The following is a 230,686-nucleotide window of genomic DNA, read 5'->3' as shown; positions in this document are numbered from 1 at the left end:
GTTAATGAGTTCTGGTGCTCAGGTATCTGCCTTCAAACTGTCGCTACATTCGTGCCATATGATGTGTTTTAGAACGGTGCTTGCTCCTAACATACTGATTATTTTGATGTTTTTTATTTGTATGTTCCTGGTCTTGGTGCCTTCGTGCAGTTATTTTTTGCCAAGGTCCTGTGACATGGTTTATGGCGGGTATGGATGCACTTCGTGTCATTGTCTTATAACCGTTAAATAACCCTACATTCTGTAGTGCACGGTGTTTTAAGCCTTTTGGTTCGATTTGTTACTAATAATGGTCACAAACATACAGCGATGTAGGTATAATCTTTCTCATCTGCACGACTCATACCTTTTGAGCCCGCTCGGGCATTGATCCATTTGTGAGGTCCCTTAGATGCATTCGAAGCTAACCTTCGCCGCATTGGTTTCCGCCATGACCCTGGCGGTTTTCAGCCTGTCCGGCTGTAAAGAATCCTCTGCACCACCAGCTAAGCCGACCCCGCAAGTTGGTGTTGTGACCCTGAAAGCTGAACCATACACCCTAACCACTGAGCTGCCGGGACGGACCAGTGCCTTCCGTATTGCTGAGGTGCGTCCCCAAGTTAGTGGCATTATCCAGAAGCGCCTTTTTAAGGAAGGCAGCGATGTGAAAGCGGGGCAGCAGCTGTATCAAATCGACCCTGCTACTTATGAGGCTACTTATAAGAGTGCTCAGGCTGCGTTGATCTCCGCCAGTGCCTTGTCTGACCGTTACAAACTGTTGGTTGTGGATAAGGCCGTTAGCAAACAGGCCTTTGATGAGGCTCGAGCTGCAAGCTTGCAGGCTCAGGCTAACCTAGAGCAGGCGCAGATCAACTTGCGCTATACCAAAGTGTTCGCGCCTATTACTGGGCGTATCGGCCGTTCTGTCGTGACCGAGGGTGCGCTGGTTAATAATGGCCAGGCAGATGCCTTGGCGATCATCCAGCAACTAGATCCCATCTATGTGGATGTTACCCAGTCGACCAAAGAGCTGCTGCAGCTGCGCAAGGATTTGGCTGAGGGGCGTTTGGGCTCGGCCGCTGATGGTGCCGCAAAGGTACGCCTGAGACTGGAAGACGGCAGCGTCTTTGCTCAGGAAGGCAAGCTTGAGTTCTCTGATGTGACCGTTGATGAGAGCACGGGCTCTGTCACGCTTCGTGCAGTGTTCCCGAATCCGGATCATCTGCTGTTGCCCGGTATGTTCGTACATGCCGAACTGATTGCTGGTGTTAAACAGCAGGCTATTTTGGCTCCTCAGCAAGGCATCACCCGCAATGCAAAAGGCGAAGCAACAGCTTTGGTGGTTAACGATAAAAATGTCGTTGAAGCGAGAGCTATTGAGGCAGAGCGTACCGCTGGCAACAACTGGCTGGTTATTTCGGGCCTCAATGAAGGGGACCGTCTGATCACCGAGGGCTTGCAGTTCGTGCAGCCTGGTGTCGAAGTTAACGCAACGCCAGCAGGCAATCTCAGCGCCAATCAGGCTGAGTCGCAGACTGAAAAGCGCTGAGTGGGGATTAACTGATGTCTAAGTTTTTTATTGACCGCCCCATTTTTGCCTGGGTAATTGCCCTGGTGATCATGCTGGCAGGTGGCTTGTCGATCCTCAAACTGCCGATTAACCAGTATCCGAGCATTGCGCCGCCAGCAATCAGTATTGCTGTGCGTTATCCCGGCGCATCTGCACAAACTGTGCAGGACACCGTGGTGCAGGTTATTGAGCAGCAAATGAACGGTATCGACGGGCTGCGCTATATCAGCTCATCGAGTAACTCCGACGGTAGCATGGAAATCATTGTTACCTTCGAACCAGAGGTGAACCCGGATATTGCACAGGTTCAGGTGCAGAATAAGCTGCAGCTGGCTACTCCACTGCTGCCACAGGAAGTGCAGCAACAGGGGATTCGGGTTACCAAGTCGGTTAAGAACTTCCTGATGGTAATCGGCCTGGTTTCCAAGGACGGCAGCTTGGATAAGAACGACTTGGCCGACTACATCGTTTCCAATATTCAGGATCCGTTGTCTCGCACCAAGGGTGTTGGCGACTTCCAGGTGTTTGGTTCGCAATACGCCATGCGCATCTGGCTCGACCCACAAAAGTTGAACAACTTTTCCCTGACTCCGGTGGATGTAAGTGCGGCTATTCAGGCGCAGAACGTGCAGGTTTCATCCGGTCAGTTGGGTGGGCTTCCTGCTTTGCCAGGGCAGCAACTCACAGCCACTATTATTGGCAAAACCCGCCTGCAAACACCTGAGGCGTTCCGCAACATCTTGCTCAAAGTTAATCCGGACGGCTCCCAGGTTCGTTTGGGGGATGTCGCTTCTGTCGAGTTGGGGGGCGAAAACTACAGTATTAGCGCGGAGTATAACGGCAAGCCCGCGACGGGAATTGCGGTCAAGCTGGCGACCGGGGCCAATGCCCTGGAAACTGCTAAAGCCGTACGTCAGACCATCGCTGAGTTGGAGCCATTCTTCCCGCCTGGTATGGAAGTGGTATACCCATATGACACCACACCGGTCATTTCTGAGTCGATTAGCGGTGTAGTACACACGCTGTTCGAAGCGATTGTCCTGGTGTTCCTGGTGATGTATCTGTTCTTGCAGAACTTCCGCGCCACCATTATTCCGACCTTGGCTGTTCCTGTAGTTCTGCTGGGGACGTTCGGTATTTTGGCCGCCTTCGGCTTCAGCATTAACACCCTGACCATGTTCGCCATGATCTTGGCCATCGGCCTCCTGGTGGATGATGCCATTGTAGTGGTGGAAAACGTCGAACGGGTGATGAGCGAAGAGGGGCTATCTCCGCTTGAGGCAACGAAAAAGTCCATGGGACAGATTCAGGGTGCACTGGTGGGGATCGGCTTGGTTTTGTCAGCGGTGTTTATTCCGATGGCATTCTTCCCAGGGTCAACGGGGGTTATTTACCAGCAGTTCTCGGTAACGATTGTTTCGGCCATGGCACTTTCTGTACTGGTCGCTCTGATCTTTACTCCGGCGCTTTGTGCAACGTTGCTCAAGCCTATCCCGAAAGGTCAGCACCATGAGAAACGTGGGTTCTTTGGGTGGTTTAACCGCACGTTCCAGAGTGGTGTAGACCGCTATGAAAGTGGTGTTAAAAGTGTCCTGCGCCGCAAGATTCCGTATGTCCTGATGTATCTGGTCATCGTGGGGATTATGGCTTGGATGTTCACCAAGATCCCGACTGCGTTCCTGCCTGATGAAGACCAGGGGGTACTGTTTGCTCAAGTGCAAACGCCAGCGGGCTCGACTGCAGAGCGTACCTATCAAGTTGTCGAGGAGATGCGTGAATACCTGCTGAGTGAGGAATCTGAAACAGTGAATTCTGTGTTCAGTGTCACCGGCTTTAACTTTGCCGGTCGTGGCCAAAGTTCCGCGATGGCCTTTATCGGCCTTAAGCCTTGGGCCCAGCGCGGAAGTGAGGAAACTAACGTTTTCTCCTTGGCTGAGCGTGCACAAAAACGCTTCTTCAGTTATCGCGATGCGATGGTGTTTGCATTTGCTCCGCCAGCGGTGATGGAGCTGGGTAACGCCACGGGTTTCAACTTCTTCATTCAAGATCGTGCTGGCATTGGTAGTGAAGCACTGACGGCAGCCCGTAATCAGTTTTTGGGTATGGCAGCTCAGAGCCCAGTACTGGCGCAGGTGCGTCCAAACGGTCTGAACGATGAGCCTCAGTATCAACTCGTGATTAACGACGAGAAGGCGCGTGCACAGGGTGTTTCGTTGTCTGATATCAACCAAACCCTTTCTGTCGCTTGGGGTAGTGGTTATATCAACGACTTTATTGACCGTGGCCGGGTGAAGAAGGTTTACGTGCAGGGTGTAGCTGAGTCACGTATGAACCCTGAAGACCTGAATAAGTGGTATGTGCGCAACGATCAGGGAAAAATGGTGCCGTTCAGCTCCTTTGTCAGCGGCGAGTGGGTTTACGGTTCTCCTAAGCTGGCTCGTTACAACGGTGTGCCTGCTGCGGAAATTCTGGGTGCTGCTGCTCCAGGCTACAGTACGGGTGAGGCCATGGCTGAGGTTGAGCGTCTTGCTGCGCAGCTGCCGCCGGGCGTTGGCATCGCTTGGACGGGCCTGTCCTACGAAGAGCGTATGGCGGGTGATCAGGCCATGGCTTTGTATGTCCTGTCATTGCTAGTGGTCTTCCTCTGCCTTGCGGCGCTTTATGAGAGTTGGTCAATTCCGTTCTCGGTACTGCTGGTCGTACCGCTGGGTGTGATCGGTGCTTTGTTGGCCACCTATGGTCGCGGTTTGTCCAACGACGTTTACTTCCAGATTGGCCTGTTGACGACCATCGGCCTGTCAGCGCGTAACGCGATTCTGATTGTTGAGTTCGCTAAGTCGCTGCATGAGCAGGGCATGAGCCTGATTGATGCGGCAGCAGAAGCCTGCCGTATGCGTCTGCGGCCGATTGTGATGACCTCGCTGGCCTTCATTCTCGGAGTAGTACCGCTGGCGATCTCTGTCGGTGCAGGTTCGGGCAGCAAGCACGCCATTGGTACAGGTGTAATCGGTGGCATGCTCAGCGCACTCGTGCTTGCGATCTTCTGGGTGCCGCTGTTCTATGTGTTGGTTTGCTCAATCTTTGAGAAGAAGCCGTCAGCCGATGACAGCAACAAGGAGGTTAACCAGTGAAAGCGTCTCTATTGTCTTTGGCTGTGGCAGTGAGCCTGCTCAGTGGTTGCAGCCTGATTCCAGATTATGAGCGTCCTGCTACACCTGTGGCTCAGGCTTGGCCTGCTGGGCCGGCTGCTCAGGCTGCGGCTGGCAGCGATGCCGCTGAGGTACTGGAGTGGAACAGCTTCTTCCGTGATCCAGCCTTGCGCCAGTTGCTGCAAGTGGCCTTGGATAACAACCGCGATCTGCGAGTTGCTGCGTTGAATGTGGATGCATACCGTGCGCTGTACCGTATTCAGCGTTCTGAGTTGTTTCCAAGTGTTGGTATCAATGGCAGTGGCACGCGTCAGCGTACGCCGGGTGATATCAACCAGACCGGTGAGGCTCAGATTAGCGGTCAGTATGGCGTTACTGCGGGCATTAGCGCGTGGGAGCTGGACTTCTTCGGGCGGCTGCGCAGCCTTAATGAGCAAGCCCTGCAGCAGTACTTTGTAACCGAGCAGGCAGCGCGCAGTGCGCAGATTAGCCTGATTGCGAGTGTAGCCACTGCGTATCTGCAATGGCAGGCCGACCAGTCGCTGTTACAGGTCACTCAAGACACGCTTAAAACCTTTGAAGACAGCTATGCCCTGACTCAGCGGAGTTTTGATGTGGGCGTGGCCGATGCCATGGCCTTGAGTCAGGCGCGTACCGCTGTGGACAGCGCGCGGGTCAGTCTCACCCAGTATCAGCGCTTAGTTGAATTGGATCGCAACGCTCTTGTGCAGCTGATTGGTAGCGAGCTGCCGTCTGACCTGCCTAAAGGGCTGTCACTGGATGCGGAATTATTGAGTTCTGTACCGGCAGGTTTGCCGTCAGATCTGCTGCAACGTCGCCCGGATGTGCTGTCTGCGGAGTTCCAGCTTAAGGCCGCTAACGCCAATATTGGTGCGGCCCGGGCTGCGTTCTTCCCCAGCATCACGCTGACTGCCAATGCAGGTACAACCAGTAGCGAGCTGTCTGGACTGTTTGACGCCGGTTCTGGATCGTGGTTGTTCCAGCCACAAATCAACTTGCCGATCTTCAACGCAGGTCGTCTGCGCGCGAATCTGGAATACGCCAAGCTGCAAGAGCAAATTCAGGTGGCGCAATACGAGAAGTCCGTGCAAGTGGCCTTTCGGGAAGTGGCTGATAGTCTTGCCTCACGCACCATCTATGAGCAGCAGTTGAATGCTCAGCGTGAGTTGCTTAAGTCCAGTGAGACTTACTACAACCTTGCTGACCGTCGTTACCAAGCGGGTGTAGACAGCTACCTGACGCTGCTTGATGCGCAGCGCCAGTTGTTTAACGCACGTCAGACACTGGTGACCAGTCGCCTTGCGCAGCTCTCCAGTGAAGTGGATCTGTATAAGGCCCTTGGGGGCGGTTGGAGCGAGAAGGATCAGGCCCCGCAAGGCTGACGCGTCCGAGAAGAGCCTTAAGTTTTTAGCGCGTTTCTCAGAAAACAACCGATACCAGTGTGCTGGTATCGGTTTTTTTGTGCCTGCTGTCTTGCTGTAAGGGCTTGAGTTGGCTTTATGCTGCGGCGTAAAGCAGATGTTCCAACATGATCGCCGCACCAATGCCGATCAGTACCAAGCCGCCAATAATCTCAGCGCGCTTGCCAACAACGTCACCCAAAATACGGCCAAGCATGATGCCAATGGTGACCATTGTTGTCGTCGCGATCCCGATTGCGGCGGCGGCAAGCCAGATATTCACGTCAACAAAGGCCAGACTGATCCCTACTGCCAGAGCGTCAATGCTCGTTGCTACCGCAGTCAGGGCCAGCAGCCAGAAGGAGTGTTGATCCGGTTTCTGTGTGTGCTTGGTGTTTTCCCCCGACAGCCCGTTGCAAATCATGTGCACGCCTAGACCAAGCAAGAGGATAAAGGCGATCCAATGATCCCACTGTTCGACGTAAGCACTGGCAGCTTGGCCCAGTAGCCATCCTATGATCGGAGTAATGGCTTCGATCACACCAAAGATGATGCCGGTGCGTAAGGCAATCACGATATTGGGTTTATTCAGGGCTGAGCCTTTGCCGATTGCAGCAGCGAAGGCATCAGTGGACATCGCCAGAGCGACAAGAATTAACGACAGTGGACTCATATGCGCATACCAGTCGGGCATCAGACAACGACAACCCTCTGCGTGCCCGACTCTAGGCGCAGAGATGTCGTTGGTCTCGCCACTCCGTCCGGATGCCTTGGCCACGGCGATTTGCCGAGAATGTTGACCAAGGCGCCTTCAATGAATGAAGGCAGGCTACTCCCCAAAGAGAGCGTGCATGCTAGCAGTGAAGAAAATCCCTGTTGTGAAAAAAGCGTTAACAGATGGGACTTACCTTTACCGTTTGTCCGGATACAACGTGCAACATTGCTCTAGCTTTGAGGGGAATATGCAAGCTGTTGACTCCAACGTTGGAGTAGGCAGTGGCCCGGCCATCTGGCCATAAGCGCTGATGTGCGAACCTTAATAAAGTCTTAATGCCTAATACCTGGCAACACATGGAAACGCGCATGCGAGTGTTGTGAAAAGACTCGTGAACTGCACACAAGGAGGTTGCAGAGTGCGTGCGTTATTAGTTGAGGATGACAAGACGTTAGGTGAGGGCATTAGGGTGGCACTGCGTAGCGAGTGTTACACCCTGGGCTGGTTTACATCCGGGATGGATGCTGAGCACGCTTTACGTTCTGAACAATTCGACCTGATACTGCTTGATTTGGGCTTGCCAAGGCTCGGCGGTCTGGAGCTGCTGAGCAACATTAGGCAGCAGGTAGACACAAATGTCCCCGTATTGGTGCTGACTGCGCAGGATGAGGTCAGTGACCGCATACAGGCACTGGATGCTGGTGCGGATGACTATCTAATTAAACCTTTCGACATTGACGAGCTCAAGGCGCGTATTCGTGCCTTGTTAAGGCGTAGTCAGGGGCGCGCGCGTCCATTACTGGAACACGCTGGCATCAGCCTAGAATTAGCCTGTCAGGAGGTGCGCTACCACGGCCAAGTGGTCTCGATGACGTCTATGGAGTTCCGTCTGTTGTACCACCTGTTGGCTAGGCCTGGCGTCGTTGTAACCCGCGAGCGTCTGTGCAATACCCTTTACGGTTGGAAGGAGGTCGCTCAAGGCAACACGCTAGAGGTTTTGATACATAACCTGCGTAAAAAGCTCTATAGCAGCCTGATTCGCACTGTACGTGGAGTGGGTTATCTGGTGGAGCGCAGTTCATGAGCTCTATCAGGGCCCGCATTCTGATACCGACGCTTGCCTTGGTTGTTGCAGGCGGGCTGTTGGTGGCTGGTTTGACCCTGTGGGGGAGCCAGCAGCGAATTGGCAGTGTCTACGATGCACAGCTGATTCAGGGCGCTCGATTGCTACAGGGTATGCTGCCATTGCAGGATCAGGAGGGGTTCGATTGGCAACTTTTCTCCTCTGAGTTGGACGCAGCGCTGAATTACGCAGAAAAAGGCCTGGCCAGACACCCGTATGAAGTCCATTTGGAGTTTCAGATATGGGCCGATGACGGTCGCTTACTGGTTAGCTCAGCTGAAGCGCCGCAATTGGATATACCTCTTGAGTCAGGCATACAAAGCTTTATCTTAGATACTCAGGAGTGGCGTGGCGCGCTGCTTGAAGCCAGTACTCTGGGGCAGAGGGTCTGGGTTGGGGAGCGTTATGACCTGAGGGGCAGCCTGATTAGCAGAATGTTGCAGCAGGCCTTTCTGCCGACAATGATCGGTTTGCCAGTTCTGGTGATTATTCTTAGTCTGATTCTCAGTTGGGGGCTAAAACCACTGCGTGAGTTTGCCTATCAGTTGCGCTCCCGCCCAGTTAACAGCTTGCATCCACTTATGTCAGAGATGCTTCCATCAGAGCTCGAGCCTATGCGTTTAGCGCTAAATCGGCAGATGGAAATACTTCAAGGTTTGCTCGAGCGCGAGCGGCGCTTCATCACCAATGCAGCTCATGAGTTGCGAACCCCCTTGGCAATACTAGAGATTCACGCACGAAATGCTCGAGATGCGGGCTGCCAAGAGGAGCGTGAGGCTGCTTTAGAACACATACAACATGGGCTGGCTCGGACCACACGAATCACCAGCCAGTTGTTGACCATTGCTCGTCTAGAGCCTCGTGATCACATTAGTGAGTTGGTTAATTTGACCGCTCTGGTGCGTGAGGAGTTGGCCGAACTGGCGCCGCTGGCTCTTAAGCGCAACATTGAGTTGGTCTTAGAAAATTGCAGTGATATTCACCTGAATGGGGATCCCACTGCGTTAGTGGTCATGCTGCAAAATCTGGTGGGCAACGCGTTAGCCTTTGCTCCGGACAACAGCGAAGTGTGTGTTCGGCTCAGTCAATCCAGTTATGGCTCCGTCTTGTTGGAGGTGCTCGATCAAGGCCCGGGCGTGCCCGAAGACAATCTGGAAAAACTGGGTGAGCGCTTTTATAGCAGTGGTAACCCAGTTGGAGCGGGTTTAGGGCTCTCAATCGTTGAAATGATCTGTCGAAAAATGAAAGGGCACATCCAGCTTTCTAACAGGCGCGAAGGTGGCTTTAGTGCTGGAGTTTGGCTACCAGGACAAGATTAATACACCGTTAACAATGAGGCGCGTGAAGTGCCCGCACTGTGCCAAAATTGTTTATTAAGTCTTGATGGTAATGAGAGTCATGATGACGGCCGCCGAATCCTCCTTAATCCGCGAAACGTTTCCCGTAGGTCCGTTGCAGTGCAACTGCACCATTATTGGTGATCCGATTACCAAGAAAGCCATTGTGGTTGATCCCGGTGGCAATCCCGATTTGATAATGGCCAGGCTCGATGCGCATGGGCTGAAGGTGGTGAGCATTATTCATACTCACGCGCATCTGGATCATTTTCTGGCGTCCGGTCAGATGAAAGAGAAGACAGGCGCCACTTTGCACCTGCATAAGGATGATCAGTTCCTCTGGGAAAATCTGGAAATGCAGTGCCGCATGTTTGGAGTGCCCTATACCCCCGTTCCTGCACCTGATCAGTGGTTGGCCGATGACGAAGAGCTGGCATGCGGTTGTGGTGTGGCGTTGCACACGCCTGGTCATACGCCGGGTTCTATGAGTTTTTGGTTTCCCCAGGCCAAGCTGCTGATTGCCGGCGACACCTTGTTCAAGCGCAGTATTGGTCGGACCGATTTGTGGGGGGGCGATTACGCAACTATCGAGCGCTCTATTAAGAAGCGACTGTATACCCTCGATGAGGATGCAACCGTTGTAACAGGTCACGGCAGCGATACGCGTTTGGGCGACGAAATGCGGGATAATCCCTTCGTTCGAGCCTAAGCTTTATTAGGACTTTGTACAGGGTACGTTAGGGAACTTCGTGTGTGCTTTTTACTCTCAGCATGCGCGAACCCGGGTTGCTTATTAAGGAAACATCCATGAAATTGTTGAAGAATCTGGCCGTTACAGTTGTCGGTGTAAGCATTCTTGCAGGTTGTACTACTAATCCGTACACGGGTGAGAGTGAGGCGAGTAAAGCGGGAATGTATGGTGGTGCCGGAGCGGTTGCCGGTGCGCTGATTGGTGCCGCTACCTCCAGCAAGAAAGATCGCGGTAAAGGCGCTCTGATTGGTGCCGCTGTTGGTGGCGCGGCTGCTGGTGGTTATGGCTACTATGTCGACACTCAAGAAGCCAAGCTGCGTCAGACACTGCAAGGTACCGGGGTTCAGGTTCAGCGTATAGGCGATGACCTTAAACTGATCATGCCAGGCAACATTACTTTCGCCAGCAGCTCTGCGGATATCTCCGGCAGCTTCTACCCAACACTGAATTCGCTGGTGCAGGTGTTTAAAGAGTTCAACAAAAACGGTGTGAACATCGTTGGTCACACTGACAGTACGGGTTCACAGCAGCTCAATCAGGATCTGTCTAACCGACGTGCTCAGAGTGTCGCCGCTTATCTGACCGCTAATGGTGTGGATGCTTCGCGCATTTCGGCCTACGGTGCAGGTTCAAGCCAGCCGATCGCCACTAATGATACTCAGGCAGGTCGTGCGCAGAACCGTCGTGTCGAGATCAACCTGCGTCCGCTGTAATATGTGGTCCAATAAAAAACGCGCTACCGGTGACGGAGCGCGTTTTTTATTGGGCGAAGCAAAAGCCTGTGATGAGGCATCAGTTCTGGGTGTTGTGCTTCATGCGCTCCAGTTGGGCGTCTTTGTCTTGCCATAGTTGATTGACCCATTGCTGGAACTGCACGCGATAGGCATCGTCCTGGTCGTAGTTGCGGCCTATAAAAGCCTGCGGAATTGGCATCTCCTCAAAATTAACCACCACTTTGTTAACCCGTCCGCATAGCAAGTCCCAGAACCCAGGGTTACCTTGCGGGTAGTAAATGGTCACGTTGACCAAACTGTGCAGGTGCTCACCCATTGCATCCAGTACAAAGGCGATACCACCGGCTTTGGGCTTGAGCAGGTGCTTGAACGGTGATTGCTGTTGCGCGTGCTTGGCCGGAGTCAGGCGGGTACCCTCAAGGAAGTTGAAAACCGCAACGGGGTTGGTTTTGTAGCGCTCGCAGGCTTTGCGGGTGGTGGCTAAATCTTGACCGCGTTTTTCCGGATGCTTGGCCAGGTATTCTTTGCTGAAGCGTTTCATGAAGGGGAACTCCAGCGCCCACCAGCACAGGCCAATGACGGGCACCCAGATTAGCTCCTGTTTAAGGAAAAACTTGAGCAATGGCAGGCGCCGGTTGAGTAGGTATTGCAGGGCCAGAATATCCACCCAACTCTGGTGGTTGCTGGTTACAAGGTAGGAGTGGTTTTTATCAAAGCCTTGCAGGCCGCTGACTTCCCATTTTGTCTTACCGACCAAGTCCATCCAGAACTTGTTCACGCTGATCCAAAATTCAGCAATGCCATGCATGACGAAGCGCAACAGGCGTTGTACTGCGGGAATTGGGATAAGCAGTTTTAATAGTGCGACTGCGAAAAGCGGCCAGCAGCAGATCAAGGTGTTCAGGGCGAGCATCAGGCTGGCGATTAGACCTCGCAGCGGGGCAGGCAGAAAGTGCAGCATGGGAACGGTGTTTCCGGTAATTGAGGGCGTATGCCACTGAAAAGGCTCTTGGGCGAGCAAGATGCGCGCACTGATGCCGTGAACAGGGTAACGATTGTGCACTGAACTGCAAGTATTGATTTGTATGCTGAATTAAAGATTTTCGCGTTATTTCAAATCAAATAAGCATCAAGGCCGCCTTTCGGCGGCCATGATATTCAGCGAGAAAGACTGGCCGCCTGAATGGCTGTAAGGGCAATGGTGAACACGATGTCATCCACCAGGGCGCCGCGGGACAAGTCGTTGACCGGCTTGCGCAGGCCTTGCAGCATCGGCCCCACACTGACGCAATCAGCGCTGCGTTGCACGGCTTTGTAAGTGGTGTTGCCGGTATTCAGGTCTGGGAAAATGAATACCGTAGCGCGTCCGGCAACCTGGCTGTTTGGCGCTTTTTGCCGTCCGACGCTTTCGATGGCTGCCGCGTCGTACTGCAGTGGGCCATCCAGCAGCAACTGCGGGGCGCTGGCTTGGGCAAGGCGGGTGGCCTCACGGACTTTCTCGACTTCCTCTCCGCTGCCTGAGCTGCCGGTGGAGTAGCTGATCATCGCAACGCGCGGGTTAATTCCAAAGGCCTCGGCTGAGGCTGCGCTTTGCAGCGCGATTTCCGCCAGCTCCGGCGCGGAAGGGTCTGGGTTTACAGCGCAGTCGCCATAAACCAGAACCTGATCCGGCAGCAGCATGAAGAATACCGAGGACACCAAGTTGTAGCCTGGTGCTGTCTTGATCAGTTGCAGGGCCGGGCGGATCGTATTGGCGGTGGTGTTGATGGCGCCGGATACCAGGCCATCTACTTCATCCAGCGCGAGCATCATGGTGCCCAGTACAACGCTGTCTTCCAGTTGCGCAGCGGCGACAGGAGCTGTCAGACCCTTGTTTTTGCGCAGTTCAACCATCGGCTCGACGTAGCGTCCGCGGATTAGCTCTGGATCAAGAATCTCCAGCCCTTCCGGCAGCGTGATGCCGTGGCTGCGGGCAACCGCCTGGACATCTTCCGGCTTGGCCAGCAAAACACAGCGGGCGATGCCCCGTGCTGTACAGATGGCTGCGGCTTGCACAGTGCGCGGCTCGCTGCCTTCTGGCAGGACAATACGTTTGTTGGCCGCTTTGGCGCGCTGCACCAGTTGATAGCGGAAAGCGGGCGGAGACAGCTGCAGTTCCCGAGGCGTACCGCAGCGAGCCAGCAACCAGTCTTGATCTAAGTGGCTGGCAACAAAGTCGGCGACGCGCTCGGCACGATCTTTATCATCAACCGGAATCTCTTTGTTCAGCCGGTTCAGGTTGGTGGCCGTATCGTAGGAGCCCGTGCTTACGGTCATGACGGGCAGGCCACTGTTCAGAGCGCCCTGACAGAGTTCGAGAATGCGTGGATCTGGGGCGAAGTCACTGCACAGCAGCAGGCCCGCCAGCGGTGTGCCATTCATGGCGGCCAGACTGGCGGCGAGGATGATGTCGTCGCGATCACCTGGCGTCACCACGAGCGTACCGGGCTTAAGCAGCTGTACGGTGTTCGCCACTGCTCGAGCGCACAGGACAATATTCATCACCCGGCGCTGCTCATAATCGCCAGCATTGAGTACACGTGCGCCGAGCAGATCCGCGATATCGCGGGTGCGGGCGGCGTTGAGGTCATCGCGCCATGGGATGCAACCAAGCAGACGGAAGTCGTCGGTCTTCAGCAGGGGGGAGTGCTCGGTTAACTGTTCGGCAAAGGCCTCAAGGCCTTTATCACTGCGTACTTTGTTAAGAATGACGCCAAGGACTTTGGGGTCTTTGGGGCCGCCAAACATCTGTGCCTGAATCTCGATACGGTCAGACAGTTCGTTGATGCTCTCCTGCTCCGGCGACGACACCAGAATCACCTCGGCATCCAGGCTCTTGGCTAGGTGGAAGTTGACCCGGGCGGCATAACTGGCCTGGCGGGTCGGCACCATGCCTTCAACGATAACCACGTCTTTGTCGGCAGCGGCTTGCTGATAGAGGCTGATGATTTCTTCCAGCAGCTCGTCCAGCTCGCCGTCTCCCAGCATGTGCTCGACTTGAGACAGCGGCAGAGGTTTGGGGGAGTTCAACCCATGTGTGCGGGCAATCAGTTCACTGGAGCGCTCAGGCCCTTGGTCACCCGGATGAGGCTGGGCGATTGGCTTGAAAAAACCCACCTTGAGGCCCGCGCGCTCAAGCGCGCCAACCAGACCCAGGCTGATGGATGTCAGGCCGACACCGAAACCGGTGGGGGCGATAAAAAAGGTGTGCATAGGTGCTCCGATATTACAGGCGGACGGCGATCAGCGGTTAAGCAGTTCTAGTGTGTCGAGGGCAATCTGCCGTTCTTCATTGGTCGGGATTACCAGAATGCGAGGATGTCCGGCAGCATTGATGGCACCAGTCTGGCCACCGACCATTTCACTGTTGAGTGTTTCATCCAAAGACAGGTTGAGCAGTTTCAATGACTCAACGGTTTTACTGCGAATCAGGGCAGAGTTCTCACCAATGCCGCCGGTGAAAACAATGCCATCCAAGCGTGGTAGCGCGCAGCTCATGGCTGCCAGTGACTTCGCTAAACGATAGCAGAAGACTTCAATCGCTAAGGTTGCGCCTGCATGACCTTCGCTACGTGCCTGTTCAAGCGTGCGCATGTCGTTGGACAGGCCAGACAAACCAAGCAAGCCGCTCTCGTTATTGAGCAGGGTGTCGATCTTTTCCAGGCTCCACTTCAGGTTGCGCGCCAAGTGGCTATGCAGGTTCGGATCAACATCGCCGCTGCGGGTACCCATGACCAAGCCTTCAAGGGGCGTCAGCCCCATGCTGGTGTCGCGGCTTTCACCGTTAACGATTGCACACGTGGAGCTACCGTTACCCAGATGTGCGACCAGCCAGCAGCTGTCATCTACTGGCAGACCGCTGAGTTCGGCAGCACGTACGCTGACATAACGGTGGCTGGTGCCGTGGAAACCGTAACGGCGTACGGCGTGCTCGGTGTAAAGGTGTTCGGGCAAGGCGTAACGGTAGGCGTGTTCCGGTAGCGATTGGTGGAATGCTGTATCAAATACGGCCACCTGCGGCAGGTTAGGGAACAGGCGCATGGTCGCTTCAATGCCCAATGCGTTGGCCGGATTATGTAGCGGAGCCAGAGGGGAGAGGGCGCGAATACCCTCAAGGCTGGCTGGGGTGAGCAAGCAGGCGGACGTGAAGTGCTCTCCACCATGCACCACGCGGTGGCCGATGCCGTGCAGCTGACCATTGGTGGCACTCTCTACCAGAGGCAGGATCTTCGCCAGCGCCGCACGGTGGTCCGCCCCCGGCAAAATCAGGTTTTCTTTTTGATCATCGAGGCGCCAGCGGATTTGTGCGTCCGGGCTGCCCAGCCGCTCAGCAAGGCCGCTCAGGCGTGTGTTTGTGTGGTCCTCATTGATCAGTGCGAATTTGATCGATGAGCTGCCACAGTTGATTACTAGAATATTGCGTGCGGGCATCTACGGCTCCTTGTTCCGCTCTTTTGACGCTATTACTGAATCGATATCTTCGGAAGGTATGCCACCGGCGTGCAAGGCTTTTGCGCACCAGCCACACTCAAAAATCTCGCCTAGGCGGAGGTTACGCTGAGTTTCATCCAACACCCACTCGCGGTTCTGCCATGGCGGCTGATGGCGCAGATGCTGGGTGTGGCCGCAGGACAATACTGCCACCCAATAGCCTTCCTCATCCTGACGAAAATCAACCAGCCTTACTGCCATGGCATTTTGTCCGTCCATCTGCGGGCTGTTAGCTTTCACTCGAAGCCTTGGGTAAACTTGCACATTCTCTTTTCCTCAAAATAAGGTCCCGCCCCTATGTTGATCGCCGCCAATAAGGCCGTCTCCATCGACTATACCCTGACTAACGATGCCGGTGAGGTGATCGACAGCTCCGAGGGTGCAGCGCCTCTGGTTTACCTGCACGGTGCCAGCAACATCATCCGTGGTCTGGAAAAGGCTCTGGAAGGCAAGCAGGCTGGCGACGAACTGACTGTGGCCGTTGAGCCGGAAGAAGCTTACGGTGAGTTCAGCCCGGAGCTGGTTGCTACCCTGAATCGTTCAATGTTTGAAGGCGTGGATGAGCTGGAAGTCGGTATGCAATTCCACGCGTCCGCTCCGGACGGCGGCATGCAGATCGTGACTATTCGTGAGCTGGATGGCGACGACGTTATCGTTGACGGCAACCACCCGCTGGCAGGTCAGCGTCTGCACTTCAAGGTCAAGGTTGTAAACGTGCGTGATGCCAGCGACGAAGAAGTTGCCCATGGCCATATCCATGGCGAAGGTGGTCATCACCACTAAGTTTGGCGCTATTGCCCGGTCAAAATTCGACTTGTGGTTGTAACGAATGCTGGCCGGACTGCTAAGCTGATACGCATAAAGGGCGCCTTTCCGAGGCGCCTTTTTTATCCACCGTATGAACCTGCGTCATTTCAAGGAGATAGCAATGAGTGCCTTTCACGACCTCAGCCTTCGCGCATTGGACGGTCAGGAGTTGCCACTGGCACCTTACAAGGATCAGTTGGTTCTGGTGGTTAATGTCGCCTCTAAGTGTGGGCTGACACCTCAGTATGCAGCGTTGGAAAAGCTCTACCAGCAGTACAAGTCCCGCGGCTTTACTGTGCTTGGCCTGCCATGCAACCAGTTCGCCGGACAAGAACCGGACAGCGAAGAAGCGATTCGTGAGTTTTGTACGCTGAATTACGGCGTGACCTTTCCTTTGGGCAGCAAGCTCGACGTGAATGGCCCGGATCGTCATCCACTGTACCGCCTGCTTGCAGGGGAGGGGGCTGAGTTCCCCGGAGACATTACCTGGAATTTTGAGAAGTTTCTGGTGGGGCATGACGGGCGCGTGCTGGCACGTTTCTCCCCTCGCACATCACCGGATGATCCTTCAATCATCCAGGCCATCGAAAAAGCACTGGGCTGAGGCCATTTCTGCCAACGCTGCGGACTAAGCTTCCTAAGGCTTGTCCGCTTCAGTGCAACACGGCTTAATCAGGGTGATATGTCGAGGATGTCCTGATGAGCTCGTTCACTTCACCTACCGCTGTATTCCCTGCCACCGCGACCGAATTCAGAGCACTGGTCGAAAGCCGTCGCTCGGTGCGCCGCTTCAAAACTGACCCCGTGCCTGATGAAGTCATACGCGACTGCCTTGAAATGGCAGTGCTCGCACCTAACTCGTGTAACTTACAACCTTGGAATTTTCAGGTGGTGCGTGATCCGGCGCTGCTGGAGAAGCTGCATGGCGTGTGCATGTATCAGCATGCGGCTAAAGCGCCTCTGATTATTGCCGTATTGGCCCGGCCGGATACTTGGAAGAAAGCCTGCGAAGACATTATCAACCTGTGGCCTGAGCCACAGGTGCCAGCGGCTGTCGAGCAGTTTTACCGCAAGACTGCACCGTTTCAGTACGACCAAGGCCCTTTGGGGCTTAAGGGTTTTTTCAAGCGTCAGTTATTACGTGTGGCCGGCTTGCGTAAACCTTTGATGCGAACCCCCAACAGTTATACCCAGATGCGTGTTTGGGCGGTGAAGTCTACGGCGCTGGCTGCTCAGAATCTAATGCTGGCCTTCCACAGTCATGGGTATTCCACCTGCCCGCTGGAGGGCTTTGATGAGGTGCGCCTGCGTAAGACGTTGGCCATTCCGAAAAAGGCGGTACCGATTATGTTGCTCGCAGTAGGGCGTGAGGATGAGCGTGGTGTCTACAACCCGCGCTTGCGCTTCCCGTTAGAGCAGCACGTAACTTGGCTGTAGTTGGCAAGCTGGGACGTTTAAAGCGTCCCGGCTTTTTTCCAGGCCAGATAGCTGTTGACCAGCTGCGGCCCCAGTTCATTGGGGCGGGCTTCAAGCACCGGCACCCGGTTAGCAATAAGGCGTTCGTGTAACTCGGCGCGTGCGTTCAGATAGTTGACCGTGCCGCAGTAGTCCAGCGCCGCATCGAAATTGTCGACCGGTGCCTGCCTCAGCGTGTCCAGCACCTCTTCGCGCAGGCTGGCGACCAGCACGCGGTGCTGCTGGCTTAAGCGTTTTACCGCTGTTAGCAGGTCCTGATCATCTTCATCACGCAGGTTACTGACCAGCACGACCAATGCGCGTCGGCGCTGACGTTTAAGCAGATTGTTGATAGCACCGCTGAAATCAGCAGGCTGTTGCGTGCTCTCAAGGTCATACAGTCCATTCAGCAATACATTCAGCTGAGTCTGACCTTTGGCTGGAGGGAGGAAGCGTTGTTGCTGTGTGGCAAAGGTGGCCAGGCCGACAGCATCGCCTTGGCGCAGGGCTATATAGCTCAACAGCAAGCATGCGTTTAAGGCGTGATCGAAATGGGACAGCTCGCCGTCATGGCTGCGCATGCGTCGGCCACAATCGAGTAGGAAGATGATCTGTTGATCACGCTCATCCTGATACTCACGGGCAATGGGAGTGCGCTTGCGGGCAGTGGCCTTCCAGTCTATCTGGCGTAGCGTGTCGCCATCGCGGAATTCACGTAGCTGGTGGAACTCCATCCCCAAGCCACGTCGCTGATGCTGACGAATGCCCAATTGGTTTACCCAGTCCTCAACGGCCATCAGGCGTGCGCCGTGCAGGCGGGCGAAGTCCGGGTAAACGCGGGTTTCACCGCTGATGGGCAGGTAGCGGCGGGCATGCCATAAGCGCAGCGGGCTGGGCAGGCTGATCTCGCAACAGGGAATCTGGAAGCGCCCTCGTCGCAGCGGACGCACACGGTAGTGGGTTTGCGTGTGTTCGCCGGGACGTAGCTCTACCTTCAGCGGCAAATGTTGGTGGTCCATACCGGCAGGGAGATGATCGAATATATCCAGCAGGGTCATCCGGTCGAAATCGTGCCGCACAAGCAGGGATACTTCACTCCAGCGTCCCAGCGGCAGATTGCCGGGTAACTGTCGTTCAATACGCGGTGAAGGCTGGCGGCGCAGGCGTAAGGCATCCACCAAGGCTGTGGCGACCAGCAGGATTAGCAGTCCCCAGTAGAGACTGTCGAATGATGCAGGCAGCTTCAGCCCTACCGCACTGGCAATACCCAACAGACAGCCTATGCCCAGCAGGACGGCCAGGCAAATGAGCAGTGTGCGGGAGGGCTTCATAGTGGAGTGCCTTTGTTGTCACCGATCATAAGCGCGGAGCCGGAACCTGATTGATCAGTTGTTGCAGCACTTGATCGATGCTTAGCCCTTCAATATCCAGCTCTGGTGAGAGGCGCACGCGGTGGCGCAGTACGGCCAGGGCGCAGCCTTTGATGTCTTCCGGCAGGACGAAGTCGCCGCCGCGTAGCAAGGCCCGGGCACGGCCACAACGGACCAGAGCAATCGAGGCGCGAGGCCCTGCGCCTAGCGTCAGCCCCGGCCAGGTGCGGGTGGCGCGGGCCAAACGCACAGCGTAATCGAGGACCTGATCATCAATTGGCAGGTCGCTGGCTATTTTTTGCAGCGCTTGTACGTCACGGGCGTGCAGTAAGGTGCGCAGCGGTGTGACTTCGAGCATGTCGGCTTTGCTGGATCGGGCGACCTGGCGGACCATGTCCAACTCTTCCGGTTGCTGTGGATAATCCATAAGCAGTTTCAGCATGAAACGGTCGAGTTCAGCTTCAGGCAGCGGGTAGGTACCTTCCTGCTCAATCGGGTTTTGCGTGGCCAGGACCATAAAGGGCAGTGGAACATTGAGGGCGCGGCCTTCCAGGGTGACCTGACGCTCCTGCATAACTTCAAGCAGCGCTGCCTGGGTTTTGGCTGGGGCGCGGTTGATCTCGTCGGCCAGCAGCAGGTTGGTGAACACCGGGCCTTTACGCAGCTTGAACTGCTCGCTTTGCAGGTCGTATACGGCGTGGCCGGTTACGTCGCTGGGCATCAGGTCCGGGGTGAACTGAATGCGTGCAAACTCGCCGCCGAAGCAGCGAGCCAGGGAGCGAACCAGCAAGGTTTTGCCCAAGCCGGGAACCCCTTCGATCAGCACGTGTCCACCTGCGATCAACGCACTGAGCACACCCTCGATCACGTCGTTCTGGCCGATCAGCGCCTTTTGCAGCTCGCTGCGCAGGGCCTGGGCCAATTGGCTGGCACGCTGGCGTTGGGAAGCTAGGGTGCTGGCGCTGGGGGCAGTTGAGGCTTGCTCCGGCTGTGGGCTGGCGTCTTCTGGGCTTTCCGGCTGTTGTGGCTGTTGTTCGCTCATAGGGCATTCCTGAGTGTTTGCAGGTTGGCGACCTGGCGGGTGAAATCGGCGGCGCTCAGCTTTTGTGCAGTCAATGGTCGCATGGCTTGGCTGATGGCGCTGGTGGGTTGGCGGCTGAGACGGCTAAGTACCTGCCATTGTTCGGCAACAGGGAGCCGCTCGAAGCCTGGGTGCCGTTGCCGGGCTCGGCGCTGAATGTCCTGTTGCAGCGTTTGCAGTAGGGCAGTTTGGCCGTTGTGGCGGAGCAAGAAGTTCGCACTGGCACGCAGGTGTTCCTGCAACTGGCGGCGGTTACGGCTGGCCGGTTGCTGAATCGGGCCGTGGCGCATGCCTAGGTACCATAGGCTGCCAATGAGCAACAGTGCCAGTGCTACCAAGGCCTGCGGGAAGTGGCGCAGTAGCAAAGTGAACAGATTGTCGCGATCCGCGCGATAAACCAAGGTGACTTGGCTGTCCTGTGTCATGTACCAGAGCAGCCAGGCGTTGTCGTATTCACCAATGCGGTCGTTCTGCCAGATCCATGAATCGGTGAGTACTGTAATCAAGCCGTCGCCGTGGTAGGTCTGGATCATATGGGTTGCCGATTCGCTGTTGGCCCAGGCGTGCGCACGGTTGGGGGCGTCGTACAGGTGGAAGCGGGTGTCGAAGTTAATATAGGCCGGAGCCTTTTCGTTCTGAAGGAACAGCTGGGTCAATTCGGGGTAACTGACCGCTGCGTTCTCTTCATTTTCAGGGGATTGCGATTGTTCCTCGATGGCAGGGGGCGCAGGATCGGACGAAGCCTTTTCACCTTCGGTGGGCGCTTCGGTACTTTCTTCGTCATCCAGCGTTTCGCTTTCGTATTGCTGTATGCCGAGGCTGTCCAGCAGCAAGTCGCCGCTTTTCTCTTCGTCCTCATCCCACAGGCGTTCGGCCACGAAAAGCAGGTGCCCGCCTTTGGCTGCCCAGTCCAGTGCGCGTTTCGTCTGGCTGGGTGTCATGTTGCTGCGATCACCCAGCAGCAACAGCGTCTGGCCTTGGCTGGGCAGGGTTTTGAGAATCTCCAAGTTATCAGCCTGCGTAACCTGTAAGCCGCGTTCCTGTAGGAAGCGCTCGGCAGCCAGATACGGGTTGGCCAGTGCTTCAGGTGCGGGGCCATGCTCAACGGTTTCTTCATACGGGCTGAGCTGACTGCCGAGGTATCCGGCCAGCAGAACGAGCACGGCCAGGACAATGAGCAGGCTGATGCGCAGGCTACGGCTCATGCCTGTACCTCTTGCTTAAACAGCTGTCGCCAGGCAGTACAAAGATCGTGTTTTAGCTCGGCAGGGGGAAGGCGATGCCCGTAGGCAAGATTCTGCCAGTGCCCAGTCAGGCTTTGGCTGAACTGGCCTAGCTGGTCTTGGCCAATCCTTTCCACCAGATGCAGGACTTCGCTCTCGGTGTGAGAGGGTTCGAGGGGTAGGCGATACTCGTGCACTAAGCGGCTGAGCAGACCGCGATAGAGCAGGCTCAAAGCTGCACGAGGCTGTTCATCCCATAGCCGTTCGGCCTCAGCGGCAATATCCTCAGGCAGGTTCTGCGGCGCCAAATCCAGCCCGAATAGTTGTTGGGGGGCTTGGACTGGCTGTTTTTGGGGCAAACCCAAGCGTCCAGTGAAGGTTGCCAGCCATTCGCGGTAGCGCCAGATCAACCAGCCTATGAGACCGAACATGAGCGCCCAGAGTAGAGCTTCGAACAATTCGGCCACTGCATTGATGTGTTGCCAGAATTTCATTAGCTCGAAGAAGCCTTTGAGCAGCTCACTCAGCGTGCCTTGTTCATCATCGCCGCCGCTACTTTGCTCGTCCCCTAGGCGCCAGCGTGTGACTTGTTCCCGGTGCTGGAAGGGCGGGTTGGTGAGCAGGTTATTGACGCTGTCCTGCGCGGCTTGGCTGGTTAGTGGCTGATTCAGCAAGCGATCGCTAAGCGGGCCGTTCGGGTCTTGATCGGGCACAGGGCAGCTGGTTTCCGCTTCGGCAGCACTATTTTCAGTGGCCAACGCGCTGTCCGGGGAGAGTTGAAACAGCATGCAGCAGCTCAGAAGCAGGGCCGCTGCGACACCACGCAAGCGCTGGGCCAACTGACGGAATACCAGCTCGATGTCCCAGGCTTCCAGTTCCGTGCGACGGTTCAGATACAGAGTAAAGCCGCAGGCTACATACACCGGCCCCCAGATAACCAAGCCCAGGGCATACACAAAGTTAGACAGGTGCTCCAGCCACAGCCACTCTTGCGCGCCGCTGTCGATCAGTTGGGCCCACTGCCAGTTGGTTTCCATTTGCCCCGGCATGAGCATGTAGAACAGGCTGATGCCGCCTATCCACAGGGCAGACTCAAGATGCACACCAATAATGGTCAGCCAACTGGCCGGGCGGGTATTGCGTTGTTGCAGAATGACCAGGCGACGTTTGCGCTCATCTCCAGCAAGACCTTCTAACTGCATAACTGGCAGATCGAAACTGCGTGTCAGGCTGAAGCGGTGCAAGGTCAAGGATGCCAGTAGTTGTGGCCTCAGCAGGCCGGGCAGGGCCTTGATTGCCTGTCTCAGTGTGGGGATTGCACCAAACAGTGCGTTGGACAGGATAAACAACGGCAGGCGTTCGTAAGCCGGTTTCAACCACCAGAACAGCAGCACAGCTACCGTCGGGTAATCCCAGAACAGCAGGCACAACAGCGCGAACAGAGGTAGGGTGACCAGCGCCCAACTCAGCATCAGCAGTCCGGCATGTTTGCGCGCTAGCAGTACGCCGAGGTCAATGGCTTCCCATGTGTTGCGAGGGCGAATCACCACGCTGGCGTCACTTGGGCGCATGTTCACCTCGCCCGGACAACAGCAAGTAAGACAACACCACAATCCACAGTGCAGCCCCTACCCAGTATTTGAGCGTGGGTGTGGCTAGGGTCATGGAGGACCAGTAGGCTTCGATAAAGGCGGCGATCAACAGGAAGAGGGCAGCGCCACCCAATAGCTTGACTCCGTCGATGGCGGCCAGGCGTAAGGCTTCACCCCGAGGCAGACGGCCGGGAACCAGCAACACCCAACCGAGTTTGAGCCCGCCGGCTCCGGCCAGGGCGATGGCTGTCAGTTCAAAGGCGCCGTGGCCGATCACAAATGACCAGAAGGTTTCGCCAAAGCCAATCTGCGTCAGGTGTCCCGCTACCGAACCAATCACTACGCCGTTAAACAACAGATAGAAAAGTGTGCCTAGGCCAAACAGCAGGCCGCTGGCAAAGGTCTGAAAGGCGATGCCGATGTTGTTCATGATGTAGAAGCCAAACATCACCCAGTCTTCGCTAGAACCTCGCTCGCTGAAACGGCCGATGCGCCGGGCTTCCGGGTCATACATCTTTTCCATCTCAGCGACTTGCTCAGTAGGCAGTACGCTGTAGACAAGCTCCGGCACGCTGTATACCAGTGTTCCCATCAGCAGCAGGCTGCCGAAGAACATCAAGGTCGCCGCAGTCACATAACGCCATTGCGCTCTAACCAGCTGTGGAAAACCAGACAGGATAAAACTCAGGAATTGCCCCGCCAAAGGGCTGCGATGCCGGTAGAACTGTTGATGCCCACGCATTGCTAGATGTTGCAGGCGGTCGATCAGGTGGCTGCTATAGCCTCGATCTTGTGCGACTGCTAGCTGCTGGCATAAGCGTCTGTACCCGGCGGCAAAGCGGCTAGTCTGTTCTGGCAGCGCTTTGCCTTTTTCCAGCATGTCCAGCAGTTCGCTGAAGCTTCGCCAGTCTTGTTCATGGACTTGCTCAAACAGGCTCTGTTTCATGTTGGCCCCATCAAACCGCGGGCAATTCCATGGATCTGCGATTCGGCTAACTCGGGCGGTACACGCAGTGGATCGGCCAGTATTTCTGCCAGCTCCTGGCGGCGGCTGGCCGATAGGTCATCTGCGCGTTCGGAAAATCCAATCAGCGCTCGCTGCTCATTAAGGCTCATGGCAAACGGAGCCGCTAAGGCTTGCGCGCCGCTCAACTGGCGCGATTGGGGTGGGCTGTCCTGGTAGACCACCAGTGTGCCGGCTGCAATGTCTCCCAGGCGTTTGAATGCCGGGTGGTTCAGGCAGCTAAGCAAGCCAAATGCATAGGCGAAGGGCAGCATGTCTACGGTGCGCAGCAGGTTGCGCGTCAGCGATGCCTGCCAGCCGATGGGGGTGCCGTCGTCATGAATTACACGCAGGCCAAGTAGTTTCTTACCAGGCGTACGCCCCTGATTGAGCACCTCAAACAGCACCATGTACCACCAGTGCACAACAAACAGAAGGATGCTGGACAGGCCAATACCAAATTGACCAAGCATGGCCAGCAGGGTGAACAGTACTGCGAGGATGACGGCGCGAATCAGAAAGTCGATGGCAAAAGCCAAGGCTCTGGGCACAGCACCAGCAGGGCGTAGCACCAGATCAATGCCCTCAGGTGTTTCCACCTGATAACGGGTATCCAGTAAAGCGGACTGTGCGGTATTTGACCCAGAAGATAACGTCGGCGACATCGGCTGATTACGAAGAGTAAAGCCCGATGCTAGCTAGCTGCAGATCGTGAAGCAACCTGTCTTGGCAATTGCTTAAGAGTCCTCTGAGATTCATCGCTGCGCAAAATCGGTAAAAAGCTCACCCCGTTAGGCTGGCAAAGGGCTGCTAGCACAGGCAGCTCCGGCATCGGGTGTTAGACTGCGTATGCCTCCACCTCAGGACTTTTACCGTGACTGCAAGCCTTTTCTGGTACGACTACGAAACCACAGGAATTGACCCGCGCCGCGACCGGCCGCTTCAAGTAGCGGGCATTCGCACGGATGAAGACCTCAATGAGATTGGCGAGCCGCTGAATATTTATTGCCGATTAAGTGACGATATTTTGCCTCATCCTGCTGCCTGCCTAGTGACCGGTATCACCCCGCAGGTACTCGAGCAAAAAGGGCTGGCTGAGGCTGAGTTCATGACCCGCGTGCATGCTGAACTGGCTGCGCCCGGCACGTGTGGCGTGGGTTACAACAGCCTGCGTTTCGATGATGAAGTTACTCGTTACAGCCTGTATCGAAATTTTTTCGATCCCTACGCGCGGGAGTGGCAAGGAGGAAATAGTCGTTGGGATTTGATTGATCTGGTGCGCACGGCTTATGCATTACGCCCGGAGGGCATCAACTGGCCGCAGGATAACGGTCAGGTGAGCCTGAAGTTGGAACGCCTTACAGTCGCCAATGGGATTGAACATGGGCAGGCGCACGACGCGCTGTCTGATGTACGGGCAACCATTGCCTTGGCGCGCCTGCTGAAAAATACGCAGCCCAAGCTCTACAACTATTTCTATCAGCTGCGCAGTAAGCAGCGGGTGATGGATCAGATCCGTCTGCTCCAACCGTTCGTGCACATCAGTGGTCGGTTTGCTGGCGCTCGTCATTATTTATCCCTGGCGCTGCCGCTGGCGTGGCATCCGCGTAATCGCAATGCATTGATTGTTTGTGATCTACAGTCCGATATCTCTCCCTTGCTGGAGGAGTCGGCAGAAACGTTGCGTACACGCCTTTATACGCGACGTGACGACCTAGCCTCTGGGCAGCTGCCAGTGCCGCTTAAGCTGCTGCATATCAACCGCTGCCCTGTGGTTGCCCCGATGAATGTTCTGCGGGCCCAGGATATAGAGCGTTTGCAGCTGGATGTTGCGCTGTGTGAAAGCAGGGCAGAGCAGTTGCGTGAGCGAGCAGCAGATTGGAAGGGGAAGCTGGTTGAGGTTTACGCCGAAGAGAGTTTCGCTGGTAGCGCTGACCCAGAACAACAACTCTATGATGGATTCATTGGCGATAGGGATCGGCGCTTGTGCGAGCAAGTTCGTAATTGCGATCCACAGCATTTGGCCGGCGAGTCATGGATGTTTGATGATGCGCGCTTGCCTGAGTTGTTGTTCCGATATCGCTGTAGGAACTTTCCGGAGACTTTGTCGGAGGTGGAGAAACAGCAATGGAGTCAATTCTGCCGCATGCGTTTGAGTCTGCCCGAATATGGTGCGCCTAACACGCTTGAGCAGTTCCTACAGTCTGCGAATGAGCTGTCCGATAATTTGTCCGCAGAGCAAAATGTTGTTATGGATGTTTGGGTCAAATACGTCAAGAAGATGCGGAGTTCTTATGGCTTAGAATATGTAGGGGAATAGGCTGATTACTTAATCAGTTGGATACATTTAATACGGTTAAAGTTTCACCACTCCCTACTATTCGTCAGATTTATCCGAGCATAAAAAAACGCCAGCAAGCTGGCGTTTTTTTATGGAGCAAAGCGCTGCACAGCAGCTGGGGCTTAGCCCAGCAGGGTTGCCCAGCCTTCCACAACGTCACCGCCCCACTTGGCTTTCCACTCTTTCAGAGTTTTGTGGTTGCCGCCTTTGGTTTCGATGACTTCACCGTTGTGTGGGTTTTTGTATTGCTTAACTTTACGAGCACGCTTGCTTGGGGCCGCTTTAGCGCCACGAGCAGCTTTGCTCGATTTAGCTTCTGGGTCGAACATAGCAATGATATCGCGCAGGGATTTCTGATATTCGCCCATCAGCGCGCGCAGTTTGCCTTCGAACTCAAGCTCTTTTTTCAGCTTGTCGTCTTGGGACAGATTCTTCAGGCGCTCCTGGAGTTCCTTAATGGCTTCTTCAGTGGCGCGATATTCGTTGATCAGAGACATTCGGTATTACCTGTGCTAGCGATTGGTTTCTAAGTGACTCTTATAATAGTCATGCACTTTTGACAAGTAAACCATTTTGCTCGGGTTTTCTTTTATCTAATTATTATTGTTATTACGCTTGTCCTACAAAAATTTAAATAATTGTGTCGGAAGAGGCTTAGCGATCAGATTATGTAGTTGACGAATGGTTGGACTACTTGGAGTTGTACGGCTCTACATTGCGCATTCGGTCGTTGCTCTGAGTCATGATGGCTGTTGTTTTTTTGCGTAATGACTAAAATGGCCAACTTTTTCCAAGCGGTGGAGCTGTAAATGCGTACGTTTCGATTGGTGATTGCTTGTCCTGATCGGGTAGGGATCGTGGCCAAGGTCAGTAACTTCCTAGCCACTTACAACGGTTGGATCACTGAAGCGAGTCATCACTCGGATACGGAGAGTGGCTGGTTTTTCATGCGTCATGAGATCCGGGCTGACTCTCTGCCATTCGATCTTGACGGCTTCCGTCAAGCGTTTGCACCTATTGCTCGCGAGTTTTCCATGGAGTGGCGAGTAACCGACTCTGATGTGAAGAAGCGCGTGGTGCTTATGTGCAGCCGCGAGTCCCATTGTTTGGCCGACCTGTTGCACCGCTGGCATAGTGGTGAGCTGGATTGTGATATTCCCTGTGTGATCTCAAACCATAATGACCTGCGCAGCATGGTCGAGTGGCATGGCATTCCTTATTACCATGTCCCGGTCGATCCTAAAGACAAACAGCCGGCCTTTGATGAAGTTGAGCGTTTAGTTAAGGAGCATTCGGCTGATGTTGTGGTACTTGCCCGCTATATGCAGATCTTGCCGCCGCGACTGTGCGCAGAGTTCTCCCAGCGCGTGATTAACATTCACCACAGCTTCTTGCCTTCTTTCGTTGGTGCCAAGCCCTATCACCAAGCGTCCACCCGTGGTGTGAAGCTGATTGGCGCAACCTCCCACTATGTGACTGAGGAGCTGGATGCTGGGCCGATCATTGAGCAGGATGTGGTGCGCGTCAGCCATCGCGATAGCATTGAGGAAATGGTGCGCCGTGGTAAGGATGTGGAAAAAATGGTGCTGTCCCGAGGCTTGCGTTATCACCTCGAAGACCGCGTCCTTGTGCACGACAACAAGACTGTGGTTTTCAACTAAGCTCAAGGCAGTCTCTGGCTGATTGGGAGGGCGTCGATATGAACGAGCCACTCAAGCGTGCTACATCAAGCCCTCCGCCGGTTTTGGGGGAGGGTTGTACCCAGCGGTACGATCCAGCAGCAATGACTCCGGATACAGGCTGCGATTTTGCCGAAGCTGCCGCGCTCTGGAAGGAGCTGGAGGATGGGCAGGATAAGCCTGCAAATAAAGACGATGAACACTAATCAAAGGGCGCTTTCAGCGCCCTTTGTGCGTTCCGGGTCAGATACGGAAGCCGTCTACCAAGTTCTTGAGGCGTGTGGCCAGTTGTTCTAGGTCGGCGCAGGCCCGTAACGTGGCGTGGAGGTTTTCAACTCCTTCCTGATTCAGGGTATTGATTTCAGTAATGTCCATATTTAGCGATTCGATGACCGATGTTTGTTCTTCAGTAGCGGTAGCAACAGATTGGTTCATGCTGTCGATCTCGCTAATTCTGTCTGTGACACTGGCCAGTCGCTGGCCTGCCTGGTTGGCTATTTCCACGCTCTGATCGCTGTGCTGCTGACTTTCCGTCATGGTTGTGACGGATTCTCGTGAGCCGATCTGCAGCTCTTCAATCATTGTTTCGATCTCTTGAGCGGACTCCTGTGTGCGGTGTGCCAGGTTTCGTACCTCATCAGCTACTACAGCAAAGCCCCGACCGGCTTCCCCTGCGCGTGCGGCTTCAATGGCCGCATTGAGTGCGAGCAAATTGGTTTGTTGCGAGATGCTTTTGATGACCTCAAGGATCTGGCCAATATTCACGGTTTTACTGTTGAGCGTTTCGATGTTGTCGCACGATATCCTGATCTTGGCGGAGAGCTGGGTCATGGCCTCAATGGTGCCTTCGACCACCTGGCGACCGTCCTCAGCCAAATGTCGGGCGTCACTGGCCTGTGTGGAGGCGTCTGCGGCATTGCGGGCGATTTCCTGTGCTGCGGCCCCCAATTGGTTGATGGCGGCGGCAACGCTGTTGGTGCGGCTGGCCTGTTCGTCAGAGTTGAGCATCGAGGCGTTTGAAGCCCCTAATACGAGCTGGGCCGACTCATTGACTTCTCGTGTGGCTGCAGACACTTGCTTAATTGAATGATGGATGCGCTCAACAAATTGATTGAAGGCGTTGCCGAGCTGGCCGAATTCGTCTCTGGTGTTCACCTTCAGGCGTTTGGTCAGGTCTCCTTCACCTTGGGCGATGTCTTCCATGGCTTTGCCCATGAGCCGCAGTGGCTGCATAAGCACATTCATAAGCATCCCCAGCAGCGCAATGATAGATATCACGGCAATGATCATGGCAATCACCGCTGAGGTGCGGAATTGAGTGAGCATTGAGTAGGCATCCTCTTTGTCAATCGACAGGCCCACGTACCAGTCTACCGACGGCAGTCCCTTAACTTGGCTGAACGTCATGATGCGGGTGCTACCATCGACCTCGACCTCACTGAAGCTGGCATTGATTGCAGGTGGGTTTTGCGGGTGAAGCTCCTTGAGGTTTTTCATATCCTTCGAAGGATCTGGGTGGACCAATACCTTGCCATCTGCACTGACCAGAAAGGCAAAGCCCATTCCGTCGAAGTCCAGTGAGTTGATAGTTTCGACTAAGGTGTCGAGGCTCAAATCGCCGCCAACAACTCCCGAACTGCCCGCTGGAGAGGCGATGGTAAGGGTGAGGTCATTGTTCGCTGCGTCCTGATAGGGTTCCGTTAATGTCACACCGCGGGCTGTAACGGCATCTTTGTACCAAGGGCGCTCTCTGGGGTCGTAACCGTCACCCATGTCCTCATCCGGCTGCATAACGAAGCGGCCATTTGCATAGCCCATGTAAATGTAGGTGAATGTATTGGCTAAGGTTTTTTGAGCGAGCAGGCCACGTACATAACCCTCGTCCGTGGTGTTGGAGATGGACTGAGCTGTGTTGTCGACAAGAAGAATGCGGCCCGACAACCAGTTTGAAATGTTGGTTGCGGTTAGGTCGCCCATTTCTCTCAGGTAGTTCTCCAAGTCTGTGCGTATAGCATTTCGTTGCAGGTAATCGTTGTAGAGGGTAAACAAGGAGAACGCGCTGATCACAACCAGTGAAGCGGCAAGCAAAATTTTGTGGCTGAACTTCAAAGCAATGCTCATATTGATGCGTCCAGTATGTGAGATCAGTAGTTATAAGGCTGAAGGCTTATTGCTATTACCTTAGTGTAGGCTTGAACTATTGGCTCAATGCAGTAGCAATTTTTATTACGGAGATTAAGGAATGGCTGATACCGGGCAGTTTTTCGTTGGAGCGGATCTCCAGGGGCTGCAAGTCGGGCAGGCATTGCGCTTGGCGAACCGTCACGGCTTGATTGCAGGTGCAACAGGTACCGGGAAAACCGTGACCTTGCAAAGATTGATTGAGACATTCAGCGATGCTGGAGTGGCGGTGTTTGCCGCAGACGTTAAAGGCGATCTGTGCGGCTTAGGGGCAGTTGGGGCGCCTCAGGGGAAAGTGGCTGAGCGCATTGCTGCTATGCCTTGGCTTAATCATGAGCCTAAGGCCTACCCGGTAACGCTGTGGGACGTGGATGGCAAGAGCGGCCACCCGCTGCGAACGACCTTGAGTGAAATGGGCCCTTTGCTATTGGGGGCATTACTTGAGTTGACGGACAGCCAGCAGGCGGCTCTTTATGCTGCCTTCAAAGTTGCAGATCGTGAAGGATTGTTGCTGCTGGACCTCAAGGACCTCAAAGCGCTGCTGTCGCATTTGAAGAGCAACCCCGAGGTGCTCGGTGAAGACAGTGCGCTGTTTAATCCCACTTCCGCCCAGGCATTGCTGCGCAAGTTGTCCGGTCTTGAACAACAAGGTGCCGATGATTTGTTCGGTGAGCCGGCGCTGCAACTTGAAGACCTTTTGCACCCTGACCGGGACGGCCGTGGCCGGGTTCACCTGTTGGACGCCAGTCGCTTAGTCCATGAGGCGCCGAAGGTGTATGCGACGTTCCTGTTATGGCTGTTGGCTGAGCTGTTCGAGCAGTTGCCTGAACGCGGCGACGCCGATAAGCCATTGCTGGCGTTGTTCTTTGATGAAGCTCACCTGCTGTTCGCCGATACCCCCAAAGCGCTTCAGGAGCGATTGGAGCAAGTGGTACGCCTGATTCGTTCTAAAGGCGTTGGGGTGTATTTTGTGACCCAATCCCCGAGTGATCTACCGGATGCCGTGCTGGCTCAGCTAGGGCTGCGTATTCAGCATGGATTACGCGCCTTCACAGCTAAAGAACAGAAGGCCTTGCGTGCGGTGGCCGATGGTTTCCGGCCGAATCCGGAGATCGACACGCTGGCCACGCTGACTGAGCTGGGTATAGGTGAGGCATTGGTGGGGACTTTGGAGTTAAAGGGAACCCCTGCGATGGTCCAGCGAGTGGCAATTGCGCCGCCGCAATCCCGGATAGGTCCTCTGAGCGAAAGTGAGAGAGCGGAGCTGATCCGTCAGTCTCCGTTGCTTGGCCGTTACGACAAACCGATTGATCGTGAGTCAGCCTATGAGATTTTGACCGCGCGTGCTGCCCAGCGAGTGCCGGAGGAAGCTCCGCAAACTGGCAAACCAGCGGGCAAGGCTAAGAAAGACGACCCTGGTTTGGGTGGCATGGCCGGTGAGCTGTTGGGTGATCTTGCCAGTAACGTCATGAAAACAGCTGTACGTCAGGCTGCCAACCAGATTGGGCGGCAATTGGTACGAGGGCTGTTGGGCTCGTTGCTGGGCAAGGGGCGCTAACAGTAACCAAGCTGTAGGTTACGTTATCAGCTATAAGCCTGAAGCCGTGTCTGAAGCGGCTTCAGTGCGATCCTTCAGCTCTTTCTCTATTTTCTCGATTTCTTTTGCAAACGCCTGGTCAAGCAAGTTCGAGCGTTTGCGCCAAGGTTTACGCTCTGGATCAGGCTGAGCGGCGTATGTTACGACCTCCCCACCGTATATATCTTTGAAGCGCTGTGCCTGTCGCTCAAGTTCTGCGCGCAGTTCATCTTTTGTCACGATATTACCCATTAAAATCAAAACGGCATGTTACTGAAAACTGTCCGTATCTATTTGAGCCAAGTGTTTTTACTTACGACCCAGCGGTAATTAAAACCCAAGGGCATCATTCTCTGAACTCTAAATTTTCCATTAGATGGGCCGGTCGCGTGTTAGCGATCGACAAGTTCGGAGAGTTGGTTTTTAAACCTAAGAAGAGTCTCAGTTCCAGCTGTCAGAACAACTGGTCAGCTCTGGTGGCTGACTGAAGCGTTTAAATTATGGTAGATCGTGCGCTGGAAGTCCAGCATGTCACTTTGCTTCTTCCAATGCATAGCGTTTCAGAATTTGTGCAACCTCTCCTGACTGCTTCAAGCGCTTTAGTCCGTCATTAAATGCAGTAAATATCTCTGGAGTGACCTTTTTCCGTGAGAACCCAATCGCATAGGAGGTGGAGGCCATGTAGCCGGCATTGCGCAACGCGTAGAGTCGATCATGATCGATTAAGTGACGAGCTACATCATTATTCAATACCACGATACCTTTTTTGCCAAAGCGCCCTGCGCTGAGCATCAGCAACAATCTCTGGTTGTTGGTGATCAGGCTGATATCAATATCGTCTACGTCTTTAAGGGTTTCTTCGAGTATGTATGACGTGCCGGATGGCCCGTATACCCCGATTTTGGCCCCTTTTAAATCATCGGGTTTCGTGAATATGAAGTCATTCTCGCGGCGGGTGTAAAAGTTATAGTGACTGACGGCGATCATTGGCGTTAAGTAAAATGAAGCCCTTCGTGCCGGGGAGTCAATGAGGGTGAATATACCGTCAACTTCACCATCCTCTGCAAGTTGAAGTGCCCGCCGCCAGGGAAATACTTCTATAGAGCAACTCCACTTTAAATGCTGGCAGACCAGCATGACTATTTCGGGAAAGGCACCACTTGCCATAGCCCCCCGAGAGTAACTGAAGGGGGGGAATTCTTCGGTGACAAAGTTTACCTCTGCTGCTAGTGAGTAGTTCACGCAACCCATGAGACCCAATGCATAAATCAGGTTTCGCAACACGAGGCGTTCCTTGTCTTATATGCCCAGTATCAGAGTTTAATAGGTGAATTTGATGGTGTGTATGGGCTATTATTTTTAGTCAAGCGACTCAAGATTTTCTAGTGCATTGCTTACTTTCCTATAACAGGTATAGCAGCATTCTTGAACGCGTTGACGTACTGCTGCCGCATAACTTGCGCGGGGATAAATGATTATCCGAAGCGGCCTTTCTAGAATAGTGTTTTCAAGTCTTAGGTAGACATTGCGAGGGCTCGCTGAGTAGGGGCTTGGGGTTTACCCGGTGAGCCCCTCTCCAAGGTATTAGTCAGTTGCCTAATGCTTTGCAGCTCGGTTCATAGTTTTGTTGGCAGGCGCTCTGGAACAAGCGTCTTGCCTGGCCAGGGTCCTGTGTAACGCCCTGATCTCCGCGTTGGTACAGCGTACCGAGAATATGCTGTGCCATGGGATTGCCGCCTGCAGCTGATTGGTTGAGGTACTTCAGCATCTGTGCAGGATTACTGAGCGTTTGATCATTGCGACCCGTGTACAGGTAGGCGAGGCTGACAGCAGACATTGCATGGCCTTTATCCGCTGCTTGTTTCCACCAATATTCGGCTTGTTTCAGATCTTTTTTTGGTTGGGCGTTGAAATATTGATTGCCCAGTTGAAATTGGCTTTCGAGGTCGCCTCGGGATGCCTGTTGCTGTAGTTGCGCTAAATTGGCATTCACGGTTGCCGCAGACGATGAGGGCGAATCATTTCCGGCTGTCGGTTGCTCGGTTGAAGGTGTGCTGGCGCAGGCACTCAGTAAGGCTGCTGAAATGAGTAAAAGAGGCACGGCCAACGAGCGCATAAGAGGTCTCCTATTACCAATAATTCGCATTGTTAAACTGACAGACTGTAGATGGATTGAGAAGTTGCGGGAGCATTTCGCCGGATATGACGGAATCCGTATCAGTATGTCGCATGGGGCATTTATCTCCACCCTAAGAGCTGCGATTCTTGTTAACTCATATTTATTCAGGGTGTCTCGAATTCATGCAAATCAGCGCAGATTTTGACAGTGGAAACATTGCGGTTATAGACACCAGTAACCCTGAAAACGTGTTGCTGGCTATTCGTCCAGATACTAAAAGTGGTCATTTTCAGTGGTTCCATTTCAAGGTGGATGAGCTTGAGGAAGGCAAGCATTACGGCTTCAGCCTGACCAATGCCAGCCAGTCCTCTTATCCGAATGCCTGGGATGGCTACAACGTTGTGGCTTCTTATGACCAGCGCAGCTGGTTCAGGGTGCCCAGTCAATTTGCCGAGGGCGCACTTAACTTTGAGTTAGACGTGCAGGCCTCCAAAGTCTGGTTTGCTTATTTCGAGCCTTATAGCAGAGCCCGCCATGACTGTCTGATTGAGGATGCACGCACGTTAGCCGGAGCAGAATTGGTTGCAACGGGTAAGAGTATTGAAGGCCGGGATATTCCTTTATTGAGGATCAAGCGCCATTCGCAGGCGTCGCGGAAAATTTGGATCATCGCTCAACAGCACCCCGGTGAGCACATGGCCGAATGGTTTATGGAGGGGGTGATCGAGCGCCTGCAATCCAACGGCGACGAAGAAATGGAGACGCTGCTCGATCAAGCTGAGCTGTACCTGGTGCCCAACGTAAACCCGGATGGTGCCTTCCACGGTCACCTGCGTACCAATATGGCCGGGCGCGACCTTAACCGTGCGTGGCAATCCGCGACGGAAGCCGAAACGCCAGAGGTGTACTTCATTCAGCAACAGATGCGTGAGATCGGTGTGGATATGTTCCTCGATATCCACGGTGATGAGGAAATTGCCCATGTGTTCACTGCGGGCTGCTCCGGCAACCCGACCTTTACACCGCGTTTAGCCGCGTTGGAGGAGGAGTTCGGGCGTCGTCTGATTGAACACGGTGCCGAGTTTCAGACGTTGTTTGGTTATGCGCCACAACAGTTCGGCGAGGCCAATACCAGCCTTGCAGCTAACTCGGTGGGGATGGAGTTTGATTGCCTGTCGCTGACCATCGAAATGCCGTTCAAGGATCACGATGACCGGCCTAATCCGCAGACAGGCTGGAGCAGCGCACGCTCGAAGCAGCTGGGTAAAGATGTGCTAAGTGTCGCCTCGGCGATGGTTGATCACCTGCGCGACTGATAGCTGAACCGTTCGCGCCGCCAGTGTGGTCGGCGCGAACGGGACTGGCTTAGCCGCGGTAGTAGCGCTGCGGCACGAACGGTGTCTTGGCGACTTTCATGGCGACGCGTTTGCCCCGCACGATGGCCCAGACTTCCGTATCAACGGCACTGTGGCTGTTGCTGACGTAGCCCATGGCCACCGGTGCACCCAAAGTAGGACCAAAGCCCCCGCTGGTGACTTTGCCGATCACCTTGCCCTCAGCGTCGACGATTTCCGAACTCTCGCGTACTGGCACGCGCTCTTGCGGCAGCAAGCCAACACGCTTGCTTGGCACGCCGTCCTGCTGTTGTTCGAAAACGCGTTTGGCGCCGGGGAAGCCGCCAGCGCGTGCACCGTCTGCACGGCGTGGCTTGGAGATTGCCCACAGCAGGCTGGCTTCGATCGGTGTGGTTTCAGTGCTCATGTCGTGCCCATACAGGCACAGGCCTGCTTCCAGGCGCAGGGAGTCGCGGGCACCCAGACCAATCGGTTGTACTTCCGGTTCAGCCAGGAGGCTGCGGGCGAGGGTTTCTGCTTGCTGGTTGGGTACGGAAATCTCGTAGCCGTCTTCGCCGGTGTAACCGGAGCGGCTTACATAGCAATCCACGCCGAGCAGACGCACCTGGGTGAACTGCATAAAGGTCATCTTGGTCACTTCCGGCGCCAGGCGGGCTAGCACTTCAGCGGCTTTGGGACCTTGCAGAGCGAGTAGGGCACGGCTCTCGAAGAAGTCGATGATTTCGCATTGATCGCCGATGTGCTTCTGCAGGTGGGCCAAGTCCTGGTCTTTGCAGGCGGCGTTGACCACCAGGAACAGGGTGTCGTTGCCCAGATTGGCCACCATCAGGTCATCCAGAATGCCGCCATTGGTGTCGGTGAACATGGCGTAGCGCTGCATGCCGACTGGCAGGTCAATGATGTCTACCGGCACCAGGTGCTCCAGTGCTTCGGCCGCTTTCGGCCCACGCAGCATGATCTGGCCCATGTGCGATACGTCAAACAGGCCGGCTTGCTCGCGGGTGTGCAGGTGTTCTTTAAGTACGCCGAGCGGGTATTGCACCGGCATGTCGTAACCGGCGAAGGGCACCATGCGTGCGCCCAGTTCAAGGTGCAGGGCATGTAGCGGGGTTTTTGCCAGAGTTGCGCTGGTCATGGGTTGGCTCCAGTACATTGGATTGAAGGGCGACCACAGTCGCTTTTAATTCAGGACAGCACGCTTGATCAGCATTCGATGATGTTCACGGCCAGGCCGCCGCGTGCGGTTTCCTTGTATTTGTTGTTCATGTCGGCACCGGTTTGGCGCATGGTGCGGATGACTTTATCCAGCGAAACAAAATGCTGGCCATCGCCGCGCAAGGCCATGCGTGCAGCATTGATGGCCTTGATTGAGCCCATGGCGTTGCGTTCGATGCAGGGCACTTGAACCAGCCCGCCGATGGGGTCGCATGTCAGGCCGAGGTTGTGTTCCATGCCGATTTCGGCGGCGTTTTCCACTTGCTCAACGCTGCCGCCCAGCACTTCACACAGCGCTCCGGCGGCCATGGAACAGGCCACGCCGACTTCGCCTTGGCAGCCGACTTCTGCACCAGAAATTGAGGCGTTCTCTTTGTAGAGAATGCCAATGGCGGCGGCTGTGAGTAGAAAACGCACAACGCCATCGTCATTGGCACCGGGGATAAAGCGCGTGTAGTAATGCAGCACCGCCGGGACGATGCCCGCTGCGCCGTTGGTCGGAGCAGTGACTACACGGCCGCCGCTGGCGTTTTCCTCATTGACTGCCAGTGCGTACAGGTTGACCCAGTCCAGCACGCTCAAAGCATCGCGCAGGCTGGCTTCAGGGTTCTTGCTGAGTTGGCGGTGAAGCGCCGGGGCACGGCGTTTCACTTTGAGCCCGCCGGGCATGATGCCTTCGTTCTGGCAGCCTGCGCTGACGCAATCCTGCATCACCTGCCAGATATGCAGCAGGCCAGTGCGGGTTTCCTCTTCACTGCGCCAGGCAGCTTCATTGGCGAGCATCACCTGACTGATGGAAAGCTGCTGCTGGTGGCAATGCTCCATCAGCTGCTTGGCCGTGGTGAAGGGGAATTTTAGGGGCGTCTGATCGGCGACGATACGGTCAGCTCCGGCGGCTTCATCGTCCACCACAAAACCGCCACCTACCGAGTAGTACTCGCGGCTGCGGATTTGCAGGCCGGCCTCATCGAAGGCCCGGAAGATCATGCCGTTGGGATGGTAGGGCAGGGGCCTACGAATCAACGACAGGTGTTCTTTTTCCACAAAGCGGATGGTCTTCTCGCCCAGCAGCTTCAGCGTCTTGTTGGCGCGGATATCTGCCAGTCGCGCATCAATCGTGCGGGTATCAATGCTGTCCGGGTGGTCGCCTTCGAGGCCGAGCAAAACCGCTTTGTCGCTGCCGTGGCCTTTGCCCGTCGCTCCGAGTGAGCCATACAGCTCGGCACGGATGCTGTGGGTACTGGCCAGCAGGTTTTCACGCTGTAGCCCTTCAACAAACCGCGCCGCAGCCCGCATCGGGCCAACGGTGTGGGAGCTGGATGGGCCGATGCCGATCTTGAACAGATCAAACACACTGAGTGACATGCAATTCTCCGCCTGCGAGTCTAAGTCGTCCTTGTGGGTAACATCATCGGGCGCAGCGGTTAGCGGCGCCCGATGCAACTGCCTGCTTACTCAGCGTAGACCGGGAAAACCTTGCAAAGGTCTGCCACTTGCCCACGAACGCGCTCAACGACTTCCGGATTTTCGATTTCATCGAGAATGTCGCAGATCCAACCGGCCAGCTCGCGGCATTCACCTTCCTTGAAACCACGGGTGGTGACGGCTGGAGTGCCGATGCGGATGCCGGAAGTTACAAAAGGCGATTGTGGATCGTTCGGTACGGCGTTCTTGTTCACGGTGATGTGGGCGTTGCCCAGTGCGGCATCGGCCGCTTTACCGGTCAGGCCTTGCTTGACCAGGCTGATCAGCATCAGGTGGTTATCGGTGCCGCCGGAGACGACATCGTAGCCACGGCCGACAAATACCTCCGCCATGGCGCGGGCGTTGTTGATCACTTGTTGCTGATAAGTTTTGAACGAAGGCTCCAGCGCTTCTTTAAAGCACACGGCTTTACCGGCGATCACGTGCATCAGCGGGCCGCCCTGAGCGCCGGGGAATACGGCTGAGTTGAGCTTCTTCTCAATCTCCTCGTTGGCCTTGGCGAGGATCAGACCGCCGCGTGGGCCACGCAGGGTTTTGTGCGTTGTGGTGGTGACCACATCGGCGAACGGAATCGGGTTCGGGTACAGGCCTGCTGCGACCAGACCAGCCACGTGGGCCATATCGACAAACAGCAGTGCGCCGACTTTGTCCGCAATCGCGCGGAAGCGGGCAAAGTCGAGGGTGCGCGAGTAGGCGGAGAAACCGGCGACGATCATTTTCGGCTTGTGCTCAACCGCCAGACGCTCGACTTCGTCGTAGTCGATCAGGCCTTGCTCGTCGATGCCGTACTGCACGGCGTTGTACAGCTTGCCGGAGGAGGACACTTTGGCGCCGTGGGTCAGGTGCCCGCCATGGGCCAGGCTCATGCCCAGAATTGTGTCACCGGCATTCAGCAGGGCCAGATATACCGCGCTGTTAGCGGAAGAGCCGGAATGCGGTTGGACGTTGGCGTAGTCTGCGCCGAACAGCTGCTTGGCGCGCTCAATGGCTAACTGCTCGACTTTATCTACATGCTCGCAACCACCGTAATAGCGTTTGCCCGGATAGCCTTCGGCGTATTTGTTGGTGAGACCGCTGCCTTGCGCCTGCATGACGCGCTGGCTGCAATAGTTTTCCGATGCGATCAGCTCGATATGGTCTTCCTGACGCTGTTCTTCTGCATTAATCGCCGCGAGTAGGGCGTCGTCGTAACCTTGCAGTTGATCGTGTTTGCTGAACATAGATGCGGCCTCACGTGAATTTTTTGTAGGTGCTAATAACCCTGCCCGGTGGGCACTGCGGGTTTGAAACGTGAAACAAACTGCGGCCCGCGGATGCACGGGCCGCAGGTGTTATCAGTCCTGATACGCCTCGATAGGCGGGCAGGCACAGACCAGATTGCGGTCGCCGTACACGTTGTCGACACGGCCTACCGGTGGCCAGTATTTGGCCTCAATCAGGCTGGCAAGCGGGTACACGGCTTGCTCACGGCTGTAGCTGTGGGTCCACTCGCCAACCAGCTCCTGCGCGGTATGCGGCGCGTTCTTGAGCGGGTTGTCGTTGGCATCCAGGGTGCCGTTTTCCACCGCGCGGATTTCGTTGCGGATGGCGATCATGGCGTCGCAGAAGCGGTCCAGTTCTTCTTTGGATTCGCTTTCGGTCGGCTCAATCATCAGCGTGCCCGCCACTGGGAATGACATGGTCGGCGCGTGGAAGCCGAAGTCGATCAGGCGCTTGGCCACGTCGTCTACGCTGATGCCGCTTGAGTCTTTAACTGGGCGGATGTCGAGGATGCACTCGTGGGCCACCAAACCATTGCTGCCGGTGTAGAGCACGGGGAAGTGCTCTTCCAGACGACGGGCGATGTAGTTGGCGTTGAGGATGGCCATCTGCGACGCGCGCTTGAGGCCTTCGCCGCCCATCATGGTGATGTACATCCAGGTGATAGGCAGGATACTGGCGCTGCCAAACGGTGCTGCACTGACCGCACCTTCTTTGCGCTGCATGTTGTTGTGACCCGGCAGGAATGGGATCAGGTGCTCTTTCACGCCAATCGGGCCAACGCCTGGGCCGCCACCGCCGTGGGGGATGCAGAAGGTTTTGTGCAGGTTCAAGTGAGATACGTCGCCACCGAACTTGCCCGGTGCGCACAGGCCGACCATGGCGTTCATGTTGGCACCGTCGATGTACACCTGGCCGCCGTTGTCGTGGATGATCTGGCTGATCTCGCGGATGCCTTCCTCAAACACGCCGTGGGTGGACGGGTAGGTGATCATCAGCGCCGCCAGACGCTCGCGGTGCTCTTCAGCCTTGGCCTTGAGGTCAGCGATGTCGACGTTGCCGTTGCTGTCGCACGCGGTTACCACAACACGCATACCGGCCATGCTGGCGGTTGCCGGGTTGGTACCGTGGGCCGATTGCGGGATCAGGCAGATGTCGCGCTGATCATCGCCGCGGCTCAGGTGATAGGCGCGGATGGCCAGCAGACCCGCGTACTCACCTTGGGAGCCCGCGTTTGGCTGCAGGGATACGCCGTCATAACCGGTTGCCGCGCAGAGCATGGCTTCCAGTTCGCTGGTCAGTTGGCTGTAGCCTTCACTCTGCTCAGCTGGTGCGAACGGGTGCAGGTTGCCGAATTCAGGCCAGGTGATCGGCAGCATTTCACTGGCGGCGTTGAGCTTCATGGTGCAGGAGCCCAGCGGAATCATGCTGCGATCCAGCGCCAGGTCTTTGTCGGCCAGTTTGCGCAGGTAGCGCATCAGTTCGGTTTCGCTGTGGTAGCGGTTGAATACCGGGTGCTCAAGAATGGCCGACTGACGCTTTAGGCCTTGCGGCAACTGGCTGCTGATGCCAGTGGTCAGCTCATCAAATTTAGGAGCGGTCTTGCCATCGGCAAACAGATTGAGCAGCGCTTCAACTGCGGCTTGATCGGTGGTTTCATCGAGAGACAGGCCCAGGCGCTGATCGTCGATTTCACGCAGGTTGATCCCGGCAGCGCGGGCTTTGGCATGTAGCGCAGCAGTCTGAGCACCGGTAGCGACAGTCAGCGTATCGAAGAAGTGAGTTTGCTCGACACTGTAACCCAGCGCTTTCAGGCCTTTGGCCAGAATGGCAGTCAGTGCGTGGGTGCGCTCGGCAATCTCAATCAGGCCTTTCGGGCCGTGGTAAACCGCGTACATGCTGGCGATGTTGGCCAGCAGCACCTGAGCGGTACAGATGTTACTGGTGGCCTTCTCGCGGCGGATGTGCTGTTCGCGGGTTTGCATGGCCAGACGCAGAGCAGGCTTGCCGAAACGGTCAATGGACATGCCGACCAGACGGCCCGGCATATCGCGTTTGAACGCATCGCGGGTGGCGAAGTAGGCGGCGTGCGGGCCACCAAAGCCCAGCGGCACACCAAAGCGCTGGGCGCTGCCCAAGGCTACGTCGGCACCAAACTCGCCCGGCGGGGTGAGCAGGGTCAGGGCCAGCAGGTCGGCGGCCACCGCTACCAGTGCATTCACTGCGTGGAAGCGTTCAACCAACTCGCGGTAATCGAAGATGTCGCCATTGCTGGCCGGGTATTGCAGCAGCGCGCCGAAGAATTCAGCCGGGTCGCTAATACTGGCTTCATCGCCCACAACCACTTCAATACCCAGCGGTTCGGCGCGGGTGCGCAGCACGTCGAGGGTTTGTGGATGGCAATGCACGGAAGCGAAGAAGCGATTGCTGCCTTTGTTTTTCGACAGGCGCTTACAGAAGGTCATGGCTTCCGCTGCGGCGGTGGCTTCGTCCAACAGTGAGGCGTTGGCGATTTCCATGCCGGTCAGGTCGCTGATCAGGGTCTGGAAGTTCAGCAGGGCTTCAAGGCGACCCTGAGAAATTTCAGGCTGATAAGGCGTGTAAGCGGTGTACCAAGCCGGGTTTTCCAGCAAATTGCGCAGGATCGGGCTGGGCGTCAGGGTGCCGTAGTAACCCTGGCCGATGTAGGTCTTGAACTGCTTGTTCTTGCTGGCGATGGTTTTGATTTTCGCCAGTGCATCAGCCTCAGAAAGCCCAGGCAGCGAGCCGAGTACGCTGCTGCCTTTGATGCTGTCTGGGATGACTTTGTCGGTCAGGCCATCCAGGCTGTCGAAGCCCAGCAGCTCCAACATGGCGGCGATATCAGCTTCGCGTGGGCCAATATGGCGGGCGACAAATTCGTTCTGGGTATTCAGCTTGGTCATCGCAGGGTCTCAGCCGTTGGATTTGATCAGGTTTTGGTAACCGGCTTCGTCAAGCAGGTCATTGATCGCAGCTGGGTTAGATGGGCGGAAGCGGAAGAACCAGCCTTTACCCAGTGAGTCTTCATTGACCAACTCCGGGCTGCCTTCCAGCTCACTGTTGATCTCAACCACTTCGCCATCCAGCGGCATGGTGATGTTGCTGGCCGCCTTAACCGACTCCAGCACGGCAACTTCATCGCCTTGAGAGTAGCTCTGCACTTCAGGCAGTTGGACGAAAACCACGTCACCCAGAGCGTCTTGCGCGAAATCAGTGATGCCAACGGTGATCAGACCATCGGCGTCTTGACGCAGCCATTCGTGCTCAACGGTAAAACGCAACTCGCTCATGGAAACTCCTTGAAGTGTTGTCGCTGATTTCAGCGATGCCCCTGGGGCGGTGTGTGTCGCCTGCATTCGTGAGCAGGACGGGTCAAAATCCATGGGCTATGTGCAAGTGCAGTGCCATAAGGCTGAAAGCCATAGTTTTAGGGGCTTAGCGAGCGTTTCTAGGCAATGAGAGGGGGGAGAGGCTGTATTGAATTCAATACATCTTTAGCCGGCCAGTCAGCTGGGACTGTTGTTGATGGGCGTTTTAGTCGTGATTAGGCAGATTCGGGTCGCTTGGGGTGTTGTGTATTTAAATCAATACGGTGTATTTGTTTTGTTACATGGCGGCCTTAATGAAGAGCCGGAGCTGATTTCAACGATTGCAGACGCTGAGTCAGCTCCAGTCGCTGGGAGGCGTTTTCACACAACAGCAGAGCATTCTGCACGTCGAACTTTTCCGCGTGAGGGCATTCCAGGATTCTGTAGATGTCAGCTCGGGCCAAGTAATCATTGAGTGATGGCTGGCCAAGCAGCAAGACCCGCTCAGCATCGTGCAGAGCCGCCATCGGTTCATCATTATTCAGGTGCAGTTGGCGGAGATTGCGTGATAGACGCTGAATGATTTGCTGAGGCGTGCTGGTCCGCATGTGGTTGGCACTGAGTTCAACTTGAGCGTTGAAATGGCGTTGCAGCAGCTCGCGGCATTCGCGGGTATACAGGCGCCGCCCGCTGCAGGGGTCCAAAAGGTGGTCTGCTCCAGGCACCCGAAGCAGGAAATGGCCGGGAAATGAGACGCCTTGCAATGGAATATCCAGTCGCCTTGCCAGCTCGATTGCCAATAGGGCAAGGGATAGCGGCTGACCACGTCGCCGTTGCACGACGCGGTGCATCAGCGCTGCTTGCGGGCGGATGGGGTATTCGTCGTCTTCATGGAAGTCCAGTTCACTTAAACGGCGCAACAGAGGCTGGGCCAGCTCCTGAGCTGGAGCATTGGGTAATGCATGGCTGACCTGGAGTTGCAGGAGGTTGAGCTGTTTAAGGACTTCGGCGGGAATAACATCTGGGTGATGTTCGGCTGCCACCCACAGCGCAGCCTCAAATAAGGCAGGAGTTGGTCGTTCCAGGCAGGCGAGGCAAGCAGCGCGAGGGTCCATGGCATTCTCCCGGTGTTCCGGGTTTTGTAGCCAAGGTTGGAGCCTTCGTCCAGTGGTTTTTATTGGATGGGTAAATCCGTGTGCTGGGCCGTGATTAAGAAATGCTCCAATGCCAGACATTGAAGCATTTCGTGCCTGACTTACGCTTCGGCCTCTGCGGTAGAACCCAGCTCGGCCAGCGCATCTGGCTGGTTTTTGAAGGCTCTGGCGAAAATGTCGCGGTTTTTGGCCATGTAAATGCCCAGTTCTTCACCTTGTTCCTCACTGAGGGAGGGGACTGCTTTTTGCAGCACATCGGTGAGCAACTCAGCCAGTTCGAGCATCTTGTCATAGCGGTCGGCTTCGGCTTTATCCATAAACAAACGCTCCAGATCCCGGCTGCTGCGGTACACCACTTCGACGGCCATTCATCACCTCTACGCCTTTATGCTAATGGTTGAAATACTGGTTATTCATACAGTTTTGCGAAGGATAAAGCACGCGTAACCATTTGAATAGTAGTAAAGGAATCCGGGAACTGGCCGGTATGGGAAATGCTGAGGCTATCTATCTGCCGAAAGTGGTTATGACAGGCGTAAAAATCGAGTCATAACGCAGGCGCGGCGAGTTGCCGCATGCGTGAAGAGTTCTTAGTAAGGTCGTGCAATCCGTTGCACAATCAGGCCGTCCTGCTCCTCAGGCAGTGATGATGGGTAAGAACTTGCAGTATTTGGATCTAACCGGGGGGCAGAGAATGAAGTGGGCTGAACGCGCCCGTGAGGCGATGCATCACAGTGCAAACTCACTGGGTAATTTGATGGTTGAGGGCTTTCACCTTCTGGGGCTATTTGTAATCGGCGCAGCCACTGTTTGGTCTGCACTGTTTACCTTCATCGGCATGGTGGACAAAGGTTCCGCCAGCATCGACGACATCCTGCTGCTGTTTATCTACCTCGAAATGGGCGCGATGATCGGCATCTACTTCAAAACTAACCACCTGCCAATCCGCTTTCTGCTTTACATCGCTATTACGGCGCTGACCCGCTACCTGATCGGTGATGTATCCCACCACAACAAGCCAGACTTGGGGCTTGTGTATATCTGCGCCGGAATTTTGATTTTGTCGCTCTCGGTGCTGGTGGTGCGTTATGCGTCCTACAGATTCCCGTCGAAGCGACCGCTGGATGTAAATGGCGGGGATTTGATTGATAAGAACTGACGATACATGAAAGGCGCGAAAGCGCCTTTTAGTTATGGATATGTTTATCTCTCGCTGGGCCATTAGGCTATTTACTTCTGCAAGTCTCATATTTCAGGAACTTCCTACAGTTGTATAGGGTTTTCCTTCAATGACTTTTAGTCGCATCTCTATAGGATTTGCTCTTCGGGTATGTCGGCAATTGAGCTGACTGAGCACTGATTATCTTCTCTGCTGCCCAGCTGTCCTGCGTTGTACTTCTTACCGGAGTGTTCGAGACGATTATGCGGTCAATCTCGAGTCTCCGAGGCTTTCAGTTGCTATTGATTACGCATGTGGCGCTAGCCATTGGATGCGCAGGCATGACTAGTGTGTGGTGTTGCAGCTAAAAGTTATTGGCTCAATGTATATGGGTGTGAATTAAAACGCCACTCAACATGCACTTAAGGAATAAGTCGGCGCTATGTCGTCGAGCATAAGGAATTACTTCTGCATGAGTAAAGCTTCTACTCGCCATAAAGTTATTGGTCGGCGCTATTCACGTTTCTCGCTTGTTCCCAGCTTTTTAGCTAATGCGCTATGGATGGTATTACCAGTTCATGCTGCTACTCACGGCCCACTTTATATAAATAACGGCTCCAGTATTTTATTGGGTGAGGAGGATGTCGTAAGGGCTTCTGGAAGCAGCAAAGCTGTTTGGGTCAGTGGATCAGGCAGTTCGGCAACTATTAATGGAAGCCACATCGAGGCACTGGGCAGTGGTGGCGGTGTGCATGCTTCTGGTGGTGGACAAATAACCCTGAGGGATGCAGTAGTATTTGCAGATGGTAATACTCTTTACGCGACGGGTGTCGGCAGCGTTATTGATGCCACCAATATCAGGATTGGGCTGGGAGGCTATGGCATAGGTTCAGCTGGCTTGCAGGCACATAACGGCGGTGTCATTCGGTATGGCCAAGGTGATGCTACGCAGGCTGAGTCGATATACACCTTTAGTTCATATGGTGCTGGTAGTGAACTTCATATAACCGATTTAACGCTTTCCACAGAGAAAGAAGGACGCTTTCGCGCAGGCTTGGGCGGATTTTTGACCGTGCGTGATAGCCAGCTATCCATGGCGCCTACCAGCATTCTTTCTGGTTTTAATGTTTCTGACGCTGGCAGTCGTGCCGAAATTTATAACTCAAGTTTGGAGGGAGGTTGGTTTGACGTCAGCAACGCGGGCAGTCTGCACCTTGAAAATGTAACTGCTAATTCTGAGGGCGGCAGCTTACGCGTGATGGGGAACCGCCTGCAGAGGCAGTATAGCGCTGCAGAAATTGTTGGTGGACGTTTCACTACGTTTGGTGGCTATGGCATCAATCTCAATACTTGGGCCAAAGTCGTTGCTCGTGATGCAGTTTTTAATGTGCGTGATGGCTACTCAGGGGTCTGGATGGCTGAGGAGTCGTATTTGCAGCTGTCAGACAGTGCGATCAATACATGGAATCATAATCTCGGGCATGGTGTTGATATCTTCGGTGGCCAGGCAAATATTCAGCGTTCGGAGATTACTACCTATGGCGACTACGTGTATGGCTTACGCCTAACCAGCTCAACAGCGGGTCTTAGTCGTGTAACGGCAAGTGAAAGTAATATCCGGGTCATGGGAGATGGTGGTGGTGGTCTTTTCCTTGGGGGATATGCTGTCAGAGCTCACCTTGAGGACGTCACAATCCAGTCGGATGGTGATAACAGCTTCGGCATTGTGCAAATGAACACTGGCAGAATTGATCATGCTTCTGGTCTGAATATCTTAATGAGTGGCGAGGGGGCTGGAGCGTATCGTTCTTACCTGACTGAGTTTGGTAACTATTGGAACCTAGCAACATTCAACGACAGCACTATTGAAACACTCAGTGGGCCAGCGTTCTGGCAGCAGGGTAGCAACCACGCTTTGGTTGTTAATGGAAGTGATGTCACTGCGGCTAAAGGTAAAGGTCTGATGCTGCGGGTGAGCGACACTGTATTTACTGATGGCCGCACTGTTGCAACAGGGCGTATTGATTTTACCTCTGACGCCAGTGTTTTGCGTGGTGATGTGGCAGTGGACAGTGCCACTGCCTTTTTGGACATGCAATTAAAAAACGGAACTGTATTCAGTGGCTCGCTGCTCAATAATTCCGGGTATCAGGTATCACAACTTGCGCTGGATAGCAGCAGTCGGTGGAATGTACTAGCTAACTCCAGTATGGGCACATTTAACCATGCTGGTACCGTTGTTTTTGAGGCGCCTGTTGGTGGCGTTTTCAAAACCGTTACGGTTTCCGGTGATTATGTCGGTCAAGGTGGACATTGGCTGTTCAATCGCGCGCTCGGTGATGATGCCTCATTGGGCGATCAATTGATCATTCAGGGCAACAGTAGCGGGACTGCCACTGTAGGTGTCCTAAATGCAGGCGGTGCAGGTGCCCAGACCAGTGAGGGGATCCGTCTGATTAGCGTAGCTGGGCGGTCTGAAGCAGAGTTTACGCTGCAAGGTCGCGCCGTTGCGGGTTTGTACGATTATTTCCTGTTCAAGGGCGGTGTAAGCACGCCGAATGACGGCAACTGGTATCTGCGTTCGGAGCTGAATCAGAGCGAGGAGCCGGAGCCAGAGCCAAAGCCAGAGCCAGAGCCAGAGCCAAAGCCAAAGCCAAAGCCAGAGCCAAAGCCAAAGCCAAAGCCAAAGCCAGAGCCGCAACCTGGGCCCACCCCCTCCAAGCCCCAGGTTGAACGGCCCGAGCCAGCGGTGTATGTGGCCAACCAGCGCGCGGCCCGAAGCATGTTTCAGCACGGTTTGTATGATCGCGCAGGCGATCCGGCAGCTAAGGCTGGCAGTGATGGCCAGACAATTGTGTGGATGCATGCACGCGACAGTCAGCCGAATAAGCGTGAGGACAGTCAGCAGGTTCACGTTGAGGGCGATGCCTCCAGCATGCTGCTGGGGATTGGCCGACGCCTTGCCACGGACACTGGCGGCGAGTTACAGGCCGGGGTGATGCTGGGCCAAGGGCGCGCTAGCAATCGCAGCCGCTCGCAGGTGACGGGTTATGCCGCGCGTGGCGAGGTCGAAGGGCGCAGCGTGGGGCTTTATGGTACCTGGTTGCAGGATGCGAAAATGGAGGGCGGTGTTTATGTGGATGGTTGGCTGCAATATGGCCGTTTCCACAACAGCGTCCGAGGTGATGGGTTGCCCGAGGAAAACTATAAATCGCACAGCTGGACTGCCTCTGCCGAAGCCGGTTATACCCTGCCGTTAAGTCGTAACGAACAGCGTGGTGTTTACGTCGAGCCGCAGCTACAGGTGATATACAGCGAGTATGACGCTGATCGTGTTGTGGAGAGCAACGGCACCGTTGTCAGGGACGAGAGTGATGAGGCTATCACTACTCGTTTGGGCGTGCGTTTATACAGTCGTGAAACATCTTCTGGCCAGCATCCGGTAAATCCGTATGTGGCGGTAAATTGGTGGTTGGGTGGTAATAAAGCCGCTATCAGTGTGGATGGAGAGAGTCTGCGCCGTAACACACCGCGTGACATGATCGAAACCAAGGCGGGTGTGCAGGTGAACCTGTCGTCTGGCTGGCGCGGGTGGGGTGAGATCAACAGCCAGGCCGCTGATGGGATTGATTTCAGCGAAGTGGGCGCACAGGTTGGTGTTTCATATAACTGGTAAGTCGTAGCACCCTCACCATCAGTTTTTGAGCTGATGGTGAGCGACTCGATTAGTCTTCCAGCGGCGCAAACAACGCCTGCAAATCCTCTTCACTCAGCTGCAACTGGCTTTGGCTACCGCCCGCCAGCACACCTTTGGCCAGGTTGGCTTTGGCATATTGCAGCTGCTGGATTTTCTCTTCTACGCTGCCTCGGGCAATCATTTTGTAGACGAACACGGGTTTGTCCTGGCCGATGCGGTAGGCGCGGTCGCTGGCCTGGGCTTCGGCGGCGGGGTTCCACCACGGATCGAAGTGGATCACGGTGTCGGCGGCGGTAAGGTTAAGGCCTGCACCGCCGGCTTTCAGGCTGATCAGGAAGATCGGTAGCTCGCCCGCCTGAAAGCGTTCAACCGGGGTGCGGCGGTCCTGAGTATCACCGGTGAGTTTGGCGTAAGGGATTTGCCGGGCCTGGAGTTCGGCTTCGATCAGCGCGAGCATGCGGGTGAACTGGGAGAACAGCAGCACTTTGCGGCCCTCAGCGAACAGTTCTTGCAGCATGTCGAGCAAGCCGCTGAGTTTGCCGGAGTCGGCGCTGGTCAGCGTACTTTCTTCATCCAGCAGGCGCAGGTCGCAGCAGGCCTGCCGCAGGCGCAGCAAGGCTTCGAGGATGACGATCTGGCTACGGGCCAAACCTTGGCGGGCCACTTCGGCACGAACCTTCTGGTCCATGGCCAGGCGCAAGGTTTCGTAGCGGTCGCGCTGGGCGGCGGTCAGCTCAACCCATTGGATAATCTCGGTTTTCGGCGGCAGTTCGCTGGCTACCTGTTCTTTGGTGCGCCGCAAAATAAACGGTTTGATGCGTCCGGTCAGGTGCGCAAGGCGTTGCTCGTTGCCGTTTTTCTCAATCGGAACGCGGTAGTCCTGATTGAAGCTTTTGTAATCGCCCAACCAACCCGGCATAAGGAAGTTAAACAGTGACCACAATTCGCCCAAGTGGTTTTCCAGCGGCGTACCCGTCAGGCACAGGCGTTGATCTGCCTGCAACTGGCTGGCGGCGCTGGCGGCCTTGCTGCGCGGGTTTTTGATGTTTTGCGCTTCATCGAGAATCAGCAGGCGGTAGCGATAGGCACCCAACGCTTTCAGATCGCGGGGCAGCAAGGCGTAGGTAGTAAGGATGATCTGATGCTCGGGGATCAGTTTGAACTGGCTGCGGCGCTTGGCGCCATGCAAGGCCAGTACTTTGAGCTGAGGTGTGAAGCGTGCCGCTTCATCCTGCCAGTTGGGAATCAGGCTGGTGGGCATCACGATCAGTGCGGGATGCTGTAAGCGACCGGCTTGGTGTTCGCAGAGGATATGCCCGAGGGTTTGCAGGGTTTTGCCCAAGCCCATGTCATCAGCCAGCAACCCACCGACATTCAGCTCGGCCAGCCCCTGCATCCAGGCCAACCCTTGCAACTGGTAGGAACGTAATTCGGCCTGCAGGTCTTTTGGTGTTTGCTGCTCTTTACCTTCCAGCGCTTGCAGGCGTGAGGCAAAGTCGCGGAGTTCACTGCCGCCTTGCCATGAAAAACTCGGGCCGGTTTGCAGATGGTTGAGTTTGCTGGCATCAAGTTTGGACATGCGGATGCGCTGGGACGATTCGCCCGGCTCACGCACAAACAGTTCACCCAGCGTGGCCAGCAGAGGCTTCAGACGGGCCAGCGGCAGGGCGACGCGCTTGTGGTTGGGCAAGCTGACCAGCAGTAGTTCGTCGTCATTGCGCTTGTTTAGCGCTTCGCCGTTGAGCAGCCAGGGCGTACGGCGGATGGCTTGCAGCAATACAGGCAGCAGGCTGATGCGCTCGCCTTCGACCTCAATACCCAGTTCCAGATCGAACCAGCTTTGCTCCGGGTCTTCATCGACCTGCGCGTACCAGTCATCAATCTGCGCCAGGTTGAACTGGAAGTCCGGCTGCATGTTGACCTGCCAGCCTTCCAGGCGCAGTTGCGGCAGTTGCTCGCGGACAAAATGCAGCCAGGCGGTTTCGTTCAGATGCTCATAAGCTTCGCCAGCGCTTTCCGGCAGGGCATCACTTTGGCGCAGGGCGACTTGCAGGCCGGTCTGTTCCAGACGCTTGCGCAGCAGGGCTTCAGCGCTCAAGTCGCGGGTAATGCGCAGGTGGTGTTCAGGCGTCAGCCGTACCAGCAGCTCTTTGTTCTGCTTACCGGTGGCCAGATGACCGTCATAATCAAAGGCCAGCGCGGCACGATGCTGGGTTTGTTCCAGCATGCGGCCTTTGCGAGCGTCGAAGTGCACACGGACTAAACTGCCAAGGCTGAGCACGGCTTTGGGTTGCAGGTTGTCGAGACGTTCTTCGTGGATTTTCGTCTCGTTGACAATCAGCGAGGACAGGTCTTCACCACGTTCCTGCAAGGCTTGCAGGGTCAGCAGGGCGCTGGCCACGTGTTTACAGTTGGCGCGCACTGGGCAGCTGCACTTGCCGTTCACGTTCCAGCCGCGTTCGGTCGGCTGCAGGACGATGCGTTGTTGATAGGCATTGACCGCCGAACCCCAGCAGTTGGCCTGTAAGGTACTTTCCTTAATGCTGAGTAAGCGGCTTCGCCCCTGAGTCGCGTATTGCTGGCCCCGGGTGAAATCCCCTTCATCAAATTCTGCGCGCCAGTCCTCCTCGCGCAGGTGCAGGATATCGAGCGCCATCAATTGAAACTGATCCGACAAATAAGTGAACGCAAAATCAAAAAGCCTTTCCTCAAGACAGCCGGTGATTTTTACACAGACTCACGGGCAATAGCAGGTGGTGCTAATACCACTTGGCAGTAAACCGAGCTGGTTTATAGATAAGGAGAGGTCAGTTCAATGCAGGCCATTTGCTCGCGGATGAAAGGTCATGTCCTGTTTAGGGGCGAAAAGCACTGCGATACTGCCCCGGCGTTGCGCCATGGGCCTGACGGAAACGGTTGTTGAAGTGACTCGGGCTGGCAAAACCGCAGGCCTGAGCGATGGCGCTTAGGGGCTGGTCGGTATGTTGCAGCAGGGACTGGGCGTGACGCAGGCGCTGGGCCAGCACATAACGGTGCGGTGGCAGGCCAAAACTTTTCTGAAACATGCGGGCGAAGTGGTATTCGGACAGCGCGCAGAGTTGCGCCAGCTCACCCAGGGTGATCGGGCTGGCCAGATTGACCTGAATGTAGTCCACAACGTGGCGTCTAAGAGTGGGAGCAAGGCCACCTTTAAGCTGCACGCCCTGACGCCGTTCAACTTGTGAAAAGACAGTGTGCTGGATCAGCTCATGAGCCAGGCTGCTGGTGAGCAGGCGTTCGCCGGGCTCGTTCCAGTCGAGCTGACACAACTGGCGGAAGCGCTGCGCTTGCTGCGGGTCATCCACATAGGTGCCTTCGCGCATGTGCAGCTCACGGGGTTCTCGATCCAGCAGGCGCATGGCGGCCAGAGCGAACTGTTCCTGACTGATATACAGGTGCGCCAGTTGCACTTCACCATTGATCACCCACGCCGACTGATGCCCGGCCGGGAGGATGCACAGCTTGTCCGGTGCGCCCTTGCTGTGCGGTGCATCCCGGCGGAATGTGCGGGTGCCGCCACTTAGGTAGCAGGACAAGGTGTGGTGAGTCGGAGCGTGATAATTCTGGGCATCGTGACGGTTCTGCCAGATAGCCGCAGCCAGCCCGTCACCCAGCTCGGCACTGCGTTGCAGGCTGGCATGAGGCGAGTTGTTGAGGCTCTGAAATACCTGTAGATGCTCAAGTTGGGACATAGCTCCTCCTTCCGCTAATCATCCTACGCTTGGCTTGAGCGGCTGCCAGCCCCTTGCAGAACAAAAGCGCAAGTTTGTGCAATTGGCCTCGCAGCAGGATGGATTCAGCGCGATTCGTACCAGACCTTGCTGCGGTTGATTTGTTGCACCAGCCAGAGCATCACCGGTACTTCGATCAGAACACCGACCACTGTGGCCAGCGCCGCGCCTGAGTTGAAACCGTACAGAACGATCGCCACCGCTACAGCCAGCTCAAAGAAGTTGGAGGCGCCGATCATGGCTGCGGGGCCTGCGATATCGTGACGTACTTTCAGCGTGCGGCACATCCAGTAGCCCAGCGCGGCGATAAACAGTGTCTGCAACAGAATCGGCACGGACAGCAGGGCGATGATCAGAGGCTGTTCAACGATGTTCCGGCCCTGGAAAGAGAACAGCAGAAGCAGTGTAGCCAGCAGAGCAATGATAGAGGCTGGAGCTAGGCGTTTGAGGGCGTTGTTGAACGCCTCCTCACCACGACGCAGCAACCGGGCGCGTAGCCATTGGGCAATGATCAGCGGAATGATGATGTACATCACCACCGACAACAGCAGAGTGGCCCACGGCACCGGAATCGCCGAAACGCCCAGCAGCAGGGCGACGATGGGGGCAAAGGCAAACACCATTACCAGGTCATTAATCGCCACCTGGCTCAGGGTGAAGTTAGCGTTGCCGCTGCACAGGTTGCTCCACACAAACACCATCGCCGTGCAGGGCGCCGCGCCCAGCAGAATCAGGCCCGCCACATAGCTGTCGATCTGATCAGCAGGCAGCCAGTCGGCAAACACATGACGCAAAAACAGCCAGGCCAGAAACGCCATGGTGAAGGGTTTGATCAGCCAGTTCACGGTCAGGGTGACGGCCATGCCAGCGCGTTGCTGGTAGATCTCGTTGAGCCCGCGGAAGTCAATTTTCATCAGCATGGGGATGATCATCACCCAGATCAGCACGCCGACCGGCAGATTCACGTGAGCCACTTCAAGGCTGCCAATAGTCTGTGCAGCGCTAGGCGCGTAGAGGCCGAGCAGGGTACCGACGACCATACACAGTAATACCCAAACTGACAGATAACGCTCAAAGCGCCCTAACGGCGCTGATGAAGAGGAAGCGGTTGGTTCAGACATGATCAAATACCGGTGAGTTGAATATATGGTTTTCAAGATATATGGAAATCTGTATATTCGGCAAATCGAATTTATCGGTAGGTGTGGAAATGCAAACGGAAGCCATTGATCCGCTGACCTTGTTTAAGTGCCTGGCAGATGAAACCCGCGTGCGCATGGCGCTGTTGATCGCTGCTGAAGGCGAGTTATGCGTCTGCGAGCTGATGGCGGCGCTGGATGACAGTCAGCCGAAAATCTCCCGCCATCTGGCCCAACTGCGCAACTGTGGTCTGCTGCAAGACCGCCGCAGCGGCCAGTGGGTCTATTACCGCCTTCACCCGGAGCTGCCCGAGTGGGCCGTACAGGTGCTGAACACCACGTTGCAGGCCAATCAGCAATGGCTGGCAGATAACAGCGACAAGCTGAAAAACATGCGCAACAGGCCGGAACGCCTGGGTGCATGCGGTTAATTCATTTACTTCTTGAGAGTTGAAAGAGTCATGGACGTACTTTTCCTGTGCACCGCCAACAGCTGCCGCAGCATTCTGTCTGAGGCCATCTTCAACCAACTGGCACCCGCAGGTTTTCGTGGCCACAGTGCGGGCAGCTTCCCTAAGGGTGAAGTGCACCCGCTGGCGATTGAAGCCTTACAGCGTGCTGGTGTGCCGGTGACGGGCCTCAGCAGCAAAGGCACGGATGCGCATGAAGCGCTGAACCCGGCCATCGTCATCACCGTTTGTGACAAAGCTGCCGGAGAAGCCTGCCCGGTGTACTTCGGTGCCGCGCAAAAGGCGCATTGGGGCCTGTCTGACCCGTCCGATGTGGAAGGTACCCCGGAGCAAATCGAGGCTGCATTTGATCAATGCGTCGCCATCATTCGCCGCCGCGTGCAGGCGTTCTTTGACGCACAGCCCACTACCTTGAGCCGTGAGGCCCTGCACGCTGAGCTGAGCCGTATCGCTAGCCTTTGATTTTGGAGTTTTTATGCCTGCCGACCTGCCCAATATTGATCCCGAGCTGCTGAAAATCCCGGCAATCAGCGGTGAGAAACCGCGCATCCTGCTGCTGTACGGTTCCACCCGCGAGCGCTCCTATAGCCGCTTGCTCACAGAAGAGGCGGCGCGCTTGCTGCAAGCCTTTGGTGCCGAGACCTACATCTTCAATCCCAGCGGCTTGCCGCTGCCGGATGATGCGCCGGAGGATCACCCCAAAGTGCAGGAGCTGCGAGAGAAGGTGCTGTGGGCAGAAGGCATGGTCTGGTGCTCGCCCGAGCGCCACGGTGCAATGACCGGCGTGTTCAAGTCCCAGATCGACTGGATTCCCCTGACCATGGGCGCAATTCGTCCGACTCAGGGCAAAACCCTGGCGCTGATGCAGGTGTGCGGCGGCTCGCAGTCGTTCAATGCGGTCAACCAGATGCGCGTACTGGGGCGCTGGATGCGCATGTTCACCATCCCCAATCAATCCTCCGTGGCCAAGGCGTTTCTGGAGTTCGACGAAGCGGGGCGGATGAAGCCGTCTTCTTACTACGACCGTGTGGTGGACGTGATGGAAGAACTGGTGCGCTTCACCCTGCTACTGCGGGATAAGCCGGAGCTGGTGGATCGCTATTCCGAGCGTAAGGAGACGGCGGAGGAGCTTTCACGCAGAGTGAATCAACAGTCGATTTAAAAAGCGCAAGGTTATGCAATCGCTTTGAGTGGGATGTGCGGCAGACTACTCGCATCTGTGAGGAGTCTGTTGATGAACATTTCGCTCTACCTGTTGACCGTACTGATCTGGGGCACCACCTGGATTGCCCTGAAAATGCAGCTGGGCGATGTGGCGATTACCGCTTCCATCGCCTACCGCTTCGGCTTGGCAGCGCTGGTGCTGTTCGCCTTCCTGCTGCTCACTGGCCGCCTGCAACGTCTTGACCGACGCGGGCAGACCCTGTGTCTGCTGCAAGGGCTGGCGCTGTTCTGCCTCAATTTCATTTGCTTCTACAACGCCAGCCGCTGGATTCCAAGTGGACTGATTGCGGTGATCTTCTCCATGGCCACGCTGTGGAATTCGCTGAATTCGTGGTTGTTCTTCAAGCAGAAAATCTCCGCCAATGTGCTGATCGGTGGCGGCTTCGGTTTGCTCGGGCTGGGCTTTCTGTTCTGGCCGGAGCTGGCCGGTCATGAAGCCAGTCGCGAAAGCCTGTTGGGCATCGGTTTAGCCATGCTCGGCACCTTATGTTTCTCCGCAGGGAATATGCTCTCCAGCCTGCAACAGAAAGCCGGTTTCAGGCCGTTGACCACCAATGCCTGGAGCATGCTCTACGGCGCACTGATGCTGGTGGCGCTGTGTGTGGTGATGGGCACACCGTTCGGTTTTGAATGGACGACGCGTTATGTCGGCAGCCTGCTGTTCCTCGCCATCCCCGGCTCGGTGATTGGTTTTACCGCTTACCTGACGCTAGTCGGGCGCATGGGGCCGGAGCGGGCGGCTTATTGCACTGTATTGTTCCCGGTGGTGGCGCTGAATATCTCAGTGTTTGCGGAGGGTTATCAGTGGACGACGGCGGCGTTGTTCGGGCTGGCGCTGGTGATGGTGGGGAATGTGTTGGTGTTTCGGAAGCCTAGGCCGAAGGCTGAGGTGGAAGTGGCGTGAGGTGAGATTGAAGCTGCGCCAATTGGTAAAGCAGTTGGCGTTGGTCTCGTAGGTGACGTTTGGCTTTTAAAAGGGTTTCGCCCTTCTCGGGCGAGTTTCTTTTGTCAGTTACCGGTTGGCCGGCCCATAAAATGAAACCAAAAAATCTTGCCCCGTCATTCGGCCCTGCGCTTCGCTCCGGGGGCGTGCCCGGAAGGGGCATTTTGCGGTGTTTTTACGAGTTGTGTTCCCGGCTTATTTCCGTATGAATGTTCGTGTGATTGGCGGCTAGTCTGCTTTGCTGGCTACCCACTATTGAGTTATCTGACGGGACAGGATGTCAGATCAATGACAAAGGATGCATCTCATGCTCTTAGTGTTGCCCAAAGGTACTCTGATGGAGTTGTGTGTTCAGGCCAGTAAAGATGGTATAGCGTTGGATGAGCTTCAGAGTATCTGCACGTGTTTCAATGTTAGTCGTGCACAAGCATTGAATGAAATATCGTGGTTTGTAGCTGAAAGTTATCTGGCTCAGTCTTTCGGCTATGAATTCTGTAGCGATGTTATGAATGGCGTTTTTACCGCTATCACTGATCTGGGGATGCTAGAGGCGACTCTCCAGCCTGCATTTTCTATATATCAAGCTTTTGATGACGGGGAGTGGAGGCGAAGCGAGGACTTACCGGAAACAGATCCTACGGAGAAGTACACAAGACCCTCAGTCCGAAGGATTGTTAGCGGCATAAATGAGGATTAATACAAGCGCTAGACTCTTTTTATTACGTGGCCACTAAGCCTTTTGGGCCCCGTTATGGTCACCCATCAGAAGGAGCCATTTTTAGTGTTCTTGCGGATAGTGGAACACTGATTTTTCGCAGCATAATGTTCGTGCCATTGGTGGGTAATCTGCTTCGCAGACTTACGCCACCCTACGGTTCGTGGGCTTTTGTAGGGTGGTGTAAGGCCGAAGGCTTACCCACCTATGTGTCAGTTGCATCCATGCAGCTCCAGAGTCTTCACGGTTGTGTGAGCCCCACCCAAGCCCCCATCAGAAGGCCAAACGCAGGTGCTGTGTAGGGGAGTGAGCCGCATGGATGCGGCGAGAGTCGTAAAGGGCCATGGATGGCCCTTGTACGACGGCCCCTGGAGCAGTGCCGGAGTGCGGGAAGTTTCGCGTAGCGAAACCCGGATGCTGGGGTGCATTTCTTTTGCTTACTTTTCTTTTGTGCGGTGTGCACGCAAAGAAAAGTGAGGCGACCGTAAGGGGCGCAACCCAAACGGACAGGCAACACGATGCTTCGGGATCTCGCCTGAGCAAGAGGAACCTACATTCAGAACAACCCCAACTGCCCCCCAACCAACGTCCCGAAATCATCATCCACAAACGGCAATATCGCATCCGCCACCGGCTGTAGTTGCTTGCTGAGGTAATGCTCGTAATCCATCGGCGCGCTGAGGGCTTCCAGGGGTTGGGGGCCGCTGGTGGTGATGACGTAGTTGATCCAGCCGCCGTTCTGGTATTGCAATGGGCGGCCGTGGGCGGCGTTGTGTTCGTCGGCGAGGCGGGCGGCGCGGACTTGTGGGGGGACGTTGCGTTCGTAGTCGCTGAGCTGGCGGCGCAGGCGTTTGCGGTAGACCAGCAAGTGGTCAAACTCGCCGGAAAGCGTGCGTTCAACGTAGTCGCGCACGTAGGCCTGATAGGGCTGACGCAGGAAGATTTTTTCGTACAGTTCACGCTGGAATTGTTGTGCCAGCGGCGACCAGTCGCTGCGTACGGTTTCCAGGCCCTTGAAGACTATATCGTGGCTGCCGTCTGCGCGTGTCACTAAGCCTGCATAGCGCTTTTTGCTGCCTTCATCCGCGCCGCGAATGGTGGGCATGAGGAAGCGTGTGTAATGGCTTTCGTACTGCAGCTCCAGGGCGCTGGTGAGGCCGAATTCTTTAAGCAGATGATCCTTCCACCATTGGTTGACCTTGGCCACCAGTGCGCGGCCGATGCGGGCAGCGTCTTCTTCGTTGTGGGGGCGTTTGAGCCAGACGAAGGTGGAGTCGGTGTCGCCGTAGATCACTGTATAACCTTCGGCCTCTATCAGCTCGCGGGTGCGGCCCATGATCTGGTGGCCGCGCAGGGTGATGGAGGAGGCCAGGCGCGTATCAAAGAATCGGCAGCCGCTGGAACCCAGCACACCGTAGAAGGCGTTCATGATGATTTTCAGGGCTTGCGAGAGTGGGGCGTTTTTCTCCCGTTTTGCCGCCTCGCGGCCTTGCCATACGCGCTCAACAATCGACGGCAGCGCATGTTGGGTGCGGGAGAAACGGCCGCCGCGAAAGCCTTCCACCGAGTGTGCATCATCCGGCTGGCGCAGGCCTTCGATTAGCCCCACAGGGTCGATCAGGAAGGTGCGGATAATCGACGGATACAGGCTTTTGTAATCCAGCACCAACACCGATTCATACAGGCCCGGTTGTGAGTCCATCACAAAGCCGCCGGGGCTGGTGTGGGGGGCTTTATCGCGCAGGTTTGGCGCAACAAAGCCCAGGCGGTGCATCAGCGGCATGTACAGGTGCTCGAATGCTGCCACCGAGCCGCCCATACGGTCGGCGGGCAGGCCGGTGACGGTGGCGCGCTCGAGCAGGAAGTTGAGGATGTCGGTCTTGGCGAAAATCTCTGTGACCAGCTCGCAGTCGCGCAGGTTGTAGCGGGCCAGCGCCGGTTTGTCCTCGGCGAACATGCGGTTGATTTCGTCCATGCGCTGGTAGGGTGTGGAGATGTCTTTGCCGGTGCCGAGCAGGGTTTGCGCGACGTTTTCCAGGCTGAATGAAGGGAACGACCAAGTGGCCGAGCGCAGCGCTTCGATGCCGTCGATGATCAGCCGCCCGGCCACGTTGGCGAAGTAGTGGTTATTGCCGCTGCCGTGCTCCCGCCACTGTATTTCGCTGCCATCGCGCCCAAGCAGCAAGGGTACGCCGAGTTCGCGGGAGTGTTTGTGCAGCACGCGGAAGTCGAACTGAACCACGTTCCAGCCAATGATGGCGTCCGGGTCGTGGGTTTGTATCCAGTGATTCAGGCGTTGCAGCAGCTCGGCGCGGGTGGCGCAGAACTCCAGAGCAAAATCCACCGGCGCATCGTCTTCTTTGGCGCGACCCAGCATGTATACCTGACGCTGGCCGCAGCCGTGGATGCCGATGGAATACAGCTCGTCAAACTCGCTGGTTTCGATATCCAGCGAGGCCAGTTTGAGGGCAGGGCGATAGTCTTGTGTGGGTTTGATCTGGGCGTTGAGCAGTACGCCGCTGGCATCGGCTTGGCCGCCAAACAGCACCGGTGCGTTGATAAAACGCTCCATCAGGTAGCGCTCGGGTGGGCGCACGTCGGCTTCGTAGATATCCACACCGGCGCGGATCAGCTGCTTTTCCAGATCAATTAGCTGATGGTGTTGCTGGCAGTAGAGGCCCACAACCGGGCGGTGGCGAAAATCTTTCAGGCTAAGCGGGCGCAGCTCAGCGCCTTTTTCTTTGCTGATCACCGCCAGCGCTTTGTCCTGCTGTTCGGCGGGTATAAACGCAACGGAGGTTTGCTGCGGAATGCGGATGCGTCGCGGGCCATCGTCGGTGGCCAGCCAGAACTCCACCTGCGTCCCGTCCGGCGTGTCGCGCCAGTGTCGGGTCAGAAGAAAGCCCTGTTGTAAGTCCACCGCAATTACCTCGAACGAATAAGGCGCTGATTCTACGTGTCTCTGGTCTGTATGCCTATACAGTGTGTCGGCTGGCGGTATTTCATCCAGGCGGGCACAGACAAATGTGCAATTAAGGGTAAAATGCGCGGTTCGATTTCCCTGACAGATTAGTCCGCCATGTCCTTGCCCAAGCACCACCTCGAATTGTTGAGCCCGGCCCGTGATGCCGCCATTGCCAAGGAGGCCATTCTGCACGGCGCCGATGCCGTTTATATCGGTGGCCCCAGCTTTGGTGCGCGGCATAACGCGAGCAATAGCCTGGCCGACATTGCGGATCTGGTGGAGTTTGCGCACCTGTTCCATGCGCGGGTGTTTGTCACCATCAACACCATTCTGCATGACGATGAAGTGGAGCCTGCGCGTCAACTGATCTGGCAGCTTTATGAAGCCGGTGTGGATGCGGTGATTGTGCAGGATATGGGTGTGATGGAAATGGACCTGCCGCCCATTGAAATTCACGCCAGTACCCAGTGCGATATCCGCACGCTGGATAAGGCCAAGTTCCTCGACAATGCAGGGTTCTCCCAGCTGGTGCTGGCCCGGGAGTTGAACCTGCAACAGGTGCGTGAGATTTGCGAGAACGTTGATTCCGCCATCGAGTTCTTTATCCACGGTGCGCTGTGTGTGGCGTTCTCTGGCCAGTGCAACATCTCCCATGCGCAGACCGGGCGCAGCGCCAACCGTGGTGACTGCTCGCAAGCCTGCCGCTTGCCGTACACACTGAAGGACGATCAGGGCCGCGTGGTGGCCTACGACAAGCATTTGCTGTCGATGAAGGACAACAACCAGACCGCCAACCTGATTCATCTGGTGGATGCCGGTGTGCGTTCCTTCAAGATCGAGGGGCGCTACAAAGACATGAGCTACGTGAAGAACATCACTGCTCATTACCGTCAGGAACTGGATGCCATTCTTGAGCAGCGTCCACACCTGGCCCGCGCCTCCAGCGGCCGCACTGAACACTTCTTCAAGCCGGATGCGGAAAAGACGTTTCACCGTGGCAGCACCGACTATTTCGTCACTGAGCGCAAGATTGATATCGGCGCCTTCGATTCGCCGACCTTCACCGGTTTGCCAGTGGGGCAGGTGGAAAAGGTCAACAAGCGCGATTTGATCGCCGTGACTGACACGCCGTTGTCCAACGGTGATGGCCTTAACGTGTTGGTTAAGCGTGAGGTGGTGGGCTTCCGCGCCAATATCGCCGAGCTGAAAGAGCAGTTTGAAGAAGAGGGCCAACCGCGTTACCGCTACCGCGTAGAGCCGAATGAAATGCCGGAGGCCATGTTCCGTCTGCGTCCGCTGCATACGCTTAACCGCAACCTCGACCACAACTGGCAGCAGGCGCTGTTGAAGACCTCTGCTGAGCGCCGCGTTGCGGTGAACTGGTTGGCCCGTTGCAGTGCGGATCAGTTGCAACTCACCGTGACCAGTGAAGACAACGTGAGCGCTACGGTGACGCTCACTGGTCCGTTTGCTGCGGCTAAAGATGCCGAGCAAGCCCGCGAGCAGTTGACTGACACCCTGGGCAAACTGGGTACCACCATTTACTTCGCTACGAATGTGCAGGTGGAGTCGGAAGCGGTGCCGTTTATCCCCGGTTCACAGCTGAAATCCTTGCGCCGTGAAGCAATTGAGGCGCTGACTCAGGCCCGTGTAGCGGCGCATCCACGCGGTTTCCGTAAGCCTGTCAGCGTGCCGCCGCCGGTGTACCCAGAGTCGCACCTGACCTTCCTTGCCAACGTCTACAACGAGAAGGCCCGCGCCTTCTATCACCGTTACGGCGTGCAGTTGATTGATGCGGCTTACGAGGCCCACGAAGAAGCGGGCGAAGTGCCGGTGATGATCACCAAGCACTGCCTGCGTTTCTCCTTCAACCTGTGCCCGAAACAGGCCAAGGGCGTGACCGGTGTGCGCACCAAGGTCGCACCGATGCAACTGATCCATCAGGACGAAGTGCTGACCCTGAAGTTCGACTGCAAACCCTGTGAAATGCACATCATCGGCAAGATGAAAGGGCACATCCTCAATCAGCCGCAGCCCGGCAGCCTGCAAAGCACGGGCGGTGCGGTGGGTTACATCACCCCTGAAGACCTGCTTAAGACTATTAAGCGCAAGTAAGTCGCTGGTAGGGCGGAACCGCGCAGCGTTTCCGCCGTTGCGGTGGTGGCGGTGCCAGCGAACCCCGGATTACGCCTGCGGCTAATCCAGGCTACGACGAAGTTTCTCTGGATTTAAGCGTGCACCTCGTAGGGCGGAACCGCGCAGCGTTTCCGCTGTTGCGGTGGTGGCTGTGCTTGCGAAACCCGGATTACGCCTGCGGCTAATCCAGGCTACGACGAGGTTTCTCTGGATTTAAGCGTGCACCTCGTAGGGCGGAACCGCGCAGCGTTTCCGCCCTACGAGGTGGCGGTGCCAGCGAACCCCGGATTACGCCTGCGGCTAATCCAGGCTACGACGAAGTTTCTCTGGATTTAAGCGTGTAGCTTGTAGGGCGGAACCGCGTAGCGTTTCCGCCGTTACGGTGGTGGCGGTGCCAGCGAACCCCGAATTACGCCTGTGGCTAATCCAGGCTACGGATTTGTGTCTGCTCAGATTCTTTCGTCATTGGGGGCTTGTAGGGTCATCCGACAAAGGGAGACTTGACGATTGAGTGACGAAGCGTTTTCATTGAAACCGTTTTCATTAACGCCCAGCCAAGCTCAAACAAAAAAGGAATTGGGGTGAATAAGGATCTTTTACCTACTCGCGCCCGCGTCACGATCAGTGAAGTGGCCAAAGCCGCCGGAGTCTCCAAGGCTACGGTATCGCGCTTTATGGGCGAAGACCGGCAACTGCTGGCTGAGGCTACCGCTCAGCGCATTGAGGCGGTTGTTGAGCGTTTGGGTTACCGCCCCAACCGTATGGCCAGCGCTCTGAAACGCGGGCGTACCGGTCTGATTGGCCTGCTCTTGGCCGATATCCGCAATCCCTATTCCGTTGCCGTGATGCATGGCGTCGAAACCGCTTGCCGCCAGCAAGGCTACAGCCTGGTGGTGTGCAACACCGCCTGTGACGATGACCTTGAGAAGGCTCAGCTGCAGGCTTTGCAGTCCTACAACATTGACGGGCTGATCGTGCATACCCTCGGCCATCAGGCGCGTGAGCTGGCGAGTTTGGCCCGTGAGTTGCCCATGGTGCTGGTTGACCGGCAAGTAACCGAATTGCAGGTGGACATGGTCGGTTTGGATAACCGCAAGACTATCGAGCAGGCACTGGATCATCTGCAAGGCAACGGCTATAGCGACATTTTGGCGGTGACTGAACCGCTGGATGGCACCAGTTCACGGCATGAGCGGGTAGAGGCCTTTATGGCTTCAGCAGCTCGCCGTGATGGTCTGCGCGGTCAGGTGCTGGAAACCGGAGATGACCTCGCGCAACGCATTCATACGTTTATGGCCGCAAGTGGGCACGGCCCTAAGGCGTTGCTGGCCTGTAATGGTGTTGCTTCCCTGCAAGTGATGCAGGTTCTGCACGGTCGCTCAGAGCCGTTGTTTGAAGACGTTGGCTTGTTGGCCATCGACGAATTGGACTGGTATCCGCTGGTGGGCAGCGGGATCAGCGCGTTGGCTCAGCCCACCGAAGAGATTGGCGCAGCCGCCTTTAATTGCCTGCTGGAGCGCCTGCAAGGCAGTACTCAACCGCCACGACGGCTGGACTTACCTGCCCACCTTATTCCCCGGGGCTCGACCCGACTTCGCGCTTAATAGCGCGTGTCAATTCGAGTTGTTTTTTACCTCAAAATGAAACCGGTTTCATTTGCTAACAAGGACGTCAATCATGCAGTCACATCCAGTCTCCATCAGCCTTTCCAGCTTTGGCGCTGATGCCGTCCTGGAGCGCGGTCAGGTCGTTTATATCCCCCTGGTTGCGGTGTCTGGAGCCAGCCGCGTGGAGTGGCGTGAAGAGCTGTTCAGCCGCAAGCCAGAGGCTGCGATGCTCAGCAGCCTGGCCGATGCTTATGGCTTGCAGCAGCTGTACTCCTGCCCGCTGGAGCTGTGGCGTGAAGATGGTCAACTGGAGCCGCAAGTGATGGAACGCATGCAGCTGGCCAGGGACATGGGCGCAGTGGCGTTGAAGGTGTCACTTGGGCACTGGCGGGCGGAATGTGATCTTCAGGCGTTAAAGCCACTGCTGGAGCAGGGCCCAGAGTTGTATGTAGAGAACGATCAGACCCCGCAGGGCGGCAGTCTTGAGCGGCTGCTGGGCTTCTTTGAGGCGGCGCAACAGCAGGGTGTTGCACCGGGCATGACCTTTGATATCGGTAACTGGCAGTGGCAGGGCGAGTCCCCTGAGCACGCCGCCCAACGCTTGGGCCGCTGGGTGCGCTATGTGCACTGCAAGGCGGTTAAACGCCGCGAGGATGGTCGCCTGGTGGCGATACCTCCGCAAGAGCGTGATCTTGACCAATGGCGTGAGCTGCTGCGGCATTTTCAAACGCGTGTGCCGCTGGCCATTGAATACCCACTGGCGGGTACCAACCTGCCCGCTATAACCCGCCAGCAAGTTACACAACTGGCAGAACTGAATAAGCAGGTGAGCCATGTTTAAACATGATGTGCTGTGTTTTGGTGAAACCATGGCCATGTTTGCGGCTGAGTATCCGGGACCTCTGGCTTATGTTGAGCGCTTCGGTAAGCGTATTGCAGGTGCTGACAGCAATGTCGCCATTGGCTTGCGCAGGCTGGGGCTTAAGGTCAACTGGCTGAGTCGCGTTGGTAATGACTCGCTGGGGCAGTTTGTGGTCGACACGCTGCGCAGTGAAGGACTTGACTGCTCCAAGGTCGAAGTCGACCCAGAATACCCCACTGGCTGGCAGCTCAAGCAACGCTGTGATGATGGCAGCGATCCGCAGGTGGAGTATTTCCGCCGTGGCTCAGCGGCCAGTCGTATGTCGCCTGCGCTGATCAGCCCGGAACTGTTGCAGGTGCGTCATCTGCATGCCACAGGCATTCCGCCTGCGCTGTCGGCCAGTTGCCAGGAACTGTCCCATCAATTGGTGGATGCGATGCGCGCAGCTGGGCGCACGATTTCATTTGATCCTAACCTGCGGCCGTCGCTGTGGCCGGATGAGGCCACGATGGTGGAGGCGATCAACTCACTTGCCTTCAAGGCGGACTGGCTGCTGCCAGGGCTGGAGGAAGGGCGCTTGCTCACTGGTTTTGAGTCACCGCAAGAGATTGCCGAATTTTACCTGGAGCGCGGTGTGAAGAAGGTGGCCATCAAACTCGGGCCAGAGGGCGCTTACTGGCAGGACGCATTGGGCCGTCACGGTGTTGTGCCAGGGCATCCGGTTGCGCAGGTGGTGGATACCGTCGGAGCTGGTGATGCTTTTGCTGTGGGTGTTATCAGCGCGCTGCTGCAGGGTCTGCCTCTGGAGTATGCCGTGGACCGTGGTAACTGGTGCGGCTGCCGTGCCGTGCAGAGCCGCGGGGATATGGAAGGGCTGCCACAGCGGGCAGAGTTGATTAGCTATGAAACGCAGTTGCAACGCTCAATCTAAATAGCCGGTTTGACCGGTCCTGATGGAACAACAAGAAAAATGCCAGGAGAGCTCTGATGCAAAACTCATCACTCGCCGCACGCCGTTGGTGGTACATCCTGCCAATCGTTTTTATCACCTACAGCTTGGCCTATTTGGATCGGGCTAACTATGGCTTTGCCGCTGCCTCGGGCATGGCTGAAGACCTTAATATCACCCCCGGCTTATCGTCTCTGCTGGGTGCGTTGTTCTTCCTCGGTTACTTCTTCTTTCAGGTGCCTGGGGCTATTTACGCCGAAAAGCGCAGTGTCAAAACCCTGATCTTCTGGAGCCTGATTTTGTGGGGCAGCCTGGCCACACTGACCGGCGTGGTGCATCAGGTTTATTGGCTGGTCATCATTCGATTTCTGCTGGGTGTAGTCGAGGCTGCGGTAATGCCCGCCATGCTGATCTACCTGTGCCATTGGTTTACCCGTGCCGAGCGCTCGCGGGCCAACACCTTTTTGCTGCTGGGCAACCCGGTGACGATCCTGTGGATGTCGGTGGTGTCGGGTTATCTGATCGAGCAGTTCAACTGGCGCTGGATGTTCATCATCGAAGGGGCACCGGCCATTCTCTGGGCTTTCATCTGGTGGCGCCTGGCGGATGATCGTCCGGCCCAGGCCAAGTGGCTAAACAGCGACGAAAAGCAGGCGCTGGAGAATGCGTTGGCCGCTGAGCAGCAAGGCATCAAGCCGGTGAAGAATTACCGCGAGGCATTCCGCTCACCAACGGTGATCATTCTGTCGTTGCAGTACTTCTGCTGGAGCATCGGCGTATACGGTTTTGTGCTGTGGCTGCCGTCGATTCTCAAGGATGCGGCGGGGCTGGATATCGTTACCGCTGGCTGGTTGTCCGCTCTGCCGTATCTCTGCGCAGTGCTGGCGATGTTGGGAGTGTCTTGGGCATCGGACAAAATTCAGAAGCGTAAGCGTTTTGTCTGGCCGCCCTTGCTGATCGCAGCGTTAGCCTTTTACGGTTCCTATGCGCTGGGCAGTGATCACTTCTGGTGGTCCTATGCGCTATTGGTGGTGGCCGGTGCATGCATGTACGCCCCGTATGGGCCGTTCTTTGCAATCGTGCCTGAGTTGCTGCCGAGCAACGTATCAGGCGGTGCCATGGCGCTGATTAACAGCATGGGCGCCTTGGGCTCGTTCTCTGGCTCATGGCTGGTGGGCTACCTCAACGGAGCCACCGGAGGGCCGGGAGCGTCCTATTTGTTTATGTGCGGGGCGTTGCTGCTGGCGGTGGCATTGACCGCCATGCTCAATCCGCTACAGCCGACGCGCCAGCCGCGTTTGGCGACTAACCACTAGGGATGTGTGATGAAGAAGTCAGTCGTTCTTTATAAGCGCCTTTCAGATGTGTTGATGGCGCGCTTGCAGGAGCAGGTCGATGTAACCCTGATAGATGATCCGGCGGGCGTGGGTAAAGCGGCGCTGCACGCAGCCCTGCCTACTGCCCACGGTTTGTTGGGGGCCAGCATGCGGCTGGATGACAGCCTGCTGGCGCTGGCGCCGCAGCTGGAAGTGGTATCCAGCGTGTCGGTCGGGGTGGATAACTACGACATAGAGGCCTTTAACCGGCGTGGTGTGATGCTGACCAATACACCGGACGTGCTCACAGAAACCACCGCCGACACGGGCTTTGCCTTGATTCTGGCCTGCGCTCGCCGGGTCGTGGAGCTGGATGGCTGGATACGTGCCGGCCACTGGAAAGCTTCTATCGGGCCAGCCCACTTTGGCTGCGATGTACAGGGCAAGACCTTGGGCATTATCGGCATGGGCCGCGTCGGTGAAGCGTTGGCCCGACGTGCAGCGGCGGGCTTCGGCATGCAGGTGCTCTATCACAGCCGCAACCCGCGCCCGGAAGTCGAACAGCGTTATGGGGCGGGCTACCGCAGTTTGCGGGCGCTGTTGGCGGAGTCGGATTTCGTCTGCCTGACCGTGCCGCTCAGTGCGGCTACGGAGAACCTGATAGGCGCTGCTGAGCTGGCGTTGATGAAGCCCTCAGCCATTCTGGTGAATATCGCCCGTGGTCGGGTTGTGGATGAAGCGGCGCTGGTCGATGCACTCAAGCACAAACGCATTCGCGGCGCCGGGCTTGATGTGATGGTTAAAGAGCCATTGCCGATGGATTCACCGCTGTTGCAGCTGGAGAACCTAGTGCTGACTCCGCACATCGGCTCAGCCACAGAGGAAACCCGCGAAGCCATGGCTCGCTGTGCCGTGGACAATTTGTTGGCTGCACTGGCAGGGCAGCGCCCGGCCAATCTGGTCAATCCATAAGGCTGACACGCCATAACGGCTCGTCGTTAGCCACTGCGCTGTTTCCTGAGAGATTTGTTCAGGAACAGCCGTCCATAACACCGGTCTATCCCGAGAGCCCCCTGGAAAAATGGGGCCATACTGCATTGACCTGATGAAGCTTGTTGCAAGGAGAGGCACCTGCCATGTCCAAGGAGACATCCGATAACACGTATCCGGCGCGCCGAGAGTTTTTGCGTCATTCCCTGGGGCTGATCCCTGTGGCGGCGCTTGCCACGACTGGGGTTGCTTCTGCCATTTTGGCTCAACCTGAATCTGCAGTTGCAGCCCCTGCCAAAGCACAGGCGTATACACCGAGTTATTTCACAGCCGAAGAATTGGCATTTGTGACTGCCGCTGTGGCACGCCTGATTCCAACGGACAACATGGGGCCCGGTGCGGCAGACAGCGGTGTGCCGGAGTTTATCGACCGCCAGCTCAACACCCGCTATGGCAGTGGTGGGCTGTGGTACATGCAGGGGCCTTTCCAACCCGATGCACCGAAGGAGCTGGGCTATCAGCTGAAACTCAGCCCGCAAGAGGTGTATCGCCTGGGAATTGAGGAGGCCAATGCCTATTGCCAGAAACAGTGGGGCAAAGCGTTTGCCGAGTTGGATCAAGTCAAGCAAGAGCAGGCATTGCAGGACTTTGACAGCGGCAAGGCAGCGTTCGAGTCCGTACCCGCTACGACCTTCTTCGCGATGTTGTGGAGCAACACGTGTGAGGGCTTTTTTAGTGATCCGATCCATGGCGGTAATCAGGGGCTGGCAGGCTGGAAGCTGATTGGCTTCCCCGGGGCCCGAGCTGATTTTATGGATTGGGTTGAGCGTGATGAGCGTTATGCCTTCCCGCCTGTTTCCATCAGCGGCGAGCGAGGTTGAGTCATGCGCGTAGCGAAAAAAGTGGATGTGGTTATCGTCGGTTTCGGCTGGGCGGGCGCCATTATGGCCAAGGAACTGACCGAGGCCGGATTGCAGGTGCTGGCGCTGGAGCGAGGCCCTGCACGGGACACCTATCCTGATGGCGTTTATCCACAGACCATGGATGAGCTGACCTATAACTCGCGCAAGAAACTGTTTATGGACATCTCCTGCGAGACCGTCACCCTGCGCCATACCCGCAACGACGTGGCAGTGCCGTATCGTCAATTCGGCGCCTTCTTGCCCGGCACCGGTACGGGAGGCGCAGGCCTACACTGGTCGGGTGTTCACTTCCGTGTTGATCCGATGGAACTGCGTATGCGCAGCCATTACGAAGAGCGTTATGGCAAGAATTTCATTCCGGAGAACATGACCATTCAGGATTTCGGCGTCAGCTATGAAGAGCTGGAGCCGTACTTCGACTTTGCCGAAAAGGTCTTCGGCACCTCCGGTACTGCTTGGTCGATCAAGGGGGAAGTGGTTGGGCGTGACAAGGGCGGCAACCCGTTTGCAGCCGACCGCAGTGATGACTTCCCGCTGGTGGCGCAGAAGAACACCGTCTCCGCACAGCTGTTCGCCAAGGCTGCCACTGAGCTGGGCTATCACCCGTATAACCTGCCCTCGGCCAACACCTCTGGGCCGTACACCAACCCCTACGGCGCGCAGATGGGGCCGTGTAACTTCTGCGGTTATTGCAGCGGCTATGCCTGCTATATGTACTCCAAGGCATCGCCCAACGTGAACATCCTGCCCGCGCTGCGCCAGGCCTCTAACTTCGAGCTGCGCAATAACGCCCATGTGCTGAAGGTCAATCTGGACGACTCGAAGACACAAGCCACCGGCGTGACCTATGTCGACAGTCAGGGACACAAGATCGAGCAGCCGGCTGATCTGGTGATTCTGGCCGCGTTTCAGTTCAACAACGTGCGTCTGATGCTGCTGTCCGGCATCGGTAAGCCGTACGATCCAGTGACCAATGAAGGCGTGGTAGGGCGCAATTTCGCCTACCAGAACATGTCCACCGTGACCGCCTTCTTCAAACCGGACGCGCACTACACCAACCCCTTTATCGGTGCCGGTGGTAACGGTATCGGTATGGATGATTTCAACGCTGATAACTTCGACCACGGCCCCCACGGCTTTGTCGGCGGCTCGCCGTTCTGGGTCAACCAGGCTGGGACCAAGCCCATCGCCGGCCTCAAAGTTCCGCCGGGTACACCGAAATGGGGCAGCGCCTGGAAAGCAGCCGTGGCCGAGAGTTACACCCACACCTTGTCGATGGATGCCCATGGTGCGCATCAGTCCTACCGCGACAATTACCTCGACCTCGACCCGCAATACACCGACAACTACGGCTTGCCGTTGCTGCGCATGACCTTCGACTGGCAGGACAATGACGTGAAGATGAACCGCTTCATGCTTGAGCGCCTGCAAAAGGTTGCAGAAACCATGGGCCCGAAAGCCATCAGTGTGTCGAGTAAGGTCAACGGCGCGCATTTCGATGCCAACAGCTACCAGACCACCCACCTCAATGGTGGCGCGATCATGGGCACCGACCCGAAAACCAGTGCGCTCAACCGTTACCTGCAAAGCTGGGATGTGCATAACGTCTTTGTGCCAGGTGCTTCTGCGTTTCCGCAGGGCTTGGGTTACAACCCAACGGGTTTGCTGGCTGCACTGACCTATTGGTCGGCGCGGGCGATCCGTGAGCAGTACCTGAAGAACCCCGGCCCACTGGTGCAAGCATAAGGAGCGTGCGCATGAAAACGACGTTGATTGCAGCCTTCGGCCTGCTCGCCAGTGGTTGTCTGTACGCCGCTGAAGGGGCGGATGCTGACTTGATCAAACAGGGCGAATACCTGGCCCGTGCCGGTGACTGTGTGGCCTGTCATACAGCTAAGGATGGCAAGTCATTCGCCGGTGGCCTGCCCATGGAAACCCCCATCGGGATTCTCTATTCCACCAATATCACGCCCCACAGCACCGGTATCGGTGAATACAGCTACGAGGACTTTGAGCGGGCAGTGCGGCAGGGCATTGCCAAGGACGGGACCACCCTGTATCCGGCCATGCCTTACCCGTCCTATGCGCGAGTGACAGATGCCGATATGAAGGCGATGTATGCCTACTTTATGCAGGGCGTAGAACCCGTTCAGCAAAAGAACAAGGCGAGCGACATCCCCTGGCCACTGAGCATGCGTTGGCCGCTGGCGATCTGGCGTGGGTTGTTTGCCCCGGAGGTCAAGGCCACAGAGGCAGCAGGGACAGACACAGTGATTGAGCGCGGAGCCTATCTGGTCGAAGGGCTGGGACACTGCGGCGCCTGCCACACGCCACGAGCGCTGACCATGCAGGAGAAGGCCCTGAGCGATGCGGACGGTGATGAGTTCCTGTCCGGCAGTGCGCCGTTGGAAGGCTGGATCGCCAAGAGCCTGCGCGGCGATCACAAGGACGGCCTCGGCAGTTGGAGTGAAGAGCAACTGGTGGCCTTTATGAAGACCGGTCGTAGCGACACGAGCGCTGTGTTCGGGGGCATGAGCGATGTGGTTGTGCACAGCCTGCAATACCTGACGGACGCTGACCTGACCGCGATTGCTCGTTACCTGAAAAGCCTGCCTGCGGTGAACGATGATGACCAACCGTTCAAAGAGGACGCTAAAGTCGCTACCGCGTTATGGGCAGGGGATGACAGCAAAACCGGCGCGGCACTGTATGTAGACAGCTGCGCAGCCTGTCACCGCACCGATGGTAAGGGCTATCAGCGTGTCTTCCCGGCGCTGGCTGGCAACCCGGTGGTGCAGAGTGAAGATGCCACGTCGCTGATCCATATTGTGCTGGATGGCGCGACTTTGCCTGCAACCCACACAGCACCGTCGACCTTCACCATGCCGCCGTTTGCCTGGCGCATGACCGACCAGCAGGTGGCTGATGTGGTCAGCTTTATTCGCACCAGTTGGGGGAATCAGGCGGGCAGCGTAAGTGCCAGTCAGGTGGCTAAGTTGCGCTCACAGCCGCAACCGCCATTGAGGCCGGAGTCGCTGATCAGCGATACCACGGGCGTTGAAGAGCCGTGAAACGAAAAGGGTGTCCAGATCGGACACCCTTTTTTACTGCTACGAATTACTTTGGCGAGTAAACAGCCACGCCAGCAGCGGGTAGCAGAAGTAATGCAGGCCGAAGATCAGTGTACCCATGGGGCTTGGGTCTTCCTTGAGCATCATCATGCCCAGCAAGCCTAGGTACAGCACACCGAGAATCCCGCTGTATAAGCCCAGCAGGCGCCAGCGTTCACCGGTCTGCATTGGACGTTGTTCGCGCCAGCGAAACCACAGCGCCATACCCGCAGCCACCAGCGCCGCTGCGGCCACGGTGGCAACAACTCCGCCGAGTTTTACAAAGGTGCGCAGCAGCAGGTTGACGACGATAGCGCCGACCACGCCGCCAATGGCGAGATGGCTGATTACCACGTTACGCAGAGTTGGCTGAGTCATTGTTTACAGCGACCGATTCAAGCCGAAGCGTTTTTTCATCATGCCTTCAATCAGCCCTTGAGGAAGCAAGCTAACGAGCAAGGGCAGGGCGCGGCTGCCATTGCCGATGCGCACGCGCCGGGCACGGGGCTTTTTCTGTACTTCGCGCAGTAGCTTCTGGGCGAATTCAGTGGCCGGGGTTGGTTTGTCCTGCGAGGCCATGGCGCGGGCACGGATGCCGTCGCGGATCGGCCACCAGGGCGAGGCTTCATCAATCAGCTGTTCGGCCTGTTGTGTCGCATTGGCGCCAAAGCTGGATTGAATGGCGCCGGGTTGAACTTCCATCACGTCGACACCGAAGGGCGATAGCTCCATCCGCAGCGAGCCCGTCAGGGCAGACACGGCGGCTTTGGAGGCGCAGTAGGTGCCAGCAAACGGGGTGATCAACACCGAGGAGATACTGCCAATATTCACCACCAGCCCTTTGTTCTGGCGCAGCAGCGGGAACATAGCGCGGGTGACGCCGATGATGGAAAAGACGTTGGTTTCAAACTGCTTGCGCATGGCTTCAACGCCGCCATCCAACAACGGGCCCATGGCGCCGAAACCTGCGTTGTTGATTAGAACATCCAGCCCGCCGATTTCGCTTTTAAGGCGGTCAGCCAACTCGCCCAATGCGAGGCCGTCATTCACATCCAGTTGCGCGGTGTTAAAGCCTGCCGCTTCAAGTGTCTGCACATCCTCAGCTTTACGCGCCGTAGCCCAGACCTGATAACCCGCTTGCTTGAATGCATCAGCCAGGGCGCGGCCAATGCCGCTGGAACATCCGGTGATCAGAACGCTGGGTTGAGGCATGGCAAACTCCTGTCGTTATGGATTGTTATCAGTAGTTGAAGGTGCCTTGCAGGCTTTCGGCGCGGAACTCGAGAGTACTGGGCCGATAACCACTGCGCAGGGTGGGCATGGGTAAGCAGGTCTGCCACGTCTCACCCGGTGGCAACTCACCTGGGCCAGAGTAGCGGGGTGTCTCATACAAACGCTGAGCAAGATTAACCGTTTCACCGGGACGGTAGGCGGCAATTTCCCAGTGCAGCTCTTGTAACGCGGCTTTGCTGTCGTTCTTCAACTCAAACGTCAGCGGCCGGTCGATCGGACATTTATCTGGCGCGTAACTCAAGGTCAGTTGCAGGCGTGAGAGTTGCTGGTTATCCCGTGCTTCCTCCCACAGTACCCAGCTGGCAACCAGCCCCAGCCCTGCCATGGCGCCGAGCGAGATCGGCAAAGCCTTGCGTGGATAGCGAACCAGTAATACCAGCCAACACAGCAGCAGGAACGCGCCAAACAACATGCATCAGTCCTCAGGGTGATCGCGCAGAAACACCAGGCTATCAGGCTTGGACTGCTCAGGGCTGTAGTAATAGCCGTCGAGGTTAAAGTCCTTAAGCTTTTCCGGGTTGGTCAGGCGCTCTTTGATCACATAGCGGGCCATCAGGCCACGGGCCTTTTTGGCGTAGAAGCTGATGATCTTGTACTGGCCGTTTTTCAGGTCCTTGAACTCGGTGTCGATGATCCGGGCGTTCAGGGCTTTGCGTTTGACCGCGCTGAAGTATTCGTTGGAAGCCAAGTTGAGCAGCACGTCATCGCCTTGAGCTGCCAGCGCTTCGTTCAGCCAGCTACTGATTTGCTCACCCCAGAACTCGTACAGGTTTTTGCCTTTGTGGTTGGCAAACTTGGTGCCCATTTCCAGGCGGTAAGGTTGCATCAGATCCAGCGGGCGCAGCAGGCCATAGAGGCCGGAGAGCATGCGCAGGTGAGTTTGGGCAAAGTCGAAATCGTCTTCGCTGAAATCTTCGGCATTCAGGCCGGTATACACATCGCCTTTAAAAGCCAGCAGGGCCTGTTTGGCGTTGTCTGGGGTGAACGGGCGCTGCCAGCTGCCAAAACGCGCAGCATTGAGGCCAGCGAGCTTGTCAGAGAGGTGCATCAGCTCGGCAATCTGTGCCGGGGTCAGTTCACGCAGCTGTTCAATCAGCTCCTGCGAGTGATCCAGATGTTCGGGCTGGGTAAAGCGTTGTGTCACCGGCGCGGTTTCGTAATCGAGGGTTTTGGCCGGGGAAATCACCATCAACATAAGCAGGCTCCTTGAGATACCCGGCCGATTCTAGAAGGTGTACACGGTTGAAACCACCTATTAGGGCGATTAGATGGATAGTCGGATGTAATAGGCTGTTTAAGTCGAGGGATGTAGAGGGGGGCGACGAGTTTGGGCGTTAGTTTTCGTCCGGTAGGACTACTGAATGTAGACCGCATTTTTGGTGGCGCCAAGGGTCAATCGTCGTGCCGACAAATAAATAGGGAAAACCTCAAAAAAACATTTTTCTGTCACTTTTTTTGGAGTAATTAGTCATTCAAGACCGCCGAACCCTGCAGACAGGTGGCGGCCACTGGCCTTCACATTTCTGCCTGTTCTCAATCTCCGGTTGAGCGTTTGGCGGCCTTTTTCGGTGCAGTCATGAGCTGTACCGCCCGGCCACAATGAGAAGGTGCTCGAGTATGGATGACCATGGACGCCGCAAGTCTACCGCTCCAACCCTGTATGCCCTCGATACCAATGTGCTGATCCACGATCCGAACGCCTTGCTGAATTTTGAAGAGCATCATGTCGCCATCCCGATGACGGTTCTGGAGGAGCTGGACAAACTCAAAAGCGGTAAACAAGGCGTAGCGGCTGAGTGCCGTCAGGCCATTCGACTGATCGATAAGATTCTGGGTAGCGCCTCTCCGGAGGAGGTGGAGCACGGTGTTGCCATTCAGCGTGATAAGAGTGGACCTTGTGGCTTTCTGTCGATTCTTATGAGTAAGAGCGCAGCCCCGGTGACTTGGCTGCCGGAGGACCTCAACGACAACCGCATCATCAACCAGCTGGTTGAACTCAAGTCACACCGTCCTGGCCTCAACGTGGTGCTGGTGACTAAAGATATCAACATGCGCCTGAAAGCTCGGGCTTGTGGCATCAACTCCGAGGATTACCACACCGATCAGTTGGTGGATGACGTCTCCCTGTTGTCTCAGGGTTACCACGATATGGAGGGCTCATTCTGGGAGCGCGTCAGTAAAGTGGAAACCCGTCAGGGCCATGGCCGCACCTGGCACACGGTGCAACTGACTGACAACCTGCCTGCGGTGCATGTGAATGAATTTATCCTCGATGAACAGGGCTTTGTGGGCTGGATCAAGGGCATTGAAAACGGCGAGATGACCATCCTCGATCTGCATCAGGAACCGCTGCTGCATCAGGAAGCTTGGGGCTTAAAGCCTCGGGATATTTATCAGGCGCTGGCGCTGTATGCTTTGCTTGATCCGGATATCCACTTGGTCAACTTGTCAGGTGCGGCGGGTTCAGGCAAAACCATTCTGGCGCTGGCCGCTGCGATTGAGCAGACCATGGTGACCAAGCGATACCGCCGTATTATCGCAACCCGCAGCGTGCAAGGGCTGGATCAGGAAATCGGCTTTTTGCCCGGTACTGAAGCGGAAAAGATGGAGCCGTGGCTCGGTGCGATCACCGATAACCTTGAGGCGCTGCACCTAGATGACGAGAACACCCACGGCAGTGTGGATTACATCCTGCAAAAGGTGCCGTTGCAGTTTAAGTCTCTCAACTACATCCGTGGCCGTAGCTTCCAGCAGAGTTTGATCCTGATCGACGAGTGCCAGAACCTGACCCCGCACCAGATGAAAACCATCATTACCCGTGCCGGTAACGGTTCCAAGGTAATTTGTCTGGGCAACCTGGCGCAGATTGATACGCCGTACCTGTCTGCTCCAAGTTCAGGCTTGACCTATCTGACGGAGCGTTTCAAGGACTTTGAGCACGGCGTTCATATCACACTGCAAGGTGTGCCACGTTCGATTCTGGCGGAGTACGCCGAAAGCCATATGTAACTCCTCCAAGCCCCGGCGCTCGCTGGGGCATGCTCGCGTTTCGAAGCTCACTTGAGTATTTCTTCCTCCTGCGTTCAGGCCGTTGCGTATAGCCCTGGATGCATGCGCTTGCATGGTTGGCATGTGCTGGAAAACTTAAGTGCTAATTTCAGGGTTTTTGTTTATGAAAAGTACCGTTGGTAACTTCGTGCAACGCCTGAAAAAACACCGCCTACACTGAAGTCTGCTCGATGACCAACACCTAGGTACTAGTACATTCAGTCTGAACTATTCAGAAAATTCTTATGTCCTACACCTTGCCATCACTTTTTTTGACTGCCTCTGGTGTGGCTGTCGAAGATCAGCGCTGGCAAGGCTTTATTAGCCAGGATGGATAGATATGTTTCAACAGAGTCGAACAATGGAGTTGATGACTATGAAAAACAACACTGAACAAACCTCAGCTAGCCCAGTTCGCGGGCTGAAGCTTGCCGCACTGGTCCTAGGGAGTAGCCTGGTGCTGGCAGGTTGTGCCGGTAATCCGCCAACTGAGCAACTTGCTGTGACCAAGTCAGTGGTAAACAGTGCTGTTTCCGCCGGCGGCCCAGAATATGCACCTGTGGAAACCAAGTCTGCTCAGGACAAGCTGAAGCAGGCTGAATTTGCCTTGCACGAGAGTGATTACGATGAGGCCCGTCGCCTGGCTGAACAAGCCGAGTGGGATGCCCGCGTAGCTGAGCGCAAAGCTCAAGCCGGTAAAGCAGAGCGCGCTCTGCAAGATGCACACAAAGGCGTACAGGAACTGCGTCAGGAAGGTCTGCGTAGCGCTCAATAAGCGCCACTGCCCTGCCTCTGGTAATTGTTAAAGGACGAAAAATCTATGCATAAGCACATTATGATCCCGGCCCTGCTCGCAATGAGCGTTGCACTGGCTGCCTGCTCGACCGACCCTAACGCTAACCTGGAAGCTGCTCGCAGCAACTATTCCAGCCTACAAGCAGATCCTCAGGCCACTAAAGTAGCCGCTCTGGAAACTCAGGAAGCAGGCGACTGGCTGAAGAAAACCGAGCAAGCTTTCCGTGACAACGAAAGCGAAGAGAAAGTGGATCAACTGGCCTACCTGACCAACCAACGCGTTGAAGTGGCCAAGCAAACCATCGCTTTGCGTAGCGCTGAGATTCAACTCAAAGACGCTGGTGACCAACGTGCTCGCGCTCTGCTCGAAGCCCGTGATGCACAGATTCGCCAGCTGCAAAACAGCCTGAACGCCAAGCAAACCGAGCGCGGCACCCTGGTGACCTTTGGTGACGTACTGTTCGCTACCAACAAGTCCGAGCTGAAAGCCGGTGGCCTGGCTAACATCAACAAGCTGGCCCAGTTCCTTCAAGAAAACCCAGATCGCAAAGTGATCGTTGAAGGCTACACCGACAGCACCGGTTCTGATGCTTACAACCAAACCCTGTCCGAGCGTCGTGCCACTTCGGTGCAAGTTGCACTGATCAAGATGGGTGTAAGCCCAAGCCGCATCGTGACCCAGGGTTACGGCAAGCAGTACCCAGTGGCAGACAACAGCAGCGTGTCTGGTCGTGCGATGAACCGTCGTGTGGAAGTGACCATCTCCAACGACAACAAGCCAGTTGCACCACGTTCCTCCGTGGTCAACTAAGCTTGAGTCTCAAAAAAACCGCCCCTTATGGGGCGGTTTTTTTTATGCCTGTGCCTGATTGACCTCAAACCGAGAGCGGCTTGCCTAAATGCAGGCACTCGGGTGGTGTTTTGACTGGTCAGTCATTTATATCAGCGGGTTGTTGGCTCAAAGAGCCTTGACCTGCGGTGGTGTCCATTTCCCTGTCAGGGCAGAACTCTGCGGCCAATACAGGCGCATGTTCATACTAAAGGTTCCACTGGCTGGCGCTGGCAGCCAGTTCGACTGCTTGTCCTGCTCTGGCGCCTCGCGCTGGATATAGAGATCCAGCGAGCCGTCTGGGTTGAAGGAGAGTTTGTCACGATCACCAATGGCAAAACGGTCGATTGGGTTGGCTGCAAACAACTGTCGCTCGTCGTACATGGTCAGCGACCAGAAACCTCGCACTGGTGGCAGTTGATCGGCCGGGAAGTGCATGACATAGCGCTTGTCACTTTGCAGCGGTTTACCCTCGCTGTCGGTATAAGCGCTCGGGTAGATGGCGTCCTCAACTACGTTGGCGCCTAAGCCCGCGTAGGCCACGCCAGCCCGGCGCAAGTAGTCTGTGCCGTAGGTGCCGATAGCTGTGAGATTTATGCTCCAGCCATTTTTCTGGACGCCAGAGTCACGGAATGCACTTTTGATCATGGGAAGTGCGTCATTAGCGGCATTGCGCAGGGCTTGTTGCACTTCGGGCGAGAGTTTGTTCAGTTCGAAGGGTTCTCCAGCTACCAAGCCAATGCGTTTCATACGATCGAGTATCGGGTAGTCACTGGCATGCGGTGGATTACGTTGTAGCAGGTCACCAAATCGGGCGAAATAAACCTCAGCGCTCATCTTGTCGATCTGTAGCGGCGGTGCACTCATATCCTGTTGAGGGTTTACCTGCTGTGAGGGGGGACTGTAGCTCTTGCCGTACGCACTCAATGGGTAGGCGCGCATGCCGCTTTGAAAACTATGGACGGAAGTGTAGTCAGCTTTGCCGTTTGCTTTGGTTCGCCCGATCATCAGTCCGTCGTTGGTCGGGCTCTGGTAGGCCGTTACACCTTGAGGCAACTTCCCTTTCCAGTTCGGCCCAACCAGAGCAAATGTTTGTGCGCCATTGCCTGTGGTGCGGGTGCCAGGGGCTGCAAATACGTCTGTCCACCAGTCTTGTAAGGTGAGCATGTAATAACGCTCGCCTGCATCTGGTACTTCGAGAATCAGTGGTTCTTTGCTGACATCAAAGCTAATAGCGCTATACAGCGTGTCAGCATTTGGCCTGGCTACATCGGTATAAGTGTGGTCAGGAAAGCCCCGAGCATGGGCGAGTTGGTTGACTGGCGCACGCAGGTCTATAGTTTTTTCGACGTTTGTGCTGACATCTCGGGTGATCTGCATCACTAGTAATGGATACGCGTAGATGTAAGTGTCGCGTGCAATCTCACGAAGTTCATCTGGGCCCACCTGTGCATAAGCCCAGCCCGGAATACTGCTGGCAAGTACCAGCATTGAGCCTATAAGTTTACTTCTCATTTCATTCCCCCTCGACTTACTTAACTTTCTGAACGGCTGGCGGAGTCCATTCACCTTTAAGCATTTCAGCTCTTGGAGAGTAGAGGCGCAGCGTGAGTTGGAAGTCGCCTTCAGGGGCCGGTAGCCAATTACTTTCTTTGTCCTTACCGGGAGATTTATGTTGAAGGTACAGCTCAAGGGAACCGTCACTGTTGTAGTGCAGTTTGCTGTGACTGCTCAGTGCGAAGCGGTCGATCGGGTTGGCGATTTGAAAGCCTTTGCTGTCGTACATGGTCAATGACCAGAACGCATCAGCAGGGGGGATTTGGCCCTTCTCGAAACGTAAAACATAGTTGTTTTTACCCGAGTACGGGTTGCCATCAGCGTCGGCAAAACCGTTTGGATAGATGGCATCTTCCGGCAGGTTGGCACCCAGCCCTGCCAGCGCTACAAGTGTCCGTACGCGGTATCGGGTGCCATAGGCTCCGAGGTCATCAGACCAGTTCCAGCCATTTTTCACTTTCCCTAGTGAGGCGGTGTTGAGGGCTTTAATAGTTTCTTGCTGAACGTTTTTAGCCATACCCCTGATGACTTCAAGCTGTGCCGGTGTAAAGCGGCTGGTATCAAAGTCTTTGCCGGGTTCAATACCCAGCGCTTGCATGCGATGCAGCATCGGATAGTCGTTTGCATGCGGTGGGTAGAGTTTCAGGAGTTCGGCGAAACGAGTCAGCAGTTGCACGCCATCCATGGCATTGACTTGCTCTTGTGGGGCAACCTGATCATTCGGATCTTTTCTAACTGGAAGACCTTTGGGAGGTGTGTAGTCAGTCCCCCAAGCACTTAGTGGCGTGAGTTTCAATTGGTCTTGGAAGGCATGCACGTTGGCATAGTCATCAGGACCATTTGTCTGTGTACGCGTGATCAGCCAGACCATCGAGGTTGGGACTTTGATTTCCTCAACACCTTCCGGCAGCTTCCCAGCCGGGGGCGGTAAGGGCATAGTTGCCAGCTTTATTGCCCGTGGTGCGAGTGCCGGGTACCGCAAATACATCGGTCCACATATCCAGAAGAGGGGCTAGGTAGTAGCGGCCTTTGCTATCTGGCAGTGTGAGGATGACGGGTTCTTTGCGGGTGTCGATCCAAGCTAATGAGTACAGAGTGTCGAAGTTGAAACGCACCACCTCTTTCGCGTCAGCGGCTGGGTAAGTTCTGTAATGGGCGAATTGGTTTACTGGTGCGCGGCGCGCAATGCTGGTGGCGTCTGGAGTGTTGACTGCTTGCCGCATCGTGACGTCCATGGTCACCAAGGGGTAAGCGTACATATAGGCGTCGTGTACCAGATCGCTGAACGCACGTTCGTCTAGCTGAACACGTTGTTCGTCGTTGGCAACAGCGCTAAAGGCAGTGGCAGGCAGAGCAATCGTAGAAAAGAGGCTTATAGCAACAGCTAGCGGGAGAACTCGGTTGTGCAGACTCATGATTACCTCTGGATAGCGAGAGTATTTTGATCATGTCTGGTCAGCTCAAATGAATTTGAGACAGCACTGGCGCGGACGATTAGTTATAGAAGTGTGGATGCATCTGGCTGAGTGCGACTTATCAAATCACGCCATAAGATTGATCTTATATGTCAGTGCGGCTGCTTCATGTGCTCTATATGGCTCTGTGTATATTGTGATTTTTTGCCTCCTCTAGAGTTATGGATGGCGTTGTAAACTCATAATTGGCCATGTTTTGTACACTGACTTGGTCGTACAATCTCGCGACTAATGCTGGAGTGTAGTCCTTGCTAACCCATCTAGATTCACAAGGCCGTGCCAACATGGTCGATGTCAGTGATAAGGCCCAAACTGTCCGTGAAGCCGTGGCCGAAGCACGAGTGCGTATGCTGCCGCAAACGTTGCAGATGATCGTGCTGGGTGGCCATCCCAAGGGGGATGTGTTCGCTGTGGCTCGCATCGCCGGGATTCAGGCGGCAAAGAAAACCTCTGACCTTATTCCGTTGTGCCATCCATTAATGCTTACCAGCGTGAAGGTTGAATTACAGGCCGAAGGCGATGATGCCGTGCTAATTACGGCCCGCTGCAAACTCACCGGCCAGACCGGTGTAGAGATGGAAGCCTTGACCGCCGCCAGTGTGGCCGCGCTGACGATTTACGACATGTGCAAGGCGGTGGATCGGGGCATGCAGATTGAGTGCGTGCGCCTCTTGGAAAAGCTGGGTGGCAAGAGTGGCCACTATGTGGCTTCAGCATGATCCGGGTGCAGTATTTCGCTCGTTACCGTGAGGTGCTGGGGCTGGATTGTGAGGAGCTGCCAGGGACTTTCGCCAACATGAATGACGTGCGCCAACACCTGATCAGCCGCGGCGACGCATGGGCTGTCTTGGCTGAACCTGGCCTGATGTGCGCGCGCAATGAAGAGCTGTGCAGCCTCAGCGAGCCGGTGCAGGATGGTGATGAAGTTGCGTTCTTTCCTACTGTGACAGGGGGCTGAAGCATGCCCGTACGCGTTCAGCAGCAGCCCTTTGACCCCGGCCTTGAGTTGAATGCCTTGCATGCCAATAACCGTGGTATCGGCGCTGTGGTGTCTTTTGTCGGCTATGTACGTGATTTCAATGATGGCCATGATGTGGGGGGGATGTTTCTTGAACACTTTCCCGGCATGACTGAGAAAGCGTTAAGCAAGATTATGGGTGAAGCTGAACAGCGCTGGCCGTTGATCAAGGTGGAGGTTATCCACCGTATTGGTCGGTTGGAGCCGGGGGAGCCGATTGTTTTTGTCGGTACATGCAGTGCGCACCGGCAGGCTGCGTTTGATGCCTGCAACTTCATCATGGATTATCTGAAAACCCGCGCCCCATTCTGGAAAAAAGAAGACACCCCGCAGGGGCCGCGCTGGGTTGAGGGCCGTAGCAGTGATCAGGCGGCCGCTGATCGTTGGCAGTGATGAATGAGGAGCAGCGCACAGGCACTGCCCCAAAGGTTTTCAAGGGTTATCGGTGCGTTGTTTGCGGCCTGCCAACTGAGCCTTAGCTGGGCGTAAACGTCTCCAGCCAAGAACCACGCCACTGACTGAAATCAGCAAGCCGCCCAGGCTGAAGAGGATGACCAGTGACTCCCGCAACCATGGATGCTGAAGCAAAGCCTGCATATCCCAACTGTGCAGCAAGTTGAAGAGCCAGCGATTGTTGCGTTGCGACTGGTCGCTAAGGGCAACAACTTCCCCGCTAGTGGGATCCATGTACAGCCAGGTTTTCGCTGCATCACCGAAGGTCATACGCAGTACCGGCAAGGGGCGCTTCTGTGCGCCGTTCATGCTGTGTTCAGCTCGGGCGAAATAATAAAAATCATATTGGCTCTGCCAGTTACTGCGCAGTGAGATGCCTTCCGCCAGAGGTCTGGCGGCGGCCAGCAGGCGCTCGCGGGAGAAGGCTAGTTTGGGGGCTTCACCGTCTTCCAGAATCCAGCTCGCACCTTTGCTGTCTCGGGCCACCAGATAAGTTTCACCAGCGAGGCGCCGCCACTCCAGTTCAACAGGGTGGAAGTCCGCATCGTGCAGCTGCGATAGCGCATGGTTAACGCTAAATGGCAGATCGGCTGCCCGCAGTGGCCCTTGTTGTAGGTGTTTAGGGGAGAGCTGCGAGCTGTCGTCAGTCAGGCCCCAAGGGCGCATGGACATTAAACCGCTGAATACCCACAGCACCAGCAGTGTGCCGAAGATCAGCCCGGCTATGTGATGCCAGCGCAGCCAGCTCTCCTTGTAAGGGCTGCGTGAGCCGTGGCGGTAAGGTGTGCGCCAGCGCATGCGCAGGAGGCCAACACACATGCCCAGCACAGCCATCACCGTTCCGATCAGGGACAGGCCGATAACCAGCACCCGCCAGCCATTGTCGAAACCGAAGCCTCCGCGTAGTGGATACAGCCAGTGCAGCCAGGCCCCTAACCAGTTCCAGGCGCGTTCTTGGGCGTTTGCATCCAACACCACTTCACCGGTTCGGCTGGAGACATAGAGCCAGGTGTCAGCCTCGTCATTGCTCGTTACCACGTGCAGCGGACGGTGAGCATCCAGAGCGCGGGAGTGCGTCCACATGTCTTCATCCAGCAGTTCTCGGTAGTGCAGCACAGCATGGTTGTTGTATTGCCAGGCATTGCTCATAGCCAGTGCTGAATCGACATCGTTAACCTGCGCGCCGGTTTGCGCATCGACGGCCACCGGCTGCCCGTCAGATGACCTCAGCACATAGTGGGGTTTACCGGCCAGAGTGGTCAGGCGCAGGCTTTCGAGCGGGGTTTGAGCCCATTGTCGCGGTAGTTCCTCGCAACAAGCTTCAGGTAGCTCCGGAAGGTGGCTCAGGTGTTCAGCCGGTGTCAGCTTGGGGTAGCCGACATACAGCATGACCACGCCTGATACGAACCACAGCACCATAAACAGACAGGAGACGATGCCCAGCCAGCGGTGCCACACGTACAGTTGTCGTTTAATGTTCATCAGTAGTGCCACTGCATTTCGACTTCAAGGCTGCGCGGCTCACCCACGTAGTATTGCGTGTTGCTCTGGTGGATAAAGCGGGCGTACACCTCGTCGGTCAGGTTGCGGACACGGGCGCTGAGCTGGATGTGCTCGTCGAGCTGATGGGTCATCGACAGGCCGTATAGGGTGTATGACGGCACCCACATGGTGTTGGCGGTGTTGGCATACGCACTGGAAACGTAGCGGGCATCTGCGCCAACACTCCATTTGGGGGCCAGCTCATAGGTCAGCCACAGGTTGGCGGTACGTTCCGGGATGTTGACCGGATTTTTGCCTTTGCGTGAGTAAACGGTGTTGCCGATTTTTTCGTTAAATTCGTCGTACTCTGCATCCACCCAGGCGTAGTTACCGGCAATGAGCAGCTTGGGCGTGACTTTGAAGGAGGCTGCTAACTCGATCCCGGTAGAGGTCTGCTGACCTGCTTGCTCAGTGGCGTTGGGCACAGTGGAAGAGGGAACCGAGACGTTCTTGCGCACAATGCGGTAGGCCGCCGCTGTCGCGGTGCCGCGCCCGTCGAGGAAGTCCAGCTTTGTGCCGACCTCAATTTGGCGTCCGGTGCTCAGGTCAAAATCGCCCACCTGCGAGGCCGAGGCGCTGGTCAGAGAGCCGCCTGGTGGTTCGGCCGAGGTGCTGTACTGACTATATACGCTCAGGTTTGGCGTTAGCTCGTAGACCAGACCGAGGCGGCCGGTGATGGCATCCCAGCGCCGGTCATAGGCTTGCCCAGCGATGTGATCTTTCAGGTCGAAGTCGATGTGGTCGTAGCGCAGCGCTGTGATCAGGGACAACTTATCAGTCAGGTGCGTCTGATTTTCCACAAAAGCTGAGGAGGTGTCCGTCCAAGTGCTGCGGCTTTTGCGACGAGGAGCATCCATACCGGGAATGTCGAGAAAATGGCCCGGTTCGAAATGCTCGGGGTCGACCACATCGAATGCGCCGGAAGACAGCGGATACAGGGTCTGCTGGTTGCGGCTGTATTCAAGGCCGAACGCCCAGTTGCTGCTCAGGCCGAACAACTCACTTGAGTGGCTCAACTCCAGACGGTTGCCGTTGAGTTCCTGATCATGCCGCTGGCGGTAGGCGCTAGCGCGAGCCAGCTGGCTGTTGTCGTTGTTATAGCGGAACACCTCAAGGTTGCGGTAATCACGCTGGCCTGTGTAGTGGTAGAAGGTGTTACGCAGTTGGGTGTCGTCACTGAGGCGGTAATCGGTGATTGAGCGCAGCCAGCGGGTGCGCTGCTCGTAGCGACCATCTTCAACGTTGTAGTTTTTGAAGCGGTTGTGCTTGTCGATGTGCAACTCGCCCGACTGTGGTTGCAGGGTCGGCGTACCCCAGTAGGGACTGTCTTCCTTCTCTTCCAGATACTCGATGGCTAGGGTGTGGGAGAGGCGGTCGTTGATGTCGCTGAGCAAGGAGAAGGCAAGGTTACCGGCCCCATTTTCCTGACGGTCGATATAGCCGTTGCTGCTGGTGCGGCTGTAATCCAGGCGGGCGTAGTGTTTGACCCCGTCACTGTCCGGGTTGAGCGCTTTGTTAAAACCGATTGCGGTTTCCCAGGTGTCGTAGCGCCCGTAACGGGTGCGACCTTCGAAGACATCTTCGTCACGCTTAGCCAGGCGGGTGATCATGTTCAGGCTGCCACCCACGGCTCCGCTGCCATTAAGGAACGAGGACGGCCCGCCGAGCAACTCAACACGGTCATAGATCCAATCTCCGACAGGGCGTGCCGCCGCGCCGGATTGCAGGTTGATGCCGTTGAACAGCTGACCAATCTGTGCACCGTTAAAGCCCCGGTACGAGACAAAACCACCCCAGCCGGGCGGGGCTGATGCATTTACGCCGGGCAAGGCATTGGCCGCATCCTGAAAGTTGCGGGCACCGATGCGCTCCATGGTGTTGCGGTCGGCAACGCTGACCGAGGCCGGGTTCTCCCGTGCACTGAGATTAAGGCGCGAGCCGCTGCCGATAGGCTTATCGAGATTGAGGCGGGTGCCTTCGCTTTCTTCTGTGGATGAGGCGGTAACAGTGCTGGCAGGCAATTCGAGGGTGTCATCCTGCGCCCAGACACAGGTCGTTACGCTGCCAACGAGCAGCGCTAAAGCGGTCTTGCGGAACATGGTCAGCTTCCTGATCGTGAATAACGGGTAGCCGTCAGCGCGGCAGCAGGTGCCGACTGAACAAAGCTGTTTATCTGAACGAAAGAAGCAGAGACGGGGACGCCCGGGGGTTGGCCAGCGGCCAGCGATCCCTCGGAGCGCTGCGACTGTTGAGCGGCGGCAGAGGATGGGTGGGGTCACCCTTGAGCAGACACAGAAGACCGAAGAGTGCGGCTAACAGAATGGCACTGAACAAGCTGGAGAGCATGCACTCAGGCCCGGCGATGCTGCTCATGGCAGAGTCCTGAGCGTGATCACCTAATGGCTGAATGTCGCCAATGTTATGCAGGGTGCAGAACTGGCCGCCGAGACCGCTGAGGCTTAAGCCGCTCATTTGGCCATGGTCAATGGCGCACATCCACGAGCTGAACAGAACGCTGAAATACAGCATCCAGATCAAATGTGGTTTGTGGGCGCGGGCCAGTTCCATCGGCGTTGTTCAACTCTGTGTCGTGCGGTGCAGGCACTCCGTGATGGAGTGATGTGGGAGGGATTCTACAGATTCCTGACCGCTCAGGCAGGTGGTTTTGATGGCAAAAAGCTTGGGAAAAATTCGAAAAAAGGCGCTCTGAAATGCAAACAGCCGCGACATTGCGCGGCTGTTTGAGGGGGCGGAGCGGTTACAGCACGCCAATTTCCATGGCGGTTCGGTCAACGGCTCGCTTGGTTTTTTCCACCAGCTCGTCCAGCTCTGAGCGAGTGGCGATCAGGGCCGGAGCCATGATCATACGGCCCAGGGTTGAGCGGATGATGACGCCTTCTTCAAAGCCGATGGTGCGGCAACGCCAGGCCAAGTCGTTTTCATTGTCGAAGCGTTTGCGAGTGGCTTTGTCTTCAGCAAATTGCAGAGCGGCCACAAAGCCGGTGCCCTGAATGTCGCCAATCAGTGGGTGCTGGCTGAACACTTCGCGCAGGCATTGTTGCAGGTACGGGCCAGTTTGCTCTTTTACCTGAGTTACAACGCCTTCATCACGCAGCGCTTTGATGTTGGCCAGTGCAACAGCGGCAGCAACCGGGTGCCCGGAGTACGTCAGGCCGTGGGCAAACACACCGCCTTGCTCAACCAGAACGTCTGCAATGCGCTTGCTCAGAATCAGGCCACCCATTGGCACGTAACCGGAGGTCAGGCCTTTGGCGATGGAGAGGGTGTCCGGTTCGAAGCCGAAATGCTGGTGAGCGAACCATTCACCGGTGCGGCCGAAGCCACCGATTACTTCGTCTGCACACAGCAGAACATCGTATTTACGGCAAATGCGCTGAATTTCCGGCCAGTAGCTTTCTGGCGGGAAGATCATGCCGCCAGCGCCTTGGAACGGCTCGGCGATAAATCCGGCGACGTTATCAGCACCCAATTCAAGAATCTTGTCTTCCAGTTGCTGAGCGCAACGGCGACCGAACTCTTCAGGCGTCAGATCGCCGCCATGGGCGTACCAGTACGGTTCGTCGATGTGGGCGATGTCCGGGATCATGCCGCCCATTTCGTGCATAAACTGCATGCCGCCCAGCGCTGTCGCGGCCAGGGTCGAACCGTGATAACCGTTCCAGCGGCCAATCATGATCTTCTTCTGCGGCTTGCCGAGAATCTGCCAGTAGCGGCGTACGGTGCGGATCAGCACTTCGTTGGATTCGGAGCCGGAGTTGGTGTAGATCGCGTGGCTGTAATGACCGGGCAGCAGGCTGAACAGGGTTTCAGACAGCTCCACCACTGCCGGGTGAGTGGTGTGAAAGAACATGTTGTAGTACGGCAGCTGGGCCATTTGCTCGGCAGCGACCTTAACCAGGTCTTGGCGGCCATAGCCCAGGTTGGTGCACCACAGGCCGGACATGCCGTCCAGATAGCGTTTACCGTCGTTATCCCACAGGTACAGGCCTTCGCCGCGCACGATAACCCGCGGTCCTTCAGCATTCAGGGCTTTCTGGTCCAGAAATGCGTGAATGTGGTGGGCAGCATCGGCGGCCTGATACTCCTGGGTGGAGCGGGTTGGATTGTTCGCGCTTGTCATTTCAGCAACCTCAATCATTGCAATGTATTAGGTGGCCGGGACCGCCCCCGGCCTAGGGTTCATTTACGGGCCAGTACGGTTTCGATTGGCTCGGGTTTGAACAGAGGCTTACGCATCACGAATTTAATCCACAGCACGGCGATCACAGAGACCACGGCCAGTACCGCACCTGAGGAGTAGACGATGTCCATGGTCATCTCAGGGGTTGGCGATACGTAGTACAGAGATACCAGCATACCGACGATACCGACGATTTGAGGCAGTGGATAAAACGGTGTTTTGAACGGACGTGGCATGTCCGGATAGCGGCGACGCAGGGCAATTACGTTCAGGTGGCAGATGATGTAAGCCAGCAGCCAAGCCACGCACGCAGCCAGCAGCAACAGGCTGATGGCACCTGGGTTGTCACCCATGAAGATTACCGGCAGACCGGTAATGGCCGCCACAAACAGTACGGCTACCCAGGGCGCATTGAAACGTTTGCTGACCATTTTCAGCTGCGGGAAAGCCTGACCGTTGACTGCCATGCCGTAAAGCATGCGCGGGATTGCAGCAAGGGAGGTGTTGACGGTGCTGCAGGTAGCGGTAATTGCAGCCACAACCAACACCACTTTACCGGCTTCACCAAATACAGCCGTAGCGAACAGGTAGTGGGGCAGCGAAGCGCTGGCCAGGTCAGCCTGCGGCACATAGAACAGAGCGCCGATGCTGTATAGCGCAATGGTGATAAAGATGATGGTCAGACCCAGCATCATGCCACGGGGAATGTTGCGCTCTGGCTGACGGGTCTCTTCTACCAGCGGGCAGACAAACTCAGCACCGACAAAACCCCAGATCGCCAACGCTACAAGGGTCAGTACACCAGCGCCCAGCGGGTTCCAGTCATTGGCAATCGGTGTGGTCAGGGCCGCTTCGGTACCGTTGCCGGTGACGGAGGAGATGCCCAGGGTCAGCAGCACGATGACCATGATCAGTGCCAGCGCCGATTGCAGGCGTGCAAACAGATCAATACCCAGCAGGTTGAGTACGGTGAACAGAATCAACACACCGTAGGCAATGGTCATGTCTGGGAACGAGCCGGGATAGACCTCGTTGATGATCAGGTCCAGCAGCAGTAGCTCGGCTGACAGCGCAAACATCGCCACGACTACGTAACCCGAGAACGTTGCCAGAATTGCCGGGAAGTGGCCCAGAGCGACCTCGGTATAGCTACTCAGACTACCGGCACGGGGAATCATCAGAGCCAGCTCAGAGAACGACACTGCATAGGTCAGCGCCAGAATGAACGCCAGGCTCAGCGGGATAAGAAACCCCAACCCGGCGATGCCCGCACCTTGCAACATCAGCACCATCACGCCTTGAGAAACGACCAGGCCGACAGCCACCGCCAGCAAGGCTGAAAGACCCAGGCGTGGCCGGGGTTTGGAAGCTACCGCAGAGGTAGCGTTGGTAGAGGCCCCTAGGGCCATATCTGGGTCACGCATGGGATACTCCTGCTCTTATTGTTGTGTCAGGTGAATCGGTTAATCCGCTCCGTGGGAACGCTGACTCCTGTCAGGAGCGCAACTGGAACCACGTGGTTTTCAGTTGGCTGTATTTGTCGAAAGCGTGCAGCGACAGATCGCGGCCGAAGCCCGACTGCTTGCAGCCTCCGAACGGTACGCAGACATCCAGGGCGTCGGCGGTGTTGACCGAGACGGTGCCTGCGCGCAGCTGGCGGGCCACACGGTGGGCGCGGTGCAGGTCATCAGTCCACAGCGAGGCGGCCAGGCCGTATTGGCTGTCGTTGGCGAGCTGGATAGCTTCTTCTTCTGTATCAAACGGGATGACGGCCAGCACCGGTCCGAAGACCTCGTCCTGCGCCAGCTGCATGTCCGGTGTGACATTGGTGAAGATGGTTGGCTGGATGAAGTTATCGGAACCGTTGAAGGTCGAACGCTGCCCACCACAGATCAACTTCGCGCCTTGACGCTGAGCCATGTCGATAAAGTCCATGATGCGTTTGGCCTGACGTGCATCGACGATGGCACCGGCAGGGCTGGCCGGATCAAGCGGATCACCCGGCAACCATTTTTGTGCTTTGACGGCTACACGTTCGACGAACTCATCATGAATGTCGCGCTGAACCAGCAGGCGAGAGTTGGCAGAGCAGACCTCGCCCTGATTGAAGAAAATCGCAAAGGCTGCTTTTTCAGCGGCCAGATCCAGGTCCTGGCAATCGGCGAAGACGACGTTGGCGCTTTTGCCACCGCACTCCAGCCACACCTGCTTAAGGTTGGACTGGGCCGAGTAGCCCATGAAGTATTTACCCACTTCAGTGGAGCCGGTGAACGCCAGGCAATCCACATCCATATGCAGGCCCAGTGCTTTGCCTGCGCTTTCGCCCAGACCGGGGAGCACGTTCAGCACACCTGCTGGCAAGCCCGCTTCCAACGCCAGCTCACCCAAACGCAGGGCAGAGAACGGCGATTGCTCAGCAGGTTTGAGGATGACTGAGTTACCAGCCGCCAGGGCTGGGCCCAGCTTCCAAGAAGCCAGATCAAGGGGGAAGTTCCAAGGCACCACGGCGGCGACTACGCCAAGCGGGTCGCGGGTGATGGTGGCCAGTGCGTCACTGGCGGTAGGGGCAACCTGGTCGTAGAGCTTATCCAGTGCTTCGCCGTACCAGCTGAACACGCCTGCGGCGCCCGGTACGTCGATGTTGTAAGCGTCCATGACTGGCTTGCCCATGTTCAGCGATTCGAGCAGGGCCAGCTCTTCACGGTTTTGCAGAATCAGTTCTGCCAGACGCAGCAGCACTTGTTTACGCTCACGAGGAGCCATGCGTGCCCACGGGCCTTGCTCGAAGGCTTTACGGGCACTGCTGACGGCCAGGTCTACGTCGTCTGCATCGCAGGATGCCACTTGCGCCAGTAACTGATTGTTCGCCGGGTTAATGGAATCGAATGTTTTGCCACTGCGGGCGTTGACCCATTTGCCGTCGATCAGAGCTTGGGTAATGAAGCGTTGATCGGCTGCACGCTTCTGCCAATCGCTGTGCTGCAACATAGCCTGTGTACCTCGTCATGGTGCCGTGATCGGCCTTGTAGTTGTGATGACGATGGTGGCGCAGGCTGCCAAGAAGGAAAATTAGTAAAAATATACTCGTAAGCCATGAAAAAAATGGTCAGCCGAGTTTGTGGGGCTAGGGTATGTTGTGAGCCGCACAATAAAGACAAAAAAGCAGCGGTTCAGAGCTGCTAAAGAGGTGATCTATGGCCGCTTATACCTTGCGCCAACTCAAATACTTTGTGACCACTGTGGAATGTGGCAGTGTCGCTGAGGCTTCCCGCAAGCTGTACATCGCTCAGCCGTCCATCTCCACCGCGATCAAGGGGCTGGAGGAAAGCTTCGGCCTGCAACTGTTTATTCGCCACCACGCTCAGGGTGTATCGCTGACACCGGGGGGCGCGCGCTTCTATAAAAAAGCGCAGGAGCTGATGCGCATGGCCCGGGAGTTCGAACAGAACGCGCTGGCCGACAATGATGTGGTGGCCGGGCAGATCGATATCGGCTGCTTCGAAACCGTTGCACCGCTTTACCTGCCACGCCTGATTGCAGGCTTTAATGCCCTGTATCCGGGGGTGGAAATTCGTATTCGCGATGGTGAGCAGCAGGAGCTGATCCAAGGGATGACGGCAGGGCGCTTCGATCTGGCGATCCTGTATGACCATGATCTGGATGTCACCATCGATAGTGAGCCGTTAATGGCGCCGCAAAAACCTTACGCATTGCTACCTGAGGGCCACCGTTTTACGGGGCAGGCCCAAGTTTCTCTGCGTGACTTGTGTCTTGAGCCGATGATTTTGCTGGATGTGCTGCCGAGCCGTACTTACTTTGTCAGCCTGTTTGAAGAGTTGGGCCTGACGCCGAATATTGTCTTCAGTTCTCCGTCCATCGAAATGGTGCGGGGCATGGTGGGGCAGGGCTTTGGTTTCTCGCTGTTGGTGACGCGGCCGCACTCGGAGTGCACCTACGATGGCAAGAAAGTGGTCGTGGTGGATATCGCTGAGGATGTGACCAGCTCAGGGTTGGCGGCGGCCTGGCTGAAACGCTCGCAGCTGACTAAACCCGCGCAGCTGTTTATCGAGTTCTGCAAAGAGCAGCTGGGCTCCAAAACGGAAGAATCGGCGGATTAAGCGCTGGGACTTTCGCGGCTGAAGTCGCTCCTACAGGCGGTGTTGCTTTTATGTAGGAGTGGCTTCAGCCACGAACCTTTAGGCAGGGTTTTGCGACCACTGAGCCAGGCGATTCAGCATCGCATCGCAGGCGTCCAGCTGTTGCTGGCTGACGAACTCATCCGGTTTGTGGCCTTGGTCCATACTGCCGGGGCCGCAGATCACAGTAGGTACTCCGGCCTGATCGAACAAGCCACCTTCTGTTCCAAACGCCACCGTCCCAAAGTCACGGCTGCCGCTAAGCAAGGCCAACAGTTCCGCGGCGGCGCTGTTCGGATCAGTCGCCAAACCTGGATAGGCGGACAGCGATTTCATCTCGATCTTGCTGGCCTCACTGCGACTGCGCATCTCTGGCAGCAACTCGCTTTCTGCATAGGCCCGTAACTCCTCTGCAACCTGCTCCGGGTCATCGCTGGGGAGGGCGCGTACTTCAAAGTCGAACTGGCATTCTGCCGGGACGATATTCAGTGCGCGGCCACCCTGTATCAGTCCGGTTTGAACGGTAGAGTAGGGCGGATCGAAGCGCGGGTCGTGGCGTTCAACTGCACTCAGACGCTGACCGATTTCACCGAGGCGGTTGATCAGTTTGGCCGCGTATTCAATGGCGTTAACCCCTTGCGGTGCGTAGGCCGAATGGCAGGCCGCGCCGTGAATCTGGCAGCGCATGGCCAGTTTGCCTTTGTGGCCGAGTACGGGCTTGAGCTCGGTTGGCTCGCCGATGATGCATATCGCTGGTGGGTTAGGCTGTTGGCGGATTTTTTCCAGCAAGGTGCGGACTCCCAGGCAGCCGACCTCTTCATCATAGGAGAAGGCCAGATGCACAGGGACGCGCAACGGGGCCGATAGCAGCTGTGGAACGGCGGCCAAGACACACGCAATGTAGCCTTTCATATCCGCAGTGCCGCGCCCATACAGACGGCCATCTCGCTCGGTCAGCTCAAAGGGGGGAACCGTCCAGTTTTGTCCATCTACCGGCACCACATCGGTGTGCCCTGACAGCAACACACCGCCAGGAATATCTGGCCCAAAACGGGCATACAGATTGGCTTTACTCTGATCGCTGTTGTAATCCAGCTCGCAGGCAACGCCGAGGCCTTCCAGGTAGTCGCGGACAAAGCCAATCAAGGCTAGGTTGGAGTCGCGGCTGACGGTAGGGAAGGCTATCAGTCGAGCCAGCAGGTCACGGCTGCTACTCATCGCCAGGTACGCCATAGCTAGGCGCCTTGGTCGGGTCCAGGGCGCGGGTCACGTAGTCCTGCATCTGCGGTTTGTAGGCTTGCCAGAGTTTGCCCAGTTCACCGATTGGGTCGTTATCCGCCCAATCCACACGCAGATCAATCAGGGGCCAGGTTAGGTCGTCCACAACTTTTAAGGCGGCGGAGTGTACAGGGCCAGCCTCACCACCTTCGGCCATTGCCGCTTGCATCGCGCTGAGCAGGCGATCCGCAAGGTGCCCTCCGGCATGCTCGAACGCCTGCACCATGGCATTAATGACTGCCGGGCTGCTCAGCAGGTTACCCGCAGCAACGCATTGTTCACCGGCAACGGCGTTATAAACCCCGAGGGACTCACTGCCGGAAAACAGTGCGCTGCGACCTTTGCTGTCCAGCACGGCTACTTGCCGGTATTGGCTGTAACCATTACGACTGAGCACCTGCTCCAGCGCAGCGGCAGGCTCTTTACCCGCTTCAAGTTCGTCGAGAATCTGCGGACCCAGAGCGGGCAGGGTGATGTTCTGGCTGGAAACGGCACCCACACCGGCGCGTAGCCATGGGCAGCGAGCGCCCACGGCAATACTGGATGAGCTGATGGCGATGCCCAGCTGGCCGGTTTCAGCACAGCGGCCGACGATGGAGAAGGTCATGGCAGTTCCTTATGCGTTAGTGGGGGTCCAGTCATCTGGGATGACGGCAATCACGTCAATTTCCATCAGCCACTGTGGTTGTGCCAGAGCACTCACCACCAAGCCTGTGGAAATCGGGAATACGCCCTTAAGCCACTTGCCGACTTCCTGATAGACCGGTTCACGGTAGCGCGGATCAATCAGGTACGTGGTGGTTTTTACGATGTGAGACAGGTCGCTGCCTGCTTCTTCCAGCAATTGCTTAACGTTTTTCATCGCCTGTTCGGTTTGCGCGCGAGGGTCGCCGAGGCCGACCAGATTGCCTTCGAAGTCGGTGCCAACCTGGCCGCGTACATAAACAGTGTTACCGGCACGGACGGCTTGGCACAGGTCGTTGTCCAGATTCTGATTAGGATAGGTGACCTTGGTGTTGAACATGCGAATGCGAGTATGAGTAGGCATGGGCAGAATTCCGTTGTTCAGTTTTATAGTGTGAGCAAGAGCAGCAGGCCTCACGCGAGACCTGCTTGGGCTTAAGGATTCACTTGCGCTCGTTAGGCGCTTGGTAGGCCAAGTATTTACGCTGGGTGGCGATGTGATCGGCGATGTGTTTAGCGTCATGCCACACGCCCCAGATAAAGGTCGAACCACGGCGGGACAGCCAAGGCAGGCCAATGAAATACACGCCTGGCTCGCTGGAAACGCCGCGCTGGTGCTGTGGCTTACCGTTAGCGTCCAATGCCGTTTGCGGCAGCCAGCTGAAATCCACCGAGTAACCGGTTGCCCAGATGATGGTGCGGATGCCGGCTTCTTTCAGGTTCAACTCAAGGATTGGGTTGCGAACGCACTCAGGCTCAGGCAAGCGTACGCGGGCTTCTGGCTCTTCTGGCAAGTCCAGGCCGTTGCGGGCGATGTAGGCATCGGCAGCATCCAGCAGTGACAGGTAGTTTTCATCACCACGGGCAAGGTTCTCGGCCAAGTCGGCCTGGAAGGTGACCTTGCCATCGGCGAATGACTTGGTCAGCCCCACCAGCTTGATGCCTTGATGAGCCAGTTCGCGGAAGTCAACGGTATGGCCGCCACGGGCGCCGCTGACGGCGATGGTTACGTGTTCTTTACCCGGTACTGCCGCTTCTGCATCCCACAAACCCAGTACGCCCAACCACCAGCAGAAATCGCGGTTACGGTAGGAGCGCGGTGGACGGTCGTGGGCGCCGACGGACAGGTAAACCTGTTTGCTTGCACGCTGCAGTTCATCAGCGATCTGCACACCTGAAGAACCAGCACCCACCACGAGTACGGCGCCATCATCAAGCTGTTGCGGGTTGTAGTAAGCCGCGGAGTGCAGTTGCGTGATACTGGGGTCATTAGGCGCAATGGCTGGGATCACTGGCTTCTGAAACGGGCCTGTGGCGGAGACCACACGACGAGCCTGAATGATGCCTTCTGAGGTCTCTACGGTGAAACCTGCACGGTCAGCATTGCGCACAACTTTTTTCACTTCGACGCCGGTGCGAATAGGGGCGTTGAATTTTTTAGCATAGGCTACGAAGTAATCAGCCACCTGCTCCTTGTGGGGGAAACCGTCGGCCGGGACGCCTTCAAACTCCATGCCCGGAAAGCGGTCGTGCCAGGCCGGGCCATTGGCTACCAGCGAGTCCCAACGTCCGGTGCGCCATGCTTCAGCAATGCGATTGCGCTCCAGAACAAGGTGTGGAACACCGAGATTGGTCAGGTGCTCGCTCATTGCAACGCCAGCCTGGCCTGCGCCGACAACAAGGGTGTCGATCTCGATTGCCTGTGGCGTCAGTGGAGTGGTGTTGCCGATGGCAGTTTGATTTAAATCGTTCATCTCCAGCCTCTTCTTGTTCTGCTTGCGCTCGCGCAATGAATGCGCCCAACGTGAATGTCAGGGCCATTCTGTGCAGAACCCGGGAAACGCGAAATGATGATTTTTGTAGTCGCTGGCTAGGAAAAAACTGCGGGGGCATTCCGCCTGTAAAGGATGCGGCCTTGAGGCGTTATATAGGCACTCAAGGCCGGGGGGGTTAGTTTGTAGATTCCGTACCATGACGGTTGCGGCTGGCCTGAACCACCCTGGCCGCAGGAACGCGTAGTTGAGTCAGCAGGTATTCAGCAAAATCCGGGGCATACGACTGACGCGCAATGGCACTGGCCATGCAGTCCAGCCAGCTCTGGCTGAGGGCTTCATCAATTGGCCAGCGTGCATGGAACGCGGGTATGGATATTGAGCCGTACTTCTCGCTGAACAGCCTGGGGCCTCCTAGCCAGCCACTGAGAAAACAGGCCAGTTTGTCCTGGCTGATGGACAGGTCTTCTCCATGCAAACTGCGTAATTTGGCCGCTTCAGGGCGTTGATCCATCAGCTGGTAAAAGTCCCTGCACAGGCGCTTCAGGCCTTCAAAACCGCCAGCCGCCTGATAGGAAGTATCGCCTACCCCGTAGTTCATATCGCTTAGGTCTCGCTAAACACACACATTCAAAAGTTTGTTTTCATCGGCTGGGGGACCATGGGGCCGACATAAGACTCTGCTGAAGGAAATCGCAGAGTGCTAGCACCTTGCGAAGTGAGCGGCTGGAGCGAGGGTAAAGCGCGTATATCTTGTCATCTACAGGTCTGACACCCGGCTCCAGTGTAATCAGTGAGCCATTGGCCAGTTGTTGATGAATGATGAACTCTGGCAGCACGCTTAACCCCAGGCCTTGAACTGCCATATCCCGCATCACTTCTCCATTGTTGGTGGTAAAGCGCCCCTGCGGCGACAGGCTGACAAGCTCGTTGGGGTTATCTAATGAGTGAAAGGCCCATACCTGGCTGGCAGACACATTGCTGTACCCAATAATGGGGTGGTCAAGGATTTCTGCCGCGTTTAAAGGAACGCCGTGTTGTTCTGCATACGCGGGGCTGCAGCACAAATGCCGTGGGCTATTGGACAGTTCACGGGCGATCAATGCGCTGTCGCGGATACGTGATATACGCAGACACAAGTCGTAGCCTTCACGCTCAAAATCGGTGAGCCGATCGTCTAGCTGCAGGTTGATCTGTATACGCGGGTGCAGCTGCATGAACTCAGCCACCCGAGGGGCCAACCAGAGAGTACCCAAACTCATGGGCGCCAAAATTCGCATGCTGCCGCACAGGCCGCTGTCTGCAAAAGCCGCTGATTCGGCAGCTTCGCTGAGGTCGGCAATAGCCGCTTTGCTTTGCTTGTAGAACTGTCGACCGTTTTCAGTAGGGGTGACTTTGCGTGTAGAACGGTAGAGCAGATTAGCGTTGAGGCGCTTTTCTAAATCGCTCAGACGTTTGCTAACAACAGATTTGGATACGTTGATGTGCTCTGCAGCAAGGCTGACACTGCCGTGCTCGACAACCTGAATAAAGGTCTCTATTTCCTGAAGATCAAGTTTCATGGGTCTGACATTTCTGTAATTTCCATAAGAATAGCGATTTATAGTCCATTCATTGTTCGCTATTACAGAACAGTGATTTCGCTCACGCTCGGTGTGCAGATCGGAATGTGCCGACTAAGCTTTAGGACCGCTGTACGGATTTTTCTGTATGCGGTTTTGACATTCGATAGGAGATTCACATGTCTTTCACTTACAAGCGCCTGAACAAGGATGATGCGGTACTGCTGCTGGTTGACCACCAGGCAGGCTTGCTCTCACTGGTACGTGACTACACGCCAGATGAGTTCAAAAATAACGTTCTCGCGCTCGGGAACATCGGTAAGTTCTTTAACCTGCCGACTATTCTGACTACTAGCTTTGAAACTGGCCCTAATGGCCCGATCGTTCCAGAGCTGAAGGCCATGTTCCCAGACTCTCCGTACATCGCCCGCCCAGGCCAGATCAATGCTTGGGATAACGAAGACTTCGTTAACGCCATTAAGGCTACTGGCCGCAAGCAACTGATTATCGCGGGTGTGGTAACCGATGTGTGCGTGACCTTCCCAACCCTGTCTGCGCTTGAAGCAGGTTACGACGTATTCGTCGTTGTTGACGCTTCCGGGACATTCAACACCAGCGTGCGGGACGCTGCGCTGAACCGCATGTCCCAAGCGGGCGCTCAGCTGATGAACTTCTTCAGCGTAGGTTGCGAGCTGCATCGTGACTGGCGCAACGACATCGAAGGTTTCGGCGGTATTCTGGGCAGCCACCTGCCGGCATACTCCAACCTGATCCAGAGCTTCAACCAGAAGTAACTGAGTTGTTTGCCTGAGTGTTTGCAAGGGCCGCTGCTCCCGCTTGGGGGCCGCGGCCTTTTATTATTGGGCCAGAAAACCCCGCAGGGTACGCATCTGTTCCTGTATTTGCGGTAGATTCTTTTGCAGTACCTCATCTGTATTTTCCACTGGCTTATCGTCCGCGGAGGTGGCTTGCAGTGCATCAAAGCTACCGCTACTGAAGGGCAGAACCAGCTTGTATTGCTCAGTCATAAAGGCTAGCCGATCCCAGTCCCCAGCCAGCAGCGTGCGTCTTGGTTGCGGGTTGAACAGGCTGTAGCCAATCGAATATTGCTGTGCAGGGTTTTTCACGCCCAGCAGTGGCATCAGGGTTGGCAGCAGATCAACATGGCTGGTGCGCAAGGTCTCTTGATAAGGTGCGCGGCCCGGTACGGACAGTACAAGTGGGACTCGGATCTGTTCATCGACAAAGGTGGAGTTGTGGCCCCAACGGCCTTTTTCCATGAATTCCTCGCCGTGATCGCCGGTGATGATCACGATGGTGTTATCGAGAAGACCATTCTCTTTCAAGTGCTTAGTCACGCGACTGAGCTGGCTGTCCAGGTGATGTACCGCGTTGATGTAGCGCTTGTGGATGCCACCGATATCCCGTTCCAGTTTCATGCTGGCGTAACTGAAGTCGGGCAGGTAGTCCGGCTCTATGACTGACTCCGGTGGGAAGTCGTAATTGGCGTGAGGCGACTCGAAAAACATGAAGGTCATAAACGGCTTGGCGGGATCGCGTTGGTCGATAAACTCCAGCAGCCGCTCTACGTTGCGGCGGTCGCGCTGCCAGGTCGGACCTTTGTCGTCTGTAAACATCTGGTCACGAGGAACGTTGACGAACAGAGTCTTGTCGAATTCCGGGTAGGTGAAGCGCGCACTGGTGAACAGCCTTATTTGGTAGTCCTGCTCTTGCAGGGCGCTGATCAGCGGACTGCCGATACGGGCATCTAACACGGGGAACCAGAGGTTAGCTGCCAACCCATAGAACTGCGAGAACATGCCGATGCGGGTACCGTTACCTCCAGAATAATGCCGGGTGTAATGCTGGGCATTCTGAGCAAAGGCATAGGTTTGCGGCATCACGCTTGGGCTGAGGCTGTCGGCCCGCCAGGATTCGGCCACCAGCCAGACCAGATTTAGCGGTTTGCTCGGTGCCTCAATCTTCAGCGACTCCTGCGGGTAACGCAGTCGACCTTTTAGCTCGGTGCCATCGACTTCCAGACGCTGAGGACGTTCGAGTCCGAGTTGTTGCTCAAGTATCCGGCGCATGGTCAGCGGTTGGTAGAACGGGGTGCGCTGGGCGTTTTCCAGCACCGGGCTGTAACCATAGAAGTGGCTGATGCTGTAGCTGAAGCGCTCGCCAAGGGTAGCCAGGAAAAACAGGGGGATGACCCAGGCCATCCGCGCAAGCGGTATGCGTAAGCGAGCGATAAAGGAGGATACGAACAGCAACAGGCTTTGCAGGAGCAAGATGCCAATAACCAGCAGGGCGACATCCCGCTCGGTTGAGGCAGAGGCTCCTAGAGCAGCCAGCCCTCCAGGGGTGGTCAGGATATTCCAGACGAATCCGTTGATGTGAAAGCCATACAACTGCCAGAGTAGGGAGTCGCCATACAAGGCCAGGTGAACAAACGTTGCTAGAACGACTGCCAGTACGGGAGCGACTTTCGGTATCCGTTTTAGCGCCAGCCTACACACCAGCCAAGGCAAGGCAATGAACATCAGAGCATAACTGCCGATCAGCACGAGTTGGTAGAACAATAGCCAGGATGGGCTCTGCAGATCGTAGAAACGCCCTAGGTTGAGGGCTGTCAGCAACCAGGTGATTGACCAATAGGCGCTGTAGGGGCGCAGAGCTCTTGAGTGAAGCATATGGGGTTTCCAAACAGGCACGCAGGCAGATGCCTTCAGTGCAATCCATGGCAAAGGTATGCAGGTACGGTAGATGAGCCGTGAGCAACTTGGCAACGCCGATAGGCAGTGACTAATCTGGCACCAGATGTCTAATAAGCCGATAGACTCTAGTACGTGTATCGTGATGGGCAAAGGCTTGTTGGCAACAATTGTGAGTCAGTAGCCGACAATCCCACAGATCGGCTTTATTCGGCCTCTGTTAAGATCGCCGTAACTTTCTTTCATCATTGCCCATGTCTGACAAAAGCCCCCCTCAAACAGCTATTGCCCCCGCTCCCTGGTTTGTTTATCTGGTGCGCGCCGCCAATGGCGCACTTTACTGTGGCATCAGTGATGATCCCCACAAACGTTTTGCCAAGCATCAGAGTGGTAAGGGCGCCCGTTTCTTTCATTCCAGCCCAGCAGTAGCCCTGGTGTATATCGAGCAATGCTCAACAAAGGGTGATGCGTTGCGTCGAGAGCGGGCGATTAAGGCGCTGAAAAAAACTGCTAAAGAGGTGTTGGTGCACGACTGGCAGTCGGGGACTATGGCTGATACCCGAGAGTGCGTAGTACGCAGACATAAAGAGTCTGATGTGCAGTTACAGTGAGGGCCGCTGTCTAAGCTGCCCCCACCGTATGAGTCAGCCTTTGCGCCGTTTAAGTTGATCCACCAGCTGCGTAGGCAGGTTGTGGATTACCAACGTGCCGCTGTCTTCATTGAACTCGATTTTGGAGCCCAGCAGGTGGGCTTCAAAGCTGATCGACAGGCCTTCAGCACGACCCGTGAAGCGTTGGAACTGGCTGATGGTGCGTTTGTCAGCCGGGATTTCAGGCGACAGACCATAATCTTTGTTACGGATATGGTCGTAGAACGCTTTAGGGCGATCCTCATCAATCAAGCCTGACAGTTCTTCCAGGGTAATTGGCTCGCCCTGTTTGGCTTGGCTGGTAGCATAGCTGACCAACGTTTTGGTCTTGTCCCGTGCCTGTTCTTCAGGCAGGTCTTCACTCTCGACGAAATCGCTGAAGGCTTTGAGCAGGGTACGTGTTTCGCCGGGGCCGTCTACGCCTTCTTGGCAGCCGATAAAGTCGCGGAAGTACTCCGAAACTTTCTTGCCGTTTTTGCCTTTGATGAAGGAAATGTACTGCTTGGAGTTAGCGTTATTGCGCCACTCGGAAATGTTGATGCGTGCAGCCAAATGCAGCTGTCCCAAGTCCAAGTGTTTGGCAGGGGTGACATCCAGCGAGTCATTCACTGCAACACCTTCGCTGTGGTGCAGCAGGGCAATGGCCAGGTAGTCGGTCATGCCTTGCTGATAGTGAGCAAAGAGGACGTGTCCACCTGCTGACAGGTTGGATTCCTCCATCAGCTTTTGCAGTTGCTCCACGGCCTGGCGGGTGAACGCGGTGAAGTCCTGGCTCTCATCCAAGTAGGCCTTTAGCCAGCCACTGAATGGGAAGGCCGCTGACTCCTCATGAAAGAAGCCCCAGGCCTTGCCCTGTTTGGCGTTGTAGCTCTCATTAAGGTCAGCGAGCATGTTCTCGATGGCCTGGGAGGGTTCAAGTTCAGTGTCCCGGGCGTGCAGAACGGCCGGGCTGCCGTCTGGCTTCTTGTCGATCAGGTGAACAATGCAATGGCGGATCGGCATAGCGGTCTCGTGATGCGTGAACAGAAAGGCAGCATGTTACCCGACCTGACCTTGTTCAGTCGTGCGTTGCTTATGGGCAATCAGCCTGTCGATCATGTAACGCAGGTGCATATGCAGTTCGTACAGTTCGCTGGAGTAAGACAGCGGCACTTCGACCTGCGCCAGTTCATCCTCAAGTCGTTCCAGACGGGCGATTTCTTCGTCCAGCGAGCAACTCAGTCGGCCTTTGTACAGTTGCTGGTCGATTTCCCGCAGATGTTTGTACCAACGGTAAATACGTGCACGGATACGCCATTGGTAGATCGGCCCGATGGCTTTGAACAGGGGGAAGAGCAAGACCAGCAGCGGGATTGCCAGAATGATGTAGCGGTCTGCCAATGATGCAATGCGGAACGGCAAGTAGCGTTGCAGGATGGGCAGGCCCTTGTCGTAGTAATAGGTAGTCTCGCTTAACATGTTGAGCGAGCGAGTAGGGCGAGCGGGATAGTCACCCGCCGGATCAAGCAGGCTGCCTTGCTCCAGAACCGTTCGTGCAGCCTCCAAAATTAGAGGGGTTAAGGACGGATGGAAGGATTCTCCTGAGACCATTGTAGCGACCGGCCCTAGGGTGACGATGTCTTCAGCTGGGACGTTACTGGCCATGTTGAGCATGCCTTCGCTGACGTCAACTTTGCTCAGGTATGGCAAGCGGGCCAGATAGGCATCCGTGCGGCGCAAGCTCACGAGTTTTACTGCCGGATTGGCAGCCAAACGCTGAATGAGGTGGTTTTCGGCAGGGCCGATAAAGAAGGCAGCATCCAGCTTGCCTTCGAGCAGAGCGTCAGCCGCCTTGCCTCCGCCCACTTGTTCCCAGCTTTTGGGGTATTGCTCACCCTTAATGCCGTTTGCCTCAAATAGAGCAGCCGTCACCGCTAAGGTGCCACTGTTTGCTGAGCCGATGCCTAGGCGCAGTGCGCTCAGGTCGGAAAACTGCTCGTATTTTTGATCTTTGGCGATAAACAGCCACAACGGCTCTTTATACATCACGCCCATGCCCGTCAGGTTTTCCTGCTGTTGCGCTGTCAGCGTTAGTTCCTGGCCGCTCTGAACCATTGCCAGCTCGACCTCGTCATCGAGCAGTTTTTGTAAATTCTGCTGCGACCCAGAACTGGTCACCAGCTCAAGTTCAAATCCGTGCGTGGCCAGTTCGGTTTGGAGTTTGCGGGCAAACGCGTGGTATCCACCTGTTTCCGAGCCTGTTGCCATACGGGCATGCATGGGCGGTGGTGGGGCTACGAAATAGAACAGGGCTCCAATAAGCCCGGCCAGTACCGGTACGATCCACAGGTTCGCGAGGATGAGGATTTTCAGATCGTTGAGAATACGGCGCATAGTTAGTCCTTTTGAATGCCTTCACAAAGCATAGCGGCAATACAGCAAGGATTGGACTTCAAGTTGTATTTCGCAGGGGACTGCATTGAAAATTGTCTTGGTGAATGATCAGCTAGCTCTTGATTGACCACCCTTCGACGGGGTGCCGCAACAAATCTAACACCCCTAGTGTTGCCCAAAGCAACAGCGCATAGCTCACATCCCAGCCCAGCATAAGTACGACCAGGGAGCACAGCAGCGTGCTGAATGCCGCCAGATGCCTTGCATAACCGCGTAGCAGCACCCAGCCTGCGGCCATGCTGAACAGGTAGATCAAGACAAAGTTGCCGTTGGCGTAGCGGATCAGGTCATCCACCGTTAGCGCCAGCCCATGCGCCAAGCTGGCGCATAGAGCGCACACCGCAATCACTAACAACAGCGCACGGGCGGGCACACCATGGCGGTTACGGCTGGCCAGTGCATTCGGCAACTTGCCTTCATCTGCCAGGCTCCAGATCAGTCGGGCAAAACCCTGGATGTAGACGTTCATCGAGGCGAAACAGGCCAGGTAGCCGATCAGTGCGGCAAGGATGTGTGCCTTCTCGCCAAACAGACGTGACAGCATCAACGGCATTGAGCCAGAGTCAGTTTGCACATTGCCATAAGCATTCAGACTCAGCACTGCTACGGAGCAAGCCCAGTACACCAGTCCAGCTAGCAATACACCGAACAGCAGTGCCAGAGGGAAATCCCTCCTTGGATTTTTGAACTCTTCGCCCAGATGGGTAAAGGCCTCGATACCGACAAAGCACCAAAACATCACCCCCAGTGCCACTGGCAGCAAATGCCAAGAGCCACTGATTGAAGGAACCAGCGCCTGTTGGCTTCTGGGCAGGTCAGCCTTCCACCAAATCAGTGCCACCGTCAGGATGATCGCTACCGCAATCACCCCCTGAATCAGCCCAGAAGCTTTAGCCGGGCGCTGCCCCAAGATCAGCATCGCCCCCAGCGTGCCTAGTTGGATCAACAGGTTTTCTGTCGAGTTAAGACCAAACAGGTTCTGCCAGAAGCCACTGGCAATACTCAACGCGGCCGGCAGCCCCACAGGGATCACCGCCAGAAACAGCAGGGCGCTCAGCCGCTCCATGCGTGGACCGAAGGCGCGACCAATCAGGTGCGGCGCACCGCCTGCATGGGGGAACTGTCGGCCAAGCTGAGCGAAGGTGAAGGCCACCGGCAAGACCAGTGCGATCAGCAGCATCCACGCCCACAATGACGCCTCACCGGCAGCGGTTGCAGCCAGTGCCGGGATGACAAAAATACCGGTGCCCAGCAACGACGTGCTGAGCAGGCCGACGCCCTGCAACAGGCTCAGCTCCTGATTAAGACGACTCATGATGTATGCTCTGGAAATTTGCCGGATAGCCTACGGCCAAGTGCCTGATAAGGCTTCTGCCGAAGCGTCGGCGTTGGCCGGCAAAGTGACGGATTTCGCCGTCATTCTGGCAGGCATCACTATTTGAGAGAAACCGTGGATAAGTTTGATCAGCAGATCCTCGCCTTATTGCGTACCGATGCGCGAATGGCCGTTAGCCAGATCGCCCGGGAAGTAAACCTTTCCCGCTCAGCCGTCAGCGAGCGTATCCGTCAGTTGGAGCAGAGCGGCATTATCAAAGGCTATCAGGCTCAGGTTGTGCTGCCGGGCGATGCCGGGATCAAGGCCTATCTGGAACTGTTCTATACAGGTGCGTATTGCGAAGAAAACGTTGCCCGCATGCGCGCGTTTCCCGAGATCATCCGCTGCAGCGGTATCAGCGGTGAGACCGACATGCTGGTCTACCTCGAAACCCAGACCATGCAGCGCCTGAGTGAAATCCGCGAGGCCATCGAAGGCTTTCCCGGCATGCAGAAAGTTAAGACACATATGGTGGTCAAAGATTGGGTGATGTAAGCATGCGCATTCTGCATACCTCCGACTGGCACCTTGGCCAGCACTTTATGGGCAAGACCCGTCAGGCCGAACATCAGGCCTTCTGCGCTTGGCTGATTGAGCAGGTGCGTGCACATCAGGTCGATGCCTTGCTGATCGCAGGCGACATATTCGACACCGGCGCGCCGCCGAGTTATGCCCGCGAGCAATACAACCGCTTTATTGTCGAGCTGCGTAGCACGGACTGTGAGCTGGTGGTGCTGGGCGGTAACCACGACTCCGTGGCCATGCTCGGTGAGAGCCGCAGCCTGCTGGCCGAGTTGGGCACGCGGGTGATTCCCGGTGTGTGTGAAGACCTGCATGAGCAGGTGCTGGTGCTGAAACAACGCAATGGCCAACCGGGCGCGGTGCTGTGCGGCATCCCCTTTATTCGCCCGCGTGATGTGCTGCTCAGCCAGGCCGGGCAGAGTGCTGAAGACAAGCAGCAGTCCCTGCAACAGGCAATTCAACAGCACTACCAAACCCTCTACGGATTGGCCGAAGCCAAGTGCACTGAATTGGGTGGCAACCTGCCGATTATCGCTACCGGCCACCTGACCACCGTAGGCGCCAGCGCCAGTGACTCCGTGCGGGAGATCTATGTGGGCAGCCTTGAAGCATTCCCCACCAGCGCCTTTCCGCCTGCTGCCTATGTCGCTTTGGGGCATATCCACCGCCCGCAAAAGGTCGGCGGCCTTGAACATATCCGCTACAGCGGCTCGCCGATCCCATTGAGCTTCGATGAAGCCCGCCAGCAGAAAGAAGTGCTGCTGGTGGAGTGCTCTGGTAGTGCTTTGCAGTCCGTTATCGCATTGCCGGTGCCATGCTTTCAGCCGCTGCTCAGCCTGCGTGGCTCGTTGGCCGAGCTGGGCCAGCAGATAAAAGAAATAGCTAAGAAGGGCACTGCCGAACAGCCTGTGTGGCTGGAAGTGTTGGTCGCCACTGATGATTACCTCAGCGATCTGCAAACCCGCATCGCTATATTGTGCGAAGGCTTGCCGGTGGAAGTGCTGAGGGTTCGACGAGAGCGTGGTAACGCCGCTACCAGCCTCAGCAGTCAGGCGCGGGAAACGCTGGACGAACTGACCGTAGATGAAGTCTTCGCCCGCCGTTTACAGCAAGAAGAGCTGGAGCCGGACGAGCAGGCGCGTTTGCAGCAGATGTACCGTGATGTAGTGGGGGCGCTGCAAGCATGAAAATCCTCAGCCTGCGCTTAAAAAACCTCAATTCCCTCAAGGGTGAGTGGAAGGTCGACTTCACCGCCGAGCCGTTCAAGGACAACGGTCTGTTCGCCATCACCGGGCCGACTGGTGCGGGCAAGACCACGCTGCTGGATGCCATCTGCCTGGCGCTGTACCACCGCACACCACGGATGAACACCCTATCAGCCAACAGCAACGAACTGATGACCCGGCACACAGCGGACTGCTTAGCTGAGGTTGAGTTTGAAGTGAAGGGTGTCGGTTACCGTGCCTTCTGGAGCCAGCGCCGGGCTCGGGACAAAGTCGACGGAGCCTTGCAAGCGCCAAAAGTTGAGCTGGCGCTGATCGCTGATGGCAGCATCCTCACTGACAAGATCAACGACAAACTCAAGCAGACCGAGCAACTGACTGGGCTGGATTTCGAGCGCTTTACCAAATCCATGCTGCTCGCCCAAGGTGGTTTTGCCGCGTTTCTTGAAGCCAACGCCAACCAGCGTGCCGAGCTTCTGGAAGAGCTGACCGGCACCGATATTTACGGGCAGATATCCCAGCGCGTGTTTGAGCAAACCCGCGAAGCTAAGAGCGAGTTGGATCAACTGCGCGCACGCGCCGAAGGCGTCGAGCTGCTGAGCGAAGAACAGCGGCAGGTTCTTCAAACCGAAGCAACTGAGCTGGCATCCAGCGAGGCCCAGTTCAATCAACAGAACGCTGACTTGCAACGGCAACGCCAATGGCGCGGAGACATGGATAAAGTGCAGGCCCAGCTGGCTGCTGTCGTTCAAGTTGAGCAGAGCGCTGAGGCCGAGTTGCAGGCCGCACAAGTACAACTCAATCGACTGGCCAGCAGCGAACCGGCGCAAGCCCTGCAACCTTTGCATCAGGCATTGCAACAAGCACAGCAGGCCCTGACGCAGACTGAACAGGCTATCAATCACAACAGCCGCGAAGTGCAGCAGGTCGAAGAGCAGATCGCCGCCTCAACCTGGCAGGCCCTGCAAGCCAGTTTGGCCTTACTGGGCCAGACACAAACCGCCTACACTCACTTGGCCGAACAGTTGCAACAAGTGCAGACCCGCCTGACCGAACAGCCTCAACACGCCCAGTTGGGCGAGCAATTAGGTGGTTGGCGTGAGCAGATCAAAGCTCGCGCTGAACTGCGGCAGGTTGTTGCCCAAGCGCAATCTGAGCAACAGTCGGCTCAGCACGCCATCAGCGACTGGCAAGCCAAACTCGATCAGCAGCAACAGCAGGTGCTGGCTGGCCAGCAGCAAGTTGAATCAACCGGTAAGCAGGAAAAAGCGGCCGCTAAGGCGCTGAATGACGTGCTCAACGGTCAGAGCGAGTCCGGCCTGCGCGAGGACTGGCAGCGTTTGCTCCAGCAGCGTGGCGTGTTGGAGCAACTCGCCGAGTTGGCGGCCAGTCGTCTGCGTCAGCACACAGAGTTAGCGCAGTTGCAGGCCAGTGCTGACAGCCTCAGTGAGCAGCAACAACTTAAAAGCAGTGAAGTCGAACAACTGCGCGAAGCCTACAAAGACCTGAAAGAGCAGGTCCGCTCTCAGGAAAAACTGCTCGAACAGGAGCAGCGAATCCAGCAGCTGGAAGCACACCGCGCCCAGTTGCAGCCCGGCGAGGCCTGCCCGTTGTGCGGCTCCCACGAGCATCCGGCGATTGAGGCGTATCAGGCGCTTGATGTGTCTTCCACGCAAAACCTGTTGCAGCGCAAGCGTGTTGAGCTTGAGTCTCTCACTGAAAAAGGCCAGCAACTGGCGACCGAACTGAGTGGTGTCAAAGCCCGTCTGGAACAGCAGCAACAGCAGATTCAACGTTCGCAGCAGACCGCATCCGAGCAGGATTCGCGCTGGCACAAACTGAATACTCAACTGCAAACACCCGTGGCCGATGCATCCGAGCTAGTTGCACGTCAGCAGCAGCTTGTGCAGGAGCAGCAGGCGTTGGAGCTGCGTCTGAAACAGCTGGATCACTGCAAATCCTCATATGATCAGGCCCGCCAGCAGCATCAGGTTGCGCTTAGCCAATCGGCACAGCATGCCAGTGAGCTGGCCCTGACCCGGCAGAATCTACAAAGCGCCAATGAGCGATTCAGTAAGGCTCAGGCTGATCTTGCCCAGCAACAACAGCGGGCGCTTGAGCAGGAACAGCACCTGCAACAGTCCTTACAGGCCTTTGGCTACGAACTGCCGGAAGACGGTGAGCGCTGGCTGGCAGAGCGTCAGGCGCAATGGCACAGCTGGCAGCAGGCACAACAGCAGGTTCAGCAACTGCAACAAGCTTTAAGCGATCTGAAACATCAACTGCAGGCTGCTGAGCAGCAACAGCAACATTGGCAGACTCGCTGGGCTGCATTGGAGCTGGCGGAGCGATCTGTGTTGGCATTTGCCTCAGATGTGCTTGAGCAATTACAGCAGGCTGAGCAGCAGGTTGAAGATGTACTGCGCACGCAGCAGGCACTCGCCGGAAGCCGCCAGACTTTGCTGGGACGTGAGGTGGAAGAACAAAGGCGCATGCAACAAGCGCAGCAGGCTTGGGCGAACGCCTTGGTACAGAGTCCGTTTGCTACGGAGGCAGACTATCTGGCCGCGTTACTCAGCGCAGAAGAACGGGCCAGCCTGCAACAACTGCAACAGCGTTTGCACAAGGCTGTCAGCGATGCACAGGCGCTGCGGCAATCGGCACAGCAGCAACTGAACGCCTTACAAGCGTCTCCGGCGACCGATTACAGCGCTGAACAACTGGATCAGCAGCTTGCTGGTTTGGCCGAACAACTGCGGCAGATCAGCCAGCGTCAGGGTGAAATCCGCGCTCAACTCAGCGGAGACGATGCCCGCCGCGCCGGTCAGCAAAGCCTGTTTGCGGCGATTGAGCAGAAGCAGGCGGATTACGATATCTGGCAAAAGCTCAACAGCCTGATCGGCTCGGCGGATGGTGCCAAGTTCCGCAAGTTCGCTCAGGGTTTGACGCTGGATCATCTGGTCTATCTGGCCAACCAGCAGCTGGTACGCTTGCATGGCCGCTATCAGCTACGACGTAAGAGCGGCGGCGAGTTGGAGCTGGAAGTGGTCGATACCTGGCAGGCCGATGCCGCCCGTGATACGCGCACCTTATCTGGCGGCGAGAGCTTCCTGGTGAGTCTGGCGCTGGCGTTGGCACTGTCCGATCTGGTCAGCCACAAAACCAGCATCGACTCGCTGTTCCTCGACGAAGGCTTCGGCACCCTCGACGGTGAAACCCTCGAAGTCGCGTTGGATGCGCTGGATAGCCTCAACGCCAGCGGCAAAATGATCGGCGTCATCAGTCACGTCGAAGCCCTTAAAGAGCGGATACCGGTGCAACTAAAAGTCAGCAAAAGCGTCGGCATGGGCTACAGCCAGCTGGATAAACGCTTTGCGGTAACAGGGTAGGTGGCCGCTATGGTGGATAAGCCTTCGGCCTTATCCACCCTACAAACCCTATGCGTTCGGTAGGGTGGTATAAGCCTGCGGAGCAGGTTATCCACCGAGCGACCGAGAGCCGTTCACCACTCGTAATGACAGCACCACTTGAACTCACTTAACACTCTAGTTTCGGCATGTTCGGCCATGAGTAGAGATCTTGCGAAAGGGTTTCGCCCTTCACGGGCGAGTTTCTTTTGTCAATCGCCACAAAAGAAACCAAAAAGTCTTGCCCCTGCATCCGGCCCTGCGCTTCGCTGCGGGTTCGTGCCTAGAATCACCGCTCCAGAGGCACGCAGCGAAGGGCCATCCATGGCCCATCGCTGCTCTCGCGGCTTCCATGCCGCTCAACCTCTTTCGCAGCAATTCTGGTCAGCCTCCTGAAGGGGCACAGGATGTCGCGCGCACTATCTGCGAACGGCTCAAGTATTTGTTTGTAAATACATGGCTTATGGTCGACTCAGGTTGGGGTGGGTGATGATCGTACTGATCGCGGGTTAGAGCACGAACGAATTTATTGCCTAACCTGTTTCCCATATCCCACTCTGGGATTAGAGTGCTGCCTCGCTCAATATCCTTACACAGGAACCCGCTCCATGGCCGTTTGGGTCATTTCCATTCTGTTTGTTCTCACTTATTTGGGCATGGCTGCCGGTGGCATCCGTGGCTTGCGCATTGACCGCAGCTGGATTGCCGGTGGGGCAGCGGTGTTGTTGCTGTTTAGCGGTGCGATTACGCCTGCGCAGGCAGCGGAGCATCTGGATGCCGGGGCTCTGCTGCTGTTGCTGGCGCTGATGCTGATCTCGGCGCAGTTCGACTTCTCTGGTGTGTATGCCTGGCTTAACCAGCGCCTGAATCATTGGCCGGACCGGCCCAACGTGCTGCTTTTGGGCGTGGTCGCGCTGGGCGGTGTGCTGTCGGCGATTCTGGTTAATGACATCGTCGCCTTCGCCTTAACACCGCTGCTGTGTCACAGTCTGCTGGCGCGCAAGCTGGATCCGCGCCCGTTTCTGCTGGCCTTGGCGTTGGCCTGTAATGCGGGGTCGTCAGCGAGCCTGATTGGTAATCCTCAGAACATCCTGATTGGTCAGGCTGGTGGCTTGGACTTCTGGTCATACACATGGATCGCCGGGCCGCCTGCTTTGGCTGCACTGGCGATTACCTATGCGGTGATTTGGCTGCAATGGCACAAGCGCTGGGGAGTGGCCGAGCCGCTGGTGCAGACTGAAGCCTCGCCTGAGCAGGTGTATGGCGCTCGCAGTTACCTTAAGCCGTTGCTGGCGAGTGTGGCGCTGCTGGCGCTGTTCTCCACCAGTATTCCCCGTGAATATTCGGCGCTGATGATTGCCGTGCTGGTGATGATCTCGCGTCGGGTCGACAGTCGTGACTATGTCCAGCAGGTCGACTGGAACCTGCTGCTGCTGTTCGCCGGTCTGTTTGTGGTGTCCGGTGCCGCCTTGAGCTTGCCGCAAGTGGCGGGTCTTGCCGGTACGCTGAGTGATATTGGGCTGCTGCCGCAGGGCGCTGTTTCGCTCGCGTCGCTGTCACTGCTCGCCGGTAACCTGATCGGCAATGTGCCCTTCGTTATTCTGCTGCTGGGCGTGATGCCGGATATCAGCGAGGGCATGTTGGTGGGTCTAGGGATTATGTCGACCCTGGCGGGCAACCTGCTGATTATTGGCAGTGTGGTTAACCTGATCGTCGCCGAAAGCGCCCGCCGCCAGGGCGTGCAACTGGGCTTTATCGACTACGCCCGCAGCGGTGTGCCGGTGACCATACTGAGCATGCTCGTCGCCGGACTGTGGCTGGTGCTGGGCGGTTGGATGGGCTGGTAATCAGCCCCAGCGCTCTCGTCGCCACTGCTGGCGCTGTTCATCGGTCTGGAAAGTCCAGGCAACAAAGCGGCTCTGCTTTTGTCCCTGGGCCATGCCGACGGTTTTAACTTGTAATGCCCCCGCCTTTTTTAACGCGCTATACACGCCGGGCAAGTTGCCGGATTTTGAGATCAGGCTGCTGAACCACAGCACTTGTTGACCCACCTGCGCGCTTTCTGCCACCAGCTTGCTGACGAATGCAGCTTCACCACCTTTGCACCACAGCTCAGCCGCTTGGCCGCCAAAGTTCAGCACCGGCAGTTTGCGTTTGGGATCGAGTTTGCCGAGGTTCTTCCATTTGCGTTTGCTGCCGCTGCTGGCCTCATCGGCACTGGCATGGAAGGGCGGGTTGCACAGGGTTACGTCGATGCGCTCGTCGCTGTGCAGCAGGCCGGTGAAGATGTGGTTGCTGTCGGTCTGTTGGCGCAGTTCGATGACATCCGCCAAGCCGGGGTTGGATTGAACGATGGCTTTGGCTGAGGCAATCGCGCTGGCGGCGATATCCGAGCCGAGAAAGCGCCAGCCGTATTCGCGGTTACCCAGCAGTGGGTAAATGCAGTTGGCTCCCACGCCAATATCCAGTGCCTGAATCCGTGGGCCTTTGGGCAGGTTGCCGCCGTTGTCTTCAGCCAGCAGGTCGGCCAGATAGTGCAGATAATCTGCCCGGCCCGGAATTGGCGGGCACAGGTAATCTGCCGGAATATCCCAGTGCTGAATGCCATAGAACTGCCGCAGTAGAGCGAGGTTGAAGACTTTAACCGCATCCGGGTTGGCAAAGTCGATGCTCTCTTTACCGTACGGGTTGATGATCACGAATTCAGCCAGCTCGGGGCTTTTACGGATCAATGCCGGAAAATCGTAACGGCCCTGATGGCGATTGCGCGGGTGCAGCTGGCCTTTACCTTCATCGTTCTTGGCTGGGGCGGGCTTGCGGGATGTTTTAGGAGGATGGGCCATAGGGAGTTATCTACAGAAATCAGAGTGGGAACAACCACGGCACCAGTATTACGCAGACCAGCATCACCAGAATGGTGAAGGGCACGCCCACGCGCACGAAATCACCAAAACGGTATTGGCCGGGGCCGAGCACCAGAGTGTTCACCGGGGATGAAATGGGGGTCATAAACGCGGCCGATGCGGCCAGCGCTACGGTAATGGCAAAGGGCAGCGGCGAAGCGTCCAACGCTTGCGCGGTAGCAATGGCGACCGGCGCCATGAGCACGGCCGTGGCGGTGTTGGAGATAAACAGGCCGATCACCGCAGTCAGGGCAAACAGGCAGCCCAGCATCAGGTGCGGTGAAGCATCGCCGAGGCTGCTGACTAGCGCTTGCACGGCCAGATCGACGCCACCGGTTTTCTGCAGCGCTTGGGCAAAGGGCAACATTCCGACAATCAGAATCAGCGTTGGCCAGTGGATCGCCTTGTACGCGCTTTCCAGATCAATGCAGCGGAACGCGCCCATCAGCAGGCAGGCAATCAGTGCCGCTTGTACGTTGGGCACAACGCCAGACACCATCAGGCCGATCATCACCGCTAGACACAGCAGGGCATACGGTGCCTTACGTGCTGCTGGCGCTACTTCCGCGACTTCAGCGGGCAGGCTCAGGACCAAATAGTCGCGGCTGCGGCCTTGCAGGCGGTGGATGTCCTCCCAGTTACCGGTGACCAACAGGGTGTCTGAGGCCCGCAGTTTTTCATCCACCAGCACGCCCTCAAGGGCTTGGCCATGGCGGCGGATGCCGACGACGTTGAGTTTGTGTGTGGAGCGAAAAGCGATTTCCTGAATGGTCTTGCCCGGCAGCTCTGACTCCGGCGACAGTGCCACTTCAGCCAGCCCAAGTTCGTGGGCATGCAGGCTGAAATAGGAGTTGGGCATGGCGCGGGGCTCAAGGCCCAACTGTTGATAAGCGCCCAGCAGGGCGATGCTCGGGCTGGCGATATCTACGAGCAATACGTCACCGGCCTCCAGCACTGTGTTGCCGGTGGCGACTAACAACAGCGTGCGCAGGCGTTGGCGACGCTCAACTGCAATCACGTTGATGCCGTACTCGCGGCGCAGCTCCAATTCGTTGAGCTTCTGATTGATCAGCGGCGAGTTGGGCTTCAGGCTCAGGCGCCGTTCCCGTTCGGTCAGGCGGTAACGGTCGGCCATGTCGAACAGGGTCATCTGCGGAATCTGATCGTCACGTCTTTCTGCGCGCTCGCCCAGCCAGCGCCGGGCCACCAGCATGTAGCCTAAGCCCACAACCAGAACAGCCAGGCCGATCGGTGTGAAGGAGAAGAAATCGAAGCCTTCCAGCCCGGCGCGACGCAGCTCAGCGTGCACCACCAGGTTAGGTGGCGTTGCGACGAGCGTGAGCATGCCGCTGATCAGCCCGGCGAAGGCCAGCGGCATCATCAGGCGAGCGGGGGAAATGCGCAGGCGGGCGGCGACGCCCAGCACCACGGGAATGAAAATGGCGACCACGCCAGTGGAACTCATCACCGAGCCCAGGCCTGCAACGGCCAGCATCAACAGCACGATCAAGCGGGTTTCACTGCTGCCTGCTTTATCTACAAGCCAGTCGCCCAGCCGGTAGGCAATCCCGGTTCTTACCAGCCCTTCGCCGATAACGAACAGTGCCGCAATCAGAATGACGTTGGCGTCGCTAAAACCTGCCAGGACCTCCGCCGTGCTCAGTACGCCTGTCAGGGGCAGGGCGACCAGAACCAGCAGAGCCACCACATCCATACGCGGTTTGTTCAGTACAAACAGGCTGACAGCGACTAACAGCAAGCCCAATACACTGAGCAGTTCGATGTTCATGCAGTGTCCTTAAGTCGGCAACGTCGCAGGCTTATGGATAGCCCAGCAGGTTTTTGATCTCAGCCACATGTGCTGCGACCCATTCGCGGTTAATCGGGCCCCAATCGCTGATCTGGTAATGCCCAGCGTTGTTGCGTTCACCCGCTTCCTGCTGGAACTCGCAGTGAATATCCAGCTCGCCCAGTGCCAGCAAGGTGTCCTGCGCGGTGCGACGCGGCATGCCTGTGGCGTCCATCAATGCGGGCACGCTGGTCGCGGTGCCGCTGTCGATCAGCCAGGCCACGTACAGGCGGCGGTAAAAGCTGGTTTTGGTTTTACTGACTTCCATCACGTCTCCTGAGTTGTTCGGCCTGGCTGTTATGAATAGAACAAGGCCCGCTAATCAGCGGGCCTTGGGAGTTTACAGGCTGGCGATCTTGCCGCGCTGCTCCACCATCTTGCCGAGGGCCAGTTCGGCTTCGGCCAGTTTGGCGCGTTCCTTCTCCAGCACCTCAGCCGGTGCTTTGGCGACGAAGCCTTCGTTGCTGAGCTTGCCGCCGACGCGCTTCACTTCGCCGTCGAGGCGAGCGATTTCTTTGTCGAGGCGAGCCAGTTCGGCGTCTTTGTCGATCAGCCCGGCCATCGGTACCAGCACTTCCATCTCGCCAACCAGTGCGGTGGCGGACATCGGCGCTTCTTCACCGGCTTCCAACACGCGCACCGACTCCAGCTTGGCCAGCTTATTCAGCAGCGGCAGGTTGTCGGCCAAGCGGCGACGGTCTTCGTCGTTGGCGTTGGAGAGGATGATGTCGATGCGCTTGGCCATGGAGATTTTCATCTCGCCACGGATCTGGCGCAGGCCCAGCATCAGTTGCTTGACCCACTCGATATCGCCTTCAGCAGCGGCGTCGATGCGCTCTTCGTTCGCCACCGGCCAGGCTTGCAGCATGATGGTGTCACCACTGACGCCAGCCTGCGCTTTGATGCGCTGCCAGATTTCTTCAGTGATAAACGGCATAAACGGATGGGCCAGACGCAGCGCCACTTCCAGCACGCGGATCAGGGTGCGACGGGTGCCGCGCTGACGCTCGATCGGCGCGTTCTCGTCCCACAGCACCGGCTTCACCAGTTCCAGGTACCAAGCGCAGTACTCGTCCCAGATGAACTCGTACAGGGCTTGGGCGGCCATGTCGAAGCGGAAGGCATCGAGATGGCGGGTGACGTCGGCTTCAGTGCGTTGCAGGGCGGAGATGATCCAGCGGTCCACCGAGGACAGCTCAACCGGCTCGCCATTAACGCCCGTGTCTTGGCCATCGGTGTTTTCGATGACGAAGTTGGCGGCGTTCCAGATCTTGTTGCAGAAGTTGCGGTAACCCTCAACGCGCCCCATGTCGAACTTGATGTCACGGCCAGTGGAGGCCAGCGCCAAGTTGGTGAAGCGCAGGGCGTCGGTACCGTAGGCGGCGATGCCTTCGGGGAACTCGGCGCGGGTTTGCTTGGCGATCTTCTCGGCCAGCTTCGGTTGCATCATGCCGCTGGTGCGCTTGGCCACGAGGGATTCGAGGTCGATGCCGTCGACGATATCCAGCGGGTCAAGCACGTTGCCCTTGGACTTGGACATCTTCTGGCCCTGACCGTCGCGCACCAGACCGTGTACGTAAACGGTCTTGAACGGAATCTGTCCGGTCAGGTGGGTGGACATCATGATCATCCGGGCAACCCAGAAGAAGATGATGTCGAAGCCGGTCACCAGCACGTCAGTCGGGTGGAAGGTTTTGAGGAAGTCGGTCTGCTGCGGCCAGCCCAGTGTGGAGAACGTCCACAGGCCCGAGCTGAACCAGGTGTCGAGGACGTCTTCGTCCTGACGCAGGTTGGCGTCGCCCAGGTTGTGCTTGGCACGTACTTCGGCTTCATCGCGGCCTACATATACGTTACCGGCGTCGTCGTACCAAGCTGGGATGCGATGGCCCCACCACAGCTGACGGCTGATGCACCAGTCCTGGATGTCGCGCATCCAGCTGAAGTACATGTTTTCGTATTGCTTAGGTACGAACTGGATTTCACCGCTCTCAACTACGGCGATGGCTTTTTCAGCCAGCGGTTTGGTGGAGACGTACCACTGATCGGTCAGCCACGGCTCGATCACGGTGCCGGAACGGTCGCCTTTCGGCACTTTCAGGGCGTGGTCTTCAATTTTTTCCAGCAGGCCAGCAGCGTCGAAGTCAGCCACGATTTGCTTACGGGCTTCGAAGCGATCCAGACCGGCGTATTTAGCAGGCAGGCTGCCGTCCACATCCGGGTTTACGCTGCCGTCGAGGTTGAACACCTGAGCGGTGGCCAGCACGGCGGCGTCTTTGTCGAAGATGTTGATCAGCGGCAGGTTGTGGCGCTTGCCGACTTCGTAGTCGTTGAAGTCGTGGGCTGGGGTGATTTTCACGCAGCCGGTGCCAAACTCTGGGTCGCAGTAGTCGTCGCCGATGATTGGGATGCGGCGGCCCACCAGCGGCAATTCTACAAAGCTGCCAATCAGCGCTTTATAACGCTCATCTTCCGGGTGCACGGCTACGGCGCTGTCGCCGAGCATGGTTTCCGGGCGGGTGGTGGCAACGATCAGGTAATCCTTGCCGTCAGCGGTTTTCTTGCCGTCGGCCAGCGGATAGCGCAGGTTCCACAGGCTGCCTTTCTCGTCGTGGTTTTCCACTTCAAGGTCAGAAATGGCCGTGTGGAATTTGGTGTCCCAGTTAACCAGGCGCTTGCCACGGTAGATCAGGCCGTCTTCGTGCAGGCGCACAAAAGCTTCTTTCACTGCGTCGGACAGGCCTTCGTCCATGGTGAAACGCTCGCGGGACCAGTCCACGGAGCTGCCCAGACGGCGGATTTGACGGGTGATGGTGCCACCGGACTGCTCTTTCCATTCCCAGACTTTTTCCAGGAATTTTTCGCGGCCCAGGTCATGACGGCCAATGCCTTCAGCGGCCAGTTGGCGCTCAACCACCATTTGCGTGGCGATACCGGCATGGTCGGTGCCCGGCTGCCACAGGGTGTTGCGACCCTGCATGCGGCGGAAACGGATCAGCGCGTCCATGATCGAGTTATTAAAGCCATGGCCCATGTGCAGGCTGCCGGTGACGTTCGGCGGCGGGATCATGATGGTGTAAGGCTCGCCCGAACCCTGCGGGGCGAAGTAGTTGTTCGCTTCCCAGTTCTGGTACAGGGCAGTTTCAATGGCGTGCGGCTGGTAGGTCTTGTCCATCGCGGCGGGACCCTTATGACGGCTAATCGGAAAAACCGAGGATTATAGCGGGGAAGGGGCCGCTGGCGTAAGGCTAAAGGCATCAAGTTAGATTGATGGTGTTGCGTGATCGGTTTGATCCGTTGCGCTTGCCTTTTGATAGGGCTGCTTTAGCCGCGAAGCCTCTGTTGGTGGTGCAGCTGTGAAATCGCTTTCGCGGTTAAACCGCTCCTACAGGGCACTTCATGGCGCAAGCGCGCTTTGCTTCCGCTTCAAGGCCCGGCGCGGCTTCAGCGGCGGGGCGGTAACAGGCGGGGCAGGCGGGCTTCGAGGCGGCGTTTAAGCTCGGCTTCAATCTGCGGCACGTAATCGTCGATAACATCCTGCAGGATCAACTGTGCAGCGGCGCGCAGCTCAAGGTCCAAGCGAGTCAGCTCACTGTCCCGGCTAATGCTTTGTGCCACGGTTTCGCGCAGGGACTGCACGGTCTGCGGCACGGTGACTTGAGGGGGCGGTACGTCAGCATGGGGTGTAACGATATCCGACAGCACAGGGATGCTGTCCGGATCGAGCGAGTCCACCAGTAACGGCGGCTCTAACTCCTGATCGCCCAGCAGTTCGCGGATCGACTCAAGGTCGTTCAGCAGTTGTGCGGGCTTTTGCGGTGGTTTTGGAATGTCCATGGCGTATTACTGGAGTTCGACTCGTTTTGGATCATAGCCGCGCTGACGGTAAGTGCGGAAATTCTCCCGGCAGGCGGTTAATAACTCGGGTTGCTGATTGACGATTTCGATAACCCGGCTGAAGTGATCAACCTGTGGTGACAGGTTACTGGCCAAGTTAATCAGCACCCCTGATGGGTGTGAGGGCGCTTGATCCAGGCCGATCACAACAGGCGCGCTGTTGTTGTCTTCATACTGACTGTGGGGCAGGAAACAATCTTTTCTGAAGTGCCACAGCAGCTCGTCCAACACATTGCACTCGTCTTCACCGCTGGCGCGCAGGAATACGTTAAATCCGGCTCGCCAGGCTTTCATGGCCAGGTTGCAAGCCACACGCTGGCGTTCAGCGAGGGTGTCGCTGGCAAGTACGTAGAATTCAATCCGGGGCATGTTGTTTAGCGATTCGTCAAAGCATAGAAGGCCAGGCAGTCAGTCTGGTGCCTGGCCTGAGTGTCGCGAGGGCAACACACCGGGCAACAGCCAGAAGCAGGCTGGGCTGCATTCTAGGCTGTTTTTCATCCCGTGGCCGCTATTTATGCGTTGCTGCGGTCCAGCAAGTACTGGGTCAGCATCGGAACCGGACGACCGGTAGCGCCTTTGTCCTTGCCGCCGCTGATCCAGGCAGTACCTGCGATATCCAAGTGAGCCCAGTTGTAAGCCTTGGCAAAACGGGACAGGAAGCAACCTGCCGTGATGGTGCCGGCTTTCGGGCCACCAATATTGGCGATATCGGCAAACGGGCTGTCCAGTTGTTCCTGATATTCGTCAAACAGAGGCAGTTGCCAGGCGCGGTCGTCCGCGGTCTGTCCGGCCTTAACGATTTGCTGGGTCAGTTCGTCGTTATTGCCCATCAGGCCAGAAACGTTGCTGCCCAGCGCAACGATGCAGGCCCCGGTAAGGGTCGCGATGTCGATGACCGCTTGCGGCTTAAAGCGTTCGGCGTAAGTCAGCGTGTCGCACAGCACCAGACGGCCTTCGGCGTCAGTGTTGAGGATTTCCACGGTCTGGCCGCTCATGGTGGTGACGATGTCGCCCGGACGGGTCGCCCGGCCGCTTGGCATGTTTTCGGCGCAGGCCAGCAGGCACACCAGGTTGATGGGCAGTTGCAGCTCCAGTACCGCTTTGAGGGTGCCGAATACACTGGCTGCACCGCACATGTCGTACTTCATTTCGTCCATGCCGGCAGACGGCTTGATGCTGATGCCGCCGGTGTCGAAGGTGATGCCTTTACCGACCAATGCGTAGGGCTGATCGGTTTTTTTGCCGCCTTGATAGTTGAGGACGATCATGCGTGGCGGCTGTTCGCTGCCTTGGGCAACGGCGAGGAACGCACCGGCACCAAGGGCCTTCAGCTTCTTCTCGTCGAGGATTTCGACCTTCAGGTTTTTGTAAGCCTTGCCCAGCGCTTTAGCTTCTTCAGCGAGGTAGCTCGGGTGGCAGAGGTTTGGTGGCAGGTTGCCGAGGTCTTTGGTGAAGGCCATGCCTTTAACAATGGCTTGGGCGTGGGTCTTGCCGCGCTCGGCATCACTCACGCCTGCTTTGGCAGTCAGCAGTGTGATTTTCTTAAGGGCACTGGCGTCAGCTTTTTTGCTTTTGAAACGATCAAAGCAGTAGGTGGCATCAGCCAGAGTTTCTACAGTCAGACGTGTTTTGCTGTAGACGTCACGGTTTTTGACCTGGATTTCATCCAATGCCAGCACCGCGTCTGTGCCACCCAGGTTTTTTAGGCTGCTATAAACAGAAGTGAGCAATTTACGCAGTTGGCGGTCAGAGAGTTCAGCCTCTTTGCCGGTACCAACCAGCAGAACGCGATCGGCCTTGAGGCCGGCCAGCGAATGAAGCAGTAAAGATTGGCCCAGTTTACCGTCGAGGTCGCCGCGCTTGAGCAGTGCAGAGATTGCACCTGAGCTGGCAGTGTCGAGCGCTTTAGCGGCTTCACTCAGTTTGCGGCCTTCGGCTACAGGAACGACCAGCGTGGCAGTTTTAAGGGTTTGTGGCGCAGCACTTTTAACAAAAAATTCCATTATGTGGTGTCCCCAAGACAACGAGTCGCTATTGCAGGATAATAGCCAGCTAATTTAGATGGTTCGTCCTTTGGACGAGCCGGTAAGCAGTGCGGCTAGTTTGAGCTTAGCCGCCTGAGCCTGACAACCCTGGAGTGTCTGGTTTGATCGTCTTTCGTTATTTGTCCCGTGAAGTTTTGTTGACACTGACGGCTGTCAGTGCGGTGCTGCTGGTCATTATTATGAGTGGCCGCTTTATCCGTTACCTTGCACAAGCTGCACAGGGGGTTTTGGATCCCAGTGTGCTGCTGCAAATCATGATGTACAGAATTCCTGGTTTCCTCGAGCTCATCCTGCCCCTGGGTTTGTTTCTCGGTATTTTGCTGGCATACGGCCGTTTGTACCTGGAAAGTGAGATGACTGTGCTCTCTGCTACGGGCATGAGTCAGCAGCGTTTGTTGGCCTACAGCATGGCGCCGGCTGTTGTTGTGGCTGTTGTAGCGGGTGTGCTGAGTATGGGGCTGGCGCCTCATGGGGTTAACCAGGTCGAGCGCATCCTGAATGAACAAAAAACCATGACCGAACTGGATACTCTGGAACCTGGTCGCTTCCAGACCCTGCGCAATGGTTCAAGGGTTACTTACACCGAGGAGCTTGCCGATGAACGCAAGGAATTGCGTGGCGTATTCATTTCTGAGCGTCAACTGAATACTAAGGGGCAAGAGCGGGGCATTTCTGTGCTGGTGGCCGATTCTGGCCGCCAAGAAATTCAAGCCGACGGCAGTCGCTACCTGATCCTGCACAATGGCTACCGCTACGATGGCAACCCAGGCCAGGCCAATTATCGCGCCATTAAATATGAAACTTATGGTGTGCTGCTGCCAGCCCCGGAACTTGCTGCAGAAGTGACAGAGGTTGAGGCGCAGCCAACGCTTGAACTGTTCGGTAAAGATAAGCTTGAACAGCGCATCGAGTTGCAGTGGCGTTTGTCTATTCCGATTTTGGTGTTTGTGGTGACACTGCTTGCTGTGCCGTTGTCCCGGGTTAATCCGCGTCAGGGGCGCTTCCTTAAGTTGTTGCCAGCCATCCTGCTTTATATGGCTTATCTATCCATGCTCATCGGTGTTCGCGGTGCGCTGGAGAAGGGCAAAATTCCCGCGCAACTTGGGATGTGGTGGGTGCATGCGATATTCGCGGCAATTGGTTTGATGCTGTTGTACTGGGAGCCTTTGCGTCTTCGCTGGGCAGCGCGTCGTGCGGTAGGGGAGAGTGCCCGTGGGTAAGCTGGACCGGTATATCGGGATTCAGGTTTTTGTCGCCATCTTGGGCGTATTGGGCGTAATTGTTGGCTTGGCATTGCTGTTCGCCTTTATTGATGAGTTAGGCGATATAGATGACAGCTACACACTCCTTGATGCACTTTGGTATGTGTTTCTAACAGCTCCGCGTAGGCTCTATGAAATGCTGCCTATGGCGGCGCTCATTGGTTCGCTTATCGGCCTGGGTACGCTTGCCAGTAACAGTGAGCTGACCATCATGCGGGCGGCCGGGGTTTCCATCGGGCGTATCGTGTGGGCCGTGATGAAGCCGATGTTGGTGCTGATGCTGGTTGGTCTGCTGATTGGTGAGTACCTGGCACCCTATAGCGAGAACCAAGCGCAAGCCAGCCGGGCCTTAGCTCAGGGCGGTGGTGAGGCGCAGAGTGCCAAGCACGGTCTGTGGCACCGTCAGGGGCGCGAATACATTCACATAAACGCAGTGCAGCCCAATGGTGTACTGCTCGGGGTGACTCGTTATCGCTTTGACGAGAATCGCCGCATGGAATCCTCCAGTTTTGCCCGGCGTGCGCAGTTCACCGATGGCGCGTGGCAATTGCAGGATGTACAGACCACATTACTGCATGAGCGCAGCAGTGAAATTGTGAAAGCGCCCAGTGAACGCTGGGAAGTGGCTTTGACTCCGGAGTTGTTGGGTACAGTGGTTATGGCGCCTGATGCGCTGTCGATGACTGGGCTTTGGGGTTATATCCATTACTTGGCTGATCAAGGCTTGAATAACAGCCAGTACTGGCTGTCTTTCTGGACCAAGGTGTTGCAGCCGCTGGTGACCGCCGCTTTGGTTCTGATGGCGATCTCTTTCATCTTCGGACCACTACGTTCTGTGACGCTTGGGCAGCGGGTGTTTACCGGGGTTCTGGTGGGCTTTGTTTTCCGTATCGCTCAGGATCTGCTGGGGCCGTCCAGTTTGGTATTTGGCTTCTCACCGCTGTTTGCGGTCCTGATTCCGGCTGGTGTCTGTGCAATTGCTGGTTTGTGGATGCTGCGCAGAGTCGGTTGAGCACTGATACGTGCAAATACCCTAAGTCGACAAAGGCCCGGTGCAAAACACCGGGCCTTTTGCATTGTGGGTTATACAAAGTGCAGCGTGTACAGGTTCGCAAACGTAAATTCTGTGCATCAAACACTTACTCCCCCAAGGGAGCTGATCATTGATCGAGTGAGCTCTGCTGGGGGCTGTGTGAAGGCTTTTGCTACTAGAGTTTGGGAAAAGTTCCCAATGAGACCCGGTCTAGAAGCATCTTAATTGAAACGAAATGTAAAAAGCTGTCCAATTTGTCAGGTGTGCGGCCGATAAAGGGTGGGATAATAGAAACATACAGAAATACTGCGCGCACATGGATGCACGCAGATAGGTTCAACGGTGTATGAGGAGGTATTCACCTCCGTTCGGCTGCTCGTGAATCTTGTTCGGTTTATGCCTCCACTCAAGTGGTGGGACGACATGCTGCCTAATAGCAAGCCATGCGACCCATGTCTGTCAGGGAATGAGTAATGAGTGCGCAGGTATCGTTTTCAGTTAAGAGATGAACCCGCGACCATGTATAGAAACAGTAGTAGCACAGGTTCTGAAAGGACCTTTGATCATTCCCAGCGCCTGATTTCTGCGACGGATAAAGCCGGCATCATTCTTTATTGCAATGATGAGTTTGAGGCGGTGAGTGGTTTTAGCCGCAGCGAGCTAATCGGCAGCCCGCACAATATCGTCCGTCATTCTGACATGCCGGCCTCTGTGTTCGAGCACATGTGGCAGTGCCTGCAAGCCGGGCAGTGCTGGATGGGGGTGGTGAAAAACCGCTGTAAAAACGGTGATTTTTACTGGGTGGAGGCGTTCATCACGCCCGTGATGGAAAACGCTCAGGTCGTCGGCTATGAGTCTGTCCGAACTAAGCCGAGCCGCGAGCGAGTGGAGCGCGCTGAAGCCCTTTACAAAAACATTAAGGCCGGCCATGGCGGCGTGTCAGGCTCATTTGTAACCCGCTTCATTCAGCGAGGCTTCTGGAAACCTTTACTCGCCGGTATCGCTGGGGCTGGTGTCGCATTCGCTGTCGGGGCCGAGCCAATTGTTTGCGCAGTTCCGCTGATTAGCGCGGTTGCCGCCGGCATTCTTGCGACACGACATTTCCGCTCCCGAGTCAGCGCGGCGATTGCTCAAGAGGCCCCAACGGCATTTGATAACCCGGTGGCGGCACAGGTATTCACCAACGATCGTGATATCACAGCACGGCTGCGTATGGTGTTGATCAGTGAGGGCGCACGGCTGCGTACGGCTCTGACTCGCCTTGATGATTATGCCTACCAGACCAGTGAAGCGGCTGCTGATGCTCAGTCTCTGGCCAGCAAGACCAAGCAGGCCCTGGAAGATCAGTTGGCTGAAGCTGAGATGGCGGCTACAGCGACAACCGAAATGACGGCTTCTATTAATGAGGTGGCTTCAAATATCCAGTTTACGGCGCAGGAGGCAGAGAGTGCTTCCCTGTTGGTCGAGCGAAGTGGAGAAGTTGCACACAATACGTTGAAGGTCATCCAGGCGCTTTCCGTCACCGTGGATGAGATTACCTCCGCTGTTGAAAATCTTGCCAGTGAAACGGAGCAGATCAATTCTGCGGCGTCCTTGATTCAGTCTATCGCGGATCAAACCAACCTGTTGGCGCTGAATGCGGCCATTGAAGCTGCGCGCGCGGGCGAACAGGGCCGCGGTTTTGCTGTTGTGGCTGACGAGGTGCGTTCGCTCGCGGAGAAAACCCGCGAGTCGACGGTGTTTATCCAGAGCATCGTTGGCAAGCTTCGGGAGAGTGCCCGACATGCTGTCGAAGTTGCGCGTCGCGGTAATGAAGACGCTGAGCAAGGCGTTGAGCGTGTGAGCGAAACGCAGCTGGCCCTCGAAGGTATTCGTGCGGCTATGGCAACCATTAATGGTATGAGTCAGCAAATGGCTGCAGCAGCCGAGCAACAGGCCCATGTTGCCGAAGACATTTCTCGGCAGATTAACCACATTGCCGAGTCAGCTGACGAGAGTCTGGCAACCGCCACCCAAACCAGTGAAAGAGGGCAGGCCCTGGAAAAAACCGCTGCTGATCTGCATGGACTGACGGAGCGCTTCAGTGCCTAGTTCTAACTTGCTGGGCTCTTCATCTGTAGAAGAGCTGGATATTGAGCAATTACGTACCGCTTTTGGTTTGCAGAGTGCCATTCTTGAGGCAGCTGCGGACGGCATTATCGCCATTGATGAGCGAGGCCAAATCAAGCTTTTCAACGCCGGGGCTGAAAAGCTGTTTTGCTATTCGGCTGAGCAAGTACTGGGACGCAACATCTCTTGCCTGATGCCTGAAAATTATGCGTCCAAGCATGATGGCTACATGAGTAACTATCACCACTCAGGGCACGCCAAAATCATCGGCACTGGACGTGATGTAGAGGGCCTGAAAAGCACGGGGGTTGTATTCCCCATGCACCTTTCAGTGGGGCGCGCCGATACACCGATCGGCAGACTCTATGTGGGTATTTGCCACGACCTCTCTGACTACAAGAATGCGTTAAGCAAACTGCACTTGGCAGAGCAGCGCTATCGCGAGATTGTTGAAAGTCAGACGGAATTGATTATCCGTCTGGACAGCGCGTTGCGCCTGACCTTCATCAACCCAGCCATGGGGCGTTTATTTCGAGAGGAAAGAACTGAGCGCCTCTTGGGTATGAGTTTCCTTGAGCTTATCCACAACGATGACCGTATTTTGGTTAAGCGCCTGTTTGACAAGGTAGATGACGCGACCGAGCAAGATGTAAGAACGCTGCTGACTCGCATGTCACCCGCTGACGGTGGTACACGGTGGATTGAGTGGCGTGTGCGCCAACTTCATGAGGGTGAGCATCTGGGGTCATGGGAGTTCCAGGGCTTTGGGGTCGATGTGACTGATCAGATGTTGGCGAAGGAGCAGATTGCCTACATGGCAGCCCATGACTCGCTGACAGGGCTGCTTAATCGTCAGGGATTTTCTGATGAACTTTCTGTGCGCCTAAGTAAAGAGGGGTACCGTTGCGGCATCATTCTGCTCAACCTTGATTGCTTCGACATCATCAATGAAACCCATAGCCATACGGCGGGTGATGTCGCACTGAAAATGGCTGCTGACCGCATTTACCATTCTCTGGCTAAAGGGGACTTGTGCGCCCGACTGAACGCGGACGAGTTCATCGTGCTGCTTGATGGGATGGAGCGTGCTGAGGACTTGGGAGCGGTTAGCCATCGCCTGCAAAGTCGCTTGTCAGAGCCTTATTACATCGAGAAGCAGAACTACAACCTGACTGCCTGTGCTGGCATCAGCATATGCCCTGAGAACGGTGCAACCAGTGAGATGCTGATGCGCAGGGCACAGGCGGCTTTGCGCGAGGCGAAGTCCCGCGGTCGGCATGAGTTGATGTTTTTCAGTGATGACTTGGAGGAGCGTACCAAGTCGGCAGCCGAGCTTGAGTTAGGGATTCATCAGGCACTGGAAAACGATCTCTTCACGCTGGTTTACCAGCCTAAGATTGATTTGAAGAATGATCGCCTGCAGGGGTTAGAGGCACTGATTCGCTGGCATCATCCCGAGTGGGGCGCTGTTAGCCCGGCACGTTTTATCCCGTTTGCCGAAACCAATGGGCTGATTGTCAGAATTGGTCAGTGGGTGTTTGAAAATGCCTGCAAGCAGTGGCGTGAGTGGGTAGACGCGGGCTTGGATGTTCCGCAGATTGCCGTCAACATTTCTACCCGCCAGCTGGAGAGCTGGGGGTTCAAGGAAGTGATGATGAGTACCCTCCAGACCTACTCAGTACCTGTATCGGCCATTGAGTTAGAAATCACTGAAGGTGCGGCCCTCAATCATACTGAAGAGCAGATGCAGCTGATTTTGGCCCTGCACGCTGAAGGCTTCAGCATTGCTATTGACGATTTTGGTACGGGTTACTCCTCGTTGAGCCAGCTTGCGACCTTGCCCGCTAGTACGTTGAAGATCGACCGCGCTTTCGTCAGCAAAATATTGCCTGATACCGTCAGTGAGCCGGTTATTGAGGCGATCATTGCTCTGGGGCATTCGCTGGATATGAAGGTGGTGGCCGAAGGTGTGGAAAACCAGGCTCAGCGCGACTTCCTCAGGGACCGAGGCTGCGACATCGCACAAGGTTATTGGTATTCCAGGCCGCTGCCCCCGGAAAGCGTGAAAAGCATCCTCATTGCAGGGGCTGAAAGGCATAGCCTTCATTGACCTCAGGGCATTGCTCGTGCCAGCCCCTAAGCGCTGGCACGAGCACGCAACGAAGTGGCTACTTCTTATGGATATTCTTAGGTAGTTGCACGACGCGCGTCTCTGAATAGATGTCGTGCCATGTGCGTTTCTCTTTGTCCCAGAGCACCCATAGATAGCCCAGCCCGACAATCAGCCATGAACCAATAGCAACCAGGAAACGCAGCATTGCCTGCCACAGGGTGATGGCAGTGCCGTCGGCATTCTGCACACGTAGGCCCCAGACCTGCATGCCCAGGGTCTGCCCATTGTGGGTCCAGAATTTTGCAAAGAAACCGAACAGGCTAAAAAAGAGAATCGTCGACAGCAGCGGGTCGCCATCTAATGCGCCTGAGTCGGACATTTTTCGCAGTTCATCAGCGCCGTAAAAGCCCATCAGAATCAATTTGTAGATGAAGGTCACGACAATTAGCAGTGCCACGCACAGCAAGAAGTCATAGAAGATAGCGGCAAGTCGGCGGATCAAGCCTGCGTTGGGGAAGTCGCCCTGAGGACGCAGCAGGTGTTTTGACATGGTCAGGTCTTCAATCAGTCTGGCAAAGAAGTGCCAAGGTTAGCATGCCGTTGAGCAGGCATAAAAAAACCCCTGATGCGAACATCAGGGGTTTTTCAAAGCGTCAGACTTATTGTTCGATTTGAACTTCGTCAGCCTGCATGCCTTTCTGACCTTGCACAGCGATAAAGCTGACTTTCTGGCCTTCTTTCAGGCTCTTGAAGCCATTGCCTTGGATCGCGCGGAAATGCACGAACAGATCCGGACCGCTTTCTGGAGTGATAAAACCAAAACCTTTTTCGTCGTTAAACCACTTGACGGTACCGTTCTGACGATTCGACATTTTTGTATTTCCTTGAAACTTGAGTTGATGACAGCCCTACTCTTCGTGAGGGGCTGATACTGGTTGCAAGGAGTAATGCGACGTCGAGCGGGATGTAGCGGATCAGTAGATCTACTGCATCAGGTCACGATTTTCGGCGACCCATGCAAACACAGTTTTAAGACTCTACGCTAACTTCCACGCAAATGCCAACCCCTAGCGCTTGGTGTTTAATCATAAAAATTCTGCGGTTGAAACCTCCTAATTGAATGGGTGGTTATTAGTGATCGATAAATGGCTGATTTTTCGGCGTTGTGTCTGGATTGCCGCCGCCAGAGGCGGCGGAAAACTCATCGGTGCGGTACGAATCAATTCCACGGGTGGCGGGGTGGTTTGACGCCGTTGAGCACGTAGTTGCCGATGATGTGGTACTTCCAACGTACCGGGTCATGCAGCGTGTGTACGCGGGCGTTGCGCCAGTGTCGATCGAGGCCGTACTCCTCAAGCGTAGCGCGGGCACCCGCCAGCTCGAACAGGCGGTTGCTGGCCAGAATGGCTACTTCTGTGGTCAGTACCTTTGCTTCAGCGGTCAGCAGTGAGGCCTGTGCGACGGTTTCCTCATTGGCTTCGAGCAGGGCCTTGTCGATGGCATCTGCTGCCAAGTCCAGAACGGCCTCGGCCGCACGCAGACGAATGTGTAGGTCGCCAATTTGTTGCAGGATGTAAGGATCGTCCGTGGCTTTCTCAACGCCCGAATCAATCCATGGGCGGGTGTGGCGGCGCACGTAATCCAGGGTGTCCTCGAGAGCGCCCCGGGCTAGGCCTGCGTCAATGGCAGCCTGAATGAATTGTGAAATAGCTCCGCTTGCGGTTGGGCGGTCGAAGGCTTGCCAGATGGGGATAACCTGACTAGCAGGCACTTTTACATTTTCGATCAGCACCGTGCCGCTGGCAGTGGTCTTTTGGCCAAAGCTGGACCAGTCATTGATGACTTTAAGCCCTTCGGTTTCGCGCTTTACCACGGCCAGGTGTGGGCGGCCTTGATTGTCCACGGTGACAATCGGAATCCAGTGTGCCAGCAGGGCGCCGGTAGAGAAGAATTTCTGGCCGTTGACTACATAGTCATTGCCATCTGGCTGGATTTTGGTCTGGAAGTCAGCCACATGCTTACTGCCTCGTTCTGAGAAGGCATTTCCGAATCGAGTGCCTGACAAGGCCAGGTCGAAGAAGAAGCGCTTTTGCTCTTCACTGGCATCCAGTGCCAGGTGCACGAGAATTACGAAGTGGTTTTGTGGCAACTGGCCGAGGGAGCCGTCAGCTGCGGCGATCAGCTTGAACACCTCGCCTACGGTGCGGTAACTGGCTCCGAGGCCACCATATTGCTTGGGGACCAGTATGCTCCACAGGCCACTTTGTGAGTACGCATCCAGTTCGGTGATGGGCAGGCGTCGTTCGCGGTCGCGTACAGCCGCTTCCCGGCGGAACTCCTGTGCAAGTTTGCGTGCGGTTGCAATGGCCTCGGCTTCGCTTTGCAGCTTATGCGCAGGTGTGGAGGACTGTTTTTGGATGAATGGATCGGCAGCTTGAGTCATTGCGACTATTCCTTAGAAGCGGTAGGCGAGATTTAGGCTGTAAACGAAGGGGTCCACATCGACGCTGCCGACTTTCTCGCCAGCGATCTTCACGCTGCTGTCGATATTGGCGTAGCGCACATCGCCGCCCACGCTCCAGTTGTCATCAATGGCGACATCAAGTCCGACCTGATAGGCCAGCCCCCATGAATCGGAGAGCTCCAGTTTGGCGCCGCTATCCAGCTTCTCGTCGTAGAAATAGGTGTAATTCAGGCCGATACCGACAAAGGGGCGGATCTGTGCATCAGGCAAGAAGTGCCATTGCAGGGTGACAATCGGTGGCAACTGTTTGGTGTCGCCAACTTTGCTGCCGTTGAGCTTGATGTCGTGTTTAAGTGGCAGGCCGCCGAGCACGTCGATAGCAAGATTGGGCGTAAGGAAATAAGCAATGTTGAAGGTCGGGCCGGTGTCGTTACCGATGTCGATTTCTCCTTGCTGGATGCTGCCGGAATCCGAAGTCGGAACGACTTTGCTGATACCTGCGCGCACGAGCCAAGGGCTGTCAGCTGATAGAACCGGGGAGCTGGCTGCGATCAACGCGCTGCCGAGCAGAAGGGGTTTAGTCCATGACGCTAGAGGCATTTAATTCGTCCTTTTTACTTGTAATGGCCAAGTTGTGTCCTGGGTGTGGGCCCCAGGTAAAACCTTCATTTCATCTTCCGTGCCAATGTTTAAGCCATTGATTAATAAGAGATTAGCTCAAGAATGTGTGGGGCTTGGTTGTGCTCTTACGTACACAGTGCTGAGTCACTGTTGGCTATGGAACAGCGGTGCCTTCATGTACAAAAAGGCCGACACGAGGTCGGCCTGGATGAGGTTCAGGGCTGTTTAGAGCCGCCACCGATCTGCCAGACATAGGGCGGTTCTGTGCCGTTGACTTCCCAATCACCGATGATCCGTTCCTTGTAAATAACCGGGTTGTGCGAAGCCGCCGTACGGGCGTTACGCCAATGACGGTCGAGTGCTTTGCTGAGGCTGGCGCCAGAGGCACCGAGGGTGTTGAACAGGTCCGTTGTGGCGCGCAGTACCAGGTCGATGATGGCGCTCTGCGCCTGGGCTGACTCCAGTTCGGCGGCGATGTTGGCTTGGCGTTCACGCTCGCTGTCGGTGCCAAAGCGGGCCAGATAGGCCTGTTGCAATGCCTCGGCTGATCGCAGAGCTGCGGCTTCGGCGGTGTACACCTGAGCGGAGGCTTTGCCGATCACTTGTAGTACCTGGGCGTCTTGGCTAACGCTGGCCGCGTTGCCGTGGCTGAAGATACGCGTACGCTTGCGGACCTCAGCTGAGAAGTCGCGCACGGCAGCACGGCCAGAACCGGCCAACACAGCCAGTAGAACCACTTGATAAAAGGCTGTCTGGTATTTGAAGCGGGTGGCAAAGTCGAGAATGTTTACTTCATCTACCACTGCATCCTTATAAGTAGAGGTGCCGCTGCCCGTGGTGCGCTGGCCGAAGCCATCCCAGTCGTCACTGTGGCTGATGCCGTCCTGGCGGGCGCGAATGGCTGCTATGACATCTGCATTGTTATCGTCACGGCGGGCATAGAGGTCGATCCAGTCTGCGAAAATACTGCCGGTGCTGTAGTACTTGGTGCCATTGACCACCCACTGGTCGCCTTTGCGGGAAACCCGGGTGATGACATCGCCGATTTTAACTGCGCCTACTTCAGTCCAAGCGTTACCCACCAGATCGCCAGCCACAAAACGCTCAAACCAGACCTGCTGCGAACTGTCGGCATGGGCATTGAGGCGGTCTTCAACAAACGCAAAGTGGCCGCGCAGTGCTTGCGGAATGTTGGAGTCGGCCTCTGCTAGTTCAATCAGCAATTGAAACAGTTGTGGCAACGAGGCGCCTGCACCGCCGTGTTCGCGGGGAACGCGTACGGCGCCGAAACCGGCCTCCTTAAGCCACTGGATTTGTTCGCTGGGTAAGGTGCGCTCACGTTCGCGATCTACAGCGCCCTCAGCTATACGCGCGAATATCGGGCGGAAGCGGGCGGCCAATGACTCGTAATCAGTGCCGGTTGATATCTGTGGCAGGTGCTGTTGAGCCGTCATGTGTGAATCTCCTTATGGGGTGTTTTACAACCGCCACCGCAAACTCCGTGCCGTTACAAAATTATCTTTTAAATCAATTGGATAGGCTTTGTATGTGGGCTGGGGCTGTGCCTGGCAGGGCAAGTTGCTGGATTGATGTTGCTCGGCCAACAGTTGTTATAAGGCGTGCAATATTGAGGGCGGGATCACTGCAGGTGCTTGCAGCGATAGCTGATTTTTCAGGGGGGATTGGGCCTGTGGTCGCTTGGTGGATTACGCCTGTGGCCAATACACCCTGTGGTGAGCTGGGTGTTGCCGTGGCAACTGTTTCTTTTCTCATAGCCCGTCTGCTTGGCGACAAGTGTTTGTAGGTAAGCACTTGTGCAACACCTTGTCTGTGTCTGAGCACTTCCGTTTTGCTTGATTTTGATCTATCTGATTGATTTAAAAGACTTTTATAAAGTGGCACGGTTGCTGCTCTAGCTCATTTCATATTCATCCGCCGTTGCAGGCGAGAGGTTGAAATGAGTCAGAACATTAATGTTGTTGTGGTTTCCGGCAGCCTACGTGACCCATCACGTACCCATGTGCTGTTGCAGGAGTTGGTAAACGCTCTGCAAAAGCGCTTACCCGTGAATGCGCATTGGGTGCGTATTGCCGAGTTGAGCGGTGAACTGGCTGGATCGCTGGAGCGAGATACCGCTTCGCCACAACTGCTGCCCCATTTGCAGGCGATTGAAAGCGCCGATCTGATCATCGCCGGTAGTCCGGTTTACCGCGCGTCCTACACCGGTTTGTTCAAACACTTCTTCGATCTGGTGGATTACCAGTCCCTTAAAGGCGTGCCAGTTCTATTGGCTGCCACAGGTGGAGGCGACCGCCATGCGTTGGTGATCGATCACTAGCTGCGCCCGCTGTTTGGTTTCTTCCAGGCGCATACCTTGCATTACGGGCTCTACGCCACCCCCGAAACGTTCACCGATTACCGCCTGACCGACGCGGCGCAGTTCGAGCGTATCGAACGTGCGTTGGACCCGGTCGAGGCTTTTTTCCGTAATGCGGCCGTGCAGGCTGCCTGAATTCCAAGGACCAGAGGAGTTATCAACATGAGCCAACACGCAATCAAATTCGCTTACTGGGTACCGAATGTCAGCGGTGGTCTGGTGGTCAGCAACATTGAGCAGCGCACCAGCTGGGATGTCGACTACAACCGCAAACTGGCGCAAACCGCCGAGAAGGCCGGTTTTGAATATGCCCTGTCGCAGATTCGCTTTACCGCCGGTTATGGGGCCGAGTTTCAGCACGAATCCGTGGCCATCAGCCACGCGCTGCTGGCTGCGACGGAAAAGCTGAAGGTGATCGCCGCGATCCTGCCAGGCCCATGGAACCCAGCGCTGGCGGCCAAACAGTTGTCCACTATTGACCATCTGACCAATGGCCGTATCGCCATCAACGTGGTGTCCGGCTGGTTTAAAGGCGAGTTTCACGCCATCGGCGAACCATGGTTGGAGCACGATGAGCGCTATCGCCGTTCTGAAGAATTTATCCGTGCACTGAAAGGCATCTGGACTCAGGACAACTTCACCTTCAACGGTGACTTCTACCGCTTCCGCGATTACACCCTCAAGCCGAAGCCGCTGCAGCAACCGCACCCAGAAATCTTTCAGGGCGGCAGCTCCCGTGCTGCCCGTGACATGGCTTCACGCGTGTCGGACTGGTACTTCACCAACGGCAATACCGTTGAAGGGATCAAGGCTCAGATCGATGACATTCGCGCCAAGGCCGCTGCCAATGGTCATTCAGTAAAGGTCGGGGTGAACGCTTTCATCATTGCCCGCGACACCGAAGAGGAGGCCAAAGCCGTTCTTCAGGAAATCATCGACAAGGCCAACCCGGACGCGGTTAACGCCTTCGGAGCTGAGGTGAAACACGCCGGTGCTGCCAGCCCGGAAGGTGAGGGCAACTGGGCAAAATCCACTTTTGAGGATCTGGTGCAGTACAACGATGGCTTCAAGACCAACCTGATCGGTACGCCGAAGCAAATTGCAGAGCGCATCGTCGCGTTAAAAGCGGTAGGTGTTGACCTGATCCTTTCTGGCTTCCTGCACTTCCAAGAGGAAGTGGAGTACTTCGGCAAGCATGTGCTGCCGTTGGTGCGCGAGTTGGAAACCAGCAAAACCGCCGAAAAGGCTGTGGCCTGAGGGTGAGCGATGAGCGACGCAACGCGTAGCATTCTTCCTCAATGGCTGGCTGCTCAGGCCCGCCTGAATCCGGACGCCATTGCCCTGCGGCATAAGCGTCTGGGTATCTGGCAGGTACATAGCTGGGCTCAGGTGCAGGACGAGGTGTTGGCCCTGGCTGGTGCCTTACGCTCTGCTGGTTTTGCTACGGGCGCACAGCTGGTGATTATCAGTCGGCCGCGCCCAGAGGCGCTGTTTGCCGCTTTGGCGGCGCAGTGGCTGGGCGGTGTGGCGGCGCTGTTTGATCCACTGGAAAACCCAGAGGATCAGGCCGCGTCGTTGCGTGAGGCGGGCGTTGCGTTTGTTCTGGCAGAAGGTTTGGAAGAAATTCAGCGCCTGCATGCTGCAGGCTTGCAACCGGGATGGCTGGCTTATGCCGATGGCCGTGGCTTGGCTGACAAGGAGGTACGCGGGCAGGCGCTGGATTACGCACAGCTAAGAACGGCTGTTGCTGTGCAGGATGCACCGCAGACGCAGGCTGATGAGGCTGCGTTTGCCTTTTACCGGCGTGCAGTGACGGGCGTCGAACGCCAGCACTTCAGCCATGCAGAACTGCTCCACGAGGGTCTGCGCCTAGTGCTGGGCGAGCAGCTCAGTGACCGTGAAGAGGCCCTGGCCGCCCGCGCCTTTGCGGCCAGCGGCCAGGCCCGCTATCTGCTCGCCCCTTGGTTGCTGGCCGGATTCCGATTGAATTTTCCGGAGCGTCTGGAAACCCGTGATCAGGACCGCCGCGAACTCGGCCCGAGCCTGGTGCTGGGCACCCGCGAAACCTATGGCCGCCTGCATGAGCAGGTGAGTCAGCGCTTGCCGTTACCGGGCACATTACGGCGGCGCTGGGTGGACTGGGCGTTACGCCCGCAAGCAGGTTTTTTGCAAGGTTTGATCGGTGGCGCGCTGATTCGCAAACCGCTGCTCGACGTGCTCGGGCTCACCCGCACACGGGTGGCGCTGGTGGTGGGGGCGCCTTTGAGCGAAGAGGTCCATCAGTTGTTCAGCGGGCTGGGCATTGACGTGCGCAACTGGTCCGCCGCGGAGCGCTGGCAGGATGTGCGCGAAACCCCTTTCAGCGAGTGGCCGCAGGGCTTGCCGCAACCGGCATAAGGAATAGAGAGATGAGTGCTGCGGCGTTGCTGGAACTGCAGGATATTTCGTTGTCATTCAAAGGTGTCAAAGCCATCAGCGACATCAGCTTCGCCGTGGCCGAAGGGGAAATCTGCGCCCTGATTGGCCCCAATGGTGCGGGTAAAAGTTCGCTGCTTAACGTCATCAATGGCGTGTATCAGCCGCAGCAGGGCGTGATCCGTTTTGACGGCAACTCCCGCCGCAGCATGCGTCCCCATGATGCGGCGCTGGGCGGCATCGCCCGTACTTTTCAAAACATCGCCCTGTTCAAAGGCATGAGTGTGCTCGACAACGTGCTCACCGGGCGCAACCTGAAGCGCCGCGCCACCTGGCTTGAACAGGCGTTGCGCATCGGCCGTGCCGCTGGTGAGGACGATCAGCAGCGCGAAGCCGCCGAGCGCGTGCTGGCATTTCTACGTATTCAACAATGGCGCGATGCGACCGTGGGCAAGCTGCCTTACGGCTTGCAGAAGCGTGTCGAGCTGGCCCGTGCGCTGGCTGCTGAACCGCGTCTGTTGCTGCTGGACGAACCCATGGCCGGGATGAACGTCGATGAGAAGGCGGAAATGAGCCGCTTCATCCTGGATATCAACCGCGAGTTCGGCACCACCGTGGTGTTGATTGAGCACGACATCGGCGTGGTGATGGAGCTGTCCGATCACGTCGTGGTGCTCGACTACGGCCGCAAGATCGGCGATGGCGCGCCCGACGAGGTGCGCCGCAACCCTGAGGTGATTGCCGCGTACCTCGGCACCCGCCACTAACTTCACCGTTGTTCTGGCCGCTTTGTGTGAGCGGGTTGGGGATGGTTTGCCTGAAAACAGGAACTGTACAAATGGAATTCTTTTTTGAAGTACTGATCGGCGGCCTGCTGGCAGGGGTGATGTATTCCCTGGTCGCCATCGGTTTTGTCCTGATCTACAAGGCCAGCGGGGTGTTCAACTTCGCTCAGGGCGCGATGGTGCTGTTCTCGGCGCTGACCTTTGTCAGCCTGCTGGAGCGCGGTGTGCCGTTCTGGCTGGTGTTCCTCATCACCCTGGCGAGCATGGGGCTGTTGGCCCTGGTGGTAGAGCGCGCCGTGTTGCGGCCTTTGGTCAACCGTTCGCCGATCACTTTGTTTATGGCCACGCTGGGCCTGTCCTACGTGATCGAAGGCGCCGCACAGGCGCTGTGGGGCGCGCAGGTGCATGGGCTGGAACTGGGCATCAGTGATGAGCCGCTGGAGCTGGGCGGCATGCTGCTGTCGCAGTTCGATCTGTTTGCCGCTGGCACCGCTGCGCTGCTGGTGATCGTGCTGTCGCTGCTGTTCAACCACACGCGTATTGGTCTGTCGCTGCGGGCAGTGGCGGATGATCCACTGGCGGCGCAGGCAGTCGGCATCCGTCTGCAGCGGGTATGGGCGATCGTGTGGGCGGTGGCGGGTTTTGTCGGCCTTGTGGCAGGGCTGCTGTGGGGGGCGCGTCTCGGCGTGCAGTTCTCGCTGTCACTGGTGGTGCTCAAGGCGCTGCCGGTGCTGATCATCGGCGGCTTTACCTCGATCAGCGGGGCGATTGTCGGCGGGCTGATTATCGGTGCCTCGGAGAAGCTCGCTGAGGTCTATCTCGGCCCCATCATCGGTGGCGGCCTGGAGAACTGGTTCCCCTATGTGCTGGCCCTGTTGTTCCTGCTGGTGCGCCCGGCCGGGTTGTTTGGCGAACGCGCCATCGAGCGGGTCTGAGGAGATCGTCATGCTTTATAAAGAAGCCGGCCAGTTCAGCGTTCGCTATGCCGATGACCGCCGTTTTTTCCGCCTGCGCCAAGATCGTATCGGCCTGCTGGCGCTGCTGGTGTTTGCCTTCGCGGCGGTGCCGTTTCTCGGCAACGATTACTGGTTCAGCGCCATTCTGATTCCGTTTCTGGTGTTGTCCCTGGCTGGGCTTGGCCTGAACATGCTGACTGGCTATGCCGGGCAACTGTCGCTGGGCTCGGCAGCCTTTATGGCGGTGGGCGCCTTTGCCACCTACAACTTTGAGCTGCGCGTGCCGGGCTTGCCGTTGCTGCTGAGCATTGCCTTGGGCGGCATTACCGCAGCGCTGGTAGCGATCGTTTTTGGCCTGCCGAGCTTGCGCATCAAGGGTTTCTATCTGCTGGTCTCGACACTGGCTGCGCAGTTTTTTGTGCAATGGGCTCTGACCCGGTTTGGCTGGTTCTCCAACTACAACTCATCCGGGGTCATTACTGCTCCGCCGTTGCAGGTGGCGGGTGTGGATTTTGGCTCACCGGCCGGGCGTTACGTGCTGACTTTGGCGGTGGTGGTGGCGTTGTTCTGGCTGGGCGGCAACATCGTGCGCAGCGAGTTGGGGCGTAACTGGATGGCGGTGCGCGACATGGACACCGCCGCTGCGGTAATCGGCATTCCGCTGCTCAAAACCAAACTGCTGGCTTTCGCCATCAGCGGTTTCTTTCTCGGTGTGGCCGGAGCGCTGTGGGCGTTCACCTATCTGGGCACGGTGGAGCCTCACGGCTTCGACCTGAGCCGCTCTTTCCAGATCCTTTTCATCATCATTATCGGTGGCTTGGGCAGTGTCCTCGGCAACTTCCTTGGCGCGGCCTTCATCGTGCTGTTCCCGCTCTTGCTGTCGAATCTCGCCGCCTTGCTGCCGGCCGGGCTGATCGACGCTGGTCAGCTGGAGAACCTGCAAAAGATGGTGTTCGGCGCGCTGATCATCCTTTTCCTGATCAAGGAGCCGGAGGGGCTTGCCCGTCTCTGGCAGAGATTTCGCGAGCGCGCACGGCCGTGGCCGCTGCGCTACTGAGCGAACCCGCAAGTCAATCCAATTCGATAACAACACAGGACTTATCACAATGTTCAAGCGCACCTTCAGCAGCCTTGCACTGGCGCTGACCCTGACTGCCACGGCCTTTAGTGTCCAGGCGGCGGACGAGCAATACTTCCCGCTGCAAAGTTACCGGGTCGGTCCGTATGCCGCCGGTGGTACCGGCTTCTTTGGCGGCTTTATCGACTACCTCAAATACGTCAACGCCAACGGCGGGGTGAACGGCGTCAAGCTGACCTGGAGCGAGTGCGAAACCGAGTACGTGGTGGAGAAGGGCGTGGAGTGCTACGAGCGCCTGAAGAAGGGCCAGAACGGCGCTCCGGCCGCTGCCACCAACCCGCTTTCGGTGGGGATTGCCTACGCCACGCTGGAGCGTTCCACGGCGGATAAGCTGCCGCTGATCACCATCAACCACGGCCGCACCGACTCCACCGATGGCAGCGTGTTTCCCTACGTGTTCCCGCTGCAACTGAACCCGTATTCCGAGGTGTCAGCCATCGTTAACTGGATCGGCGAGAAGAGCGGCGGGCTGGATCAGCTTAAGGGCAAAAAGATCGTCACGCTGTATCACGGCTCGCCTTACGGCAAGGAAACCAACGAAGTGCTGCAGACGCTGGCCGATAAGTACGGCTTTGAGCTGACCCTTCTGGAAGTGCCGCATCCGGGCAACGAGCAGCAGTCGCAGTGGCTGAACATCCGCCGCGCCAAGCCGGATTGGGTGATCCTGCGCGGCTGGGGCGTGATGAACCCGGTGGCGCTGAAAACCGCGCAGAAAGTCGGCTTCCCGGCTGATCACATCATCGGCAACATCTGGAGTAACTCCGAGGAAGACGCAGCTCCGGCTGGTGCAGCAGCCAAGGGCTTTATCTCCATCACCACGCATCCGTCCGGCACCCAGTTCCCGGTGCTGCAAGGTATCCAGCAGCAGGTTGTGGATAAGGGCGAGGGCGACCTGGCCGATCCGAAGCGCTTCGGCACCGTGTATTACAACCTCGGCGTGGTTAACGGCATCCTCAACGTCGAAGCCGTACGCATCGCCCAAGAAAAATTTGGCAAGCAACCGCTGACCGGCGAGCAAGTGCGCTGGGGCTTCGAGAACCTGCGTCTGGATGATGCCCGCCTTGAAGCGCTGGGCGCCAAAGGTCTGGTGCAACCGCTGCAACTGTCCTGCTCCGACCACGAGGGCGGTGGCGCGGTGCGCTTCCAGCAGTGGGACGGTGAGAAGTGGAACCTGATCAGCGACTGGGTTCAGGCCGATCGCGCACTGCTGCGGCCGATCATTGAGGCGTCCTCGCATAAATACGCCGCAGAAAAAGGCATCACCCCACGGGATTGCAGCAAAGAAAGTTGAGATTAATCACGGCCGGGGCTTGCTCCGGCCGTTTGTTCAGGAGTGCAGCATGATCCTGCAGGTTGATGACATTGAAGTGCTTTACGAGCAGGTGATTCTCGCCGTGCGCGGCGTATCACTGACGGTTGGTCAGGGTCAGGTGGTGGCACTTTTGGGCGCTAACGGCGCCGGTAAAAGCACCACGCTTAAAGCCATTTCCGGGCTGGTGCGTGCCGATCGTGGCGAAGTGGTGCGCGGCAGCATTCGCTATTGGGGGGAAGACGTCACCCGCACTGCGCCGCAAACGCTGGCCACAGCCGGTCTGGTGCAGGTGTTGGAAGGGCGGCGCTGCTTTGCACATCTGACGGTGGAAGAAAACCTGCTAACCGGCGCATTTGCTCGTCCGCGCATCAGCCGTGGCGAGCTGCGTGACGAGCTGGCGCGCATTTTTGACTGGTTCCCGCGTCTGAAAACCCGGCGCAAAAGTCTGGCGGGCTATACATCCGATGGCGAGCAGCAAATGGTCGCCATCGGCCGGGCGCTGATCTCACGACCACAGCTGGTGCTGCTGGACGAGCCCTCCATGGGCCTGGCACCGCAGATCGTTGAAGAGATTTTCGACATCGTCGGTGAACTCAACCGCCGTGACGGCGTGAGCTTTCTGGTAACTGAACAGAACATCGATGTGGCCCTGCGTTACGCCCATCACGCCTACGTGCTGGAGAATGGGCAGGTGGTGGACCAGGGCGTGGCGAGTGAGTTGGCAGGTCGGGGTGACCTACACGATTTCTATCTGGGCAAAGTGCAGCAGGCTTGATCAGCAACTGTTGATGGGCAAACAGTGGACTGTCGTGCAGATGTTGGTGAGGCAACATCTTTGCGTTGATTATTTTCTTAACTTATTGACTTTAAAGGAATAAGTTAATTGGCACGGGTTGTGCGATGAGTAATGGCAAAGCAGTACCTACTTAGAGGAAGCCATGTCTACTCCAGCAGTCTTATCAGCCCATTACGATATCCGTCAGCCCGACGCCCACATCATCCGTGATGATGCCGAAGCCATCGCCGTTGCCCACCACGTGGCGGCGTTTCTGCGTGAGGGGGCCTCCGAGCGTGACCGCAACCGCGAAGTCCCGGCGGATGTAGTCGATACCTTTTCCAACAGTGGCCTCTGGGGCATTACCGTGCCCCGTGAGTTTGGCGGCGCTGAAGTGTCGTTTGCCACGCTGGCGCAGGTGATTGCCATTGTTTCAGCCGCTGATCCGTCGCTGGGGCAGATTCCGCAAAACCATTACTGCCTGCTGGAAGATATCCGCTTGCAGGGTACTGAAGAGCAGAAGCGTTTCTTCTTCGATCTGGTGCTCAAGGGCAACCGCTTTGCCAATGCGCTGTCGGAAACCGGCGGGAAAAACGTAGCCGACATCCGTACCCGTCTGGTCGCTGAAGGTGATGGGTACCGCATTGACGGGCGCAAGGGCTATTGCACCGGCTCGCTCTATGCGCATTGGCTCGGCGTGCTGGCGCTGGACGATCAGGATCGCGCCCAACTGGCATTTGTTCAGCGCGGCACGCCGGGCCTGGTTGTGGTGGATGACTGGAGCAGCATCGGCCAGCGCACCACCTCCAGCGGCACTGTGATTCTGGATGGTCTGCGTGTACCGACCTTTAACCTGTTCCCCAGCTATCGCTCCTATGAAAGCCCGACCCTGGCCGGCCCGTTCGCGCAACTGACCACTGCCGCGATTGATGCCGGTATTGCCCGGGCCGCGCTGGACGACACCATCGCCTTTGTTCGTGAACATGCTCGCCCGTGGATTGATGCCGGCGTGGAGAAAGCCAGCGAAGACCCGCTGACCATCATTCAGATCGGCTCGCTGGACATTCGTCAGGAGGCCGCCGAAGCCCTGCTTGAACGCGCCGGACGGGTGCTGGATGCGGCAAAACCGGCAACCAATGAAGACAATGTGGCCGCTGCCTCGGTTGCGGTGGCCAGGGCCAAGGTGCTGACCACTGAAGTGGCGATTGAGGCGACTAACCGCCTGTTTGAGCTGGGCGGAACGCGCTCATCACTGGTGGTGCACAACTTCGACCGTCACTGGCGCAATGCGCGGGTGCACACATTGCATGATCCGGTGCGCTGGAAATATCACTTGGTCGGCAACTGGGCGCTCAACGGCATCAAGCCTGCCCGTCACGACTGGAACTGAGGCCGTATCATGACCAAACAGATTCGCCTCAATGCCTTCAGCATGAACACGGTCGGGCATCTGTCGCCCGGCCTGTGGCGGCACCCACGTGATCAGGCTACGCGTTACACCGATATCCATTACTGGGTTGAGCTGGCCAAAACCCTTGAACGTGGCTGCATTGACGGCCTGTTTATCGCCGACGTGCTGGGGGTTTATGACGTATACGGCGGCAACGCCGACAGCGCCCTGAGCAACGCCGCGCAGGTGCCGGTGAATGATCCGCTGCAACTGGTGCCGGCCATGGCAGCGGCTACTCAGCATCTGGGCTTTGGCGTGACGGCATCGGTGTCTTTCGAGCATCCGTTTCCGTTTGCCCGGCGCATGAGCACGCTGGATCACCTGACTGGCGGGCGCGCAGGCTGGAATATCGTGACCTCTTATCTGGCCAGCGGTGCACGCAACTTGGGGCAGCGCGATCAGCTTTCTCACGACCAGCGCTATGCCTTGGCCGAAGAGTACCTGCAGGTCTGCTACAAACTCTGGGAGACCAGTTGGGAGGACAATGCGGTGCGTGCCGACCGTGACAGCGGTGTCTACGCAGACCCCGCCAAGGTGCATGGCATTAACCACGAGGGAGAGTATTTCAAAGTACCGGGTTTCCATCTGAGCGAACCCTCGCCGCAGCGCACGCCGGTGCTCTATCAGGCCGGTGCTTCCAGCCGTGGCCGGGCGTTTGCGGCGGCGAATGCCGAGTGCGTGTTTGTCGCCGCGCCAAGCAAGGCGGTGCTGAAGAAGCAGGTGGCAGATTTCCGCACCGCTGCTGTGGCTGCGGGCCGTGGCGCCCATGACATCGTGATTCTTGAACAACTGACGGTGATCGTTGCCGAGACTGACGAAGCTGCGCTGGCGCGCCTGCGCGAATACCGCGAGTACGCCAGCGCCAGTGGTGCGCTGACCCTGATGGCGGGCTGGACCGGGATTGATTTCGCGCAGTACCAGCCGGATCAGATTCTGCGTGAAGTGCCCAGCGAGGCCATTCAGTCGGCGGTGGAAGCCTTCACCCGCGCAGATCCGACGCGCTCTTGGACCACTGCCGAGATCGCCGATTACTGCGCCATTGGTGGTGACGGCCCGGTGCTGGTCGGCTCGGCGAAAACCGTCGCGGATCAGTTGCAGGAGTGGGTGGAAGAAACCGATGTGGACGGCTTCAACCTGGCCAGTGTGGTCGCCCCGGAAACCTTCGAGGCGGTGGTTGATCTGCTGGTGCCGGAGTTGCAGGCGCGTGGACTGTTCAAGCGCGAATACGCCGAAGGCACCCTGCGCAACAAGCTGTTCGGCAATGGTGACCGCTTGCAGGCGCCACACCCGGTGGCACGTCTGCGCCGAGAGGCCGGGCGATGAACGAGTTGCTGGCCAATCTGGACTGGAGCGAAATCGGCCAGGCCTGCATCGACACCCTGAGCATGCTCGGTGGCGCGCTGTTTTTCACCGTGCTGCTGGGCCTGCCGCTGGGCGTGCTGCTGTACCTAACCGGGCAGCGGCAGATGCTGTCCAGCCCGGTGCTATACCGGGTGCTTTCAGTGGTGGTGAACGTGCTGCGGTCGCTGCCGTTCATCATCCTGCTGATTGTGCTGATCCCGCTGACCACGCTGCTGACCGGTACGTCGCTGGGCGTGCGCGGCGCCATCCCGCCGCTGGTGGTGGGCTGCACGCCGTTCTTTGCGCGGCTGGTGGAAACCGCCTTGCGCGAGGTGGATCGCGGCCTGGTTGAGGCCAGCCAGTCCATGGGCGGCAGTACCTGGCAAATCATCTGGCTGACACTGTTGCCTGAGGCGCGCACCGGGCTGATTGCTGCGGTCACCGTGACCTCCATCGTGCTGGTGGATTACACGGCGATGGCCGGCGTGATTGGTGGCGGTGGCCTGGGTGATCTGGCTATCCGCTTTGGTTATCAGCGTTTTCAGACCGATGTGATGGTGGTCACCGTTCTGCTGCTGATCCTGCTGGTGCAGGCCCTGCAAATGAGCGGCGACCGGCTGGTGCGGCACTTCTCCCGCCGCTGAGTTTTTATCCCGTTAGCGGCAGCCGGGTTTTGCTGCCGCCAAGGCCCCACGTTCGCCCTACGACGGCCACCTAAAATCCGATAGGAGTAACAGATATGTTGAAGCAGTCCCTGGCGGTTCTCGCGGCCGCCGTTCTGAGTTTTTCCGCCCATGCCGGTGAGAAGCTGGTGGTAGGCGCTACACCGGTTCCCCACGCGGAAATTCTTGAGTTCGTTAAACCGGCTCTGGCTAAGCAAGGTGTGGATCTGGATATCAAGGTTTTCACCGACTTTATCCAGCCCAACCTGCAACTGACCGAGAAGAACCTCGATGCCAACTATTACCAGTACCGGCCGTTTCTGGATGAGTTCAACGCGACCCGTAAAACTGATCTGGTGCCGGTCGTAGGCATTCATATCGAGCCATTTGGTGCTTACTCGACCAAGATCAAAGACCTCAAGGAGCTGCCGGACGGCGCCAGCGTGGCCATTCCCAATGACCCGGTCAACACCGGGCGCGCGCTGGTTCTGTTGCATGAAGCGGGTTTGATCAAACTGAAAGACCCGAGCAACACCCTGGCGCCCCAGCGTGATATCGCCGAGAACCCGAAGAAGCTGAAGATTCGTGAGCTGGAGGGCGCTTTGCTGGCCCGCGCGGTGAATCAGGTTGATCTGGCTTTCGTCTTCGCCAACTACGCGCTGGAAGCCGGTATCGACACCAACAGCGCGCTGATCGTGGAGAAGGGCAAAGACCTTTATGTCGAGTTTCTGGTGGCCCGCCCGGACAACATCCAGGACCCAGGCATTCAGAAACTGGCCAAGGCCCTCAATGCCCCGGAAGTGCGTGAGTTCATCCTGACCCGCTACAAGGGCCAGATTGCCCCGGCTTTCTGATGGCTGACGCTGAAAGTGGCTGGCATGCGCTGGCTGCTTTCAGCGAGTTGAGCATGTTCAACGCGGTGTCATTACCGTTTACTTATGGAGTCTTACCGTGACCCGCTTTCCCCAGGAAATTCTCGCTGACACGGCGCAACTGCAGCTGCGCGGTGTCGGCAAACGCTATGGCGATCTGAGTGCTTTGCAGGGCATTGATCTGCAGGTTCGCCGTGGTGAAATCTTCGGCATCATCGGCCGCAGTGGTGCTGGCAAATCTTCATTGCTGCGCTTGCTCAATCGCCTTGAAGCCCCAAGCGAAGGACAGGTGCTGATTAACGGTGAGGACATCGGCACCTTTGGCACCGAACGTTTGCGAGGTTTGCGCCGCCAAGTGGCGATGATATTTCAGCACTTCAATCTGATGGCAACCCGCACAGTGGCGGAAAATGTCGAGCTGCCGCTGCGTATGGCCGGTCTTGCCCGTCAGCAGCGGCAGCAGCGGGTGGATGAGCTGCTGCAATTGGTCGATCTTGGTGAGCGCCGTGATGCCTATCCGGCGCAGCTGTCAGGCGGTCAGAAGCAGAGGGTCGGTATCGCCCGGGCGCTGGTGCTGCAACCGGGCATTCTGTTGTGTGATGAGGCCACCTCGGCCCTCGACCCGGAAAGTACCCAGTCCATTCTTGAACTGCTGCGGGACATTAACCGCCGTTTGGGGCTGACCATCGTTCTGATCACCCATGAGATGGAAGTCATCCGTGATCTTTGCCACCGCGTAGCGGTACTTGAGCGGGGCCAGATTGTGGAGCAGGGCGAGGTGTGGCGGGTGTTTGGTGATCCCAAACACGAAGTCAGCCGTATCCTCCTTGGTGGGCCGGATCGTGGTTTGGAAAAAAGTGCTTTGGGCGATGAAGTGTTGTTGGAGCTGCATTACACCGGCGAGCAGGCACTGGAGCCTAATCTGGCCGGCCTGACTGCGGCGCTGGGTGCCGAGCTGCGTCTGTTGCAAGGCGGCGTGGAACGAATTCAGGGACGCACGCTGGGCTGCCTGCGGGTGGCATTGCCGGTGTCGGCTGAGGTGGAGGTGCTGCTGGCACGGGCTGCGCCATTGGCTGACCGGGTGGTGCAGTTGGGGTGAAATGGCGCCCGTGACGGGCGCCATGGGGTTCAACTGAGGTTGAGCAGGCGGGCGGCGTTGGCATGGAAGAATTTATCCAGCACATCCTCTTTCAGCCCAAGTTGCAGGGCATCGTCGATGCTCTGGCGGATTGGGCGGAAGGTGTAGGACGAGCCGAACAGCAGTTGATCCGCGAGGAAGCCATTGGCAGCTTGTATGTATGCCTCGCTACCAGCGAGGAATAGGTACATATCCGGCACCAGATGGATGTTTTCGTAACGGAACGCCACACCAATGGCTTGCTGCACGTTAGGCCAGTAGCCGTGGTAGGCGACAATCTTCAGCTGCGGGAAGGCGCGGGCCACGGCGGCGAGTTTGCCGGGGTTGTTGTAGGCCGGGTCTGGTGTGGTCGGGCCGCTCATGAGAAACAGCGGGATGCCGCGGTTTTGCAGGTGCTCATAGATCGGCCAGTAGAGGGTGTCGTCCGGGTGCCGGGCCGGTTCGGCAAAGCCTGGCTCCAGATCAATACCCACCAGCCCGAGCTGATCAACCGCGCGGTCAATCTCCGCCAGCGCTCCGTCAATGCCTTGCAAGACCGGCTCAATCGAGCCGATGCCGAGCAGTTCATCATGGTCGCGGATGATGGTGTGAATTTCTTCGTTCGGTAGGTGTTGGCTGGGCGTGTGGCGGCCCACCACAACAGCTTTGTGCAGGCCTGCTTCACGGACTTCGGCGAGAAAGCCTTCCTGTGTCAGTGAGCGTTCGAAGTGATCATCCGGGCCGCGTGTTCCGACGCGGCGGTTAAGCCAGCGTGCGGTGTCATGTTCAGGGGTGCCCGGTGCACCACCGAAGAACGGATGTAGAAAGGCCGGGCGGCAGCGCAGGTCGATGACTTTCATGCGACTTTCTCCTTACCCGCGCGTACGTCGAAGGCGCCACCGGTGAACGAGCCGTCCACGGTGACTTTGCCCTTGCCGGGCAGCAGCGGGAACACCAGTTCGGCAAAGCGGTAGGCTTCTTCCAGATGCGGGTAGCCGGACAGGACAAAGCTGTCGACGCCTAGATCCGCGTATTCCAGCAGGCGCGCTGCGACAGTTTCCGGGTCGCCCACCAGCGCAGTACCGGCACCGCCACGCACCAGGCCGACACCGGCCCACAGGTTAGGCGCGACTTCCAGTTTGTTGCGATCGCCACCGTGCAGGGCGGCCATGCGCTGTTGGCCAACGGAATCCATCTTGGCGTAGTTGGCCTGTGCAGCGGCGATGGTTTCGTCATCCAGGTGGCTGATCAGCTCATCGGCGGCGGCCCAGGCGGCTTCATTGGTTTCCCGCACGATTACATGCAGGCGCACGCCAAAGCGCACGGTGCGGCCCTGTTTGGCGGCGCGGGCGCGTACATCGGCAATCTTTTCGGCCACTGCGGTTGGCGGCTCGCCCCAGGTCAGGTAGGCATCAACATGCTTGGCTGCCAGATCATGGGCGGCTGGCGAAGAACCACCGAAGTACAGCGGCGGATAAGGTTTTTGCACAGGCGGGAAGAAGTTCTGTGCGCCCTGAACCTTGAGGTGTTTGCCTTCGAAGTCGACCGTTTCACCTTGCAGCAGGCGGCGCCAGATAGTCAGGTATTCGTCGGAGGCTTCGTAGCGCTCGTCGTGGTTGTAGAACACGCCGTCCGCCGCCAGCTCGGTGGCGTCACCGCCGGGCACAACGTTGAGCAGCAGACGGCCGCCACTGGCCTGATCGAGGCTGGCAGCTTGGCGGGCCGATGCGGTGGGGTTGCCCAGTGAGGTGCGCAGCGCCACCAGCAGTTTGATGCGCTGGGTAACGGGTACCAGGCTCGCCGCTGTCACCCAGGGGTCAAGGCAGCTGGCGCCAGTGGGGATCAGCAGGCCGTCGTAGCCAAGTTGATCGGCCGCCACGGCGATCTGACGCATGTAGGCGTTGGCGGCAGGTCGGCCACTGGCTGAGTGGCCCAGGTAGCGGGTATCGCCGGATGTTGGCAGGAACCAGAAAATATCAAGACTCATCGTGTGTTGCCCTCGTTGCCATGTTCTATTTGCTGTGGATGCACGCGTGGCATGACGCAGGTTTTAGATAGATAGGTTGATCATCCCGTTGCCTTGTAAGGTCGACGGGCGACGTTTGTTCACCACCAGTTCGCCAATGCGGATCAGGTGTGTGCGGGTGACGTTGCGGGTCAGCCCGAGCAGATTGGCGGTGTGCACTTGGTTGTAATGGCAGAAGCGGTAAGCAGCGCGTAGCAGGGCGTCTTCTACTTTGGCGTGAACGCCTTCTCCCTGTTCTTCAAACAACCGCTGGAACGCTTGCAGAAGCAGCTCATCTGCGTTGTCTGGGCGCAAGCGGGTGTCGTCTTCGCGTTCAATTCGCAGGTTGGATAAGTGCAGGTCTTCTGCGCGGATCACCCGATCGCGGCAGATCAGCAAAGTGTGGTGGATAACGTTTTCCAGCTCGCGAATGTTGCCCGGCCAGCCGTAATTGGCCAGCCGCTGACGCGCTTCATCGCTCAAAACGACATCGGTGTAGCCTAGGCGACGGCTGTACTCGTTGATGAAGTGATGGGCCAGCGGCAGGATATCGCCCGGCCTTTCGCGCAGCGGATAGAGTTGCAGGCTGACCACATTTAGGCGGTAGTACAGGTCCTCACGGAAGTGCCCGGCATTGATGGCCTTTTCCAGATGCACGTTGGTCGCAGCCAGTACCCGCACGTTGATCGGGATGCTTTTGCGTGAGCCTAGCCGAACCACTTCGCGCTCTTGCAGGACGCGTAGCAGCTTGACCTGAATCGGCATCGGCAGGTCGCCGATTTCATCGAGAAACAGGGTGCCGCCATTGGCCTCCTCGAACCATCCTGCCTTGGCCGCCAGTGCGCCGGTGAAGGCGCCTTTCTCGTGACCAAACAACTCGGCTTCAACCAGCGATTCGGAGAAGGCACCGCAGTTCACCGCCACAAACGGGCCGTTTTTACGTCCGCTGAGGTTGTGGATATGACGCGCCACCAGCTCTTTACCTGTGCCGGTCTCACCAATGATCAGGACGCTCGCTTCGCTAGGTGCGACCTGTTGCAAGTGGGCAAGAAGCGCCTGCGATCTCGGGTCTTCGAAAACCTGTGCGGTTGCCCTGATCGAGGTGGCCAGTGTGGGAGAGGGGGGGAGCGTCAACAATTGCATGGTCGGGCCTACGAGTAGAAAGACGGGGTAGGACGCGTACCGTTCAAGGCCCAGTCGCCCAATTCGTGGATGCGGTAATCCACAGGGTCGTGCAGGCTTTGTGTACGCAAGTTTCGCCAGAATCGGTCAAAACGCAGGGAGGCATGGGTTGCCCGTGCGCCGGTGACTTCAAACAGTCGGTTGCAGATATCCAGTGCGTTACGGCTGGCGGCGACCTTGGCGGTGCCAATGGCCAGTGCCAGTTGCGCGCGTTCTTCGGCGGTCAGTGCATGTTCTTTGCGCCAGGCTTCATCAAGTTGGTCAACAGCGCGCTGAATCAATACGCGGCTGCTTTCCAGCCCCACCCAGAAGTCACCGTAATGACGCAGGATGTAAGGGTCTTCACCACTGCTGCGGGCGCTGGAGCGGAACCACGGGCGGCTTTCTTTAAGGGTGTACTGGCGGGCTTCAGCGAATGCGCCTTCGGCAATGCCGAGGAACATATTGGCGAACAGCAACTGGGCGATCAGTGGGCGCAGACAGGCAAAGGGTGTGCTCAGCGGGCCGGGATCAAGCAGTAGCTCGGCGTGCTCCACCCGTACGCGCTCGAAGGTTGCGCTGCCGCTGTCGGTTTGGCGCTGGCCGATGTTGTCCCAGTCACCGTGCAGAGTGATGCCGGTACGGCCGGTGGGGATGGCTGCAATCACCAGTTTGCCGCCAGCGGTTTCATCCACCGCAGAGGCAATCAGCATTTCGGAGTCAGTGGCACCGGAGCAGAAGCTCTTCTTGCCGGAGAATTCGTACCAGTTGTCGAACTTCTTCATCACGGTGCGGGTGTCCAGCGGGTTAAGGGCATTGCCCCAAAACCAGTTTTTACGCGCAGTCAGCTCCAGCCAGGGCTCCCATTGCGCAGGGCTGGCGAACAGCCGCACAGTCGCCAGCATCAGGTGCTGAAAGCCGAAAACGTGAGCGATCGAGCTGTCGACGCGGGCGAACTCGCGCACCACTTCAAAGGTTTCGTTCCAGCTGGCACCCAGGCCGCCGTATTGGGTTGGGATAATCAGCGACAGCAGGCCGCTGGCACGGATCGAATCGCGTTCGGCTTTTGGTGTGCCGCCGCGGGCGTCGCGTTCCACTGCCGTCTCAGCAAACTGCGCAGCCAGCTCCCGTGCGATTTGCAGGGGCTCTATGGGGCGGGTTTTCAGATGCAGGCTCATAGGTGCTGGCCTCACGCAATCTTGCGCAGTGGGGCGCCGACTTTCCCGGCGCTGAGCACGGTTCCCGCAGCGCGCTCGGCGGCTAGCTCTACGCGGGCTTGCAACTGCTCGCTGACGATCTTGTAATCCTTGAAGTCGGCTTCGCTGCCGTACACCCCAATGGGCAGGGTTAGCGATTGAAAGAAGCTGAACAGCGGGCGCAACTGGTGATCAATCACCAGCGCGTGGCGCTCACTGCCGCCGGTCGCCGCAAGCAACACCGGGGTGTCGATCAGCGCGTTCATCTCAATCAGGTCGAACAGGTGCTTAAACTGGCCTGGGTACGAGCCGCGATACACCGGTGCCGCAACAATCAGCAGATCTGCTTGCTCAATGGCCTGAAGCTGCGCCTCGGTTTCAGCGGCCAGTTCCTTACGCGACAGGGCACCGCCCACTTCACGGGCAATATCGCCTAAGACGATCAAGCGGCTATCAAAGTCCAGATGCTTGCTCAGGGCTGTAATGATCGACTCCGCCAGTACCTGAGTGCGGGAAGGCCGATAAGCGCCACCTGAGACTGCAACCACGTTGAAGGATGTGCTCATGCTGGGTGTTCCTTTCGATGATGTATGGATACAGCGACTCAGCAAAACTCGTTCCATACATAAAAATCCTTTTAAAACAGATGCTTATAGTTTCTAGGATGAGGCTTTTGGTGTCTGTAGAGGTACAACTGTTGATGAGCTGTTTGTTGGGCAACACCTGAAAGACTGTTGCTTGATGAACATTTGATCGGGCAACACATGGTGTGAATTTATATTCAATTTTGTTTGTTTTAATAAATAATTAATTCGAATTTGGTTATATCAGCTTGTGCTGACAGCGCAGCTGGCAATGACCAGAGTGGACACCAGAGCGGTGGAAAGGTCGCGCTAAAGGGCGGGCGACGGACAGCTTATGGCTTGCTTAGGAGCGTCTATACTTCTTGCTGTACATAACAAACCAACAAGAACAACGAAGGTTACCGTTATGAAAAGAAGTCTCTTAGCCGTTGGTTCTGCGCTGCTACTGAGTTCTTTTATGTATGTGCCGAGTGCCGGTGACAGGCCGGTCACAAAGCCAGTCTCCCAGCACAGCGAGAACACTCACTGCTGCGCCCCGCCTGCCGTCGATAGGTGGGCATCACTGTTCAACTAGTGCACATCACCCGTTGTTAATGGTTAGCCTTGTTTAAGGCTACGGCATACTGCGTCTGTAGATTGGTGGCGGTACTAATCGGTTGCGTGCTGTTGCGGCACGAACACTGTGGCGTGAGTTGGCAAGCTCTTCACCGCTTGCCCTTCGCAAGGGTCCTTCTGTTCCCCGCCATGACCTCGGCTTAAACCTAGTTGTCGAATGAGCCTTAAGGCGTTCAGGCAGGCTACCACCGTGGTCCCTAAGCGCTGTGTGAGCGGACCTGTGGAAGCTAGTAGCCAACAGCAATCCAACGGTTTGGATAAGCCCCTGATCGCCTCAGGCTAGGCCGATCGAATGAACTCTGAATTGCAGGGCGACACCAACGCCCGCATGCTGCCTCCATTTTGCGCATATCTATTCAGTGTGGGTGTGGCTCGCAAGAGCGTGCCTACGCTCAATTGACTGTAATCGGTTAATACCAATGCCGATCAGGGTTAAACATTGGGATGTTTCCCTTTGTTCTAAAGAACCAGGAACCGAGAATTCATGTCGAGCAGTACCCAGACATCCCGCTCTACCACTAAGGCTATACAGCTGCCTCTGCTTTTACTCCTGGCGTCGCTCACCTCGATTGCGCCATTCTCCACTGATATGTACCTGCCTGCTTTCCCCGCTATCCAGCAGGATATGTCCCTGTTGCCTGGGCAAGTTGAGTTGAGTTTTTCAGCCTACTTTGTGGGCATGTTGCTGGGGATGCTGTGCTACGGCCCCATCAGCGACCGATATGGCCGTAAACCTCCATTGTTATTCGGGCTAAGCCTTTACACGTTGGCCTCCTTGGCTATTGCCAGCGTGGACTCTCTGGAGGGATTGCTGTGCTGGCGTTTCCTGCAGGGTGTGGGGGGCTGTGCGGGGGCGGTGCTGGCGGTGGCAATCGTTCGAGACTGCTGTGCGCCGCAACAGACTGCCAAGGTCATGTCCATGATTACCCTGATAATGGGCGCCGCACCGATTCTGGCACCTCTGATCGGGGGCATGGTGCTTGGTCTTTGGAACTGGCAGGCCATCTTTGTTGTGTTGTCCGGCTTCGGAACTCTTTGTTTGCTAGGACTGGTGTTCGGCTTGCGGGAAACCCTGGCCCAGCGTAGCGAGCGGCTGGCATTACTTCCGGTGTTAAAGAACTATGGGGAGTTGCTGCGCAATCGCGAGTTCATGGGCTTTGCCTTGTGTCAGGCGTTCACCACCGGGGCAATGTTTGCCTACATTGTCGGCTCTCCGTTTGTGCTGATCGAACTGCACAGCATTGCTCCTGAACACTTTGGACTGTTCTTTGGCATCAATGCGGTTGGCATGGTATTGGCCAGCCAAGTGAACCGCGTGTTGCTCAATCGTTTCAGTGCAGCAACCTTGCTGGGTCATATGCTGTGGCTGCCCTTGCTCGCAGGGCTGTTGTTAATGCTCAATCACATCCTTGGAGTGCAGGGGCTTTGGCTGATCCTGCCGGCCTTCTTCATTTTGGTTTCCAGTGTGGGCCTGGTCAGCCCTAATGCCATGGCCATGTCGATGGCTAAGCAGGGCCATCGGGCAGGGCTCGCCTCTGCGCTGCACGTGAGTCTGACTTTTGGGATGGGGATGTTGGCGGGAGTGCTCGTGAGTGTGCTTCACGACGGCAGCCAGTTTCCGCTGGCGCTGGTGATCTTTTGCTTCGCTCACGGTGGTTTGTTTGCCAACCGAGTGTTGGCCCGGTCAACACAACGGGCAGGCGGCTTCCGGTGAGGTATGACGGGAGAAATGTGCTCTGCTTTATGTAGAGGGCAGTTGTTCTAAGTGTCGGGGGCTGTCGAGAATGTGGGGAGTTTACGGAGGGCTTGCAGGTGGCGAGGGTAGGGCAGTAAGTAAGTTGCTATGCCCAGAGGGTAAACAAAAACGGCCTGGACATAATTGTGCAGGCCGTTTTCGTTATTAGACGTTAACGGCTAAGTCTGGTCTGGGAGGTCTGTAGTTAAGGCTTCTTGGCTGAATTCGCGAATTTACATACCCGGTTTCGTACCCGGTTTCGTTTTTTTGATTCTTCGCTCGGGGAAGAGGTCGGATCTATTCTCTGTCTTCCTTGTCGGAGTTGTCTTCAATTTCAGTCAGGGGCTTTGGTGTTTCAGATGCATCAGTCGGCTGCTCTTGTCCTTGCGGTTTTTGGGGCATGCTAAGGCTGACTCTCTTCCTCTGAAACCGAATGTTTTCCGTCACTTTCTTGAACGTACGCTGTTCGTGAGGGGTTTCAAGCGTCTGGATCGCCGAGCGGTTCTCTTGGCTCTGGGCGGCTGGCTCTTCGTGCTCTTCCGTAGGAGCTTTCGCCTCGTCCGGGGAGTCTCTCAACTGGTTAATGTCCTGACGATCCCCGTAGATGGTTTGCTTCGGCTGCTTCGGCTGCTGTGCTCTCTGCTGCTTCTTAAGATGGGTTTTGTAGGCTTTTTCAATCAGCTTTTCTAGTAGGGCTGTGGCGTCTGTTCCCTGCTCATTGGCCATTCGTTGCAGGTCGTCTCTGGTGGCGCCTTTGAGGGTAAACAGGCAGGGCCGGTAGCCCTCTTCCTTCTTCTTGCTCCTGCTCTTCTCCTGACGCCATGCGTCCTTCATGTCGCGTAACAGCTCGCGTGCCCTTTTTTCTTTTTCGAGTGTTTGGCCAAGGCGGAGCAGATCCTTCCAGGAAATGCTTTGGTCGGCGTCAAGACCCTCGAAGCCCTTAACCCGCAAGTAGTCTCGCGCCCAAAGGTGCTGCTTGGCATTTTCTGGGTCTAGCCATTCAAGGCCGGGCTTTCTTGGACGTCCCATCGCGCATCTCCCAAACCGAGCTCGCAGCACCCTGGCTGCACTGCAACTCTACCGATAGTAACTGATAACGTTATCTAATGCGTTTATAAAAACGATATTAAGTCATGCTAATGCTTATGGTAGAATAGTTTTACGAAATAAAAACAGGTTTTCATGCTTATGCACATGGCGCTGCTGCGGCACAAAACAAGCACAATTGGTCCTGAGGAAAGGCTGTTTCTCGCGTCATTTTCGATGCGCTTTCAGGACGGTGAGGCTGTGTCGCTGACGGTGCGAGAGCTTTCAGACTCTGTGGGTATGCCTCCACGCGTTGTGATGCGAGCCGTCTCCAGGTTGGCATCGGCTGACTCATACCTAGTCGTAAAGAAGGTGAGCTGCGGGCGGGGGCGGCCGTCGCGTAGCTATGAAATCTCGCCCGAGATCCGCGAACGCTTGAAGTCTTCTGCAGTAAGTTGCCCTTCGGACTGTCTGCAGGTCATCGATCATCTTCTGATGCCGATCACTGACTTGCGCTCCCGCGAGGGTTGCGATGAGGAGGCGGAGAAGAGGATCGGCTATAAGCAGCCTCCGGTCAGAATGAAAAGCGACCAACTGAGCCTCGCTAACCGGTGGTTACTTGCCGTGCTGGTAAGTCATGCAAATGAGTTTGGTGTTGTGGACGAGCTTGGGATGGCTGATCTGCGACAACTGACAGGAATGACTGAGTTCCGGTTGAAGGCTCAGGTGACGCGCCTGATGGATATGGGGGTAATCCGCAGCTATGCGCCGGGACTTTCTAGGAGTCTGTTTACGGGGGTGAGGGTCAGATCGTCCTACGTTCTCGACCTATCCCATCCACTGCTCGGGACGGGTGTTGATAGGGGCGGTGTTGTCGTTATCGACGAAGAAACTGAGGCGCCACGGGAGGTTGTGATCCGGGTGGCTGGAGGTGTTGAGCCGGTTTTGAGGGACTACTTTCAGCGGTTAAGTGATGCGGACTTTGATGTGTTCTGGCATCGACTGGACGGATACGCATCCTTTCTTTTATCCAGACCCTGGAAGGCGCCCGGTCGTTTGCTGGGTGCGGATTTAGCGGCAGAGCTTGAGGCTTTGATCGGCAATGATTTCCAAAGGCCGCGTGGCAGAGTTAGCGGTGACCTGAGCATTGATGAGGGGCATTGGTTGCGTGTCATCGAGCACTTTTCTTTTCTGGCGTTTGAGCGCGCCAGAAGGATTCAGGCAGTGCTCATGGGTATGCCCGATTGGAAAAATGGTGGAGTGCGAATCCAGCTTATACCAACGCTATGCCCCAGAATTACGGCAGTCTTGGTTAAGCCTAGCCCCGTGCCTCGATATGGTTGCGTGGTTGTGAAATATGAGCCGTGGAATGTATGCGAACTTTACGAGCAGGAGGCTGATCTGGAGATAGATGACCGCCACAGGTTTGGTCTTCAGGCCCGGCCCAAGGGGTAAGTGTTTTTTTACTGCCCTTGCAGATCCTCTGGGACATACAGAGGAGCCCTGCTGATGCGAATTTTCCGCTTACAAGACGTGATCACTGCTACTGGCCTGTCTAGGTCGACCCTGTACAAGTACATCTCGGAAGGCACCTTCCCGAAACCGGTATCGCTGGGCGACCGCTGCGTCGGCTGGGTCGATAGCGAGGTGCACGACTGGATCCTGGCCAGGATTGAGGAGCGTGACCTGGCCGAGGGTACTGCAGTACGTTCCACCGGCCACCTGAGCATGGCCAGCTAGAACTGACCACCTGTGCCATGACCAGTCGGAGCTGGTCATGGCGCTTATGCCGGCTGCCTGATTCTGGCTGCTCGGCGATCTTCAGAAAGCCGGAGCGATGTTGCTCCCCATCGATCCGGCAGACTCTGGCTAGGCATCGGTCTCCATGGGCTTTTGGTCTGGTTTATGTCCGGAATACGTCTTCAGCAAAAAATGCCGTTGCGGCTGGGTGCACAGGGTGGATTTTTCCGAGCCAGCCGGAGCTGTCAGTTGCGGTGTGGGTAGTATGCTTTTACTAGCTATTCCTACCCGAAGGGTTCTTGCCTCACTAACCGTGCAGTAGCAAGCATCACCGACCAGATCCCATGTACCTGGAGGGGCTTAATCATCTGGCACTGAAGCACTATCTGAAGGGGCAATTATCCGGGGATCTACCAACCACCAAGCAACACGATCAGTTCACCACGGGAGACCAGCTACCCATTCATCGCGGATGAGCTTCGTCACCGAGCATCCAGTCGAGGGTGATCAGGCAGGGAAAGGTATCCAGTAAATTAAAACTCCGCAGGCATGGCTTATGTAACTCAACCATGAGAGGTCATAACCATGTTCAGCGATACCAATACCACCCAGCGCTTTCCACTCCGTCACCCTGACAATCCCAACCTCCACCTGCACTACGGGGATACCTTCGAGGGCTTTCCCATTCATAGCGAAGTAGGCCCCTTTATTCGGGAGTACCTGTCTGAGCTCAAGCGCACCATCGACCTGGCTTTGGCTGAGTATCCGAGGGTGCTGGCGTTCAGGGTGGATCTCAGGCTACCCCAAGGTATCGAGCTACCCGACTTCGCCTATACGAATCAGGTCATCAGCCGGTTCTTCGAATCGTTTACGAAGAAGATCCAGTACCACCAGGAGCGGGTGGCTGAGCGTGGCTACTCGCGTGGTTGCAAAGTACGGTACGTCTGGTCGAGAGAGATCGGTCAGGAGGCCGCCAGCATTATCACCTGCTGATCCTGCTTAACCGTGATGCCTATTACACCCTAGGGCTGCTGGGCTCAGAGAGGGTCAACATGATCAGCCGCATAGAAGAGTCATGGGCCAGTGCGCTGGGGTTGTTGATGTCTGAAGTCGATGGGCTGGTACATATCCCCGAAAATCCAACGTATCGGATAGATCGGCATCCCCGTATGCGGAAGGTTGCATGGTCAGAACACAAGGTTCTTGTTGATGAGCTACCGGATCTGTTCTACCGGGCCAGCTACCTGTGTAAGAAAGCGACCAAGTCCTACGGGGATCGTCAGCGGGGATTCGGAACCAGCCGAGGGTAGTGGCTACCTACTGCGCAATAGCGTCATGCCCATGGAATCCTGGCCGGCCGATGGTTTAGGCTCCGGCCAGGAATAGAATGCTGACGAGAGCGCTGCGGGATGACGGAAAATGGAGAGCGCTGCCGACGGCATTACCAGTCGGTATACGAACGGAATCAGTCAGAGATCAGCAAGGGCCGTGCTCTTGATGAAAGCCTGCATCATTTCCTCGACCAGCGTCCGGCTGGTAAGAACCAGTCAGCACTTGAGCGTGCGCAAGGCCTGGCAGCGGCATTGTTTTGGTTTGATGCGGATGCGGTTGCTCAATCCGAGCTCGCTAGCCTGGCACTCAGCCGGGTGCTGCATTTCGATAATGCAGTCAGCATCGAGCTGCTGTTGCACCTTGCCAGCCATAACCCGGAAACCCTCAGATGGGCGATTCGCTACTCGAAGCTGTTTGAGCGTGTCGAGTCGCCCCTTTGGCTTGCGCTGCGTGTGGCGCTCACAGGGGAGGACTGGCAAGTATTCTTCGGTGTCTGTGATCGGTTGCTGGATCAGCTCAAGCCCTTTGATGAGCTTATTGCTCACGCCGAAAAACAGCTAAAGCACTTGTCGCTGCTGGAGCTGTTTTCCTACCTAAGTGTGCTGGCCTACCAGGCATTTACCGAAGACGGTTCCGATGATCCTTCCGGTCAGCAGTGGAAGGTCTACAACCGCATTATCTTGAACAAGCTTCGCGCTTGCTCGGAAGAGGATTTCCGCCTTAGCGAGTCACGGCTTGGGCAATCGCTGAAACGACACCTGTCCCCGATTATCTTTCCCGGATCCACCAATTCTGACGGGGTGAGATGTCGTCAAAATCTCGAATCTCTTGCCCTTCTAATTGGGGCCACTCAAGAGCGGATCGACTACGAAGATTCCATCGACTGGTTCTGCTTCGATCCGGAATGCCGTTACCAGCTAAAACCGGGCGAGTCGGTCATCTACAATCAGTCGGAGGCGGGGACAGAGCGGTGGCAACGCACCGGGCGTAAGAGTGATTTGCTTTGGCACTATTGGATGAATCGCGCCGTGCATGCCTTCGCTCTCTCCGGCATGGCTGAAATAATCATCGGTTCACCTGAGAACCATGAGCTGAACCAGCTGGCCTTTATCAAGGCGGTTCGCAGCAAGCTGCAGCTGCAGCAAATCTACGGCTTGGGTGATCGGCTCTCGCTCAGTGATGGCTCCCAGGTCCAGCTTCACCACTTGCTGCTGGCGAGCGAGCTGACCTCGGTGTTCTTTCAGAAAGAGTTTATCCAGCCATTCCAGCGTCACTTGCGCGAATCCGGTGTGCTTGCTCAGGCACTGGGGCTGCTAGCCATGAATGGCATGCTTTCCGGTGAAAACCGGTTCCCGATGACCTGGTCCGAAGAGCCAGAAAAGATCCGCAGGATCACTGGCTGGACTGTCTGTGACGAACACCCGAAAGGCTGCGCCGGCGCGGCCAAGGCAATCCTCTCGTTCTGGACCAGCGACTTCAAGGCGCTATCTCAGCAATTGAAACTGCAGCCGGGGATGCCAGCGCCGAGGCTGTATGAGCAGCCCTTCTACAAAATCGGACGCTATAGCTTTCAGTTCCCTTGGGTTGGTGCGCAGCAGAACAACCTGACGGCGGCCATCAATAACCTTCGGCGGGTAAACGCCCGTCGGGCCGACATGCAGGCTGAAACCCAGCGCGTAGAACTCGCACTGGCCGAGAGTCTCAGGCAGCGTGGTTTTACTGTTGAGGTGGGTTATCGGCCACTGGCGACTGAAGAGGACGATGCCGGCGAAGTGGATCTGATTTGCCACCAGGATGGCGTAGTGCTGCTCTTGGAGGTCAAGTCGGGTTATGTCCGCTCGACCAGGCATGAGATCTGGTTGCATCGCACCAACACGTTGCGCAAGGCTGCCTGGCAGTTACGGCGCAAACAGGTGGCGGTGCTTAGTGCGCTGAAGGCTGATCAAGAGCTGCGCTCCAGGTTGGGCTATCACGGCCACAAGCCTGGGGCGGACATGCGTGCGTGGATCGTCGATACCTCCATTGAGCTCGATGGGCAGTCAGTCGATGGATTCAGGGTTGTATCGCGTGAGGCGCTTGAAGTTGTCCTACGTGATGAGAAGCAGCTCCTCAGGCCCATAGATCAGCTTGGCGAGGAGAGTCGGAGCTCGTTGTTTCCTGACGGGTTTAGTGCTGGTCGATTTGTCACCGTGGTCGAGTCGGATGAGCTGTGGCGCGGCATCTGTTAGGGCTCAGCGGGTAATGGCTTGGCATCTCTGGGATGCGGCAGAACCCCCAAATGTTCGTCTCCAAAAAGCCTAGATACCGCGTCAAGTCGGGTGGCTAGGATGCGACTTCCTAACCATCCAGCAGGAGACCATCATGTCCAAGCAACCCAACGCCACCAGCCAGCAGCGACAGCAGCACAACCACCGTTCGGATGCACTGAACAATAATCGCGGCACGTCGGGCACCAATCCGACCAATGCCCACGTTCATGGCAATCGCGGTAAACAACTCAACCCCAACCAGCGCTAGGATCGCGCCCCCTGGTCATCACTGGCCGGGGGGGCAAGGATTTCAGATGAGTAGAGATACTTGCTTTGCCACCCAGGGTGAGCTGGTCAAGCTGGCCTACGAAGCATTCGGCGTGCTTCCCCGCAAGGAGGCCAGCCATGACGACATCGACGAGACGCAGAAGAAGGCCATTCAAAAGCAGTTGGCGAGACTGGCTAAAGAAGAAGGCGGGCTGCTGTCGAATTTCGAACAGGTGATTCGGACGCTCAGCAACATCCTGACCGCTTACTTACCCAGCATCCAGATCATGAGTGCCATAGGCGATCCGCTCGACGATCTGCTGGATACCTACAGCCGGCTGATTCGCGAGGAGGGTACCTACCTCAGCAAGGCGGAAACCCTCCGGTACTTCATCTCGATCAGGGCAATCCCTTTGCTGGTCGTTTCGCTGAATCAGAGCCTGCTCAAATACAGAATTGCAGATCTGGCGCTCGAAGTGCCGGAAGACGCATTCTGGTACCTGCCGACGGTCGCTGAAGATGGCCGCTTAGTAATGCCACTGGAAAAGGTCATGCGCTGGGTTTATGCGCGCTGTGATCTCTCGCAGACGCAGTTCCACTACCCAGGCAAGAACCCGCGAAGCGACAACAACACGCTTCAGCAGAACCTCGACAACGCCATCAAATGGACGCGGGGTACAAGACTGCCGGCGCTTCCTGCCCTGTTTAGAAATTTCGAAGAATCCTTTGCCGCGCTGGTGCAAAGCGGGCGAGAGATACCCAAAGAGCTTCAGGCCAGCATCCTCGTGGCATTGATGGTCGCCCGGGTTTCGAGCTACCTCGCGAGGGAAATTACGGACGCCTACGATCATCACTACCTCGCCGATGTCTGCGAACAATTTCGCGAGTACGCCCTGTGGATTGCGGATGACGTCGACGAGTTCAAGGCCGAACTGGCGCCGGTGATGCAGAGACAAGAGTCCCCTGAGTCAGCGCTGTATACGTGGCTAAATGCTTGCAGCCATTACTGGGCTTTCTTCGAAGGCAAATTGGCTGCCGTCGCCGACACTGTGCAGCGGCTCATGGATGCTCGTCCGGGGGCGCCACTACGAGACGATGTGCTCGCTGTGCTCAAGAGTAAGTACGGCCTTTTTGCCGTGTGCTCCCTTTTAGATCGCATTCAGCGGCAGTCAGCATTTCTTCCACCCCACGGTTTTGCCGAGCTGCTGTATCAAGGTTTTGAGCTCAAGAATGACCCGGCAATCCAGGTGGGCCAGATTGACGAGTATGCCGCTCGGGTAGCTGCTTACGGCCTGGATGAGCAACTGTGCTGGATGGTGCCCTGGTTGCGCGGGGTCTACCACTACCGTAAAGAAGAGTTCGAGGCTGCCATGCCGCACTTCCAGGCGGCCTTTGAAAATGGCAAGTACCGGGCAGGTAAAAACCAATACAAGTTAGTGAATCAATACGTCGAGCTCGCGGTAAAAAATGATGACCGGCGAGGCTTCAAGAAGGGCATTGAGTGGGCGCAGTACTTAGGGCTAAAAATACGCTGGCTACGTGATGATGAGCCGACTGAAGAGAAACTGGATTTTGTCTACTACATGATGCAGAAGGCGAGTTACGACCATCAAATGTAGCCATGGGGGGATCATCTCCTGCGCTGCAGTCATTCCGAGCGTTGGCCGAAGTGGATGGCAGGCCATATTTCAGGCTTGTAGCTCCTTTGGTTAAGGCATCAGGGGCAGCAGGCTTGGATCTTTTTCACATGCCAATGCTCGTTCCTTTATCATCCATGCACTTTGCATGGATGGTGGGCCTAAAGGCCCCCTTTGCCGCCTTGGCAGCAGTGATCGGAACAGCCCTATATGAACGCCGTAGAAATCGAACAAGCCATCACCGACCTGGCCAGCCAGCCGTTTGACCGGGTCGAGTTCCCTTATGCCTTCCTGCAGGCTTTCGGTAACAAGGAAACCACCCTTAAGCGCCTGCGTTCGGGGGCAACCAACAAGTCCGATCTGGGCGGTGTGCTGCAGACCAGCAATATTCACCTGGCTGTGTGTGAGCCAGGTAAGGTCACCGAAACCCTGGCGGCGCTCAAGGCCAGCCCTGCCACGGCCCGTGCCAAGGCTAAGTACGTGCTCGCTACCGATGGCGAGACGCTGGAAGCCGAGGAGCTGGAAAGCGGCGAGACGGTAGCCTGCGACTACCCGCAGTTCCCTGACCACTTCGGATTTTTCCTGCCGCTGGCAGGCATTTCCACGGTCAAGCAGATCCGCGAGAACTCCTTTGACATCCGTGCGACCAGTCGGCTGAACCGGCTTTATGTGGAGCTGCTCAAGGACAACCCTGCTTGGGGCACGGCCGAACGCCGCCATGAGATGAACCATTTCATGGCGCGGCTGATCTTCTGCTTCTTCGCCGAAGACACCGACATTTTCAACGGCACCGGCCTGTTCACGAACACCCTCACGCAGATGAGTGACCGCGATTCCAGCAATCTGCATGAGGTGATGGGCGAGATCTTTCGCGCAATGAACACACCGATTGCGCAGCGCGCTTCGGCTAATCTGCCGCGCTGGGCGGATGCTTTTCCCTACGTTAATGGTGGGCTGTTCTCGGGCGAGCCAGATGTGCCGCGCTTTTCCAAGATCGCCCGCAGTTACCTGCTGCATATTGGCGCGCTGGATTGGAAGCAGATCAACCCGGATATCTTCGGCTCCATGATCCAGGCCGTGGCCGACGACGAAGAGCGCGGCGCCTTGGGCATGCACTACACCAGCGTGCCCAATATCCTCAAGGTGTTGAATCCGCTGTTTCTCGATGAACTGCGCGCCAAGCTGGAGGAGGCAGGCGATAACTCGCGCATGCTTCTTAATCTGCGCAAGCGTCTGGCGCGTATTCGTGTATTCGATCCGGCTTGCGGCTCGGGGAACTTCCTGGTCATCGCCTACAAGCAGTTGCGTGAGATTGAAAACACGATCAATGAGCGTCGTGGCGAGCCTGGGCGCAAGAGCGATATACCTCTGACAAATTTCCGTGGCATTGAGCTGCGGGACTTTTCAGCCGAGATCGCTCGACTGGCCCTCATCATCGCTGAGTATCAATGCGATGTGCTGTATCGCGGGCAGAAAGAAGCTCTACTGGAATTTCTGCCGTTGAGCAGTCAGAACTGGATTACTCGTGGCAATGCCTTGCAGGTGGATTGGCTTAGCACCTGCCCGCCAACAGGGACCGGGGTTAAGCTTACAGCCGATGACTTGTTCCAGAGTCCACTGGATCAGGCACAGATTGACTTCGAAAACGAAGGTGGTGAGACCTACATCTGCGGTAACCCGCCGTATTTGGGCAGCACCTGGCAAAGTGATGATCAAAAGGACGATCTCAGGAAGCTCTTTGATAGTCGAGTAAAAAACTGGAAATCCTTGGACTACGTTGCTGGCTGGTTCCTTAAGGCGGCCGACTATTGCCGTCATGCCAATGCAGCAGCTGCGTTTGTATCAACCAACTCCATCTGCCAGGGGCAGCAAGTACCGATCTTGTGGCCGGAAATTTTCTCCACCGGGTGTCAGATCTGTTTTGCTCATACCAGCTTTAAGTGGACCAACCTGGCTTCTAATAACGCAGGGGTTATGGTTTCCATCATTGGAATTTCTGCCACTCCGAGCACTGTGCGCCGCTTATTCTCAATCGGTGATGACGGGCAGCTAAACGAGCGGCAATGTCAGCACATCAATGCTTATTTGATAGCCGGTGCTGATGTAATAGTGAATAAGTCTTCACTTCCTTTGAGCGGCCAAGCTGAAATGAGTTTCGGCAACAAGCCAGTTGATGGTGGTCATTTGTTGCTTTCTCGTGATGAGGTTTCGAATCTAGGTTTGACAGCTGAGGAGCATGGGCGGTTTATTCGACGAATATACGGTTCAGCTGAGTTTATTCGAGGGCTAGAGCGCTACTGCCTTTGGATTGAAGATGCGCATTTACCTGAAGCTCTGAAAATCCTGTCAATCAGGCAACGGATTGAAGGAGTGCGAGCGATGCGGCAAGAAAGCCGCGACAAAGGTGCCAATGAAATGGCTAGTAGGGCGCATCAGTTTCGAGAGATGTACTTTGGTAGGTCGCATACCATCGCGATGCCTCGCACATCCTCTGAATCTAGACCGTTCCTTCCTGCAGGGATTCTCGACGGGAATGAACGTGTCACTAGTGAGGCTTTCGCCCTTTACGACGCGCCGCTCTGGAATTTAGCACTAGTTGTGTCGCGTTCACACTTGGTTTGGATAGCCACGATCTGTGGAAAGATGAAGACAGATTTTCGCTACTCCAACACGTTGGGTTGGAACACCTTTCCTGTCCCCGCGCTGACCGAAAAGAACAAGGCAGACCTTACCCGCTGCGCTGAAGATATTTTGCTTGCTCGTGAAGCCCATTACCCTGCCACTCTAGCAGAGCTCTACGTCGCAGAGATGATGCCGGACAACCTGCGCGCCGCTCATGAGCGCAATGACGAAGTACTGGAGCGCATCTATATCGGCCGTTGCTTCAAAAACGATACCGAGCGTCTGGAGAAGCTGTTCGAGCTGTACACCGAGATGACGGCCAAGCAGAAGCCTGGGAAGGCTAAGCGATGACAGACCTGATCCTGGCAAGCCCTGAAGATGGCCTCAAGGAAATTGAGCGTCTCGAACACACCCCTAAAAATACGGGCAAGAAGCCCTGAATGGATGCATAGCCATGACCCAAGCCGTTCCTTCCGTTTCCGTCTCCTATGCCCAGAACGGACGCTCCACCAAAGCCAACGAGCTGGGCATGCGCCCTATGCAGGAGCGTGTCTTTGAGCGGCGTGGTGAGCAGTATCTGCTGATCAAGTCACCGCCTGCTTCCGGTAAAAGTCGGGCCTTGATGTTCATTGCTCTGGACAAGCTGGCGCACCAGGGCATCAAGCAGGCCATCATCGTGGTGCCGGAAAAATCCATTGGTTCGAGCTTTCACGATGAGCCGCTGAGCCGCCACGGTTTCTGCGCCGACTGGCATGTGGAGCCGCGTTGGAACCTGTGCGATGCCCCCGGCACCGACGATGGCGGTAAGGTCAATGCAGTGGGAACGTTTCTGGAAAGCAGCGACCAGGTGCTGGTTTGTACGCATGCCACCTTCCGTTTTGCGGTGGAAAAATTCGGGCTGGCGGCGTTCGATGACCGTTTGATCGCCGTGGACGAGTTTCACCACGTTTCCGCCAACCCGGAGAACAGGCTGGGTACGTACCTGGGCCAACTGATCGCCCGCGACAAGGTGCACATCGTGGCGATGACTGGCTCCTACTTCCGTGGCGATGCCGAGGCTGTGCTGTCACCCGCTGACGAAGCCCGCTTCGACACAGTGACCTACACCTACTACGAGCAGCTCAACGGTTACGAGCACCTGAAGAAGCTAGACATTGGTTACTACTTCTACTCCGGGGCTTACTCCGACGACATCCTCAAGGTCCTCGACCCGAAAGAAAAGACCATCCTCCACATCCCCAACGTGAACTCTCGCGAGAGCACCAAGGACAAGATTCGCGAGGTGGAGCACATCATCGAAGAGCTGGGCGAGTGGCAGGGTACCGACCCGGTTACGGGCTTCCAGCTGGTGAAGACCGCCGATGGGCGTGTACTGCGTATTGCTGACCTGGTGGATGACGACCCGGCTAAGCGCGATAAAGTTTCGGCTGCCTTGAAAGACCCGACCCAGAAGAACAACCGCGATCATGTCGATATCATCATCGCGCTGGGCATGGCCAAAGAGGGCTTCGACTGGATCTGGTGCGAGCACGCCCTCACAGTCGGCTACCGGTCCAGTCTGACCGAGATTGTGCAGATCATCGGTCGGGCGACACGCGATGCACCCGGAAAAGCACGAGCACGCTTCACCAACCTCATCGCCGAGCCGGATGCCAGTGAGAAGGTGGTGACCGAGGCGGTGAACGATACGCTCAAGGCGATTGCCGCCAGCCTGCTTATGGAGCAGGTTTTGGCCCCGCGTTTTGAGTTCAAGCCGAAGACTCCTACCTCTGGGCCGCAGGAGGGCTTTGACTACGGCGATGCGGGCTATCAGCCTGACAAGTGCAACGTGGGTTTCAACCATGAAACCGGGCAGCTGCAGATCGAGATCAAAGGTCTGGCCGAACCCAAGAGCCCTGAGGTCAGCCGTATCTGTCAGGAAGACCTGAACGAGGTGATCGCCAGCTTCGTTCAGGACAAGACCAACATCGAACGCGGCCTGTTCGATGAGGAACTGGTTCCCGAAGAGCTTACCCAGCTGCGCATGGGTAAGATCATCCGCGACAAGTACCCCGAACTAGATGCCGAGGATCAGGAGGCCGTTCGCCAGCACGCCATTGCGGCACTGAATTTGACTCAGCAAGCTAAGCAACTGGTGTTGGGTGATGACCTGCAAGGCATTGTCACTGGGGCAAACAGCGCCCCGAGCACTGCCCTGATTGATGGCGTGCGCAAGTTCGCGATGGATGTGCGTGAGCTGGATATCGACCTGATCGACCGGATCAACCCGTTCAGCGAGGCCTACGCCATTCTCGCCAAGACCATGAGCGAGGAAAGTCTCAAGCAGGTTGCGGCAGTGATTGGTGCCAAACGCACCCGCCTGACGCCTGAAGAGGCCAAAGACCTTGCTGTGCGGGCGGTAAAATTCAAGAAAGATCATGGCCGGGTGCCTTCCCTGACTGCTCAAGACCCATGGGAGCGGAGCATGGCGGAGGGCGCTGCTGCCTTTATGCGTTTCAAGAAAGAGGGCCGTTATGGCTAACGAATTTGATCTGGATGAGCTGGAAGCGGAGCTTTCCGATTTCGCCACGTCAGACAAGAAGACCGGCCGCACTCCTCGCGAGGAGCGCATCATCGCTGGCTTCGAAGACATTCAACGCTTTGTTGAGGAGCACGGCCATGCGCCGCGCCATGGCGACGATAAAGACATCTTCGAGCGCCTGTATGCCGTGCGCTTGGATCGGCTGCGCGAGCAGGAGGAAAGCCGCACCCTGCTCATGCCTCTCGACCATCAGGGCCTACTGAATGCGTTTGAGGTGCGGGAGCCACAAGGCGACTACAGCATGACGGACGACGAACTGTTGGCGGAACTGGCCGACGGCGACGAGGGTTCGGATATTCAGAACCTCCGCCATGTTCGCAGCAATGCTGAAAAGCGTGAGGCTGAGGAGATTGCGCAGCGCGAGCGTTGCGAGGACTTTGAGCGGTTCCAGCCGCTGTTTGAGCAAGTGCAGCGCGAGCTGCAGTCGGGCATTCGAGTTACCCGCACCTTCATCCGTGATGCGAGCATCGAGGAAGGCCAGTTCTTCATTCTCGGTGGGCAGACGGTATATGTCGCTGATGTTGGCGAGACCTTCAAAGCTCCGAATGGTGAGAGCGATGCCCGGCTGAGGGTGATTTACTCCAACGGCACTGAGAGCAATTTACTGCGAAGATCCTTGCAGCGTGCACTCTACAAGGACGATGCCGGCCGGCGTATTACAGATGCGGATGCAGGCCCGTTGTTTGGCGAAACACTGGAGCCAGACGATATCGAGAGCGGCACCATTTATGTGCTGCGCAGCCACTCAACGCATCCCTTCGTGGCTGAGCATCGCGAGCTGATCCACAAGATCGGCGTCACCGGTGGCAAAGTGGAAACACGCATCGCCGGGGCTGACAAGGACGCTACCTACCTGCTGGCGGGCGTTGAGGTTGTGGCCACCTACAAGCTGCACAACATCAATCGCACCCGGATGGAAAACCTGTTCCACCGACTGTTCAGCCCTGCCCAAATAGAGCTGACCATCCCCGATCGCTTCGGTAACCCGGTCAAGCCCAGGGAGTGGTTCCTGGTGCCGCTGCACGTTATCAACGAGGCTGTGGAGCGTATTCGCGACGGTTCAATCGCTGGCGTTATTTACGATCCCAAGTCGGCAACGTTGCGAAGTGCCGGCTGAGCCGAACATTTGTCCCGTGAACATTCGTTCCTTGCAAGCTCGCAGGATGCAACGTCGGGAGCCTCACTCACATCGGCTGCTAATTGACCGGTCCTTGGGGAAGATTTGGTAGAGTCACTCCTTCAACTGAAGGAGTGCTGTACATGGGATTTTGCATCGAGTGCCGCCGTGGGGCTGAGATTTTACACGCTGGTCAACCCAGCACGATCAGCGCCGATCAGATAGAGCAAGTCGTTGATGAGACGACGCAGGTATCAACACCAGCGTTCAAAGGTGACGATGAGGTTCGTCGAGCTACGTTCGTTGCTACTACACCTCAAGGGAAATTCACCTGGCATGTACTCTTCAGTACCGGTGACGCCGATGACTGCGTGGAGGACGTTTCGCTTGTCAGCGCACCCTCGGATGTAGTCGTCCAGGTGAACCCTGAGTTTAAGATCAGGGATCTCTGATAGCGGAGTCCCTCTCGGGCTTGGCTGATTAGCAATCGCGCATCGGGCCTTATCAGCGAGAGACAAAAAATTAAGAATGTCCCGCCCTCAGCGGAGCGGGACATCCGTTTCCGCTGACGTCAGTCACTTGCTTGATGGCGCTGCCTGCAGTCGACAGAGGATCCAGCACGCCAGTACCACCGCTATCAGCAGTGGTGGAAAGCGCACCATCACAATCACCAGCAACAACATTGCCAGACAGCCAGCTAGGATGCCGGCAAAGACGAATACAGCTGCGAAGGTGCGGAGTAGTAGCTTCATCGTGTCTCCTTACAGACAGCCCTGTTCTGCCAATGATGTACAGCCTTCATGTCCTACCACGATGTGGTCGAGCGTTCTGACCCCGACCAGGCTCAGTGCGTCCTTCAGCTTGCTGGTCAAGATACGGTCGGCCTGGCTGGGCTCGGGATCACCTGAGGGGTGGTTGTGCACCAGGATCATTGCGGCGGCGTTGTGCTCCAGTGCGATCTTCACGATCTCCCTGGGGTAGACACTGGCTGCGTCCAGGGTGCCGCGAAACACTTCCTCAAACGCAATCACTCGGTGTTGGCTATCGAGCATGAGCAGGGCGAACACCTCATGCTCGTATCCGGCCAGCAATGCCTGCAGGTGGCTGAACACTTCCTTTGGTGAGGTCAGTGCTCGCCCCCGGCGCAGCCGCAGATTCGCCAACTGCCGTGCCATCAGCATGATGTCGGTTTCCGTAACCGGTGACTCGACCAGATAGGTGCCGGTTGTGTCACTGGCTTTCAGCTTGTGCAGGCGCATGACGGCCTCTTTGGTCTTGATCAGTTGGCGAGTTTTGACGCGCAGCTTGTGCCTCAAGCTTTTCAGCCAGGCTGGGTTTGGTGGGATTGGATGGATAGGTCGTTGCTGCAGCCGGTGCTTCACCCTCGCTGTAGAACTCTTCCACGATGGCGCTGGCATCCTCCTCGCTGTCTTCAAAGGCTCCGTTGCCGAAACCGCGTCGCGCAGCTTCATCCAGTGCGGCCTGATTGAACCCCGCAGCCTGCCGCCGCGAATCGAGTTCACTGGCGGTTACCAGAGCCTCGGCCATGTCCATGCCGCCGCGTACTGTCAGGTCGGCGTAGAAGATCGGCGTGCCATGGCTTTGGCGCGTCGACTTACCACGCAGACGCAGTTCCAGTGGCAGGCAGGCCAGGCGGTTGCCCGAGATGGCCTGGAAGTAATGCAGACGAGCGGCCAGGGTGCGGATGCTGTTGAAGCCAGTGGTGCGAAACACGAAGCTACCCAGCGGGTCCTCATCGCCTATGACCACGTTCAGTCGGCCATAGGGCTTGCAGGCACCGCCTTTCGCCAGTTGGCAGGCATCCGGTGACGGACATGGCAACGACTGCATGCCGTCCTGGGTGACCCGCTTGCAGGTCTCGCCATTACCGACGCAGACAGGGCGTCCGGACTGTCGGTCGAACAGCGTGTAGTCAGCCCGGAAATTCAGTTCCGGCTCGTTGAACAAAAGACGTACCGGGATGCTGCGCAGCTTGTCATCCTTGCCCTGACGTAGCTCGTCATTGAGAGGGTGCAGCAGCCAGCCGTCCTTACCCTGCACCTGGGACGTGATGGTGAATTGGTCATCCTTCTCCGGCAGTCGTTTGCCGTTCTTCTCGATGACCTTACCGATGGAAATCCGCCCGAGTACCGGTGGAGTGATAGCCAGACCTTTGAGCATGGAGAGTCTCCTGGAAATGAAAAAAGGCCAGCCACGCAGCGCGAACTGCATGGACTGGCCAAGGGGAGGGAAGGGATGAATGAGGTTGGTTTCAGCCGACCAGGAAGCGCCGTGCACCCGGCTTCAGCAGTGGGTACTTGGCCTGCAGGTGCGGCTTGTCTTTGAGCAGTTGCGCGACATCGAGGCCGATGCTGTCCTTGGCCTTGCGCCAGGTGATGTAACCGTTGGCGAACTCCGCCCGACTGGCATCGCCCATGGCCTGCTGCAGCATCTGTTTTAGCTCGGCCTCGCGCTTTTCCTTATCGGCAATCGACTGACGCACGGCCTTCAGCTCGATGTAAGCCGCGCTGAGCCCGGCATGCTGGCTGAAGTCGACGATCTGACCGTTGTCCTCCGGGTAGAGGCAGCGCAGTGCTGACTCTGCCGAAGCGGTGCCATCAGCCGGTGGCGGCGTATCAGTCTCCACGTAGTGCCAGAACTTGCGCTCCAGCTCGATCAGGCGAGCGATCATCTGCTCATCCCGCTCGATGCGGTGGATCTCCAGCGTCTGACCACCCAGCAGCACGGCCACATCCGCCGCCTGCTTGCCGGTGACGGCGAGCTGGTGCATCACCTGCAGCTGCACATACTCAGGCACGCCCTCTTTCCAGAGGCGTGCCCCGTTTATGCCGGCTGTCTTGCATTCGAGGATCTGCACATCGTCAGCCCCGATCACCTCACGGTCGATGTTGGCCAGCATCCAGGGCAACTCCGGGTCAGGATGCTGCAGCACGGCGTTGATGCGGCGTACCTTATTCTTCGTGCGCTTGCTGTAGTGCCAGGCCACGATGGGCTCCAGCACGTTGCCCCAGTACATCGGGCTTTCCTCATCCTTAGGATCAGCCTTGGGCATGCCAGCATCGCGACCGGTTTTCTCCATCCACAGTTCCAGCTGCGACTTGTAGGGGTTGAGGCCAACAGCCGCAGCTGCATCCGAACTGCCGATGCCTTGCTTGCGGATCTGCAGCCAGTCCTCGCGTGGCAGCTCCTTGGTGCTGACCAGACGCAGGGCCGGGCGGGATTTGCTGGTGCTGCGATTCAATGAAGTGGCTTTCATAGTGTTCACCTTGCAGAAATAGAAACGCCCGACCTGCAACGAAGCGGGTCGGGCGTTATGGGGTGGGTAAAAGGTCAGGCGACCAGTTGCAGGGCTGTATCCAGGGCGCGCTGCTTGATCTGGGCACCTTGCCCGAACCATGCGGAGTCGAGGCGGTACTCCGTGCTGCGTGCCCGGCGCTCGTGATCGACGTACTCGGTCACGGCATTGAGCAAGCCCCAGGCGGTGCTGCGTGCTGAGTCCAGCTGGCTGCCACGGCCACGACCTTCGTACAGCTCCTGCACTTTGCGCAGAGCACGCTCGTTAGGCAGCTGCTCCGGCAGGGCGCCGGTCGGGCTGGTCTCGCACATCACGTTCATGAAAAAGCCTAGCGCCTCGTGCCATTGCACCTTGCGTTCAGCCAGGTGGCGCATGCGATACATGAAGTCATCCCATTGCGAGACGGCGATGCCGAGCTGCTTCTTCACCAGATCGCCGTCAAAGCGGGTGCTGTGCGGAACCTTGATCGCACGGCTGGTGCCGTCCAGAGCGATGGTCAGGGTGTTGTTGCAGACCACGCGGATGGTGGTGGGCGTTGCGGTGGTGGCCAGAGTGCCGTCACAGGAAGTGGCGAGCAGCAAATAGCCATTCACCTGGTCATTGCCCTTGAGCGCAGCGCCTTGGCCGGTACGCGCCAGCGCCCAGAACTTGCGGCCGCCCTTGAGTACGCCAGCGGTTTCCAGCTCGTAGCCGGAGACTTCGGTCAGGTCGCGGTAGAACTCCAGCACATCCCTGGGCTGCACGGTGTGGTAGCGCTGGGAGACCACCGACAGCGGGGCTTTGGTGTCCGAGCGGTAGAGCACCTTCTGTTCGGGAAATGAGTGGATCGCGCCCAGATGGCCGATGGCGTCCGACTTGAAATGCACAGGGCTTTCCAGGATCTGCCAGTCCATGCCGGCTTCGCGTTGCCAGACCTCGATGGGCTGTTTCTGCGGCAGATTGTTGCCCAAGCCGTGCCACGGAGTAGCGCCAACGTAGGCCATTTGTTCGATTTGATGAGCCATGACGAATTTCCTTTGGGTGCAGGCCGGCATAAAGCGCCGCGCAGAGCGCAGCACCGGCAATCAGTGATGGATAAGTAAGAGGAGAGCAGTGGCCGGATCAGGCCGGTAGGTTGAAGCGATGACCGCAGAGCAGGCAGAGATTGTGGGCCAGGACATGGCGGTCGAGCGTCTCGCCGAGCTGGGCGCCGAGCGCACAGCCACCAACGCCTCCGGCCAGACCACCGAGAATGGCACCGGATACCGAGCCTAGAGTGATACCGACAGGGCCGGCGATTACGCCGAGCGCTGCGCCGGCCTTGCCGCCTGCCAGGGCAGCGCTGACGCCACGTGCAATACCACCGACAGCGCCAATGGCCGCGCCGGCTTTCATGGCGTGATGGAAAGAAGCGACTTTGGGGGAGTGACAGCGAGGGCACTGCAATGACATGGGAAGATCCTCCTTGGTGCTGATGTCATTGCGGTAATGTGTGGCTGAGATTTTTTTGAAACGAATCACCGATTTGCAGCCTCAAAATAATGAGGTTCATTTCGGGGGGGCAGACGTTAAGTGTCCTTAACGTGCCTTACTGCGCCGGTGTTATCTCAGTGGGGCGGCGTGCGCACGAGCTAGTCCTCGTTGATCTGTAAAACGGCTGTAACTCTAAGTTTGCCAGCTCGCATAACGCCAGAGATCTTGATGCGATTTCCTTCGAAGTAGTGCATGCGCATATCGTCAAGAAGTTCTTCAGGGAAGCTGCCACGCCTTTCGCCATTGGCATCTTCTACATCCCGCAGGATGAAGCTTAATTTGTCATCATCAATCTCGCCAATCCGGCCCGACAGCAAAACAATTTCTTCTTCTTTGATCTGGCGAAGCCAATTCGCAACTTTAGATCTTGACTGTCGAGTAAGCGTATAACGATGGCCTTTTAACCAATAGCCGCCGACCTCGACCGAGGTAATAGCGCCATGATTTGGTGGTGTCAGGGCTAAAGTGGCTCTCAGAATTGCCTCTGTCTTAGCGTTGTCATCATTTTCTAGGGCTTCATTACTCTGAGTATCTTCTGCCCACTCTAGTCCAACTCGAAGGTCATCGACTGCTTGCAAAACTGCATCATTGGAGAAAAGATCTTGCCTCGGTGCAGCAAGGCCGACCTCAAAACTAGCAAATTTCAGTTGACGCACCGGTAAGTCATATAGCGCTCTTTGAGCGTCGGTAGGTCGACCTTCCGAATTTGCGGAAAATGCATGATCGAGAATAGCTTTTAGCGAAGACTTGGCAGCATTGGCTACAAATGCAATTACGCTACATGGGACGCTACCAAGGGCAATTCCACTGCCTACGGCACGGGCGCTGAATGCAATACGATGCTCTGGCAGGAGAGGGGTTCCTGGCTTTGGGAGGTGTGAGGTAGGAATATCAGTTTCTTTAACACTCCAGGCTTCAGAAATGCTTCGCTTGAAGTCTGTACATACCATCCACATCCATGTTTCAGTGAGTGCTTCTCGTATGCCAATACTTCCGCTTTCCAATCGGCTAATTGAGCTTGGTGCAGTAGGAGAAACGGCAATGAACTGTTGGCTATCGTTCTCGTAGGCAAGGTAGGCGAGCATAACCTGCCCCTGCTTAGTTTTAGTCAGATAAACAATTGGCTGTTCTGCTTCGTACAGTACGCGCTCTATCGGTAACGGGAAATCAAAGAACCCGTCAGGAATTCTGTTTTCCTCTTTAAGATCGATTTTCATGATTCGATCACCTTCAAATCTGCGGGGTTACGCATTCCCTTGTAGGGCCACCAGTCAATATGGCCAGTGCTACTAGGTTTGCTTACTCTGCCATGCGCGGAAGTTAAGGCGATGCAGGCAGCAAATTTTCCGAGATGAGGTGAGATCTCAAGGCGGTGTTCTGCTTGTTCGAGTGTTGAGAAAAGTGAAATAGAGCCCCGCTTGCAAGTGTCGGCAGCTGGAAGAAGATTCAATTCGAGATATGTGTGCAAGTCTTGAAGAGTAGGTGGGTTGGTTTTAACTACTCTGTAAGCGGTGCCCTCAAACTCGGCTATGTCCGCTTTGGGGCAACCAGCGGGAAGTTCCAGATCGAAATCCACAGTTGACTTCGTCCCTTTGAAATAATTTAGGTTAACCATACAGCATTCCTTCGGGGTACGCAGCTCTATGGAGGAGGTTTGAAATCTAAGATTCACCTTGCTGCTAGCTTAGATCGCTAGCGCCAGGCTTAGACCTGTGTCCAATGCGGGGTTGCGAGCCACCTGCCAGGTATTTCGGTTAGCAGTCGTTCGCGTGTGGCCGATTTCTACCTGTTGTTAGAATCTGCTGCGTTGCTCACTGCCGATAATTTTGTCCCGTACAGAACTCTGCCCATTCCGCCATCAGTGCCCTGCGTTTCTCCAGAAGATCGGAGCGTGAGTAGGCCGCTTCCGTCTGGTCGCGTTCGTCATGGGCAAGCGCAAGCTCGCATACCTCTCGCGGGTAGTTGGTGCATTCGTTTGCCCAGTCCCGAAAGGTCGATCGAAAGCCATGTCTCGTGATGCATACCCCAGCTTGTGCAGCAGGTTGCGTATGGCGTTGTCATGGATAGCCTTGATTAGGCTTGCTACTTTGCGTGTGTGAAAGCTGGCGCTCGCTTATAGTCTTCTTTTCTATAGGAGGAGCTATGAGCGTAAAGCCAGTAGGTAGGGTCGTGATCGAAAAGCACGACGAACGAGATGAGATTCCAGCCAGCGCCATTTTGGTTGGCGTGTCATGTTCACTGTGGGCAGTGAGGGGCTCCACGTTATGGATTGGGAGCGAGTGAAAGCGCCAGCCGATGTTTTCGTAATCAGCGACGTCTCTTTCCATTCAGCCTAAGTCCTTTTTCCAGCTGTCCAGCATGTCCGCCCATCTCTGCATCATCATGGCTCGATCACTCAAATACTCGGCATGGTTGTAGGTGCGGCGGACAGCGTTTTGCTCGGTATGGGCGAGCTGTCTTTCGATCCAGTCTGCTGAATAGCCCATCTCATTGAGTCTGGTGCTGCCCGTTGTCCTCGTGGCATGCGGGCTGTATTTACCTCCCCAGCCAAGGGTGTTGAGCATCTGGCGGAATGAGGCCGCAACCATTGGGCGGGTGCGTACGTCGCGGTGAGGAAATACGTGGGTGTATTTTCCTGTGATGGAATGCAGGCCTCGCAGTATTTCGACTGCCTGTCGCGGCAGTGGCACCGTGTGCTCTTTGCGCTTTTTCATCCGCTCGGCGGGAATGCGCCAAAGCGCCTTCTCCAGGTCAAATTCTGCCCACTGAGCCTCTACAGCTTCATTGGGGCGGCACAGAGTCAGCCACATGAGCTGGAAAGCGCAGAGGGTCTCATGGCGTCCGCCGTGAGATTCGACATCGCGTAACAGTTGGCCAATTTCTTCGGTGGAGAGAGGGCGTTTGTGCTGAGTCTTGTTGGCTGGCAGGGCTTTTCGAACGGGGTGTACCGGGTCGGTGCTGGCTCGCAACGTGGAAATTGCCAGTTCGAAAACTCCGGACATGCTCCGCTTGGCCTCTGCGGCAACAGATGGGCCATTATCTTGAGCGGCTGCTCTGAGCACTTCAAGAATGTGCATGGGGGTGATGGCTTTGATCGGCAGTTCACCGATTTTGGGAAATACGACGCGTTCAAGCATGTTGAGTCGTCTGGACTTGGTGATCTCCTCCCAGTCCTTCAGTGAAAGCCACTCTTTGGCGACGGCTTCAAACGTAATGGCCTTCTCGTGGTCGCGCTTCACCCGCTCCTGTTGCCGGTGGTGCGCGGGATTGATGCCCTGTATGACTAGGGCACGGGCTTTCACGCGCTCATCGCGTGCCTCTGCAAGAGTGAAGCGGCGCCCTTTGCGGCGCTCTTCGGCGTGCTCGGGTGATTCCCCTTTGGGTGCGATTACATAGTCCCCAATCGCGAACACGCTTTCCTTCCTGCTAGTTCCGTCGTTCAGCTCGAACCGATAGCGCCATGCCTTAACCCCGTTAGGCTTCACCTCAAGGTAAAGGCCATTGCCATCTGTGAGCTTGTAGGGCTTTTCCTTGGGCTTGGCGGTACGGCACTCGGTATCGGTAAGCGGCATGGCTGCTCAATCCTGGTATACCCGGTTATATGGGGAGGTGAATTTTTCGATACCCGGTAGCGTACCCGGTAAATATGCGGATCGTATAGATTCTTTTCGGACCTTTTCGGAAAAGAAAAACCCCTTAAGGCTTTATTCCTCAAGGGGTTTCGTGTCCGGTAAGATCCGGTGAAATCCTAATTTCTATTTAGACGTTAAAGCGGAAGTGCATCACGTCGCCGTCTTTAACGATGTATTCCTTGCCTTCCAGACGCCATTTACCGGCTTCTTTAGCACCGGCTTCGCCTTTGTACTGGATGAAGTCGTTGTAGGCGATGACTTCGGCACGGATGAAGCCTTTTTCGAAGTCGGTGTGGATCACGGCTGCTGCCTGAGGGGCTGTTGCGCCAACTCTCACGGTCCATGCGCGAACTTCTTTTACACCTGCGGTGAAGTAGGTTTGCAGGTTGAGCAGTTCGTAACCCGCGCGGATCACGCGGTTCAGGCCTGGCTCTTCGAGACCCAAGGCTTCGAGGAACTCGTCCTTTTCTTCGCCTTCTTCGAGCTCGGCAATTTCAGCCTCGATCTTGTTGCACACCGGCACAACCGGGGCGCCTTCGGCGTCGGCGATGGCTTTTACGATGTCCAGCAGTGGGTTGTTTTCAAAGCCGTCTTCAGCAACGTTGGCGATGTACATAACCGGTTTGCTGGTCAGCAGGTGGAAGCCGCGGATCAGTTGTTTCTCATCATCACCCAAAGTCTTCATCAGCGTGCGCGCTGGTTTGCCTTCAGTGAAGTGGGGGATGAGTTTTTCCAGCAGGTTCTTCTGAGCTACTGCTTCTTTGTCGCCGCCTTTGGCGTTGCGAGCAACCTTTTGCAGTTGTTTCTCGCAGCTGTCGAGGTCGGCAAAGATCAGTTCCAGATCAATGATTTCAATGTCGCGCTTAGGGTCAACGCTGTTAGCAACGTGGATGACGTTGTCGTCCTGGAAGCAGCGTACAACGTGGGCGATCGCGTCGGTCTCACGGATGTTAGCGAGGAATTTGTTGCCCAGGCCTTCACCTTTGGAGGCACCCTCTACCAGACCGGCGATGTCCACGAATTCCATGGTGGTTGGCAGTACGCGTTCTGGTTTAACGATTTCCGCCAGTGCATCCAGACGTGGGTCGGGCATTGGCACGATCCCGCTGTTCGGTTCGATGGTGCAGAACGGGAAGTTCTCAGCCGCGATCCCCGATTTGGTGAGGGCGTTGAACAGGGTGGACTTGCCGACGTTGGGCAGGCCTACGATGCCGCAGTTGAATCCCATGATTTATCCCTTGCGCAATGGCGGACAGATTTAAGAAGTGGCTTTCTGGCTATGCAGCTTGTGCATGGCCTTGCTCCATTCGCCAGCCAGAACTTCAGGCAGGCAATCCAGAGCGAAATCAATGCTGCGATCCAGCAGTTCTTGCTCGCTGCGTGGTGCGCGACCCAGAACGAAGTTGGACACCAGGCTGCTATGGCCAGGGTGGCCAATACCCAGTCGCAGGCGGTAGAAATTATTCTGATTACCGAGCTGGGCGATGATATCGCGCAGACCATTGTGGCCACCGTGACCGCCGCCCTGTTTTAGTTTGGCAACACCTGGTGGCATGTCGAGTTCGTCATGGGCAACCAGAATGGCATCGGGCGAGATGCGGAAGAAATTCGCCAGCGCGGCTACAGCCTGACCGCTGCGGTTCATATAGGTGGTCGGAATCAGCAGGCGTACATCGCGTCCTTTGTGGCTGAACTTGCCGACAAGACCGAAATACTTTTTATCCAGACTCAGGTTGACGCCTTCTTTATCAGCAAGGCGCTCAACAAAAAGGGCCCCCGCATTATGCCGGGTCTGGTCGTATTCCGGGCCAGGGTTACCAAGGCCAACGATCAGTTGTACGGCAGTCATGTCAGGAGCCCTTCTGTGGAAATCGCCCGGTAGAATCGCATACCGGGCTGGTTTCCGACACTGTGACTATTACTCAGCAGCGTCTTCGTCTTTAACGCGGGAGGCGTGGATGTTAGCCACAGCCAGGTCGTTACCGTGTGCCAGTGCAACCAGCTCAACGCCTTTCGGCAGTTTCAGGTCGGACAGGTGAACGATCTGACCAGCTTCAACGGCAGCCATGTCGACTTCGATGAACTCTGGCAGGTCTTTCGGCAGGCAGCTTACTTCGACTTCAGCGATAACGTGGGAGATTTCGCCACCCTGCTGTTTAACACCAACAGCAGTTGCTTCGTTGATGAAGTGCAGCGGTACGTGAGCGGTCAGTTTCTGACCAGCTACTACGCGCTGGAAGTCAGCGTGCAGAACGAAACCTTTGGACGGGTGACGTTGCAGGGCTTTGATTACGACGTTTTCAGTGGTGCCACCAACGTTCAGGCTCAGAACGTGGCTGAAAGCAGCTTCGTTTTCGATCAGCTTGGCCAGTTCTTTGGCCAGCAGGCTGATGGATTGAGGTGCTTTGTCGCCGCCGTAAATTACAGCAGGAACCATGGCAACGTTACGACGCAGGCGGCGGCTCGCACCTTTCCCCAGGTCGGAACGCACTTCAGCATTCAGGGCAAAATCAGTCATTTCATTTCTCCAAAATAACCAAACCGTCCTACACGCTTGCGACCAGCGTTTGGACGGTCAGGTAAAAAGCCTTGCCATTAGGGCAGGGCACTTGCGTTCAGTGCGAGTCCGAATTAACGGAACATCGCGCTGATCGATTCTTCATTGCTGATACGGCGAACCGCTTCAGCAACTACCGGTGCGATGTCCAGCTGGCGAATACGCGAGCAGGCCTGAGCAGCGGCTGACAGCGGGATAGTGTTAGTCACTACCAGCTCGTCGAGTACAGATTTCTCAAGGTTCTCGATGGCGCGACCGGACAGAACCGGGTGCGTAGCATAGGCGAGAACTTTGGTGGCGCCGTGTTCTTTCAGGGCTTTAGCCGCGTGGCACAGAGTGCCGGCGGTATCGACCATGTCATCAACCAGAACACAGGTGCGGCCTTCAACATCACCGATGATGTGCATCACTTCAGAGTGGTTGGCCTTCTCACGACGTTTGTCGATGATGGCCAGATCAACACCCAGGGACTTGGCAACAGCACGCGCACGTACCACGCCGCCGATGTCCGGAGAGACGATCATCAGGTTGTCAAAGCGCTGATCTTCGATGTCATCCACCAGAACAGGGGAGCCGTAGATGTTATCTACAGGAACGTCGAAGAAGCCTTGGATCTGATCCGCATGCAGGTCGACAGTGAGAACACGGTCGATACCTACGTTTGCGAGCATGTCGGCCACGACCTTGGCGCTAATTGCCACACGGGCGGAACGCGGACGGCGATCCTGGCGGGCATAGCCAAAGTAAGGAACAACAGCAGTAATTCGGGTCGCTGAGGAGCGGCGAAAGGCATCAGCCATCACGACCAATTCCATCAGGTTATCGTTGGTTGGCGCGCACGTTGGCTGAATCAGGAATACGTCCTTACCACGAACGTTTTCGTTGATTTCGACCATGATTTCGCCGTCGGAGAATTTACCAACAGAGGCATCACCGAGGGGGATGTGCAGCTGACGTACGATACGTCGCGCCAGGTCGGGGTTAGCATTCCCCGTAAAGACCATCATCTTGGACACGCGCAGTACCTGCCGGCTGAGGGTATACCTGGATGAGTATAGAAAATGGCAGGGGCGGCTGGATTCGAACCAACGCATGGCAGGATCAAAACCTGCTGCCTTACCGCTTGGCGACGCCCCTGTATCGTGTATTACCTGAATGTATATCGAGTTGAGCCCGTTCCAGGACGGAATGGCAGGGGCGGCTGGATTCGAACCAACGCATGGCAGGATCAAAACCTGCTGCCTTACCGCTTGGCGACGCCCCTACTACTTTACAACCCGTGCTACACATTCACTTCCTGTCCAATTCCCCTAGTGCACGATGCAACATCGAAATGTTACGCCCTTGCGCTATGAAGCTTGGCAAAGTGGCTGGAAGTTGGCGGCGGACTTTATCAGCATCTGCCTGATTTGGGAAGCTCCCAAATACACAAGATCCAGTGCCGGTTAATCTAGCTGAAACAAATTTGTTCAACAAGATCAAAGCGTTACGTACTTCTGGATAACGCTTTTCAACCACCGGCTGACAGTCATTATGACCGCCCCCCTCAGGAAGGCTGCGAACTTTAATGGGCGGAGTATCTCGTGTCAACTCCGGATCAGAGAAAATTTCTGCTGTACTAACAAGTACTTGCGGAATGGCCACCAGGAACCACGGTTCGCTGAGTGTCACGGGTTGCAGCTTCTCACCTACGCCTTCGGCAAACGCTGCATGGCCCCGGACAAAGACAGGCACGTCCGCGCCCAGGCTTAAACCCAGCTCTGCCAACAGATCAATATCGCAACCCAGCTTCCACAGGTGGTTAAGCCCGAGCAGGGTGGTTGCGGCATCCGAACTGCCGCCGCCAATGCCGCCGCCCATAGGCAGGCGTTTATCCAGCCAAATGTCAGCGCCGAGTTTGCAGCCCGTGCGTTGCTGCAACAGGCGAGCAGCGCGGACGATCAGGTTGCTGTCATGGGGCACGCCTTCAATGGGGGTGCGTAAGTGGATCTCACCATCAGCACGCAGGCTGAAGCCGAGCTCGTCGGCAACGTCGATAAACTGAAACAGGGTTTGCAGTTCGTGGTAGCCGTCTTCGCGGCGCCCAAGAATGTGCAGCATCAGGTTGAGTTTTGCAGGTGCCGGCAGGACAAGTTCTGCGGCAGCGGGGATGGCAGTAGTGTTCATTGGCCTAACTGACGGGGTTGCCAGTCCTTGATCACCAGGGTGACTTGCAGATCGTGGCCGCTGACTTTGATTCGTTCAGGCAGCCAGTAGCCATTTTGTTCGCTGTAGCTCAGGTATTCGACGAGCCAGTCATCCTGGCTGAGTTGAGCCAGTCGGCTTTGTGCGTCGAGTTGCACGCGGCTTTTGCTGTCAGGCGCCGGGAGGCCGCGAATCCACCAGAACAAGTGAGAAACGGGGAGGTTGAGGCGTAGCTGTTGTTGCAGCAATTGCTCCGGAGACTCGGCTTCATAGCGGCCCTGATTGGCCACTTCGAGCTGAACCTTGCCCGGATGACCGGTTAGACGGGCTGCTCCGCGACCCAGTGGGCCCGAGAGGCGGATGTCGAAATAGTCCTGACGCTGCAGCCAAAATAGGGTGCCGCTGCCTGAATCGCGGGGCGCGCGGATGCCGACCTTGCCGCTGATCTGCCAAGCGTCCAGCTGGGCAATGTGCAGCTTATGGGCTTGCCATTGTTTGGCGTCGCCTTGGCCTTCAACGGATTCTCGGGTGGTGAGGCCGCTGCAGCCTGCAAGCAGTGCAAGCAGGCCCAATACAAGTAGGTTGCGGGCAAACATCAGGGTTTCTCTGTTCCGGTCAGGCGTTTGATGGTCGAGCGCAAAATGCGGCTCTGTGGGTCTTCCTTGAGTGCATCACGCCATATCTGGCGAGCTTCTTTCTGTTTGTCATTCACCCACAGGACTTCGCCTAGGTGCGCTGCTACTTCCGAGTCAGGCATGTCTTGAAGGGCTTTGCGCAGATAGAACTCAGCTTCGTCGAGCTTGCCGAGTCGATAGTTGATCCAGCCCAGGCTGTCCAAAATCGCCGGGTCAGTCGGGTTGAGCTGATAGGCCTGATCGATCAGTTCTTTGGCTTCTTCGTAGCGTGTGGTGCGGTCGGCCAAGGTGTAGCCCAGCGCATTGAGTGCCATGGCGTTGTCGGGCTCACGCTTAAGAATAAAGCGCAGGTCTTTTTCCATACCGACCAAGTCGTTACGTTTCTCGGACAGCATCGAGCGGCTGTAAAGCAGGTTCAGGTCGTCAGGGAACTGTTCAAGGGCCTGTTTGACCACCTGCCACGAGCGTTCGATATCCGGTACGCGTGACCAGGCTTCTGCCTCGATCAGGTACAGCTGGATGGCATAGTCAGGTTGTTCGTCCCGTGCCTGGCTCAGGTATTGAGCCGCTTCATCACCACGATTGAGGCTGAACAGCAGTTCGCTGTGGGCGGCTTGAGCAGGTAAATACTCGTTGCCAGGGCCCACCATGCGGTATTCAGCAAGGGCTTGATCGGTTTCTTCAAGCTCTTCGTATGCGCGTGCGAGGTTGTAGTGGGCGGCATCCACATGGGCGTCGCGGGCCACGAGTTCCTTCAGATAGATGATGGCTTCTTTCCAGTCTTCGGCCTCAAGGCAGACCAGTGCCAGGGAGAAGCGCAGGTCGTCGTCATCCGGGAACTGTTGCAGCAGCGAGGCGAACTCACCTTTTGCACCATCAAGACGGCCCTCGGCAACCAGCAGCCGTGCATAGCTCAGGCGCAGGCGTTTGTCGTCCGGGTACTGCTTGAGGTTTTGTTTGAGCAGGCTCAGGGCCTCATCGTTACGATCAAGGCTTTGCAGCAAACGAGAGTGCAGCAAAATAGAGGCAACCGGGCGACCTTTGCTGGGTTGGTCTTCGAGCAGCTCGAGTGCTTCTTCGTTCTGACCTTCTTGCTGGAGCAGCAATGCCTTGCCGAATTGCAGCTGGCTGTTGTCCGGGTATTTAGCCAGCAGGCGGTCGAAGCTTTGCAGCAGCCCTTCACGGGTATCCGAGTCGGTATCCGAGGCGGAAAGGGCGAGGAAGTCGAAATGGGTGTCGCCCTGCTGTTGCAGGACTTTTTCCATAAAGGTCATCGACTCGTCATAACGACCGGCTCTGGCCAGCTGCACGGCCGCAGCACGCTGTGCGTCGACGTTATTGGGCGCTGTTTTGGCCCATTGCAGGCTGGTGTCCAGTGCTTCCTGATCGGCTCCTAGGTACTCGGCGATGCGGAAGCCTCGTTCGGCGACGCCAGCGTCCTGAGTTTTTTCTGCCTGAACCACGTAGTTGTCCAGAGCAATGTCGTAACGATTGCGCTGGCCAGCCAGTTCAGCTGCCAGGAGCGAATAAATAGTCTCCTGGCTGAACGAACGGTAAACCTTAGGTTCGGCCTCTGGCGTTGTGGCGGCAGGGTCTTCCACCGGCGGCGTACCGTCCGGCGTCGAGGGGGCAAACGTCTGGCAGCCGCTGAGCAGCAGCGCGGCGTACAGCAAGGCAAAGGATTTATTCATGGAAGAGTGTATGTGACCTACATGCAGGTTACGCATCATGACACAAGCCATTGGGCAAGCCCATGCTCTGAGCATCATCTTGAGTGTCTTAACGTTCAGTCTATTAGGACAATAGGCGGGAGGTGTTGTTCTCGCCCGGCTGAAGTAGGACAATTGCCGGCTTCCACGTTTACTGTCAGCGACTTTGCATGGCCTTTATTGCCCTCGGTATTAACCATAAGACTGCCTCGGTGGACGTCCGCGAGCGCGTGGCGTTTACGCCTGAGCAATTGGTTGAGGCATTGCAGCAGCTGTGCCACCGCACCAGCAGCCGTGAAGCAGCGATCCTTTCTACCTGCAACCGCAGTGAGCTCTACCTTGAACAGGAGGAGCTAAATGCGGATGAGGTACTGGCTTGGCTAGCCTCTTATCACCAGCTTAGCCTCGATGAATTGCGCGCGTGTGCTTATATCCATGCGGACGACCAAGCCGTTCGTCACATGATGCGAGTCGCCTCCGGTCTTGACTCCATGGTGCTCGGTGAGCCGCAGATTCTTGGGCAGATGAAATCGGCCTTCGCTGTGGCCCGTGAAGCGGGCACTTTGGGGCCGCTGCTGGGGCGCTTGTTCCAGGCTACGTTTAGCACCGCGAAGACTGTCCGTACCGACACCGCCATCGGTGAAAACCCGGTTTCTGTGGCGTTTGCTGCGGTGAGCCTGGCCAAACAAATTTTTGCGGATCTGAACCGCAGCCAGGCACTGCTGATTGGTGCAGGCGAAACCATCAGCCTAGTGGCGCGTCACCTGCATGATCAAGGCATCAAACGCATTGTGGTGGCCAACCGCACACTTGAGCGCGCGAGCTCCCTGGCTGAGCAGTTCGGTGCTCATGCCGTGCTGCTTTCAGACATCCCAGACGAGTTGGTGCACAGTGATATTGTCATCAGTTCCACCGCCAGCCAGCTGCCAATTCTCGGTAAAGGTGCTGTTGAACGGGCCCTGAAGCAGCGCAAGCACAAGCCCATTTTCATGGTTGATATCGCCGTACCGCGGGATATTGAGCCGGAAGTGGGCGAGCTGGACGATGTGTATCTGTATACCGTCGATGACCTGCATGAGGTCATCGAAGAAAACCTCAAAAGCCGTCAAGGTGCCGCTCTGGCTGCCGAGGAGCTGGTGGGCGAGGGCGCGCAGGAGTTTATGCAGCGCCTGCGTGAACTGGCAGCGGTGGACGTGCTCAAAGCCTTCCGTCAGCAAGCTGAGAAGCTCCGTGATGAGGAGCTGCAAAAGGCTCAGCGTTTGCTGGCCAACGGCGGTAACCCTGAGGATGTGCTGGCACAGTTAGCCCGTGGGTTGACTAACAAGTTGCTGCACGAACCCAGCGTGCAACTGAAAAAATTCTCCGCCGACGGCCGCTTCGAAGCGCTGAGCGTGGTGCAGGAGCTGTTTTCCCTTGGCGACGGAGCGTCGTCCGGGACGCCTCATAAATAAAGGTCTGCAATGAAAGCGTCACTGATTAAGAAACTCGACCTCTTGCAGGATCGTTTCGAAGAACTGACTGCGCTGCTCGGCGATGCCGAAGTGATCAGCAATCAGACTCAGTTCCGTGCTTATTCCAAGGAATACGCCGAAATTGAGCCCGTTCATCAAGCCTTCACCGCGTTGCGTAAAGTGCAGGCGGACTTGGCCGGTGCTCAGGAAATGCTCAAGGACAGCGATCCTGATCTGCGCGAAATGGCTGAAGAAGAAGTCGCCAGCGCCAAAGAGCAACTGGTTGAGTTGGAAGCCACGCTGCAACGCATGCTGCTGCCTAAAGACCCGAACGACAGCCGCAACGTGTTCCTTGAAGTGCGTGCCGGTACCGGTGGCGACGAAGCCGCCATTTTCTCCGGCGACCTGTTCCGTATGTACTCACGCTATGCCGAGAAGCAGGGCTGGCGGGTAGAGGTGCTGTCTGCCAACGAAGGCGAACATGGTGGCTTTAAAGAGGTGATCGCCCGTGTTGAAGGCGATAACGTCTATGGCAAGCTGAAGTTCGAGTCCGGCGCCCACCGTGTCCAACGTGTGCCGGAAACCGAATCCCAAGGCCGTATCCATACATCGGCCTGTACCGTGGCCGTGCTGCCAGAGCCAGATGAGCAGGCTGAGATCGACATCAACCCGGCTGATCTGCGTATCGACACCTATCGTTCATCCGGTGCTGGTGGTCAGCACGTTAACACCACCGATTCGGCCATCCGTATTACCCACATTCCGACTGGCACCGTGGTTGAGTGTCAGGAAGAGCGCTCTCAGCACAAGAACCGCGCCAAGGCCATGTCGTGGCTGGCCGCCAAGCTGAAAGATCAGCAGGAAGCCGCTGCGCATAAAGAAATTTCCGAGTCGCGTAAATTGCTGGTAGGTTCCGGGGATCGCTCCGAGCGCATCCGTACCTACAATTTCCCGCAGGGACGGGTGACTGATCACCGCATCAACCTGACTCTGTACTCCCTGAACGAAGTGATTGCGGGTGGCGTAGATGCCATCATCGAGCCGTTGCTGGTGGAGTATCAGGCCGATCAGTTGGCGGCATTGGGCGACTGATGCTGAGCGTGCCGCGCCATTGTGCGCGGCACATCCCAACCCGCTTGCCCGAGCAGGACAGAGCCGAGCCCATGAGCACTATCGAACAGTTGTTAGCCAGCGCCCAGTTACCGGAGTCGCCTACGGCGCAGCTGGATATCGAGCTGTTGCTGGCCAATGCCCTAGGTAAGAACCGAAGCTACCTGCGCACCTGGCCGGAACGTGAGCTGGATGCTGAGCAGCTTGAGCGCTTTAACCAAGCGTTGGCCCGCCGCCAGGCTGGGGAGCCGGTTGCCTATATTCTGGGGCAGCAGGGTTTCTGGACCCTTGAGCTGGAAGTTGCCAGCCACACCCTTATCCCGCGTCCTGATACCGAGTTGCTGGTGGAAACGGCGCTGAGCCTGATCCCGGCAACACCTGCTCACGTACTTGATCTGGGGACCGGCACCGGTGCGATTGCTCTGGCGTTGGCCAGTGAGCGCCCAGCCTGGCAGGTCACAGGTGTTGATCGCATTGCTGAGGCTGTCGAGCTGGCTGAACGCAACCGCCAGCGTTTGGGCTTCAACCATGCCCGTTTTCTGCAAAGCCATTGGTTCAGTGCGCTGGCCGGGCAGCGCTATCAGATGATCGTCAGCAACCCGCCTTATATTGCCGCCGATGACCGTCACCTAAATGAGGGCGATGTGCGCTTCGAGCCCAGCAGTGCGCTGGTGGCCGGGGCAGATGGCCTCGACGATATTCGCCACATTATTCAGCAGGCACCGGACTACCTTGAGCAGGGCGGCTGGCTATTGCTGGAGCACGGCTTTGATCAGGCCGAGGCCGTTTGTGCGCTGCTCAGTGCGCGTGGATTCACACAGGTAGAAAGCCGCCGCGATCTCGGCGGCCACCAGCGCATCAGTCTGGGGTGCTTTAACCATGCATGACACCGCCATGCTCAGTGATGAAGAACTGCTGCGCTACAGTCGGCAGATTCTGCTGCAACAGATTGATATCGACGGTCAGCTGCGCCTGAAAAACAGCCGCGTGTTGATTGTTGGGGTCGGTGGGCTTGGCTCGCCGGTGGCTTTGTACCTGGCTGCTGCTGGGGTCGGTGAGCTGCATTTGGCCGACTTCGACACGGTAGACATGACTAACCTGCAACGGCAGGTGCTGCACGACACCGTAAGCGTCGGCCAGAGCAAGGTCGACTCCGCCAGCGCACGCCTACTGGCGATAAATCCGAACATTCGTCTGCAATGTCATCGCCAGGCACTGGACAGTGACTCACTGGCAGATGCTGTGGCAGCGGTGGATCTGGTGCTGGACTGCTCGGATAACTTCAGCACCCGCGAGGCCGTCAACGCTGCCTGTGTGGCCGCCAAGGTGCCGCTGGTAAGTGGTGCGGCGATCCGCCTTGAAGGGCAGATTTCCGTGTTTGACCCGCGTCGTGCGGAGAGTCCGTGCTATCACTGCATTTATGGTCACGGCAGTGACGCTGAACTGACCTGCAGCGAGGCCGGTGTAATTGGCCCCTTGGTGGGCATGGTGGGTAGCCTGCAAGCGCTGGAAGCCTTGAAATTGCTAGCCGGGTTCGGCGAGCCGCTGATAGGACGACTGCTATTGGTGGATGCACTGACCAGCCGCTTCCGCGAGTTGCGCCTCAAGCGCGACTCGGGGTGCGAGGTCTGTGGAGCACGCCATGGCGAGTAATGCGCCTATTGCTGTGTTCGACTCTGGCGTCGGTGGCCTGTCTGTGCTGCGCGAGATTCGGGCGTTATTGCCGAATGAATCCCTCCTGTATGTCGCTGACAGCGGACATGTGCCTTATGGCGAAAAAAGCCCGGAGTTTATCCGCGAGCGTTGCCGCCTTTTGGCGCAGTTCCTGCTGGGGCAAGGGGCAAAAATGCTGGTGATAGCCTGCAACACTGCCACGGTTGCCGGAGTGGCCGAGCTGCGTGAGCTGTACCCGGATCTGCCCGTGGTGGGCATGGAACCCGCTGTTAAGCCTGCTGCCGCAGCCTCCAAAAGCAAAGTAGTGGGTGTACTGGCCACAACCGGCACCTTAAAAAGTGCCAAATTTGCGGCCTTGTTGGATCGTTTCGCTCACGACGTGCGCGTGGTCATGCAGCCATGCCCAGGCTTGGTCGAGTGCATTGAAGCCGGTGATCTGGACAGTGCGCACACGCGCGTCTTGCTTAAAGGCTTTGTCACGCCATTGCTGGATGCGGGGTGCGACACGATTATTCTTGGGTGCACCCATTACCCGTTTATTAAGCCACTACTGCGTACATTGGTGCCTGACTCAGTCAGTCTGATTGATACCGGTGCCGCTGTTGCGCGCCAAGTGCAACGCCTGCTGAGTCAGGCTGAGGCCCTTGCTGATAAGTCGCCTCAATTGACCCGTTTCTGGACCAGTGGAAACTCTGAGGATATGAGTCGGATATTGCCGCTGCTCTGGGGGGAGAGCGCTCCGGTAACGGTTTTGCCGGATTGACTTGACAGATTGCTGGTAATTTCTAGTACTTTAGTGCACTAATTCGGTTTGATTGCAGGCTGTTTTGTGCGTTAGCAAAAGATGTAATGAGAGCTGGTGCACATTTCTGGCGATACACTATAGTTCTTAGGCAACTGATTTTTAGGTTAATTAAGGATAATTACCCATGATTAAAGCCGTGACTCCTGTTCTATTTTCAGCGCTGGTGTGGGGTAGTGTCGGGACAGTTCAGGCTGCAGACTTGAGCTTTTCCGTTGGGCGTACGGGGGAATCCTCCACGACCTATAGACTTGGTACGCAGTTCGATTTCAATCGCAGCTGGTTCGTTTCTGATGTTGGTCGCCTGACCGGATATTGGGATGCCGCCTATACCTACTGGGATGGCGATAAAAGCGCAAGCAACCACAGCATTTCCGTAAGCCCGGTGTTCGTGTACGAATTCGCCGCTGAGCGCTTTAAGCCCTATGTTGAGGCGGGTATCGGTGTGGCCGGGTTTACCAGTACCGAAGTTGAAGGCAATCAGTTAGGTTCAGCCTTCCAATTCGAAGACCGCATTGGCTTCGGTGTGCGCTTCGACAACCAAGAGATTGGTATTCGCGCGATCCATTACTCCAATGCAAGCATCAAGCAGCCTAACGACGGCATTGAGAGTTACAGCCTGCACTACCGGGTTGGGTTCTGAATTCCTCGCATAAAAAACCGGGCTAAGCCCGGTTTTTTATGCCCGCCGCTGAGCTCGTTGAGCCTGCTCAAACTGCAGGCGGTACAGCTCAGCAAAGCCGTGCAGGGCAGGCAAAACACCTGCCCAAAGCACGGCAATCAGCAGCAGAGTCTTGGTGTAACCATAGGGATAAGCCACGTTACCAATCAGACCCATCAGCCCATACACCACAGCGCCGTAGCAGGCACCGAAAATACTGGCCTTCCACCACGGCCGGGCGCTCCAGGCCAGGCAATGATTCAGGGTTGTACCCAGCAGCAGCCACATAGCCGCTTGCCAAAGTGGTAGCAGCTGACGCGGCTCGGCATAGTCGAATACCCCAAGTTGCAGCATAAAACTGTCCAGCGCGGAGCCCGCAATCAGTGTGCTGGCCAACAGCTTGCCTTCTGCGGCCCAACGGCTGGTCCACAACAAATGAACCACCAGTGCCACCGCTACCAGTGCCAGCCAGGGCGTACCTCCTGCGAGCAGGCACACAGACAGGCCACAGATAAAGAGCAGGGCATTGACAAGGTTCTTTGGCATGGGGCTTTGGCGTTCCTTAGGTTTAACAACATGATCAAGCGCATGGGTGGGCTTTGAGCACAGCGCAAGGATACAGCCTGAATTTAATTAGCCCGATTGATTTTTCTCAGCAGCCGCAAACTGTCGAAGCTCCTTATAATGCCGGCCACTTGTATGCATTCATCTAGCCATCGGCTCTAGGCCGCTCGTTACTGTTAGGGCTCTTCATGACTGATCACGCGCTGTTACTGGTAAACCTTGGCTCCCCGAATTCGCCTGAGGTAGACGACGTGCGTCGCTACCTCAACCAATTCCTGATGGACCCGTATGTGATTGATCTGCCATGGCCCGTGCGTCGTCTGCTGGTCTCGCTGATTTTGATCAAGCGCCCGGCGGCCTCCGCTCATGCCTACTCCTCCATCTGGTGGGAAGACGGCTCGCCACTGCTGGTGCTTAGCAAGCGCCTGCAAGCCGCCATGCGTGAGCAGTGGACACAAGGCCCGGTTGAACTGGCCATGCGCTATGGTGAGCCGTCGATTGAAAGCGTGCTGCTGCGTATGGCCGAGCAGGGTATTCGCAACATTACCCTGGCGCCGCTGTACCCACAGTTTGCCGACAGCACCACCACCACCGTGATCGAAGAAGCCCGCCGCGTGGTGCGCAAGCACAACTTGCCGGTGCAGTTCTCGCTGTTGCAACCGTTCTACGATCAGCCGGAATACCTTGATGCACTGGTTGACAGCGCCAAGCCCTATTTGGAGCAGGACTTCGATCACGTACTGCTGAGCTTCCACGGCCTGCCGGAAAGCCATATCCGCAAATTGGTTAACCCGATTGATCCTAAGCACGATCTCTTGGCGACCAACACCGCAGGCATCAGCGATGCCGTTATGGCCAAGTGTTACCGCAGCCAATGCCTGCGTGTCGGTGAAGTGTTTGCCGAGCGCATGGGGCTTAAGCCAGAGCAGTGGTCGGTGGCGTTCCAGTCACGCCTGGGCAAAAACAAATGGATCGAGCCCTACACCGAAGCCACGATTGATGAGCTGGCCCAACGCGGCGTGAAGAAACTGCTGGTCATGTGCCCGGCATTTGTCGCCGACTGCATCGAGACCCTCGAAGAGATCGGCATGCGTGGTGCTGAGCAGTTCATTGAGGCAGGCGGGGAGAGCCTGCAACTGGTGCCGTGTGTTAATGACCACCCGAGCTGGGTGTCGGCCCTTGGCACGTTGGTGCGCCGGGCGGTGCCGCTTTCATAATCCGCCAACCGGCGTGGAACTCTTATGTTCCGCGCCGTCTAACAACACATCTGTGTCTTGCTGATTGTAGGACATTCTCTCTGTAACACCGCTATAGTCAGTCCCAGCGTGCTTGGTAGCCACAAGCAAGTTGCGCAGGATAGTGCGCGCTTTGCGGCTTGGAGTATTTCGTGTCAGCACCCAAAGGTGCCGGCGAAGCAGTGGATACACTAAAAAAGGAACTGCGTGCCATGTTTGCTATTCCCCCTCGTGCCCTCCAGCTGGCGCGTATTGCTGTGTCCATTTTTGCAGTCGCGCTGTTACTGGGCGTGGCATTTCTGCTTTGGCAATACCTGTACCCGGTCAGCGCCGCCAAAGGCTGGGATGTCCGCGTGGCGTATGACCACATCGAAAAAGCCGCGGCGCTGGAGCTGGATGACAACGGAAATCTCATCGTCAGCTCAGAACTTAACGGTGGTAAAGGCAGCATCCTCAGCATTGCGCCTAATGACGTGCGTACCTCATTGATCGAAAACCTCTCCAAGCCAGACGGACTCACCACCTTTAATGGCGCCCTAGTGTTCAGCCAGGAAGCAGGCGAGCACGCCGTGTCGAGCTACCAAAATGGCGTAATCACCCCGTTGTTCCAGGGTGACAACGTGCAGGGCCTTTTGGCTGATGGTGACAACCTGTACGCCATTGAAGACCGTAAAGGCGATGGCCGCTTGCTGCGTTATGACGCTTCAGACAAAACTGTCGATGTATTGCGCAGCAACCTCAATGAAGCTGAAACCGTGCAAATCTGCCCCAACCGGCAGATGTACTACAACGAAAAGGAAAAAGGCGTAGTCCGCCGCCTGAGCACCGACGGCACCGATCCAGTTGTACTGTCTGGCCTGAAAGAACCCAGCTTTCTGTATTGCGATGCTCGTGGCCTGTGGGTATCAGAAGACCGCACCCACCGCGCGCGCCTGCTGTTGCTGGATAATGAAGGCAACCTCAACGTCATTCTGACCTTCCTCAAGGCGCCACAAGAGCTGATCCCAGCTGGCGATGGCAAATACCTGCTCGCCGAAGGTGGCCGCGACCGCGTGCTGGAAATTACCGCCCCGAAATAAGGCTAACAACGAAAAGTGGCCGAGCCTAAGCTGCCACTTGAGAGAAGAAAAAACGCAGCTGATTCCCGTGTACTTGCCTAATCGTGAGTGTGCGTGAGTTGAGCTGCGTTTTTTATTAAAAGGGCGTTAACAACGCCTTAGGCGGATTTATCGTTACCGCGTGAAGCCTTACCACTCTCCAGCAGTAGTGGTCTACTAATCCCGGACACCTTTTTAGGCCAGAATGATCGCCATTCAGAGGTGTTCAATGAGCAGACAACGACGTACCTTCACTCCTAACTTCGATAGCCCAGCCATTCGCCCTTCGAGCATAAACCGTTAACGGCAAACCATTCGCGAACTAATGGATAGGCTCTTTACACCTGTTTAAACTGCAAATCCCCCGTCAGTTTGTACAGCAACGCAATCCCTTCAGGCCAAAGGCCGTAGCCGGTTTCGCTGTTGATATGGCCGGCATTCTCCAGTACGTGTAATTCACTGCCCCAGGCATTGGCGAAGGTTGTGGCCCGAGCCAGGGATACATACGGGTCGTTTGTGCTGGCGACCACGATTGTTGGAAACGGCAGGCGTTGTGTATGCATCGGGGTAAAGCCTTTGGTGCCCGAGGGGTAGCTGTCTGCTTCTGTATCGCTAGGGGCGACCAGCAGCGCGCCGCGCACTTTGTTGTTATCGGGATACTGCTGGGCCCACAAGGTAATTAAGGTGCACGCCAAGCTGTGGGCAACGAGTACGACTTGCCCTTCGCAAGCATTAATTGCCTGATTCAGGCGGGCCACCCAGTCTGTGGTAGTCGGTGTTTCCCAATCCTGTTGTTCAACCCGCTTAAGGCTCGGAAACTGTCGTTCCCAGTGCGACTGCCAGTGCGCTTCTCCAGAGTTGAAAAGGCCCGGCAAGATTAACGTCCTAACTGTCATGGTTTTCTCCTGAGGAATGGTTCAAACACGCCTTGAGAACCTGCGGCGACAAATAGGACCATGCCTGTGATTTAGGCGTCAACTTGGCTTAAAGCAAAAAAGCCCGCCTATGATGGGCGGGCTTTTAGTAGACCTTTTGAGGCGCTGTGGCTGAGTTTTTGTTTTCCAAGACCTGACACTGCGACAGGTCTGGCAACCAAAGGTGGAAGCGCTACGCGATTCCACCCTACACAATCGTATATGCAGCCTGAACAGCCGATCCCGGGACCGTGATTTGCTTCTGTGGTTGTCTCTTACGCTCTGGGTTTAAGCGCCTTTGTACGCGGTAGCAAGGCAGTGGCAAGGCCCAGCAGGGGGAGGAACGAAACAACATGGTAGACCCAGACGATACCTTTAATGTCGGCCAATTCACCTAGTCCGGCTGCACCGACACCACCAATACCAAACATTAGGCCGAACATTAGCCCAGAGACCATGCCGACGCGGCCAGGTACGGCTTCTTGGGCATACACCACCATGGCAGAGAAGGCCGATGACATCACCAGACCGATCATGATGGCCAGCACGGCGGTCAGCGTGGGGCCGACATAAGGCAGGGCCAACGCAAACGGCGCTACACCTAGGAATGAAACCCAGATCACGGCCTTACGCCCGATCCTGTCGCCAATCGGGCCACCAGCAAAGGTGCCCAGGGCGATAGCGGCAAGGAAAATGAACAGATAAACCTGGCTCTGTTGCACGCCCATGCTGAAGCGTTCCATCAGGTAGAACGTGAAGTAGTTGGTAAATGCCCCGATGTAGATGAACTTGGCAAACATCAGCACGGCGATCACCGCAATGGCCTGGATCACCTGCTTGCGACTAAGCCCCTCGGCATTGCCTCCCGAGAGTTTTTTCAAGCGGGCCTGGCCATGGCTGATGGTCCAGAGGGTGAGTCGCCACAGCACAAAAATGCCCAGCGCGGCAGCCAGCATGAACCATGCAATCGCATACTGGCCAAAGGGGATCACAATCGCGGCGGCCAACAAGGGCCCCAGTGCTGTGCCTGAATTACCGCCTACCTGAAAGGTCGATTGTGCCGTACCGAAGCGTCCGCCCGAGCCCATTCGCGCAACCCGTGAGGCTTCAGGGTGGAAGGTGGCTGAGCCGATACCCATCACGCCGGAGCCCAGCAGCAGCCATTCATAACTGGGCGCCAAGGCCAGCATGCACATGCCCAACAAGGTCATCACCATACCGGCTGGCAGCAGGTAAGGCATGGGGTGTTTGTCGGTGTAGAGCCCGATCCAGGGTTGCAGAAATGAGGCAATCAGCTGGTAGATCATGCCCAGTATGCCGATCTGCGAAAAACTCAGGGAAAACTCGCTTTTGAACAGCGGGTAGACCGCAGGCAAGACGGCCTGGCACAGATCGTTGACCAAATGGGCAAAGGCAGCAGCCCCCACCACAGGCAACAGAAACTGATTGGCGGAGGGCGCGTGAGTCTGCGATGGGTGGTTGGGTTGAGCAGATGGATTGGTCATACGGGGAACTTATTCTGGAGAAAACAGGAAGAGGTGTTGTCCACAAAAAGCTGTATTGCAGCACTCATCGGGTGGCTTAGAGGTTCTGCTGCGGTGATAGTGCCTGCATCGCTTGTTAGGTGGCTAACATTTTCTGCCCAGCGTGCCTCTTTTTCACTTAGGAGGCAGCTTACTCAGGAGGAGTGGTTGTGGAGCGTTATCCCGTTTCGATTAAAAGTGTGTTGTTTTCCCCAGCCCAAGAGGTGGTGTTGCTGCTTAACGAGCGCAATGAGTGGGAGTTGCCTGGTGGGCGAATTGAACGCGGGGAGACCTCTGAGCAATGCCTGATCCGGGAGATCAGTGAAGAGCTCAGCCTTGAGGTTTCAGTGGGTAAATTGCTGGATACCTACCTGTTTGAGGTTATCCCCGGCAAGCACGTGTTTATCGCCACCTACCACTGCGTGCTGGCTGGCCCGTTTGACCCCAAGGTCAGCCACGAGCACAAACACATCGGCCTGTTTCCGGCCCATCGACTGCCGGATAACCTGCCACAAGGCTACAGGGCTTCGATTGAGCGTGCGGGTAGCCCGGATCAGCCTGGGGCGTAATCCGGGGGCTCTGCCAAGAGGCTAGGAGGCGTTACTTTTACGCTGCTGTTTCACTTTGTACATCTCGTGATCAGCCAGCCTGATGGCTTCGTCAGCGCTCATGCTGGTGGGGAGGAGGGCGGCAATACCTACGCTGGCGCCGGCATAATCCAGTATGACTTCGCCATTTTTCAGGCTGAAACGACCGATGCTGGCGTCGGTCAGGCGCTTTTGCAGAAGTTTGGCGGCGTGGTGCATATCCTCGGTTTGACCCGAGGACGTGGAAGCGCCCAGCGCAAGCACGATGAACTCATCGCCACCTGCGCGGCCGATGATGTCGCTGGCTCTCAGCGATTGTTGGAGTTTAGTGGTAATGCTGAGCAGAAACTCATCGCCGGCCAGGTGTCCGTGGGTGTCATTGATCTGTTTGAAGTTATCCAGATCAATGACTCCGATAAGGATGAATTGCTGGTTGCGCTTTGCGAGGTCGAAAAAACGCTCAACGTCCTTAAACACGGCGCGGCGGTTGGGCAGACCGGTCAGAGGATCAGTCAGTGCCAGTTTTATCAGCTCTTTGTTAGCGATCTGCAGCCGTTCGACCAGCAACTCCCGTTCTAGTGAATAGCTAAGCAGCCCTGATAGCAGGTTAAGCAGTGGCTCAACATCAGGCGCACGGTTCACGCTGTCTGAGCTGGCTGCGCATACCGTACCTAACAGATCACCATTCTGCGCCCGGATAGGCGCCGAAACGTAAGTCTTTATCCCCAGCTGTGCCGCTGCGGCTGAGTCGCCCCAGCATTCACTGACATTATTGGTGTACATGCGGTTTTGCTCTATGGCCCGCTTGCACAGTGTATCTCCCCAAGGTACTTCCAGCCCCTCGGGGATGGTCATGTCACCAGTGTTGTGGGAGAAGATCACGCGCTGAGTGCCCGCAGTCAGGTCAATGGTCGTGAGGTAGGTCGATTCCATGCCCGTGACCTGGCTGAGGATTGTCAGTAATGGCCGGGTCAATTCTTCCAGGCTGCGGGCTTTGGGGACGGTATCTGAAAGGAGGTTGAGAATCGGGTCCATGGGTTCAGCCGTTGTAGGGGAGATAACTTAATTCTTGATCAATATGTGCGTGATTGCACATTGCCAGATCAATAAATTTCGATTTTATAAAGCGTGCTGAGCCGTAACGAAAAGCCCCGCAAATGCGGGGCTTGGGAATTGCTGCAAAGGTTTAAACATCCGGGTCGATGACTTTGCTTTTCCAAGCATTGCCACCTGGTAGGATCAGGTTTAGCAGCAGGGCAATAACCGCGCACAGGGAAATGCCGGACAGGGCGAAGTCGTTACCGCCGATCACCATGCCACCAATGCCGAATACCAGTGTGACCGACACGATGATCAGGTTACGCGCCTCGGACAGATCAACCTGATGGCGGATCAGGGTGTTCAGGCCCACTACAGCAATCGAACCAAACAGCAGGCAGAGAATACCGCCCATTACCGGTACCGGAATACTTTGCAGTGCGGTTCCAAACTTCCCTACAAAGGCTAGGGCAATGGCGATGAACGCAGCCCACGTCATGATTTTCGGGTTGTAGTTCTTGGTCAGCATCACCGCGCCAGTGACTTCGGCGTAGGTGGTGTTAGGCGGGCCGCCGAACATACCGGCTGCGGAAGTGGCCAGGCCATCACCGAGCAGGGTGCGGTGCAAGCCGGGTTTCTTGATGAAGTTTTTGCCGGTTACGCTGCCAATGGCAACCACGCCGCCGATGTGCTCAATCGCCGGTGCCAGGGCTACAGGGACGATGTACAGAATCGCGCCCCAATGCAGCTCGGGTGCAACAAAGGCGGGCATGGCGAACCACGGTGCTGCGTGTACAGCACTGGTGTCAATCACGCCAAACATGGCAGCAACTGCACAGCCCGCAATAATACCGGCAAGGATGGGCACCAGGCGCAGCAAGCCGCGACCCAGCGCGGCCACCAGTACGGTGACAACCAGTGCAGTCATGGAGATCAGCATGGCGGTTTCGTACGGAACCAGCTGTGCACTGCCGTCACCGGACTTACCCATGGCCATGTTCACCGCAACTGGCGACAGGGCCAGGCCGATGGAGATAATTACCGGGGCAATGACAACTGGCGGTAGCAGCTTATCGATAAACTCGGCGCCGCGGACTTTAACCACGGCACTGAGCAGCACGTAAACCAAACCTGAGGCAATGATGCCACCCAGCACCGCAGGCAATCCGAACTCGCCTTTGGCGGCCAGAATCGGAGCAATGAATGCGAAGCTGGAGGCGAGGAACACAGGCACTTGGCGGCCTGTTACCAGTTGGAACAGCAACGTCCCGATACCCGCTGTGAACAGTGCTACGTTCGGGTCCATGCCGGTAATCAGGGGCATCAGCACCAGTGCACCGAATGCCACAAACAGCATTTGCGCGCCGGAGATTACCTGGCGCCAGAGTGGGTCATTGAATTCATCCTGCATTTATCAGGCATCCTTCTGTTTGGTGCCGAAGATTTTGTCGCCCGCATCACCCAGACCAGGAATGATGTAGCCCTGATCGTTGAGGTGGCTGTCGATAGACGCGGTATAGATGGTGACGTCCGGGTGAGCATCTTTGACCGCTTTGATGCCTTCGGGCGCGGCTACCAGCACCATCGCACGTATTTCCTTACAACCGGCCTTTTTCAGGAGGTCGATGGTGGCGACCATTGAGCCGCCGGTGGCCAGCATTGGGTCAACGATCATGGCCAGACGCTCGTCGATTTCCGGCACCAGTTTTTCCAGATACGTGTGGGCTTGCAGGGTTTCCTCGTTACGAGCAACACCTACGGCACTTACTTTGGCGCCTGGGATCAGACTAAGCACACCGTCGAGCATGCCAATACCTGCACGCAGAATCGGCACAATGGTGATTTTTTTGCCGGAGATTTTTTCGACCTGCACCGGGCCACACCAGCCGTCCAGTTCGTAGTTTTCCAGCGGCAGATCCTTTGTCGCTTCATAAGTCAGCAAGGCCGCGATTTCCTGAGCCAGTTCGCGGAAGTTCTTAGTGCTGATCCCAGCACGGCGCATCAGGCCGATCTTGTGGCGAATGAGCGGGTGACGGATCTCGAGGACGGACATTGGACGGGGTTCTCCGGAGGCAGGTAAACCGCTAAAGATTAAAGCATTGGCAGCTTTATGTGTCCTAATTTGTCTAAATTGCCCTAATGTATAGTTTTTAGCCGCTATTCACCGCCATTGCTCGGCATTTGCTTGCCGGTCATTTGCCCAAATAGTATCTTTTCCGGTTTTTATCTTGACGCCTTGGTCAGCTTCCTGGCGGGGCCCGCAGTAGAGAGGAAACACAATGTCCGCTGAACTCGCGCATATCCGCCAGGTGATGGCTGAAGCCGATTGCTTGTACACCGAAGCCCAGGTCGAGGCTGCCATCGACCAAGTCGCCGCCTCGATCACTGAGAAGCTGGCTGACAGCAACCCTGTGGTGTTCTGTGTGATGAACGGCGGCCTGATCTTCTCCGGCAAGCTGGTGACCAAACTGAATTTCCCGCTGGAGCTGTCCTACCTGCATGCCACTCGTTACCGCAACGAGACCACGGGCGGTGAGCTGTTTTGGAAGGCTAAGCCAGAGATTTCCTTCATTGATCGTGATGTGCTGATCATCGACGACATTCTGGATGAAGGGCACACCCTGCGCGCCATCATCGACTTTTGCCGTCATGCCGGTGCCCGCGCAGTTCACACCGCCGTGCTGATCGATAAGGATCACGACCGCAAAGCTATTCCTGGTATGAAGGCTGATTTTGTCGGTATGTCCTGCATTGACCGTTACATTTTTGGTTACGGCATGGATTACAAAGGTTACTGGCGTAATGCTGCTGGTATTTACGCGGTTAAGGGCCTGTAAGGCACTAGCTTGCCAGCGGTTTCGACAAGGATTGCAGTTCGTGCAGGATGCACGCCGTTGAGCGCCGCCCCCTACCAGCGGTAAACTGCGCGCCCCGTGAGGCTTGGTAGCTGGAGTGAACCGTGCGTAAAGACAAGAAACAGGTTATTGGCGAAGAAATCAGCGATGAGCAGATCAAGCGCTTCCTCAATGAAGAGCCGGCCGACGCCACCCCACCTTCGCTGCATAAGTTGATTAAGGCCTATCGCGGTCTGCGTGTTGACGACTTCGAGCGTTTTGTAGGCTTTTTCGTTGAGGCAGGTTTTGACCTCAACGCCAAGGACGCTCAGGGCAATGATTTTGTGGCGTTGATTCAGGACCAGCGTTTCGCTGAGTCTTACATCGACATCATCAAAGCTGCCCGCGGCTGATAGTCCTCTCCCTGCTGGGCTGTGAGCGTTCACGGCCCAGTGGCGGCCCTGCTGTAATTCCCCTGCGTTTCTATTTATTCATACTGCCGTTTTGGGCTGATGATCACTGCGATCAATAGTAGTGGCAGCATCCGAGACGACCGGTCATATTCTTGACCATGAATAGTCGCAGCCGTCTTGATAAACGTGAGTTGATCCTCGCCAAAGGTGCTGAGGTGATGACCCGTCGTGGTTATCACGGCGCTGGTGTGCAAGAGATTGTGCAAGCCGCTGGCGTGCCCAAGGGATCTTTCTATCACTACTTTGAAAGCAAGGAAGACTTTGCCCTGCAAGCCTTGCAGAGCGTCTATCAACCGCGCTTGCAACGCTACGCCGATGCCCTGAGCAATTCTGCGCTAAGCCCCCGCGAGCGGATTCTCGGCTATTACCACGATCTGCATGAGCACTTCGCCCGCCAGGAACGCCTCAAATACCATTGTTTTATCGGCAGCCTGAGCTTTGAAATGGCTGAGCTGTCGCCTGCACTTGGCGTGGCGGTGGATGGCATTTTGCAGCAGTCGGCGGACATTCTTCAGGCTTGCCTTGAGCAGGCACAGGCTGCCGGACAGCTGGCAGCCGATGAGGACTGCCGCAATCTGGCTGCCTTTATCTGCAATGCCTGGCAGGGCACGCTGACCCGGCTGAAAGTCTCCGGCAATTTGCAGGCATTAACCGATTTCATTGAACGCTTGCAGCGCCTGCTGCAAGCCTAAGTAACCGACATCAATCAGTTGCGGCCCAAGCCGCCAAGGAATGAGCATGACTGCATCTGCACTGTTTAAGCCTTTTTCTCTGGGCAACCTGACGCTGCCAACCCGCGTGGTGATGGCGCCAATGACCCGTTCCTTCTCGCCGGGCGGTGTACCGGGTGCCAATGTGATCGAGTACTACCGCCGCCGTGCAGCAGCCGGTGTTGGCCTGATCATCACTGAAGGCACCACCGTCGGTCATAAAGCCAGCAACGGTTACCCGCATGTGCCGCGCTTTTATGGTGAAGACGCCTTGGCGGGGTGGCAGAAGGTTGTTGATGCAGTGCACGCCGAAGGCGGCAAGATTGTCCCGCAGCTGTGGCACGTCGGCAGCGTGCGCCGCATTGGTACAGAGCCGGATGCCAGCGTGCCGGGCTATGGCCCGAGTGAGAAAGTGAAAGATGGCAATGTCATCGTCCACGGCATGACTAAAGAGGACATTCAGGAGGTCATTGCTGCCTTTGCTCAGGCCGCCAAAGACGCTAAGCGCATCGGCATGGATGGCGTTGAACTGCACGGCGCACACGGCTACCTGATTGACCAGTTCTTCTGGGAGGGCAGCAACCAACGCACTGACGAATACGGTGGTGATCAGGCGGGGCGCTCGCGTTTTGCCATCGAGTTGATCAAGGCCGTGCGTGAGGCGGTGGGCCCAGACTTCCCGATCATCCTGCGCTGGTCGCAGTGGAAGCAGCAGGATTACAAAGCGCGTTTGGTGGAAACCCCTGAAGCCTTGGAAGCCTTCCTCAAGCCGCTGTCGGATGCAGGTGTGGATATCTTCCATTGCTCGACACGGCGCTTCTGGGAGCCTGAGTTCGAAGGCTCAGACCTCAACCTGGCAGGCTGGACGCGCAAACTCACCGGTAAGCCGGTCATCACCGTCGGCAGCGTAGGGCTGGATGAAGAGTTCATGCAGTTTATGGTCAACACTGACAAGGTGGCCCAGCCCGCCAGCCTGGAGAAACTGCTGGAGCGCCTGAACAAGCAGGAGTTCGATCTGGTGGCCGTTGGTCGCGCGCTGTTGGTTGACCCGGATTGGGCGCTGAAGGTACGGGATGGCCGCGAACAGGACATCCTGCCGTTTAGCCGCGACGCCTTGACCAAGCTGGTCTGAGATAGCGGCGTCTACCAATGGTGGATAACCTGCTGCGCAGGCTTATCCACCCTACGCGGCGTGTGTTTTGACGGTGATTTGTAGGGTGGGTAAGGCCGTAGGCTTACCCACCGTTGCGTCAGCCGCAGTTCTACCGCCCACCTTGTAGGAGGGGCGGTTAGTGGTGTTCTTGGTCTAGTGATCTACTCGTGAGCCGGCGCTGGATAACCTGCTGCGCAGGCTTATCCACCCTACGCGGCGTGTGTTTTGACGGTGATTTGTAGGGTGGGTAAGGCCGTAGGCTTACCCACCGTTGCGTCAGCCGCAGTTCTAGCGCTCACCTTCCAGGAGGGGCGATTAGTGGTGTTCTTGGTCTAGTGATCTACTCGTGAGCCGGCGCTGGATAACCGGCTGCGCAGGCTTATCCACCCTACGCGATGTGTGTTTTGACGGTGATTTGTAGGGTGGGTAAGGCCGTGGGCTTACCCACCGTTGGCCATTCAGGACCTCACCCCTGCGGGTTAATGTCCTGCTGCTCGCAATACTTACGTAACTCATCGGTGAGATGCGGCGGGCACACGCCGCATTGGCGGTTGCCGGGCAGGGCGTGGTCTATGAATTTCGGGTAGGGCAGGTTGAGGTTGGCCATGATCTCGCTGAACTGCTCCAAGCTGATGCCCTCGGCGAGCCGTGGATTACGCTGTTTTTCTTGGCCGATGCTGCTGACTCGGCGGCCCTGATAGTCGTGTCCGGGGTAGACCAACGTGTCGTCCGGCAGGCTGAACAATTTGTTGTGCACGCTGTGGTACAGCGCCTCACTGCTGCCGTTCTGGAAGTCAGTGCGTCCGCAGCCATCAATCAGCAAGGCGTCGCCTGTAAACAAACGTTCTTCCACCAGATAGGCATGATGCCCATCGGTGTGTCCTGGTGTGTGTAAAGGCAAGATGCGCAGGCTGCCGACCTCCAGCACAACGCCATCTTCGATACCGATATCCACACACGGCAGGCCATCCAGCGCAGGGGCGGCGATCTGGCTGCCAGTCCGTTCGCGCAGGGTTTTGGCGGCGGTGATGTGGTCCGCGTGGATATGGGTTTCCAGTGTGTAAGCCAACTTCAGGCCACGTTGTTGCAGTTCGCTCAGGTCGCGCTCAAGGGTAGAAATGACCGGGTCAATCAAGACCGCCAAGCCTGTTTCAGGGCAGCCCAGCAAGTAGGTAAAGGTGCAGGAAACCGGTTCAAACAGCTGGCGAAATATCATGTGAGCCTCATTTGCTGAGTGTTTCACGGCCTGTGGAATCGGCCTGAAACCGTGAGTGCAAGGGCGTTGGGTATTCCATCTTCATCGACCTCGGCTTCAATTGAGGGTTCTATAATATATGTTATTTTAAAGTGTATATTGTTTAAGGGTAACGGTTCCGGCTTACGGTGAGGGCAGGAAAAATGATGATTGACTGGGCTTCATTTACACCGTGGTCAGCTTTGGCAGGCGGTGCGCTGATTGGTCTGGCGGCCACTCTGCTGATTCTGTTCAACGGACGGGTTGCCGGTATCAGTGGCATTACCGGTGCCTTGCTACGCCCGGCGAAAGGGGATGTGGGGTGGCGGGTAGCGTTTCTGGCGGGGTTATTGAGCGCGCCGCTGTTATTTCAGCAGCAGCCTCTGCTGGTATTGCCCGAGGTGAAAATTGAAGCCGGTGTGCTGACGCTGATAGTGGCCGGTTTATTGGTTGGGGCGGGTACGCGGTTCGGTTCGGGATGTACCAGTGGGCATGGTGTATGCGGGTTGTCGCGAGGCTCTGTGCGCTCTTTGGTGGCGACGGGGGCTTTTATGTTTAGTGGCTTTGCGACGGTGTATGTCGTGCGCCACGTGATCGCGTGAGGTGTTGCCATGACGCTGCTATTTGCGTTGCTTGCCGGTCTGCTGTTTGGGTTTGGGCTGATGATCTCCGGTATGACTGACCCCACTAAAGTCACCGCCTTTCTGGATATTGCTGGCGCCTGGGACCCTTCGTTGGTGTTGGTCATGCTGGGGGCAATCAGTGTTTCCAGCATCGGCTTCTTTTTCGCACGCAGGCGCACGCGCTCTGTACTGGGGCTGGCCATGCAGATTCCAACCAGTAAGCTGATTGATCGCCGCTTGGTGCTAGGGAGTCTGGCTTTTGGTGTGGGCTGGGGCTTGGCTGGTTTCTGTCCGGGACCTGCCTTGGTCAGCCTGTCGTCTGGGTACAGTCAGCCTATTATTTTTGTAGCCGCGATGCTGGTAGGTATGGTGTTGTTCGAACTTCTCGATCGCAGGAGTGATAAACACGGATGATGACGCTGAATGTGGGGCCGTTTCCCGTTCCGGTGAGCCACCTGATAATCGGGCTCAGTTTTGGGTTGTCGTTGTTAGTGGGTTGGCGGTTAGGTCGTCGCGATCAGTTAAACCCAGAAAACTATATTTTCTTTCTGCTTTTCGTGGGGCTGATCACAGCACGTTTGGCATTCGTAGCGGTCTATTTTGAGCATTTTGCGGATCAGCCCTGGCGCGTGATTGATATCCGCGATGGCGGCTTTATTGCTTGGGTCGGAGTGCTTGCAGCACTGCTGCTGGCTGCCGTGCTGGCGTGGCGTAAGGTGCGTTTACGTCGCTCGCTGGGAGCTGCAGTTGGTGCGGGATTACTCAGTTGGGCATTGATGAGTTACGTACTGTTTGCGTTGACGGGGGCTACCCGTTTGCCAGAGTTCGGGCTGCGCGACGTACAGGGTCAAGCCGTGAGCCTTCAGGATTATGTGGGTAAACCGCTGGTGATCAATTTGTGGGCCACCTGGTGTCCGCCCTGCCGCAGAGAGATGCCAGTTCTGGCTGAGGCACAGCAGGCGATGCCTGGGGTTACCTTTTTGTTTGTGAACCAAGGCGAGTCAGTGCAGGAGGTTGAGAAGTACCTCGCTACAGAAGCGCTGCAGCTGAATAACGTGCTGCTCGACAGTGGCGCAAGGCTGGGGCAGCACATCGGCTCCACTGCGCTTCCCACCACACTCTTTTACGACCGCAACGGTTATCAAGTTGGCAGCCACTTGGGTGAGCTGTCCCGTGCAAGTTTGGCGCAAGCCCTGAAACAACTGGATTCTAAGGACTGACGATGACTGTATTGCGCACTCTGAGCTTGTTGGGCTCAACATTGGCCGTGCTGGCCGCTCAGATGGTTCATGCTGAGCAATGGCCTGAAGCGGTTCAGGCATTTGAGAAAAAAGGCCTGAAAATTGTTGGTCGCTTCGATGCTCCCAATGGATTACAGGGCTTTGCGGCGCGCTATCAGGGCCAGGGTGTTGCCATGTACCTGACTGCGGATGGCAAGAATGTTCTGATCGGAAGCTTGTACGACGTCGAGGGCAATGACCTCAGTAAAGCCCCACTCGATAAACTGGTCTATCAGCCCATGGGCAAGGAAATGTGGCAGCGCCTGGAGCGCAGTACCTGGATCGTAGACGGTGCAGCCGATGCGCCACGAGTCGTGTATGTGATTGCTGACCCTAACTGCCCGTATTGCAGCATGTTCTGGAAACAGGCCCGACCTTGGGTGGACGCAGGTAAAGTGCAGCTACGCCATGTGCTGGTGGGCATTTTGCGTGAAGACAGCGCCGGAAAGGCCGCGGCGATTCTGAGTTCTAAATCGCCGCAGACTGCGCTGAATAACCATGAGGCGGCTGGCAAGGACAGCAATATACGGCCGCTGGGTCGGATACCCGATTCGCTCAGCGGCAAGTTAGCGGCCAACTTGGTGTTGATGCAGGATCTGGGGGCCGCCGCCACACCGGCGATTTTCTATATGGAGGGTGATCGCTTGCAGCAACATCAGGGCGCCCCCCGCGGCGAAACGCTTGAGAAGATTCTGGGGCCTCTGCCTAAATCCTGATTTCGCTCCTTCACAAAGCAAAACGCCCAGTGCAAGCACCGGGCGTTTTGGATCAGATCGGCGTGCTGGGCTTATACAGCCGCAACGTCGTCCGCCTGCAGGCCTTTCTGGCCTTGAGTTACTGCAAATTCAACTTTCTGCCCTTCGAGCAGAGTGCGATGGCCTTCACCGCGGATAGCACGGAAGTGGACGAATACATCCGCACCGCTCTCGCGTTGGATAAAACCATAACCTTTGGAATCATTGAACCATTTAACGGTGCCTGTCTCGCGATCAGCCATTGCCTGAATCTCCAGCCTACAAATTTTTATTTTTCGACGATGGCGTACCGGCAAAGCAGCCATCACCAGAGAGCGATTATAAAACAGCGTATTGCGCCGCAAAGCAATAGCTGTACGTTCGTACTGTTAAATAAGCCTGAGAAAATATTGGATTTTGCCGATCATCTACCAGTTTTCAGGTATATGGAGGTCGTTTCCAGAATATAAATGCGTTTTCGCGACAAAAGTGCCGTGGCAGAGCAGGTGGACAACTTGCTCTGCCACGGCTGAGGATGGCGTTAGTGCGCTTTGCGGCGGCGCCACATCCACAGGGCCAGGACACCCAGTGTCAACGCTAGCGGCACCAAGCCGATGTTGATGAACTTCAAGGTGCGACCCAGTGCATCAATATCAGCATTGAGTTGATAACGCACATCGCGCAGCTCTTTGCGGATGGTGAGTTTCTGCTGCACAAACTGCTGCACGGCTGTTTGCTGCTCAGGAGTCAACTCCAGCGGTTTGGTGGGGTCTTCATTCTGTTGCAGTTCAGCCAGCTTTTTCTCGGTATCCGCCAGTTGGGCTTGCAGGGCTTGCTCTTTCTCGCGGAAACGCACTTCAGCTTCACGCTGAATGTTCTCCACTACGTCAAACGGACGGGTGAAGCGGCCACGTGAGCGCACGCTGATCAGGGCTTCGGAGCCCGCCAGGTTGTCCAGTGCGTTGACGGCGAAGCTGGCGTTATCAGCCCAAGGCTGAGGGATGCGTTGACCGAAGAAGTCCTGCACCTGCACCCACATGCGATCAGCCAGCATGTCGGTGTCGGCAACCACGATTACGTTGATGTTATCCGCCTGTTTCAGGCCATCTTTATGACCTTCGATGCCCTCCGGGAAGGCGCTTTGAACCGGGCCGTTAATTCGCGCAGCCAGGGTGTAGCGCTCGCCGGTCGGTTGCAGTTCGCGGATCAGCTCTTCCGGGTTGGCCAGCATGCCGAAGCGTTTGGCATCAAACGGCATGGCGTACTGCGAGCTGCTGATCAGCGGGGTGAAGGTGGTTTTAGCGCCTTCAATTTGCTCCAAGATGCCAGGCGTGGCCATGGTGATGCTTTCTAGGCCGCTGGTGCTGATGTCTTTCTGATCCAGCGCGTTCTGCGGCAGGTTGATCCAACTGGCGTGGCGCACCGGCCGCTGGCCCTGGCCCATGTTGATGGCCATGGCATAGGCACCGTCGCCCAAGACTTTGTCAGGCACCATGCGCAGGCCCCAGGCCTTGAACAGCTCGGGGAGGTCGGAGTGCTTATCCAGGCCGCCACCGCCGAGCATGTCGCCTTGAGTGTCGGCTTCGCTGTATGGATCAACAAACGCCAGCAACTTACCGCCACGCAGAACGAACTGATCAATCGCATACTGCGTTTGTTGAGGCAGCTCTTTAGGGTGGATCAGCAGCAGTACTGAAACGTTGTCCGGGATCTTATCCACATCACGCTTGAGGCTTTCGATCTGGAACATCTGACGGACTTCTTCCATCAGCATCCAGGCGGGCGTCGGTTGCCGAGCCATCATGTCGAAACCGCCGTTGACCTGCAGGCCAGCGAGCACGCCTACAACTGGCAGTTCAGGCTTGGCCAAGCTGTGCACCAGACGGCTGAGTTCGTATTCGAGGAACTCCTCCTGATCCAGGGCAAAGAACGGGATCACCTGTACGTGGCCTTCGGCGTTTTTACCGGCCAGGCCGAAGTACACCGAATCGCCACCTTGTTGCAGTGGGATGCCTTGCAGGCCGTATTCGGCGGCGCGGTCTTCATCCTCGGAGAACGGTTGTGGGTCGATAATATTCAGCTTGAGCTTGCCACCGGCTTCGCGCTGGTAAGCCTTGAGCATTTCCTCGACGCGCTTGGCGTAGGTGCGCAGCACCGGTACGTCTTTAGTCGCCGCGTTGGAGAAGAAGAAATTCAGCTCCACCGGCTCGTCCAGCTCCGAGAGAATTTGCTCGGTGCCTTTTGATAAGGTGTATAGCTTCTGCTCAGTCAGATCTAGGCGCAGGCCGCTTAGGCCGTAGCTGGAGAGCAGGTTGAAGGCAAGAAACGCCAAGGCAATGACGACAAGCCCGGCGCTGGAAACCATCAGCTTTTTCATGGGCGTCCTCAGTCAGCTTTCTTCAGGTCGATAACCACCGCCGTTGCTGCCAGCCAGGCCGCAATCAGGGTGACGAAATAGAGCAAGTCGCGCAGATCAATCACGCCCTTGCTGATCGCATCGAAACGGGTCAGGAAGCTCAGCGAGGCCACTGAGTCGATCATCCATTGCGGGGCCCAAGCACTGAAACCATCCAGCACCATCGGGAAACCGCTGACGATAAACAGGAAGCACACGCTGACCGCCAGAATGAAGGCGATCACCTGATTCTTCGACAGCGCTGACATGCACGAACCAATGGCCAGATAAGCCCCGGCCAGCAGCCAGCTGCCGATATAACCGGTGAGGATTGCGCCGTTATCCGGTTGGCCCAGGTAGTTGACCGTGAGCACCATCGGGAAGGTCAGCAGCAGCGCCAGTCCGGCAAACACCCATGCTGCGAGGAACTTGCCGGTGACCGCATCAAAACGGGTGATGGGCAGGGTCATCAACAGCTCAATAGTGCCGCTCTTGCGCTCTTCAGCCCACAGACGCATGGCAATGGCCGGTACCAGGAACAGGTACAGCCACGGATGAAAGTTGAAGAAGGCCGACAGCTCCGCCTGGCCACCCTCGAAGAAACCACCGAGATAGAAGGTGAAGACGCCCGAAAGCACCAAGAAGATCAGAATGAACACATAGGCCAGCGGCGTGGCGAAATAGCTCGCCAGCTCGCGCTTGAAGACAACGGGTAACTGACTCATACCACCTCCCCACGGGTCAGGCTGCGGAACACTTCGTCCAGCCGCCCGCGCTCCACATTCAACTCACTCACTTTCCAGCTGCGCTGAGCAATCAGCTCATTGACCTGCGGGAAGATCACTTCGCCCGGTTTGGCCAGCACTGTCAGGCTGTTTTCCAGCGTGTTTTCTTCCACACCGGCAACGCCCGGTAGGGCCGCCAGCGCGTCTTTATCCAGCGCCTCAGTGGTCACCAGCGTCACCGCCTGGTGATACCGTGAGCGGCTTTCCAGCTCCAGTGGCGTGCCGTCTGCCAGCAGCTTGCCATGGGCGATGACCACGGCGCGGGTGCACACGGCGGAGACCTCTTCGAGGATGTGGGTGGAAATGATCACAATCTTGTCCTGCGCCAGGCTCTGGATCAGCTTGCGCACCTGATGCTTCTGGTTGGGATCAAGGCCGTCGGTGGGCTCGTCGAGAATCAGCACGCGGGGATCATGCAGAATCGCCTGAGCCAGACCGACGCGGCGCTTAAAGCCTTTGGAGAGGGTTTCGATGCTTTGATCCAGCACCTTGTCCAGTTCCACCTGAGCGACCGCTTTAGTGACGCGCTCACGTTTTTCTGCGCCTTTGAAACCGCGCACCTCGGCGATGAACTCAAGGAAGCTGCGTACCGTCATGTCGCCATAGCAGGGCGCGCCTTCAGGCAAATAACCAATCTGCTGCTGGGCTTTGAGGGTGTTTTTACGGATATCGAAACCGAAGATGCTGGCCGTACCGGCCGTTGGCGTAAGGAAGCCTGTAAGCATCTTCATGGTGGTGGATTTACCGGCGCCGTTTGGACCGAGAAAACCCAGCACTTCACCGGGCTGGACGCTGAACGACAGGTCGTCAACCGCGGTGTGCTGCGCAAAACGCTTGGTTAGATTTTTTATTTCGATCATGGACTCTCACCAGTGCGGTAGTCGGTCCTGCTTGTAGCCGCTGCTAGCGAAGCAGGACTTCAGAATGCCGGCGGACTATAAGGAGTCGCAGACCAGCAACGCAAGATACTGACGGCGGAGTCTTGGTTCAGTTCACTACAACCTTGGTCGCAACTAGGAGTTGCCGCTCAAAGGCAGTTGTTACAAGGCTTTGCGAGGCCGTTCGGGTTGCGGGCGGCCTGTTAAATGGGGCTTAGCGGGCAATGAAGCTCAGCACAGGAGTAATGCTTTGTAACGGATCTTCTTCCTGCGGCACATGGCCAAGCTGATCGAAAATCACCAGGCGGCTGCCTTTGATATCGCGCTTGAAATGCTCGGCGTTGATCAGTGGAATCAGCTCATCACGAGCCCCCCAGAGGATTAGCGTAGGCACCTGAATGCGGGAAATTGACTTGTATTCATCACCCCCCTCAGCCTGGATAAACCGCTGACGCAGAGCCTCGCGATTGCCGCTGCGCAGGGTTAATTCGTAATAACGGTCGATCAGCTCTTCATTGACTTTGGACGGGTCGCCATACACATAGCGCACGCTGGCCTCGATCATGGAGCGCGGCAGCAGTTTGGTCATCAGCGGCGCCAGTGCCGGAACTTGTGCAACCTTAAAGCCGATCGGCATTGAGCTGGCGGGGCGGGTATACCCGGCAGCGTCAACCAACACCAATTGCGAGACGCGCTGTGGATGCTCAAGGGTGAATTGCCAGGCCAATTGCCCGCCAAAACTGTTGCCCACCAACACCGCCTTATTCACCTGCAACTGATGCAGCAGGCTACCGAGGAACTGAGTGTAATGACTGAAACGATAGTCGCCATCCGGGAAGGGGCCAGTCAGGCCAAAACCGGGCAGGTCGAGGCTGATTACACGGCGCTTATCCTGCAGCACCGCCGCCCAGCCTTCCCACGTATGCAGGCTGGCTGCGGTGCCATGCAGCAGCACCACCGGTGCAGGATCATCCCGCGGGCCCTGGTCACGCACATGCACGAGCATGCCGTCTAAAGCCACAAACTGTGACGGTGGTTGTGCCCAGCGCTGCTTCAGCTCTGCGACATCACGATCCGGCGCCCAACTGGTGATCGCCGCAATGGCAAAGGTGACAGCCATTAATGCGAAAGCAATCAGGACGATTCTGGCGAAACGCTTCATGGCTGATCCTTTTATTAGACGTGTCGGATATCCATCCCGGCCAATACTAGCTCAGGATTTTTCTCATTCCTAAAAAACCCTACCAAGGGAGGATTTAAGTAGGGTTGAAGGACAATGCATCCCGGCTGACTGCCCTGAGTCGCGGCAGGGTTTTTATTGAAATAAAAACCTTCTAAAGTGTGCGTCTTCCCGCATATTGGACGTGCGATTTAAAACTATTCCTGGTTGAAAAGGTCACCCCTTATTCACACTGGATTCTCTGGGAGACAAGGATGTTTAGCCCCGCTAACACCGCACAATTTAGCTTGCTCATTGCAGGCCAGTCCCATGACCTTCAGGTTCTTGAATTCACCGGCCACGAAGCCCTTAACGAGCCTTATCGTTTCGATATTGAACTGGTCAGCAGCAATCTGGCGCTGGACCTGGAAACACTGCATAACCAACCCGCTTTTTTAGCTCTGGATAATCAAGGGCAGGGCATTCATGGCGTTCTGATGGCCGTGGGGCAGGGTGATGCAGGCAGGCGGCTGTGCCGTTATTGGGTCACGCTGGTGCCGCAGCTTGCCTACCTTGAATACCGCATCAATCAGCGGATTTTTCAGCACCTGAGCGTGCCGCAGATTATTGCAGAAGTCCTTGAAGACCACGGGATTATGCAAGGTACCGGTTACCGCTTTGAGTTCGGCCCAACGGTTTACCCAGAGCGTGTGTACTGCACTCAGTACGATGAAAGTGATCTGCACTTTATCCAGAGACTGTGTGAAGAAGAGGGGATTCACTACCACTTCGAACACAGCGAGAACGGCCATGTACTGGTGTTTGGCGATGACCAAAGCGTCTTTACCCAACTGCCCAAACTGGCCTATCAACAGGGCAGCGGCATGGTCGCTGACAAGCCTGTGGTCAAGCGCTTCGGCATGGCCTTGGAAACCCGCACCAATCGCGTAACCCGCCGCGATTACAACTTCGAAAAGCCCAAGTTGGTGATGGAAGGCGCTTATAAAAGCGAGTTTCAGCCAGACCTCGAAGACTACGATTACCCCGGCAACTTTGATAACCGCGATCGCGGCAAGCACCTGTCTAAGCGCATCCTTGAGCGCCACCGCGCCGACTACGAGCAAGCCGAAGGCCACAGCGACTCGCCTACGCTACGCAGCGGCCACTACCTGAATTTGGGCGAACACCCGCGCAACGAGTGGAACCGACTGTGGCTGCTAACTGCTATCAGTCACCAAGGCAAACAGCCGCAAGTTTTAGAAGAGTCCATCACCAGCCATACAGATGAGGACGACGGCTTCCAGCAGGGCTACCGCAACCACTTTATCGCCACCCCATGGGACGTAAATTACCGCCCGCAACTGCTGCACCCCAAGCCCAAAGTACTTGGCAGCCAGACCGCCAAAGTCACCGGCCCGGCGGGCGAAGAAATCCACTGCGACCCATACGGCCGGGTCAAAGTCCAGTTCCACTGGGACCGTGAAGGCCAGGCTGACGACAAAACCAGCTGCTGGCTGCGTGTTGCCTCAAGCTGGGCGGGCGATCACTACGGTGCCGTCGCCATTCCGCGCATCGGCATGGAAGTGCTGGTGACCTTTATGGAAGGCGACCCCGACCAGCCGCTGATTACCGGCTGCCTGTTCCACACCGCCCACGAAGTGCCCTACGAACTGCCTGCCAACAAAACCCGCAGTGTGTTCAAAACCATGAGCTCGCCTGGTGGCGGAGGCTTTAACGAACTGCGCATTGAGGACAAAAAAGGCGCAGAGCAAATCTTTATCCACGCCCAGCGCGATTGGGATGAAAACATCGAGCACGACCAGAAAATCCGTGTCGGCAACGAGCGTCACGACACCGTAGAAGCCAACAGCTATAGTGAGTTCTACGCCGAAGAACACCGCACCACCCACGCCGACCGCAAAACCGAAACCCGCAGCAGCGATCACCTCACCGTTGCGCAAACCCAACACGTGAAAGTTGGCGTCGGCCAGTTCATCGAAACCGGCAACGAAATCCACTACTACGCAGGCAGCAAAGTTGTCGTCGATGCAGGCATGGAACTCACCGCCAAAGGCGGCGGCAGCTTTATCAAACTCGACCCCAGCGGCATCACCCTCAGCGGCGCAACGGTCAACGTCAACTCAGGTGGTGCACCGGGTGTAGGTTCGGGTATCCAAATCCTTGGGCCGGTTGTGCCGGGGGCGGCGGATAAAGATAAACCCGGCAGCCTGCTGACGCCTGCCATCGCCCAGCCAATGACTTTGCTCGGCCCGCTGTGCGGCAAGCAAAGTAACGGCGCATGTAGCAGGGAGGATTGCCCATGCATGAAGGGTTGAATGAGTTTTTACAGGCACTGGAGCGGGCCGATACGCAGATTGTCAGCGGGCAAAGCGTAAAGGGCGAGCGTCACACGCTATTTATCATTGACCAGCAAGCGGTCCCCGATATTCAGGTGCAGATCTATAAATCCGGCGAGGATGGGGCGCCGACCCAGCTTTACAGAGGTTCACAGTTCGAGCATCTGGCCGATATCGGCCCTCTGTGTTTTCGAGCTAAAGCGGGCAGTGCTTTGCAGCACTTGGGCGAAAAGCTATGTCAGGAACACAAAGGCGGAATCGGCCTGATCACCACGGACTACCAAGCCGCCGTGAAACATGCCCGCGACTTGCTCGTGGTGAATGACGGTTCCGGCGGGCAGAGTCTGATTACCTACTACAAACGGGATATGTGGGCGGCCTTAGCGCTGACCGCCAATGATGGCCTATATGGCTCATGGCAAAGCGTCTTCAGCCCGGCACCGATGCATATCGGCAACAAAACCGGCTGTTGGCTGAACTGGATGCCAAACAGCGAAGAGGGGCCGCGAAGCAACCGCTACAACATGCCAGCCAACACCAATGCCTTCCACCGCAATATTCGCTGGGTGTACTGGGTTGACGAGCATTTCGAACTGTTCAACAAGCCAGAGACTGCTCAACTGCCTGCGTTGATCGACAACCTGGAGCTGCTGGTTGATCACGGTATCTATGAAGGTCGCTGGATAGTAAGGCTCGCAGGATTGGCCAGCCGTTTTGACTTAAGCCGGCAGCCAGCCGTTATGACCATTTTGCGTAGCGATGCCAGACCCTTTAACAAAGTAGATGAACTCGAAGCGCTCACTCTCTAGCGCATGGAATGGAAGCCATTCATGGACACAACTAATCACCTTGTACAGAGCGGTGAAACGCTTAGTGCAATCGCCCAACACTATCAGTGTGACCAAGAGCAGCTATTGCTGCTCAATCCTTTTATTAAAGACCCAAATCGTATTCAGGTTGGCTGGAACCTGACTGTTCCAGTTTCTGCCGGTGTAACACCAACAGGTCAGCAAACCGCTCCTGCAAGTGCAACACAGGTGCCTGTAACAACGAGCACCACTGGCAAGCTGCTTGTATTGGATTCTCCTGCTGACAGTACGGGGAAAGAGCCAGAAACCTTCACTAAAACAGTAACTGCCGCCTGCTCCCCACGTTATGCCAGTGTTCTTTACAGTCCTGAAGATAAGGCGTTCTGGCTATTGCCGCAGCGCGCTGCTGACGCCATTGATGAAGCTGCGGCACAACTCAAGCAGGCGGTCGACCCCAGTAAGGCGCCAGAAGCACGCAAAAAGGGATTGGATGCTCAAGGGTTGCTGGAGCACTTTCTTGAGCCGCGGCTGAGCTTCTTTCTTAACGGCGAAGATCAGCAATGGATGCAAGCCTTTGAGGCTGACAACCCGTTATCCACCACCGCTTACACTCAGGAGCACGGTTCGCTGCTTGCACTAAGCCCATTGCAATTGAGCAACCAAAACCTGTTGCCGCGTATGCAAGAGCTGGAACATTGGCAGAGCCTGCGGAAAGAGGCGATCAATGAGGCAGAAAGGCAAGGCTATGCCTATGAAGGCGACATGCTCTTCAGTCCACAGTCGGTTGCGGCCAGAAGCGCCGTGCAGGATTACCTCAAAGCCCGTAATGCCTTATTAGAGCAGGGGGAACTGCCTGTCATCCCGCAAGATGAAATTGCCAAACTCTTGCAAGAGTCTATCCAGCGGTATGAAGAAGCCAGCGACTGCAGCATTAACTGCCGCGCTACATTCATGACTTACAAGCTCTGGAAGGAAGAGCATCAACAGGCTTTTGATTACTCCGAATACGTGAATGCCATTATCAAGGTTGCTGAGTACGGCCTGGCACTACCCGAGTTCGCGCTGATCAATGATCAGCAGGCAGGTTTGGCCAGCGGCATCCAACGCTTCAAGGACTACCTCGCCCTGCAGAAGCAGCAGCGTGAAGTGGAGCTGCGCCTGCAAAGCAAATACAAAGCCTGGATCACAGCAAGCGGTGAAAACCAGCAGGCTCCGGCCAGTCTGGTTGAAGCTGAGCGCCAGGAGTGGCAGACGCTGGAAAATCAGCGCAAAGACTTGAAGCAGCAAGCTGAAACTGCGGTTGCCAGCCATAAGGTACGGCGTCACTTGTTGTGGGAGCCGGAACAGTTCACTCCAAAGCCAGTAGAACGCTTGGTTAAAACCGGCTTTCCGCTGAAAGAAGTCAGCGTGCCGACCACGCCAAACTTGCCATTGCAGCATTTCAGCATGCATGTGCTTAAAGGCATGCTGAAATCTGTCGTGAAAACCAGCGGCCCCAGCTTTGCAGGCAACAGTGATGGCAATTCAGCCTCAGATCGGCAAGGTAATGACTTTCGTGACTGGCTATTAGGTTTAGGGGCTGTTGAGATCAAAGACCAAGGGCCATGGTTTGATCGGGAAGGCTGGTTTGATATTGAGCTTTTCTACAAACAGCTCAGTCAGAGCAAGGGCTATTGCATTGATGCATTAAAAGACGGTGCAACCCGTAATGAATGGGGTGAGCGCCTGCGCCAAGTGGTATTCCATAAAGATACGGGCTTTCTGCGCCTGTTCGACGTCAGCCCACAGGCACGGCTTGTACGTTGCCTGACACCGCTTCAACCCAGCATCCACGCAGGCGCTAAAGTTGAGGGACCATCCTTTAGCGTGCACGAAGGTGTGACAGCCAGCGCCAAAGCTCACTTTGATATTGACTTGGCACGCGGCGAGGTCGAGGTATTAAAAGTCGACCTGCCCGAGCGCTCCGCAGCTAAAGAGATCAAAGTCCGCTACATCGACTACCAGGGGCAGCCCCGCTATATGAACCTCGGCAAGCTGTCCGTGCACTTAGGGGCAAGAGCTTGGGGGTATGCCGGTGCGTCTATGCTGTTGGCTGCTGAGCTTGAGCTTTCACCGGGTAATACGGGCTACGGCGCAACCCTTGCTCCCATTGAGGATGCAACCCGCGAGGACGGTACCGCTTCAACTGCGGGAACTGCTCGGAGTGAGCCGCAAGTCAGCGGCAAGGTCAGTAAGGTGCAAATCGAGGATGGCCTAAAAGCCAGCTTCAACCTGTTTGCTGGCGTGCAGGCTGGAGTCAAAGTCAGCGGTGCATTGAACTGGGCACCGCCTAAAGCTGTAGCGCTGCTGCGTACAGCACCGAGTGTTAGCAATAACCCTGTCCTGAGTGATGGCTGGCTTAGCCTGTCCCGGCTGGAGGCTGACCTTGCCGGTGCGCTTGGCGCGGGTGCTAATGGTGAGTTCACAGTTTCGCTGGATAGAGGCTGCTTTATCGTGCGGGTAAAAGCGGCGCTGGTCGCCGGAGCCGGTGCCAAAGGTAGCCTGAGTTTTGCGGTGGGTTATGAGGCTGTGGTCGATCTGATCAACTTATGGCGACGTGAGCTGAGGGAAAACCACTACCACCCAATCAACTGGATAGACAGCACAGCGTTTGAATACCTCAGCAAGCTCAACCTGCTGGGCGGTGTTGGCCTGGATGTCAGCATGGTGTACATGATGGGACTGTATACCGCTGATGTGGTTGCGAATCTGTATGAGGCGCTGACTCAAGGCGGTAAGGGCGGGCAGATTGCGCATTGGATCATGACCGATAAGCACCCAAAAGAACTTGAACAGTGGTTTATTGATGCCACACCTGAAGCCTTAGGGCCGATGTTGATGACATTGCTGTCTGAGCCTGAGGCGTTTGAGGTCGTTGATAGCGAGCTTATTGATGGACGAGTTTTTGAAAAAAATAAGCGCTATACCGAGCCCGAGTGCCATTTCTTACAGCAGCGGGCCATTGAACGAATATTGAGTTGGATTTTACGTAATGCGGAACGCAATGGAACACTGAATAAAGTACAGCGGCAATTTGATGAGGCCTGTATGCGCATGAACCGCTTCGGTACTAAAGAGCTTCAGGCAGGGCAGGCGTATTGCACCAATAGGCTACGGATGGATCGGTTTATGTCAGTGCCTGTTTTGAAACACTCAACTCAGCGGACAGATGAAATTCGTAATCTTTATAAGGAGCATGTAATGGTTTTGGGTCGATTGCGAGATGGATTTTGTCAGCGTAGTGATTATGAGGGTGCTACCTTTGTCCCGGGCGGTCATGCTACATATACCGGCATAGGCGACTAAACGGAGTGTTTATGCTTTTCAAAAAGTTAGGATTGTTATTTTTATCGTTACTTATTTGCTCGACTGGCATGGCGGAAAAGCTAACAGAAGAACAGCAAGCGGCAAAGACTAAAGGCATTAATCTTTATAATCAGTATAAGGATGGTGATCCCTATTTAAGAGTTGCAGCTGAAGCTGGTGATCGCGAGGCACAATACTACTTGGCAGAGTCTCTGAGGTTAGATAATCGTTATATGACCGAGGAGGCTTATAAATGGTATGTGGCAGCTGCAAAACAAGGTGATTATTACGCAATGTTTCGCCTTGCAGATACCAAAGATGATCTTTGCTCTTTCATTAATTCATGTCCTGGCAATATAAAAGACTATAGAGATTGGGTGCGGTTGTTGTGGAAGACAGCAGAGCCCTTGGCAGAAGGCGGTGATGCTGAGGCCATGTTGATTATGTATAACACTACGGGAGATGTGGAGTGGATAGAGAAATCTGCAGGAGCCGGATACCCTGATGCCCAATACTATTTGGCGGCGATGTATGAGGAAGGAAAAGGATTCTTTTTTCCCCCGTGGAGACGCGCTGAAAAAATTGAAGAGCTTTACCGTAAGTCAGCCGAAGGGGGATTTCCTAAGGGCATGATGATGTACGCAGGGCTATTGATAGAGAAAGGAGATTTACAAGCAGCCAGAGAGTGGACCAAGAAAGGAGCTGAAACTGGTTTTGAAACTATGCTCTATAATTACGGCTCTTATTTGGCGCATGAGCCGGATAAAATTGGGTATGAGTTAGATCTAGTTAGGGGGTATGGGATTATATCTCTTTTGCTGGAATTGGATGGCGGTGGTGGCACGTTGTATTTAACAGAAGAAAAGTTGAAAAAAATCGCCGCCAAAATGACTCCTGAACAAATCGAAGAAGCCAAAGCTTTTGCCCAAGAATGGAAAGCCACCCATCCGCCGCTTTCATTCTTTCCTGATAAGTTGGGCTTTTAATATTGGTCTAAGGGGGCGAGTGTGTGTTTTTCAAAATAAATCACTCGTCACCCATTCAAAGTGTTTCGCAGAAAATATGGCCTGAGTGCGAGATATGTCAGTAGCAGTACGTACCCATTGCTGTCCAGATATGTTGGGTTGGAGGCGGGGTTAGTGATTATGAAGACGCTATTTTTGTTCTGTGGGCTCGCGAAATATACTGGATCGGTCGAGTAGTCGGGGTGAGTATGTGTTTTAAAGAGTTAGTAATATTTTTTATAACGCTATTTTTCTGTCTGAGTGCTCAAGCTGGGGAGCTAAAAGTAGAGCAACAAGCAGCAAAAATAAAAGGTATTACGCTTTACAATCAGCATAAGGCAGTCTCTGCAGAGCCATACTTAAGAAAAGCGGCCGAGGCAGGAGATCGTGAATCTCAATATTATTTAGCTGAGTCATTGAGATTCAATAGTCGCTATATGACAAGTGAGGCACAGGCGTGGTATGTGGCGGCCGCAGAACAGGGCGATTACTACGCTATGTTCAGGTTGGCTGGAGCCGATAATGATGATCTATGTCAGACCATAGGGGAGTGCCCAGAAAAAAATAAACTATCTAGTCATTGGTCAAAAATGTTTTTAGGGAAAGTTGAACCGTTAGCTAGTTCTGGGGACGGTGAGGCTATGATGCTTATGTACAGATGGACTGGTGATATAGATTGGTTAAAAAGGTCCGCGGAAGTAAATTACGCTGGTGCACAGTATTTGCTGGCTGTTAAATATCAAGAGGGAAAGGGGGTTGTTTTTCCTCCATGGGATCGCTCTCTGGTGATTGAGGAACTATATAAGAAATCTGCAGATGCAGGGTTTCCGAAAAGTATTGGTAATTATGCCGGTTTGATGATTGAGAAGGGAGACTTGGCTACAGCAAGAATGCTACTTAAAAAAGCAGCAGAAACGGGGATGGAAAGCTCTGTTTATACCTATGGTTCATTTTTAGCACATGAACCAGATGAGGTTGGCTATAAACTAGATCTAGTTAAAGGGTATGGTCTGGTTTCGCTGCTGTTAGAGCTTGATGGCGGGGGAGGGGCACTGTATTTTGCGGAAGAAAAATTGAAGCAAATTGAAGCGAAAATGCTCCCTGAACAAATCGAAGAAGCCAAAGCCTTTGCCAAAGAGTGGAAAGCTACCCATCCGCCTCTATCATTCTTTCCTGATAAGTTGGGTTTTTAATATTGGTCTTTCCGGGTTTGACGAGTGTTTTTTCAGAATAAATCACTCGTAACCCATTCAAAATGTTTCGCAGACGCTATGGCATGAGCGCGAGATCTGTCAATAGAGTGCGTACCCATATCCGACCAGATCTGATGGGTTGAAGGAAGGGGTAGTAATTATGAGGGCGCTGTTTTGTTTTGTGGCCTCGACAAATATATCGGATCGGTCGAGTGGCCGGGGTGAGTATGTTTATTAAAGCGTTAGTGATATTTTTTATAACGCTATTGTTCTGTTTGAGTGGTCAGGCAGGGGGATTAACGGCTGAGCAACAAGCGGCAAAAGTAAAAGGTATTACGCTTTATAACCAACATAAAGCAATATCAGCTGTGCCTTACTTGGAAATTGCAGCGAAGGCAGGAGATCGGGATGCTCAATATTACTTAGGTGAGGCGTTGAGGTTTAATAATCGCTATATGACCGAGGATGCTTATAAATGGTATGTGGCGGCTGCGGATCAGGGAGATTATTATGCAATGTATCGCCTTTCAGGCAGTGAAAATGACTTGTGCTCGATAATGTCAAACTGCCCAGTAGATACCAAAACACCTGGTGATTGGCTTTTGCAAGGTAGGGGAGAGGCTAAATCAAAGGCCGATAAAGGTGACATTGAGGCAATGTATGTTTTGACTTATCTAACCAATAAAGACGAATGGTTGGAAAAGGCAGCAGATGCAGGGTTTCCACAGGCACAATACGACCTGGCATTAATGTATGAAGAGGGACGTAAATTTTATTTCCCGCCTTGGGATAAGTCAGAAAAGGTTGAAGAGCTTCTCCGCAAGTCAGCCGAAGGGGGGTTCCCTAAAGGCATGATGATGCTCTTTAGGGTTGTTTACGATAAAGGCAATGTAAAGGAAGCTCAGTATTGGGCTGAAAAAGCTGCTGAAACAGGCTTTGTGAGCGGAGTTTTAGGATACGGAATGTATTCGGCTCACGAACCAGACCTTATTAAGTTACCACTGAACTTAGTTAAAGGTTATGGGCTGGTTTCGCTATTGCTGGAGCTAGATGGAGGGGGGGCAAAAGATGATGCAGAATATATCCTTCCTAAAATCGCTGCCAAAATGACTCCTGAGCAAATCGAAGAAGCCAAAGCCTATGCCAAAGAGTGGAAAGCCACCCATCCGCCGCTTTCATTCTTCCCTGATAAGTTAGGTTTTTAATAGCCGTCTTCCTTATTCCTGCGAGTGGTTATTTGCGACGAATTAACCACTCTTCAAAACATCCCGCCGTATTTAGCGGGAGCCGCCAATAGCACCTTCCATGTAAGCTGAGTCTTAGGCTCATGAAGACGCACCAAACCCCGCAAATCTGCGACAATCCCGCCCTTCAAAAATCCGCACGACAGTTCGCATGACCAACGCCATCCCCGCTTTTGATCAACTGCTGAAGAACCTCGACCAGACGTTGCTGGCTGACCGCCATCGCTTGCGCCGGCAATTGCATGAGCTGCGCAAGCAGACGCCGGTGGATGAGGCCAAGCTGGCGCAGTGGCTGGAGCGCTTTAATGCGTCCAAAGCCAAGGTTGAGGCGCGGCGTTTGAGTGTGCCGACGATCCGTTACGACGATGCGCTGCCGATTGCCGCCAAGCGTGACGAGATCAAAGCCGCCATCGCCAAGCATCAGGTGGTGGTGATTGCTGGTGAGACGGGGTCGGGTAAAACGACTCAGCTGCCGAAAATCTGTCTGGAGTTGGGGCGCGGTGTTAATGGTTTGATTGGCCACACCCAGCCGCGCCGTCTGGCGGCACGCAGTGTTGCGACGCGGGTGGCGGAGGAGATTGGCACGCCGTTGGGCGAGTTGGTCGGCTATCAGGTGCGCTTTGAGGATCAAAGCAACGAGCGCAGCCTGATCAAACTGATGACCGACGGCATTCTGCTGGCGGAAACCCAGCACGATCGCTATCTGGAAAAGTACGACACCATCATTGTCGACGAGGCCCACGAGCGCAGCCTCAACATCGACTTCCTGCTGGGCTTTCTGAAGACGCTGCTGGAGCGTCGGCCTGACCTCAAGCTGATCATTACTTCGGCCACTATCGACCTGGAACGCTTCTCCAAACACTTCGGCGGTGCGCCGATTGTGGAGGTGTCCGGTCGTACCTATCCTGTGGAAACCTGGTACCGCCCGCTGGCGGCTGAGCAGGACGAGGACGGCAACCGCGTCGAAGAAGACCTGTCGGTTGATCAGGCGATTTTGGCCGCTCTGGACGAAATCAGCGCCCATGAAAAGTCCGAAGGCAAGCGCCCCGGGGATGTGCTGGTGTTCCTCCCCGGCGAGCGGGAAATCCGCGATGCCGCCGAAGTGCTGCGCAAAGCCAATTTGCGCATGACCGAGGTGCTGCCGCTGTACGCACGGCTGACACCGGCTGAGCAGCAAAAGATTTTCGCACCGATGGGCGCACGCAAAATTGTGCTGGCCACCAACGTCGCGGAAACCTCGCTGACGGTGCCGGGCATCCGTTATGTGATCGACAGCGGCACCGCGCGCATCAGTCGCTACAGCTACCGTGCCAAGGTGCAGCGGCTGCCGGTTGAGGCGATTTCCCAGGCCAGCGCCAACCAGCGTAAAGGCCGTTGCGGCCGGGTTGAGCCGGGTATTTGTATCCGCCTGTACAGCGAAGAGGATTTCAACAGCCGTCCGGCCTTTACTGACCCGGAAATCCTGCGTACCAACCTCGCGGCGGTCATTCTGCAAATGCTGCATTTGCGTCTGGGCCGGATTGAGGATTTCCCCTTTATCGAGCCGCCAGATGGCAAGGCCATCAGTGACGGTTTCAACCTGCTGCAAGAGCTTTCAGCAGTTAGCCGCGAAGGTCAGCTAACGCCTATTGGTCGCCAACTGGCGCGCCTGCCGGTGGACCCGCGTCTGGGACGTATGGTGTTGGAAGGCGCCAAGCAGGGCAGTCTTGATGAGCTTCTGATTATCGCCAGCGCCTTGTCGGTGCAGGATGTGCGCGAGCGCCCGAGTGATCGTCAGCAAGCGGCGGATCAAGCCCACGCGCAGTGGAAGGATGTGGACTCCGACTTCGCCGCGCTGATCAACTTGTGGAACGGCTTTGAGGAACAGCGTCAGGCGCTGGGCAGCAGTGCACTGCGCAGTTGGTGCCGGAAGAACTTCCTCAATTACCTGCGTCTGCGCGAATGGCGCGATGCCCACCGTCAGCTGGTGCTGCTGTGCCGCGATCTGCAACTGACTGGCAAAGGCCAGCGTGGCGGGCAGAACAAGCCGCAGCCCGAGCAGATAGCGCCGAAACAGGATCAGCAACTGAGCGCTGCACAAAAGGCCAAAGAGCTGGCCGAGAAGGAGCAGGCCGCCCAGCGCAGCAAGAATTACGCCGCGGTGCACAAAGCCATTCTGGCAGGCCTGCTCAGCCAGATCGGCCAGAAAACCGAAGACGGCGATTACCTCGGCGCGCGGCAGCGGCGCTTCTGGGTGCATCCGTCCTCAGTGATCGGCCGCAAGAAGCCCAACTGGATCATGGCCGCTGAACTGGTGGAAACCACCAAGCTGTTTGCGCGTATGGTGGCGAAAATCGAACCGGACTGGATCGAACCGCTGGCCGGGCACCTGATCAAGAAAAATCATCTGGAACCGCACTGGGAGAAGAAGCGTGGGCAGGTGGTGGCGTATGAGCAAATCACCCTGTATGGGCTGATTGTGGTCGGTCGCCGTGCGGTGCATTTCGGCCCGATTGACCCGGCAGCCAGTCGCGAGCTGTTTATCCGCGAAGGTCTGGTTGGCGGTGAAATTAACTCCCGCGCCCGCTGCCTCACGGCTAACCGGCAACTGCTGGAAAAGCTCGACGAGCTGGAAGCCAAGGCCCGCCGCCGTGACATTCTGGCGGACGAAGAGGCGCTGTTCGCCTTCTACGACACGCGCCTGCCGGACAACATCTACCAAACCGCCACCTTCGACAGCTGGTACAAAACTGAAAGCGCGAAGAACCCGCACCTGCTGATCATGCAGGAAGAGGACGTGCTGGCCCGCGACGCCCGCGAAGTGACCGCTGCGCAGTACCCGAACAACCTGCGTATCGGTGAGCTGAAGCTGCTGCTGAGCTATCACTTTGAGCCGAATCACCCCCGCGATGGCGTGACCCTGCGCGCTCCGGCGGCGCTGTTGCCGCAACTGCCGGTGGAGCGTCTGGAATGGCTGGTGCCGGGCCTGCTGGAAGCGCGCTGCCTGGCGCTGGTGCGCGGCTTGCCGAAAGCCCTGCGCAAAAACTTTGTGCCGGTGCCGGACTTTGTTGGCGCGGCATTGGACAAGATCACTTTTGCCGAGGGCAGCCTGCACGAAGCGCTGGGGCGTGAGCTGCTGCGTATGACCGGTGTGCGCATTAGTGATGAGGCGTGGGCCGAATCCGCTGCGCAGCTGGAACCGCACCTGCGGATGAATATCGAGGTGGTCGATAATCAGGGCAAGGTGCTGGGCGAGGGTCGCGATTTGGCGGAGCTGACGGCTCGCTTCAGTGCCGAAGGTCAGGCCGGATTGGCGCTGCCGCAGAGTGAAAAATCCCAGAAACCGGTGGAGGCCAAGGCCTTCAACAACGTCGCTGAGAAGACGCAGCAGAAGGTTGCTGGGCTGTCGATGACGGTTTATCCGGCGCTGGTGGAAGAGGGTGGCGTGGTGAAGGAAGGGCGCTTCTCGACCCTGGCCGAAGCCGACTTCCAGCATCGCCGCGCGCTGCAACGTCTGCTTCTGCAGCAGTTGAGCGAGCAGGCCAAATTCCTACGCGGCAAGTTGCCGGGGCTGACCGAACTGGGCCTGTTGTACCGCGAGCAAGGCCGCATTGAGGCGCTGGTGGAGGATATTCTGCTGGCCAGCCTCGACAGCTGCGTGCTGGATGGTGCCGATCCGCTGCCCCGAGATGGTGCCGGGCTGGCAGCGCTGGCTGAAAGCAAACGTGGCGACTGGACCAGCCACGCCGAGCGTCTGGCGCGCCTGACGCTGGAAATCCTCAAGCTGTGGCACGGCTTACAGAAGCGCTTCAAAGGCAAAATCGATCTGGCTCAGGCCATGGCACTCAATGACATCAAGCTGCAACTGAGCAATCTGGTGTATCCCGGCTTTGTCCGCGAAACCCCGGCGCAGTGGTTCAAGGAAATTCCACGTTATCTCAAGGCCATCGAACAGCGCTTAGACAAGATCGGCAGCCAAGTGCAGCGCGACCGGGTTTGGAGTGGTGAGCTGGCGGGGTATTGGGAGCAGTATCAGGCGCGCTTGGGTAAGCATCGCAAAGAGGGCAAGCGCGACCCGCAACTGGAGTTGTACCGCTGGTTGCTGGAGGAGTACCGCGTCTCGCTGTTCGCCCAGCAGTTAGGCACTAAACAGCCGGTGTCGGATAAACGCTTGAGCAAACAGTGGAGTCAGGTTGAGGCTTGATTGAAAACGGGCGACCTGTTGCAGGTCGCCCGTTTGCTTTATCAACTGGCCAAACTGACCTGCTTGTTGGTGACTGACCGGCCGTATACCAGAATGGTTACGATGCCGATGGCGACCAGTATGGCGCTGAGGCTGATCAGGGTACTGGCACCGACGCTGTCAACCAAGCGCCCGCCGAAGAACGAACCCAAGGCGATGTTGACCTGGAACAGGCAGACAAACAGCGGCATACCGCGTTCCACATCTTTCGGCGCAACAATAAACATCCAGATATTGGCGGTGGTAGGGAAAGCGCCAAAAGCGAAGCCCCACATGGCCACCAGCATGGCGGCACCATTGAGGTCAGTACCGAAATGCGGAATGAGCAGTGCGCTGGCACCGATCAGGCCTGCTACCAAGACCATGGTGTGGCGCACACTGCGGTTAGCGGCGTAACCGGCAAAGGCATTACCCACCACACCCGCAGCGCCGTACAGCAGTAGCAGGGAGCTGATGGTCGCTGCACTGAAGTGGGCGGTGTATTTGAAGAAGGGCGCCACGTAGGTGTAGGCCCCAAAGTGCGCCAGGCCGATCAGCAGCACTGCAATCATGCCCACCCGAGCCTGAGGGATGTAGAGCAGAGCCGGTAGGTCGCGGACGGTGATGGCTTTTTCCGGCTTCAATTGTGGCAAGCAGAATACCTGCATCAGCAGCACAGGAATGGCCAGCAGCCCAGTCACCAGAAACGTCATGCGCCAGCCCATGAGGCCACTAAGCCAAGTGCCCAGTGGTACACCTACAACGGTTGCCAGTGTGACCCCGGCCATGGTGATAGCGCTGGCTTTGGCGATATCAACCCCTGTGGGGGCCAGCCTCGCGCTTAACGCAATAGCTGTTGCCCAGAAACCACCAATACTGGCGCCCAGCAAGATGCGGCCGAACAGTAAGGTTCCGAAGCCTGAAGCGAATGAGGTCAGGACGTTAGCAAGGATCATCAGCAATGTCAGGGCAATCAACAGGTAACGGCGATCCAGGCCACGGATACCCACAGAGGTGAATATAGCGGAAAGCGCAGCCATGATTCCCGGCAGTGTCACCATCAAGCCTGCATGACCGGAGCTGATATTAAGGTCGGTGGCAACATCATTGAGAACGCCTACCGGCAAGAACTCACTGGTTACCAGGGCAAATGCCCCCATGGACACGGAGAGCAAAGCCAGCCACTGCTGTGCCTTGCTTTGCTCATGGTGCTGCAACGTAGGTCTGAATATCGACATGTTCGCGCTTCCAAGCTGGTTTGGTCCATAGGACAGAATGGGCGCGAGTATAAGGAGGCTGCGCACTGCGCAAATACCTGAGTATTTTGATAGTACAAATCAGGAGGAGTGATTATTTAAAACGATATGGATATAACGTTCAGTTTTATGCCGAGGAACACGTCCCTAAGCGGCGACTTTGCCCCGGAGCGACCCAGGGCAATTGGCCTTAAGTACGCGCCGGAATGTTTAAACCACGAATGACCGCCGGGCGTTGCAGGAAGCTTTCCAGTACACGCTTGACGTTGCCGAAGCGCTCAAAGCCTAGCAGCTCAACAGCATCGTAAAAGGTGACGAGGCCACGCACCCACGGGAACACGGCAATGTCAGCAATGCTGTACTCATTGCCCATGATCCACTCCCGGCCTTCCAGGCGTTTATCCAGTACCCCGAGCAGGCGCTGTGCCTCTGTGGCAAAACGATCACGGGGGCGTTTGTCTTCGTAGCTGGCACCGGCAAATTTATGGAAGAAACCGAGTTGGCCGAACATCGGTCCCACACCGCCCATTTGCCACATTAGCCATTGAATGGTTTCGTAGCGTTCAGGCCCGCTTTTAGGCAGCAGTTGGCCGGTTTTATCTGCGAGGTAGAGCAAGATCGCACCTGATTCAAACAGTGCCTGCGCTTTACCATCGGGGCCATTTGGGTCGAGGATGGCCGGGATCTTGTTGTTCGGGGCCAGGGATAAAAAGGCCTCGCTGAACTGATCGTCGCTGTCAAAACTGACCAAGTGCGGCTCGTAGGGGAGTCGTGTCTCTTCCAGCATGATTGAGACTTTAACGCCGTTTGGCGTTGGCAATGAATACAACTGCAGGCGATCAGGATGCTGCGCTGGCCATTTTTGAGTAATCGCAAAGGCTGAGAGGTCTGACATGGAAGCTCCGTAAATTGGGTCAGTTAATTCAGAATAGGGTGCTTTCTGATGTGGGGCCATAGGGTGATTTTTCCACCCGCTGGCTGTCGAAAGCTGTTCTGGGTTATCTCGCCCCAAAGGGAGTGACTATCTTGTAAGTACATCAAGGAACAGTGTGCAGATGAGAGAGCGCAGCCGTGTATCCAGTTCCATAGCGTCGGCACCTGAGACTGAAGGTTTTGATGTGGGCGAGCACATCATTGGAATCACTGCGTTTCTCGGTGGCACTGCCAACGTCATTATGCAGCTTGGCCTTCGCCCGGTTGCCTACGGCGTAATGGAGAGCGATGTACGCAGCGGCAACGTGATGCAGCATCCGTTCAAGCGCCTGCGCACAACGTTGACGTATCTGGCTGTGGCGATGCTCGGCAGTGATCAGGAGCGTGAGGCTTACCGGCAGGCGGTCAACCACTCCCATAAGAGTATCCGCAGCAAGCCTGGTAGCCCTGTGCAATACAACGCATTTGATCCAACCCTTCAGTTGTGGGTTGCCGCATGTTTGTATTACGGGTTTGTAGATTTGTTGGAGAAAGTGCGCGGCCCGATGGATGAGTCCACTGCTGATGCGTTTTATGCCCATAGCATGCGCCTGGGGACTACGTTGCAGGTGCGTGCGGACATGTGGCCTGCTAATCGGGCTGCATTTCAGCAGTATTGGGACAGCCACTTGGCCAACCTCGAAATCGATTCCACCACGCAGCGTTTTTTCAATGACCTGATTGATCTGAAGATGCTGCCGCTTCCAGTGGAGTGGCTGTTCTCTCGGTTTCATCGTTTTGTTGTTGCCGGCTGCTTGCCAGCGCAACTGCGCATTGCCATGCAGATGAGCTGGGGAGCGGCGCAGCAGCGACGGTTTGACTGGCTTATGGCGGTAATTCGCGTGGCCTTAAAGTGGCAGCCACGTTTCATGTATCAGTTCCCGCTTAATTACTATTTATGGGACATGCGCCGCCGCATGCGTAAGGGGCAGCCGCTGGTTTAACGGTTTGTTGAGCTGGAAGGTGTTAGCCGGGTTTCTTCCCGGACGCATAAGCCGGTATCGTGTTGGGGTCAGACTGCAATTGTATGGAGTAAGCCCACATGAGCCTCTACGGCGAATACGACAACCAAAATATCTTTGCCAAGATCATCCGTGGCGAAGCGCCTTGCTACAAAGTTTATGAAGATGAAGATGTGCTGGCTTTCCTGGATTTGTTTCCACAGTCCTACGGCCACACACTGGTGATTCCGAAGCGAGCGGCTGCGCGCAATATTCTTGAAATTGACCCGGAGAACCTAGGCAAGGTAACGGCGGCTGTGCAGAAACTCGCTCGTGTGATTGCCGAGGAGTTGGAGCCCGCCGGTGTGCAGATTGCGCAGTTCAACGGCGCCCCAGCCGGGCAGACCGTCTTCCATCTGCACGTACATATCATCCCCCGTTACGATGGCGAAGCGCTGGGTATTCATGCTTCGGCTAAAGCTGACGAAGACGTGCTCAAAGCATTACAGGCCCGCATTCAACGTCGTCTTGGTTTATAACTATCGTACTAAAGCACTTCTGTGTGCCATGCTGAGTGTGTTGCACGTTGCTGTCTGGGCGCGTGCAGCCGCTTCATGTTTTGCCCATTCCCTGCATTCACCTGCCCATGGAGGGCTGCTATGCGATTGATTGGTGCGGCACTTGTGTTGTCTCTGGTAACGGGTTGTTCATCTTGGCAGGTTGCACTGGAGGATATCCGGCCTGTTCCGGAAGATCGCCTGCTCAGCTATCAGCAGCCTGTTGAAAATGGTGGCCAGATTACGGTCGCACGTGACAAAGGTGGTATGGGGGCAGGGTGCTATATCTCTGTCCTGATCGATCGCAAAGTCGCCGCCCGAATAGCGACCACTGAAGAGGCGCATTTTCAGGTGCCGGCGGGCACGCGTGTTTTGGGTATTGGCATCGACAAAGCCGACGATACGCTGTGCAGTAAAGGGCGGCTTAATTTGGAGCGCGCGGTTAAGGTTGAGCCCGGCAGCCAGCAGCGTTTTCGAATCCGTACTGACAACATGAAGGGTGTTTATATCAGCCCGGTTGATCAATAACAGCTGCAAACAGCTAATGGCGCATCAAGGGGGCGGGTGCTCTATTGCACACCGCTCTTATTGGTGAGTTTGCTTCAACTAAACGCCACTGCTTCTATATTGCGTGCATACAACGCTAGGGCTCGCTCGCTTGTTAGCGGTATGCATTAAGGATTTCCTCAAACTCACCGTCTAAGGCCATTTCATCCATGGCTCGCAGCAATCTGGCAGTGGGCACATCAGGTTCATCGCGTACCACGCAGGAAACCGGCACTGACGCCACAACGCTGTGAATATGCAGTTGTTGGTCCGGTGAAAGCTGGCGGTTGAACCAATGAAAGGTGCGCTCGTTAGTGATTGCATAGCCAAAGCGCCCTGCGACCAGCTTGAGTAATGTTTGTTCTTGGGTGCGGGCATCTTCTCGGTGAATTTGGCCGCCCTTGAATAAGCTATCCAGTCGTGGGTAATTGAATCCCAACACCGTACCCACACGTTCCTTATAGAGGTCTTCCACCTGTGCATTACTGGGTTTAGTGCTGACCAGCAGATCACGCTGGGTCATAAAGGGGCGTGTCCACACAAACCGCTTATGTTTGATGTTGTTCCAGGTCGGGTTGACGTAGCAACGCACGTCAATTTCCCCTGCATTCAATGCGCGTTCAACCCGCATGTGAGGCAGCACAACAAAACGTGCACGACGCCCAACTTTCGCCGCAAGGCGTTGTTGCAGGTCAAACAATATGCCTCCTACAGCGCGGTCGTTCTCGATGCGTAGCATCGGCATGGCCCAGCTGTCATTGACTGCAAAGCGTAGCGGTGACTGTTCGGCCTGTAGGGATGTGCTAATCGCGAGCAGGCACACTGCAATCAACTTATACACTTGACGCTCCTGATGTCATTGGAATGTGACTACTCGACAGGAGCTCCGCCCGTCGACACATACCGCTTGAGTGCGGATCGAGGTTAAGGCGGTGCTAATGGGCAGGGAGGGATACCTAGGATTCGGTGACCAGCTGCCTGCATACAGGGGGCGAACGCCAACGGTTCCGGTTGTCCGGTTACGGAGATGTGAGCGTTCAGCCTCAGGGGCAGGGCCATGGCAAATATCCGGTGAAATTAGGTCGGGGTGATGGCGCTATGAAACATGATGCTCTTTCTTTCATGGCGTGACCGTATAGTCAATCCCTTTTCCGCTCTGTGTACAGGGGGAAAGTGTGAGAGCGGTGTCGCTTCAGTTAGATCATAAAGACCCACTAAAATGCCGGTTTGCTCCTTTTTCCTAGCATGTTGGCCTTAATAGCAGCTAGTTTGATGCATATATCCTGATCGAGTGAGCGGACGGATAAGCCTTTCGTGTGGCAGAATCTAACGTTCGTACAGGCCGTTTGATGATCATCAAACCTGCTCCTGTCCAACCGTTTTTGCCCTCGCTCTAGTGTCGGGGCTTTGCATAAGTGATCGCTGCCTTTAGCGATGAACAAGAGGATTGACTGTGCACAACGTCGTTATCAGCGGTACCGGGCTGTACACCCCTGAAAATAGTATTTCCAACGATGAGTTGGTGGCGGCATTCAACGCCTATGTACAGCAATTCAATGCCGACAACGCGGCCGCTATTGCCAGCGGTGAGATTGAGGCACTGAGTGAGTCCAGCAGTGCGTTTATCGAAAAGGCCTCAGGCATCAAGAGTCGCTTTGTCATTGACCGTGACGGCATCCTTGATCCGCAGCGCATGGCGCCGCGTATTCCCGAGCGCAGCAATGATGAGTGGGGCATTCTCTGCGAAATGGCCGTAGGTGCTGCCAAAGAGGCCCTTGAGCGTGCCGGGCGCACTGCCGCTGATATCGACGGCGTAATTGTTGCCTGCTCCAACCTGCAACGCGCATACCCGGCCGTGGCTATTGAAGTTCAGGCAGCGCTGGGCATCAACGGTTTCGGTTATGACATGAACGTCGCCTGTTCGTCGGCGACCTTTGGTCTGCAGGCGGCTGCCAACAGCGTGCAACTGGGCCAGGCCCGTGCGGTGCTGCTGGTGAACCCCGAAATCTGCACCGGCCACCTGAACTTCCGTGACCGTGACAGTCACTTCATTTTCGGTGATGCGGCCACTGCGGTGATCGTCGAACGAGCTGATCAGGCTACCTCGAAGCATCAGTTCGAGATTGTCAGCACCAAACTGGCTACTCAGTTCAGCAACAATATTCGCAACAACTTCGGCTTCCTCAACCGTTGTGCGGAAGAGGGCATTGGTGCCCGCGACAAGCTGTTTGTGCAAGAAGGTCGCAAGGTGTTCAAGGAAGTTTGCCCGATGGTGGCCGATCAGATTGCCACTCACCTGCAAGAGAACAATCTGGACGTCAACGACGTGAAGCGCTTCTGGCTGCACCAGGCCAACCTCAACATGAACTTGCTGATCATCCGCAAGCTGCTGGGGCGTGATGCTGAGCCGCATGAGGCGCCAGTCATTCTGGATACCTACGCCAACACCAGCTCGGCTGGTTCAGTGATTGCTCTGCACAAATATCAGGACGACCTGCCATCCGGCGCGCTGGGCGTGCTCAGCTCCTTCGGGGCGGGTTACTCCATTGGCAGCGTGATTCTGCGCAAACGCTGATCTGCCTGTCTCAGCAGCGCCGTTCTGGCGCTGCTGACTGAGCGCTTACTCTTCGCTCTGCGCCGCTTTCAGTGACTCATACGCTGGTGCTGCGTAAATCCCGACTTCCACAGCCAACTCCATCACCCGAGGCAGATCGGTGGTGTAGACCAGTACGGCTTGCAGCTCGTCATCCAGCGGTTCGCTGAAGTCCACCAGTACATAGCCTTTGGTTTCCGGCGACAGGCTGGAGAGTTGCACCTGAATGCGATTCAGGGCTTTGAGTGCCTCAGTCTTGGCCAGCTGCTTAGGCTTGAGCACGAAGTTGACTTCAGGGCCGAAGGATTCAGTGATCTGTTTGAACAGATCCTCATACGTGTCGGCTTGGAACAGCACGGTTTCCGGCAGGCTG

At 56.4% G+C, this 230,686-nt stretch carries 197 protein-coding genes, 2 tRNA genes, 4 pseudogenes and 1 riboswitch (1 of these 204 running past the window's edge); of the genes and pseudogenes, 100 read left to right on the top strand and 103 right to left on the bottom strand.

The genetic code is table 11. From position 1 onward, the window contains the following. The first annotated feature begins 391 nt into the window (after positions 1-391). Genes WG219_16675 through adeC form a run of 3 tightly spaced genes read left to right on the top strand, consistent with a single transcriptional unit; the run spans position 392 to position 6,101 of the window. A complete protein-coding gene (locus WG219_16675) occupies positions 392-1,528 on the top strand; it encodes an efflux RND transporter periplasmic adaptor subunit (protein WXL24929.1) in 1,137 nt (378 codons plus the stop codon). A 14-nt stretch (positions 1,529-1,542) separates the two neighbouring features. Beyond that, a complete protein-coding gene (locus WG219_16670) occupies positions 1,543-4,680 on the top strand; it encodes an efflux RND transporter permease subunit (GenBank protein WXL24928.1) in 3,138 nt (1,045 codons plus the stop codon). Beyond that, positions 4,677-6,101 (top strand): AdeC/AdeK/OprM family multidrug efflux complex outer membrane factor, encoded by a 1,425-nt coding sequence (adeC, locus tag WG219_16665; GenBank protein WXL24927.1) that lies wholly within the window; start codon positions 4,677-4,679, stop codon positions 6,099-6,101. Before WG219_16670 ends, adeC begins: the two co-directional genes overlap by 4 nt. Before the next feature lie 115 nt (positions 6,102-6,216). On the opposite strand, the gene mntP is transcribed toward adeC, so the two are convergent. Further along, positions 6,217-6,792, bottom strand: coding sequence for a manganese efflux pump MntP (mntP, locus tag WG219_16660; protein ID WXL24926.1), 576 nt, complete (start codon positions 6,790-6,792; stop codon positions 6,217-6,219). Continuing rightward, a riboswitch (yybP-ykoY riboswitch) is annotated at positions 6,793-6,969 on the bottom strand. It lies immediately after the preceding gene. 283 nt (positions 6,970-7,252) lie between these two features. On the opposite strand from mntP, the gene WG219_16655 reads away from it, so the two are divergent. From WG219_16655 to WG219_16640, 4 genes are all read left to right on the top strand, one after another. After that, positions 7,253-7,918, top strand: coding sequence for a response regulator (locus WG219_16655; protein WXL24925.1), 666 nt, complete (start codon positions 7,253-7,255; stop codon positions 7,916-7,918). Continuing rightward, positions 7,915-9,276: an ATP-binding protein gene (locus WG219_16650; GenBank protein WXL24924.1), complete on the top strand. Its 1,362-nt coding sequence runs from the start codon at positions 7,915-7,917 to the stop codon at positions 9,274-9,276. The genes WG219_16655 and WG219_16650 overlap by 4 nt, the downstream gene beginning before the upstream one ends. Before the next feature lie 82 nt (positions 9,277-9,358). Next, positions 9,359-10,003: an MBL fold metallo-hydrolase gene (locus tag WG219_16645; GenBank protein WXL24923.1), complete on the top strand. Its 645-nt coding sequence runs from the start codon at positions 9,359-9,361 to the stop codon at positions 10,001-10,003. Positions 10,004-10,101: 98 nt separating this feature from the next. Continuing rightward, positions 10,102-10,758: an OmpA family protein gene (locus tag WG219_16640; protein ID WXL24922.1), complete on the top strand. Its 657-nt coding sequence runs from the start codon at positions 10,102-10,104 to the stop codon at positions 10,756-10,758. A 79-nt stretch (positions 10,759-10,837) separates the two neighbouring features. On the opposite strand, the gene WG219_16635 is transcribed toward WG219_16640, so the two are convergent. The 4 genes and pseudogenes from WG219_16635 to WG219_16620 form a co-directional block, all read right to left on the bottom strand. Beyond that, on the bottom strand, positions 10,838-11,740 hold the full coding sequence (locus tag WG219_16635) for an acyltransferase (GenBank protein WXL24921.1): 903 nt from the start codon (positions 11,738-11,740) through the stop codon (positions 10,838-10,840). 197 nt (positions 11,741-11,937) lie between these two features. Next, a complete protein-coding gene (gene pta, locus WG219_16630; protein WXL24920.1) occupies positions 11,938-14,031 on the bottom strand; it encodes a phosphate acetyltransferase in 2,094 nt (697 codons plus the stop codon). 30 nt (positions 14,032-14,061) lie between these two features. Further along, on the bottom strand, positions 14,062-15,249 hold the full coding sequence (locus WG219_16625) for an acetate kinase (GenBank protein ID WXL24919.1): 1,188 nt from the start codon (positions 15,247-15,249) through the stop codon (positions 14,062-14,064). Continuing rightward, a pseudogene (locus WG219_16620) lies at positions 15,250-15,592 on the bottom strand (DUF3565 domain-containing protein). It abuts the gene before it with no gap. A 14-nt stretch (positions 15,593-15,606) separates the two neighbouring features. Here WG219_16620 and WG219_16615 point away from each other — a divergent pair. The 3 genes from WG219_16615 (at position 15,607) to WG219_16605 (ending at position 17,553) form a co-directional block, all read left to right on the top strand. Next, the gene (locus WG219_16615) at positions 15,607-16,092 is read left to right on the top strand and encodes a peptidylprolyl isomerase (protein WXL24918.1); all 486 of its coding nucleotides are present in this window, start codon (positions 15,607-15,609) and stop codon (positions 16,090-16,092) included. A gap of 145 nt (positions 16,093-16,237) precedes the next feature. Next, positions 16,238-16,720, top strand: a complete 483-nt coding sequence (locus WG219_16610) for a glutathione peroxidase (GenBank protein ID WXL24917.1) — start codon at positions 16,238-16,240, stop codon at positions 16,718-16,720. A 95-nt stretch (positions 16,721-16,815) separates the two neighbouring features. After that, positions 16,816-17,553, top strand: coding sequence for a nitroreductase family protein (locus tag WG219_16605; protein WXL24916.1), 738 nt, complete (start codon positions 16,816-16,818; stop codon positions 17,551-17,553). A 17-nt stretch (positions 17,554-17,570) separates the two neighbouring features. Here WG219_16605 and WG219_16600 read toward each other — a convergent pair whose 3' ends face one another. The 6 genes from WG219_16600 to WG219_16575 are packed head-to-tail and all read right to left on the bottom strand — an operon-like array spanning position 17,571 to position 24,505. Then, the gene (locus tag WG219_16600) at positions 17,571-18,902 is read right to left on the bottom strand and encodes a DUF58 domain-containing protein (protein ID WXL24915.1); all 1,332 of its coding nucleotides are present in this window, start codon (positions 18,900-18,902) and stop codon (positions 17,571-17,573) included. A gap of 25 nt (positions 18,903-18,927) precedes the next feature. Beyond that, a complete protein-coding gene (locus WG219_16595; GenBank protein ID WXL24914.1) occupies positions 18,928-19,983 on the bottom strand; it encodes a MoxR family ATPase in 1,056 nt (351 codons plus the stop codon). Then, positions 19,980-21,227, bottom strand: coding sequence for a DUF4350 domain-containing protein (locus WG219_16590; GenBank protein WXL24913.1), 1,248 nt, complete (start codon positions 21,225-21,227; stop codon positions 19,980-19,982). Before WG219_16590 ends, WG219_16595 begins: the two co-directional genes overlap by 4 nt. Further along, positions 21,224-22,816 carry a DUF4129 domain-containing protein gene (locus WG219_16585; protein ID WXL24912.1) on the bottom strand — a complete coding sequence of 531 codons (1,593 nt, stop codon included), beginning with the start codon at positions 22,814-22,816 and terminating at the stop codon, positions 21,224-21,226. Before WG219_16585 ends, WG219_16590 begins: the two co-directional genes overlap by 4 nt. Then, positions 22,803-23,783 carry a stage II sporulation protein M gene (locus tag WG219_16580; protein ID WXL24911.1) on the bottom strand — a complete coding sequence of 327 codons (981 nt, stop codon included), beginning with the start codon at positions 23,781-23,783 and terminating at the stop codon, positions 22,803-22,805. The genes WG219_16585 and WG219_16580 overlap by 14 nt, the downstream gene beginning before the upstream one ends. Next, a complete protein-coding gene (locus WG219_16575) occupies positions 23,780-24,505 on the bottom strand; it encodes an RDD family protein (protein WXL24910.1) in 726 nt (241 codons plus the stop codon). Before WG219_16575 ends, WG219_16580 begins: the two co-directional genes overlap by 4 nt. Positions 24,506-24,714: 209 nt before the next feature. On the opposite strand from WG219_16575, the gene sbcB reads away from it, so the two are divergent. Continuing rightward, positions 24,715-26,160, top strand: coding sequence for an exodeoxyribonuclease I (gene sbcB, locus WG219_16570; protein WXL24909.1), 1,446 nt, complete (start codon positions 24,715-24,717; stop codon positions 26,158-26,160). Between the two features lie 143 nt (positions 26,161-26,303). On the opposite strand, the gene mvaT is transcribed toward sbcB, so the two are convergent. Then, positions 26,304-26,678 (bottom strand): histone-like nucleoid-structuring protein MvaT, encoded by a 375-nt coding sequence (gene mvaT / locus WG219_16565; GenBank protein WXL24908.1) that lies wholly within the window; start codon positions 26,676-26,678, stop codon positions 26,304-26,306. 312 nt (positions 26,679-26,990) lie between these two features. On the opposite strand from mvaT, the gene purU reads away from it, so the two are divergent. Next, positions 26,991-27,842 carry a formyltetrahydrofolate deformylase gene (purU, locus tag WG219_16560; GenBank protein ID WXL24907.1) on the top strand — a complete coding sequence of 284 codons (852 nt, stop codon included), beginning with the start codon at positions 26,991-26,993 and terminating at the stop codon, positions 27,840-27,842. Positions 27,843-27,880: 38 nt separating this feature from the next. Next, positions 27,881-28,066, top strand: coding sequence for a hypothetical protein (locus WG219_16555; GenBank protein ID WXL24906.1), 186 nt, complete (start codon positions 27,881-27,883; stop codon positions 28,064-28,066). 37 nt (positions 28,067-28,103) lie between these two features. On the opposite strand, the gene WG219_16550 is transcribed toward WG219_16555, so the two are convergent. Beyond that, a complete protein-coding gene (locus WG219_16550; GenBank protein ID WXL24905.1) occupies positions 28,104-29,981 on the bottom strand; it encodes a methyl-accepting chemotaxis protein in 1,878 nt (625 codons plus the stop codon). Positions 29,982-30,102: 121 nt separating this feature from the next. Here WG219_16550 and WG219_16545 point away from each other — a divergent pair, with 121 nt between their 5' ends. Continuing rightward, complete coding sequence (locus tag WG219_16545) at positions 30,103-31,599, top strand: helicase HerA-like domain-containing protein (GenBank protein ID WXL24904.1); 1,497 nt, start codon at positions 30,103-30,105, stop codon at positions 31,597-31,599. A gap of 30 nt (positions 31,600-31,629) precedes the next feature. Here the strand turns inward: WG219_16545 and WG219_16540 are convergent, their stop codons facing one another. From WG219_16540 to WG219_16530, 3 genes are all read right to left on the bottom strand, one after another. Continuing rightward, positions 31,630-31,857, bottom strand: a complete 228-nt coding sequence (locus WG219_16540) for a hypothetical protein (protein WXL24903.1) — start codon at positions 31,855-31,857, stop codon at positions 31,630-31,632. A gap of 291 nt (positions 31,858-32,148) precedes the next feature. Beyond that, on the bottom strand, positions 32,149-32,901 hold the full coding sequence (locus tag WG219_16535) for a transporter substrate-binding domain-containing protein (GenBank protein ID WXL24902.1): 753 nt from the start codon (positions 32,899-32,901) through the stop codon (positions 32,149-32,151). A 304-nt stretch (positions 32,902-33,205) separates the two neighbouring features. Next, the gene (locus WG219_16530; protein WXL24901.1) at positions 33,206-33,733 is read right to left on the bottom strand and encodes a tetratricopeptide repeat protein; all 528 of its coding nucleotides are present in this window, start codon (positions 33,731-33,733) and stop codon (positions 33,206-33,208) included. Between the two features lie 185 nt (positions 33,734-33,918). On the opposite strand from WG219_16530, the gene WG219_16525 reads away from it, so the two are divergent. Further along, complete coding sequence (locus WG219_16525; protein WXL24900.1) at positions 33,919-35,052, top strand: M14-type cytosolic carboxypeptidase; 1,134 nt, start codon at positions 33,919-33,921, stop codon at positions 35,050-35,052. Positions 35,053-35,101: 49 nt separating this feature from the next. Here WG219_16525 and gcvT read toward each other — a convergent pair whose 3' ends face one another. From gcvT to WG219_16490, 7 genes are all read right to left on the bottom strand, one after another. Beyond that, positions 35,102-36,226 carry a glycine cleavage system aminomethyltransferase GcvT gene (gene gcvT / locus WG219_16520; GenBank protein WXL24899.1) on the bottom strand — a complete coding sequence of 375 codons (1,125 nt, stop codon included), beginning with the start codon at positions 36,224-36,226 and terminating at the stop codon, positions 35,102-35,104. Positions 36,227-36,294: 68 nt separating this feature from the next. Continuing rightward, positions 36,295-37,671: an L-serine ammonia-lyase gene (locus tag WG219_16515; protein WXL24898.1), complete on the bottom strand. Its 1,377-nt coding sequence runs from the start codon at positions 37,669-37,671 to the stop codon at positions 36,295-36,297. A gap of 86 nt (positions 37,672-37,757) precedes the next feature. Next, complete coding sequence (gene glyA / locus WG219_16510; protein ID WXL24897.1) at positions 37,758-39,011, bottom strand: serine hydroxymethyltransferase; 1,254 nt, start codon at positions 39,009-39,011, stop codon at positions 37,758-37,760. 114 nt (positions 39,012-39,125) lie between these two features. Further along, entirely contained in the window at positions 39,126-41,975 is a 2,850-nt protein-coding gene (gcvP, locus tag WG219_16505) for an aminomethyl-transferring glycine dehydrogenase (GenBank protein ID WXL24896.1), read from the bottom strand. A gap of 9 nt (positions 41,976-41,984) precedes the next feature. Then, positions 41,985-42,362, bottom strand: a complete 378-nt coding sequence (gene gcvH / locus WG219_16500; protein ID WXL24895.1) for a glycine cleavage system protein GcvH — start codon at positions 42,360-42,362, stop codon at positions 41,985-41,987. Between the two features lie 329 nt (positions 42,363-42,691). Continuing rightward, on the bottom strand, positions 42,692-43,495 hold the full coding sequence (locus tag WG219_16495) for a transglutaminase family protein (GenBank protein ID WXL24894.1): 804 nt from the start codon (positions 43,493-43,495) through the stop codon (positions 42,692-42,694). 140 nt (positions 43,496-43,635) lie between these two features. Continuing rightward, entirely contained in the window at positions 43,636-43,902 is a 267-nt protein-coding gene (locus WG219_16490; protein ID WXL24893.1) for a YebG family protein, read from the bottom strand. A 326-nt stretch (positions 43,903-44,228) separates the two neighbouring features. Between WG219_16490 and WG219_16485 the strand changes: the two genes are divergently transcribed. Together WG219_16485 and WG219_16480 are read left to right on the top strand one after the other, a co-directional pair. Continuing rightward, positions 44,229-44,693: a phosphate-starvation-inducible PsiE family protein gene (locus WG219_16485; protein WXL24892.1), complete on the top strand. Its 465-nt coding sequence runs from the start codon at positions 44,229-44,231 to the stop codon at positions 44,691-44,693. 472 nt (positions 44,694-45,165) lie between these two features. After that, a complete protein-coding gene (locus WG219_16480; GenBank protein ID WXL24891.1) occupies positions 45,166-48,369 on the top strand; it encodes an autotransporter outer membrane beta-barrel domain-containing protein in 3,204 nt (1,067 codons plus the stop codon). Positions 48,370-48,418: 49 nt separating this feature from the next. On the opposite strand, the gene WG219_16475 is transcribed toward WG219_16480, so the two are convergent. The 3 genes from WG219_16475 to arsB all read right to left on the bottom strand — a co-directional run bounded on the left by WG219_16475 (position 48,419) and on the right by arsB (position 53,281). After that, the gene (locus tag WG219_16475) at positions 48,419-51,046 is read right to left on the bottom strand and encodes a DEAD/DEAH box helicase (protein WXL24890.1); all 2,628 of its coding nucleotides are present in this window, start codon (positions 51,044-51,046) and stop codon (positions 48,419-48,421) included. A 199-nt stretch (positions 51,047-51,245) separates the two neighbouring features. Further along, positions 51,246-52,121, bottom strand: coding sequence for an AraC family transcriptional regulator (locus WG219_16470; protein ID WXL24889.1), 876 nt, complete (start codon positions 52,119-52,121; stop codon positions 51,246-51,248). Positions 52,122-52,225: 104 nt separating this feature from the next. After that, positions 52,226-53,281 carry an ACR3 family arsenite efflux transporter gene (gene arsB / locus WG219_16465; GenBank protein ID WXL24888.1) on the bottom strand — a complete coding sequence of 352 codons (1,056 nt, stop codon included), beginning with the start codon at positions 53,279-53,281 and terminating at the stop codon, positions 52,226-52,228. Positions 53,282-53,370: 89 nt separating this feature from the next. Here arsB and WG219_16460 point away from each other — a divergent pair, with 89 nt between their 5' ends. The 4 genes from WG219_16460 to WG219_16445 all read left to right on the top strand — a co-directional run bounded on the left by WG219_16460 (position 53,371) and on the right by WG219_16445 (position 55,897). Further along, positions 53,371-53,730 (top strand): metalloregulator ArsR/SmtB family transcription factor, encoded by a 360-nt coding sequence (locus tag WG219_16460; protein ID WXL24887.1) that lies wholly within the window; start codon positions 53,371-53,373, stop codon positions 53,728-53,730. Positions 53,731-53,760: 30 nt separating this feature from the next. Beyond that, positions 53,761-54,231 (top strand): arsenate reductase ArsC, encoded by a 471-nt coding sequence (locus WG219_16455; GenBank protein ID WXL24886.1) that lies wholly within the window; start codon positions 53,761-53,763, stop codon positions 54,229-54,231. A gap of 13 nt (positions 54,232-54,244) precedes the next feature. Beyond that, positions 54,245-54,931: an arsenical resistance protein ArsH gene (arsH, locus tag WG219_16450; GenBank protein WXL24885.1), complete on the top strand. Its 687-nt coding sequence runs from the start codon at positions 54,245-54,247 to the stop codon at positions 54,929-54,931. A gap of 72 nt (positions 54,932-55,003) precedes the next feature. Beyond that, complete coding sequence (locus WG219_16445; GenBank protein WXL24884.1) at positions 55,004-55,897, top strand: DMT family transporter; 894 nt, start codon at positions 55,004-55,006, stop codon at positions 55,895-55,897. Between the two features lie 1,310 nt (positions 55,898-57,207). Here the strand turns inward: WG219_16445 and WG219_16440 are convergent. Next, positions 57,208-59,571: a DNA polymerase II gene (locus tag WG219_16440; protein WXL24883.1), complete on the bottom strand. Its 2,364-nt coding sequence runs from the start codon at positions 59,569-59,571 to the stop codon at positions 57,208-57,210. Between the two features lie 159 nt (positions 59,572-59,730). Here WG219_16440 and WG219_16435 point away from each other — a divergent pair, with 159 nt between their 5' ends. From WG219_16435 to WG219_16395, 9 genes are all read left to right on the top strand, one after another. Beyond that, on the top strand, positions 59,731-61,731 hold the full coding sequence (locus WG219_16435; protein WXL24882.1) for a U32 family peptidase: 2,001 nt from the start codon (positions 59,731-59,733) through the stop codon (positions 61,729-61,731). Positions 61,732-62,333: 602 nt separating this feature from the next. Then, complete coding sequence (locus WG219_16430; GenBank protein WXL24881.1) at positions 62,334-63,356, top strand: LacI family DNA-binding transcriptional regulator; 1,023 nt, start codon at positions 62,334-62,336, stop codon at positions 63,354-63,356. A gap of 73 nt (positions 63,357-63,429) precedes the next feature. Then, a complete protein-coding gene (locus WG219_16425; protein WXL24880.1) occupies positions 63,430-64,200 on the top strand; it encodes an AP endonuclease in 771 nt (256 codons plus the stop codon). Beyond that, positions 64,193-65,152, top strand: coding sequence for a sugar kinase (locus tag WG219_16420; protein WXL24879.1), 960 nt, complete (start codon positions 64,193-64,195; stop codon positions 65,150-65,152). The genes WG219_16425 and WG219_16420 overlap by 8 nt, the downstream gene beginning before the upstream one ends. 56 nt (positions 65,153-65,208) lie before the next feature. Beyond that, positions 65,209-66,486, top strand: coding sequence for an MFS transporter (locus tag WG219_16415; protein WXL24878.1), 1,278 nt, complete (start codon positions 65,209-65,211; stop codon positions 66,484-66,486). A gap of 9 nt (positions 66,487-66,495) precedes the next feature. Then, on the top strand, positions 66,496-67,458 hold the full coding sequence (locus tag WG219_16410; protein ID WXL24877.1) for a D-glycerate dehydrogenase: 963 nt from the start codon (positions 66,496-66,498) through the stop codon (positions 67,456-67,458). A gap of 164 nt (positions 67,459-67,622) precedes the next feature. Next, the gene (locus WG219_16405) at positions 67,623-68,357 is read left to right on the top strand and encodes a gluconate 2-dehydrogenase subunit 3 family protein (protein ID WXL24876.1); all 735 of its coding nucleotides are present in this window, start codon (positions 67,623-67,625) and stop codon (positions 68,355-68,357) included. Positions 68,358-68,360: 3 nt separating this feature from the next. Then, positions 68,361-70,145 carry a GMC family oxidoreductase gene (locus WG219_16400; GenBank protein ID WXL24875.1) on the top strand — a complete coding sequence of 595 codons (1,785 nt, stop codon included), beginning with the start codon at positions 68,361-68,363 and terminating at the stop codon, positions 70,143-70,145. A gap of 11 nt (positions 70,146-70,156) precedes the next feature. Beyond that, positions 70,157-71,470 (top strand): cytochrome c, encoded by a 1,314-nt coding sequence (locus WG219_16395; GenBank protein ID WXL24874.1) that lies wholly within the window; start codon positions 70,157-70,159, stop codon positions 71,468-71,470. Positions 71,471-71,509: 39 nt separating this feature from the next. Here WG219_16395 and WG219_16390 read toward each other — a convergent pair whose 3' ends face one another. The 4 genes from WG219_16390 to yaaA are packed head-to-tail and all read right to left on the bottom strand — an operon-like array spanning position 71,510 to position 73,997. Next, positions 71,510-71,887, bottom strand: coding sequence for a hypothetical protein (locus WG219_16390; GenBank protein ID WXL24873.1), 378 nt, complete (start codon positions 71,885-71,887; stop codon positions 71,510-71,512). Positions 71,888-71,890: 3 nt separating this feature from the next. Beyond that, positions 71,891-72,721, bottom strand: a complete 831-nt coding sequence (locus WG219_16385; protein WXL24872.1) for an SDR family oxidoreductase — start codon at positions 72,719-72,721, stop codon at positions 71,891-71,893. A gap of 28 nt (positions 72,722-72,749) precedes the next feature. Then, positions 72,750-73,214 carry a multidrug transporter gene (locus tag WG219_16380; protein WXL24871.1) on the bottom strand — a complete coding sequence of 155 codons (465 nt, stop codon included), beginning with the start codon at positions 73,212-73,214 and terminating at the stop codon, positions 72,750-72,752. Positions 73,215-73,217: 3 nt separating this feature from the next. Continuing rightward, positions 73,218-73,997, bottom strand: coding sequence for a peroxide stress protein YaaA (yaaA, locus tag WG219_16375; GenBank protein WXL24870.1), 780 nt, complete (start codon positions 73,995-73,997; stop codon positions 73,218-73,220). A gap of 422 nt (positions 73,998-74,419) precedes the next feature. On the opposite strand from yaaA, the gene WG219_16370 reads away from it, so the two are divergent. The 3 genes from WG219_16370 (at position 74,420) to WG219_16360 (ending at position 77,456) form a co-directional block, all read left to right on the top strand. Beyond that, positions 74,420-75,811: a PhoH family protein gene (locus WG219_16370; GenBank protein ID WXL24869.1), complete on the top strand. Its 1,392-nt coding sequence runs from the start codon at positions 74,420-74,422 to the stop codon at positions 75,809-75,811. A 400-nt stretch (positions 75,812-76,211) separates the two neighbouring features. Then, positions 76,212-76,625 carry a DUF4398 domain-containing protein gene (locus WG219_16365; GenBank protein WXL24868.1) on the top strand — a complete coding sequence of 138 codons (414 nt, stop codon included), beginning with the start codon at positions 76,212-76,214 and terminating at the stop codon, positions 76,623-76,625. Positions 76,626-76,670: 45 nt separating this feature from the next. Continuing rightward, positions 76,671-77,456: an OmpA family protein gene (locus tag WG219_16360; GenBank protein ID WXL24867.1), complete on the top strand. Its 786-nt coding sequence runs from the start codon at positions 76,671-76,673 to the stop codon at positions 77,454-77,456. A 147-nt stretch (positions 77,457-77,603) separates the two neighbouring features. On the opposite strand, the gene WG219_16355 is transcribed toward WG219_16360, so the two are convergent. Genes WG219_16355 through WG219_16345 form a run of 3 tightly spaced genes read right to left on the bottom strand, consistent with a single transcriptional unit; the run spans position 77,604 to position 80,446 of the window. Further along, complete coding sequence (locus tag WG219_16355; GenBank protein WXL24866.1) at positions 77,604-78,989, bottom strand: DUF1254 domain-containing protein; 1,386 nt, start codon at positions 78,987-78,989, stop codon at positions 77,604-77,606. A 16-nt stretch (positions 78,990-79,005) separates the two neighbouring features. Beyond that, positions 79,006-79,968 (bottom strand): DUF1214 domain-containing protein, encoded by a 963-nt coding sequence (locus WG219_16350; protein ID WXL24865.1) that lies wholly within the window; start codon positions 79,966-79,968, stop codon positions 79,006-79,008. Beyond that, positions 79,925-80,446: a DUF1254 domain-containing protein gene (locus WG219_16345; protein ID WXL24864.1), complete on the bottom strand. Its 522-nt coding sequence runs from the start codon at positions 80,444-80,446 to the stop codon at positions 79,925-79,927. Before WG219_16345 ends, WG219_16350 begins: the two co-directional genes overlap by 44 nt. Positions 80,447-80,754: 308 nt before the next feature. On the opposite strand from WG219_16345, the gene moaC reads away from it, so the two are divergent. From moaC to moaE, 3 genes are read left to right on the top strand one after another with little or no spacing between them, the layout of a single operon-like run. Further along, entirely contained in the window at positions 80,755-81,225 is a 471-nt protein-coding gene (gene moaC, locus WG219_16340) for a cyclic pyranopterin monophosphate synthase MoaC (GenBank protein ID WXL24863.1), read from the top strand. Next, positions 81,222-81,464 carry a MoaD/ThiS family protein gene (locus tag WG219_16335; protein WXL24862.1) on the top strand — a complete coding sequence of 81 codons (243 nt, stop codon included), beginning with the start codon at positions 81,222-81,224 and terminating at the stop codon, positions 81,462-81,464. Before moaC ends, WG219_16335 begins: the two co-directional genes overlap by 4 nt. Positions 81,465-81,467: 3 nt before the next feature. Continuing rightward, positions 81,468-81,917, top strand: a complete 450-nt coding sequence (gene moaE, locus WG219_16330; protein ID WXL24861.1) for a molybdopterin synthase catalytic subunit MoaE — start codon at positions 81,468-81,470, stop codon at positions 81,915-81,917. A gap of 39 nt (positions 81,918-81,956) precedes the next feature. On the opposite strand, the gene WG219_16325 is transcribed toward moaE, so the two are convergent. The 6 genes from WG219_16325 to WG219_16300 form a co-directional block, all read right to left on the bottom strand. Next, on the bottom strand, positions 81,957-83,453 hold the full coding sequence (locus WG219_16325) for a PepSY domain-containing protein (GenBank protein WXL28025.1): 1,497 nt from the start codon (positions 83,451-83,453) through the stop codon (positions 81,957-81,959). A gap of 5 nt (positions 83,454-83,458) precedes the next feature. Beyond that, positions 83,459-85,618: a TonB-dependent receptor gene (locus WG219_16320; protein ID WXL24860.1), complete on the bottom strand. Its 2,160-nt coding sequence runs from the start codon at positions 85,616-85,618 to the stop codon at positions 83,459-83,461. A gap of 70 nt (positions 85,619-85,688) precedes the next feature. Further along, a complete protein-coding gene (locus WG219_16315) occupies positions 85,689-86,087 on the bottom strand; it encodes a DUF2946 family protein (GenBank protein ID WXL24859.1) in 399 nt (132 codons plus the stop codon). A gap of 190 nt (positions 86,088-86,277) precedes the next feature. After that, positions 86,278-87,660, bottom strand: coding sequence for an aspartate aminotransferase family protein (locus WG219_16310; protein ID WXL24858.1), 1,383 nt, complete (start codon positions 87,658-87,660; stop codon positions 86,278-86,280). A gap of 59 nt (positions 87,661-87,719) precedes the next feature. Continuing rightward, positions 87,720-89,129 carry an APC family permease gene (locus WG219_16305; GenBank protein ID WXL28024.1) on the bottom strand — a complete coding sequence of 470 codons (1,410 nt, stop codon included), beginning with the start codon at positions 89,127-89,129 and terminating at the stop codon, positions 87,720-87,722. A gap of 85 nt (positions 89,130-89,214) precedes the next feature. Next, complete coding sequence (locus WG219_16300; protein WXL24857.1) at positions 89,215-90,708, bottom strand: aldehyde dehydrogenase; 1,494 nt, start codon at positions 90,706-90,708, stop codon at positions 89,215-89,217. A 206-nt stretch (positions 90,709-90,914) separates the two neighbouring features. On the opposite strand from WG219_16300, the gene WG219_16295 reads away from it, so the two are divergent. Next, the gene (locus tag WG219_16295) at positions 90,915-91,838 is read left to right on the top strand and encodes a LysR family transcriptional regulator (GenBank protein WXL24856.1); all 924 of its coding nucleotides are present in this window, start codon (positions 90,915-90,917) and stop codon (positions 91,836-91,838) included. A gap of 78 nt (positions 91,839-91,916) precedes the next feature. Here the strand turns inward: WG219_16295 and argE are convergent, their stop codons facing one another. From argE to WG219_16265, 6 genes are all read right to left on the bottom strand, one after another. Beyond that, a complete protein-coding gene (gene argE, locus WG219_16290; GenBank protein ID WXL28023.1) occupies positions 91,917-93,074 on the bottom strand; it encodes an acetylornithine deacetylase in 1,158 nt (385 codons plus the stop codon). Further along, on the bottom strand, positions 93,067-93,741 hold the full coding sequence (locus WG219_16285) for a DUF1028 domain-containing protein (GenBank protein ID WXL24855.1): 675 nt from the start codon (positions 93,739-93,741) through the stop codon (positions 93,067-93,069). Before WG219_16285 ends, argE begins: the two co-directional genes overlap by 8 nt. A gap of 9 nt (positions 93,742-93,750) precedes the next feature. Then, complete coding sequence (locus tag WG219_16280) at positions 93,751-94,182, bottom strand: RidA family protein (protein ID WXL24854.1); 432 nt, start codon at positions 94,180-94,182, stop codon at positions 93,751-93,753. A 79-nt stretch (positions 94,183-94,261) separates the two neighbouring features. Continuing rightward, a complete protein-coding gene (locus WG219_16275) occupies positions 94,262-95,572 on the bottom strand; it encodes an NAD(P)/FAD-dependent oxidoreductase (GenBank protein WXL24853.1) in 1,311 nt (436 codons plus the stop codon). Between the two features lie 196 nt (positions 95,573-95,768). After that, positions 95,769-96,191: a group II truncated hemoglobin gene (locus tag WG219_16270; protein WXL24852.1), complete on the bottom strand. Its 423-nt coding sequence runs from the start codon at positions 96,189-96,191 to the stop codon at positions 95,769-95,771. A 43-nt stretch (positions 96,192-96,234) separates the two neighbouring features. After that, positions 96,235-97,152 carry a LysR family transcriptional regulator gene (locus WG219_16265; GenBank protein WXL24851.1) on the bottom strand — a complete coding sequence of 306 codons (918 nt, stop codon included), beginning with the start codon at positions 97,150-97,152 and terminating at the stop codon, positions 96,235-96,237. Between the two features lie 179 nt (positions 97,153-97,331). Here WG219_16265 and ycaC point away from each other — a divergent pair, with 179 nt between their 5' ends. Beyond that, the gene (gene ycaC, locus WG219_16260) at positions 97,332-97,946 is read left to right on the top strand and encodes an isochorismate family cysteine hydrolase YcaC (GenBank protein WXL24850.1); all 615 of its coding nucleotides are present in this window, start codon (positions 97,332-97,334) and stop codon (positions 97,944-97,946) included. A gap of 63 nt (positions 97,947-98,009) precedes the next feature. On the opposite strand, the gene WG219_16255 is transcribed toward ycaC, so the two are convergent. Beyond that, positions 98,010-99,845 carry a sulfatase-like hydrolase/transferase gene (locus WG219_16255; GenBank protein WXL24849.1) on the bottom strand — a complete coding sequence of 612 codons (1,836 nt, stop codon included), beginning with the start codon at positions 99,843-99,845 and terminating at the stop codon, positions 98,010-98,012. A gap of 275 nt (positions 99,846-100,120) precedes the next feature. Between WG219_16255 and WG219_16250 the strand changes: the two genes are divergently transcribed. Continuing rightward, the gene (locus WG219_16250) at positions 100,121-100,477 is read left to right on the top strand and encodes a GIY-YIG nuclease family protein (protein WXL24848.1); all 357 of its coding nucleotides are present in this window, start codon (positions 100,121-100,123) and stop codon (positions 100,475-100,477) included. A 33-nt stretch (positions 100,478-100,510) separates the two neighbouring features. Here the strand turns inward: WG219_16250 and yejK are convergent, their stop codons facing one another. The 3 genes from yejK to yjeH all read right to left on the bottom strand — a co-directional run bounded on the left by yejK (position 100,511) and on the right by yjeH (position 104,264). Further along, positions 100,511-101,518, bottom strand: a complete 1,008-nt coding sequence (gene yejK / locus WG219_16245) for a nucleoid-associated protein YejK (protein WXL24847.1) — start codon at positions 101,516-101,518, stop codon at positions 100,511-100,513. Positions 101,519-101,554: 36 nt separating this feature from the next. Beyond that, positions 101,555-102,889: a TAXI family TRAP transporter solute-binding subunit gene (locus tag WG219_16240; GenBank protein ID WXL24846.1), complete on the bottom strand. Its 1,335-nt coding sequence runs from the start codon at positions 102,887-102,889 to the stop codon at positions 101,555-101,557. A gap of 112 nt (positions 102,890-103,001) precedes the next feature. Beyond that, entirely contained in the window at positions 103,002-104,264 is a 1,263-nt protein-coding gene (gene yjeH, locus WG219_16235) for an L-methionine/branched-chain amino acid transporter (protein ID WXL24845.1), read from the bottom strand. On the opposite strand from yjeH, the gene WG219_16230 reads away from it, so the two are divergent. The 5 genes from WG219_16230 to WG219_16210 all read left to right on the top strand — a co-directional run bounded on the left by WG219_16230 (position 104,263) and on the right by WG219_16210 (position 111,323). Continuing rightward, entirely contained in the window at positions 104,263-104,391 is a 129-nt protein-coding gene (locus WG219_16230) for a hypothetical protein (GenBank protein ID WXL24844.1), read from the top strand. The two genes, yjeH and WG219_16230, sit on opposite strands and share 2 nt — an antisense overlap. 8 nt (positions 104,392-104,399) lie before the next feature. Further along, positions 104,400-104,819, top strand: coding sequence for an Lrp/AsnC family transcriptional regulator (locus WG219_16225; protein WXL24843.1), 420 nt, complete (start codon positions 104,400-104,402; stop codon positions 104,817-104,819). 2 nt (positions 104,820-104,821) lie between these two features. After that, positions 104,822-106,033 carry an exonuclease subunit SbcD gene (sbcD, locus tag WG219_16220; GenBank protein ID WXL24842.1) on the top strand — a complete coding sequence of 404 codons (1,212 nt, stop codon included), beginning with the start codon at positions 104,822-104,824 and terminating at the stop codon, positions 106,031-106,033. After that, on the top strand, positions 106,030-109,458 hold the full coding sequence (locus tag WG219_16215) for an AAA family ATPase (GenBank protein WXL24841.1): 3,429 nt from the start codon (positions 106,030-106,032) through the stop codon (positions 109,456-109,458). The genes sbcD and WG219_16215 overlap by 4 nt, the downstream gene beginning before the upstream one ends. A 626-nt stretch (positions 109,459-110,084) precedes the next feature. Next, entirely contained in the window at positions 110,085-111,323 is a 1,239-nt protein-coding gene (locus WG219_16210) for an SLC13 family permease (protein ID WXL24840.1), read from the top strand. Here the strand turns inward: WG219_16210 and rlmF are convergent, their stop codons facing one another. The 7 genes from rlmF to WG219_16175 form a co-directional block, all read right to left on the bottom strand. Beyond that, complete coding sequence (rlmF, locus tag WG219_16205; GenBank protein ID WXL24839.1) at positions 111,324-112,319, bottom strand: 23S rRNA (adenine(1618)-N(6))-methyltransferase RlmF; 996 nt, start codon at positions 112,317-112,319, stop codon at positions 111,324-111,326. Between the two features lie 19 nt (positions 112,320-112,338). Beyond that, positions 112,339-114,168: an SLC13 family permease gene (locus WG219_16200; GenBank protein ID WXL24838.1), complete on the bottom strand. Its 1,830-nt coding sequence runs from the start codon at positions 114,166-114,168 to the stop codon at positions 112,339-112,341. A gap of 31 nt (positions 114,169-114,199) precedes the next feature. Next, positions 114,200-114,496: a winged helix-turn-helix domain-containing protein gene (locus tag WG219_16195; GenBank protein ID WXL24837.1), complete on the bottom strand. Its 297-nt coding sequence runs from the start codon at positions 114,494-114,496 to the stop codon at positions 114,200-114,202. A gap of 72 nt (positions 114,497-114,568) precedes the next feature. After that, positions 114,569-117,400, bottom strand: a complete 2,832-nt coding sequence (locus WG219_16190) for a valine--tRNA ligase (GenBank protein ID WXL24836.1) — start codon at positions 117,398-117,400, stop codon at positions 114,569-114,571. Between the two features lie 269 nt (positions 117,401-117,669). Next, positions 117,670-118,062: a DNA polymerase III subunit chi gene (locus WG219_16185; GenBank protein ID WXL24835.1), complete on the bottom strand. Its 393-nt coding sequence runs from the start codon at positions 118,060-118,062 to the stop codon at positions 117,670-117,672. Between the two features lie 6 nt (positions 118,063-118,068). After that, entirely contained in the window at positions 118,069-118,491 is a 423-nt protein-coding gene (locus WG219_16180; protein ID WXL24834.1) for a DNA polymerase III subunit chi, read from the bottom strand. 143 nt (positions 118,492-118,634) lie between these two features. Then, positions 118,635-120,125, bottom strand: coding sequence for a leucyl aminopeptidase (locus tag WG219_16175; GenBank protein ID WXL24833.1), 1,491 nt, complete (start codon positions 120,123-120,125; stop codon positions 118,635-118,637). A gap of 143 nt (positions 120,126-120,268) precedes the next feature. Here WG219_16175 and lptF point away from each other — a divergent pair, with 143 nt between their 5' ends. The 4 genes from lptF to WG219_16155 all read left to right on the top strand — a co-directional run bounded on the left by lptF (position 120,269) and on the right by WG219_16155 (position 126,681). Next, positions 120,269-121,387: an LPS export ABC transporter permease LptF gene (gene lptF / locus WG219_16170; GenBank protein WXL24832.1), complete on the top strand. Its 1,119-nt coding sequence runs from the start codon at positions 120,269-120,271 to the stop codon at positions 121,385-121,387. Continuing rightward, positions 121,380-122,441 (top strand): LPS export ABC transporter permease LptG, encoded by a 1,062-nt coding sequence (gene lptG / locus WG219_16165; protein WXL24831.1) that lies wholly within the window; start codon positions 121,380-121,382, stop codon positions 122,439-122,441. Before lptF ends, lptG begins: the two co-directional genes overlap by 8 nt. Positions 122,442-122,981: 540 nt before the next feature. Further along, positions 122,982-124,553: a methyl-accepting chemotaxis protein gene (locus tag WG219_16160; GenBank protein WXL24830.1), complete on the top strand. Its 1,572-nt coding sequence runs from the start codon at positions 122,982-122,984 to the stop codon at positions 124,551-124,553. Further along, on the top strand, positions 124,546-126,681 hold the full coding sequence (locus tag WG219_16155) for an EAL domain-containing protein (GenBank protein WXL24829.1): 2,136 nt from the start codon (positions 124,546-124,548) through the stop codon (positions 126,679-126,681). The genes WG219_16160 and WG219_16155 overlap by 8 nt, the downstream gene beginning before the upstream one ends. 58 nt (positions 126,682-126,739) lie before the next feature. Here the strand turns inward: WG219_16155 and WG219_16150 are convergent, their stop codons facing one another. The 5 genes from WG219_16150 to WG219_16130 all read right to left on the bottom strand — a co-directional run bounded on the left by WG219_16150 (position 126,740) and on the right by WG219_16130 (position 131,223). Further along, positions 126,740-127,234, bottom strand: a complete 495-nt coding sequence (locus WG219_16150; protein WXL24828.1) for an RDD family protein — start codon at positions 127,232-127,234, stop codon at positions 126,740-126,742. Positions 127,235-127,343: 109 nt separating this feature from the next. After that, entirely contained in the window at positions 127,344-127,556 is a 213-nt protein-coding gene (locus WG219_16145; protein WXL24827.1) for a cold-shock protein, read from the bottom strand. 347 nt (positions 127,557-127,903) lie between these two features. Continuing rightward, on the bottom strand, positions 127,904-129,127 hold the full coding sequence (locus WG219_16140) for an SfnB family sulfur acquisition oxidoreductase (protein WXL24826.1): 1,224 nt from the start codon (positions 129,125-129,127) through the stop codon (positions 127,904-127,906). Positions 129,128-129,139: 12 nt separating this feature from the next. Then, a complete protein-coding gene (locus WG219_16135) occupies positions 129,140-129,748 on the bottom strand; it encodes an OmpW family outer membrane protein (GenBank protein WXL24825.1) in 609 nt (202 codons plus the stop codon). Between the two features lie 236 nt (positions 129,749-129,984). Further along, entirely contained in the window at positions 129,985-131,223 is a 1,239-nt protein-coding gene (locus WG219_16130; protein WXL24824.1) for an acyl-CoA dehydrogenase family protein, read from the bottom strand. Between the two features lie 503 nt (positions 131,224-131,726). On the opposite strand from WG219_16130, the pseudogene msuE (WG219_16125) reads away from it, so the two are divergent. The 13 genes and pseudogenes from msuE (WG219_16125) to WG219_16065 all read left to right on the top strand — a co-directional run bounded on the left by msuE (WG219_16125) (position 131,727) and on the right by WG219_16065 (position 144,951). Next, positions 131,727-132,281: pseudogene (gene msuE, locus WG219_16125) on the top strand (FMN reductase). 27 nt (positions 132,282-132,308) lie between these two features. Continuing rightward, a complete protein-coding gene (gene sfnG, locus WG219_16120; protein WXL24823.1) occupies positions 132,309-133,403 on the top strand; it encodes a dimethyl sulfone monooxygenase SfnG in 1,095 nt (364 codons plus the stop codon). A 9-nt stretch (positions 133,404-133,412) separates the two neighbouring features. Next, the gene (locus WG219_16115; GenBank protein WXL24822.1) at positions 133,413-134,543 is read left to right on the top strand and encodes an AMP-binding protein; all 1,131 of its coding nucleotides are present in this window, start codon (positions 133,413-133,415) and stop codon (positions 134,541-134,543) included. Positions 134,544-134,554: 11 nt separating this feature from the next. After that, positions 134,555-135,328, top strand: coding sequence for an ABC transporter ATP-binding protein (locus WG219_16110; protein WXL24821.1), 774 nt, complete (start codon positions 134,555-134,557; stop codon positions 135,326-135,328). 71 nt (positions 135,329-135,399) lie between these two features. Next, the gene (locus WG219_16105) at positions 135,400-136,281 is read left to right on the top strand and encodes a branched-chain amino acid ABC transporter permease (protein WXL24820.1); all 882 of its coding nucleotides are present in this window, start codon (positions 135,400-135,402) and stop codon (positions 136,279-136,281) included. A gap of 10 nt (positions 136,282-136,291) precedes the next feature. Next, complete coding sequence (locus tag WG219_16100; GenBank protein ID WXL24819.1) at positions 136,292-137,359, top strand: branched-chain amino acid ABC transporter permease; 1,068 nt, start codon at positions 136,292-136,294, stop codon at positions 137,357-137,359. 49 nt (positions 137,360-137,408) lie between these two features. Continuing rightward, on the top strand, positions 137,409-138,731 hold the full coding sequence (locus WG219_16095) for an ABC transporter substrate-binding protein (GenBank protein ID WXL24818.1): 1,323 nt from the start codon (positions 137,409-137,411) through the stop codon (positions 138,729-138,731). Positions 138,732-138,780: 49 nt separating this feature from the next. Beyond that, the gene (locus WG219_16090) at positions 138,781-139,527 is read left to right on the top strand and encodes an ABC transporter ATP-binding protein (protein WXL24817.1); all 747 of its coding nucleotides are present in this window, start codon (positions 138,781-138,783) and stop codon (positions 139,525-139,527) included. 163 nt (positions 139,528-139,690) lie between these two features. After that, positions 139,691-140,917 carry an SfnB family sulfur acquisition oxidoreductase gene (locus tag WG219_16085; protein WXL24816.1) on the top strand — a complete coding sequence of 409 codons (1,227 nt, stop codon included), beginning with the start codon at positions 139,691-139,693 and terminating at the stop codon, positions 140,915-140,917. 9 nt (positions 140,918-140,926) lie between these two features. After that, complete coding sequence (locus WG219_16080; protein ID WXL24815.1) at positions 140,927-142,300, top strand: LLM class flavin-dependent oxidoreductase; 1,374 nt, start codon at positions 140,927-140,929, stop codon at positions 142,298-142,300. After that, positions 142,297-142,962, top strand: coding sequence for a methionine ABC transporter permease (locus tag WG219_16075; protein WXL24814.1), 666 nt, complete (start codon positions 142,297-142,299; stop codon positions 142,960-142,962). The genes WG219_16080 and WG219_16075 overlap by 4 nt, the downstream gene beginning before the upstream one ends. 98 nt (positions 142,963-143,060) lie before the next feature. Continuing rightward, the gene (locus tag WG219_16070; GenBank protein ID WXL28022.1) at positions 143,061-143,834 is read left to right on the top strand and encodes a MetQ/NlpA family ABC transporter substrate-binding protein; all 774 of its coding nucleotides are present in this window, start codon (positions 143,061-143,063) and stop codon (positions 143,832-143,834) included. Positions 143,835-143,931: 97 nt separating this feature from the next. Then, entirely contained in the window at positions 143,932-144,951 is a 1,020-nt protein-coding gene (locus WG219_16065; GenBank protein ID WXL24813.1) for a methionine ABC transporter ATP-binding protein, read from the top strand. Between the two features lie 29 nt (positions 144,952-144,980). On the opposite strand, the gene WG219_16060 is transcribed toward WG219_16065, so the two are convergent. From WG219_16060 to msuE (WG219_16040), 5 genes are all read right to left on the bottom strand, one after another. After that, the gene (locus WG219_16060; GenBank protein ID WXL24812.1) at positions 144,981-145,829 is read right to left on the bottom strand and encodes an amidohydrolase family protein; all 849 of its coding nucleotides are present in this window, start codon (positions 145,827-145,829) and stop codon (positions 144,981-144,983) included. Then, positions 145,826-146,956, bottom strand: coding sequence for an FMNH2-dependent alkanesulfonate monooxygenase (ssuD, locus tag WG219_16055; protein WXL24811.1), 1,131 nt, complete (start codon positions 146,954-146,956; stop codon positions 145,826-145,828). The genes WG219_16060 and ssuD overlap by 4 nt, the downstream gene beginning before the upstream one ends. A gap of 63 nt (positions 146,957-147,019) precedes the next feature. Then, the gene (locus tag WG219_16050) at positions 147,020-148,117 is read right to left on the bottom strand and encodes a sigma-54 dependent transcriptional regulator (protein ID WXL24810.1); all 1,098 of its coding nucleotides are present in this window, start codon (positions 148,115-148,117) and stop codon (positions 147,020-147,022) included. 8 nt (positions 148,118-148,125) lie between these two features. Further along, positions 148,126-149,313 (bottom strand): acyl-CoA dehydrogenase family protein, encoded by a 1,188-nt coding sequence (locus WG219_16045; GenBank protein ID WXL24809.1) that lies wholly within the window; start codon positions 149,311-149,313, stop codon positions 148,126-148,128. An 11-nt stretch (positions 149,314-149,324) separates the two neighbouring features. After that, on the bottom strand, positions 149,325-149,897 hold the full coding sequence (gene msuE / locus WG219_16040; protein ID WXL24808.1) for an FMN reductase: 573 nt from the start codon (positions 149,895-149,897) through the stop codon (positions 149,325-149,327). A gap of 1,117 nt (positions 149,898-151,014) precedes the next feature. Between msuE (WG219_16040) and WG219_16035 the strand changes: the two genes are divergently transcribed. Continuing rightward, positions 151,015-152,244: a multidrug effflux MFS transporter gene (locus WG219_16035; protein ID WXL24807.1), complete on the top strand. Its 1,230-nt coding sequence runs from the start codon at positions 151,015-151,017 to the stop codon at positions 152,242-152,244. Between the two features lie 318 nt (positions 152,245-152,562). Here the strand turns inward: WG219_16035 and WG219_16030 are convergent, their stop codons facing one another. Continuing rightward, the gene (locus tag WG219_16030; protein ID WXL24806.1) at positions 152,563-153,294 is read right to left on the bottom strand and encodes a hypothetical protein; all 732 of its coding nucleotides are present in this window, start codon (positions 153,292-153,294) and stop codon (positions 152,563-152,565) included. Between the two features lie 159 nt (positions 153,295-153,453). Here WG219_16030 and WG219_16025 point away from each other — a divergent pair, with 159 nt between their 5' ends. From WG219_16025 to WG219_15980, 10 genes and pseudogenes are all read left to right on the top strand, one after another. Beyond that, positions 153,454-154,746 (top strand): hypothetical protein, encoded by a 1,293-nt coding sequence (locus WG219_16025; GenBank protein WXL24805.1) that lies wholly within the window; start codon positions 153,454-153,456, stop codon positions 154,744-154,746. A gap of 54 nt (positions 154,747-154,800) precedes the next feature. Continuing rightward, positions 154,801-155,031, top strand: a complete 231-nt coding sequence (locus WG219_16020; protein ID WXL24804.1) for an AlpA family transcriptional regulator — start codon at positions 154,801-154,803, stop codon at positions 155,029-155,031. 585 nt (positions 155,032-155,616) lie between these two features. After that, positions 155,617-156,341: pseudogene (locus WG219_16015) on the top strand (inovirus Gp2 family protein). Between the two features lie 99 nt (positions 156,342-156,440). Beyond that, entirely contained in the window at positions 156,441-158,591 is a 2,151-nt protein-coding gene (locus WG219_16010) for an NERD domain-containing protein (GenBank protein ID WXL24803.1), read from the top strand. 133 nt (positions 158,592-158,724) lie between these two features. Then, positions 158,725-158,880: a hypothetical protein gene (locus WG219_16005; GenBank protein ID WXL24802.1), complete on the top strand. Its 156-nt coding sequence runs from the start codon at positions 158,725-158,727 to the stop codon at positions 158,878-158,880. Positions 158,881-158,926: 46 nt separating this feature from the next. Then, the gene (locus tag WG219_16000) at positions 158,927-160,498 is read left to right on the top strand and encodes a hypothetical protein (GenBank protein ID WXL24801.1); all 1,572 of its coding nucleotides are present in this window, start codon (positions 158,927-158,929) and stop codon (positions 160,496-160,498) included. A 228-nt stretch (positions 160,499-160,726) separates the two neighbouring features. Continuing rightward, positions 160,727-163,489, top strand: a complete 2,763-nt coding sequence (locus tag WG219_15995) for a DNA methyltransferase (protein WXL24800.1) — start codon at positions 160,727-160,729, stop codon at positions 163,487-163,489. Between the two features lie 103 nt (positions 163,490-163,592). Further along, the gene (locus tag WG219_15990) at positions 163,593-165,659 is read left to right on the top strand and encodes a DEAD/DEAH box helicase (protein ID WXL24799.1); all 2,067 of its coding nucleotides are present in this window, start codon (positions 163,593-163,595) and stop codon (positions 165,657-165,659) included. After that, positions 165,652-166,836, top strand: coding sequence for a GIY-YIG nuclease family protein (locus WG219_15985; protein WXL24798.1), 1,185 nt, complete (start codon positions 165,652-165,654; stop codon positions 166,834-166,836). The genes WG219_15990 and WG219_15985 overlap by 8 nt, the downstream gene beginning before the upstream one ends. A 143-nt stretch (positions 166,837-166,979) precedes the next feature. Then, on the top strand, positions 166,980-167,288 hold the full coding sequence (locus WG219_15980; GenBank protein ID WXL24797.1) for a hypothetical protein: 309 nt from the start codon (positions 166,980-166,982) through the stop codon (positions 167,286-167,288). Between the two features lie 123 nt (positions 167,289-167,411). On the opposite strand, the gene WG219_15975 is transcribed toward WG219_15980, so the two are convergent. From WG219_15975 to WG219_15885, 19 genes and pseudogenes are all read right to left on the bottom strand, one after another. Beyond that, positions 167,412-167,588: a hypothetical protein gene (locus tag WG219_15975; GenBank protein WXL24796.1), complete on the bottom strand. Its 177-nt coding sequence runs from the start codon at positions 167,586-167,588 to the stop codon at positions 167,412-167,414. A gap of 9 nt (positions 167,589-167,597) precedes the next feature. Beyond that, positions 167,598-168,095, bottom strand: coding sequence for a DNA repair protein RadC (gene radC, locus WG219_15970; protein WXL24795.1), 498 nt, complete (start codon positions 168,093-168,095; stop codon positions 167,598-167,600). Continuing rightward, positions 168,067-169,017 carry a hydrolase or metal-binding protein gene (locus WG219_15965; GenBank protein WXL24794.1) on the bottom strand — a complete coding sequence of 317 codons (951 nt, stop codon included), beginning with the start codon at positions 169,015-169,017 and terminating at the stop codon, positions 168,067-168,069. The genes radC and WG219_15965 overlap by 29 nt, the downstream gene beginning before the upstream one ends. 91 nt (positions 169,018-169,108) lie before the next feature. Next, positions 169,109-170,113 carry a YqaJ viral recombinase family protein gene (locus WG219_15960; protein WXL24793.1) on the bottom strand — a complete coding sequence of 335 codons (1,005 nt, stop codon included), beginning with the start codon at positions 170,111-170,113 and terminating at the stop codon, positions 169,109-169,111. A gap of 74 nt (positions 170,114-170,187) precedes the next feature. Next, complete coding sequence (locus WG219_15955; protein ID WXL24792.1) at positions 170,188-171,156, bottom strand: DUF932 domain-containing protein; 969 nt, start codon at positions 171,154-171,156, stop codon at positions 170,188-170,190. A 97-nt stretch (positions 171,157-171,253) separates the two neighbouring features. Continuing rightward, a complete protein-coding gene (locus tag WG219_15950) occupies positions 171,254-171,583 on the bottom strand; it encodes a hypothetical protein (protein ID WXL24791.1) in 330 nt (109 codons plus the stop codon). 179 nt (positions 171,584-171,762) lie between these two features. Further along, on the bottom strand, positions 171,763-172,881 hold the full coding sequence (locus tag WG219_15945; protein WXL24790.1) for a hypothetical protein: 1,119 nt from the start codon (positions 172,879-172,881) through the stop codon (positions 171,763-171,765). Further along, complete coding sequence (locus WG219_15940) at positions 172,878-173,279, bottom strand: hypothetical protein (protein WXL24789.1); 402 nt, start codon at positions 173,277-173,279, stop codon at positions 172,878-172,880. Before WG219_15940 ends, WG219_15945 begins: the two co-directional genes overlap by 4 nt. Positions 173,280-173,475: 196 nt before the next feature. Beyond that, positions 173,476-173,729 (bottom strand): annotated as a pseudogene (locus WG219_15935) (integrase). A gap of 262 nt (positions 173,730-173,991) precedes the next feature. Next, the gene (locus tag WG219_15930; protein WXL24788.1) at positions 173,992-175,236 is read right to left on the bottom strand and encodes a tyrosine-type recombinase/integrase; all 1,245 of its coding nucleotides are present in this window, start codon (positions 175,234-175,236) and stop codon (positions 173,992-173,994) included. A 187-nt stretch (positions 175,237-175,423) separates the two neighbouring features. After that, positions 175,424-176,524 (bottom strand): redox-regulated ATPase YchF, encoded by a 1,101-nt coding sequence (gene ychF / locus WG219_15925; protein WXL24787.1) that lies wholly within the window; start codon positions 176,522-176,524, stop codon positions 175,424-175,426. A gap of 30 nt (positions 176,525-176,554) precedes the next feature. Continuing rightward, positions 176,555-177,145, bottom strand: a complete 591-nt coding sequence (gene pth / locus WG219_15920) for an aminoacyl-tRNA hydrolase (protein ID WXL24786.1) — start codon at positions 177,143-177,145, stop codon at positions 176,555-176,557. Positions 177,146-177,214: 69 nt separating this feature from the next. Next, entirely contained in the window at positions 177,215-177,814 is a 600-nt protein-coding gene (locus WG219_15915; protein WXL24785.1) for a 50S ribosomal protein L25/general stress protein Ctc, read from the bottom strand. Between the two features lie 113 nt (positions 177,815-177,927). After that, positions 177,928-178,869, bottom strand: coding sequence for a ribose-phosphate pyrophosphokinase (locus tag WG219_15910; GenBank protein WXL24784.1), 942 nt, complete (start codon positions 178,867-178,869; stop codon positions 177,928-177,930). Positions 178,870-178,915: 46 nt separating this feature from the next. Then, positions 178,916-178,990 (bottom strand) — tRNA-Gln (locus WG219_15905). 52 nt (positions 178,991-179,042) lie between these two features. Then, a tRNA-Gln gene (locus WG219_15900) sits at positions 179,043-179,117 on the bottom strand. 26 nt (positions 179,118-179,143) lie between these two features. Then, positions 179,144-180,019: a 4-(cytidine 5'-diphospho)-2-C-methyl-D-erythritol kinase gene (gene ispE, locus WG219_15895; protein ID WXL24783.1), complete on the bottom strand. Its 876-nt coding sequence runs from the start codon at positions 180,017-180,019 to the stop codon at positions 179,144-179,146. Beyond that, positions 180,016-180,633 (bottom strand): lipoprotein insertase outer membrane protein LolB, encoded by a 618-nt coding sequence (lolB, locus tag WG219_15890; protein ID WXL24782.1) that lies wholly within the window; start codon positions 180,631-180,633, stop codon positions 180,016-180,018. Before lolB ends, ispE begins: the two co-directional genes overlap by 4 nt. Beyond that, complete coding sequence (locus tag WG219_15885; protein WXL24781.1) at positions 180,633-182,363, bottom strand: tetratricopeptide repeat protein; 1,731 nt, start codon at positions 182,361-182,363, stop codon at positions 180,633-180,635. The genes lolB and WG219_15885 overlap by 1 nt, the downstream gene beginning before the upstream one ends. Before the next feature lie 188 nt (positions 182,364-182,551). Here WG219_15885 and hemA point away from each other — a divergent pair, with 188 nt between their 5' ends. From hemA to WG219_15855, 6 genes are all read left to right on the top strand, one after another. Continuing rightward, positions 182,552-183,832, top strand: coding sequence for a glutamyl-tRNA reductase (gene hemA, locus WG219_15880; GenBank protein WXL24780.1), 1,281 nt, complete (start codon positions 182,552-182,554; stop codon positions 183,830-183,832). Positions 183,833-183,841: 9 nt separating this feature from the next. Then, on the top strand, positions 183,842-184,924 hold the full coding sequence (gene prfA / locus WG219_15875; GenBank protein ID WXL24779.1) for a peptide chain release factor 1: 1,083 nt from the start codon (positions 183,842-183,844) through the stop codon (positions 184,922-184,924). A 71-nt stretch (positions 184,925-184,995) separates the two neighbouring features. Beyond that, a complete protein-coding gene (gene prmC, locus WG219_15870) occupies positions 184,996-185,829 on the top strand; it encodes a peptide chain release factor N(5)-glutamine methyltransferase (GenBank protein WXL24778.1) in 834 nt (277 codons plus the stop codon). Positions 185,830-185,836: 7 nt separating this feature from the next. Beyond that, positions 185,837-186,595, top strand: a complete 759-nt coding sequence (locus WG219_15865; GenBank protein WXL28021.1) for a molybdopterin-synthase adenylyltransferase MoeB — start codon at positions 185,837-185,839, stop codon at positions 186,593-186,595. Continuing rightward, positions 186,585-187,379 (top strand): glutamate racemase, encoded by a 795-nt coding sequence (murI, locus tag WG219_15860; GenBank protein WXL24777.1) that lies wholly within the window; start codon positions 186,585-186,587, stop codon positions 187,377-187,379. Before WG219_15865 ends, murI begins: the two co-directional genes overlap by 11 nt. 166 nt (positions 187,380-187,545) lie before the next feature. Continuing rightward, positions 187,546-188,061 (top strand): acyloxyacyl hydrolase, encoded by a 516-nt coding sequence (locus WG219_15855; protein ID WXL24776.1) that lies wholly within the window; start codon positions 187,546-187,548, stop codon positions 188,059-188,061. 36 nt (positions 188,062-188,097) lie between these two features. On the opposite strand, the gene WG219_15850 is transcribed toward WG219_15855, so the two are convergent. Further along, positions 188,098-188,625: a DUF2878 domain-containing protein gene (locus tag WG219_15850; protein WXL24775.1), complete on the bottom strand. Its 528-nt coding sequence runs from the start codon at positions 188,623-188,625 to the stop codon at positions 188,098-188,100. A gap of 206 nt (positions 188,626-188,831) precedes the next feature. Here WG219_15850 and hemH point away from each other — a divergent pair, with 206 nt between their 5' ends. Together hemH and WG219_15840 are read left to right on the top strand one after the other, a co-directional pair. Continuing rightward, positions 188,832-189,860: a ferrochelatase gene (gene hemH, locus WG219_15845; GenBank protein ID WXL24774.1), complete on the top strand. Its 1,029-nt coding sequence runs from the start codon at positions 188,832-188,834 to the stop codon at positions 189,858-189,860. Between the two features lie 170 nt (positions 189,861-190,030). Beyond that, positions 190,031-190,957 carry a hypothetical protein gene (locus WG219_15840; protein ID WXL24773.1) on the top strand — a complete coding sequence of 309 codons (927 nt, stop codon included), beginning with the start codon at positions 190,031-190,033 and terminating at the stop codon, positions 190,955-190,957. Positions 190,958-191,313: 356 nt separating this feature from the next. On the opposite strand, the gene WG219_15835 is transcribed toward WG219_15840, so the two are convergent. Together WG219_15835 and WG219_15830 are read right to left on the bottom strand one after the other, a co-directional pair. Continuing rightward, entirely contained in the window at positions 191,314-191,871 is a 558-nt protein-coding gene (locus WG219_15835; protein WXL24772.1) for an alpha/beta hydrolase, read from the bottom strand. Between the two features lie 293 nt (positions 191,872-192,164). Continuing rightward, the gene (locus WG219_15830) at positions 192,165-193,394 is read right to left on the bottom strand and encodes an MFS transporter (protein WXL24771.1); all 1,230 of its coding nucleotides are present in this window, start codon (positions 193,392-193,394) and stop codon (positions 192,165-192,167) included. 188 nt (positions 193,395-193,582) lie between these two features. Here WG219_15830 and WG219_15825 point away from each other — a divergent pair, with 188 nt between their 5' ends. Beyond that, on the top strand, positions 193,583-193,981 hold the full coding sequence (locus WG219_15825) for an NUDIX domain-containing protein (GenBank protein WXL24770.1): 399 nt from the start codon (positions 193,583-193,585) through the stop codon (positions 193,979-193,981). Positions 193,982-194,002: 21 nt separating this feature from the next. Here WG219_15825 and WG219_15820 read toward each other — a convergent pair whose 3' ends face one another. The 3 genes from WG219_15820 to upp all read right to left on the bottom strand — a co-directional run bounded on the left by WG219_15820 (position 194,003) and on the right by upp (position 197,090). Then, complete coding sequence (locus tag WG219_15820; protein WXL24769.1) at positions 194,003-195,034, bottom strand: GGDEF domain-containing protein; 1,032 nt, start codon at positions 195,032-195,034, stop codon at positions 194,003-194,005. A 151-nt stretch (positions 195,035-195,185) separates the two neighbouring features. Further along, a complete protein-coding gene (locus WG219_15815) occupies positions 195,186-196,448 on the bottom strand; it encodes a uracil-xanthine permease family protein (GenBank protein ID WXL24768.1) in 1,263 nt (420 codons plus the stop codon). A gap of 3 nt (positions 196,449-196,451) precedes the next feature. Then, positions 196,452-197,090, bottom strand: a complete 639-nt coding sequence (gene upp / locus WG219_15810) for a uracil phosphoribosyltransferase (GenBank protein WXL24767.1) — start codon at positions 197,088-197,090, stop codon at positions 196,452-196,454. A gap of 226 nt (positions 197,091-197,316) precedes the next feature. Between upp and WG219_15805 the strand changes: the two genes are divergently transcribed. The 4 genes from WG219_15805 (at position 197,317) to WG219_15790 (ending at position 200,186) form a co-directional block, all read left to right on the top strand. Beyond that, a complete protein-coding gene (locus tag WG219_15805) occupies positions 197,317-197,874 on the top strand; it encodes a hypoxanthine-guanine phosphoribosyltransferase (protein WXL24766.1) in 558 nt (185 codons plus the stop codon). A gap of 122 nt (positions 197,875-197,996) precedes the next feature. Continuing rightward, on the top strand, positions 197,997-198,284 hold the full coding sequence (locus WG219_15800) for a PA4642 family protein (protein WXL24765.1): 288 nt from the start codon (positions 197,997-197,999) through the stop codon (positions 198,282-198,284). A gap of 158 nt (positions 198,285-198,442) precedes the next feature. Continuing rightward, positions 198,443-199,036 (top strand): TetR/AcrR family transcriptional regulator, encoded by a 594-nt coding sequence (locus WG219_15795; protein WXL24764.1) that lies wholly within the window; start codon positions 198,443-198,445, stop codon positions 199,034-199,036. Positions 199,037-199,082: 46 nt separating this feature from the next. Then, on the top strand, positions 199,083-200,186 hold the full coding sequence (locus tag WG219_15790; protein WXL24763.1) for an NADH:flavin oxidoreductase: 1,104 nt from the start codon (positions 199,083-199,085) through the stop codon (positions 200,184-200,186). Between the two features lie 487 nt (positions 200,187-200,673). On the opposite strand, the gene WG219_15785 is transcribed toward WG219_15790, so the two are convergent. After that, a complete protein-coding gene (locus WG219_15785; GenBank protein WXL24762.1) occupies positions 200,674-201,423 on the bottom strand; it encodes an MBL fold metallo-hydrolase in 750 nt (249 codons plus the stop codon). A gap of 182 nt (positions 201,424-201,605) precedes the next feature. Here WG219_15785 and WG219_15780 point away from each other — a divergent pair, with 182 nt between their 5' ends. Genes WG219_15780 through dsbG form a run of 4 tightly spaced genes read left to right on the top strand, consistent with a single transcriptional unit; the run spans position 201,606 to position 204,060 of the window. Then, positions 201,606-202,043 carry a YeeE/YedE family protein gene (locus WG219_15780; protein ID WXL24761.1) on the top strand — a complete coding sequence of 146 codons (438 nt, stop codon included), beginning with the start codon at positions 201,606-201,608 and terminating at the stop codon, positions 202,041-202,043. 9 nt (positions 202,044-202,052) lie between these two features. Then, positions 202,053-202,478 carry a YeeE/YedE family protein gene (locus WG219_15775; protein WXL24760.1) on the top strand — a complete coding sequence of 142 codons (426 nt, stop codon included), beginning with the start codon at positions 202,053-202,055 and terminating at the stop codon, positions 202,476-202,478. Then, positions 202,475-203,284, top strand: coding sequence for a TlpA disulfide reductase family protein (locus tag WG219_15770; protein WXL24759.1), 810 nt, complete (start codon positions 202,475-202,477; stop codon positions 203,282-203,284). Before WG219_15775 ends, WG219_15770 begins: the two co-directional genes overlap by 4 nt. 2 nt (positions 203,285-203,286) lie before the next feature. Further along, positions 203,287-204,060, top strand: a complete 774-nt coding sequence (gene dsbG / locus WG219_15765; protein ID WXL24758.1) for a thiol:disulfide interchange protein DsbG — start codon at positions 203,287-203,289, stop codon at positions 204,058-204,060. 71 nt (positions 204,061-204,131) lie between these two features. Here the strand turns inward: dsbG and WG219_15760 are convergent, their stop codons facing one another. The 5 genes from WG219_15760 to WG219_15740 all read right to left on the bottom strand — a co-directional run bounded on the left by WG219_15760 (position 204,132) and on the right by WG219_15740 (position 209,298). Continuing rightward, the gene (locus WG219_15760) at positions 204,132-204,341 is read right to left on the bottom strand and encodes a cold-shock protein (protein WXL24757.1); all 210 of its coding nucleotides are present in this window, start codon (positions 204,339-204,341) and stop codon (positions 204,132-204,134) included. A 278-nt stretch (positions 204,342-204,619) separates the two neighbouring features. Beyond that, complete coding sequence (locus WG219_15755) at positions 204,620-206,455, bottom strand: Gldg family protein (GenBank protein WXL24756.1); 1,836 nt, start codon at positions 206,453-206,455, stop codon at positions 204,620-204,622. An 8-nt stretch (positions 206,456-206,463) separates the two neighbouring features. Beyond that, a complete protein-coding gene (locus WG219_15750) occupies positions 206,464-207,198 on the bottom strand; it encodes an ABC transporter permease subunit (protein ID WXL24755.1) in 735 nt (244 codons plus the stop codon). Then, on the bottom strand, positions 207,195-208,118 hold the full coding sequence (locus tag WG219_15745) for an ATP-binding cassette domain-containing protein (protein ID WXL24754.1): 924 nt from the start codon (positions 208,116-208,118) through the stop codon (positions 207,195-207,197). The genes WG219_15750 and WG219_15745 overlap by 4 nt, the downstream gene beginning before the upstream one ends. A gap of 232 nt (positions 208,119-208,350) precedes the next feature. Beyond that, positions 208,351-209,298 (bottom strand): alpha/beta hydrolase, encoded by a 948-nt coding sequence (locus WG219_15740; GenBank protein ID WXL24753.1) that lies wholly within the window; start codon positions 209,296-209,298, stop codon positions 208,351-208,353. Between the two features lie 272 nt (positions 209,299-209,570). On the opposite strand from WG219_15740, the gene WG219_15735 reads away from it, so the two are divergent. The 7 genes from WG219_15735 (at position 209,571) to hrpA (ending at position 223,430) form a co-directional block, all read left to right on the top strand. After that, entirely contained in the window at positions 209,571-211,631 is a 2,061-nt protein-coding gene (locus WG219_15735; GenBank protein WXL24752.1) for a type VI secretion system tip protein VgrG, read from the top strand. Further along, positions 211,616-212,461 (top strand): DUF4123 domain-containing protein, encoded by an 846-nt coding sequence (locus tag WG219_15730; GenBank protein WXL24751.1) that lies wholly within the window; start codon positions 211,616-211,618, stop codon positions 212,459-212,461. Before WG219_15735 ends, WG219_15730 begins: the two co-directional genes overlap by 16 nt. A gap of 21 nt (positions 212,462-212,482) precedes the next feature. Next, positions 212,483-215,806, top strand: coding sequence for a LysM domain-containing protein (locus WG219_15725; GenBank protein ID WXL24750.1), 3,324 nt, complete (start codon positions 212,483-212,485; stop codon positions 215,804-215,806). Positions 215,807-215,817: 11 nt separating this feature from the next. Further along, positions 215,818-216,792, top strand: coding sequence for a sel1 repeat family protein (locus WG219_15720; GenBank protein WXL24749.1), 975 nt, complete (start codon positions 215,818-215,820; stop codon positions 216,790-216,792). Positions 216,793-217,019: 227 nt separating this feature from the next. Continuing rightward, complete coding sequence (locus WG219_15715; GenBank protein ID WXL24748.1) at positions 217,020-218,003, top strand: sel1 repeat family protein; 984 nt, start codon at positions 217,020-217,022, stop codon at positions 218,001-218,003. 227 nt (positions 218,004-218,230) lie between these two features. Continuing rightward, the gene (locus WG219_15710) at positions 218,231-219,208 is read left to right on the top strand and encodes a sel1 repeat family protein (GenBank protein ID WXL24747.1); all 978 of its coding nucleotides are present in this window, start codon (positions 218,231-218,233) and stop codon (positions 219,206-219,208) included. 190 nt (positions 219,209-219,398) lie between these two features. Further along, positions 219,399-223,430, top strand: a complete 4,032-nt coding sequence (gene hrpA, locus WG219_15705) for an ATP-dependent RNA helicase HrpA (GenBank protein ID WXL24746.1) — start codon at positions 219,399-219,401, stop codon at positions 223,428-223,430. A 41-nt stretch (positions 223,431-223,471) separates the two neighbouring features. Here hrpA and WG219_15700 read toward each other — a convergent pair whose 3' ends face one another. Further along, positions 223,472-224,686 (bottom strand): MFS transporter, encoded by a 1,215-nt coding sequence (locus WG219_15700; protein WXL24745.1) that lies wholly within the window; start codon positions 224,684-224,686, stop codon positions 223,472-223,474. A gap of 208 nt (positions 224,687-224,894) precedes the next feature. Continuing rightward, entirely contained in the window at positions 224,895-225,599 is a 705-nt protein-coding gene (locus WG219_15695; GenBank protein ID WXL24744.1) for a glutathione binding-like protein, read from the bottom strand. 160 nt (positions 225,600-225,759) lie between these two features. Between WG219_15695 and WG219_15690 the strand changes: the two genes are divergently transcribed. From WG219_15690 to WG219_15680, 3 genes are all read left to right on the top strand, one after another. After that, positions 225,760-226,620: an oxygenase MpaB family protein gene (locus tag WG219_15690; protein WXL24743.1), complete on the top strand. Its 861-nt coding sequence runs from the start codon at positions 225,760-225,762 to the stop codon at positions 226,618-226,620. Between the two features lie 98 nt (positions 226,621-226,718). Then, positions 226,719-227,156: an HIT family protein gene (locus WG219_15685; GenBank protein ID WXL24742.1), complete on the top strand. Its 438-nt coding sequence runs from the start codon at positions 226,719-226,721 to the stop codon at positions 227,154-227,156. Between the two features lie 120 nt (positions 227,157-227,276). Next, a complete protein-coding gene (locus WG219_15680; protein WXL24741.1) occupies positions 227,277-227,702 on the top strand; it encodes a 3-isopropylmalate dehydratase in 426 nt (141 codons plus the stop codon). Positions 227,703-227,835: 133 nt separating this feature from the next. Here the strand turns inward: WG219_15680 and WG219_15675 are convergent, their stop codons facing one another. Then, the gene (locus tag WG219_15675; protein ID WXL24740.1) at positions 227,836-228,561 is read right to left on the bottom strand and encodes a transporter substrate-binding domain-containing protein; all 726 of its coding nucleotides are present in this window, start codon (positions 228,559-228,561) and stop codon (positions 227,836-227,838) included. Positions 228,562-229,173: 612 nt separating this feature from the next. Here WG219_15675 and WG219_15670 point away from each other — a divergent pair. Then, a complete protein-coding gene (locus WG219_15670) occupies positions 229,174-230,295 on the top strand; it encodes a beta-ketoacyl-ACP synthase III (protein ID WXL24739.1) in 1,122 nt (373 codons plus the stop codon). Between the two features lie 45 nt (positions 230,296-230,340). Here the strand turns inward: WG219_15670 and WG219_15665 are convergent, their stop codons facing one another. Continuing rightward, positions 230,341-230,686, bottom strand: the 3' portion of a protein-coding gene (locus WG219_15665; GenBank protein ID WXL24738.1) for a hypothetical protein. It continues 188 nt past the right edge of the window; 346 of the gene's 534 nt are visible here — the last part of the coding sequence; its start codon lies beyond the right edge, outside the window; it ends in the stop codon at positions 230,341-230,343.

It is taken from the genome of Pseudomonas mendocina (assembly GCA_037482215.1).
Classification (GTDB): Bacteria; Pseudomonadota; Gammaproteobacteria; order Pseudomonadales; family Pseudomonadaceae; genus Aquipseudomonas; species Aquipseudomonas mendocina_E.
The sequence above is the reverse complement of the archived record's forward strand: the minus strand, read 5'-3'. Positions and strand labels throughout refer to the sequence as shown.

Coding starts and splice junctions, on each gene's coding strand:
- WG219_16515 (WXL24898.1), bottom strand. CDS start 37,671: ATGTCACTCAGTGTGTTTGATCTGTTCAAGATCGGCATCGGCCCATCC.
- yejK (WXL24847.1), bottom strand. CDS start 101,518: ATGCCGATCCGCCATTGCATTGTTCACCTGATCGACAAGAAGCCAGAC.
- WG219_15995 (WXL24800.1), top strand. CDS start 160,727: ATGAACGCCGTAGAAATCGAACAAGCCATCACCGACCTGGCCAGCCAG.
- WG219_16270 (WXL24852.1), bottom strand. CDS start 96,191: ATGAACTACGGGGTAGGCGATACTTCCTATCAGGCGGCTGGCGGTTTT.
- WG219_15785 (WXL24762.1), bottom strand. CDS start 201,423: ATGATATTTCGCCAGCTGTTTGAACCGGTTTCCTGCACCTTTACCTAC.
- yjeH (WXL24845.1), bottom strand. CDS start 104,264: ATGAGTCGTCTTAATCAGGAGCTGAGCCTGTTGCAGGGCGTCGGCCTG.
- WG219_16395 (WXL24874.1), top strand. CDS start 70,157: ATGAAAACGACGTTGATTGCAGCCTTCGGCCTGCTCGCCAGTGGTTGT.
- WG219_16625 (WXL24919.1), bottom strand. CDS start 15,249: ATGCCCGCACGCAATATTCTAGTAATCAACTGTGGCAGCTCATCGATC.
- WG219_15740 (WXL24753.1), bottom strand. CDS start 209,298: ATGAAGCGTTTCGCCAGAATCGTCCTGATTGCTTTCGCATTAATGGCT.
- WG219_16150 (WXL24828.1), bottom strand. CDS start 127,234: ATGTCAAAACACCTGCTGCGTCCTCAGGGCGACTTCCCCAACGCAGGC.
- hemA (WXL24780.1), top strand. CDS start 182,552: ATGGCCTTTATTGCCCTCGGTATTAACCATAAGACTGCCTCGGTGGAC.
- WG219_16530 (WXL24901.1), bottom strand. CDS start 33,733: ATGCGCTCGTTGGCCGTGCCTCTTTTACTCATTTCAGCAGCCTTACTG.
- radC (WXL24795.1), bottom strand. CDS start 168,095: ATGCGCCTGCACAAGCTGAAAGCCAGTGACACAACCGGCACCTATCTG.
- WG219_16215 (WXL24841.1), top strand. CDS start 106,030: ATGAAAATCCTCAGCCTGCGCTTAAAAAACCTCAATTCCCTCAAGGGT.
- WG219_15720 (WXL24749.1), top strand. CDS start 215,818: ATGCTTTTCAAAAAGTTAGGATTGTTATTTTTATCGTTACTTATTTGC.
- WG219_15735 (WXL24752.1), top strand. CDS start 209,571: ATGTTTAGCCCCGCTAACACCGCACAATTTAGCTTGCTCATTGCAGGC.
- WG219_16460 (WXL24887.1), top strand. CDS start 53,371: ATGCAAACGGAAGCCATTGATCCGCTGACCTTGTTTAAGTGCCTGGCA.
- WG219_16525 (WXL24900.1), top strand. CDS start 33,919: ATGCAAATCAGCGCAGATTTTGACAGTGGAAACATTGCGGTTATAGAC.
- WG219_16180 (WXL24834.1), bottom strand. CDS start 118,491: ATGCCCCGGATTGAATTCTACGTACTTGCCAGCGACACCCTCGCTGAA.
- WG219_15955 (WXL24792.1), bottom strand. CDS start 171,156: ATGGCTCATCAAATCGAACAAATGGCCTACGTTGGCGCTACTCCGTGG.
- WG219_16135 (WXL24825.1), bottom strand. CDS start 129,748: ATGCCTCTAGCGTCATGGACTAAACCCCTTCTGCTCGGCAGCGCGTTG.
- WG219_15770 (WXL24759.1), top strand. CDS start 202,475: ATGATGACGCTGAATGTGGGGCCGTTTCCCGTTCCGGTGAGCCACCTG.
- WG219_15940 (WXL24789.1), bottom strand. CDS start 173,279: ATGGTTAACCTAAATTATTTCAAAGGGACGAAGTCAACTGTGGATTTC.
- WG219_15975 (WXL24796.1), bottom strand. CDS start 167,588: ATGAAGCTACTACTCCGCACCTTCGCAGCTGTATTCGTCTTTGCCGGC.
- WG219_16045 (WXL24809.1), bottom strand. CDS start 149,313: ATGAGCCTGCATCTGAAAACCCGCCCCATAGAGCCCCTGCAAATCGCA.
- WG219_16595 (WXL24914.1), bottom strand. CDS start 19,983: ATGAGCGAACAACAGCCACAACAGCCGGAAAGCCCAGAAGACGCCAGC.
- WG219_15775 (WXL24760.1), top strand. CDS start 202,053: ATGACGCTGCTATTTGCGTTGCTTGCCGGTCTGCTGTTTGGGTTTGGG.
- WG219_16640 (WXL24922.1), top strand. CDS start 10,102: ATGAAATTGTTGAAGAATCTGGCCGTTACAGTTGTCGGTGTAAGCATT.
- WG219_16265 (WXL24851.1), bottom strand. CDS start 97,152: ATGAAACTTGATCTTCAGGAAATAGAGACCTTTATTCAGGTTGTCGAG.
- WG219_15745 (WXL24754.1), bottom strand. CDS start 208,118: ATGATCGAAATAAAAAATCTAACCAAGCGTTTTGCGCAGCACACCGCG.
- WG219_16175 (WXL24833.1), bottom strand. CDS start 120,125: ATGGAATTTTTTGTTAAAAGTGCTGCGCCACAAACCCTTAAAACTGCC.
- WG219_15865 (WXL28021.1), top strand. CDS start 185,837: ATGCTCAGTGATGAAGAACTGCTGCGCTACAGTCGGCAGATTCTGCTG.
- WG219_15850 (WXL24775.1), bottom strand. CDS start 188,625: ATGCCAAAGAACCTTGTCAATGCCCTGCTCTTTATCTGTGGCCTGTCT.
- WG219_15710 (WXL24747.1), top strand. CDS start 218,231: ATGTTTATTAAAGCGTTAGTGATATTTTTTATAACGCTATTGTTCTGT.
- WG219_16480 (WXL24891.1), top strand. CDS start 45,166: ATGAGTAAAGCTTCTACTCGCCATAAAGTTATTGGTCGGCGCTATTCA.
- WG219_15780 (WXL24761.1), top strand. CDS start 201,606: ATGATGATTGACTGGGCTTCATTTACACCGTGGTCAGCTTTGGCAGGC.
- WG219_16230 (WXL24844.1), top strand. CDS start 104,263: ATGATGTATGCTCTGGAAATTTGCCGGATAGCCTACGGCCAAGTGCCT.
- WG219_16390 (WXL24873.1), bottom strand. CDS start 71,887: ATGACTCAGCCAACTCTGCGTAACGTGGTAATCAGCCATCTCGCCATT.
- WG219_16100 (WXL24819.1), top strand. CDS start 136,292: ATGCTTTATAAAGAAGCCGGCCAGTTCAGCGTTCGCTATGCCGATGAC.
- WG219_16115 (WXL24822.1), top strand. CDS start 133,413: ATGAGCGACGCAACGCGTAGCATTCTTCCTCAATGGCTGGCTGCTCAG.
- WG219_15685 (WXL24742.1), top strand. CDS start 226,719: ATGAGCCTCTACGGCGAATACGACAACCAAAATATCTTTGCCAAGATC.
- WG219_16545 (WXL24904.1), top strand. CDS start 30,103: ATGGCTGATACCGGGCAGTTTTTCGTTGGAGCGGATCTCCAGGGGCTG.
- WG219_16615 (WXL24918.1), top strand. CDS start 15,607: ATGTTGATCGCCGCCAATAAGGCCGTCTCCATCGACTATACCCTGACT.
- WG219_16185 (WXL24835.1), bottom strand. CDS start 118,062: ATGGACATTCCAAAACCACCGCAAAAGCCCGCACAACTGCTGAACGAC.
- WG219_16080 (WXL24815.1), top strand. CDS start 140,927: ATGACCAAACAGATTCGCCTCAATGCCTTCAGCATGAACACGGTCGGG.
- sbcD (WXL24842.1), top strand. CDS start 104,822: ATGCGCATTCTGCATACCTCCGACTGGCACCTTGGCCAGCACTTTATG.
- gcvH (WXL24895.1), bottom strand. CDS start 42,362: ATGAGCGAGTTGCGTTTTACCGTTGAGCACGAATGGCTGCGTCAAGAC.
- WG219_16365 (WXL24868.1), top strand. CDS start 76,212: ATGGAGTTGATGACTATGAAAAACAACACTGAACAAACCTCAGCTAGC.
- gcvT (WXL24899.1), bottom strand. CDS start 36,226: ATGACCAGCGCAACTCTGGCAAAAACCCCGCTACATGCCCTGCACCTT.
- WG219_15990 (WXL24799.1), top strand. CDS start 163,593: ATGACCCAAGCCGTTCCTTCCGTTTCCGTCTCCTATGCCCAGAACGGA.
- WG219_16140 (WXL24826.1), bottom strand. CDS start 129,127: ATGACTCAAGCTGCCGATCCATTCATCCAAAAACAGTCCTCCACACCT.
- WG219_15830 (WXL24771.1), bottom strand. CDS start 193,394: ATGACCAATCCATCTGCTCAACCCAACCACCCATCGCAGACTCACGCG.
- WG219_16555 (WXL24906.1), top strand. CDS start 27,881: ATGAACGAGCCACTCAAGCGTGCTACATCAAGCCCTCCGCCGGTTTTG.
- hrpA (WXL24746.1), top strand. CDS start 219,399: ATGACCAACGCCATCCCCGCTTTTGATCAACTGCTGAAGAACCTCGAC.
- dsbG (WXL24758.1), top strand. CDS start 203,287: ATGACTGTATTGCGCACTCTGAGCTTGTTGGGCTCAACATTGGCCGTG.
- WG219_16635 (WXL24921.1), bottom strand. CDS start 11,740: ATGCTGCACTTTCTGCCTGCCCCGCTGCGAGGTCTAATCGCCAGCCTG.
- WG219_15725 (WXL24750.1), top strand. CDS start 212,483: ATGGACACAACTAATCACCTTGTACAGAGCGGTGAAACGCTTAGTGCA.
- WG219_16090 (WXL24817.1), top strand. CDS start 138,781: ATGATCCTGCAGGTTGATGACATTGAAGTGCTTTACGAGCAGGTGATT.
- WG219_16650 (WXL24924.1), top strand. CDS start 7,915: ATGAGCTCTATCAGGGCCCGCATTCTGATACCGACGCTTGCCTTGGTT.
- WG219_16275 (WXL24853.1), bottom strand. CDS start 95,572: ATGAACGATTTAAATCAAACTGCCATCGGCAACACCACTCCACTGACG.
- WG219_16320 (WXL24860.1), bottom strand. CDS start 85,618: ATGTTCCGCAAGACCGCTTTAGCGCTGCTCGTTGGCAGCGTAACGACC.
- WG219_15690 (WXL24743.1), top strand. CDS start 225,760: ATGAGAGAGCGCAGCCGTGTATCCAGTTCCATAGCGTCGGCACCTGAG.
- WG219_16310 (WXL24858.1), bottom strand. CDS start 87,660: ATGACAAGCGCGAACAATCCAACCCGCTCCACCCAGGAGTATCAGGCC.
- WG219_16385 (WXL24872.1), bottom strand. CDS start 72,721: ATGCCTCAACCCAGCGTTCTGATCACCGGATGTTCCAGCGGCATTGGC.
- WG219_16095 (WXL24818.1), top strand. CDS start 137,409: ATGTTCAAGCGCACCTTCAGCAGCCTTGCACTGGCGCTGACCCTGACT.
- ispE (WXL24783.1), bottom strand. CDS start 180,019: ATGAACACTACTGCCATCCCCGCTGCCGCAGAACTTGTCCTGCCGGCA.
- WG219_15750 (WXL24755.1), bottom strand. CDS start 207,198: ATGAGTCAGTTACCCGTTGTCTTCAAGCGCGAGCTGGCGAGCTATTTC.
- WG219_15715 (WXL24748.1), top strand. CDS start 217,020: ATGTGTTTTAAAGAGTTAGTAATATTTTTTATAACGCTATTTTTCTGT.
- ssuD (WXL24811.1), bottom strand. CDS start 146,956: ATGAGTCTTGATATTTTCTGGTTCCTGCCAACATCCGGCGATACCCGC.
- WG219_16455 (WXL24886.1), top strand. CDS start 53,761: ATGGACGTACTTTTCCTGTGCACCGCCAACAGCTGCCGCAGCATTCTG.
- WG219_15945 (WXL24790.1), bottom strand. CDS start 172,881: ATGAAAATCGATCTTAAAGAGGAAAACAGAATTCCTGACGGGTTCTTT.
- WG219_16295 (WXL24856.1), top strand. CDS start 90,915: ATGGCCGCTTATACCTTGCGCCAACTCAAATACTTTGTGACCACTGTG.
- WG219_15855 (WXL24776.1), top strand. CDS start 187,546: ATGATTAAAGCCGTGACTCCTGTTCTATTTTCAGCGCTGGTGTGGGGT.
- WG219_16160 (WXL24830.1), top strand. CDS start 122,982: ATGTATAGAAACAGTAGTAGCACAGGTTCTGAAAGGACCTTTGATCAT.
- glyA (WXL24897.1), bottom strand. CDS start 39,011: ATGTTCAGCAAACACGATCAACTGCAAGGTTACGACGACGCCCTACTC.
- WG219_16050 (WXL24810.1), bottom strand. CDS start 148,117: ATGCAATTGTTGACGCTCCCCCCCTCTCCCACACTGGCCACCTCGATC.
- WG219_16210 (WXL24840.1), top strand. CDS start 110,085: ATGGCCGTTTGGGTCATTTCCATTCTGTTTGTTCTCACTTATTTGGGC.
- WG219_16305 (WXL28024.1), bottom strand. CDS start 89,129: ATGGCCCTAGGGGCCTCTACCAACGCTACCTCTGCGGTAGCTTCCAAA.
- WG219_16110 (WXL24821.1), top strand. CDS start 134,555: ATGAGTGCTGCGGCGTTGCTGGAACTGCAGGATATTTCGTTGTCATTC.
- WG219_15815 (WXL24768.1), bottom strand. CDS start 196,448: ATGCAGGATGAATTCAATGACCCACTCTGGCGCCAGGTAATCTCCGGC.
- WG219_16580 (WXL24911.1), bottom strand. CDS start 23,783: ATGAAACAGAGCCTGTTTGAGCAAGTCCATGAACAAGACTGGCGAAGC.
- WG219_15930 (WXL24788.1), bottom strand. CDS start 175,236: ATGCCGCTTACCGATACCGAGTGCCGTACCGCCAAGCCCAAGGAAAAG.
- WG219_16380 (WXL24871.1), bottom strand. CDS start 73,214: ATGTTGTTTGGCGCGTTCCTGCTGCTGTGTTGGCTGGTATTACTGGTT.
- WG219_16300 (WXL24857.1), bottom strand. CDS start 90,708: ATGTTGCAGCACAGCGATTGGCAGAAGCGTGCAGCCGATCAACGCTTC.
- ycaC (WXL24850.1), top strand. CDS start 97,332: ATGTCTTTCACTTACAAGCGCCTGAACAAGGATGATGCGGTACTGCTG.
- WG219_15695 (WXL24744.1), bottom strand. CDS start 225,599: ATGTCAGACCTCTCAGCCTTTGCGATTACTCAAAAATGGCCAGCGCAG.
- prfA (WXL24779.1), top strand. CDS start 183,842: ATGAAAGCGTCACTGATTAAGAAACTCGACCTCTTGCAGGATCGTTTC.
- WG219_16190 (WXL24836.1), bottom strand. CDS start 117,400: ATGGACAAGACCTACCAGCCGCACGCCATTGAAACTGCCCTGTACCAG.
- WG219_16670 (WXL24928.1), top strand. CDS start 1,543: ATGTCTAAGTTTTTTATTGACCGCCCCATTTTTGCCTGGGTAATTGCC.
- WG219_16370 (WXL24869.1), top strand. CDS start 74,420: ATGGATGACCATGGACGCCGCAAGTCTACCGCTCCAACCCTGTATGCC.
- WG219_16405 (WXL24876.1), top strand. CDS start 67,623: ATGTCCAAGGAGACATCCGATAACACGTATCCGGCGCGCCGAGAGTTT.
- WG219_16345 (WXL24864.1), bottom strand. CDS start 80,446: ATGAGTCTGCACAACCGAGTTCTCCCGCTAGCTGTTGCTATAAGCCTC.
- arsB (WXL24888.1), bottom strand. CDS start 53,281: ATGTCTGAACCAACCGCTTCCTCTTCATCAGCGCCGTTAGGGCGCTTT.
- murI (WXL24777.1), top strand. CDS start 186,585: ATGGCGAGTAATGCGCCTATTGCTGTGTTCGACTCTGGCGTCGGTGGC.
- WG219_15795 (WXL24764.1), top strand. CDS start 198,443: ATGAATAGTCGCAGCCGTCTTGATAAACGTGAGTTGATCCTCGCCAAA.
- WG219_15755 (WXL24756.1), bottom strand. CDS start 206,455: ATGAAAAAGCTGATGGTTTCCAGCGCCGGGCTTGTCGTCATTGCCTTG.
- WG219_15980 (WXL24797.1), top strand. CDS start 166,980: ATGGGATTTTGCATCGAGTGCCGCCGTGGGGCTGAGATTTTACACGCT.
- WG219_15950 (WXL24791.1), bottom strand. CDS start 171,583: ATGTCATTGCAGTGCCCTCGCTGTCACTCCCCCAAAGTCGCTTCTTTC.
- WG219_15985 (WXL24798.1), top strand. CDS start 165,652: ATGGCTAACGAATTTGATCTGGATGAGCTGGAAGCGGAGCTTTCCGAT.
- WG219_16240 (WXL24846.1), bottom strand. CDS start 102,889: ATGCGCCGTATTCTCAACGATCTGAAAATCCTCATCCTCGCGAACCTG.
- WG219_16130 (WXL24824.1), bottom strand. CDS start 131,223: ATGACGGCTCAACAGCACCTGCCACAGATATCAACCGGCACTGATTAC.
- rlmF (WXL24839.1), bottom strand. CDS start 112,319: ATGGCCCATCCTCCTAAAACATCCCGCAAGCCCGCCCCAGCCAAGAAC.
- mvaT (WXL24908.1), bottom strand. CDS start 26,678: ATGTCTCTGATCAACGAATATCGCGCCACTGAAGAAGCCATTAAGGAA.
- WG219_16350 (WXL24865.1), bottom strand. CDS start 79,968: ATGCCCTTACCGCCCCCGGCTGGGAAGCTGCCGGAAGGTGTTGAGGAA.
- WG219_16315 (WXL24859.1), bottom strand. CDS start 86,087: ATGGAACTGGCCCGCGCCCACAAACCACATTTGATCTGGATGCTGTAT.
- WG219_16010 (WXL24803.1), top strand. CDS start 156,441: ATGACGGAAAATGGAGAGCGCTGCCGACGGCATTACCAGTCGGTATAC.
- WG219_16060 (WXL24812.1), bottom strand. CDS start 145,829: ATGAAAGTCATCGACCTGCGCTGCCGCCCGGCCTTTCTACATCCGTTC.
- WG219_15790 (WXL24763.1), top strand. CDS start 199,083: ATGACTGCATCTGCACTGTTTAAGCCTTTTTCTCTGGGCAACCTGACG.
- hemH (WXL24774.1), top strand. CDS start 188,832: ATGACTGATCACGCGCTGTTACTGGTAAACCTTGGCTCCCCGAATTCG.
- WG219_16360 (WXL24867.1), top strand. CDS start 76,671: ATGCATAAGCACATTATGATCCCGGCCCTGCTCGCAATGAGCGTTGCA.
- WG219_16575 (WXL24910.1), bottom strand. CDS start 24,505: ATGTCGCCGACGTTATCTTCTGGGTCAAATACCGCACAGTCCGCTTTA.
- WG219_16475 (WXL24890.1), bottom strand. CDS start 51,046: ATGGCGCTCGATATCCTGCACCTGCGCGAGGAGGACTGGCGCGCAGAA.
- WG219_16005 (WXL24802.1), top strand. CDS start 158,725: ATGTCCAAGCAACCCAACGCCACCAGCCAGCAGCGACAGCAGCACAAC.
- WG219_16485 (WXL24892.1), top strand. CDS start 44,229: ATGAAGTGGGCTGAACGCGCCCGTGAGGCGATGCATCACAGTGCAAAC.
- sfnG (WXL24823.1), top strand. CDS start 132,309: ATGAGCCAACACGCAATCAAATTCGCTTACTGGGTACCGAATGTCAGC.
- WG219_16600 (WXL24915.1), bottom strand. CDS start 18,902: ATGAAGCCCTCCCGCACACTGCTCATTTGCCTGGCCGTCCTGCTGGGC.
- purU (WXL24907.1), top strand. CDS start 26,991: ATGCGTACGTTTCGATTGGTGATTGCTTGTCCTGATCGGGTAGGGATC.
- WG219_15835 (WXL24772.1), bottom strand. CDS start 191,871: ATGACAGTTAGGACGTTAATCTTGCCGGGCCTTTTCAACTCTGGAGAA.
- moaE (WXL24861.1), top strand. CDS start 81,468: ATGCCCGTACGCGTTCAGCAGCAGCCCTTTGACCCCGGCCTTGAGTTG.
- WG219_16030 (WXL24806.1), bottom strand. CDS start 153,294: ATGGGACGTCCAAGAAAGCCCGGCCTTGAATGGCTAGACCCAGAAAAT.
- WG219_16255 (WXL24849.1), bottom strand. CDS start 99,845: ATGCTTCACTCAAGAGCTCTGCGCCCCTACAGCGCCTATTGGTCAATC.
- WG219_15730 (WXL24751.1), top strand. CDS start 211,616: ATGCATGAAGGGTTGAATGAGTTTTTACAGGCACTGGAGCGGGCCGAT.
- WG219_16355 (WXL24866.1), bottom strand. CDS start 78,989: ATGAGAAGTAAACTTATAGGCTCAATGCTGGTACTTGCCAGCAGTATT.
- pta (WXL24920.1), bottom strand. CDS start 14,031: ATGCACACCTTTTTTATCGCCCCCACCGGTTTCGGTGTCGGCCTGACA.
- WG219_16445 (WXL24884.1), top strand. CDS start 55,004: ATGAACATTTCGCTCTACCTGTTGACCGTACTGATCTGGGGCACCACC.
- WG219_15805 (WXL24766.1), top strand. CDS start 197,317: ATGTCCGCTGAACTCGCGCATATCCGCCAGGTGATGGCTGAAGCCGAT.
- WG219_16020 (WXL24804.1), top strand. CDS start 154,801: ATGCGAATTTTCCGCTTACAAGACGTGATCACTGCTACTGGCCTGTCT.
- WG219_16425 (WXL24880.1), top strand. CDS start 63,430: ATGCAGTCACATCCAGTCTCCATCAGCCTTTCCAGCTTTGGCGCTGAT.
- pth (WXL24786.1), bottom strand. CDS start 177,145: ATGACTGCCGTACAACTGATCGTTGGCCTTGGTAACCCTGGCCCGGAA.
- WG219_16675 (WXL24929.1), top strand. CDS start 392: ATGCATTCGAAGCTAACCTTCGCCGCATTGGTTTCCGCCATGACCCTG.
- gcvP (WXL24896.1), bottom strand. CDS start 41,975: ATGACCAAGCTGAATACCCAGAACGAATTTGTCGCCCGCCATATTGGC.
- WG219_16435 (WXL24882.1), top strand. CDS start 59,731: ATGTCCTTGCCCAAGCACCACCTCGAATTGTTGAGCCCGGCCCGTGAT.
- WG219_16285 (WXL24855.1), bottom strand. CDS start 93,741: ATGACCTTCTCCATCGTCGGCCGCTGTGCTGAAACCGGCCAGCTGGGC.
- WG219_15700 (WXL24745.1), bottom strand. CDS start 224,686: ATGTCGATATTCAGACCTACGTTGCAGCACCATGAGCAAAGCAAGGCA.
- WG219_16585 (WXL24912.1), bottom strand. CDS start 22,816: ATGCGCCCAAGTGACGCCAGCGTGGTGATTCGCCCTCGCAACACATGG.
- WG219_16025 (WXL24805.1), top strand. CDS start 153,454: ATGCACATGGCGCTGCTGCGGCACAAAACAAGCACAATTGGTCCTGAG.
- WG219_15965 (WXL24794.1), bottom strand. CDS start 169,017: ATGCTCAAAGGTCTGGCTATCACTCCACCGGTACTCGGGCGGATTTCC.
- WG219_15760 (WXL24757.1), bottom strand. CDS start 204,341: ATGGCTGATCGCGAGACAGGCACCGTTAAATGGTTCAATGATTCCAAA.
- WG219_16410 (WXL24877.1), top strand. CDS start 66,496: ATGAAGAAGTCAGTCGTTCTTTATAAGCGCCTTTCAGATGTGTTGATG.
- msuE (WXL24808.1), bottom strand. CDS start 149,897: ATGAGCACATCCTTCAACGTGGTTGCAGTCTCAGGTGGCGCTTATCGG.
- WG219_16495 (WXL24894.1), bottom strand. CDS start 43,495: ATGGACCCTCGCGCTGCTTGCCTCGCCTGCCTGGAACGACCAACTCCT.
- WG219_16420 (WXL24879.1), top strand. CDS start 64,193: ATGTTTAAACATGATGTGCTGTGTTTTGGTGAAACCATGGCCATGTTT.
- WG219_16415 (WXL24878.1), top strand. CDS start 65,209: ATGCAAAACTCATCACTCGCCGCACGCCGTTGGTGGTACATCCTGCCA.
- WG219_16085 (WXL24816.1), top strand. CDS start 139,691: ATGTCTACTCCAGCAGTCTTATCAGCCCATTACGATATCCGTCAGCCC.
- WG219_15960 (WXL24793.1), bottom strand. CDS start 170,113: ATGAAAGCCACTTCATTGAATCGCAGCACCAGCAAATCCCGCCCGGCC.
- argE (WXL28023.1), bottom strand. CDS start 93,074: ATGAGTAGCAGCCGTGACCTGCTGGCTCGACTGATAGCCTTCCCTACC.
- WG219_16550 (WXL24905.1), bottom strand. CDS start 29,981: ATGAGCATTGCTTTGAAGTTCAGCCACAAAATTTTGCTTGCCGCTTCA.
- WG219_16250 (WXL24848.1), top strand. CDS start 100,121: ATGTCTGACAAAAGCCCCCCTCAAACAGCTATTGCCCCCGCTCCCTGG.
- mntP (WXL24926.1), bottom strand. CDS start 6,792: ATGAGTCCACTGTCGTTAATTCTTGTCGCTCTGGCGATGTCCACTGAT.
- arsH (WXL24885.1), top strand. CDS start 54,245: ATGCCTGCCGACCTGCCCAATATTGATCCCGAGCTGCTGAAAATCCCG.
- WG219_15885 (WXL24781.1), bottom strand. CDS start 182,363: ATGAATAAATCCTTTGCCTTGCTGTACGCCGCGCTGCTGCTCAGCGGC.
- WG219_16200 (WXL24838.1), bottom strand. CDS start 114,168: ATGAACATCGAACTGCTCAGTGTATTGGGCTTGCTGTTAGTCGCTGTC.
- WG219_16470 (WXL24889.1), bottom strand. CDS start 52,121: ATGTCCCAACTTGAGCATCTACAGGTATTTCAGAGCCTCAACAACTCG.
- WG219_16145 (WXL24827.1), bottom strand. CDS start 127,556: ATGTCGAATCGTCAGAACGGTACCGTCAAGTGGTTTAACGACGAAAAA.
- WG219_16645 (WXL24923.1), top strand. CDS start 9,359: ATGACGGCCGCCGAATCCTCCTTAATCCGCGAAACGTTTCCCGTAGGT.
- WG219_16000 (WXL24801.1), top strand. CDS start 158,927: ATGAGTAGAGATACTTGCTTTGCCACCCAGGGTGAGCTGGTCAAGCTG.
- prmC (WXL24778.1), top strand. CDS start 184,996: ATGAGCACTATCGAACAGTTGTTAGCCAGCGCCCAGTTACCGGAGTCG.
- WG219_16490 (WXL24893.1), bottom strand. CDS start 43,902: ATGGCCGTCGAAGTGGTGTACCGCAGCAGCCGGGATCTGGAGCGTTTG.
- WG219_15915 (WXL24785.1), bottom strand. CDS start 177,814: ATGACTGATTTTGCCCTGAATGCTGAAGTGCGTTCCGACCTGGGGAAA.
- WG219_16075 (WXL24814.1), top strand. CDS start 142,297: ATGAACGAGTTGCTGGCCAATCTGGACTGGAGCGAAATCGGCCAGGCC.
- WG219_16195 (WXL24837.1), bottom strand. CDS start 114,496: ATGGAAGTCAGTAAAACCAAAACCAGCTTTTACCGCCGCCTGTACGTG.
- WG219_16335 (WXL24862.1), top strand. CDS start 81,222: ATGATCCGGGTGCAGTATTTCGCTCGTTACCGTGAGGTGCTGGGGCTG.
- ychF (WXL24787.1), bottom strand. CDS start 176,524: ATGGGATTCAACTGCGGCATCGTAGGCCTGCCCAACGTCGGCAAGTCC.
- WG219_16035 (WXL24807.1), top strand. CDS start 151,015: ATGTCGAGCAGTACCCAGACATCCCGCTCTACCACTAAGGCTATACAG.
- WG219_15680 (WXL24741.1), top strand. CDS start 227,277: ATGCGATTGATTGGTGCGGCACTTGTGTTGTCTCTGGTAACGGGTTGT.
- lolB (WXL24782.1), bottom strand. CDS start 180,633: ATGTTTGCCCGCAACCTACTTGTATTGGGCCTGCTTGCACTGCTTGCA.
- upp (WXL24767.1), bottom strand. CDS start 197,090: ATGTCCGTCCTCGAGATCCGTCACCCGCTCATTCGCCACAAGATCGGC.
- WG219_16590 (WXL24913.1), bottom strand. CDS start 21,227: ATGAGCCGTAGCCTGCGCATCAGCCTGCTCATTGTCCTGGCCGTGCTC.
- WG219_16105 (WXL24820.1), top strand. CDS start 135,400: ATGGAATTCTTTTTTGAAGTACTGATCGGCGGCCTGCTGGCAGGGGTG.
- WG219_15820 (WXL24769.1), bottom strand. CDS start 195,034: ATGGACCCGATTCTCAACCTCCTTTCAGATACCGTCCCCAAAGCCCGC.
- WG219_16610 (WXL24917.1), top strand. CDS start 16,238: ATGAGTGCCTTTCACGACCTCAGCCTTCGCGCATTGGACGGTCAGGAG.
- WG219_16400 (WXL24875.1), top strand. CDS start 68,361: ATGCGCGTAGCGAAAAAAGTGGATGTGGTTATCGTCGGTTTCGGCTGG.
- yaaA (WXL24870.1), bottom strand. CDS start 73,997: ATGTTGATGGTGATTTCCCCGGCCAAAACCCTCGATTACGAAACCGCG.
- WG219_16605 (WXL24916.1), top strand. CDS start 16,816: ATGAGCTCGTTCACTTCACCTACCGCTGTATTCCCTGCCACCGCGACC.
- WG219_16280 (WXL24854.1), bottom strand. CDS start 94,182: ATGCCTACTCATACTCGCATTCGCATGTTCAACACCAAGGTCACCTAT.